At 32.2% G+C, this 230,686-nt stretch carries 216 protein-coding genes, 1 other RNA gene, 5 pseudogenes, 2 riboswitches and 3 other annotated features (2 of these 227 only partly in view); of the genes and pseudogenes, 29 read left to right on the forward strand and 193 right to left on the reverse strand.

Annotation, left to right across the window (positions count from 1 at the left end):
- The 4 genes from accC to KA873_RS06365 all read right to left on the reverse strand — a co-directional run.
- Positions 1-100, reverse strand: the beginning of a protein-coding gene (gene accC, locus KA873_RS06350; protein WP_107385147.1) for an acetyl-CoA carboxylase biotin carboxylase subunit. Its footprint begins 1,250 nt before the window's first position; 100 of the gene's 1,350 nt are visible here — the first part of the coding sequence; its start codon is at positions 98-100; the stop codon falls past the left edge of the window.
- Positions 100-573, reverse strand: a complete 474-nt coding sequence (accB, locus tag KA873_RS06355) for an acetyl-CoA carboxylase biotin carboxyl carrier protein (protein ID WP_107385146.1) — start codon at positions 571-573, stop codon at positions 100-102. The genes accC and accB overlap by 1 nt, the downstream gene beginning before the upstream one ends.
- A 252-nt stretch (positions 574-825) precedes the next feature.
- A complete protein-coding gene (efp, locus tag KA873_RS06360) occupies positions 826-1,383 on the reverse strand; it encodes an elongation factor P (RefSeq protein ID WP_019468387.1) in 558 nt (185 codons plus the stop codon).
- Between the two features lie 27 nt (positions 1,384-1,410).
- Positions 1,411-2,469, reverse strand: coding sequence for a M24 family metallopeptidase (locus KA873_RS06365; protein WP_107386455.1), 1,059 nt, complete (start codon positions 2,467-2,469; stop codon positions 1,411-1,413).
- Between the two features lie 103 nt (positions 2,470-2,572).
- Between KA873_RS06365 and KA873_RS06370 the strand changes: the two genes are divergently transcribed.
- Both KA873_RS06370 and KA873_RS06375 read left to right on the forward strand, forming a co-directional pair.
- A complete protein-coding gene (locus KA873_RS06370; RefSeq protein WP_210140193.1) occupies positions 2,573-3,154 on the forward strand; it encodes a hypothetical protein in 582 nt (193 codons plus the stop codon).
- A 27-nt stretch (positions 3,155-3,181) separates the two neighbouring features.
- On the forward strand, positions 3,182-3,400 hold the full coding sequence (locus tag KA873_RS06375; RefSeq protein ID WP_107521411.1) for an SA1362 family protein: 219 nt from the start codon (positions 3,182-3,184) through the stop codon (positions 3,398-3,400).
- Positions 3,401-3,502: 102 nt separating this feature from the next.
- Here KA873_RS06375 and KA873_RS06380 read toward each other — a convergent pair whose 3' ends face one another.
- Positions 3,503-4,333 (reverse strand): lipoate--protein ligase family protein, encoded by an 831-nt coding sequence (locus KA873_RS06380; RefSeq protein ID WP_107385152.1) that lies wholly within the window; start codon positions 4,331-4,333, stop codon positions 3,503-3,505.
- A 173-nt stretch (positions 4,334-4,506) separates the two neighbouring features.
- Here KA873_RS06380 and KA873_RS06385 point away from each other — a divergent pair, with 173 nt between their 5' ends.
- Complete coding sequence (locus KA873_RS06385) at positions 4,507-4,893, forward strand: rhodanese-like domain-containing protein (RefSeq protein ID WP_107385153.1); 387 nt, start codon at positions 4,507-4,509, stop codon at positions 4,891-4,893.
- Positions 4,894-5,210: 317 nt separating this feature from the next.
- Here KA873_RS06385 and gcvPB read toward each other — a convergent pair whose 3' ends face one another.
- The 9 genes and pseudogenes from gcvPB to KA873_RS06430 all read right to left on the reverse strand — a co-directional run.
- Positions 5,211-6,686 carry an aminomethyl-transferring glycine dehydrogenase subunit GcvPB gene (gcvPB, locus tag KA873_RS06390; protein WP_107505334.1) on the reverse strand — a complete coding sequence of 492 codons (1,476 nt, stop codon included), beginning with the start codon at positions 6,684-6,686 and terminating at the stop codon, positions 5,211-5,213.
- Positions 6,673-8,025 carry an aminomethyl-transferring glycine dehydrogenase subunit GcvPA gene (gene gcvPA / locus KA873_RS06395; RefSeq protein ID WP_107505333.1) on the reverse strand — a complete coding sequence of 451 codons (1,353 nt, stop codon included), beginning with the start codon at positions 8,023-8,025 and terminating at the stop codon, positions 6,673-6,675. Before gcvPA ends, gcvPB begins: the two co-directional genes overlap by 14 nt.
- A 17-nt stretch (positions 8,026-8,042) precedes the next feature.
- A complete protein-coding gene (gene gcvT, locus KA873_RS06400) occupies positions 8,043-9,134 on the reverse strand; it encodes a glycine cleavage system aminomethyltransferase GcvT (protein ID WP_107505332.1) in 1,092 nt (363 codons plus the stop codon).
- Positions 9,135-9,207: 73 nt separating this feature from the next.
- Positions 9,208-9,305: riboswitch (glycine riboswitch) on the reverse strand.
- On the reverse strand, positions 9,292-9,816 hold the full coding sequence (locus KA873_RS06405) for a shikimate kinase (protein WP_107385157.1): 525 nt from the start codon (positions 9,814-9,816) through the stop codon (positions 9,292-9,294). Its footprint overlaps the riboswitch before it by 14 nt.
- Positions 9,817-9,980: 164 nt before the next feature.
- The gene (gene comGF, locus KA873_RS06410; protein ID WP_107386709.1) at positions 9,981-10,424 is read right to left on the reverse strand and encodes a competence type IV pilus minor pilin ComGF; all 444 of its coding nucleotides are present in this window, start codon (positions 10,422-10,424) and stop codon (positions 9,981-9,983) included.
- Positions 10,425-10,675: 251 nt separating this feature from the next.
- Positions 10,676-11,116, reverse strand: a complete 441-nt coding sequence (gene comGD / locus KA873_RS06415) for a competence type IV pilus minor pilin ComGD (RefSeq protein WP_107386699.1) — start codon at positions 11,114-11,116, stop codon at positions 10,676-10,678.
- The gene (comGC, locus tag KA873_RS06420; protein ID WP_107505267.1) at positions 11,106-11,423 is read right to left on the reverse strand and encodes a competence type IV pilus major pilin ComGC; all 318 of its coding nucleotides are present in this window, start codon (positions 11,421-11,423) and stop codon (positions 11,106-11,108) included. Before comGC ends, comGD begins: the two co-directional genes overlap by 11 nt.
- Positions 11,424-11,442: 19 nt before the next feature.
- Positions 11,443-12,510: a competence type IV pilus assembly protein ComGB gene (comGB, locus tag KA873_RS06425; RefSeq protein WP_348634374.1), complete on the reverse strand. Its 1,068-nt coding sequence runs from the start codon at positions 12,508-12,510 to the stop codon at positions 11,443-11,445.
- Positions 12,482-12,901, reverse strand: a pseudogene (locus tag KA873_RS06430) (ATPase, T2SS/T4P/T4SS family); the annotation flags it as partial. The gene comGB and the pseudogene KA873_RS06430, both read right to left, overlap by 29 nt.
- A 237-nt stretch (positions 12,902-13,138) precedes the next feature.
- On the opposite strand from KA873_RS06430, the gene KA873_RS06435 reads away from it, so the two are divergent.
- Positions 13,139-13,375 (forward strand): hypothetical protein, encoded by a 237-nt coding sequence (locus KA873_RS06435; RefSeq protein WP_001159903.1) that lies wholly within the window; start codon positions 13,139-13,141, stop codon positions 13,373-13,375.
- Between the two features lie 6 nt (positions 13,376-13,381).
- Positions 13,382-15,334 carry a hypothetical protein gene (locus KA873_RS06440; RefSeq protein ID WP_000163792.1) on the forward strand — a complete coding sequence of 651 codons (1,953 nt, stop codon included), beginning with the start codon at positions 13,382-13,384 and terminating at the stop codon, positions 15,332-15,334.
- A gap of 71 nt (positions 15,335-15,405) precedes the next feature.
- On the opposite strand, the gene dfrG is transcribed toward KA873_RS06440, so the two are convergent.
- The 22 genes and pseudogenes from dfrG to ccpN form a co-directional block, all read right to left on the reverse strand.
- Positions 15,406-15,903 (reverse strand): trimethoprim-resistant dihydrofolate reductase DfrG, encoded by a 498-nt coding sequence (dfrG, locus tag KA873_RS06445; protein ID WP_000868795.1) that lies wholly within the window; start codon positions 15,901-15,903, stop codon positions 15,406-15,408.
- A 274-nt stretch (positions 15,904-16,177) separates the two neighbouring features.
- A pseudogene (locus KA873_RS06450) lies at positions 16,178-16,741 on the reverse strand (ATPase, T2SS/T4P/T4SS family); the annotation flags it as partial.
- A 59-nt stretch (positions 16,742-16,800) separates the two neighbouring features.
- Positions 16,801-17,424: an MBL fold metallo-hydrolase gene (locus tag KA873_RS06455; protein WP_107385049.1), complete on the reverse strand. Its 624-nt coding sequence runs from the start codon at positions 17,422-17,424 to the stop codon at positions 16,801-16,803.
- Positions 17,425-17,426: 2 nt separating this feature from the next.
- Entirely contained in the window at positions 17,427-17,750 is a 324-nt protein-coding gene (locus KA873_RS06460; RefSeq protein WP_107385048.1) for an MTH1187 family thiamine-binding protein, read from the reverse strand.
- On the reverse strand, positions 17,750-18,736 hold the full coding sequence (locus tag KA873_RS06465; protein ID WP_019469350.1) for a glucokinase: 987 nt from the start codon (positions 18,734-18,736) through the stop codon (positions 17,750-17,752). The genes KA873_RS06460 and KA873_RS06465 overlap by 1 nt, the downstream gene beginning before the upstream one ends.
- A 309-nt stretch (positions 18,737-19,045) precedes the next feature.
- A complete protein-coding gene (locus tag KA873_RS06470) occupies positions 19,046-19,252 on the reverse strand; it encodes a YqgQ family protein (protein ID WP_107385046.1) in 207 nt (68 codons plus the stop codon).
- The gene (locus KA873_RS06475) at positions 19,236-20,687 is read right to left on the reverse strand and encodes a rhomboid family intramembrane serine protease (RefSeq protein ID WP_107505268.1); all 1,452 of its coding nucleotides are present in this window, start codon (positions 20,685-20,687) and stop codon (positions 19,236-19,238) included. The genes KA873_RS06470 and KA873_RS06475 overlap by 17 nt, the downstream gene beginning before the upstream one ends.
- Positions 20,688-20,698: 11 nt before the next feature.
- Positions 20,699-21,241 carry a 5-formyltetrahydrofolate cyclo-ligase gene (locus tag KA873_RS06480; RefSeq protein ID WP_107505269.1) on the reverse strand — a complete coding sequence of 181 codons (543 nt, stop codon included), beginning with the start codon at positions 21,239-21,241 and terminating at the stop codon, positions 20,699-20,701.
- Between the two features lie 134 nt (positions 21,242-21,375).
- Complete coding sequence (gene rpmG, locus KA873_RS06485) at positions 21,376-21,525, reverse strand: 50S ribosomal protein L33 (protein WP_019469354.1); 150 nt, start codon at positions 21,523-21,525, stop codon at positions 21,376-21,378.
- Between the two features lie 129 nt (positions 21,526-21,654).
- Complete coding sequence (locus KA873_RS06490; protein WP_107521376.1) at positions 21,655-23,706, reverse strand: peptidoglycan D,D-transpeptidase FtsI family protein; 2,052 nt, start codon at positions 23,704-23,706, stop codon at positions 21,655-21,657.
- A gap of 120 nt (positions 23,707-23,826) precedes the next feature.
- Positions 23,827-24,426, reverse strand: a complete 600-nt coding sequence (locus KA873_RS06495) for a superoxide dismutase (RefSeq protein ID WP_107505353.1) — start codon at positions 24,424-24,426, stop codon at positions 23,827-23,829.
- 279 nt (positions 24,427-24,705) lie between these two features.
- Positions 24,706-25,119, reverse strand: a complete 414-nt coding sequence (locus KA873_RS06500) for a Fur family transcriptional regulator (protein WP_107386512.1) — start codon at positions 25,117-25,119, stop codon at positions 24,706-24,708.
- A complete protein-coding gene (locus KA873_RS06505) occupies positions 25,097-25,969 on the reverse strand; it encodes a metal ABC transporter permease (protein WP_019469358.1) in 873 nt (290 codons plus the stop codon). Before KA873_RS06505 ends, KA873_RS06500 begins: the two co-directional genes overlap by 23 nt.
- Complete coding sequence (locus tag KA873_RS06510) at positions 25,966-26,739, reverse strand: metal ABC transporter ATP-binding protein (protein ID WP_107386513.1); 774 nt, start codon at positions 26,737-26,739, stop codon at positions 25,966-25,968. Before KA873_RS06510 ends, KA873_RS06505 begins: the two co-directional genes overlap by 4 nt.
- Positions 26,740-26,914: 175 nt before the next feature.
- Entirely contained in the window at positions 26,915-27,805 is an 891-nt protein-coding gene (locus KA873_RS06515) for a deoxyribonuclease IV (protein ID WP_107386514.1), read from the reverse strand.
- A gap of 16 nt (positions 27,806-27,821) precedes the next feature.
- The gene (locus tag KA873_RS06520) at positions 27,822-29,156 is read right to left on the reverse strand and encodes a DEAD/DEAH box helicase (RefSeq protein WP_107386515.1); all 1,335 of its coding nucleotides are present in this window, start codon (positions 29,154-29,156) and stop codon (positions 27,822-27,824) included.
- Between the two features lie 263 nt (positions 29,157-29,419).
- On the reverse strand, positions 29,420-30,523 hold the full coding sequence (locus KA873_RS06525) for a Nif3-like dinuclear metal center hexameric protein (protein ID WP_107505149.1): 1,104 nt from the start codon (positions 30,521-30,523) through the stop codon (positions 29,420-29,422).
- Positions 30,524-31,204, reverse strand: coding sequence for a tRNA (adenine(22)-N(1))-methyltransferase (locus KA873_RS06530; RefSeq protein ID WP_210140194.1), 681 nt, complete (start codon positions 31,202-31,204; stop codon positions 30,524-30,526).
- 66 nt (positions 31,205-31,270) lie between these two features.
- On the reverse strand, positions 31,271-32,377 hold the full coding sequence (gene rpoD, locus KA873_RS06535; protein WP_046208153.1) for an RNA polymerase sigma factor RpoD: 1,107 nt from the start codon (positions 32,375-32,377) through the stop codon (positions 31,271-31,273).
- A gap of 138 nt (positions 32,378-32,515) precedes the next feature.
- The gene (gene dnaG, locus KA873_RS06540) at positions 32,516-34,300 is read right to left on the reverse strand and encodes a DNA primase (protein WP_107505151.1); all 1,785 of its coding nucleotides are present in this window, start codon (positions 34,298-34,300) and stop codon (positions 32,516-32,518) included.
- A gap of 46 nt (positions 34,301-34,346) precedes the next feature.
- Complete coding sequence (locus tag KA873_RS06545; protein ID WP_107505152.1) at positions 34,347-35,168, reverse strand: pyruvate, water dikinase regulatory protein; 822 nt, start codon at positions 35,166-35,168, stop codon at positions 34,347-34,349.
- A gap of 14 nt (positions 35,169-35,182) precedes the next feature.
- A complete protein-coding gene (ccpN, locus tag KA873_RS06550) occupies positions 35,183-35,806 on the reverse strand; it encodes a transcriptional regulator CcpN (RefSeq protein WP_071560292.1) in 624 nt (207 codons plus the stop codon).
- Positions 35,807-36,149: 343 nt separating this feature from the next.
- Between ccpN and KA873_RS06555 the strand changes: the two genes are divergently transcribed.
- Positions 36,150-37,541 carry a glycine--tRNA ligase gene (locus KA873_RS06555; RefSeq protein ID WP_040030033.1) on the forward strand — a complete coding sequence of 464 codons (1,392 nt, stop codon included), beginning with the start codon at positions 36,150-36,152 and terminating at the stop codon, positions 37,539-37,541.
- A 135-nt stretch (positions 37,542-37,676) separates the two neighbouring features.
- Here KA873_RS06555 and recO read toward each other — a convergent pair whose 3' ends face one another.
- From recO to lepA, 19 genes are all read right to left on the reverse strand, one after another.
- Entirely contained in the window at positions 37,677-38,435 is a 759-nt protein-coding gene (gene recO / locus KA873_RS06560; protein ID WP_107385072.1) for a DNA repair protein RecO, read from the reverse strand.
- A 21-nt stretch (positions 38,436-38,456) separates the two neighbouring features.
- Entirely contained in the window at positions 38,457-39,356 is a 900-nt protein-coding gene (era, locus tag KA873_RS06565) for a GTPase Era (protein WP_107385073.1), read from the reverse strand.
- Positions 39,356-39,760, reverse strand: a complete 405-nt coding sequence (gene cdd, locus KA873_RS06570) for a cytidine deaminase (RefSeq protein WP_210140195.1) — start codon at positions 39,758-39,760, stop codon at positions 39,356-39,358. The genes era and cdd overlap by 1 nt, the downstream gene beginning before the upstream one ends.
- A gap of 90 nt (positions 39,761-39,850) precedes the next feature.
- Positions 39,851-40,189: a diacylglycerol kinase family protein gene (locus tag KA873_RS06575; RefSeq protein WP_107505153.1), complete on the reverse strand. Its 339-nt coding sequence runs from the start codon at positions 40,187-40,189 to the stop codon at positions 39,851-39,853.
- Between the two features lie 8 nt (positions 40,190-40,197).
- The gene (gene ybeY / locus KA873_RS06580) at positions 40,198-40,659 is read right to left on the reverse strand and encodes an rRNA maturation RNase YbeY (RefSeq protein ID WP_107385075.1); all 462 of its coding nucleotides are present in this window, start codon (positions 40,657-40,659) and stop codon (positions 40,198-40,200) included.
- The gene (locus KA873_RS06585; protein ID WP_107385076.1) at positions 40,660-41,607 is read right to left on the reverse strand and encodes a PhoH family protein; all 948 of its coding nucleotides are present in this window, start codon (positions 41,605-41,607) and stop codon (positions 40,660-40,662) included.
- A gap of 335 nt (positions 41,608-41,942) precedes the next feature.
- Entirely contained in the window at positions 41,943-42,599 is a 657-nt protein-coding gene (locus KA873_RS06590) for a hypothetical protein (RefSeq protein WP_107505105.1), read from the reverse strand.
- A gap of 17 nt (positions 42,600-42,616) precedes the next feature.
- Entirely contained in the window at positions 42,617-43,603 is a 987-nt protein-coding gene (floA, locus tag KA873_RS06595) for a flotillin-like protein FloA (protein WP_026034799.1), read from the reverse strand.
- Between the two features lie 6 nt (positions 43,604-43,609).
- Positions 43,610-44,311 carry an NfeD family protein gene (locus tag KA873_RS06600; protein WP_154409384.1) on the reverse strand — a complete coding sequence of 234 codons (702 nt, stop codon included), beginning with the start codon at positions 44,309-44,311 and terminating at the stop codon, positions 43,610-43,612.
- Positions 44,312-44,675: 364 nt separating this feature from the next.
- Complete coding sequence (rpsU, locus tag KA873_RS06605) at positions 44,676-44,852, reverse strand: 30S ribosomal protein S21 (RefSeq protein ID WP_002483157.1); 177 nt, start codon at positions 44,850-44,852, stop codon at positions 44,676-44,678.
- A 174-nt stretch (positions 44,853-45,026) separates the two neighbouring features.
- Positions 45,027-46,373 (reverse strand): tRNA (N(6)-L-threonylcarbamoyladenosine(37)-C(2))-methylthiotransferase MtaB, encoded by a 1,347-nt coding sequence (gene mtaB / locus KA873_RS06610; RefSeq protein ID WP_107505106.1) that lies wholly within the window; start codon positions 46,371-46,373, stop codon positions 45,027-45,029.
- Between the two features lie 5 nt (positions 46,374-46,378).
- Complete coding sequence (locus KA873_RS06615; RefSeq protein WP_107384910.1) at positions 46,379-47,131, reverse strand: 16S rRNA (uracil(1498)-N(3))-methyltransferase; 753 nt, start codon at positions 47,129-47,131, stop codon at positions 46,379-46,381.
- 3 nt (positions 47,132-47,134) lie between these two features.
- Positions 47,135-48,073: a 50S ribosomal protein L11 methyltransferase gene (gene prmA / locus KA873_RS06620; protein ID WP_107505107.1), complete on the reverse strand. Its 939-nt coding sequence runs from the start codon at positions 48,071-48,073 to the stop codon at positions 47,135-47,137.
- Positions 48,074-48,076: 3 nt separating this feature from the next.
- Complete coding sequence (dnaJ, locus tag KA873_RS06625; RefSeq protein WP_107384908.1) at positions 48,077-49,207, reverse strand: molecular chaperone DnaJ; 1,131 nt, start codon at positions 49,205-49,207, stop codon at positions 48,077-48,079.
- A 137-nt stretch (positions 49,208-49,344) separates the two neighbouring features.
- Complete coding sequence (dnaK, locus tag KA873_RS06630; RefSeq protein ID WP_019469381.1) at positions 49,345-51,189, reverse strand: molecular chaperone DnaK; 1,845 nt, start codon at positions 51,187-51,189, stop codon at positions 49,345-49,347.
- A 50-nt stretch (positions 51,190-51,239) separates the two neighbouring features.
- Entirely contained in the window at positions 51,240-51,866 is a 627-nt protein-coding gene (gene grpE / locus KA873_RS06635; protein ID WP_107505108.1) for a nucleotide exchange factor GrpE, read from the reverse strand.
- Between the two features lie 30 nt (positions 51,867-51,896).
- A complete protein-coding gene (hrcA, locus tag KA873_RS06640; protein WP_107384906.1) occupies positions 51,897-52,877 on the reverse strand; it encodes a heat-inducible transcriptional repressor HrcA in 981 nt (326 codons plus the stop codon).
- A gap of 99 nt (positions 52,878-52,976) precedes the next feature.
- Positions 52,977-54,101: a radical SAM family heme chaperone HemW gene (hemW, locus tag KA873_RS06645; RefSeq protein WP_107505109.1), complete on the reverse strand. Its 1,125-nt coding sequence runs from the start codon at positions 54,099-54,101 to the stop codon at positions 52,977-52,979.
- A 104-nt stretch (positions 54,102-54,205) separates the two neighbouring features.
- Positions 54,206-56,029, reverse strand: coding sequence for a translation elongation factor 4 (lepA, locus tag KA873_RS06650; RefSeq protein ID WP_107384904.1), 1,824 nt, complete (start codon positions 56,027-56,029; stop codon positions 54,206-54,208).
- A 320-nt stretch (positions 56,030-56,349) separates the two neighbouring features.
- Here lepA and rpsT point away from each other — a divergent pair, with 320 nt between their 5' ends.
- Entirely contained in the window at positions 56,350-56,601 is a 252-nt protein-coding gene (gene rpsT, locus KA873_RS06655; RefSeq protein WP_019469386.1) for a 30S ribosomal protein S20, read from the forward strand.
- A gap of 227 nt (positions 56,602-56,828) precedes the next feature.
- Here the strand turns inward: rpsT and holA are convergent, their stop codons facing one another.
- The 33 genes from holA to sal form a co-directional block, all read right to left on the reverse strand.
- Positions 56,829-57,803 carry a DNA polymerase III subunit delta gene (gene holA / locus KA873_RS06660; protein ID WP_107521393.1) on the reverse strand — a complete coding sequence of 325 codons (975 nt, stop codon included), beginning with the start codon at positions 57,801-57,803 and terminating at the stop codon, positions 56,829-56,831.
- 75 nt (positions 57,804-57,878) lie between these two features.
- On the reverse strand, positions 57,879-60,002 hold the full coding sequence (locus KA873_RS06665) for a DNA internalization-related competence protein ComEC/Rec2 (RefSeq protein WP_348634375.1): 2,124 nt from the start codon (positions 60,000-60,002) through the stop codon (positions 57,879-57,881).
- A gap of 95 nt (positions 60,003-60,097) precedes the next feature.
- The gene (locus KA873_RS06670; RefSeq protein WP_019469390.1) at positions 60,098-60,559 is read right to left on the reverse strand and encodes a ComE operon protein 2; all 462 of its coding nucleotides are present in this window, start codon (positions 60,557-60,559) and stop codon (positions 60,098-60,100) included.
- Positions 60,560-60,640: 81 nt separating this feature from the next.
- Positions 60,641-61,357, reverse strand: coding sequence for a helix-hairpin-helix domain-containing protein (locus KA873_RS06675; protein ID WP_233422661.1), 717 nt, complete (start codon positions 61,355-61,357; stop codon positions 60,641-60,643).
- A gap of 49 nt (positions 61,358-61,406) precedes the next feature.
- On the reverse strand, positions 61,407-62,132 hold the full coding sequence (locus KA873_RS06680; RefSeq protein WP_107504805.1) for a class I SAM-dependent DNA methyltransferase: 726 nt from the start codon (positions 62,130-62,132) through the stop codon (positions 61,407-61,409).
- Positions 62,133-62,134: 2 nt separating this feature from the next.
- Positions 62,135-62,488 (reverse strand): ribosome silencing factor, encoded by a 354-nt coding sequence (gene rsfS / locus KA873_RS06685; protein ID WP_046208128.1) that lies wholly within the window; start codon positions 62,486-62,488, stop codon positions 62,135-62,137.
- The gene (yqeK, locus tag KA873_RS06690; RefSeq protein WP_107384644.1) at positions 62,489-63,073 is read right to left on the reverse strand and encodes a bis(5'-nucleosyl)-tetraphosphatase (symmetrical) YqeK; all 585 of its coding nucleotides are present in this window, start codon (positions 63,071-63,073) and stop codon (positions 62,489-62,491) included. It lies immediately after the preceding gene.
- Positions 63,063-63,635: a nicotinate (nicotinamide) nucleotide adenylyltransferase gene (nadD, locus tag KA873_RS06695; RefSeq protein ID WP_107384645.1), complete on the reverse strand. Its 573-nt coding sequence runs from the start codon at positions 63,633-63,635 to the stop codon at positions 63,063-63,065. Before nadD ends, yqeK begins: the two co-directional genes overlap by 11 nt.
- A complete protein-coding gene (gene yhbY, locus KA873_RS06700) occupies positions 63,635-63,925 on the reverse strand; it encodes a ribosome assembly RNA-binding protein YhbY (protein ID WP_019469395.1) in 291 nt (96 codons plus the stop codon). The genes nadD and yhbY overlap by 1 nt, the downstream gene beginning before the upstream one ends.
- A 12-nt stretch (positions 63,926-63,937) precedes the next feature.
- Positions 63,938-64,735 carry a shikimate dehydrogenase gene (gene aroE / locus KA873_RS06705; RefSeq protein WP_107384646.1) on the reverse strand — a complete coding sequence of 266 codons (798 nt, stop codon included), beginning with the start codon at positions 64,733-64,735 and terminating at the stop codon, positions 63,938-63,940.
- 12 nt (positions 64,736-64,747) lie between these two features.
- Entirely contained in the window at positions 64,748-65,845 is a 1,098-nt protein-coding gene (yqeH, locus tag KA873_RS06710; protein ID WP_394859704.1) for a ribosome biogenesis GTPase YqeH, read from the reverse strand.
- 9 nt (positions 65,846-65,854) lie between these two features.
- Positions 65,855-66,382 carry a YqeG family HAD IIIA-type phosphatase gene (locus tag KA873_RS06715; protein WP_107384648.1) on the reverse strand — a complete coding sequence of 176 codons (528 nt, stop codon included), beginning with the start codon at positions 66,380-66,382 and terminating at the stop codon, positions 65,855-65,857.
- A gap of 18 nt (positions 66,383-66,400) precedes the next feature.
- Entirely contained in the window at positions 66,401-67,087 is a 687-nt protein-coding gene (gene mtnN, locus KA873_RS06720; RefSeq protein WP_107384649.1) for a 5'-methylthioadenosine/S-adenosylhomocysteine nucleosidase, read from the reverse strand.
- A gap of 295 nt (positions 67,088-67,382) precedes the next feature.
- Positions 67,383-68,615: an NRAMP family divalent metal transporter gene (locus tag KA873_RS06725; RefSeq protein ID WP_107384650.1), complete on the reverse strand. Its 1,233-nt coding sequence runs from the start codon at positions 68,613-68,615 to the stop codon at positions 67,383-67,385.
- Between the two features lie 3 nt (positions 68,616-68,618).
- The gene (pxpA, locus tag KA873_RS06730) at positions 68,619-69,377 is read right to left on the reverse strand and encodes a 5-oxoprolinase subunit PxpA (RefSeq protein WP_107384651.1); all 759 of its coding nucleotides are present in this window, start codon (positions 69,375-69,377) and stop codon (positions 68,619-68,621) included.
- Positions 69,377-70,735, reverse strand: coding sequence for an acetyl-CoA carboxylase biotin carboxylase subunit (locus KA873_RS06735; RefSeq protein ID WP_107384652.1), 1,359 nt, complete (start codon positions 70,733-70,735; stop codon positions 69,377-69,379). The genes pxpA and KA873_RS06735 overlap by 1 nt, the downstream gene beginning before the upstream one ends.
- 20 nt (positions 70,736-70,755) lie before the next feature.
- Positions 70,756-71,190, reverse strand: a complete 435-nt coding sequence (locus KA873_RS06740; RefSeq protein ID WP_107384653.1) for an acetyl-CoA carboxylase biotin carboxyl carrier protein — start codon at positions 71,188-71,190, stop codon at positions 70,756-70,758.
- Positions 71,190-72,197, reverse strand: a complete 1,008-nt coding sequence (locus tag KA873_RS06745) for a 5-oxoprolinase subunit C family protein (protein ID WP_107384654.1) — start codon at positions 72,195-72,197, stop codon at positions 71,190-71,192. The genes KA873_RS06740 and KA873_RS06745 overlap by 1 nt, the downstream gene beginning before the upstream one ends.
- Complete coding sequence (gene pxpB, locus KA873_RS06750) at positions 72,187-72,918, reverse strand: 5-oxoprolinase subunit PxpB (RefSeq protein WP_107504806.1); 732 nt, start codon at positions 72,916-72,918, stop codon at positions 72,187-72,189. Before pxpB ends, KA873_RS06745 begins: the two co-directional genes overlap by 11 nt.
- A 284-nt stretch (positions 72,919-73,202) precedes the next feature.
- Positions 73,203-73,679, reverse strand: coding sequence for a transcription elongation factor GreA (gene greA / locus KA873_RS06755; protein ID WP_019469406.1), 477 nt, complete (start codon positions 73,677-73,679; stop codon positions 73,203-73,205).
- A gap of 25 nt (positions 73,680-73,704) precedes the next feature.
- On the reverse strand, positions 73,705-74,328 hold the full coding sequence (gene udk, locus KA873_RS06760) for a uridine kinase (protein ID WP_019469407.1): 624 nt from the start codon (positions 74,326-74,328) through the stop codon (positions 73,705-73,707).
- Positions 74,328-75,596, reverse strand: a complete 1,269-nt coding sequence (locus tag KA873_RS06765; protein ID WP_210140196.1) for a peptidase U32 family protein — start codon at positions 75,594-75,596, stop codon at positions 74,328-74,330. Before KA873_RS06765 ends, udk begins: the two co-directional genes overlap by 1 nt.
- 14 nt (positions 75,597-75,610) lie before the next feature.
- Positions 75,611-76,534: a peptidase U32 family protein gene (locus tag KA873_RS06770; RefSeq protein WP_107384657.1), complete on the reverse strand. Its 924-nt coding sequence runs from the start codon at positions 76,532-76,534 to the stop codon at positions 75,611-75,613.
- The gene (locus KA873_RS06775; protein WP_210140197.1) at positions 76,531-77,172 is read right to left on the reverse strand and encodes an O-methyltransferase; all 642 of its coding nucleotides are present in this window, start codon (positions 77,170-77,172) and stop codon (positions 76,531-76,533) included. Before KA873_RS06775 ends, KA873_RS06770 begins: the two co-directional genes overlap by 4 nt.
- A gap of 722 nt (positions 77,173-77,894) precedes the next feature.
- Complete coding sequence (locus tag KA873_RS06780; RefSeq protein ID WP_107384957.1) at positions 77,895-78,221, reverse strand: DUF1292 domain-containing protein; 327 nt, start codon at positions 78,219-78,221, stop codon at positions 77,895-77,897.
- A gap of 16 nt (positions 78,222-78,237) precedes the next feature.
- Positions 78,238-78,666, reverse strand: coding sequence for a Holliday junction resolvase RuvX (gene ruvX, locus KA873_RS06785; RefSeq protein ID WP_019469412.1), 429 nt, complete (start codon positions 78,664-78,666; stop codon positions 78,238-78,240).
- 3 nt (positions 78,667-78,669) lie between these two features.
- The gene (locus KA873_RS06790) at positions 78,670-78,930 is read right to left on the reverse strand and encodes an IreB family regulatory phosphoprotein (RefSeq protein ID WP_019469413.1); all 261 of its coding nucleotides are present in this window, start codon (positions 78,928-78,930) and stop codon (positions 78,670-78,672) included.
- A gap of 67 nt (positions 78,931-78,997) precedes the next feature.
- The gene (gene alaS, locus KA873_RS06795; protein WP_107384958.1) at positions 78,998-81,628 is read right to left on the reverse strand and encodes an alanine--tRNA ligase; all 2,631 of its coding nucleotides are present in this window, start codon (positions 81,626-81,628) and stop codon (positions 78,998-79,000) included.
- Between the two features lie 299 nt (positions 81,629-81,927).
- Positions 81,928-84,315: an SF1B family DNA helicase RecD2 gene (recD2, locus tag KA873_RS06800; RefSeq protein ID WP_107504808.1), complete on the reverse strand. Its 2,388-nt coding sequence runs from the start codon at positions 84,313-84,315 to the stop codon at positions 81,928-81,930.
- A 4-nt stretch (positions 84,316-84,319) separates the two neighbouring features.
- Entirely contained in the window at positions 84,320-84,985 is a 666-nt protein-coding gene (locus tag KA873_RS06805; RefSeq protein ID WP_040030022.1) for a tetratricopeptide repeat protein, read from the reverse strand.
- Between the two features lie 197 nt (positions 84,986-85,182).
- Positions 85,183-86,295, reverse strand: coding sequence for a tRNA 2-thiouridine(34) synthase MnmA (mnmA, locus tag KA873_RS06810; protein ID WP_107384960.1), 1,113 nt, complete (start codon positions 86,293-86,295; stop codon positions 85,183-85,185).
- Positions 86,296-87,438 (reverse strand): cysteine desulfurase family protein, encoded by a 1,143-nt coding sequence (locus KA873_RS06815; RefSeq protein ID WP_107504809.1) that lies wholly within the window; start codon positions 87,436-87,438, stop codon positions 86,296-86,298. It lies immediately after the preceding gene.
- Between the two features lie 60 nt (positions 87,439-87,498).
- On the reverse strand, positions 87,499-89,130 hold the full coding sequence (gene sal, locus KA873_RS06820; protein ID WP_107504810.1) for a Sal family ABC-F type ribosomal protection protein: 1,632 nt from the start codon (positions 89,128-89,130) through the stop codon (positions 87,499-87,501).
- A 288-nt stretch (positions 89,131-89,418) separates the two neighbouring features.
- On the opposite strand from sal, the gene KA873_RS06825 reads away from it, so the two are divergent.
- Positions 89,419-90,420: an LLM class flavin-dependent oxidoreductase gene (locus KA873_RS06825; protein WP_107384963.1), complete on the forward strand. Its 1,002-nt coding sequence runs from the start codon at positions 89,419-89,421 to the stop codon at positions 90,418-90,420.
- Between the two features lie 81 nt (positions 90,421-90,501).
- Here the strand turns inward: KA873_RS06825 and KA873_RS06830 are convergent, their stop codons facing one another.
- The 3 genes from KA873_RS06830 to cymR all read right to left on the reverse strand — a co-directional run bounded on the left by KA873_RS06830 (position 90,502) and on the right by cymR (position 91,431).
- Positions 90,502-90,663 carry a hypothetical protein gene (locus tag KA873_RS06830; RefSeq protein WP_019469421.1) on the reverse strand — a complete coding sequence of 54 codons (162 nt, stop codon included), beginning with the start codon at positions 90,661-90,663 and terminating at the stop codon, positions 90,502-90,504.
- Between the two features lie 35 nt (positions 90,664-90,698).
- On the reverse strand, positions 90,699-90,881 hold the full coding sequence (locus KA873_RS06835; protein ID WP_040030019.1) for a CsbD family protein: 183 nt from the start codon (positions 90,879-90,881) through the stop codon (positions 90,699-90,701).
- Between the two features lie 130 nt (positions 90,882-91,011).
- Positions 91,012-91,431 (reverse strand): cysteine metabolism transcriptional regulator CymR, encoded by a 420-nt coding sequence (gene cymR / locus KA873_RS06840; RefSeq protein ID WP_019469423.1) that lies wholly within the window; start codon positions 91,429-91,431, stop codon positions 91,012-91,014.
- 86 nt (positions 91,432-91,517) lie between these two features.
- Between cymR and KA873_RS06845 the strand changes: the two genes are divergently transcribed.
- The gene (locus KA873_RS06845; protein WP_181187615.1) at positions 91,518-92,798 is read left to right on the forward strand and encodes a replication-associated recombination protein A; all 1,281 of its coding nucleotides are present in this window, start codon (positions 91,518-91,520) and stop codon (positions 92,796-92,798) included.
- Between the two features lie 75 nt (positions 92,799-92,873).
- Here KA873_RS06845 and KA873_RS06850 read toward each other — a convergent pair whose 3' ends face one another.
- From KA873_RS06850 to KA873_RS06965, 24 genes are all read right to left on the reverse strand, one after another.
- The gene (locus KA873_RS06850) at positions 92,874-93,641 is read right to left on the reverse strand and encodes a tRNA threonylcarbamoyladenosine dehydratase (protein WP_107505058.1); all 768 of its coding nucleotides are present in this window, start codon (positions 93,639-93,641) and stop codon (positions 92,874-92,876) included.
- 127 nt (positions 93,642-93,768) lie between these two features.
- Positions 93,769-93,959: non-coding RNA, 6S RNA (ssrS, locus tag KA873_RS06855), on the reverse strand.
- A 61-nt stretch (positions 93,960-94,020) separates the two neighbouring features.
- A complete protein-coding gene (aspS, locus tag KA873_RS06860) occupies positions 94,021-95,787 on the reverse strand; it encodes an aspartate--tRNA ligase (RefSeq protein WP_107505059.1) in 1,767 nt (588 codons plus the stop codon).
- Positions 95,788-95,799: 12 nt separating this feature from the next.
- A complete protein-coding gene (gene hisS / locus KA873_RS06865) occupies positions 95,800-97,062 on the reverse strand; it encodes a histidine--tRNA ligase (RefSeq protein WP_107505060.1) in 1,263 nt (420 codons plus the stop codon).
- Between the two features lie 341 nt (positions 97,063-97,403).
- Entirely contained in the window at positions 97,404-98,279 is an 876-nt protein-coding gene (locus KA873_RS06870; protein ID WP_107385038.1) for an N-acetylmuramoyl-L-alanine amidase family protein, read from the reverse strand.
- On the reverse strand, positions 98,276-98,728 hold the full coding sequence (dtd, locus tag KA873_RS06875; protein ID WP_107385039.1) for a D-aminoacyl-tRNA deacylase: 453 nt from the start codon (positions 98,726-98,728) through the stop codon (positions 98,276-98,278). Before dtd ends, KA873_RS06870 begins: the two co-directional genes overlap by 4 nt.
- 13 nt (positions 98,729-98,741) lie before the next feature.
- The gene (locus KA873_RS06880; RefSeq protein ID WP_107505061.1) at positions 98,742-100,931 is read right to left on the reverse strand and encodes a RelA/SpoT family protein; all 2,190 of its coding nucleotides are present in this window, start codon (positions 100,929-100,931) and stop codon (positions 98,742-98,744) included.
- A 308-nt stretch (positions 100,932-101,239) separates the two neighbouring features.
- A complete protein-coding gene (locus tag KA873_RS06885; protein ID WP_107384787.1) occupies positions 101,240-101,758 on the reverse strand; it encodes an adenine phosphoribosyltransferase in 519 nt (172 codons plus the stop codon).
- Between the two features lie 15 nt (positions 101,759-101,773).
- The gene (recJ, locus tag KA873_RS06890; RefSeq protein ID WP_107505062.1) at positions 101,774-104,050 is read right to left on the reverse strand and encodes a single-stranded-DNA-specific exonuclease RecJ; all 2,277 of its coding nucleotides are present in this window, start codon (positions 104,048-104,050) and stop codon (positions 101,774-101,776) included.
- Between the two features lie 299 nt (positions 104,051-104,349).
- Complete coding sequence (secDF, locus tag KA873_RS06895) at positions 104,350-106,626, reverse strand: protein translocase subunit SecDF (protein ID WP_210140198.1); 2,277 nt, start codon at positions 106,624-106,626, stop codon at positions 104,350-104,352.
- 320 nt (positions 106,627-106,946) lie between these two features.
- Positions 106,947-107,207, reverse strand: coding sequence for a preprotein translocase subunit YajC (gene yajC / locus KA873_RS06900; RefSeq protein WP_019468514.1), 261 nt, complete (start codon positions 107,205-107,207; stop codon positions 106,947-106,949).
- A gap of 17 nt (positions 107,208-107,224) precedes the next feature.
- Entirely contained in the window at positions 107,225-108,364 is a 1,140-nt protein-coding gene (gene tgt, locus KA873_RS06905) for a tRNA guanosine(34) transglycosylase Tgt (RefSeq protein ID WP_107384784.1), read from the reverse strand.
- Between the two features lie 24 nt (positions 108,365-108,388).
- On the reverse strand, positions 108,389-109,414 hold the full coding sequence (gene queA, locus KA873_RS06910) for a tRNA preQ1(34) S-adenosylmethionine ribosyltransferase-isomerase QueA (protein WP_107384783.1): 1,026 nt from the start codon (positions 109,412-109,414) through the stop codon (positions 108,389-108,391).
- A gap of 2 nt (positions 109,415-109,416) precedes the next feature.
- Positions 109,417-110,418: a Holliday junction branch migration DNA helicase RuvB gene (ruvB, locus tag KA873_RS06915; protein ID WP_107384782.1), complete on the reverse strand. Its 1,002-nt coding sequence runs from the start codon at positions 110,416-110,418 to the stop codon at positions 109,417-109,419.
- Positions 110,419-110,451: 33 nt separating this feature from the next.
- Positions 110,452-111,054 (reverse strand): Holliday junction branch migration protein RuvA, encoded by a 603-nt coding sequence (ruvA, locus tag KA873_RS06920; RefSeq protein ID WP_107384781.1) that lies wholly within the window; start codon positions 111,052-111,054, stop codon positions 110,452-110,454.
- Between the two features lie 12 nt (positions 111,055-111,066).
- A complete protein-coding gene (locus KA873_RS06925; RefSeq protein ID WP_107384780.1) occupies positions 111,067-111,522 on the reverse strand; it encodes an ACT domain-containing protein in 456 nt (151 codons plus the stop codon).
- Between the two features lie 11 nt (positions 111,523-111,533).
- Positions 111,534-112,823, reverse strand: coding sequence for a GTPase ObgE (obgE, locus tag KA873_RS06930; RefSeq protein WP_107505235.1), 1,290 nt, complete (start codon positions 112,821-112,823; stop codon positions 111,534-111,536).
- Positions 112,824-112,953: 130 nt separating this feature from the next.
- Complete coding sequence (gene rpmA, locus KA873_RS06935) at positions 112,954-113,238, reverse strand: 50S ribosomal protein L27 (protein WP_019468507.1); 285 nt, start codon at positions 113,236-113,238, stop codon at positions 112,954-112,956.
- Between the two features lie 11 nt (positions 113,239-113,249).
- The gene (locus tag KA873_RS06940) at positions 113,250-113,570 is read right to left on the reverse strand and encodes a ribosomal-processing cysteine protease Prp (protein WP_107384778.1); all 321 of its coding nucleotides are present in this window, start codon (positions 113,568-113,570) and stop codon (positions 113,250-113,252) included.
- Positions 113,571-113,572: 2 nt separating this feature from the next.
- Positions 113,573-113,881, reverse strand: coding sequence for a 50S ribosomal protein L21 (gene rplU / locus KA873_RS06945; RefSeq protein ID WP_019468505.1), 309 nt, complete (start codon positions 113,879-113,881; stop codon positions 113,573-113,575).
- A 12-nt stretch (positions 113,882-113,893) separates the two neighbouring features.
- Positions 113,894-113,967: a sequence feature (ribosomal protein L21 leader region), on the reverse strand.
- Between the two features lie 29 nt (positions 113,968-113,996).
- Entirely contained in the window at positions 113,997-114,521 is a 525-nt protein-coding gene (mreD, locus tag KA873_RS06950) for a rod shape-determining protein MreD (RefSeq protein WP_107505234.1), read from the reverse strand.
- Positions 114,521-115,363 (reverse strand): rod shape-determining protein MreC, encoded by an 843-nt coding sequence (gene mreC, locus KA873_RS06955; RefSeq protein WP_107384776.1) that lies wholly within the window; start codon positions 115,361-115,363, stop codon positions 114,521-114,523. The genes mreD and mreC overlap by 1 nt, the downstream gene beginning before the upstream one ends.
- 463 nt (positions 115,364-115,826) lie before the next feature.
- On the reverse strand, positions 115,827-115,985 hold the full coding sequence (locus tag KA873_RS06960) for a hypothetical protein (protein WP_019468502.1): 159 nt from the start codon (positions 115,983-115,985) through the stop codon (positions 115,827-115,829).
- A gap of 67 nt (positions 115,986-116,052) precedes the next feature.
- A complete protein-coding gene (locus tag KA873_RS06965; protein ID WP_107384775.1) occupies positions 116,053-116,511 on the reverse strand; it encodes a DUF4930 family protein in 459 nt (152 codons plus the stop codon).
- Positions 116,512-116,656: 145 nt separating this feature from the next.
- Here KA873_RS06965 and KA873_RS06970 point away from each other — a divergent pair, with 145 nt between their 5' ends.
- Positions 116,657-116,836 carry a hypothetical protein gene (locus KA873_RS06970; protein WP_107384774.1) on the forward strand — a complete coding sequence of 60 codons (180 nt, stop codon included), beginning with the start codon at positions 116,657-116,659 and terminating at the stop codon, positions 116,834-116,836.
- 57 nt (positions 116,837-116,893) lie between these two features.
- Here KA873_RS06970 and KA873_RS06975 read toward each other — a convergent pair whose 3' ends face one another.
- The 9 genes and pseudogenes from KA873_RS06975 to KA873_RS07010 all read right to left on the reverse strand — a co-directional run bounded on the left by KA873_RS06975 (position 116,894) and on the right by KA873_RS07010 (position 125,734).
- Positions 116,894-117,166: a hypothetical protein gene (locus KA873_RS06975; RefSeq protein WP_119517757.1), complete on the reverse strand. Its 273-nt coding sequence runs from the start codon at positions 117,164-117,166 to the stop codon at positions 116,894-116,896.
- A gap of 105 nt (positions 117,167-117,271) precedes the next feature.
- A pseudogene (radC, locus tag KA873_RS06980) lies at positions 117,272-117,981 on the reverse strand (RadC family protein).
- A 228-nt stretch (positions 117,982-118,209) separates the two neighbouring features.
- The gene (locus tag KA873_RS06985; protein WP_181187761.1) at positions 118,210-118,464 is read right to left on the reverse strand and encodes a hypothetical protein; all 255 of its coding nucleotides are present in this window, start codon (positions 118,462-118,464) and stop codon (positions 118,210-118,212) included.
- Positions 118,465-118,905: 441 nt separating this feature from the next.
- The gene (locus KA873_RS06990) at positions 118,906-119,727 is read right to left on the reverse strand and encodes a squalene/phytoene synthase family protein (protein WP_107505050.1); all 822 of its coding nucleotides are present in this window, start codon (positions 119,725-119,727) and stop codon (positions 118,906-118,908) included.
- A 235-nt stretch (positions 119,728-119,962) separates the two neighbouring features.
- Positions 119,963-120,811, reverse strand: a complete 849-nt coding sequence (locus tag KA873_RS06995; protein ID WP_107386348.1) for an aldo/keto reductase — start codon at positions 120,809-120,811, stop codon at positions 119,963-119,965.
- 134 nt (positions 120,812-120,945) lie between these two features.
- Positions 120,946-121,356: a prepilin peptidase gene (locus tag KA873_RS13755; protein WP_481906391.1), complete on the reverse strand. Its 411-nt coding sequence runs from the start codon at positions 121,354-121,356 to the stop codon at positions 120,946-120,948.
- A gap of 93 nt (positions 121,357-121,449) precedes the next feature.
- Positions 121,450-121,620: pseudogene (locus KA873_RS13760) on the reverse strand (prepilin peptidase); the annotation flags it as partial.
- Positions 121,621-121,829: 209 nt separating this feature from the next.
- Positions 121,830-123,092, reverse strand: coding sequence for a bifunctional folylpolyglutamate synthase/dihydrofolate synthase (locus KA873_RS07005; protein WP_107384324.1), 1,263 nt, complete (start codon positions 123,090-123,092; stop codon positions 121,830-121,832).
- 11 nt (positions 123,093-123,103) lie between these two features.
- A complete protein-coding gene (locus KA873_RS07010; protein WP_210140199.1) occupies positions 123,104-125,734 on the reverse strand; it encodes a valine--tRNA ligase in 2,631 nt (876 codons plus the stop codon).
- A 40-nt stretch (positions 125,735-125,774) separates the two neighbouring features.
- Positions 125,775-126,016, reverse strand: a binding site (T-box leader).
- A 58-nt stretch (positions 126,017-126,074) separates the two neighbouring features.
- Here KA873_RS07010 and KA873_RS07015 point away from each other — a divergent pair.
- Entirely contained in the window at positions 126,075-126,653 is a 579-nt protein-coding gene (locus KA873_RS07015) for a DNA-3-methyladenine glycosylase I (protein WP_107384322.1), read from the forward strand.
- 442 nt (positions 126,654-127,095) lie between these two features.
- On the opposite strand, the gene KA873_RS07020 is transcribed toward KA873_RS07015, so the two are convergent.
- The 28 genes from KA873_RS07020 to KA873_RS07155 form a co-directional block, all read right to left on the reverse strand.
- On the reverse strand, positions 127,096-128,178 hold the full coding sequence (locus tag KA873_RS07020) for an AbrB family transcriptional regulator (protein WP_210140200.1): 1,083 nt from the start codon (positions 128,176-128,178) through the stop codon (positions 127,096-127,098).
- Positions 128,179-128,403: 225 nt separating this feature from the next.
- Positions 128,404-129,687, reverse strand: a complete 1,284-nt coding sequence (gene hemL / locus KA873_RS07025; RefSeq protein WP_107384320.1) for a glutamate-1-semialdehyde 2,1-aminomutase — start codon at positions 129,685-129,687, stop codon at positions 128,404-128,406.
- Positions 129,688-129,701: 14 nt separating this feature from the next.
- The gene (gene hemB / locus KA873_RS07030; RefSeq protein ID WP_107505047.1) at positions 129,702-130,679 is read right to left on the reverse strand and encodes a porphobilinogen synthase; all 978 of its coding nucleotides are present in this window, start codon (positions 130,677-130,679) and stop codon (positions 129,702-129,704) included.
- The gene (locus KA873_RS07035) at positions 130,669-131,355 is read right to left on the reverse strand and encodes a uroporphyrinogen-III synthase (RefSeq protein WP_107384318.1); all 687 of its coding nucleotides are present in this window, start codon (positions 131,353-131,355) and stop codon (positions 130,669-130,671) included. The genes hemB and KA873_RS07035 overlap by 11 nt, the downstream gene beginning before the upstream one ends.
- Before the next feature lie 18 nt (positions 131,356-131,373).
- A complete protein-coding gene (gene hemC, locus KA873_RS07040) occupies positions 131,374-132,300 on the reverse strand; it encodes a hydroxymethylbilane synthase (RefSeq protein WP_107384317.1) in 927 nt (308 codons plus the stop codon).
- A 49-nt stretch (positions 132,301-132,349) separates the two neighbouring features.
- Positions 132,350-133,189 carry a cytochrome c biogenesis protein gene (gene ccsA / locus KA873_RS07045; RefSeq protein ID WP_107384316.1) on the reverse strand — a complete coding sequence of 280 codons (840 nt, stop codon included), beginning with the start codon at positions 133,187-133,189 and terminating at the stop codon, positions 132,350-132,352.
- A gap of 21 nt (positions 133,190-133,210) precedes the next feature.
- A complete protein-coding gene (gene hemA / locus KA873_RS07050) occupies positions 133,211-134,545 on the reverse strand; it encodes a glutamyl-tRNA reductase (RefSeq protein ID WP_107384315.1) in 1,335 nt (444 codons plus the stop codon).
- Positions 134,546-134,694: 149 nt separating this feature from the next.
- Entirely contained in the window at positions 134,695-135,282 is a 588-nt protein-coding gene (gene yihA / locus KA873_RS07055) for a ribosome biogenesis GTP-binding protein YihA/YsxC (RefSeq protein ID WP_107384314.1), read from the reverse strand.
- A gap of 272 nt (positions 135,283-135,554) precedes the next feature.
- Positions 135,555-136,817: an ATP-dependent Clp protease ATP-binding subunit ClpX gene (gene clpX, locus KA873_RS07060; protein WP_019468482.1), complete on the reverse strand. Its 1,263-nt coding sequence runs from the start codon at positions 136,815-136,817 to the stop codon at positions 135,555-135,557.
- Positions 136,818-137,003: 186 nt separating this feature from the next.
- Positions 137,004-138,314: a trigger factor gene (gene tig, locus KA873_RS07065; RefSeq protein WP_107504912.1), complete on the reverse strand. Its 1,311-nt coding sequence runs from the start codon at positions 138,312-138,314 to the stop codon at positions 137,004-137,006.
- 184 nt (positions 138,315-138,498) lie between these two features.
- Entirely contained in the window at positions 138,499-139,422 is a 924-nt protein-coding gene (locus tag KA873_RS07070; RefSeq protein ID WP_107504911.1) for a hypothetical protein, read from the reverse strand.
- 12 nt (positions 139,423-139,434) lie between these two features.
- Positions 139,435-140,046: an NUDIX domain-containing protein gene (locus KA873_RS07075; RefSeq protein WP_107384311.1), complete on the reverse strand. Its 612-nt coding sequence runs from the start codon at positions 140,044-140,046 to the stop codon at positions 139,435-139,437.
- 244 nt (positions 140,047-140,290) lie between these two features.
- On the reverse strand, positions 140,291-140,647 hold the full coding sequence (rplT, locus tag KA873_RS07080; RefSeq protein WP_019468478.1) for a 50S ribosomal protein L20: 357 nt from the start codon (positions 140,645-140,647) through the stop codon (positions 140,291-140,293).
- Between the two features lie 66 nt (positions 140,648-140,713).
- Entirely contained in the window at positions 140,714-140,914 is a 201-nt protein-coding gene (rpmI, locus tag KA873_RS07085; protein ID WP_019468477.1) for a 50S ribosomal protein L35, read from the reverse strand.
- 28 nt (positions 140,915-140,942) lie between these two features.
- Positions 140,943-141,470 (reverse strand): translation initiation factor IF-3, encoded by a 528-nt coding sequence (infC, locus tag KA873_RS07090; protein WP_107384326.1) that lies wholly within the window; start codon positions 141,468-141,470, stop codon positions 140,943-140,945.
- 23 nt (positions 141,471-141,493) lie between these two features.
- Positions 141,494-141,621 (reverse strand) — a sequence feature (ribosomal protein L20 leader region).
- Positions 141,622-141,686: 65 nt separating this feature from the next.
- On the reverse strand, positions 141,687-143,174 hold the full coding sequence (locus KA873_RS07095; protein ID WP_019468475.1) for an amino acid permease: 1,488 nt from the start codon (positions 143,172-143,174) through the stop codon (positions 141,687-141,689).
- Positions 143,175-143,383: 209 nt separating this feature from the next.
- Positions 143,384-143,556, reverse strand: a riboswitch (Lysine riboswitch).
- A 60-nt stretch (positions 143,557-143,616) separates the two neighbouring features.
- A complete protein-coding gene (gene thrS, locus KA873_RS07100; RefSeq protein ID WP_107384310.1) occupies positions 143,617-145,554 on the reverse strand; it encodes a threonine--tRNA ligase in 1,938 nt (645 codons plus the stop codon).
- Positions 145,555-145,895: 341 nt separating this feature from the next.
- Positions 145,896-146,819, reverse strand: a complete 924-nt coding sequence (gene dnaI / locus KA873_RS07105) for a primosomal protein DnaI (protein WP_107521333.1) — start codon at positions 146,817-146,819, stop codon at positions 145,896-145,898.
- 3 nt (positions 146,820-146,822) lie between these two features.
- The gene (locus KA873_RS07110) at positions 146,823-148,214 is read right to left on the reverse strand and encodes a replicative helicase loading/DNA remodeling protein DnaB (RefSeq protein WP_107504909.1); all 1,392 of its coding nucleotides are present in this window, start codon (positions 148,212-148,214) and stop codon (positions 146,823-146,825) included.
- Positions 148,215-148,685 (reverse strand): transcriptional regulator NrdR, encoded by a 471-nt coding sequence (nrdR, locus tag KA873_RS07115; RefSeq protein WP_040030011.1) that lies wholly within the window; start codon positions 148,683-148,685, stop codon positions 148,215-148,217.
- A 260-nt stretch (positions 148,686-148,945) separates the two neighbouring features.
- Positions 148,946-149,971 carry a type I glyceraldehyde-3-phosphate dehydrogenase gene (gene gap, locus KA873_RS07120; protein ID WP_107383770.1) on the reverse strand — a complete coding sequence of 342 codons (1,026 nt, stop codon included), beginning with the start codon at positions 149,969-149,971 and terminating at the stop codon, positions 148,946-148,948.
- A gap of 368 nt (positions 149,972-150,339) precedes the next feature.
- Positions 150,340-150,966 (reverse strand): dephospho-CoA kinase, encoded by a 627-nt coding sequence (coaE, locus tag KA873_RS07125; RefSeq protein ID WP_040030010.1) that lies wholly within the window; start codon positions 150,964-150,966, stop codon positions 150,340-150,342.
- Positions 150,967-150,981: 15 nt separating this feature from the next.
- The gene (mutM, locus tag KA873_RS07130) at positions 150,982-151,854 is read right to left on the reverse strand and encodes a bifunctional DNA-formamidopyrimidine glycosylase/DNA-(apurinic or apyrimidinic site) lyase (protein WP_107504908.1); all 873 of its coding nucleotides are present in this window, start codon (positions 151,852-151,854) and stop codon (positions 150,982-150,984) included.
- Positions 151,855-151,869: 15 nt separating this feature from the next.
- On the reverse strand, positions 151,870-154,500 hold the full coding sequence (gene polA / locus KA873_RS07135) for a DNA polymerase I (RefSeq protein WP_107383772.1): 2,631 nt from the start codon (positions 154,498-154,500) through the stop codon (positions 151,870-151,872).
- A 361-nt stretch (positions 154,501-154,861) separates the two neighbouring features.
- Positions 154,862-156,550 (reverse strand): two-component system histidine kinase PnpS, encoded by a 1,689-nt coding sequence (pnpS, locus tag KA873_RS07140; RefSeq protein ID WP_107383773.1) that lies wholly within the window; start codon positions 156,548-156,550, stop codon positions 154,862-154,864.
- Positions 156,550-157,260 carry a response regulator transcription factor gene (locus KA873_RS07145; protein ID WP_019468628.1) on the reverse strand — a complete coding sequence of 237 codons (711 nt, stop codon included), beginning with the start codon at positions 157,258-157,260 and terminating at the stop codon, positions 156,550-156,552. Before KA873_RS07145 ends, pnpS begins: the two co-directional genes overlap by 1 nt.
- A 420-nt stretch (positions 157,261-157,680) precedes the next feature.
- On the reverse strand, positions 157,681-158,949 hold the full coding sequence (gene icd, locus KA873_RS07150) for an NADP-dependent isocitrate dehydrogenase (RefSeq protein ID WP_107383774.1): 1,269 nt from the start codon (positions 158,947-158,949) through the stop codon (positions 157,681-157,683).
- 50 nt (positions 158,950-158,999) lie between these two features.
- The gene (locus KA873_RS07155; protein ID WP_107504885.1) at positions 159,000-160,118 is read right to left on the reverse strand and encodes a citrate synthase; all 1,119 of its coding nucleotides are present in this window, start codon (positions 160,116-160,118) and stop codon (positions 159,000-159,002) included.
- A gap of 352 nt (positions 160,119-160,470) precedes the next feature.
- On the opposite strand from KA873_RS07155, the gene KA873_RS07160 reads away from it, so the two are divergent.
- A complete protein-coding gene (locus tag KA873_RS07160) occupies positions 160,471-161,835 on the forward strand; it encodes an amino acid permease (protein ID WP_107383775.1) in 1,365 nt (454 codons plus the stop codon).
- Positions 161,836-162,715: 880 nt separating this feature from the next.
- Here the strand turns inward: KA873_RS07160 and pyk are convergent.
- The 8 genes from pyk to KA873_RS07200 all read right to left on the reverse strand — a co-directional run bounded on the left by pyk (position 162,716) and on the right by KA873_RS07200 (position 174,697).
- Positions 162,716-164,476, reverse strand: a complete 1,761-nt coding sequence (pyk, locus tag KA873_RS07165; protein ID WP_107383776.1) for a pyruvate kinase — start codon at positions 164,474-164,476, stop codon at positions 162,716-162,718.
- A gap of 20 nt (positions 164,477-164,496) precedes the next feature.
- A complete protein-coding gene (pfkA, locus tag KA873_RS07170) occupies positions 164,497-165,465 on the reverse strand; it encodes a 6-phosphofructokinase (RefSeq protein ID WP_107504886.1) in 969 nt (322 codons plus the stop codon).
- Between the two features lie 393 nt (positions 165,466-165,858).
- Positions 165,859-166,803 (reverse strand): acetyl-CoA carboxylase carboxyltransferase subunit alpha, encoded by a 945-nt coding sequence (locus tag KA873_RS07175; protein WP_107383778.1) that lies wholly within the window; start codon positions 166,801-166,803, stop codon positions 165,859-165,861.
- A complete protein-coding gene (gene accD / locus KA873_RS07180) occupies positions 166,796-167,662 on the reverse strand; it encodes an acetyl-CoA carboxylase, carboxyltransferase subunit beta (RefSeq protein ID WP_107383779.1) in 867 nt (288 codons plus the stop codon). Before accD ends, KA873_RS07175 begins: the two co-directional genes overlap by 8 nt.
- A 75-nt stretch (positions 167,663-167,737) precedes the next feature.
- Positions 167,738-168,970 (reverse strand): NADP-dependent malic enzyme, encoded by a 1,233-nt coding sequence (ystJ, locus tag KA873_RS07185; protein ID WP_107504887.1) that lies wholly within the window; start codon positions 168,968-168,970, stop codon positions 167,738-167,740.
- A 238-nt stretch (positions 168,971-169,208) separates the two neighbouring features.
- Positions 169,209-172,412 carry a DNA polymerase III subunit alpha gene (locus tag KA873_RS07190; protein WP_107383781.1) on the reverse strand — a complete coding sequence of 1,068 codons (3,204 nt, stop codon included), beginning with the start codon at positions 172,410-172,412 and terminating at the stop codon, positions 169,209-169,211.
- Positions 172,413-172,432: 20 nt separating this feature from the next.
- A complete protein-coding gene (locus tag KA873_RS07195) occupies positions 172,433-173,368 on the reverse strand; it encodes a DHH family phosphoesterase (RefSeq protein ID WP_107383782.1) in 936 nt (311 codons plus the stop codon).
- 36 nt (positions 173,369-173,404) lie between these two features.
- Positions 173,405-174,697: a DRTGG domain-containing protein gene (locus KA873_RS07200; RefSeq protein ID WP_107383783.1), complete on the reverse strand. Its 1,293-nt coding sequence runs from the start codon at positions 174,695-174,697 to the stop codon at positions 173,405-173,407.
- A 224-nt stretch (positions 174,698-174,921) separates the two neighbouring features.
- Between KA873_RS07200 and KA873_RS07205 the strand changes: the two genes are divergently transcribed.
- Positions 174,922-175,335 carry a universal stress protein gene (locus tag KA873_RS07205; protein ID WP_019468615.1) on the forward strand — a complete coding sequence of 138 codons (414 nt, stop codon included), beginning with the start codon at positions 174,922-174,924 and terminating at the stop codon, positions 175,333-175,335.
- Between the two features lie 144 nt (positions 175,336-175,479).
- Here the strand turns inward: KA873_RS07205 and KA873_RS07210 are convergent, their stop codons facing one another.
- Positions 175,480-176,169: a metal-dependent hydrolase gene (locus KA873_RS07210; RefSeq protein WP_107383784.1), complete on the reverse strand. Its 690-nt coding sequence runs from the start codon at positions 176,167-176,169 to the stop codon at positions 175,480-175,482.
- Positions 176,170-176,373: 204 nt separating this feature from the next.
- Between KA873_RS07210 and KA873_RS07215 the strand changes: the two genes are divergently transcribed.
- Complete coding sequence (locus tag KA873_RS07215) at positions 176,374-177,426, forward strand: M24 family metallopeptidase (protein ID WP_107504888.1); 1,053 nt, start codon at positions 176,374-176,376, stop codon at positions 177,424-177,426.
- On the forward strand, positions 177,423-178,052 hold the full coding sequence (locus KA873_RS07220) for a copper homeostasis protein CutC (protein WP_107383786.1): 630 nt from the start codon (positions 177,423-177,425) through the stop codon (positions 178,050-178,052). Before KA873_RS07215 ends, KA873_RS07220 begins: the two co-directional genes overlap by 4 nt.
- A 113-nt stretch (positions 178,053-178,165) precedes the next feature.
- Here the strand turns inward: KA873_RS07220 and ald are convergent, their stop codons facing one another.
- Positions 178,166-179,281, reverse strand: coding sequence for an alanine dehydrogenase (gene ald / locus KA873_RS07225; protein ID WP_107504889.1), 1,116 nt, complete (start codon positions 179,279-179,281; stop codon positions 178,166-178,168).
- A 150-nt stretch (positions 179,282-179,431) separates the two neighbouring features.
- On the opposite strand from ald, the gene KA873_RS07230 reads away from it, so the two are divergent.
- A complete protein-coding gene (locus KA873_RS07230) occupies positions 179,432-179,935 on the forward strand; it encodes a universal stress protein (RefSeq protein WP_019468610.1) in 504 nt (167 codons plus the stop codon).
- A gap of 203 nt (positions 179,936-180,138) precedes the next feature.
- Positions 180,139-181,305, forward strand: coding sequence for an esterase-like activity of phytase family protein (locus KA873_RS07235; protein WP_107504890.1), 1,167 nt, complete (start codon positions 180,139-180,141; stop codon positions 181,303-181,305).
- Positions 181,306-181,656: 351 nt separating this feature from the next.
- Here KA873_RS07235 and KA873_RS07240 read toward each other — a convergent pair whose 3' ends face one another.
- The 9 genes from KA873_RS07240 to ezrA form a co-directional block, all read right to left on the reverse strand.
- The gene (locus KA873_RS07240) at positions 181,657-182,856 is read right to left on the reverse strand and encodes an acetate kinase (protein WP_107383789.1); all 1,200 of its coding nucleotides are present in this window, start codon (positions 182,854-182,856) and stop codon (positions 181,657-181,659) included.
- 87 nt (positions 182,857-182,943) lie between these two features.
- A complete protein-coding gene (locus tag KA873_RS07245) occupies positions 182,944-183,891 on the reverse strand; it encodes a class I SAM-dependent methyltransferase (protein ID WP_107383790.1) in 948 nt (315 codons plus the stop codon).
- Positions 183,892-184,049: 158 nt separating this feature from the next.
- The gene (gene tpx, locus KA873_RS07250) at positions 184,050-184,544 is read right to left on the reverse strand and encodes a thiol peroxidase (RefSeq protein WP_019468606.1); all 495 of its coding nucleotides are present in this window, start codon (positions 184,542-184,544) and stop codon (positions 184,050-184,052) included.
- 90 nt (positions 184,545-184,634) lie between these two features.
- On the reverse strand, positions 184,635-185,174 hold the full coding sequence (locus KA873_RS07255; protein ID WP_107505148.1) for an RDD family protein: 540 nt from the start codon (positions 185,172-185,174) through the stop codon (positions 184,635-184,637).
- Between the two features lie 9 nt (positions 185,175-185,183).
- A complete protein-coding gene (gene sppA / locus KA873_RS07260) occupies positions 185,184-186,176 on the reverse strand; it encodes a signal peptide peptidase SppA (protein ID WP_107383793.1) in 993 nt (330 codons plus the stop codon).
- A gap of 224 nt (positions 186,177-186,400) precedes the next feature.
- Complete coding sequence (locus KA873_RS07265; RefSeq protein ID WP_107383794.1) at positions 186,401-187,177, reverse strand: sulfite exporter TauE/SafE family protein; 777 nt, start codon at positions 187,175-187,177, stop codon at positions 186,401-186,403.
- Between the two features lie 80 nt (positions 187,178-187,257).
- A complete protein-coding gene (gene thiI, locus KA873_RS07270) occupies positions 187,258-188,481 on the reverse strand; it encodes a tRNA uracil 4-sulfurtransferase ThiI (RefSeq protein ID WP_107505147.1) in 1,224 nt (407 codons plus the stop codon).
- Positions 188,478-189,614 (reverse strand): cysteine desulfurase family protein, encoded by a 1,137-nt coding sequence (locus KA873_RS07275; protein ID WP_107505146.1) that lies wholly within the window; start codon positions 189,612-189,614, stop codon positions 188,478-188,480. The genes thiI and KA873_RS07275 overlap by 4 nt, the downstream gene beginning before the upstream one ends.
- Positions 189,615-189,913: 299 nt before the next feature.
- A complete protein-coding gene (gene ezrA, locus KA873_RS07280) occupies positions 189,914-191,605 on the reverse strand; it encodes a septation ring formation regulator EzrA (RefSeq protein ID WP_210140201.1) in 1,692 nt (563 codons plus the stop codon).
- A 222-nt stretch (positions 191,606-191,827) separates the two neighbouring features.
- On the opposite strand from ezrA, the gene KA873_RS07285 reads away from it, so the two are divergent.
- From KA873_RS07285 to KA873_RS07295, 3 genes are all read left to right on the forward strand, one after another.
- Complete coding sequence (locus KA873_RS07285) at positions 191,828-192,292, forward strand: GAF domain-containing protein (protein ID WP_107505145.1); 465 nt, start codon at positions 191,828-191,830, stop codon at positions 192,290-192,292.
- A 260-nt stretch (positions 192,293-192,552) separates the two neighbouring features.
- Positions 192,553-193,155, forward strand: a complete 603-nt coding sequence (rpsD, locus tag KA873_RS07290) for a 30S ribosomal protein S4 (RefSeq protein ID WP_019468598.1) — start codon at positions 192,553-192,555, stop codon at positions 193,153-193,155.
- A 221-nt stretch (positions 193,156-193,376) separates the two neighbouring features.
- Positions 193,377-193,883: a GNAT family N-acetyltransferase gene (locus KA873_RS07295; RefSeq protein ID WP_107505144.1), complete on the forward strand. Its 507-nt coding sequence runs from the start codon at positions 193,377-193,379 to the stop codon at positions 193,881-193,883.
- 318 nt (positions 193,884-194,201) lie between these two features.
- Here the strand turns inward: KA873_RS07295 and KA873_RS07300 are convergent, their stop codons facing one another.
- Positions 194,202-194,945, reverse strand: a complete 744-nt coding sequence (locus KA873_RS07300) for a glycerophosphodiester phosphodiesterase (protein ID WP_107504693.1) — start codon at positions 194,943-194,945, stop codon at positions 194,202-194,204.
- 78 nt (positions 194,946-195,023) lie between these two features.
- On the opposite strand from KA873_RS07300, the gene KA873_RS07305 reads away from it, so the two are divergent.
- From KA873_RS07305 to KA873_RS07320, 4 genes and pseudogenes are all read left to right on the forward strand, one after another.
- Positions 195,024-195,464 (forward strand): SACOL1771 family peroxiredoxin, encoded by a 441-nt coding sequence (locus KA873_RS07305; protein WP_107383801.1) that lies wholly within the window; start codon positions 195,024-195,026, stop codon positions 195,462-195,464.
- Positions 195,465-195,628: 164 nt separating this feature from the next.
- Positions 195,629-196,789 carry a pyridoxal-phosphate-dependent aminotransferase family protein gene (locus KA873_RS07310; RefSeq protein WP_107504694.1) on the forward strand — a complete coding sequence of 387 codons (1,161 nt, stop codon included), beginning with the start codon at positions 195,629-195,631 and terminating at the stop codon, positions 196,787-196,789.
- On the forward strand, positions 196,782-198,398 hold the full coding sequence (gene serA, locus KA873_RS07315) for a phosphoglycerate dehydrogenase (RefSeq protein ID WP_107504695.1): 1,617 nt from the start codon (positions 196,782-196,784) through the stop codon (positions 198,396-198,398). The genes KA873_RS07310 and serA overlap by 8 nt, the downstream gene beginning before the upstream one ends.
- Positions 198,399-198,775: 377 nt before the next feature.
- A pseudogene (locus tag KA873_RS07320) lies at positions 198,776-198,946 on the forward strand (IS5/IS1182 family transposase); the annotation flags it as partial.
- Positions 198,947-199,059: 113 nt separating this feature from the next.
- On the opposite strand, the gene KA873_RS07325 reads toward KA873_RS07320, so the two are convergent.
- From KA873_RS07325 to KA873_RS07335, 3 genes are all read right to left on the reverse strand, one after another.
- On the reverse strand, positions 199,060-200,181 hold the full coding sequence (locus KA873_RS07325) for an HAD family hydrolase (RefSeq protein ID WP_107504696.1): 1,122 nt from the start codon (positions 200,179-200,181) through the stop codon (positions 199,060-199,062).
- Between the two features lie 238 nt (positions 200,182-200,419).
- Positions 200,420-201,916: an N-acetylglucosamine-specific PTS transporter subunit IIBC gene (gene nagE / locus KA873_RS07330; protein WP_107504697.1), complete on the reverse strand. Its 1,497-nt coding sequence runs from the start codon at positions 201,914-201,916 to the stop codon at positions 200,420-200,422.
- Positions 201,917-202,080: 164 nt separating this feature from the next.
- On the reverse strand, positions 202,081-202,701 hold the full coding sequence (locus tag KA873_RS07335) for a lysophospholipid acyltransferase family protein (RefSeq protein ID WP_107384393.1): 621 nt from the start codon (positions 202,699-202,701) through the stop codon (positions 202,081-202,083).
- A 166-nt stretch (positions 202,702-202,867) separates the two neighbouring features.
- Here KA873_RS07335 and KA873_RS07340 point away from each other — a divergent pair, with 166 nt between their 5' ends.
- Entirely contained in the window at positions 202,868-204,154 is a 1,287-nt protein-coding gene (locus KA873_RS07340) for a S1C family serine protease (protein WP_107504698.1), read from the forward strand.
- 263 nt (positions 204,155-204,417) lie between these two features.
- Here the strand turns inward: KA873_RS07340 and tyrS are convergent, their stop codons facing one another.
- Positions 204,418-205,680 carry a tyrosine--tRNA ligase gene (tyrS, locus tag KA873_RS07345; RefSeq protein ID WP_107504699.1) on the reverse strand — a complete coding sequence of 421 codons (1,263 nt, stop codon included), beginning with the start codon at positions 205,678-205,680 and terminating at the stop codon, positions 204,418-204,420.
- Between the two features lie 398 nt (positions 205,681-206,078).
- Here tyrS and KA873_RS07350 point away from each other — a divergent pair, with 398 nt between their 5' ends.
- A complete protein-coding gene (locus KA873_RS07350) occupies positions 206,079-206,990 on the forward strand; it encodes a biosynthetic peptidoglycan transglycosylase (protein ID WP_107504700.1) in 912 nt (303 codons plus the stop codon).
- 209 nt (positions 206,991-207,199) lie between these two features.
- Here KA873_RS07350 and KA873_RS07355 read toward each other — a convergent pair whose 3' ends face one another.
- Both KA873_RS07355 and acsA read right to left on the reverse strand, forming a co-directional pair.
- Entirely contained in the window at positions 207,200-208,867 is a 1,668-nt protein-coding gene (locus KA873_RS07355) for a formate--tetrahydrofolate ligase (RefSeq protein ID WP_107504701.1), read from the reverse strand.
- A 303-nt stretch (positions 208,868-209,170) separates the two neighbouring features.
- A complete protein-coding gene (gene acsA, locus KA873_RS07360) occupies positions 209,171-210,880 on the reverse strand; it encodes an acetate--CoA ligase (protein WP_107504702.1) in 1,710 nt (569 codons plus the stop codon).
- A 181-nt stretch (positions 210,881-211,061) separates the two neighbouring features.
- On the opposite strand from acsA, the gene KA873_RS07365 reads away from it, so the two are divergent.
- Positions 211,062-211,694, forward strand: coding sequence for an N-acetyltransferase (locus KA873_RS07365; RefSeq protein WP_107504703.1), 633 nt, complete (start codon positions 211,062-211,064; stop codon positions 211,692-211,694).
- A 17-nt stretch (positions 211,695-211,711) separates the two neighbouring features.
- A complete protein-coding gene (locus KA873_RS07370; protein WP_119517601.1) occupies positions 211,712-212,866 on the forward strand; it encodes an acetoin utilization protein AcuC in 1,155 nt (384 codons plus the stop codon).
- Between the two features lie 197 nt (positions 212,867-213,063).
- On the opposite strand, the gene ccpA is transcribed toward KA873_RS07370, so the two are convergent.
- From ccpA to KA873_RS07420, 10 genes are all read right to left on the reverse strand, one after another.
- Positions 213,064-214,053 (reverse strand): catabolite control protein A, encoded by a 990-nt coding sequence (gene ccpA / locus KA873_RS07375; RefSeq protein ID WP_019467758.1) that lies wholly within the window; start codon positions 214,051-214,053, stop codon positions 213,064-213,066.
- A 300-nt stretch (positions 214,054-214,353) separates the two neighbouring features.
- Positions 214,354-215,445, reverse strand: a complete 1,092-nt coding sequence (locus KA873_RS07380) for a bifunctional 3-deoxy-7-phosphoheptulonate synthase/chorismate mutase (RefSeq protein ID WP_107504705.1) — start codon at positions 215,443-215,445, stop codon at positions 214,354-214,356.
- A 773-nt stretch (positions 215,446-216,218) separates the two neighbouring features.
- Positions 216,219-217,442 (reverse strand): hypothetical protein, encoded by a 1,224-nt coding sequence (locus tag KA873_RS07385; protein ID WP_107504706.1) that lies wholly within the window; start codon positions 217,440-217,442, stop codon positions 216,219-216,221.
- An 82-nt stretch (positions 217,443-217,524) separates the two neighbouring features.
- A complete protein-coding gene (locus KA873_RS07390; protein WP_107384403.1) occupies positions 217,525-218,016 on the reverse strand; it encodes a DUF948 domain-containing protein in 492 nt (163 codons plus the stop codon).
- Positions 218,017-218,087: 71 nt separating this feature from the next.
- Entirely contained in the window at positions 218,088-219,401 is a 1,314-nt protein-coding gene (gene murC / locus KA873_RS07395) for a UDP-N-acetylmuramate--L-alanine ligase (protein WP_210140202.1), read from the reverse strand.
- A gap of 23 nt (positions 219,402-219,424) precedes the next feature.
- A complete protein-coding gene (locus KA873_RS07400) occupies positions 219,425-223,093 on the reverse strand; it encodes a DNA translocase FtsK (RefSeq protein ID WP_107504708.1) in 3,669 nt (1,222 codons plus the stop codon).
- A 17-nt stretch (positions 223,094-223,110) separates the two neighbouring features.
- Positions 223,111-223,710, reverse strand: a complete 600-nt coding sequence (gene ytpR, locus KA873_RS07405) for a YtpR family tRNA-binding protein (protein WP_107384406.1) — start codon at positions 223,708-223,710, stop codon at positions 223,111-223,113.
- 12 nt (positions 223,711-223,722) lie between these two features.
- Entirely contained in the window at positions 223,723-224,586 is an 864-nt protein-coding gene (locus KA873_RS07410; protein ID WP_107384407.1) for a DUF1444 domain-containing protein, read from the reverse strand.
- A gap of 126 nt (positions 224,587-224,712) precedes the next feature.
- Positions 224,713-225,021: a thioredoxin family protein gene (locus KA873_RS07415; RefSeq protein ID WP_019467703.1), complete on the reverse strand. Its 309-nt coding sequence runs from the start codon at positions 225,019-225,021 to the stop codon at positions 224,713-224,715.
- 17 nt (positions 225,022-225,038) lie between these two features.
- The gene (locus KA873_RS07420; RefSeq protein WP_394859703.1) at positions 225,039-226,082 is read right to left on the reverse strand and encodes a M42 family metallopeptidase; all 1,044 of its coding nucleotides are present in this window, start codon (positions 226,080-226,082) and stop codon (positions 225,039-225,041) included.
- Positions 226,083-226,197: 115 nt separating this feature from the next.
- Here KA873_RS07420 and KA873_RS07425 point away from each other — a divergent pair, with 115 nt between their 5' ends.
- Positions 226,198-226,515 carry a hypothetical protein gene (locus KA873_RS07425; protein WP_107385162.1) on the forward strand — a complete coding sequence of 106 codons (318 nt, stop codon included), beginning with the start codon at positions 226,198-226,200 and terminating at the stop codon, positions 226,513-226,515.
- Between the two features lie 163 nt (positions 226,516-226,678).
- Here KA873_RS07425 and KA873_RS07430 read toward each other — a convergent pair whose 3' ends face one another.
- From KA873_RS07430 to pepV, 5 genes are all read right to left on the reverse strand, one after another.
- Positions 226,679-227,506 carry a YtnP family quorum-quenching lactonase gene (locus KA873_RS07430; RefSeq protein ID WP_107504710.1) on the reverse strand — a complete coding sequence of 276 codons (828 nt, stop codon included), beginning with the start codon at positions 227,504-227,506 and terminating at the stop codon, positions 226,679-226,681.
- A 301-nt stretch (positions 227,507-227,807) separates the two neighbouring features.
- The gene (gene trmB / locus KA873_RS07435) at positions 227,808-228,449 is read right to left on the reverse strand and encodes a tRNA (guanosine(46)-N7)-methyltransferase TrmB (RefSeq protein ID WP_107385164.1); all 642 of its coding nucleotides are present in this window, start codon (positions 228,447-228,449) and stop codon (positions 227,808-227,810) included.
- A 15-nt stretch (positions 228,450-228,464) separates the two neighbouring features.
- A complete protein-coding gene (locus KA873_RS07440) occupies positions 228,465-229,256 on the reverse strand; it encodes a phosphotransferase family protein (protein WP_064208823.1) in 792 nt (263 codons plus the stop codon).
- A gap of 452 nt (positions 229,257-229,708) precedes the next feature.
- Positions 229,709-230,554 carry a D-amino-acid transaminase gene (gene dat / locus KA873_RS07445; protein WP_107504711.1) on the reverse strand — a complete coding sequence of 282 codons (846 nt, stop codon included), beginning with the start codon at positions 230,552-230,554 and terminating at the stop codon, positions 229,709-229,711.
- Positions 230,555-230,556: 2 nt separating this feature from the next.
- Positions 230,557-230,686, reverse strand: the end of a protein-coding gene (gene pepV, locus KA873_RS07450) for a dipeptidase PepV (protein ID WP_107504712.1). Its footprint extends 1,280 nt past the window's final position; the window shows 130 of its 1,410 coding nt (coding positions 1,281-1,410); its start codon lies beyond the right edge, outside the window — the gene reads right to left on this strand; it ends in the stop codon at positions 230,557-230,559.

The raw sequence follows: 230,686 nt of genomic DNA on the forward strand, positions 1-230,686 counted from the left end.
CTTCAGAATATATTGCTACAGTTTGTAATCCTAAATCGTGACATGCACGTATAATTCTTACAGCAATTTCCCCTCTATTTGCTATTAAAATTTTATTCATTATTTCACCTTAAATAACGGTTGGCCATACTCTACCATTTGACCGTCTTCTACAAGTATTTCAGTAATTTCCCCTGTGACTTCTGCTTGTATTTCATTGAATAATTTCATAGCTTCCAAAATACATACAGTGGATTCGTTTGAAACAGAATCTCCTACTTGAACATATGGACTTTCTTCCGGTGAAGGTGATTTATAAAACGTACCAACCATCGGTGCATTTATTGTTTTCAAGTTATCATTTTCCTGAGAAGAACTTGTCTCTTCAGAACTTTGAGCATCGAGTTGATTTGATACAGCCGATTGTTGTGGTGCAATTTGTTGCATCGGTTGTTGTGAAACTTGAGGTGTAATAATCTCAGTTTCTTTCTCTTTTTTTAAATTAACTATATTCCCTTTATCTTCTATATTAATTTCAGTCAAGCTGGATTGATCAAGAATTTCAATTAATTCTTTAATTTCTTTAAAATTCATAAATACTGACTCCTTCAGATTGTTTTCATTACCTAGTTTATTTTACTTTAGTGAAATGTTCAATTCAAGCATATTCATATTTTCTATTATAACTCATTAATTACTATATTTAATCAATGGTTAACGATTATTTGTGTCAAGGTTATTTTCAGTTTATTCTTAAATAACAAAAGCCCTTCCATTTAAATAATTGGAAAGGCTTTTAAGTAATTTGCAAGATACTGTAGTCATATTATGTGTGAAGTTGATGAATTAAGCTCTTGATACGTAACTACCATCGCTAGTGTTAATTACTAAAGTATCTCCTTCATTAACAAATAGTGGCACATTTAATGTATAACCTGTTTCAACTGTCGCAGACTTTGTAGCACCGGTAGCAGTATCACCTTTAATACCTGGTTCTGTTTCTGTGACTGTAAGTTCAACGTTTTTAGGTAATTCAACACCTAAAGTTTCATTTTCATAACTTTGAATTTGAACTTCCATATTTGCTTTTAAGAAATTTAATTCATGTTCTAAATAATCAGCAGATAATTCAATTTGATCAAATGTTTGATTATCCATGAAAACATGTGTATCACCATCAGCGTATAAATATTGCATACGGCGATTTTCGATCATAGCAGTTTCAACTTTTTCTCCGCCTCTAAATGTTTTCTCTTGGATAGCACCTGTTCTTAAATTACGTAATTTAGAACGTACAAATGCAGCACCTTTTCCTGGTTTTACGTGTTGGAAATCTAAAACTTTCCAAATTCCATTATCTACAGAAATTGTTAAACCTGTTTTAAAATCATTAACCGAAATCATTCAGTTTCCTCCTTAATATAAGGTCTTCTATAAAATAATAAGGTCTTTAGACGATTTAGTAAAGCGTTCGCAACCATTTTCTGTAATTAATATATCATCTTCAATACGCACGCCACCAATTCCATCTAAATATATACCGGGTTCAATTGTAACACAATTATTTAACTCTAATGGAGATTCAGATTTTTTAGATAAATTTGGACCTTCGTGTACATCTAATCCAATACCATGGCCCAGTGAATGACCAAACGCTTCACCATATCCTTTTTCAGTGATATAATCTCTTGCAACTGCATCAAGTTCTTTTCCGGTCATCCCTTTTTTAGCTGCTTCAATTCCTTTTAAATTTGCTTGTAATACAATTTGATATATTTCTTTTAACTGAGCATCCGGTTCGCCTATAGCAAAAGTACGAGTAATATCTGAGGCATATCCATTGTAATAAGCACCATAATCTAAGGTGATTAATTCTCCTTGGTTAATTACTTTATCACTTGCTACGCCATGTGGGAGCGCCCCTCTGACTCCAGAGGCAACAATTGTATTAAAAGATGGACCTTCTGAACCTAATTCGAGCATTTTACTTTCTAATTTTGCTTTCAGCTCAAGTTCTGTCATTCCTGCTTTAGCAACTGTTAAAATATACTCATAAGCATCATCAACAATTTGAGCAGCCTTTTGAATATTTGCTATTTCTTGTTCATCTTTGACTTCTCTGATTTTTTCAATTAATCCAGAAATACTTATTAAACTAATATAAGATTTACTTAACTGTAAATAAGTATCATAGCTCACTAAATTACCTTCAAAACCAACATTTTGCACATTTAATTCTTCAAGTGTTGATTTAATAGATTCTATCAATTGCCCCTGTTGCTTAATTACTTTAAAATCAGCAGCCTGAGTAGTCGCTTGTTCTATGTATCTGAAATCAGTAAGTAATAGTTTTTCTTCATTTGTAATAATTAGTGCGCCACTGGTTCCAGTGAATCCAGATAAGTAACGTCTATTATAATCAGATAAAACGATAATTGCTTCTAAATGTTTTGTTTTTAGAGCAGCTTTTAATTTATCTATTCTATTCAACAGTAATCACCCTATTCAATAAATTTGTACATTTCCAATATATACATTAAAATGATAGCATAATTAATGTACAAATTTATAGTTTTTGAATTAGGAGAGAGTTATGAAGAAAAAATTATTCGCTATTTTAAGCGCTTCGTGTATACTCGCTGGGTGTGGGAGCCAAAATTTAGGGCCATTAGAAGAGAAAACAACAAAACTACGTGATGAAAATCATAAATTAAAAAGTAATATTCAAGATTTAAAATTAGAAATAAAAAAAGAAAAAACAAATATTACTGCATTAGAAAAAGATAAAAACAATATTAAGAATGCAAAAAGTAATAAAAATAAGCTGAATCATATTAAAGCGTCTTCTGAATATTATCAAGATGTCGCAAAAGCAATTGATGATTATAATAATATTGAAGATGAGGTTTCAAAAAATAAACAAAGTGAAAAAACTCAAAACAAATTAACAGATATTACTAATAAAATTGATGCTGCTTTTTCTACATATAAAAATAAAATTGATAAAGATAAAATGAATGATGAAGATAAAAAGAAACATAAAAGTATTACTAAATTAAACAAATCATTAGATTCAGCTATGAGTGATATAAGGGATGGTTATAACGAAAAAGATAAGAAGAAACTTAATAAAGGTCAAACTACTTTATCAAAATTAAGTATAAGTAATGAGTAACGTGACATATAAATAGGAGTGTTTATTTTGAAACAAGCAATATTCTATATCGTAATCGCAATTGCATTAGTTGGTTTAATACTTAACTTAGATGCATTTATATTTAGTTTTGTAAAAATGGCCATCAGTTTAGCTGTTTTTGCAGGTATTATTTATTTAATTTACTATTTTTTCTTTTTAACAGAAGATCAAAGAAAATATAAGCGTGCCCAAAGAAAGTATAGAAAAAGAAATAAAAAAAAATAATGTTAAACTTTTAAAGTTTAACATTATCGAAAAATCAAAGCATTTACCCTACAATATTTGAAATTAATTGTGTGGGTAAATGCTTTTTTATAAAGAATAAAATTATTTTCGATAAGTCCATTCTGATGATTGGTACTTTTCAATTAATGCTTCAACTTCTTCATTTTGTTGAGTGGTTAATTCTAAAGGTTTTAAATTAATATTTAATCCTTTTTTGAATCCACTTTCGAATGCGCTTTCCATTTCATCTATAGTGATGTAACGGTCAGATATATCATTAATTGCTACTGCTTTATCAACAAAAGCTTGTTTCATTTTTTCTTTCAAACGGTCATTTTTAAATATAAACATATCAAACAAATCATCGATATCTATATCTTGTAACAATGAACCATGTTGCAGAATAACACCTTTTTGTCTCATTTGAGCACTTCCTGCAATTTTACGTCCTTCTACAACTAATTCATACCAGCTCGAAGCATCGAAACAAACTGCACTTCTTGGTTGTTTTAATTTAGACCTTTCTTCTTTGGATCGTGGAATAGCAAAAGAGGCATTAAAACCTAATGTTTTGAATCCTTCAAGTAAACCCTCAGAAATGACCCTATAAGCTTCTGTAACCGTTTTGGGCATATTCGGATGCGATTCTGGTACAATAACACTATAAGTTAATTCTTTGTCATGTAAGACCCCTCTGCCACCTGTTTGTCTTCTAACAAGGCCGTAACCTTTTTCTGCCACCTTGTCTATATCAATTTCTTTAGTCAATCTTTGAAAGTAGCCAACTGAAAGTGTAGCTGGATCCCATGTGTAAAATCTTATTACTGGGTCAATCTCACCTCTAGAAACAAAATTTAATAACGCTTCATCCATTGCCATATTGTAAAATGGATCATTACTACCCGTGTTGATAAAATGCCATGTTTCAGTCACAATCAAAACTCCATTCATTAAAATTAAATTGTGATAACATCTAATGTGTGTTATCGTTTTCAATAATTGTACAAAAATGTCAGTATTATGTAATTATCATGATAAAAATATTTTGATAATTTGTGCTAACAGTCTTATAATATATAATATCGGTTAATTAGGGAGGATGCAAGATGAGTAATTTTTGGTTTATAGCTTTAGCAATTTTAATAATAATCGTCGCTTATATGTTGTTCAATAGATATTTGAACAAAAAAGCGGTAACAGAATTAAACCAAAATGAATTCCATAATGGTTTACGAAAAGCTCAAGTGATTGATGTGAGAGAAAAAGTAGACTATGATTATGGTCATATTAATGGTGCTCGTAACATTCCAATCACAATGTTTAAACAAAGATATCAGGGATTGAGAACGGATCAACCAATCTATCTTTGTGACGCGAATGGTATTGCCAGTTATCGTGCCGCTAGAATATTAAAAAAGAACGGATATAAAGATATATTCATGCTTAAAGGCGGATATAAAAAATGGACTGGTAAAATCAAATCAAAAAAGTAAATGGTTAAATAAACATTTAAAAATTGAGCTATTAGTTATTTTACTAATAGCTCAATTTTTTTAATAATATATTCCAATAAAGCAGTGAGAGTATTAATTGGAAAATAAGCTATGTCATCTTAGTATAATTGCAAGATGAGAGCCTACAAAATTATAATTACAACCATATATGCTTACACGATTAACGTTTTACATCGATCACAAAGAGGACTAATCCATATTAAAATGGATTAGTCCTCTATATTTGATTGAGTTTAATGTCTCATACTCTTTTTCGTTTATTAAAACCAAAAGTTATTTGACTTGTTCTATTAAAATTATTTTTCTGATCTTAAATTCTCAAACTTTAATACTGGTTGACGAGCAGCTTTTGTTTCATCTAAACGATCAATAATCGTTGTATGAGGTGCTTCTAAAACTTTGTCAGGGTTTTCTTTTGCTTCTTTCGCTATTTCAATCATTGTGTCACAGAAATAATCTAATGTTTCTTTAGATTCTGTTTCAGTTGGTTCAATCATCATACCCTCTTCTACATTTAATGGGAAATAGATAGTAGGTGGATGAACGCCAAAGTCAAGTAAACGTTTAGCCATATCTAATGTTCTTACACCATATTCTTTTTGTTTTGAACCACTTAATACAAATTCATGTTTACAATATTGCTCGTATGGGATTTCAAAATGTTCTTTCAATCTTGCTTTAATATAGTTTGCATTTAATACTGCTGCCTCTGAAACTTCTTCAAGTCCTTTATTACCCATTGTTCTAATGTATGTGTAAGCGCGTAAATAAATACCGAAGTTACCATAAAATGGTTTAACACGACCGATTGAATGTTCGATATCATTATCATATTTATACACATCATTTTCTTTAACGACCATTGGTTTTGGTAAGAAACTTGCAAGTTCTTTTTTAACACCAACTGGCCCTGAACCAGGTCCACCACCACCGTGTGGCCCAGTAAATGTTTTGTGTAAATTTAAATGAACAGCATCAAAACCCATATCTCCAGGTCTAACTTTGTCCATAATTGCATTTAAATTAGCACCATCATAGTACAATAACCCACCAGCTTCATGTACAATGTTTCGAATATCCATGATGTTTTGTTCGAAAATACCTAATGTATTTGGATTTGTAAGCATAATTGCAGCAGTGTTTTCATTGACGAGTCGTTTTAAATCTTCTATATCAACTTCTCCACGTTCATTAGATTTCACTGTAACAGCTTTAAATCCAGCGAATGCCGCTGAAGCTGGGTTTGTACCATGTGCTGAGTCAGGAACGATGACTTCGTTACGATGTCCTTCGCCATTTTTTTCATGAAAAGCTTTGAAAATCATAAGTGCTGTCCATTCTCCATGAGCACCAGCAGCCGGTTGTAATGTAACTTCGTCCATACCAGTTATTTCTTTAAGTTCCTCTTGTAAGCTATGAATAATTTCTAATGAACCTTGCACCTGCGATTCATCTTGTAGTGGATGTGATTCAGCAAATCCAGGTATTCTGGCTATTTTCTCATTTACCTTTGGATTATATTTCATGGTACATGACCCTAGCGGATAAAATCCTGAATCCACACCAAAGTTTTTATTTGATAACTCTGTATAATGACGCACTAAATCTAGTTCAGCTACTTCAGGAAATTCAGCTTTGTTTTTTCTGATAAATTTATCATCTAATAGCTTATTAACTGCCCCATTATCAATTTCTTTTTGGGGTAAAGAATATGCATAGCGACCTTCTTTAGAACGTTCAAAAATTAATGGACTTGATTTACTTACTGCCATTTATTTCACCTGCTTTCTTAACAAATGTATCAATTTCATCTTTCGTTCGTAATTCTGTTACTGCAATTAACATGTGATTGTTGAAGTTTTCTACGATTTCACTTAAATCCAATCCACCTATGATGTCTTCTTGAATTAAAGCATCGTTTACATCTTTAACAGGTTTATCAAATTTAACAACAAATTCATTAAAGGATGTACCATTACTAACTTCAAATCCTTGTTGTTTAAATTGTTCTTTAGCATAGTTTGCATTTTCAAAATTTTGAACCGCAATGTCATAGATACCTTGTTTTCCTAAAGCAGACATACAAATTGATGAAGCCAATGCGTTTAATGCTTGATTTGAACATATATTTGATGTTGCTTTATCACGTCTAATATGTTGTTCACGTGCTTGAAGTGTTAACACAAAACCACGGTTTCCATCTTGGTCTTCAGTTTGTCCGACTAGTCTACCAGGTGTTTTTCTCATGAGTTTCTTAGTAGTAGCAAAGAAACCACAATGAGGACCACCAAACTGCGTTGGGATACCAAATGGTTGCGTATCTCCCACTACAATATCTGCACCAAAACTACCTGGAGGCGTCAATAAGCCTAGTGCGATTGGATTAGTATAAACAATGAATAATGCTTTTTTATCTTCGATAAATGATTGGATTTTTTCTAAATCCTCTATTGAACCATAAAAATTTGGGTATTGAACTGCAACTGCAGCAGTATCATCATCAATTGCATTTTCAAGTTTTTCTAAATCTGTAATTGTACCATCTAAATCAACTTCAACAACTTCAAATTCTTCGCGTGTTTTTACATATGTGTGTAACACTTGTAGTGCTTGATAATGCATACCTTTTGAAACGACAATTTTATTTTTACGCGTTTGATTAAATGCTAGAATACAAGCTTCTGCAAAACTTGTCATACCATCGTACATTGATGAGTTGGCAATATCCATATCTGTTAATTCACAGATTAATGTTTGAAATTCGAAGATAGCTTGTAACTCACCTTGTGAAATTTCAGGTTGATAAGGTGTATAAGCAGTATAGAATTCAGAACGTGAGATCATTGCATCTACAACTGCAGGAGCATAGTGATCATAAACACCTGCACCTAAAAATGTAGTATGTGTTTCTTTAGTGATATTTTTACTAGCAATTTTATTAAGTCTTTTAGTTAATGTGGTTTCAGATTCAGCATCAGGAATAGCTAATTCTCTGTTTAATAAAATGTCTTTGGGAACATCTCCAAATAATTCACTGATCGATTCAGCGCCAATTGTCTCAAGCATTTCATTTTTATCTTGATCTGTTAATGGAATATAACGATGACTCACAATAACACCCCTTTAAATTATTTATTAATTTGATTTTTCTTAACAATTTTTGCTTTTGCTTGTCTTTTTCTTATTTGTACTATAACTTCCTTGCCCATTTCAAAAGCATCTCTATCAATTATAGCTAAACCAATAGACTTACCACTTAATGGAGATTGTGTACCTGAAGTAACTTCACCAATCTCATTTCCATCGATGTCATAAACAGTGTAACCAGTTCTTGGAATTCCTTTATCAATCATTTCAATTCCAACTGTTCTTCTCTTAGAACCATTTTCTTTTTGATCTTTTAACACGCTCTTACCTATAAAATCAGCGTCGATTAATGGTTTAGCAGCAAATGCAATTCCACCTTCATATGGTGTGATTGATTCACTTAAATCTTGTCCATGAAGTGGTAAACCAGCCTCTAATCTTAATGTATCCCTAGCACCAAGACCACATGGTTCTACATCATATTCTAATATTGATTCCCATAGATATGGTGTATCATCTGATTTACAATAAATTTCAAAGCCATCTTCACCTGTATAACCAGATTGTGATAATATTACATTTTTACCAAAGAATTCAACATCTTGTAGGAATTCAAATGGAGTCATCTCTGATACATCATGATTCACATGTTCTTGAACAAAATCACGTGCTTTTGGACCTTGTATAGCTAATTGTCCATATTCTGTTGAAACATTTAAAACTTCAGCATCGAAATTTTCTGCTTGTTTTTTCATCCAATCAAAGTCTTTATCAGTATTTCCAGCATTTACGACTAGTAAATATTCTTTTTCACTAAGTTTATAAGTGATTAAATCATCGATAATACCGCCTTGTTCATTACACAATGCTGTATATTGTGCCTTCTTTGTGTCTAAATTATCAGTATCATTTGAAAGTAAGTATTGTACTAATTGATCTGCTTCAGAACCTTTTATTAAAATTTCTCCCATGTGACTTACGTCAAATAAGCCCATATTTGTTCTTACAGCATTGTGCTCATCTTTAATACTTGAAAATTGAACTGGCATAGCCCAACCACCAAATTCAACAATTTTTGCACCAAGATCCACGAAGTTTTGATAAAGTGGCGTGTGTTTTAATTCATTTACCATTGCTAAACCCCCTATTATTGTATTAAAAAAGACAGAGTAGACTAAGCCTACCCTGTCAAAAAATCCAGGAATGCGTCTCAGTATTATCCTTTTGCCTGAGAGTTTCGTTAAACTTGCACCTTCGGCGATGGTTAAAATCAATTATTAACCATTCTCTCTAATACTGGTCATTCGCTTTCATCGATTCCAATATTTTTTTATATGTAACTGGAAGCGACTTATTACTATTCACTTTGATGAATGCGATTTCATTATATCTTGAAACTCTAGTTGAATACAAGCTTTTTAGTTTAAAAAGCGGTTTATTATTTGCATTGGGTCTGTTGCTATCATTTTTAATTCTATCGTATAGAATTTCTATATCACAATCTAACCATACAACATGTTTTTGCTCTATTAATAAGTTAAAAGCGTCATTGCCCTCGATGATGCCCCCTCCTGTAGCAATGACATCAAATTGGTTAACACATTTTTTTAAGTATTTAAACTCCAAGTTACGAAAACCTTTTTCTCCTAATTGTTCAAAAATTTCTGGTATTGTTTTCTCTTCTTGTTGTACTATAAATTCATCTAAATCTACAAAAGTTAATTGATTGTGTTGTGCAATATATTTCCCTAATGTTGTTTTACCTGTACCCATAAAACCTATTAAAATAAGCGGTGTTTTAATTTTATTTTTCAAAAATATCTTCCTTTTGTAATTGTAATTTAATTTGTTTATCATAATAAGACTCAATATTATCAAGCGTTTTTAGCTGAATATTAAATTGAAAAGAATATATTGCTATTAGTGATAAATATAGCATATAAACAACCATCACAAAAGGGTATATGTACCCGTTTATGTTAGAATTGAATTGCTTTTTCAAAAGTACCTCCTGTATAATGCATTTTCAATTTTAATTTTATGTGCTTATTTTTTAATAATATGAATTGTGCATTTGTTACATTGTTTAATAATGTGATGTTTCCTGTATTATTTATTGTTTTAATAATCTTATTGTTTTTGAACTCATATCTTATAGTATTTTCTCTTGTGTCGAATTTTAATATTCGTCCGTTTTTATCAATTTCTAGTGCCTTTGAATTTCTTTGCAATAGTGTTTCGGTTAAGTCTCTAGAAAAAAATTCTATATCAATGGATGATTCAAAATTAGACTGATGTTTTATAGGGGTGATTGATTTATATAATAAAGGTAACATTGTAAATATTAATAAAGTGATAAATAGTGCAAATAATACTTCAATGTAAGTAAAACTTGAATATTTATTTGTAAAAACATTTTTCATTAACTTGGTCCTTTATTCTTATACATAAATTTGAATTGGTTAATTTAACTTTGTATCCTTCAATATCAATGCCTTTTAGTAAACTTTTACGATTATTATGTTTTAACGTTAATAATGTAATTCTTTTCATACTTAATCTGTCAATTTTATCGCTGAAAGTATGATTTAATTGTAAAATCATAGGCAAAAAAACACTGCACATTATAAGCATACAAACAAAAGCGATATATGCATCCATAAGTATACTACCTTTAATGTTTTTGTTTCTCATATCTTAATCTTCCCTTTTCAATATGAAATATTAATTTAAAAAGTTCATTATCTACTGATAAAAAAATACTCCCAAATTTATTTGTATTACCTTTATTGTTGAATGTTAAATAATTTATATTACTTTTAGGATGTATATAAGTATTTTGTGGAAAATTTATATCTTTATTTTCAGTTGACTGTTCTCTAACTATGATTTTATTTGAATAGTCGTTAAATATGAGTGTTATGGATTTATCATCTTTAATCGCTTTAGATTTCAAATAATTTAGTCGAATGATTAATGTATTCATAAAGTTATTGTTTTTATTAATTTTCTTATCATTTATAGATATATGGTTTACTTGAATAAATAATAAGATACTTATGATACCCATAACCAATAGCATTTCAATTAAAGTAAATGCTTTACTAGTTTGCAATTACTTCACCGTTGTTAATTGTAATGGTTGATCCTGATTTACAATTTTTTTGGTTTTCTTTGATATAGCCATCCGCAATAAGTTCATCTATAGACTGTGGTTTTTTATTATGTTTTAGAGTAAATGCTTCAACTTGACTTTCAATCATTTTTATTTGTGCTTCACAACCAGTACTTTGAATATGTGAAGATTGTTTTGCAATATTGGGTATAATCAAAATCAATAATAAGCTTATAATTAATAATACAAGGAGCATTTCAATTAAAGTAAATGCACGCTTATTAAAAGTTCGTTTTGTTTTGTTCATTAAAAACCTCCGAATGTTATTATTTAATCGTTTGCATTAGATCGAACATAGGTAACATTATCACTAAATATAAGGAAATGATCAGTATCCCTAGCATGATAAATAAAGTTGGTTGTATAAATTTAATTAATAATTGTAAATACCTTTCAATTTTTGTAAATATGATTTCGCTATATAATTTTAATTCTATATCTAGTTTCCCTGTCTTTTCACCCTCCTCAATAAAATTAATCAATCCTTCTTCAAAACAAGAAATCTTTTTTAAAATCTCACTTAACTTATGACCACTTTGACTTCCTGTTGCTAATTTTCTAGCAAGATAAATTAAATATGTGTCATTTTTTTGCTTAGAATATATATCAACGATTGATTGTAAGGTCACACTGTTCTTATAAAACAATGCAAATTCTGTAGAAAGTCTGTAAGTTTTATAAAATTTAAAAAAAGTACGTAAAATGGGGATTTTTAATATTATTCTATACTTCAAGTTAATCGATAATTTTTTTGTGATTTTATAAAATAAATAAAAAAAAATTAAGCAGTTTAATGTAATAATAAGTAGTGTTTTAGGTAGATAAATTAATATGGAGGATAAGATTAATTGTGTTTTTGATATTTCAACATCAAAGCTATTATAAAGTGCTTGAAATTCGGGTATAATAGTATGATTTAAAATTATCAACATTCCTATAAAAATTGTAATTAATAGTAAGGGATATTGCAGTGTTCTAATTAGTTGTTGCTTCGCTTTGTTATTTCGAATCAAATAGTCTTTTGCATGTGGTAGTGTTGATGTGAGTTCACTAAATAACTCTGAAAAATATATTAACATGATAATAATTTTAGGATATTTTAGAAGTGATAATATTTCATAACATTGTGCACCTTGATCTAGACGTGTATTAATCAGAGAAATTAATTTGGGTGATTTAATTTTTATATGTTGTAATAAAAATTTAAATGATTCCGATAATGTGAAACCATGTTGAAGTAAATCATGTAATCTTTGAAGTAAGTCAATTTGATTCTTTTCGCTGATAAGCATAAATCGAGGTGTATTAAAGGTATCTATTGAGTGTTTCTTCACAAATTTCTCCTTCTTTTGCCATTTCTTGCAATTTGTAAGATAAATTTTTGAATGTATTCGGAAGTGTAAGTTGATTTTCAAAATAAAAGGCTATATCTTCACGGTTTAATTGTTCATAAATAAGGGAACTTTCATTCTTTGAAGTGATTACTAATCTCTGATTAATAATACTTAATACCGTCTGTCGCAGTTCTTGAATAGTAATGCCCATTTCTAATAATCTACTCAATGCTCCTTTACAATTATTTGAATGTATTGTTGAAAGTACTAAATGCCCACTTAAACTTGCATGAATTACTTGTTTAGCAATCATTGCATCCCTGATTTCACCAATGAGTATTATATCAGGATCACACCTCAAAATAGCCTTAAAAGAATTAGCATAATTAATTAAGTAGTTCAGTTTTGGAGTACAAAAAGTGAAAATGTAAACCTAAATGAGTATCAAATTGCAACTGAATTTGATACTCGTTTTTTATTGTTAAATCAACGTTTGTTGTTAATTTACACCACAAAATGTAAGTTAAAATGTATATAAAAATGCGAACGTGAAATAATTATTGTAGGAATGCAAATTGGTGTGTTAAAATGGTTACAATTTACTAAGCAAAAAGGGGTGCATTTTCCTATGCAATTTCTTGAGCCAAAAAATAAGAACGCTAAGTCTGTGGATTGGGAAATATCAGAGCAAGTAAGGGTGATAGTTAAGCAATACGCTGAATATGCAGAGCGTACTGAAAGCGAAGCAGTGGATGAATTCTTATTGAACATTTTAGACGATAAGAAGTTTATTGAATGGATTGCCAACAAGCGAAGTAATAAGCGGATTGTTGAAAAAATGGGTATCAAAGATAGAGTGGGTTGATAGACAATGACCAAGCTTAAAAGATTAGCCACGAAGGAAGATGAAATTGTAGATGTTAAAATTCCGATTTCAAACGAAGAATTAAAAGATAGGGCTAAACAATATGATTTATTAACTCCAAAACGATTTGCAACAAGGTATAACAAAATGTTGTTCTTGCCAACGTCTTTTAAATGGAACGGTTCTGAATATCCCATTCAATATAATTACTGCATCAATCCGTTTTGTTGTAATTTTGGGAAAGAACAGCACAAATTCAAAGATGTAAAAGGGAAACCAAGTCGATATAAAATGACTGGTAGTTCCAAAGATAAAGGTCATAAAGGTATGTACTGCAATGACAATCCTATTGGCAGAGGTGTATCGCAAAACTGTACAGTAACCCCTTTATCTAATTGGTCTGTTGTTGAAGAAATTAAACGCCTTATAGAAATCAATAGCATCCAAGATGTTGAGCCAGATTATCAATTTCATAAAGAAGGCTGCTCGGAAGAAGAATCAACCCCATTCAATGAGCCGAAGCAATTTTACAAAAGGGGGAAAAGTAGGGGCAAATCTCAACGCTATCAATGTAAGGCGTGTAAGAAGTTCACTAATGTTCTACCAAAAAGAGAAGAAACCACTACTTATCACCAACAAAAGAACACCATTCTTCCAATGTTCGCTAAGATGGTTGTTGGAAGGGTTTCAGTCAGTCGTACTTGTGATATTTTAGGAATTGGAGTTGGAACCTACTATCATAAGCTGGAGTGGCTGTATAGGCGTTGTTTGGAGTTTTTAGAACGATATGAGACACAACCCCTTCAAACAAAGAAATTTAACGAGATGTGGCTTAATACGGACAAGATGCACTACTACCTAAATAACGTCCGTAAGAAAGGACAAGGTTCAAAGAAATATACGGGGTTTGAAGACCTTAATATGCAAACGTATATAGTTGTATCTGCTGAGGTCTTATCAAGATATGTGTTCCGTTCTGATGTTGCCTATGATTGGAATATTTCAATGGATGAATTAAATGAAGATACAAGAAAATTCAAAGAAGACCATCTCAATACTTTTAGTCGTAAAAATGATAGGTTAGATTGGTCTTATTATCCACAAGAACCATCCGCTAACGATAGCGAAAATAGGAATGCTTATCTTCACGAATTAGGGAAAATTACTAATAGGAGTAGATTTGTCGATGGTTTAAATGTTGATGCTCCTTATACTACAACTGCTCACTATTGGTTAATTAAACAAATGGTTAATGCCGACGAATGGCGAATGATTAGTGATGATGACTTCTCTATTAGAAACGCCTTTTATAGAGTATTCACGAAAGAATTAAGGTTGAGCGATGCACATCATTTTATTTGCCAAGTTAACAAGACGAAAAGCAGAAAACAATGCTTAAAAGAATTCGGACAAGCAAAAGCAGAACTGCTCGATTGGGGAGATATCAGAGGATTCAAAACAAAGTTTCTACGGACTTTGGCATCTCATTATCTAACTGAATTACTAACAAGTCATCAATTCCACGAAGAGGCTATTAGTAAAGATGGAGAAAGATATCGCAAATATGCCGATAACCCTATCAAACATCCATTAGCCACTAAGGATAAAGGATTTTATTCAGTTGATTGTAGAACGGATTTATCTGCTCTGGAACCAAACGAAATCGCAAAGATGCTATTAAATGTTAATGACCATTCGACCAATAGCTTTATTCAACAGATAAGACGTTATATATCATCTCTTGAAAGACCATTAACAACAGCTCGTGGTGATAAGAAGAGCTATATTTACGCTAACTTCAATCCGAAGTATGCTCAATTTGCGATTACAATTCTAAGAACTTACTACAACTTTTGTCGCCCTTTTAAATCAGCGGATAAAAAGGTTTTGACACCTGCTCAAAGATTAGGGATTACAGATAAACAATTTGATTGGAAAGATATAATTTATTTCAAATGACAAAAAGAGCTTGGAGTAATCCCAAGCTCTTGTGCTTTATCTTTACTGTTCTTCTTCAATTAACGCACCCGTTAACTCAATAAGTTTTTTCTTTCATATACATGAAAATAGTAGTTATACGGATTTTTATCATTCTTTATCCCTTTTTGGGCAAATACCTCATTCCATTCCTCATAATTCACTTCTGGAAAAAAAGTATCTCCTTCGAATTCATGATGTATTTTTGTGATGTACATTTTCTCAACATAAGGGAAAAACAAATTATAAATCTGTTCTCCTCCGAAAATAAAAATTTCTTCTTCGTTTTTACATAACTCAAAAACATCTTCTATTGAATGAACAATTTCACAACCATTAAAGGTAAACCCCTTATCTCTCGTCAGAATAATATTTCTTCTGTCAGGTAAGGCTCTTCCGATTGATTCAAGGTTCTTCCTACCTAATATTATCGGATGTCCCTTTGTAGTATTTTTAACATATTCCCAGTCCTTGGGAATCCTCCAAGGAATGTCATTCTCTTTGCCAATCACTCTATTCTTATCCATCGCAGCAATCAAAGAAACTTTCATTTATAACACAGCCTTTTTAACTAATTTACCATCTAATTTCTTATTTCTATCAAAAAACCTTTTCTCATTATCCTGCCCGTTAGTTGAATAAGCAATTTTTTCTATAAGTTATATTATCATAATACCACAAAATCACAAATTTTCATTCAATTATCATTTTCAATTGCATTTTATAAATCATTTTGTATGTAATTTGGTATGTAAGTTAAAATGAAAAAAGTAGTCCATTTTGAAGTACATTTTGTCATTTTGTACTCCAAAACTGAACTACTTAATAATTAATACCTGCTTTTTCGTTGATAGACACTTGTGTAATTCCCTCAACTAAACGCTCTACAGGATCTTCTACGGTAATGATGTTAACATTTAAATGCTCCTTTGCGTGTACTATGAGCTGATACATTAGTGTACTTTTTCCTGATCCCGTCGGACCACTAAACAATATTAACCCTTGTTTTTTATAAACTAGCTTAAATAATTGATTAATACTAAGTGCTTTTGCAGAATTTTGAAAGTATTGAGGTATAATTCTCACTACACAACTTTCAAATCCTAGAGATAAAGGTAAAGTTGAAACTCTTAAATAGTATAATTGTTTGAGTTTGTAAGCATATCTTCCACTTTGCGCAGTGCTATGTGTTGAGACATCTAAGCCAGCTTGATATTTCATATATGTGAGCAATTTCCTATAAATATGAACTTCTACTGTTTCTATAGTGCTTAAATATTCTTTTTTCCTAAATTTAATGTGTACTTTGTTTTGGTCAGGGATAAAGTGTACATCTGATACATTTTCATTAATAGCTTTATCAATAATATTTTTAAAGAGTAACTTCAAAAAAACACCTCCTACAATAATACACGTAGGAGGTGTTAATATTACTTTCTAAAATTAAATTAACCATGCAAGTATGGATTAAGTTGTTCATCTTCTATCGTTGTATATGGCCCATGTCCTGGGAATAAAGGTAAATCATCATCTAGCTTGAATAATTTATCTAATATCGAGTCAACTAATGTTTCATAATCACCTTTATATAAATCGGTTCTTCCTATACCTTGTTTAAATAAAGTATCACCAACTACAGCAAAATCGTCAAATATAAAAGATAAACTACCAGGCGAATGTCCAGGCGTATGAAGTACTTTGAATTTAAAGCCTTCAATTTCCATAGAACCTTCATCAATCTTTTGTGGTGATACGCGACTTGTGACAGGTGTTAATCCATATTGCTTAAATTTCTGTGAACCATTTTTATCAGTATTAGTTAAAAAATCAAATTCACTGTAATGCATATAAACGGGCACCTTATATTTATCAACAATTTGATCTAAAGCACCAATATGGTCGAAATGAGCGTGTGTTAACAATACTGCAATGACAGGTTTATTAATTTGGTTTAATTTTTTTATAATTAATTCATAATCAGCCGCTGGATCAACTATAATGACATGCTTATCATTTTCAATAAAATAAGTATTCGTCTTAACTAAGCCCAATGCTAAACTAGAAATTTGCATTGTTAGTGACCTCCATTATCTAAATGATTTTGAACTGATTTTAGTTTATCATTCATTTTTCGAGATTTATCTCTTCTATCGTCAATTCTGATATTCGTACAAACTCTATCAATACCTTTATCAAAAGGTAATTCATGAATGGCTTGAACGACTTCAAATAAATCTTTCAAATCTCCTTCAATTAAGGTATTCATTGGTGTTAATTGATAGTCAATTTTACCTTGTGCTTTAAATTCTTTTAATTTCGTTTGTATCTCAGCAATATACTTGCTAACACTTGGTCCTTCTGTACCCACAGGTATAACTACTACATCTACTATAGCCATTATTTCACACCTTCCTTTTCAATTATATAAGTATAAATTAAGCCAGCAGCACCAGTAATGCCCGCATCATTACCTAATTTAGCTTGAACAATTTCTGTTCCTTGTTGTGCTGGTGTAAAAGTTAGATTATGATACTCTGTTTTTATATTTTCAATTAAAATCAAACCAGCTGTAGACATTCCTCCACCTAAAACAATATATTTAGGGTTACTTGTCACGCTGATAATACTGCACAAATATGCAATATAATTAGCTACACGCTCCGTAATAAAGATACAGAATTGATCTCCAGCTTTCGCTGCATCAAATACTGCTTTTGCGGTAACTTGATTATCTTTAATTAATTGAAGTATCGAAGATTTAAACGTTAATTTAGGATAATAAAAATTCACTAAATTAACAACACCTGTCGCGGAAGCAACGGTTTCAATACAACCTGATTTACCACAATTACATTTAAAGCGTTGATCATGGTCAACTCTAAAATGACCAATTTCAGCACCAGAGCCATTATGACCGTGCACAATTTCTCCGTTAGAAATAATACCGCCACCTAGACCAGTGCCTAATGTGATTGCAACTACATCGTCTGCACCATGTCCTGCACCTTTGTGCTTTTCACCTAATGCTGCAACATTAGCATCATTATCAACATAAACAGGACATTCTACAAATTGTTTGAAAATTTCTCTGACATTAACAGTTTCTTTCCAATATAAGTTAACTGCACCATTAACCTCACCTGTTTCAAAATTCACTGGTCCTGGTACACCAATACCAACACCTAACACATCTGAAAAAACAAAGTCAGAATTATCGACATGTTCAACGAAAGATTCATAAACATTTTTCAAAAGTGCATAACCTGTAACATCTGACGTATCAGTCTTTATAGACCATTTCTCAATTTGTTCTAATTGTTGGTCGAATATACCTAGCTTACAAGTTGTACCACCAATATCTGCTGCTAAGATAATTTTTTTCATGTATTTTATTCATCCTTCTCTTATTTTTTAAGGAATACTAATCTAAATCTTGATTTCATCAACAGTCGATCTTAACGTTTTGCACGTTAAAATAGTTGTCTTTTTCCTTAAAATATATTTTTTCTCTGTATAAAACATATATATCTATATTAATATTTTTCATTTCACAAATGCAATGATAACGAATATAAAGATATATTATATAATCAATAACAAAAAATGTGGCTATTGATTGTTAACTGTTTAAACTGCCAATATGGTATGTATCCATATTATAAAAACTACTTACTCATATAATGATTCAAGGCATTAGCGTTCATTTTTCCGTTGATTAATAATTAATTTAGATTTAATATAATCATCTTTGGTAATTAAACTATATTCATACAATGAATGTAGCTCTTGTTCCATCATTTCATAAATATCTTCCTTATCCTTGAAGTAAATGATAAAACCAAATTTTTTTAAAAGTTGTTGCACATCATAAAATGTATTAATCTCATGAATCACCGTCATCGCTCAATTCTTTATTTAAATTAATATAATCATGATTAGTTGGATCTATTTTTAAAGCGGCTTTAATATGTTTTTTTGCTTTATCTTTGTTATTGATAGATCTATTTGCAACCGCTAGTTGGTAATTTAATAATGCAGAATCTGGAAAATTTCTTAAACCTCTTTCCCATGTTGCCATGCCCTCTGATTTTGAATCAGTTGTCGCATTAATTAATCCTTTTAGGTAGTATGTTTCATCATCGGCATAACTTTTATTTACCGTGTGTTGCACCATATTTTCAGCACTTTTATAATTACCATGCTTCATTTCCTTTTCAATGATTGTATTATAAATATTATCCTCTTGAATCGTAAAGATTCGAATTTGAGCTGCAATAAATAAAACAATCATTAAAATTAGAAAAATCCAGAATTTATTTTGGTTAATTTTAAAATAATATCCTATAAGCGTTATTAGTAAACCACCAATAAAACCACCCACATGTGCTATTATATTTACATTTTGCATTAGTAATGAAGCACCAATTAAGATGACTAGGACAATTAATAATTGGCCAATTAACTTTTGATTAAATTGTTTACCAATATGCATAAAAGCAAAAATGGCTCCAATTAAACCAAAAATAGCACCGCTTGCACCAACGGAAACCGTATCTGTATTAAAAGATAACGAAGCAAAATTACCAAATAAGCCAGAAACAAAATAAATAATTAAAAATCGCCAATGCCCAACAATAGCTTCCACTATTTTTCCAAAAATAAATAAACTTAACATATTCATTAATATATGTTCAAAATTATAATGTAAAAATATAGATGATATGAGTCTGTACCATTCTCCATGAACGACGTTAAAATGTACAAGACCTCCAATATCTAAAAGTTTTAAATCAGAAAAATGATTTAAAAATAGCACCATCGAAAGCCAGATAATAATATTAATTACAATTAATGAATATGTAACTGGTGCAAATTTAAGCATATGTTTTTCAATAGGATTATTATTTAATGCTCTTTGCTTATAATAGCCTTTTGTATGCTTCGTACTGCGATTAAACATAAATTTCACTAAAAAATTGGGCATTATTTTATCCATATGTTCAACTTGTCGAATAATTTTTACTTTGAATTTAACTGATTTTAGCTCGTCTAAATTTTCATTTGTAAATGTTTTATCAGTGTAAATATATAAATTATAATTTTTGGGTTTGAAACCTAAAAATGTAATAATATCTTCTTCATGGTCTTGAACTCTACTTTTATCAAATCTAACTTCTTGTGTAGAATTAGCACCAAATTTAAATATTGCAACAGATTGCTTTCTTTTATTTGCAAGCCAAATTTCAGAATCATCTTGATTACGATGTACTACTTGATAGTTTAAATATTTTACCCAAGTATAAATTGACTTCCAAAAGTGCTTTTCAGTTATCATTTTTTCCTCCATTAATGCGTAGTCGCTATAATTAATTTTTGCACGGGTTGATCATGTGCTTCTATTTCAAAATCATTCATTTGGAAGTCATAAATTAAACTTATCGTTGGCTGGTGATGCTGTGATAAAAATTTATCAAAATAGCCCCCACCATAACCGATTCTATAGCCTTTGTTATTGAATACTACACCTGGTACTATTAACAAGTCTAAATCATTAGTTATTTCAGTATTACTTGTAACATAATTAATTCCTTTATCGTCAGGTGCAAGATTCGATAAATCATCTAAACCTTTAAATGACATTGTTTTAGTTTTATAATCAGTTTCTGGTACATATACATTTTTATCATCATTTAGCATTTTTGAAATGATTGGATAAGTATCGACTTCATGTGCCATTGAGAGCACAATGCCAATACGTTTTGCCGATTTATATTCAGATAAACTCAATAATTGTTGTGTTAAGTATTGGTCAGCAGATAATTTTTGATCTTGTTCGGAAAATTGCTTCATTATTTTTATTATTTCTTTTCTTAATGAACGTTTACTCATATATGACACCTTCCCATTTTATATCCTCTTTTATTATAACGATAAAAATATATTATGTCATCATACTGCTATTTCAATATATTTTTGAAAAAAAATAACCAGATTCAAATTTTAGAATCTGGTTAAAATTTTTATTATTTTGTTTCACGGTGCAATGTATGTTTGTTATCACGAGCACAGTGTTTTTTCATTTCGATACGTTCAGGATTAGTACGTTTATTTTTTGTTGTAATGTAGTTTCTTTCTCCACATTCTGTGCAAGCTAGTGTTACGTTTACGCGCATGCTAATTCCTCCTTACCTTTTCAAAATACGACTTATTTATCATACCATTTAGTTATAAAATTGAAAAGTATTATTTTTTAATATAGACCATACCCATAGGTTTTAAACTTAAAATAGGCTGTTGATGGTTTACTTTTTATCTTTTTCCTTAAAATAATAGTTAATTATATCGCGACCTAAGTCACCACCATTAAGCCAAGGTTCTGGAACAGGTTGATTAGTATATACAATTGAAAATGCTAATTTTGGATTTTCAATTGGTGCATAACCAACATAAGTTGAATTTACTTTTGGTTCACCATCTTGGAATACTTCTGCTGTACCAGTTTTACCAGCTGAAGGGACAACCGTATCATTGAAACTTTGATAGCCTGTACCTTCTTTTTCATTAAATGCCATTTTAAAACCTTCTTGTACTTGGTTAACTTGGTCTGATGTATTGTTAACTTTGTTTAATACGTCGCCTTTTACTTTCTGTTTAACTGGACCTAAGGAATCTTTATTTGTTGCTTTTCTAATTTCTAAGCCAATATGTGGTTGAATTCTATAACCATCGTTTGCAATTGTAGAAGCATATTGTGATAACTGCAATGGTGAATAAGTATCATATTGTCCAATTGCCAAATCTAAATAGTTTCCTGGATTATCTGTTAATGGTTCTATCTGACCGCCAGTTTCATTTGGTAAATCGATACCTGTTTTAACGCCTAAACCAACTTGATTTAACCCTTTTCGTAATTTTTGACCTGCTTCTGAAATATCAGTAGGCAATGTCATATTTGGTGAGTATGGTGAACCAGCAATTTTTAATGCTGTTTTAAACATGTATACGTTTGATGAATGCATTAAAGCTTCTTTATCATCAATCGTTACTTTACCATCTTGGTTGAAGTATGAACGTTTAGAGAGACCGCCTGCAAATTTTAATGGTTCATCAACCATTTTCTCACCAACATTAATGGCATCATTTTGGTAACCTGCTAATAATGTTCCACCTTTAACAGACGATCCAACAGCGTATTGTGACGTGAACGTTCCGATATCATAATCGGTTAAATCACCGTTTTTATCAATTTGTTTACCTGCCATCGCTAAAATATCACCATTATTAGGATTTTGGACAACCACTAAAGCATTGTCCATATCTTTAGCACCTTCACTACGTAATTTGCTTATTTGTTTTTCCAAATACGCTTCTGTTTTCTTTTGTAAGTCTATATCAATACTTAAAACAAGATCGTCTCCACGTGATCCTTCATGAATTACTTGTGAATCAATGACTTCTCCTGATTTATCTGTTGTGTATTTCATTTCTTTCTTTTTACCTTTAAGAATATTATCGTATTGATATTCTAAATAAGATTTTCCTACACGATCATTTCTTGAATATCCTTTTGATAAATATTGTTCTGTTAATTCTTTTGGAATACCTTCTTGTGTAGTAGAGACATCACCAAAAATACCGCGTAATGTATCATCATATGGATACTTTCGATCCCAATCCATCGTGGTATTAACGCCTGGTAAATCAGAAAGTTTTTGTGACACTGCAGCATATTCTTCATCTGTAACATCTTCATTTTTAATCATTTGAGGATCTAATGCAGAACCAGACATCATTTCTCTAAATATTGCTAAAACTTGTAAATCTTTATCAGAAAATGAATCAAATTGTTTCTTTCCAATTTTTTTATGTAATGTTTCATCATATTGTTCTTGAGTAATACTTCCATCATCTAATAATGATTGTTCTTTTTTCATTAATTCATCAGCTTTATTAGGGTGCTTTAAAATCCAAAAATCTTGTTTATCTCGATCTGTAATTTTATCAGTATCCATTTTTATAAGTTTTGATAAATCATTAGCTATTTTTAAAACCTCTGATTGCGACGTTTTTCTTCCACGAGAAAAAGTAATGGCTTTTTTAGATGCATTATCTACTAGAACTTTACCATTTCTATCGAGAATTCTCCCTCTTGGAACAGCTTCATTAACAGTTAAATTTTCACTGTTTTTAATTAATTGCTTATAATGAGAGCCCTGCGCAATTTGCAAATAACCTAATCGTAAAACAATAACCGCAAAAATAAATACAATTAGACCAAACACAAAGCTTATTCTTTTGTTCATCGTATTTCTTATTTTCTCATCGTTTGATTTTTCCTTTAATCTTTTTAGCAAAACAACATACCTCTATTCAAAAGTGATCACTTTAAATGATATATGAAATTGACACAGATTTCTATTATTTTAAATAAAAAAATGACGACCTGTGTAAGGCCGTCAAAAATAGAAGCTTAATTATTTAGCAGCGTTATATAATTCATCAACTTTTTCCCAATTTACAACGTTCCAGAAAGCACTAATATATTCTGGGCGTTTGTTTTGGTATTTAAGATAATAAGCATGTTCCCAAACGTCTAAGCCTAGGATTGGTGTTTTACCTTCTGTAAGTGGGTTATCTTGGTTTGGAGTTGTAACAATTTCTAAATTACCATTATTAACAACTAGCCAAGCCCATCCTGAACCAAAACGAGCTGCAGCTTTATCTGCAAATTCTTCTTTAAATGCATCTAAAGAACCCCATTGTTCTTTAATTTTATCAACTACAGTTCCTTTTTCTTCAGAGTTTGGAGTTAATAATTCCCAGAATAATGAATGGTTTAAGTGTCCACCACCATTATTTCTAACAGCTGTTTGAATATCTTCTGGTACACTGTCTAAATTTGCAATAATATCTTCAATTGATTTAGACTCTAAATCAGTACCTTCAATTGCTGCATTTAATTTAGTAACATAAGTGTTATGATGTTTGTCGTGATGGATTTCCATTGTTTGTTGATCAATATGTGGTTCTAATGCGTCAGAACCATAAGGTAAGTTTGGTAATTCAAAAGCCATAAATAATCATCCTCCTAATTAATCTGTAAATAAAGCATAACAACTAAAAATGATTACAACAATGAATATGCTTACAAACTTATTCAAAAGTCATAAAATTATATTTGTTATCTTTAGTTCCTTTATTATTATATCTCAAATTAGTGCATTTTAAACATAATAGACAAAGTATTTTAAAAATTCAATATAATTCAGACTATTGACCTATGTTTAGAAGGAAACTTTTTTGTAATAAGCGTCGATTGGTGCTATTTTACATTTAGAGATACACTGGAAATTTTAAGCATGCTGACAAGCTTCACATACTCCATAAACTTCTAATTTGTGGGTGTGGATTGCAACTTTAGGTAAAAACGCTTTTATCTGTTCAATTGGACAAAAATCAATTATTTTTGTATCACCACAGGATTCACAAATAAAATGATGGTGATGATGATCTGTACATGCAATTCTAAATTTCATTTCACCATCGAGTTCCGTGCCCTCAACGATACCTAAATCTTTAAATAAATGTAAATTTCGATATATCGTATCAAATGAAATACCTGGATAATCTTTATCTAATTTTTGTTGTATATGTTTTGCGTTAATATATTTATCTTCTTCTATAAAAACATTTATCATATCTCTTCTTTTATTTGTATATTTGTGTCCTTCTGCTTTTAGAATATTAATTGCTTCGTCTATTTTCATTATTAATAGCCCCTTTCACAGTTTTTAATTTGAACTTTTGATATGACATCATTATTGCTAATAAAAGAACAAGTAATACGACAATCACGCCACCAGGAGAAATATTCATATAAAATGCTAATACTAGCCCTGCTATAACTGAAAATTCTCCAATTAACACACTCAATATAATCAGTTGTTTGAAACCTTTTGTCATACGCATTGCGATAGCTATCGGCAATGTAATTAATGCACTTACTAGTAATATACCTACTACTCTCATAGATGCTGATATGACCATTGCGACTATAATGATAAATAAAAACTGTATCCATTTCGGAATACCTATAACTTTACTATATTCTTCATCGAATGATAGTATGAATAACTCTTTGTAAAATAACAATATAAATGCTAATACGATGATAACGATTGCGATAATGGTTGATAAATCACTGATAGTTACAGCACTAATGGAACCAAATAATAAACCAACAATTTCTTGATTAAAACCATCTGCTAATGAAATAAAAATAGCACTTAATGCTATGCCTGCACTCATAATAATTGGTATCGCGATTTCTTGGTAATTACTATACGATGTCCTAAGCTTTTCGATTAATAATGCACCAATGACTGCGAATAATATCCCAAACCACATCGGATTAATAAATGTAAGTGCAGGTGCAATCGTCACGAAAAACATACCAAAAGAAATACCGCCAAGTGTAACGTGACTTAATGCATCTGCAATTAAAGATAGCCTTCGAACAACAATAAATGCACCGATTAATGGGGCAATAAAGCCAATCAAAATACCACTTATCAGAGAGTATCTCATAAAATCAAAATTTAATAATGCCTCAATCATGATGAACAACACTCCCTATTATGTTGATGGTCTACAAATTGAATAGGATGACCATATATTTTAGATATTTCCACTTCATCTAACGACTTAAAATCCTCTGTTGTGCCATGAAAATGTAGATGCTTGTTTAAACATGCTACTTCTGTAGCGGTATCTGCTACAACACCTATATCATGGGTAACTAAAATGATTGTTACTCCTTCATTTTTTAAGGTCTCTAATGTTTCATAGAATTCACTAACGTGTTTTGCATCTATACCGTTAGTCGGTTCATCTAGTATAAGTACTGAGGGGTTGCTAATCAAAGCTCGCGCTATTAATACACGTTGTTGTTGCCCACCCGATAATTCTGCAATATTTTTATTAATTAAATGACCTATATTCAAACGATTTAATACGTCCACCACTTTATGTTCATCATTTTTATTAAACCATTGAAATAACTTTTTACGTTTTGTAAGCCCACTCATAACAACTTCCTTGACACTCGCAGGAAAGCCCGCTTTAAATGCTTGGGCTTTTTGTGAAACATAACTAATTTTATATAAAGATTGCTTTCCATTATATGCTTTGCCATCTACAAATATTTCACCTTTTTGCAAAGGTAAAAGTCCTAATATAATTTTTAGCAAAGTTGATTTACCAGCACCATTTGGTCCAACTATAGCCAAAAATTGACCTTTATTTATTTTAATGTTTATGTTTTCTAATACTTTTTTGTTTTCAAAATAATAATCAATATTTTTTAATTCGAACACTGGAGTAGTCATCTTTTCACCTCGTTCTATACTATACAACTTGTTAACAATTATGTAAATAGTAATGTTTACGAATTAACAAAAAGGATGAAATAGAGCCCAATTATAAATTGAGTTTACTATTCCATCCTTCAAAACATTATTTTATTCAGTACTTTATTTGGTTATTATCCAGTCTTTTTAAGTGTTATTGCATTAAAATTTTATCCTTTAACTCAGGATCAAATTGTTGTTGTTTAAGCATTTCAATTTCAAATTTATACGGTGGTTTTTTATTCTTTTTATCTTCACCTACATATGGTGTTTCAAGTATTTTGGGAATATCTTTGAACGTATCATGATGAACGATATAATTTAAAGCATCAAAACCGATATAACCAAAGCCTATATTTTCGTGTCTATCTTTATGTGCGCCAATATCATTTTTACTATCATTTACATGAACAACCTTTATTCTATCGATACCAATAATCTTATCAAATTCATTTAATACACCATCGAAATCTTCTTTTACGTTATAGCCTGCATCATGTGTATGACAAGTATCGAAACACACAGATAAACGTTCATTATGCTTAACGCCATCTATAATTCGAGCGATTTCTTCAAAATTTCTTCCAATTTCTGACCCTTTACCAGCCATTGTTTCAAGTGCGATGCGTACATTATTATCATTTGTAAGTACTTCATTTAGTCCTTCTATGATCTTATTAATACCAGCATCTGCACCTTCTCCTACATGTGAACCTGGATGCAATACTATATCTTTAGCTCCTATTGCTTGAGTTCTTTCAATTTCACTTTGTAGAAATTCAACACCTAAATTAAACACATGAGGTTTAACAGTATTCGCAATATTTATAATATAAGGTGCATGCACTACAATATTTGAAAGCCCATAAGTTTGCATCAATTCTTGACCTTGATCAATATTTAATTCTTCTATAGGCTTTCTTCTTGTGTTTTGTGGTGCACCTGTATAAATCATGAAAGTAGATTCACCGAATTTATGTGCTTCTTCAGCTGAACCTGCTAACATTTTCTTGCCATTCATAGATACGTGAGATCCTAATAACATAGTAGTCACCAATCCTTTATTTATTTTTTCTGGCTTGACGATTTTGTTTCTTACTGAATTTTTTACGCTCTTGACGTTTTAAATGTTCTAGATCACGTTGGAATTTTTTCTTATAGCCAGGTTTTACTTTTTTCTTGTTTCTCTTCACTTTGTTTTTTAATTCGTTTGTTAAATGATCATCTTTATTTTTACGTGATTGTCGTGTATTGTGTGCCTTTATTGGTGTCAATTCATCGTTTTTTATATCAACATTCTCAAATTGATAACCTCGTTGTTCTATTAACGCGATGTTTTCTTCTTCCTCAGGGCTGTATAGGGTAATTGCAACACCTTTATATTGACCTCTACCAGTACGTCCAACACGATGCGTGAAGAAATCAATATCATTTGGTACATCAAAGTTAATGACATGACTTACGCCTTCAATATCTATCCCACGTGAAGCTAAATCACTTGCGATAACAAATTGAAATTCTAAGTTACGAATACGTTTCATTTGTTGTTTACGCTCTCTAGGAGTTAAACCACCATGAATCATACCTAATTTTAATCCCGCAGCATTTAACTGGTCTGCAAGTTCGTTTGCATTATCACGACTATTACAAAATATAATACATAGATATGGATTTAAAATATCAATGAGTTTTATCGTTTTTTCTATCTTTGCCTCTCCCTTTGTTGGAATTAAAAAGAATTCAATGTTTTTGTTATTCTTTTGAACATTTTCAATTTCAACGTATTCAGGATTTTCTAAATATTTATTTAAAAATGGATGTAATGATTTAGGGATTGTAGCGCTAAACACAGCTATATGAGATTGTTCATCTAAGCGTGTAGCAATATGGTCTACCTCTTCTATTAATCCTAAATCAATCATTAAGTCAGCTTCATCCACAACTAAATAAGAAGCTAAGTGCACATGTAAATCCCCATGTTTAGCTAGGTCGTTTATCCGTGTTGGCGTACCTATAATAAGTTGCGGTTGGTTCTTAGCGCGTTGTCTATCTTTTTCAATATCAGTGCCACCAATGAAAAGTTTAACAGATAAGCCACCTTTATAATCAGCTAAATGGCTAGCAACATCAAATAATTGTTGTGCTAATTCTCTTGTTGGTGCAACAATGATTGCTTGTGGTTCTTTAACATCGACATTTATTAAATGTACTAATGGTAATAAAAAGGCGTGGGATTTGCCAGTGCCTGTTTGTGATTGTCCAATTAAGTTTACTTGTTTTAATATTTTTGGAATTACTCTATTTTGTACTTCTGTAGGTTGATTAAAGTTCAAATTTCGTACCGCGTCAATTAAACTAGGGTCTAAATTAAACTTATCAAATGGGTGATTTGCCATGATTTGGCCTCCTTAAATCTTCATCTTTTCTATTATAAAGCATTCACAAACGATTTTGAACTAATTATTTTTTTATCTAACCGTTGATGGTAAATATAGTTTGAAAGTAAGAGAGGCTGGGACATAAAGTAATGCCTCAGCCTAAAGTAAATGGTAGTCGTTGACTGAAATAAAATTTTAAATAATTATCTTTTCCAAATTTCAACTATTCTTAGTCGGAAGGATTAATGAAATTTTATTTCTTCCAGTTATATCAATAACAATTATAAATAATTAAACGGATCCGTGTTGAGTTTAGATGCCTTAATTTCAAAAGTAATATCATCCGGTTTAATCCAATTAATTAATAAGTCACACAAACCATCTTTCATTACATATTCACTATAATGATTAATATCTAATAAGTTAATACCCGCAATTTTTGCATCTAAGGCATCATGATGTTTGATATCACCAGTTATAAAAATGTCTGCGCCTTGTTGATCCGCTTGATACTCAAATCCAATACCCGAACCACCTATAATCGCAACCTTTTTAATCGTTTGCTTTAAATTTCCAATAAATCTAACACTTGGCATTTCCAATTGTGTTTTGACATGCTTCACAAAAGTAGGTGCATCCATCTCAGATTCCAATTCTCCAATCATACCTAAACCGTAATTTGCTTCTTTTTCCATTTCTATAAAATCAAAAACTGGCGTTTCATATGGATGGTTCGTTTTAATTAATTGTTCTGCTAATTGCTTTTGGTTTTCATCAATCATAAATTCTAATTTAAACTCGTTAACTTCTTCGATTTTATCTAATGTTCCAATATGTGGTTGAGCATTACCAGTGGGTTTGAATTGCCCATTTCCTGGGCTCTCAAAGAAACAATATTTATAATTTCCTTCTTCAGCTAAACCTGCATCACTCAAAGCATCTTTAAATGATTTAAGGTTTGCTTCTGGTATAAACACTTGCACTTTATAGTATTTTAAAATTTCTGGATTCAAGATATGTTGATTATTCAATTGAAGTTTTTCTGCTAACATCGCATTAACACCTTTTGGGTAAACATCTAGATTTGTATGCAAAGCAATTAAATTCATATCATTTTTAATTAACTTTCGTAAAATAGCGCCATAACCATCTTGATGAATGATATTTTTAACACCTTTAAATATGAGTGGATGATGACAAATAATAGTGTTAAAATCATGATTTATTGCTTCATCAACGACCTCATTGGTACAATCTAAAGCGGTTAAAACACCTGAAATTTCAGCAGATTCATCTCCGATTAACAAGCCAACATTATCCCATGATTCTGCAGTTTTAAATGGTACATGTTGATTTATTATTTGAAGTAACGTTTTGACTTTCATTTACAACACCTCATTAATTAAATTGATTTCGTTGTTAATTTCATTTAATCGCTCGCCATGTCTTTCAGAGTCCAAATGACTTTTGATTTTTTGCAATGCTTGTCGTTCTCTTTCCCATTTTTTGAAAAATAATTCATGTTTCTTTTTTAATAAAATCGGTCCAAACTTTAATTCCGATTTAGTAAGTGTTTGTGGCTGTTGTTCACAAAAATCTGCTACGATTATTTCATAGATATGACCTTTTTCTTCTAAAATTACTTCTTCAATAATATTATAATGCATGGATTCTAACAAATTTCTAATCGCGCTAGATTGTATGTTACTTTGTAAAATAAGCCTCGGATGTGCGGTTAATTTTTCTTTACCTTCTTCAAGGATTTTAGCTATTAGTGGCCCACCCATACCACAAATTGTAATGGAATTGATTTGATCATTCGACTGTATTATCGATAATCCATCACCTAATCTAACATCAACATGATTTACTAAATCATGTTCTACAACATTCTTTTTCGAAGCTTCGAATGGACCTTTGATTACTTCTCCAGCAATTGCATTTTTGACTAAATTATTTTCAATCGCATAAATCGGAAGATATGCATGATCTGAACCAATATCTGCTAAGCAATCTCCTGTTATAAATGTACTCACTTTTTTTAATCTTTCATTTAATGTAACCATAAAAGCGCTCCTCTATGTAAATGTAAAAAGCTCTTTTGTACGACAAGGTACAAAAGAGCTGAAAAATTAGTCCATAAAGTCTTTAAGACGTTTACTTCTACTCGGATGTCTTAATTTTCTCAATGCTTTAGCTTCAATTTGACGAATACGCTCTCTAGTAACACCGAAGACTTTACCAACTTCTTCTAGCGTACGTGTTCTTCCGTCGTCAAGTCCAAAACGCAAGCGTAGTACATTTTCTTCTCTGTCAGTTAATGTATCTAAGACATCTTCCAGTTGTTCTTTTAATAATTCATAAGCCGCATGATCAGATGGACTTTGAGCTTCTTGGTCTTCGATAAAATCACCTAAGTGACTATCGTCTTCTTCACCAATTGGTGTTTCTAATGAAACTGGCTCCTGAGCTATTTTTAATATTTCTCTTACTTTTTCAGGTGGTAAATCCATTTCTTCACCAATTTCTTCTGGAGCTGGATCACGACCTAAATCTTGTAATAGTTGTCTTTGTACACGGATTAATTTATTGATTGTTTCTACCATATGCACTGGAATACGTATTGTACGAGCTTGGTCTGCAATTGCACGTGTAATTGCTTGACGTATCCACCAAGTTGCATATGTTGAAAATTTAAATCCTTTATTGAAATCGAACTTTTCAACTGCTTTAATTAAGCCCATATTACCTTCTTGAATTAAATCTAAGAAAAGCATGCCACGGCCAACATATCTTTTGGCTATACTGACTACTAAACGCAAGTTTGCTTCAGCTAATCTTGATTTAGCGACTTCGTCACCTTGTTCAATTCTTTTAGCTAATTCTATTTCTTCTTGCGCATTTAATAAATCGACACGTCCGATTTCTTTAAGATACATACGTACAGGGTCATTAATTTTAACACCTGGAGGAGCACTTAAATCATTAGGATTTAATTTAGCATCTTTGTCAGAACTATCTTTTTCGTTTACCAAACTGATATCGTTATCTGTTAATTGATCAAATAGTTCATCCATTTGATCAGAATCCATCTCGAAGTTTTGCAATTTCTCTGCAATCTCTTCGTGGCTAAGATGCCCTTCTTTTTTACCTTTTTCAATTAAGTGTTTTTTTACATCTTCTAAAGTTAGAGATGGGTCAATTGTTTGCTTTTTAAGTGTAACTTTATTTCCAGACATGAAAAGGCCTCCCGAATATAATATCAACTTGAAACCGTGATATCATTTGATAGATAATCTTAATATTATCTACCCATAATTCATACGATTTATTCAAGTTGTTAAACCCAATAATATACAAATATATTCATTTTTTATTTAATTCATTCTATTTTTATTGAAGTTTACAATTTTTTCTAGGTAATATTTCTGCAACTCTAAATCACCTAATCTAGAAGCCTCCCGTAACTTATGATTAAGCGATTCAATCGTTTCTTCATTTCTATTTGTTAAAAGTGTGTTTAAATAATCATCGATTTCATGTTCATAGGGTTCTTCATTTATCATATAGTTATCCAATGATATAAATGCTTCTTTAATTTCATTTGAATCGATATATTGTAAAACATCACTAATATTAAACGTATCATTCTCAGAATAAAACTCATGTAAAACATTAAATATACGCTTAAAATACTGATTTGTAAAGTCTTCTGATTGAAGTAATTTATGATAATTCAAGAAAATATCCTTATCATTCATAAAGTGTTTTAATAAAGCACGCTCTGCCTTTTCTTGTTTATTTAAATTAGTGAATTGTGGCACACTAGGAAATTGATATGACTGTGGTTGATAATAATCTTCACGTTGTCCTACTTCAATATTTAAACTGTCCATGCTTACTTTAAACAATTCTGACACGTCTTGCAATATTTTTTTACGTAAAATTGAGGACTTCATTAATGAAATGTCATTCGTGATTTCTTTTAAATATCTTTCATATGCCAAATCATTATTTTCAATTTCTTCTTGATGCATGTGCACTTTATAAAGAATGAATGACTTTTTTTCATGTTCAACAAAATAATTAAACGCATCTGCACCGTGTTTTCCAATATACTCATCTGGATCCATGTTTTTCGGAAGTTGTACTACAAATACATTAAAACCTTGTTGTAACAATATTTGACCAGATTTTAAAGTGGCCTCACTACCAGCAAAATCCCCGTCAAACATCAGCGTCACATTTGAAGTGAGTTTTTTCATAAATGCGATATGTTCTTGTGAAATCTGTGTTCCCATACTTGCTACGACTTGATGTAATCCTGCATAATCGGCTTTTATCACATCCATAAAACCTTCGAGTAGAATAATTTCATCATTTTTTCGAATCGCTTTTCTGGCTTGATCAACGTTATATAATAATCTTCTTTTTTGAAATATCGGTGTTTCAGGACTGTTAAGATATTTTGGCTCTTGATTTGTATATGTTCTCCCTGAATAACCAACAGTTCGCCCTTGTGCATTTGTTAATGGGAACATAATTCTATCTCTGAAACGATCATAATAGCTGAAATTTTCTTCGTTTCTAGACAATAAACCCGCTTCATATGCTAGTTGAATATCATAACCTTTCTTCTGTAAAAAGTCATGACAAAAATTTGCATTTTTAGGCGCATACCCTATTTTCCGACTATCTATGAGTTCATCAGTAAAGCCACGCTCTTTTAAATAATTTAACGCTGCTTCACCTTCAACAGTTTTCTTTAAGGCGTAATGATAATAATCTTGCATTAATTCATGCATTTCAATCATTTGCAAATCTTCAGAAGCAATTTGATGATTAGGATGTTGATCTGACGCTGTCTGAGGCGTTTCAACTTCAATATTTACACGTTCACCTAATAATTTTACTGCTTCAGTAAAAGAAACGTCTTTAATTTCTTGAGTAAATTGAAAGACGTTCCCTCCTTTTTTGCAACCAAAGCAATGGCAAATTTGTTTATCTTCAGAAACAGTAAACGATGGGGTTTTTTCATCATGAAAAGGACACAACCCAATGTAATTGCGTCCTCTTTTTTCTAATTTAACATATTCACTTACTAAATCGAGAATATCCGTTTTCTCTTTAATTTCATTAATTGTTGCTTGTTCAATTCGCAAAATTATCACCTATTAGACAGTAGTTATCATATTATAATAGAATTTCTTATTTTAAGAAACTATTTTGCTCAATGATACTAATAATATCATTTGCAGTTTCTTCAATCGCTTTATCAGTAACGTCTATCACAGGGCAGCCAATCTTTTCAACTAATTCATTAAAGTAATTTAGTTCTTCTACAATACGTTGCTCTGTAGCATATCTTGCACTATCTCCTAAGCCCAATTGTTTTAATCTTTCTTTTCTGATGCGATTTAATTTGTCTTCACTTATCTTTAATGCAATGCATTTTGAAGTGTCAACGTTAAATAAATTATCTGGTGGTGTTACTTCTGGCACAATTGGGATATTCATCACTTTATAACTTTTATGTGCAAGATATTGTGACAGAGGCGTTTTTGAAGTTCTAGATATGCCTAATAGAACAATGTCAGCTTTATCTAAACCTTTTGGATCTTTACCATCATCATATTTTACTGCAAATTCTATTGCATCAATCTTTTTAAAATATGCTTCATCTAATTGATGCACAAGTCCTGGTTCAAAATAAGGTTGTTCATCAATTTTATCTAATAATATATTCATCAGTGGACCCATAATGTCTACAGACTTAATTTGAAATTCTTTTATTTTCGCTTCCATATACTTTCTTATTTCTGGCTTCACTAATGTATAAACAACTATCGCTTCAGTGTCTTTTGCAACTGAGATTACTTCATCTACATTTTCTAAAGCTTCAATATACGGATACCTACTTATTTCACTTTCACATTGATTTGGGTTGAATTGTGAAATGCAAGCTCTTGCTACAAGTTCAGCAGTTTCACCTACTGAGTCAGAAGCAACAATAATTTTAATATTTTTCATTTAATACATACCACCTATTCATTTAGTAAAGAGACAAATATTTTTGTAATTGTTGTTTTAGATATACGGCCCTTAACTTCATATTTTCCATTTTCTTTTTTAATCACAATTGGTAAAGAATCTATTTCTTTTTCAATCATTAGATTTGCAGCAAATATTACACGCTCGTCTTCAAGTACAAAGCTTAAATTAGGCATACGTGTCATTATAATATTAACAGGCATCGTATGTATATCCTTACCTATCATTGACGCACGTAATAAATCCTTTCGAGAACAAACGCCTATAAAATCTCCTTCATTATTTATAACAAACAACGTACTAACATCCTCTAGAAATATTGTACAAATTGCATCATAAACAGACATTTCGTTTTTTACTACTACAGGGTGTGATGCGTAATCTTTAACAATATATTGTTTTAATTGATCAGCAATTAATTTATTTTTTGGCTTTCCAGAATAGTAGTAGCCTACACGTGGACGAGCTTCTAAAATACCAGACATTGTGAGTATTGCTAAATCTGGTCTCAAGGTCGCTCTAGTAAGACTAAGATGTTCTGCTATATGTTCACCAGTAATAGGTCCATTATTTTTGACAATATCAACAATTTGTTGTTGTCTTTTACTCAGTTCTATAAGACTTCACCCCTTTACTCATTACATTTAATTATACATTGAATTATAAATTGCTACAAATACATATATTTACTTGCTAATAATCAACCAATACATTAAAATTGTATTTAAAGCGAGTTAAGGGTGGTGAAAGCTTAACAAAACAATTGGCTACAATTTCAAATGAAGTTTCAAAAGCGAGTGTACACACTAAATTGGGTGGAACCGCGGGTTATTAAAAATTTATTAAAAACACATAAATTATATGTGATTAAAATTAATTAACTCGTCCCAAGACAATGATTAAGTTTTTTGGCTTTTTCTTTGTCTTGGGGCGTTTTTTATGTTAAAAGGAGTGGTTTTTTTGGCAAAAGATATGGAAACAATCGTTCAGTTAGCAAAACATAGAGGTTTTGTATTCCCTGGTAGTGACATTTATGGTGGATTATCAAATACATGGGACTATGGTCCATTAGGTGTTGAATTAAAAAACAATATTAAAAAAGCCTGGTGGCAAAAATTTATCACGCAATCTCCATATAACGTTGGGATCGATGCAGCAATTTTAATGAACCCAAAAACATGGGAAGCGTCTGGGCATTTAGGTAACTTTAATGATCCAATGATAGACAATAAAGACAGTAAAATTCGTTATCGTGCAGATAAAATAATAGAAGACTATATGGCAAATGAAAAAGGCGATGAAAATTTCGTTGCTGATGGTCTAAGTTTCGATGAAATGAAACGTATTATTGATGAAGAAGGTATTGTTTGTCCAGTAAGTGGCACTGCTAATTGGACAGATATTCGTCAATTTAATTTGATGTTCAAAACATTCCAAGGTGTTACGGAAGATTCAACAAATGAAATTTTCTTACGTCCTGAAACTGCACAAGGTATTTTCGTCAATTACAAAAATGTTCAACGTACAATGCGTAAAAAATTGCCATTCGGAATTGGCCAAATTGGTAAGTCATTCCGTAATGAAATTACACCTGGTAACTTCATCTTTAGAACACGTGAATTTGAACAGATGGAATTAGAATTCTTCTGTAAGCCTGGTGAAGAAATAGAGTGGCAAAATTATTGGAAAACTTTTGCAAGCCAATGGTTAAAAGATTTAAATTTAAGTGAATCTGCAACGCGCTTACGTGACCATGATGCAGACGAGTTATCACATTACTCAAATGCAACAACTGATATAGAATATCGTTTCCCATTTGGTTGGGGAGAATTATGGGGTATTGCAAGTAGAACAGATTATGATTTAAAACAACATAGTGAACATTCTGGTGAAGATTTCCAATATCATGACCAAGAAACTGGTGAAAAATACCTACCATATTGTATCGAACCTTCACTTGGTGCGGATCGAGTTACTTTAGCATTCCTTTGTGATGCATATGCAGAAGAAGGTGTTGAAGGTAGTAAAGATTCAAGAACTGTATTACACTTCCATCCTGCATTAGCACCATATAAAGCTGCTGTTTTACCATTAAGTAAAAAATTATCTGGTGATGCAATTAAAATATTTGAACAGTTAAGCGCAAACTTTGCAATTGATTTTGATGAATCACAATCAATTGGTAAACGTTACCGTCGTCAAGACGAAATCGGCACACCATACTGTATAACATTTGATTTCGATTCACTAGAAGACCAGCAAGTAACGGTACGAGACAGAGATACGATGGAACAAGTACGTATGCCGATTGCTGAATTAGAAAGTTTCTTAACAGAAAAAGTTAAATTTTAATTTCAATATATCTATCGACCCTTAAAAGTGGTCGAACTAAATGAAAAACGTCAATTTCTATACAATTTATAGAAATTGACGTTTTTATTTTTTATAAAATTTAATGATTGATTGAACTTGACCCTATTTATAGAATTAATTTGAATTATCTAATCTTTGTAATTGATTAATAAGTTTTTGGCTTTTGAAATACATGCCAGCATATTCACTATATAACATTATCATCAATTGCGACATCTCATCAACGATATCTTGATGAATACTTAAAGCGCTCATTTTACTTATCGGTAAGTTTTGTAACACATCTAATAAATAAAGTGTTCTATTGGACAGTAGCAACGCATTTGGATCTTGTTGATTTGCATGATTTGAAATTGCACCATCAAATTTAAAACTATAGCCAATGAGCTTAGATTGGTCGTCATCACCAGTGACAACGCAATGATTAAATATTGCGCTGAAGCCAAACTTTGACATTGATTTAATCAATACGATGACTGACATCAATTGAGCGGATACACCACTTTTAATTTTAGCTAATACAAAGTGTAATAACTCGTAACTAAATTGCGACAGTTCATCATTTTCAATGGATCGATCTATCGTTTCAGTACATAAACTAGCGTAACTACTCTCATAAATATCTAATCGCAAATGGTAATTTTGGTCGATGACATCTACAGAACTTAAAGTTCCCATGCCTTTCCATTTGGAATAAATAAACAAGCCATACACAAATAGTTGCGTATTAGCTTGCAAACCACTCTTACTCTTTTTGGCGCGTCGAACCATAAGTGGAATTTTTGCACCATATTCATTTAAAATTGTGATGATTTTATCGGATTCGCCATAATCAATTGTTTTAATAATAATACCCTTTTGTTTGATTAACATTTTAGCTCACCGACTCTCAAATTAATCTCGATCTTCTAAATATCCCATTTGACGAATAAAGTTAACTTTGTTTCGCCAATCTTTTTGAACTTTTACCCATAATTCTAAATACACTTTAGAGCCTAATAACCCTTCAATATCTTGGCGTGCCCTTTTCCCAACTTCTTTGAGTTTTTTGCCACCTTTACCTATAACTATCCCTTTTTGTGAATCGCGTTCCACAAAAATAGTAGCTTCTATTCTCACTCGATCTTCATCTTCTTTAATCATTCGATCAACATTGACTCCAATCGCATGTGGAATTTCTTCATTTGTAAGATGTAATATTTTCTCTCGGATAAGTTCACTCACTACAAACTGTTCAGGGTGATCGGAAATTTGGTCATCCGGGTAATATTTGGGCCCTTCTGGTAAATAAGATTTAATAACATTGATAAAATGCTCAACATTTAAACCTTCTAATGCAGATATAGGAACAATTTCAGTGAAATTCATATATTTTTTATATTTTTCTATTCTTGGCATAAGTTCATCTGGATGTACTAAGTCAATCTTATTTAACACTAAAAATACTGGTGTTTTAACTGATTTTAACATTTCCATAATGTATTCATCACCACGACCAATATCTTCATTAACATTGACCATAAACATAATAGCATCAATTTCCGATAACGTGTTAGTCGCCACACGCATCATATAATCGCCTAATTTATGTTTAGGTTTGTGTATACCTGGCGTATCTAAAAATATAATTTGTGCATCTTCTTGAGTCATTACACCTTGAATTTTATTTCTTGTCGTTTGTGCTTTATCAGACATAATAGCAATTTTATGTCCGATGACGCGATTTACAAAGGTAGATTTACCTACATTAGGTCTACCAATAATTGTTACAAATCCTGATTTATGTGCTGTCATTAGTTTAAATCCTTTCCAGAAAATCCTAGAGGTAACAAATCACTAACTGTAGATTGTATCATGTCACCCTTATGATTGGTCATATATACAGGCATTTCATCATCACAAAGCTCTTTTAACACTTGTCTACAAGAACCACAAGGCGAAGAAGGTGATTCTGCATCAACGGTTACAGTAATCGAATCGAAATCGCCTGGTCGGTATCCATCAGCAATAGCTGCAACAAGGCTTGACCTTTCTGCACAAATACCTAATGGATAAGCGGCATTTTCTACATTTGCACCGTGATATGTTTTACCATCTTTTGTAATTAAATATGCACCTACTTTAAATTTACTGTATGGTGCATAAGCATTACTTTGTGCTTTTCTTACTTCCTTAAAATAATCAGGTTGGTATGCCATAATTTAACACTCCTATTCAATTTTTAATTTTGTATTGTTATTTCAAACTAACTGCTGCTTAGTATATAGATAGATTAAAAATCGTATTGTTTATTTTATAAAATATGGTAAAAAAACGATAAGTCCAATTGCCAACGCAATTATTGAAGCAAGCATAACACTAGCAGCTGCTGTATCTTTAGCTTTCTTTGCAAAGTCATGATATTCATCTGTAATCAAATCCACTACATATTCAAGTGCTGTATTTATGGCTTCAAATGTTAACACGAATCCTATAGCAATGAGGATTAAAATCCATTCAACTGTATTTATTTTTAAATAAATACTAAGAAAAATTGCAATAACTGCAAAAATAATATGGATTAAAAACTTTTTATCTTTACTAAAGAGGACCAGTAAACCTTGAAAAGCATATTTAAAACGTTTCATAGCTACCTCTAATCTCTTGGCAACCCGTAGGCATTTAAAATTTCATCTTGACGACCAAACATTTCTTTTTCATCCGCTTCATCCATGTGATCATAGCCTAATAAATGTAAAAAACCATGAAGGGCAAGGAAGCCAAGTTCTCTTTCAAACGAATGTCCATATGCATCTGCCTGTGATTGAGCAACTTCAGTGCATATGATAATATCTCCGAGTACTCTAGGTATGTCTAAACCACTAATTTCGGGTTCATCTTCTTCTAAAGCAAAGGATATTACATCTGTTACTTTGTCTTTATCTCGATACATTTTATTAATTTGTTGAATTTCTGCTTTGTCTACAAATGTCACAGATAATTCAGCATCGTTATCTATTCCTTCTTGTTCTTTTGCAAAAGTAAGAAGATCGTCTATTTGCTTAAACCAGTTGTTATCAACTAATTCAGTATGATCATTAAAATCTATTGTAAACATTTACTCTTCTCCCTCATAACGATCAATTATTTTACTTACAAGTGGATGACGGACAACGTCGTTTTGGTCTAAATGATGGATACTTAGACCTTTAACATTGTGTAACTTTGCTATTGCTTCTTTAAGCCCACTTTTAACACCTTTAGGTAAGTCAATTTGTGTCTTATCACCAGTTACAACCATTTTCGAACCAAAACCTAACCTTGTTAAGAACATTTTCATCTGAGCATGCGTAGTGTTTTGCGCTTCATCTAAAATAACAAATGCATCATCAAGTGTTCTCCCTCTCATATATGCTAATGGTGCTATTTCTATAACGCCACGCTCGATAAATCTAGCAGTTTGTTCTCTTCCTAAAACAGTATTTAAACCATCATATAACGGGCGCAAATAAGGATCTACTTTCTCCTTCAAATCACCAGGTAAAAATCCTAATGATTCACCAGCTTCTACTGCAGGTCTTGTCAACACGATACGTTTAACATTACCTTTTCGCAGTTGCTTAGCGGCATAAACGACGGCTAAAAATGTTTTCCCTGTACCTGCTGGTCCAACGCCAAATACCAAGTCATTATGATACATAGCATTAACATAAAGTCTTTGTCCCATAGTTTTAGCCCGTATTGTTTTACCAAACGCGTCTTTAGTAATTTCGTCATCATATAAATCTAATAAGTAATGAATCGTACCATTTTTTGCCATTTTAACAGCGGCTTCTACATCCTTGAGCGATATAGTTACGCCTTGCTGTATTACTTTTAATAAATTAATCAGTACTGATTCTGCTTGTTCTACATGCTCAATTTTTTCACCTTTTACGGCTATTTCTTGTCCTCGAGCATGTATTATGACATCAAATCCTTCTTCAATTGATTTAAGATTTTCATCATTATTACCAATGAGTGCTTGTGCTTCATTGATGTCATCTATTTGAATAATTCCAGGCATATAGTTGCTCCTTTACAAATATATTCGTTTCTATTATTTTATCCTATTAGATTTTAAGTTACAAAAATAATTATGATGCATGATATGAAATAACCATTATTATAAAATTAACAATTTGAATAAATCATACTGCAACTTCAATGTTATTATATCATGAAATATTCTCATATTATTTCAAAGTGAATTAAAAATTAACATAAATTGTTATTTTTATGTAAACCAGAGCATTAAGAAAGTATAGTATAAAAATTAACGATCATTATATATTTTGAAATTAAAAATAACTCAACTTACAAAGTCAAAAATCTAACTTTATAAGTTGAGTTTAAATAAATTTATAATTTTTTTGGTCTTTCTAAAACTTCAGACCAAATAATACCATTAACAACTTCATCATCAGCAAATCTATATTGAGCATTTGTGTCAGAGCTTTGAACAGAATGCGCATTCATTAACTGTTTTAAACGATAACGCTTAGTTCTCTCTGATAAATATTTATCAGAAATAATTTCTCGTGCTTTTTTCTCAGTTCTTTGTATTTTTTTCTCAGTTTCACGATCGATTTCATTACGTACGTCTTCCATTTTGCCCATTAAATCAGCTTCAAGCTCTTTTTGAAGTGTATCATCTTGTTGCTTTTGCTCACGTTTTACTTTTTCAGCTTCGGTTTCATTATGTTTAGGAACCGTTGATGTTTCTTGTTGAGGCGTCTCAGTTTCCATCTTTTCAGCTCGTGTTTCAGCAGGTTTATTCTGCTTTGGTGTATGTTCTTCCTGAGTAAAAGGACCATCATTAAATTGTTTTTCTAACTCAGAAAATGTTTTTCCAACTTCTTCAAGGAAACCACGTTTTTTTGGTGGTGTTTCAGACTGATTCGGCTGTTTATTAGCTGGCGGTTGTTGTTTTTTTCGCTTTTTATGACTATCATCGTTAATAGCACCAATTATCGTAAAAATGACAGATACTACAAAGATAATAATACCTATATTCATTTAATCACCCCTATTTATTATTCCGGTGATTCATCATCTTCTTTTTTTGTACGTTGGTTAATAGAATTTCTCATACCAGTATCTGCTTCAACATTTTTCAGATTATAATAATCTTTCACTCCAAGATTTCCTGAACGTAATGCTTCAGCCATAGCTAGTGGAACTTCTGCTTCCGCTTCAACAACTTTAGAGCGCATTTCTTGTACTTTTGCTTTCATTTCTTGTTCTTGTGCTACTGCCATTGCACGGCGTTCTTCGGCTTTTGCTTGTGCGATATTTTTATCAGCAAGCGCTTGTTCAGTTTGTAAATCTGCACCAATGTTCTTGCTAATGTCTACGTCTGCAATATCGATTGATAAAATTTCAAAAGCTGTACCTGAATCTAAACCTTTACTTAAAACTGTTTTAGAAATATTATCAGGATTTTCAAGCACTTGTGTGTGATGTTCACTAGAACCAATTGTAGAAACAATACCTTCACCAACACGTGCAATAATCGTTTCTTCTCCAGCACCACCGACTAATCTTGCAATATTCGCACGTACTGTGATTCTTGCTTTTGCTTTAACTTCGATACCATTCATTGCAACACCGGCGATAAATGGTGTCTCAATTACTTTTGGATTTACAGACATTTGAACTGCTTCTAACACGTCACGTCCTGCTAAGTCAATAGCTGCACCACGTTCAAAAGGTAAATTAATATCAGCTCTTTGTGCAGCGATATTTGCATCAACAACACGGTCAACATTACCACCTGCTAAATAATGTGATTCAAGTTGGTTCGTTGTCAAGTTTAGCCCTGCTTTATGAGCTTTAATTAAAGGTGATATTACTTTACGTGGAGAAACTCTACGTAATCTCATACCTACTAGGGTACCAATGCCTACTTTTACACCCGCTGCGATTGCTGAAATCCACAATCCAACAGGTACAAATGAAAATAATAACAATAATGCAATTACGACTATAACTGCTATAATTAAAATTCCAATCATACTCATTCTCCTTTATGTTTCTATTTCTCTCACAACAACTCGAGTACCTTCAACTTCCAGAATAGTAACTTGTTTATTCCGTAATATAAAAGAACCATCTGAAACTGCATCGATACGTTCATTGTTATAAATAATAATTCCTGCTGGTCTCAAATCTGTAGATGTAGTTGCAACTTCTCCAACTAAATGAGAGCGATCTTCATGTGATGTATAACCTGCTTCTGCATTTGTAGAATCCTTCAATACAACTTTATCTAAAAACGGTATTTTACGTTTGAAAAATTTCACAAGTATCACCCATTCTATGATTGATAATATTAAGGCTACGACAACATTAGCAATCATGTACACTAGATTATCACCTAAAGTAACAATACTGAAAACGATTAACGCCATACCTATAATGCCAATAATTGCACCCACTACAAATAATTCAATGATAACGAATATCACACCAATGGCGAATAAAACAACAGAATAAAAGTTGACATCCCCTTTTACAAAAAATCCTAAAAAGAAAATGAATAATGCTAATGTTGATATAATTCCGACAATATTTATTCTATTTGAATATAACTGGTACAAAAAACCTAAGAAGATAATACAAGTTAATATCAAAGCACCTATTGGACTAACAATAAAGTTAGAAACATTGTCTATCCAGTTTCCGTTTTCAACAAGTTTGGTTGAAAAGATAGTATGTATACTGCTCATCGAAGGAATCACTTTATCACCTCACTCTCAATTTAATTATACATGAAATAAATATATGATTATACCGTTTACACAATAAAAATCGTAATATTATTCATTTATTATTAAATGATATTCCCAGAAAAATAATCAATTTCAACCAGCTACACGAGATGTACGACATTAATACTTGATTAACGTGAATATGGTAATTTTTAAACTAAGTACAAGATTTTCTAATGCTTATGAAAATCATAAATAGGAATATATAGTGTAGTTCATTTATCTACGTTAATAAATAAAAATAGCCTTAGCTGTATGAACAACTAAGGCTATTATGGTTTATAATTAATGTTGGTGTTGAGGGAGTCAACGAAACAATTAATTATTTGAATTTACGTTTACGTGCAGCTTCTGATTTCTTTTTACGTTTAACGCTAGGTTTTTCGTAAAATTCACGTTTACGTACTTCTTGAATTGTACCGCTTTTAGAAACTGTACGTTTGAAACGACGTAACGCATCTTCAAGTGATTCGTTCTTTTTGACTACTGTTTTAGACATGTGTATTTCCCTCCCTCCAAATATCAACGAAACTTTATAATCATTACACGGTAATTACCATGTATTAATTAGTATAATATATCTGATTAATGTGGTCAATTAGTAAAATTTTAATTTCATGATTCATTTTACACCATGTAGAGGTGTTTGCATTGAATCATTATCAATTAAATTTTATACAGTAACAGAATGTTCTGTTGTATTGGTAGCATGATTTACCACTCTTAGTAATTCACCTTGATTGATTGGGTAATCAGGTTGAGTGATTTTTATCTTTACGAGTTCACCGATTAGAGATTCATCGCCAGCGAATTGAACTTTCATATAATTATCAGCAAAACCTATTAATGTCCCTGGCTCACTGCCAACTTCTTCTGGAATAACTTCAAGTACTTCTTGATCAAATTTTGATGCATACGTTTTAGCAAGCTGATCGCTTAAATGAATTAAGCGATGTACACGTTCATTTTTAATATTTTCATCAACTTGGTCGTCCATTCTAGCAGCTGGTGTGCCAATTCTTGAAGAATAAGGAAATACATGTAATTCTGAAAATTTGTGTTCAACAATAAAATCATATGTTTCTTGGAACTCTTCTTCAGTTTCACCTGGGAAACCAACAATGACATCACTTGTGACTGCTAATCCAGGTAGTGCTTCATGTAAACGAGTCAATCGCTCTGAAAAATGAGCCATAGTATATTTTCTTCTCATTCTCTTCAACACTGAATCAGACCCAGATTGTAATGGGATATGAAGATGACGTACAACTTTGTTTGATTGCTCAATTACACTAATAACTTCATCTGTTAATTGACTTGCTTCAATCGAAGAAATTCTAATACGCTCTAAGCCATCTACAGTTTCTAAGTCACGTAATAATTGTGCTAAATTATAATTTTTTAAATCCTGACCATATCCACCTGTATGAATACCAGTTAAAACAATTTCTTTATACCCTGAATTTACAAGTGTAGTTGCTTGTTCTATCACTTTTTCGGGGTCTCTAGATCGCATTAAGCCACGAGCCCAAGGAATAATACAGAAAGTACAAAAATTATTGCACCCTTCTTGTATCTTCAACGAGGCTCTTGTTCTATCTGTAAAGTATGGAACTTCTAATTCTTCATATGTACGATTTTTCATGATGTTTCCCACACCATTAATTGGTTGTCTTTCTTTTTTAAACTCATTGATATAACCGATTAACTTCGTCCGATCTTGAGTGCCGACCACAATATCTACGCCAGGTATTTCCATAATTTCAGCAGGAGATGTCTGTGCATAACAACCAGTTACACATACCACTGCCTCTGGATTTTGTCTTATAGCACGTCTAATGACTTGTCTGCTTTTTTTATCACCTGTATTAGTTACCGTACACGTATTAATAACAAATACATCAGCATTTGTTTCAAAATCAACACGATCGTAATCTGCTTCTTTAAATAATTGCCAAATTGCTTCTGTTTCATAATGATTCACTTTACATCCTAATGTATGAAATGCAACTGTTGACATAAATATCACCCCAATAAGTCTTTTTGAAAGCTTACAGCACTTAAAGTATATAGCGGTGCAGTTTCAGCTCTTAATATCCTAGGCCCTAGACCAACTTGGTATGCTGAACTACCAAATAACTTAATTTCTGATTCAGACAAGCCACCTTCAGGCCCAAAAATGATTAACACACGATCACCAGGTTCAAATTTTTGAACAACTGCCTTAAAAGTACTTTTTTCCCCACACTTAGCAGATTCTTCATAAGCAATCAATACATAATCATATTCATTTATAATATCATAAATTTCTTTTAAATTCGACTTATACTCTATTTCTGGAATAATTAGCCTATAACTTTGTTCAGCAGCTTCTTTTATAATTTTTTGCCAACGTTCTAACTTTTTGATGACTTTATTTTCATTTAGTTTTACAACGGATCTTTGCATACCAACAGCGATAAATTGACTTGCACCTAACTCTGTGGATTTTTGTATCATCCATTCATACTTATCCGCTTTAATTAACCCACTGCAAATTGTTATATGTTGTGGTAATTCAGAATCGATATCTATTTTTTCTATTAAAGTAATTTCAATTTGCGCCATAGTCATATTTTCGATTTTACATTTATAAACGCTTTGATCTGAAAAAGTAATAATAATTTGGTCACCAATTTGATATCGCATTACCTTTGTAATATGATGTATATCATTTTGATCTGTAATAAAAAAACGCTGATTTATATCAGCGTTTTGGTCAATAAAATATCTCTGCATTGCTTAATCGCTCACTTTCTGTCCAACGATACATACCCAACCGTTTTCATGATTAATAGAAATGATTTTAAACCCTACACGCTTCATCTGTACTAAAATTGTTTCGTGTTTCTCTGTGATAATACCAGAAGTTATAAAATAACCATCTTTATTTAACGTATTATAAGCATCTTCAATCATTTCTTCAATAATATGAGCTAAAATATTTGCAATAACGACATCAAACTTTTCAGTTTCTTCTGTAAGTAAATTGCCTGGCGCAGCCTCAATAGCTTTAACACAATTGTTTTTTTCAAAGTTTTCTTTCGCAACTTTAATGGCCATTTCATCTACATCAATCGCTTTTATGCGTTCTACTCCTAATAAATATGATGCAATGCTAAGTATGCCTGAACCTGTACCAACATCAATCACTGAATCATCTGGCTTCACGAAAGTTTCAATAGCTTTCAAGCACATACTTGTCGTTGGATGATCACCTGTACCAAAGGCCATACCTGGATCCAACTCAATACACATTTCATTTTCGTCTTCTTTTTGATATGTTTCCCAACTTGGAACAATTGTAAATTTAGCAGACGCTCTAAACGGATGAAAATAGTTTTTCCATTCATTTTCCCAATCATGTTCTTGAATTGTTTGTTGTTGATATTCAAATATTTTTGCATCCAAAGATTCGATATTTTTAATTTTTTGAATCAGATCATTTTTAAAATCCTGAGTATATTTTATTTCATTAAAATATGCTTTAACTCTTACGCCATTAACTGGGTAATCATCAGGATTTAGTTCATAAATTTCACCAAATTTATCAGCAAAATCATTTCGAAGATCTAATGAATCTTCGATAACAACTCCGTTTGATCCAAATTCTTCTAAAATATTAGAAATAATTGGTATGGCATCATGATTTGCAGTGATTGATATTTCAGTCCAGTTCATATTTTATTCTCCCTTAAAGAATCTTTTTGCTTTATCCTTAAAATTTGACGGTTGCTCAGTTAATGATTCACCATCAATTTCAGCAAATTCTCTTAACAATTCTTTTTGACGTTCATTTATCTTAGTAGGTGTGACAACTTTCACGTTGATAAATAAATCACCATAGCCATAGCCATGAACATTTTTTACACCTTTTTCTTTAAGACGGAATTGTTTTCCTGATTGTGTTCCGCCAGGAATTGTTAATATAACATGACCTTTTAAAGTTGGGACTTTAATTTCATCACCAAGTGTTGCTTGAGCGATGCTGATATCTTGTGAAAAGTAAATATCGTCGCCGTCCCTTTCGAATGTTTCAGAAGGTTTAACTCTAAATACAACGTATAGATCACCTTGTGGTCCACCATTTTCTCCTGGCGCGCCTTCACCTGCTAATCTTATTTGTTGTTCATTATCTACACCTTCTGGCACTGTAACATTAATTTTAACTGTTTTGTTTTCAGTTCCTTTACCGTGACATGTCGGACAAGGTTCTTCAAATTCTTGACCAGAACCACTACATACTGGACAAACTTTTTCAGTTCTAACTCTACCTAATATTGTATTCTGTTCTACAGCAACATGTCCTGAACCATTACAGTAATGACACGTTTTTTTCTTAGTCCCCGGTTTTGCACCTTCACCATCACAAGTATGACAAGTTACATCTTTGCGTATTGAAATCTCTTTGCTTGTACCGAATACAGCTTCTTCAAAAGTAACAGTCATTGTATATTGTAGGTCATCACCTTTTCTAGGTGCATTTGGATCTCTTTGACGTCCACCACCGAAGAATGAACTGAATATATCTTCGAAACCGCCGCCGAAACCGCTAAAGTCTTGACCACCAAATCCTTGGCCGCCAAATCCACCTTGTGGTCCATCATGACCAAATTGATCATAGTTTGCACGCTTGTTTTCATCACTTAACGTTTCATATGCTTCTGAAATTTCCTTGAACTTTTCGTCTGCACCTTCTTCTTTATTGATGTCAGGATGATATTTTTTTGATAATTTACGGTAAGCCTTTTTTATTTCATCTTTAGAGGCATCTTTACTAACACCTAAGATATCATAATAATCTCTTTTGGCCACTTTTATCTCTCCTTTTACGTTTGATTAAATTACTTATTAAAAAGGAAAAAGTCAAAGCCAATGTTCAATTGACTTTGACTTAATTTGGCTAAGCAATTGTGTCATATTCTGCTTTCAATAGCAATTAATAACTAAACTTATTTTTTGTCGTCTTTGTTATCATCATCATTTACTTCTGTGAAATCAGCATCTTCAACATTGCTATCATCTGAACCACTTGCTTGTTCACCTTGTGCTTGTTGTTGTGCTTGAGCAGCTTGCTCGTAAACTTTAGCAGATAAGTCTTGAACTACTTTTTCTAGTTCTTCTTTTTTAGCTTTAATGTCATCAATATCTTCGCCTTCAAGCGCAGATTTTAAAGCTTCTTTTTTCTCTTCTGCATTATTTTTATCATCTTCACTGATGTTTTCACCTAAATCAGTAATTGTTTTTTCAACTTGGAATACTAAGCTATCTGCTTCGTTTCTTAAATCACTTTCTTCACGACGTTGTTTATCTGCTTCAGCATTTTCTTCAGCATCTTTCACCATACGATCGATTTCATCATCAGAAAGTGAAGAACTTGATTGAATAGTAATATTTTGTTCTTTATTTGTACCTAAATCTTTTGCAGTAACATTAACGATACCATTTTTATCGATATCAAAAGTTACTTCGATTTGTGGTACACCACGTGGAGCTGGTGGAATATCAGTTAATTGGAATCTGCCAAGTGTTTTGTTGTCAGAAGCCATTGGACGTTCACCTTGTAATACGTGAATATCAACTGCTGGTTGATTATCTGCAGCCGTTGAATAAACTTGTGATTTAGATGTAGGGATAGTAGTATTTCTTTCAATCAATGTATTCATACGTCCACCCATTATTTCAATACCTAATGAAAGAGGTGTTACGTCTAATAATACTACATCTTTAACATCACCAGTGATAACGCCACCTTGGATAGCAGCACCCATTGCTACTACTTCGTCTGGGTTAACACCTTTGTGAGGATCTTTACCTACTTCTTTTTTCACAGCGTCTTGAACTGCAGGAATTCTTGTTGAACCACCAACTAAAATAACTTCATCGATATCAGAACTACTGATACCTGCATCTTTCATAGCTTGGCGAGTTGGTTCCATCGTTCTTCTGATTAATGAATCAGCTAATTCTTCAAATTTTGAACGTGTTAAACTTAATTCTAAGTGTAGTGGACCATTTTCACCTGCAGAAATAAATGGTAATGAGATTTGTGTTTGAGAAACACCTGATAAGTCTTTTTTAGCTTTTTCAGCTGCGTCTTTAAGACGTTGTAATGCCATTTTGTCTTGTGATAAGTCTACGCCATTTTCTTTTTTAAATTCTGCAACTAAATAATCGATAATAACTTGGTCAAAGTCGTCCCCGCCTAGTTTATTATCACCTGCAGTTGAAAGTACTTCGAATACACCGTCACCTAATTCAAGGATAGATACGTCGAATGTACCGCCACCTAGGTCAAATACTAAGACTTTTTGGTCTTGTTCTGTTTTATCTAAACCATAAGCTAATGCTGCTGCTGTTGGTTCGTTAATAATACGTTCAACTTCTAAGCCTGCAATTTTACCAGCATCTTTTGTAGCTTGACGTTCACTATCATTAAAATATGCAGGAACAGTGATAACTGCTTTTTCTACTTTTTCACCTAAGTAATCTTCTGCAGTACTCTTAAGGTTTTGTAATACCATCGCAGATATTTCTTGTGGTGTGTATGATTTACCTTCTACGTCTACTTTGTGCTCAGTACCCATGTGACGTTTGATAGATTGAATTGTATTAGGGTTTGTAATTGCTTGACGCTTAGCAACTTCACCTACTTGAGTTTCACCATTTTTAAATGCTACAACAGATGGTGTTGTTCTAGCACCTTCTGGGTTTTGAACAACTTTTGGTTCGTCACCTTCTAAAATTGCTACACATGAATTTGTTGTACCTAAGTCAATACCTATTACTTTACTCATAAATAAATTCCTCCTGTTTGTTTAAAAATTCGGTATTTTCATCAATAAACTTATTGATTTACTTTAACCATTGAAGGTCTTAAAACACGTTCCTTCAATTTATAACCAGTTTGTAGTTCTTGAGTAACTTGACCTGATTCATAATCAGGATTATCGTCTTGTACTACAGCTTGATGTACATTTGGATCAAACTGTTGACCTTCAGCCTCAATTTTTTCTAAACCGTTATTTTTCAATGCGTTCAACAAGCTTTCATAAACCATTTCTACACCTTTTTGTAATGATTTAAATTGCTCATCTTCGCCTTCAATCTGTAAAGCTCGTTCTATATTATCTATAGTCGGTAAAATGTCATTTAAAACATCTTGAGCTTTATATGCTTTCATCGTTTGATTTTCTTTTTGGATTCTACGCTTATAATTTTCAAATTCAGCATATAATCTTAAATATTTTTCTTCTTCTTCTTGAACATTATTTTTTAATTGTTGAATTTCTTCATCTTTAGGATCGATATCTGCATCAATATCTTCAGAATTTTCCTCTTGCAGATTATCTTGTGATTCATTAGCTATTTCATCAGTATCTTCAACTGAAGTTGTTTGATTGTTTGGTGTTTCTTGATTGATATCTTCAGTCTTTTCGTTTTCATCGAATACTGATTCATTTTTTTCTGTCATTTTCTGCCCTCCATCCAATACAATTCTTAATTACCAAATCGTATTTAGTAATTGTATTACATTCTGATAATTCATTGCCGTTGGTCCGATAACCGCAATTTGACCTTTAAGTCTATCGTCAATGTGATACTCCGTAGTGACAATAGAAATATCGCTCAAGCTTGATTCGATTTCCTGTCCAATCTTAACATTAATTGATGAATTTGACATTTCATCAAGTAGCTGAGTAATTTTGTTTGATTCAATATACTGCAATATAGGTTGAATAGAAGAAACATTTGATTCGTTTAGTGCATCAATTAGTTTAACCTTTCCACCCATGTAAATGCCATTACTTTGATTATCAAAATGAACATCTATTGTATCTAACATATCCTTTATAAAGTCTTTTTCAAAATCTGACTTTGCAAAGGCATTTAGTTCATTTTCCAAGCGTTGTTGATTTAACGCATTATATTTTGCAGTCACAAAATTAGCTATATTTGTCAATTCATCACTCGATAAACGTGCCTTGGATACTAAATGTAAGTGTTCAACATGGCCAGATGTAAAAACAACGACCATGATTACTAAATATGCATTTGCTCGAATCAAGTGAATGTTATTAATAATATCTTTTTTGTGATTTGGACGCATTACCAACGTTGTATACTGAGAAGCGATTGAAAGTTCATTCGCGAATTCACTCAAGGCTGAGGAAATATCATAATGATTTTCAACCAGTAAATCTCCTAAACGTTGTATTTTTTTGTGTTGTTGATGAGATGTTTGTTGCAATAATTGATTCACATAATATCTGATGCCTGACTCTGATGGAGAACGTCCTGATGAAGTATGTGTTTTTTCTATTAAATGAAGTTCCTCTAGTTGTTTCATTTCGTTTCTGATAGTGGCAGGACTAACATTTAAATTATGTCTTTCAATCAGTGTTTTGGAACCAATTGGTTGACCTAAATCAACATAATCTTCAACAATTGCATTTAAAATGCTCAATTGTCTATCACTAATCATGTTTTCACCTCATTAGCACTCTTTTGTTTCAAGTGCTAATTATAATTTATCAAATTGGTCAAAGTAAGTCAATGTTAAAGCCTTAGTTTTTTTAAAAAATTAAACATTCAGTAAAAACGCTTCAAATACTAGGTTTCCAATTACTTTACCTCTCTCTGTTAAAGAAATATAGTCACCTGTATCATAAATTAATTCTCTCTGTTTTAAATCTTTAATCGCTTCGTCATAAACGTCATCAATCGTTTTATTAAACTTTTGATTAAACCGTTTTCTACTTACACCTTGGTTCATTCTTAAACCTAGAAACATCTCTTCTTCCATTTGTTCACTTTCTGTTGGATATACTGCGTCAAGAATAGGTCTTTCGTTATTTTGTATCTTTTTTATATAATGATTCACGGGATTTACATTATTATAACGTTCGCCATTTACGTAACCACTTGCCCCGGCTCCAAATCCATAATAGCCTTCGTTTTTCCAGTAAACTTTATTGTGTTCTGATTCATGTCCTTTTTTACCAAAGTTTGAAATTTCATATTGATGTAACTCAGTCTCATGCATCCTCTTTAATAAATATTCGTACATTTCTTCTCCGACATCTTCGTTCGGGATTTTTAACTGCCCTTTACGGTACATATTATAGAACTGAGTTTTAGGCTCTAAAATCAAGCCGTAACTTGAAATATGATCAATATCCATCGATAACGCTTTTTCTAAACTATCTTTGAAATCTTCTAAGCTTTGTTGTGGTAAATGGTACATTAAATCTAAACTTATAGAAGGTATCCCAACTTGTCTTGCATTCGATACGGCTCTGTATATATCCTCAGTCTTATGAGAACGTCCTAATATCTCTAACAATTCAGGTTTGAATGTTTGAACGCCCATCGACAATCTATTCACACCATAATCCCTTAACAATTGTACTTTTTCTAAAGTTAATTCATCTGGATTCGCTTCAAAACTAAATTCTCCTTTAATTTCAAAGATTTCTGTAATTGCAGTCAATAATTTCTCAAGTTGCTCATACGACAAAGCAGTAGGTGTGCCACCACCGACAAAAACTGTTTCTAAAGATCTAACTTCACTTTGTTTCATTTCGTTTATTAAGCAATCTAAATACTGATCCACTGGTTGATTTTGTATAAAATATTTATTGAAATCGCAATAAGTACAAATTTTGACACAGAAAGGAATATGGATATAAGCACTTTTCACTTCCATTTTGAGATGACCTTCTTTCGTTAAATAAAATAGATTAACATAACAAAAAAACCGGGGCATAAATCGAATGGATTTAAGGCCCCAATATTTAATAAGTAATAATATTAATCTTCGTCCATCTTAAGCACTGCAAGGAAAGCATCCTGTGGTATTTCAACATTACCAACTGATTTCATTTTTGCCTTACCAGCTTTTTGTTTTTCTAATAGTTTTCTCTTACGGCTAATATCTCCACCATAACACTTAGATAAGACATTTTTACCCATTGATTTTATATTTGTACGGGCGACTATTTTTTGTCCAACTGCTGCTTGTACAGGTACTTCGAATTGTTGTCTAGGTATAAGCGTTTTTAGCTTTTCAACTAACGCTTTTCCTCTTTCATATGCGAAATCTTTATGAACTATAAAACTAAGTGCATCTACTTTCTCTCCATTTAGTAATATATCCATTTTGACTAGGTCACTTTCTTTATTATCAATGAATTCATAATCAAAAGAAGCATAGCCTTTTGTATTTGATTTAAGCTGATCAAAGAAATCAAATACAACTTCAGATAGTGGCAATTCATAAATAATATTGACACGAATATCATCTAAATATTCCATATTAATAAATTGTCCACGTTTACGTTGACATAATTCCATAACTGCACCGACATAATCATTTGGTACCATCATTGTCGCTCTTACAAAAGGTTCATATACCGTATCAATTTGATCTCTTTCAGGCATATATGCTGGATTATCAACAGAGATTTCATCACCATTTTTAAGAATACATTCATAAATCACAGATGGTGCTGTAGCAATTAGTTCTATTCCAAACTCACGTTCAATACGTTCTTGAATAATTTCCATATGCAACATACCTAAGAAACCTGTTCTATATCCAAAACCTAATGCTTGAGATGACTCAGGTTCAAATTCTAATGAAGCATCATTTAATTGCAACTTTTCTAATGCCTCTCGTAAATCATTGTAATCTTTATTATCTATAGGGAATAAACCACAGAAAACCATCGGATTCATTTTTTTATAACCTTTTAACGGCTCTGCTGCTGGACGATCTAGATGTGTAATCGTATCTCCGACACGTGAATCATCTACATTTTTAATACTGGCAATGACATAACCTACATCCCCTACTGTCAGCTCACTAACTGGTAATTGTTTAGGTGTATTGATACCTACTTCGGTAACTTCAAAAGATTTTCCTGTAGCCATCATTTTAATTTCATCACCCGTTTTCAAAGTTCCTTCAACTATTCGAATTGAAGAAATAACGCCTCTATACGGATCATATTCTGAATCAAAAATCAACGCTTTTAACGGCGCTTCTGGATCTCCTTGAGGTGGTGGTACCACTTCTACAATTTTTTCTAATATATCTTCAATGCCAATATTTGATTTTGCACTGGCTAATACGACATCATCTTTATCTAGCCCTATTACATCTTCTACTTCTTGCTTTACACGTTCAGGTTCTGCTGCTGGTAAATCAATTTTATTTACAACTGGTAATAACTCTAAATCGTTATCTAGTGCCAAATAAACATTGGCTAATGTTTGAGCCTCTATGCCCTGAGCAGCATCTACAACTAATATAGCCCCCTCACAGGCAGCTAATGATCTAGAAACTTCATATGTAAAATCTACGTGTCCAGGTGTATCGATCAAGTGAAACGTATAAGTCTCACCATCTTTTGCATCATATTTTAAACGCACAGCATTTAATTTTATTGTTATACCGCGTTCTCTTTCTAAATCCATAGAATCCAATAACTGTGATTGCATCTCACGTGATTCAACAGATTTAGTATTTTCCAAAATTCTATCTGCTAATGTAGATTTCCCATGGTCAATATGTGCAATAATAGAAAAGTTTCTTATATTTTCACGCTTGCTTAAACGATTTTCTTTATCCATGTATTATCAGTCTCACTTTCATAATTCTAGCCCGTAAATATGTATGACATTCTTTGATATAATAACGTTTTTATTTACTAATTGCAAACTTGATAAAATTAATAGTAAATTTTAAAGTTATGTGTATATTTTATCGTCTATGTAACTATTTTTGTGTATATCTTTTGTCATTATAATTATTATTGTACCATTTATCGCGACTTTACGCGTCTTAATATAAATAAATGATTGCAGAAACCTGGTTGTTTTGATAAAATATTTCTTGTTGTAATCAAATTAATTTTTGATAGCGAAGATCACACTTTTAGGAGGTGACAGACATGCCAAACATTAAATCTGCAATTAAACGTGTTAATACTACTCATGTAACTGAAGAACGTAATATTTCACAAAAAAATGCAATGCGTACAGCTGTGAAAAGAGCTCATACAGCAATCGACACTAATGCTGACGATAAAGCTGAATTAGTAAGCTTTGCATTGAAAAAAGTAGATAAAGCTGCTCAACGCAACTTAATACATTCTAACAAAGCTGCTAGAATTAAATCATCTTTAATGACAGCTGCTAAATAATTTAAAGTTCAAGCCTACGCTTGAACTTTTTTATTTTTTAAATATATCGAACCCCATCCTTCATAAATTTAGCCCAGAAATGATTTGCAATAAGTGAAATCTCTTCTGGGCTTTTTTCTATATATATATATGGTTTTATAAGATTAAACATTATAGATACTTACGTTATAATTCATCGACAACATTATATGCAGTATGACGGTTAGTTAAAACTAAAAACGCCTAATTTATAAGGATAAAATAAACAGTTCAAGTATAAGGTGTTTATTCATATAAGATGATTTTAATTTATAATCTGTTTCTGCGCAATTATCAATGATATTTAATAAACTTTCTAATTCGTAGTGTCTTGCTTGATTTAAAGCCAACTTTACTCTATAAGGATGAACATTGATTGTTTTAGCAATTTGTTGACCACTATAACCCTTTTGTCCTAATATTTTACTTTGATAGAAAAGTCGATAATTACTCGTAATTAGAGCTAATAATTTTATAGGTTCCTCTTTCATCGCTATTAAGTCTTTAACCAATTGAATAGCTTTTGTTTTCTTATTTTTTTGGATATATTCAGTGAGCAAAAAAACATTTTGCTCCAAACTTCTATTAACAATTTGATGAACATCATTTTTGTTAATTGTTGTTCTATCACCTAAAAACAAAATAAGTTTTTCTATTTCTTGCTTAACAATATTAAAATTAACTCCAGTTAATTCAATAACTAAATCTAGTGCATCTTGTTTAATATCTTTATAATTTTCATGCAGTTGACTTTTTATCCAATGCTTTATTTCTTCTTCTGACATTTGTTCTATTTTTTTAATTTGTGCATGTTTTTTCAAAGATTTAACAACTTTTTTTCTTTCGTCTAGTTTAGAATGATTTACTTCAAATAATATTAAAGTGTCACCATCGTATTTTTCTATAAATTCTATCAGTTGATCAATATTATGATTTAACTCTTTAGGTGGCTTCTCACCAGTAAATACATATGCATTTTGTACTAGAACAGCCTTTTTATTAGAGAAAAAAGGCATTGTCAGCGTTTCTTCAATAATTGGAGCTAAATCATTTTCATATAAGTTATATTTAACGAAATTGAATTCATCTTTTGGTGCATCTAAATATTGTTCAATGACTTCAGAAGCTTTTTTTTCAATTAGTTCAGGTACTTCACCATATATCGTTATTATATTGCTGCTCATTCTTAGCACCCTTTCATTTCTATTACACGTTTTATAATTATAACACGCGTCATAGCTTCTCACTAATTAAAAATTTTAATTGAATTGTGAGTGAATTTCTATTTGGTTTTTAAATAAAATGTTCACTTCTCCGTTGATATTTGTTTGAAATATTTTAATGTCAAAAGATTTTAATCTATTGATAATTTGTGGATTGGGAAGTCTATATTTATTTTTTTCGCCTACTGAAATGAGAGCTATTTTAGGCCTAATTGCTTTCAATAAATTATTACTTGTACTCGTACGACTACCATGATGTCCAACTTTTAAAATATCAACATTGTATAAATGATATTTATGTATTAAATTCTCTTCATTATTATTTGTTGCATCTCCCATTAATAAAATTTTATAACTTTTGTACTGTATTAATATAATGATTGATTGTTCATTTAAATTATCAGAATTGGAAATTGTAGCATCTAACAGATTAACTTTCGCTTTATTCATAAAAAATTGTGGTTTATTTTTGAAATCTATTAACTTGATATCCTTTTTTAAACAAGTATTTTTTAAATGATTTAGTTCTTTAATTTTAAAACTATTTGCATTGATAATGATATTTTTAATTTTTAAACTTTTTGTTAAATAATCTAGTTCACCGATATGATCAAGATGTGGATGTGTAACCACAACGTAATCTATCTTTTTTATATTATGTCGTTTTAATGTTGGTAAGATATGATATTTTGAAATACTGTGATTCGCAAAGTTCTGTGTCGAATTAAAATTACCGCCCGTATCGATTAATAATGATTCGTGTAATTTAGTTTCAAATAACAGGGCGTCACCTTGTCCTACATCCAACATTGTAAGTTGGTAGTCGCGTAATTGAGGTAGAATTGTAGTGACAATATATAAGGCAATTAAACTAATTATCATAAATTTATAGCATTTATGAACGAATAAAACTAAACATAGAAACGAAATGAGACATATTATAGTTATTTGAAGATTATTTAAGTTGGGAATGTACCATTGATAAAAGTTGAGTTTATCAAAAAATCCGACCACTTTATCATGCAAAACAATTAATTGATTATATAAGTTGATTATAAATAATGGTTTGATTGGCAAATGTATGATAAAAGTAAGAAAAATAACGAAGGGAAATAATATGAAAGAATAGAATGGAACAAAAAAGATGTTTGAAATTAGACCAATCCATTGAATTTGATGAAAATGGATACAACTTAAGATAAATGAGCTTAATTGTGCAATCCACGTGATATAGCACAAAGATTGAACAATACCTAAATTCTTTAGTAATGGACTGGCAAAAAGGATTGAAAAAGTGATTAAAAAGGAAAGTTGAAATCCGACATGATAAATTAACGAGGGATTTAAAAATGTTAAAAATATGAATAAAAATCCTAAAATGTTCATTGAATTCTTTATAATGTATTTTGGAAATATGAATATTAACAAACTCATAAATATTGCTCTAACAGCACTTGGAGACATATTTGTATACATGCAATAAATAGGTAATAATATGATTAATATTAGTTTGGTTAAAAACAATGGACATTTTATCCTATTAAGAATATAACATATGATTGCAATAATTATAGCTATATGTGTTCCACTAATAGCAAGTAGATGCGCAATGCCAATCTTTTTAATTGTATCTAATTCATCTTTTTTCATAAGCGATGTATCGCCTGTAATTAATGCAATTGTTTTTTCGGGAAAAGCTATTTTCCATTGTTTCATTTTTTCATAAATAAACGCTTTATGTTTATTTAAAGTATCAGAAAAAGTGCTTGTGTCTTCATAACAACTTGAAAGATGAATATTTTGAATAATAAAAATAAGATTAGGTCTTGTATCGTTTTTTAATGTTCTAAACTGTCCGTGTACCTTACAAGTTTTTTGGAACAAAAATTCAGAAACATTTTTTATTTCTATATTTTTTGATGCATGTATATTATAAATGTAAGTATAAAGCTTTTTACCTATTTTAATTTTACCTTTAAGTATACGATGCTCCAAATTGGGTTTTGTGATAAACTTCGCTTTTCCTTGAAATACTTTATTTATCATTGAAGAATGGTATTCTTTTTCTGATCTCAAGTCATTTTGAAACATCATAAAACTACTTAAAGATATGATAACTATCATGATAAAATGAATTAAACTAAAGCTTTTTCTCTTCATTATTATGACTAGCCCAAGTATTAAAATAAAAGATAAAAATTTATTAAATAGTAGCAAGTTACCAGACAAATAAGCTAAAGCATAATAAATCAATTTTATTTATTGATTAAATATTGTGCTACGTGTTCTTGATTAAATGGAATTTTTTTATACACAATACCTGATTGTTTTAACAAATCTAAAGCATAATGATGATTATGATAGTCTTCAGCATAATAAATCGTTTTAATACCAGCTTGAATAATTGACTTTGTGCAATTCAAACATGGAAAGTGTGTAACATAAATCGTTGCCCCTTCTGTTGACACCCCTTGTTTTGCGCACTGTAGCAATGCGTTCATTTCTGCGTGTATCGTGCGAATGCAATGACCATCTTCCAGCAGGCAATCTTCATCAATACAATGTACTTCTCCAGACACAGAACCATTATACCCTCCGGCTATAATTCTATTATCTTTTACAATCGTTGCTCCTACAGACAATCTTTGACATGTAGAACGCAGCGCTAATAAATGACTTTGCGCCATAAAGTATTCTTCCCATTTAATACGATCCATGATACTAAACCTCCAATTTATGTAAATTTTTAATGTGATATTTATAGATTAAATCGATTTTCGAAAAATTACAACAAAATTTCAGATTGTTAAATATGAACTTAATTTTTCTATTGTTTTAGTACCGAATCCATTAATTTCTTTCAACTGATCAATAGATTTAAAATTACCATTTTGCTCACGATATTCAATGATTGCTTTAGCTTTGACCTTTCCTATTCCAGGTATACTGGTAAGCTCGCTTTCTGATGCAGTATTCAAATTTACTGTTGCACCATCAGTATCCTTTTTTTCTGAAAAATTTGTGGCGGTTTCACTTTTATTCAATTGATTCTGAGCTTGTAAATGAGTGTGTTCCCCCTTTTCAGGAATATATATCATTTTCTGATCTATTAATCGTTCTGATAAATTAATGTTCGTTAAATCAGCATGTTCTGAAACGATTGCTTTATCCAACAACTGTTTAACTCGATCATTATTTCTCATTTTATAAACATTTGGATATTTTACCGCACCTTTGATATCAACATAAACAAATGAATCTTTGGTATGGTCATTGCTTTGTGTTTCAGTTTTATTCGATGAATATTCATTTTTTTCATTTGGTATGGGTTGGTTATGCTCGGGCAATTCTATTGGTGCTATATCATTATTTTTTTTCATTTGTTCGTTATCACGGTTCATCAAAAATGATAAAGTTATGGCTACAGTCACTATTATAAATAGCATAACACAAACCTTTATTGTAGAATTAAATTGACTAAATCTTTCTTTAAACAATTCCCATAATGGTAACAAAAAATCACTCCTTTATAGTTTACACGCATAAAGGAGTGATTTTACTTTTTTATTTTTTAACAATGAAGAACAAGCGCTCTCCTTCTTGATTATCATTCTGGTTTTCAAATTCAAAATCAACAAATGTCGTTATATGTTTAAAACCACATGATTCTAACATTTTAGTGTAAACATCTTTTGAATAAGTCTTTTGGTAATGTGACTCATCAAATCTTTTATATAAGTTATCATCTTGTTTTATAAAAAATGTCATATCATGCCATACGCTTAAAGGTTCTTCACCACGAATCGCTTCCCAAGCTAAAAATACATTTTCTGTTTCATCAATATAACTTTGATTATTGAATAATGTATTCATCTTGTGTTCAGTATGGACATCAAACATAAATACACCCTCATTCGGCTCTAGATGATGATATACTTGCTGAAAAGTGGATAACACATCTCCATATTCTGTTAAATAATTTAAAGAATCACAAAAAATGGTTATTGCATCATATTGTTGGTTAAGGTCGAATTCAGTCATATCACCTTCTATCCAATTCACTTCACTGGATTTTTGCATTGCTATCGAAAGCATATCAACACTTAAATCCATACCCGTTATATTATCAAAGTCGTTTAATTTTGAAGTGAAACTGCCTGTACCACAACCAATATCTAAGATAGTTGATTTGTTTTTAGCATAATAATTTACAATATCAAGCCATGATTCGTATGGCTGATCTAAAGTTAATTGATCATAGTAATAGCTCATTTCTTCATATTGAGCCATTATTAATAAACTGCCTGTCCATAAGATTCTAATGGTGCATCACGATATAATTTCTCCAAGTTGTAATAATCACGTTCATCTTTATGGAATACGTGTACTACTACGTTGGCCAGGTCAATTAAAATCCATCTTGCTTCATTAAAGCCTTCCATTCGTTTTACTTCGATTTCCGCTTCATTTGCAGCATCTTTAACTGCACGTGCAATGGATTGAACTTGTCTTTCATTATTGCCGTGGCATACGATAAAATAGTCAGTCATATCGCTAATACCTTGCATATTTAAAGAAATAATATCTTCTGCTTTTTTATTCTCAGTTGCATTGACAGCTAAATTTAATAATTGATCTGATTTCATTTAATCATCCTTTACTCTTTCGTCACTATAATTGTAATAATTCAAGCAAGCAATCGTGGCATCATAAACGGTAATATCTTTCGTGATTAAATATAAAACAGTTCGCTTAGATATTTCATAAATGGTTTTATCTAAGCTACCTTGATTGTATGCTAAATCTCTAATTTCTTCAACGCCTGGGGTTTGACGACCAGGTTCAATATAATCTGCGATAAAAACTAATTTTTCTGTTTTGGTCATTTGAGCACGACCAGTTGTATGATTTTTAATGGCAAGTAATACTTCTTCATCGTTTACACCAAATTGTTGCTCCATTATAACTGCACAAACTGGACCGTGTAAGATTTCTGATCCGTAACTCAACAAGTTACTATCCAAATCATTTTGTCTAACAATCTGATACATAGATCCCAAATCATCGTACTTGCTATAATCATGTAATATACCTGCGAGTTCGGCCTTGTCTTTATCCCCATCATACTGTTCAGCTAATTTAACAGCAGTTTCTGCTACTCTTAGTGAATGATTATATCTTTTCTCAGGTAATTTGTCTTTAACTAGGGAGACAGCTTCATCAAATTTCATATAATCCTTCCTCTCTGATATATTTCTCTACACTTTGAGGCACCAGCGTTTGAATATTACTATGTTGTTTTACTCTTTCCCTGATGAGTGTTGAACTTATATCTATGCGTGGAATATTAATTGCTATCATATTATTTGAAACTTCTTGCTTTGCTTTACCACGATTCACAATTACAAAGGTTACCATTGATTTCAAATTTTCAATCTCATACCACTTTTCTAATTGAATATACTGGTCAGTACCTATAACAAAATATAGTTTAGCATTTGGATGTTTTTCTAAAATATGTTTAATTGTAAAATACGTGTAACTTTGTCCCTTGCGTTCGACTTCGTCTAAATAAACAGATCCAAACCCAAGTTCATTAATTGCACAATGGATCATATCAATTCTATATTTCGCATCTAAGTAATCATCATGCGCTTTGAGCGGTGACATATAACTTGGAATAAAGTAAAACAAATCTGGTTTAATAACATGATTCACTTCGCTAGCAACAACCATGTGAGCTGTATGAATCGGGTTAAACTGCCCACCATATAAGACTATCGTTTTAGACATTATGGCAATTGAATTTGTTTATTATCTTGTGATTCTTTATACAAGACAATCATAGACCCGATTACTTGAACAATTTCACTATGAGTTGCATCGCTTAAAGTTTGCGCTAAATCATTTTTGTCTTCAAAGTTATTTTGTAATACATGTATTTTTATTAATTCTCTATTTTCTAAAATATCATTTAATTGTTCTATCATATTTTCACCAACACCAGCTTTTCCGATTTGGAAAGTTGGGTCAACATTATGTGCTTTACTTCTCAAAAATCTCTTTTGTTTACCTGTTAACATAAAATGCTCCTTTTATAAATAATTTAAAACTGTGCGTTTCATAACTTGCACGTCCGGTTCTGTATCTGTCCATATTTTAAAACTTTCTGCACCTTGATAAACAAACATATCCAAGCCATTATAGATTGGGTTACCTTGGACTTCGGCTTGTTCTAAGATTGGTGTTTTAAAGGGTACATACACAATGTCACTCACTAACGTATCAGACTCTAGATGCTTCAAACTAATTGGTATTTCTTGATTTGTGTTCATTCCTGCTGGTGTCGTATTGATGATAATATCGAATTCGGATAATGCTAATTCAGCATCAGATAATCGAATTTTGTTTACATTCAAATTCCATTGTTCAAATCTGTCCAAAGATCTGTTTGCAATAGTAAGTTTGGGTTGTACATACTTAGTTAATTCATTCGCAATGCCTTTACTAGCACCGCCTGCACCTAAAATTAAGATATAGGCATGTTTTAAATCTGGATACACGCGTTGCAAGCCTTTAACATAACCGATACCATCTGTATTATAACCAATCCATTTACCATCTTCTATCTTAACCGTATTCACGGCACCTACAGTTTCTGATTGTTCATCAATTTCATCTAAAAAAGGTATAATACGTTCCTTATGCGGAATTGTTACATTAAAACCAGAAAGTGCTTTATCTGAAATAATTTCTCTTATTAGATGGAATTTATCTTCAGGAATATTAATCGCTTCATATGCTGCATTGTAATTTAAAGATTCAAAATTAGCATTATGCATCACTGGAGATAAAGAATGATCAATTGGGTGGCCTATTACTGCATATTTCATATTTTACACACCTTACATAATTGAATTTCTTAAAATAACATCAACATTTTTTGGCACGCGTACAATGACTTTTGCACCTGCGTCTATCGTGATAAAGCCTAATCCAGAAATCATTACATCACGTTTTTCTTTACCAGTTTCTAACCTTACGGCTTTAACATTTCTCAAATCAAAATTTTCAGGATTATGAGGTGGTGCTAATACAGATCCTAATTGATTTCGCCATAATTCATTAGCTTTTTCTGTTTTTGTTCTATGAATATTTAAATCATTAGAAAAGTAACAGACTAACGGTCTTTTTCCGCCACTAATATAGTCTATACGTGCAAGTCCACCGAAAAATAATGTTTGTCCTTCGTTAAGCTGATAAACACGTTGTTTAATTTCTTTTCTAGGCATAATTGTTTTAAGTTCATGTTCAGATACTAAATGTGTCATTTGATGCGCTTGAATAATTCCTGGTGTATCATACATAAACGTCGTTTCATCAAGTGGAATATCAATCATGTCCAAGGTTGTACCAGGAAATCTTGAAGTTGTAACAACATCTTTTTCTCCTACACTACGTTCTATTAATTTATTAATTAAAGTTGATTTACCTACATTTGTAGTTCCTACAATATATACGTCTTCATCGTTTCTGATACTGTTAATAGAAGTTAATAGATTTTCAATACCTTCATTTTTGTCTGCTGAAATAAGCACGACATCTTCAGCATCAAGTCCATATTTTTTAGCTGTTTTCTTCAACCATTCTTTTACACGACGTTTATTTATTTGTTTTGGCAAAAGATCTATTTTATTCGCTACAAGAATAATTTTTTTGTTGCCGACGATACGTTTAATTGCATTGATAAATGAACCCTCAAAATCAAATACATCCACAACATTTACTATTATTCCTTTTTTATCTGCTAAGCCATTAAGTAAATTTAAAAAGTCATCGCTATCTAAACCTACATCTTGAACTTCGTTATAATTTTTTAGTCTAAAACATCTTTTACACACAACATCTTCACGAAATAAGTTATGTTCTGGAACATAACCCGGTGCATCAGAATCTTCAGACTGTAAAGGTGCACCACAACCTATACATTTCAATACATCCACTTCACTCAATCAATTTTCCTCCCATTTTATATATCCTTTTTTTCTAAAATGTTGTAATAATCTGCGTTCAATAAGACGATTAAATTTAGTAATCAAGCCATCTGTCTGTTTGACAGGTACTACCATAATAGTAAATAAGCCACGTCTGTTACCACCAAATACATCCGTTAACATTTGATCACCTATTACCACTATCTCTGATGGATCTAAACTCATAGAATGCATTGCACGATCAAATGCACGCCCTCTTGGTTTTCTTGCTTTAAAAATATAATCTACTTTTAATGATTTAGAAAAACTACCAACTCTTTTTTCATTATTATTAGAAACAATTGTAATCGTAATGCCTTTTTGTTTTGCCTCTTCAAACCAAGTTTTAACTGCTTCTGTAGGATCAGCAACATCCCATCCCACTAGTGTATTATCTAAATCAGTAATGATACCTTTTACGCCAGATTCTGCAAGCTTATCTATATCAATTTGAAAAATAGATTGCACATATTCATTTGGCATAAAGTATTTCTTTATTATACCCATTATTTCAATTCACCTTTTTTATATTTTTTTAATTAAATTTTCTACCATTGTACTAGAAGATTTTGCTGCTTTTGTTAAAAATTCATCAAATGTGATACCAGCGTCTCCATCTGCTAAATCTGATATTGCACGTGTGATAATAAATGGTAAATTAAATTGATAGCAAGTCTGTGCAATTGCAGTTGCTTCCATTTCTGCAGCCATCGCTTGAGGGAAATTTGTTTTAATTTTCATTCGTTGGTCTTTTGTACCAATAAAACTGTCACCACTTACAATCAAGCCTACCTTAGCAATTAGTTGTTGATTTGTAATTACTTGTGTCGCTTTGTCAATCAATGATTTATCTGCTACGAATTGTTCAGGCATTTGTGGGATTTGTCCTAACTGATAACCAAATGCTCTAGCATCAGCATCATGATAAGCAACCATATCGCTTACTACGATATCACCAACATTTAATGATTTATCCAATGCACCTGCAGAACCTGTATTAATAATTAAATCAGGTTTGAACTTTTCAATTAATAATGTTGTTGAAATGGCTACATTTACTTTACCAATGCCACTTTGAGTTAATACGACTGCTTTATCATTTATATAACCTTTGTAAAAATATACATGTGCAATATTAATCTCTTCTAAATTCACAAGTTTATTTTTTAAGATTGCTACTTCTTCATCCATAGCTCCAATAATACCGATCATTGTTATTCACCTCAATTTAAAATCCTAACCTTAGTTATTCTACCACATTTAAACTGATAGCTCGACGATTGAATCATATTTATATCAAATTTATATTTCATTATTTATCGTAAGAAATTTATGTAAATTTTCGCATTATCAATTTGATTTAACATGTAAATACATTGTTCTTATTTTAATAGGAAATGACAATGTTTATTTAATGTAAGTATAACTATAAAACAAACCATTCTCTAAGTCCTTATTATAAGCATAAGAACTAGAGAATGGTTACTTTGTAACTATAATGATATTGTTAACTACCTATTAATTGTGTCAATCCTTGCAGTGAATATATACCTGTAACAACTGTGACTAAAACAGCTAAAATACCAAACCAAAGCATCCATGTTGGATGATGATAATCCCCTACGATTGATTTTCGTTTACTAGCAATAAGTATTGTCGTTAATATAATAGGTAAGATAAGTCCATTTAAAGCACCTGCAACGATTAATAATGTTACTGGTTTTCCTAAGAATAGAAAAACAAAAGTTGAAATGACTATAAATGAAATTACAATAATATTTGTTTTATTATAGATCGATTTATGCAATGTTTTTAAGAAAGTCGCACTTGTATATGCTGATCCAATAACTGAAGACATTGCTGCAGCAAATAATACAACACCAAATATATTTCGACCAATTGGTCCTAATACATGCTCAAATACTGAAGCTGGTGGATTTGTATCATTTAAAGTTACGCCCGTAACGACTACACCAAGTACCGCTAAGAATAATAATGCTCTAAGCACACCTGTTGTTAATATTCCTGAAATAGCCGCTTTGTTTACAAATGGCAAATAATGCTTACCACGGATGCCAGAATCTAATATTCTATGTGCACCAGCAAATGTAATATAACCGCCAACTGTTCCACCCACTAATGTGATAATAGGTAAAACAAGTGCTAAAGGTTGTTCCGGCATCACAAGATGTTTAGCTGCGTCAGCATAAGGCGGGTTAGCTTTAAACATTACAAATGCAACAACCACAATCATTAAAACACCTAAAAACATCGTGACAACATCCATAATTTTTTGACCACTTTTACTTACAAAAATAAGTATTGCTAATACTGCTGTAATAGCTGCACCAATCTTTACATCTAAGCCAAAAATTGCATTTAATCCTAATCCAGCACCTGCAATATTACCAATATTAAATGCGAGTCCACCTATTGCAATTAATATCGATATAAAAGTACCCAATCCTTTAAATATTTCATTAGCTACTTCTTGACCACGTTTGCCTGTGACGACCAACACTCTCCAAATATTTATTTGCGCTCCTATATCAATCAATATTGATAATAAAATTGCAAAAGCAAAACTTGAAGTGAACTGCGCAGTAAATACTGCTGTCTGAGTTAAAAATGCAGGTCCAATTGCAGATGTAGCCATTAAGAATACAGAACCTAATAATAACCTTTTATGATTTTTTGTAAATTCAAAATCCTTCGATTCTGTTTTTAATTTTTCTCCCATGTGTTAGCCTCCCAGCTTAGATATAGAAACGCCTTCTTTCGATAATCTTTCTCTTATTTTTGTAACAAATTCTAGTGCATGTTCACCATCTCCATGAACACAAATTGTATCTGCTTGAATATCAATTTCCTTGTTATTTTTCGTAATTACTTTTTGTGATTTAACCATTTTGACAACTTGTTCAATAGCTTCTTCTGTGTCAGTTATTAAAGCATCACTTTCTTTTCTACTCACTAATTGACCATCATCTTCATAACGTCTATCTGCAAACACTTCTGAAGCAGTAGTTAAACCAACAGCTTGCGCTTCTGTAACAAGTAGTGTATTTGATAATCCAACATAAATTAATGATTCATCAAAATCATATACAGCTTGAGCAATCGCATGTGCGATTGCTTTATCACGTGCACCCATTTGATACAGTGCACCATGTGGTTTTACGTGGTTTATTTTAACTTGGTGAACATTACAGAATCCACTTAATGCACCGAGCTGGTAAATGACGATATCATAAATTTCTTTCGGTGACAAGTCCATATTTCTACGGCCAAATCCTTGTAAATCTGGAAGACCAGGATGTGCACCTATACCAACACCATTTGCTTTAGCTAATTCTACCGTTTGATTCATGACATGTTGGTCACCAGCATGAAAACCACATGCAATGTTTGCTGACGTAATTAACGGAATAATTTGATCGTCTCCACCGAATGAATAATTTCCAAAAGCTTCACCTAAATCACAGTTCAAATCAACTTTCATTATGCTTCCTCCTTAATTATTTGATGTCTATCTAAGAATTTAATATCTACATCTTTTGCATCACCATTGGCATATTGTGGATATGATAAAACTGCATATAAGAAATCAGCTGTTGTAGTAAAACCATCAATTACCATTTCATCCAATGTTACTTTTAATTTGTTTATTGCTGAAGCTCTATTAGGTGCTTTTACGATAACTTTCGCTACTAGCGAATCATAATTTGGTGATACCGTATAACCATGATAAAGCAAACTATCGATACGTACGTTAAATCCTTGTGGCAAATGTAATGCTTTTACTTTGCCTGGAGAAGGTTGAAATCCTTTCTGAGGATTTTCTGCGTTGATTCTCGCTTCAATGACATGTCCATCAAATAGTACCTCGTCTTGGTTGAATGGTAATGAACCATGCTTCATTAAATAAAGCTGAGCGTGTAGTAAATCACGATTCGCTCTCATTTCAGTTACTGTATGTTCAACTTGAATTCGCGCATTCATTTCAATAAAGTAATAAGCATCTTCTGTCACTAAGTATTCGATAGTACCTGCACTTCTATAATTAGATGCTCTAGCCACTTTTACAGCATCATTACACATAGATGCTCTCATATTATCGGATAATGCAGCACAAGGTGATTCTTCAATTAATTTTTGATTTTTTCTCTGAACTGAGCAATCACGCTCACCTAAGTGTATGTAATTATCTTTACCGTCTCCTAGCACCTGTACTTCCACGTGCTTAGCTACAGGTATAAATGCTTCCACATATACGCGATCATCATTAAAATATTTTTGTCCTTCACTTTTTGCTTCCTTAAACGACTTTTCCAAAGCTTCTTCAGCTTTGACAATTCTTATACCTTTACCGCCACCACCACTGGCAGCTTTTAATACAAGTGGATAACCAATGTCATGCGCTATTTCTTTAACTTCTTCGATTGTCTCTACTGCAGAAGTAGAACCAGGTATGATTGGTACATTCGCTTGATCAACTGTTTGTCGTGCTGTTATTTTATCACCCATCATTTCCATGGTTTGATCAGTTGGCCCTATAAAATAAATACCATTTTCTTCAACATTTTTAGCAAATGAAGTGCTTTCTGATAAAAAACCATACCCTGGATGTATTGCATTTGCACCACTTATTTTTGCAGCACTAATAATTCTGTCTTGGTTTAAATAGCTATCCAAAGCATTGGCTTCTCCAATACATATCGCTTGATCAGCTAAACTTACATGTAGACTTGACTCATCCCCTAAAGCATAGATAGCCACAGTTTCAATATCCATTTCTCTACATGCGCGAATAATTCTTACAGCAATTTCTCCTCTATTTGCAATTAAACAACGATACAATTCAAATACCCCCTTTAAACTTATTTCACAGTTATAATCGTTTGATCATATTCAACATTTGAACCGTGATTGACATGTATTGTGTCTACAACACCATCCACATCACTTTTTACTTCATTCATTACTTTCATCGCTTCTATGTAACCAATGGTATCTCCTTTTTTAATTTCATCACCTTCACGAATGAGTGGATTTGTTAATTCTTTTTCATCTTGTAAATAAAACGTACCGACCATAGGTGATTTGACAGCCTGATTTGATTGTTCTTCATTTGATATACCTTGCTCATTTAAAGTTGATTCATTATTTGAAGCTAATTGTTGTTGCGCAGGTGATGCAGATGTATTATCTGTAAAATCAATAGTTATTTCATTTTCATAATCTTTATAATTAAATTTTTTAACCCCGTTATCTTTTACAATTTTAATTAATTGTTCTACTTTTTCAAAATTCATTATAATTCCCCTTTCAATAAATGATTAATGCGTATAGATGTATCTCTCAATTGCGTAACATCAAAAATAGGTTGCTCATAAATATTTTTGATTGTATTTTTAAATGCTTCTTCTTGTTGTTCTAATTTTTTAACTGCTTCATCGATTGTGGTCCATTCAAAACGAATCGTATCATTGGGTTGCATTTGAGCTAATTTATGTAAATCAGATGCACAAACGGTTGCTATTTTTGTATAGCCACCTACTGTTTGTTTATCATTTAATAAAATAATAGGATTACCATCATTTGGAACTTGTATACTGCCTAAGGCAACAGGTTCTGATATTATATCTGCCGATGTGTTTGGTGAAATCGTTTCACCTTGTAATCGATAACCCATGCGGTCTGATTTTTCTGATATTTTAAATTCATTGGCTACTAGCTTTTCTTGCGCTTCTTGACTAAAGCTTTCAATTTGAGGACCCTCAATGATTTGAATAGTGTTTTCTTTAACCTCTGCGACATCAGTAAGTAAACTCAAACCAAGGTTACGTGTATACGAATGATTTTTTTTACACTCTATTACATCACCAGATTTTAATGAACGCCCTTTAAAACCACCAATTTGGCTTCGTGTATGAGTAGCATAGCTATTTGCAACTTTTTGAATTTTCAAAGGTTTACCAAATAATAAGTATCCTCTTGCCCCATTAGTGACTTGTCCAACTTTCAAAACGTCGCCTTTTTTTACTGCTATTACAGTAGATTCATCAATAGTTGCATCGTTAACGGTTGCGTTAAACTCAGCACCTATTAATACAAACGTATTATCTTCTAAAAATTCAATCGTTGGGCCAATAATTGTACATTCAATCGCTGGCCCTTCATTACCAATTAGCGCTAGCCCAGTTCTATAAGCATATTGATCCAAAACACCTGCAGTAGAAAATCCTTGGTCTTGATAGCCGATTCTTCCTAAATCTTGGATCGTACTAAATAAACCTGGATTAATAATTTTAATACTCATATTGAATTTTCACCCATTTCTCAATATCAAATTCACCTTGTTGTGCTTCAACAATCTGTTCGAACGTAGATTCATCTATAGAATAGAATTTTATATAGTCTCCGGATTCATATAAACACATAGGCGTTCTTAAAATATCAAATACCGTAATTGGTGTACGACCGATGATTTGCCAACCTCCTGGAGATTGTTTTGGATATAATCCTGTTTGATTATTCGCAATACCAACTGAACCTGCAGGAATACTTGTTCTTGGTTCTTCTCTTCTAGGAGTAGCTAACTTTGAATTTAATCCTCCTAAAAATGGAAAACCTGGCATAAATCCAAGCATATAAATTAAATATGTATTCTCTGTATGTAACTTAATTACTTCTTCTATTGATAATTGATTATGTGTAGCTACTTCTTGAATATCTGGGCCATAATTACCACCATAAAGTACTGGTAAACTAATGGTTTTTACTCTATTTAAATTTTCATCAAAATCCAGTTTGTTTAATTGTTCTAGTTTCAGTTCATTAACAACTTTCGCTAAACTTTGTTTAGTAATATCTATATGTAGCATAATTGCACGATAAGAAGGTATCACTTCAATAATAGCTTCATGTTGCTGATCTTTAATGTACTTTTCAACTTTTTGTACTTCCTTAAATGTCGAAGGATCAATTTGTTGTTCAAAGTAAATCATAATTGTCTCTTCATTGATTAATTTATATTCCAACACTTTTCCCCCTTTGTATTATATACATTAAACTATTTTTTAAACATTAATATGTGTACAACATTATAATTGTATCATTAACTAACGCACTATGTTTAATTAGAAATAGTTATAATTGGTGATAATAAACTACTATTGTTAAATACAAATCAACCCTAAATTATCTTAATATTTCAATAATTGTATCAATGATATAAATTTATCAAATAGTTGAAGATAAGTATATATTTTTATTTATAAAGTGTAAAATCCCCCTAACATTAGTTGTTAAGGGGATTTTAATATTACTTGATATTTACAATTTTTACATTGATTTCTGCACCATTTGGTAGTGGAACACGAACCTCTTCGTTTAATTTTTTACCTATTAAACTTTTAGCCATTGGTGATTCATTTGAGATTTTACCATTAAATGCATCAGATTCTGCAGATCCAACAATTTGGTATTCTTCTTCATCTTCACCTGGTAATTCTACAAAAGTTACAGTTTTACCAATTTGTACTTGATTGTTGTCACCTGTATCCTCAATTATAAGTGCATTACGTAGCATATGCTCAATTCTTTGTATGTCTTGTTCGATGAATCCCTGTTCATCTTTAGCAGCATCATACTCAGAGTTCTCAGATAAATCTCCGAATGAACGAGCTACTTTTATTTTTTCAACGACTTCTGGTCTCTTAACTGTCTTTAACTCTTCAAGTTCATTTTCTAGCTTTTCGAAACCTTCTTGCGTCATAGGGTATTGTTTTTGGTTTTCCATATTGTCATCTTCCTTTACTAAAATACTATTGTTTACTTACTAAAGTCTGAATTTTTGTCGTCATTATATCGATCGCAACTTTATTACTTCCACCTTCGGGAATGATAATATCTGCATATCTTTTTGTAGGTTCTATAAATTGATTATGCATTGGTCGAACTACATTTAGATATTGATTTATAACAGAATCCATTGTACGACCTCTTTCTTCTGTATCGCGAAGTAAGCGACGTAAGATTCGTAAATCTGCATCAGTATCAACATAAATTTTGACATCCATTAAATCTCTTAACGTTTTATTTTCAAGCGCAAATATGCCTTCTACGATAATAACATCTTTTGGTTTAAATGCAATCGTTTCATCGCTTCTAGTATGATTTGTATAATCATATGTTGGTACTTCAATCTGTTTACCATTTCTCAAATCGTTTAAATTTTCTATTAATAAGTCATTATCAAAAGCAAAAGGATGATCATAATTGGTCTCTAAACGTTCTTCGAAACTTAAATGCGATTGGTCCTTATAATAATAGTCTTGTGCTAATAATGCAACACTATGGCCTTCTAAATTTTTCATAATTTCGTTTGTGACTGATGTTTTACCTGAACCAGAACCACCAGCGATTCCAATAATAGTCGTACGTTTCATTATCCAATTTCCTTTCTCATCATGTTGTTGGTATAAATTGGATGATCAACTTCAATTTGCACAATTTGCAATGGGTGTCGTGCAGCATCAAGTTTGTTACCTTCTTCATCATAAATAGTTTCAACAACTTGTCTAAATGTATCAATTTCAGGACCAAAAAACTCTATTTCTTCTCCAGGCTCAAATTTATTACGCTGTTGAATCGTAGCGAGTTTGGTTTTTTCATCATAACCAAGGACTAATCCACAAAAATCATAAGCTGAGTTCTTTTTATTTTGTTGCCCAAACATTTGCTCTTCGTAACCAGGTGTGCCTTCAATAAATGCAGAAGCAGTGTCTCTGTTAGCGCATTTTTCCAGCTCAGCTAACCATTCTGGCTTAATTTTAAAATTATCAGGATCTTCTGCATAAGCATCGATGACTTTGCGATATACAGATACAACAGTTGCAATGTAGTGTATTGATTTCATGCGTCCTTCAACTTTAAGTGAATCCACACCAATATCCATCATTTTAGGGATTGACTCAATAAGTTTCAAATCTTTTGGACTCATTGCGAAAGGTGTCACTGCATTTTCATCATAATATAAATCTAAATCACCATCTTTATCAATTTCCAATAGGTCATAATCCCACCTACAGCTTTGACAACAACCACCTCTATTAGAATCTCGAGCTGTCATGTGATTACTTAATGTACATCTACCAGAATACGCAATACACATTGCGCCATGAATAAATGATTCAATTTCAATATCTACTTTGTCTTTCATTTCCTTCATTTCCATAGCACCTGTTTCACGTGCTAATACTACACGATCTAAACCTTCATTTTTCCAAAATTCTACAGCTTTATAATTTGAAAGTGATTGTTGTGTTGATAAATGAATTTCTAAGTTCGGTGCTACGCGCTTACATGTTTCAATGATAAGTGGATCCGCAACAATAATACCAGTGGCACCGGCTGACTCTAAATTTTTTAAATATTCATTCAAACCTGCAATATTTTCATCATGTGCAATAATATTAGTCGTAACGTAAATTTTTGCCCCATATTGCTGTGCGAATGTCACACCTTCTTTGATTTCTTCCATCGTAAAATTATCCGCATTGGACCTTAAACCATACGCTTGTCCACCTAAAAATACTGCATCTGCACCATAATGTACTGCTATTTTGAGTTTTTCTAAATTACCTGCTGGAGCGAGTAGTTCAGGTTTTTTAATCTTATTATTAGTATTGCCTTCAACTTTTTCTAATAATTTCATTATTTAAACCTCCCTTAATAGACTGTTTGCTTATACAAGAATCCTTCATCAAACGGACGATGCTCAGGTTGAATAGCTTCGATCGGATCTACGAGCATAAATTTTTCATCATCATAAGCCTCTGGATCTTCATTGAATAAATCAATAGCTTCTCTATATTGTTCTGTACAAACATTAATATATTCTTCAGTTTGTAATACACCGTCAATCTTGAATGCATCAATATTGGCTGCTAAAAGTTGATCTAACTCTTCAATCAAACATATATCATTGGGCGACATAATATGTGTTCCATTGTAATCCTCAAAAACAGGATATTTGTTATCTCGTTCTTCATCATATAATAACAACTCATTAGCTACTTTGTTTCGATGAATTTTCATTTGTCTTTCTTGGAAAGTAAAATAGTTGCCTAATAACATGCGTTTTGATTGGAACATGCAAGTCATACCATGTACTTGTACTTCAACCTCTACATCTGCATGTTGTTTTATATTTAATATTTCATCTAAACTTAATTCTCTAGCTAGTTGCGCGCGTTGCGCCCCCTTTTTTCCCCAATAGTTGCATTGAAAATAATTTGTGACTAATGCTTCTGCATCCCAATTTAATGGAATTGGGTTTTCTTGTTCATTTACATACATAACTACCGCTGGATCACCAAATATAATACGGTCAACTTTTATCTCATGTAAAAAGTCAATATATGCTTTCAGCGCATTTAAATGATAATTGTGAAATATACCATTTACTGCCACATAGGCCTTTTTCCCATGATTATGTATTAATGTCACTGCTTCCACCAATGCTTCTTTTTTAAATTCTCCTGCTAATCTTAAACCAAATTTTTGCTCACCGATTACAAAAGCATCTGCACCTTTTTCAATTAATGCCTCAATATGTTTAACAGATTTTGGCGTTACTAATAATTCTGTCATTTTGATTCTCCTTTAATCGAAATAGCTAGACCATCATCTATATTTAAGAAATTAGTTGTGAAACGAGGTTGAACCATCAGCCATTCATTATATTCTTGTACTTTTTTTACCATTTGTCTGACATTTCTACTTCTCACTAAAGCAATATCTGAAACAAAACCATGATACAAAACGTTATCTGTAACTATTATTCCACCTTCTTTGAGTAAAGGCTCATACAAAGTAAAAAACTTTTTTGATTGTGCTTTCGCAGCATCAATAAATATCATATCAAATGATTCATGTTGGATGTTTTCAAAAGCTTCTAAGGCATCTTTTTCAATTAACTCTATTTGCGTATGATATCCAAATTTTGCAAAATTTTCTTTGGCTTTTAATTGCATATCGACATCACGCTCAATGGTAACCACTTTTATATCCTTAGAAACAGAAGCAAATTGCATACTACTATAGCCAATTGCAGTGCCTATTTCTAAAATACGCTTGGGTTTATGTATTCTGATCAGTTGTTTAATCATATCTAAAGTTAGCCTATCCACGATTGGAACATGATGTTCCACAGCATATGGTCTAAGTTGTTCTATAGCAATATCATTCTCTTTGTGCAATTCTAATAAATATGATTGATTATTATCCATTTCAAAACTTCCTTCAATGTAAATATTTCAAAGTGTTTTTGACAAATAAAATAAATCAGTCAATGATTGTGACTGATTGTATTTCAATTAATAACAACGGCTATATGTTCTTATATTACGAACTACTTTTTATATAATTCTTTGAAATTATCTCATAAATTTAATTTTAACTTTATATATTTTACCACAAAGGCATATATATTATAAGTGTAAATTGTGATAACCAACTTGTTTATATAGCTATATTGAATATTACATCAACTTCACATAATAAATGCGTATAAGAAACTAATACAAAAATCGAAATTATTATGTTTTTATCACTTTTATCGATTAAATTATCTAACAGAATAAACACCACAATTGTGCAATGGTTATATATTACAATTTTTGCGTAAAATATTGTAGTGATTTGTGTTGTCTCTTGGAGTAAAAAAACACTAGTCTCAGATTTCAGAAAGAGTTAGCACCCGACATAATGAATACAAAAAACTGCCAACAAAGTCAGAAACTTTGTCGACAGTATGAGCTGAAATTTAAAAATTTCAGCTTGATAACGTGATATTAATACATAATGACCAGAATTTTTACACATTAGCTTTTGTAAAATTAGTGGTAAAAACACATTGTCACCTAAGACAAAGTGTTAACAATATTGAATCAATTTGTAATTCAGATTCACACTTTAAATATCAATGCGTATTTTTAGTGTTGTCCAAATATTATTCATGGTTATGATCATGGTCGTCCATTTCAGTGTTAACGACTTCTTCAATCATATCCCATTCTTCATCAGTTTCAACTGGTAAAAATTTTCCGCCTTCGCCATCTACATCAGGCTCATTAATCATTGGTACTAATTCGATTAAATCATCATCATCTGATTCTGCACCTTCTTCAGCAAGAATCACATATTCTTTTTTGAATTCAGGATGGAAAAATTCTAATACTTTTCGATAAAGTACTTCGTTTCCATCTTCATCAAATAAAGTTAATAATTCCTCTTGGTTGTTAATTTCTAATTCAGATTCATGGTTATGTTCAGTCATTATAAAACGCTCCTTTTTATTGTATAGAATCTAAATAGCCTTGTAATATAAATACTGCAGCCATTTTATCTATTACTTTTTTTCGTTTTTGTCTAGAAACATCTGCTTCAAGTAAAGAACGTTCTGCAGCCATGGTACTTAAACGCTCATCCCACATGATTATCTCTACAGATGGCAATGCTTCCTGAAGTTGCTCCTTGTATTGTAACGAAGCTTCGCCTCGAAATCCAATAGAATTATTCATATTCTTTGGCAAACCTATGACAACAGTACCAACTTTTTCTTTCTCTATGATCGTTACTAGTCTGTCTATACCTAGTTCATTCTTATCTTCGTTTATATGGAGTGTATCTAATCCCTGGGCTGTCCAACCCATGAGATCACTTATAGCAATGCCAACAGTTTTACTTCCTACATCTAAACCTAAAATTTTATGTTTTAGCATTAATTACTTTGAGTTCTCTTGTAAATAATTTGAAACTAATTCTTCCATGATATCGTCGCGATCAATACGACGAATTTGGTTTCTAGCTTCATTATTACGTGGAATATACGCAGGATCACCTGATAATAAATAACCGACAATTTGATTTACAGGGTTGTAGCCACGTTCATTCAGCGTGTTATAGACATTTTGAAGTACTGTTTTGACATCTTCTTTTGGAATTTCATCATAATTAAATTTCATTGTTTTATCAAAGTTTTCCATTTTGTAACACTCCTTCGTATCGACTAAAAAGTACTTATTGTTAATTCTACATTACTAAACGTAGAACTTATAGAGATTTAATGTAATCTTTAATGAAACGTAATGATTCTGTTATGTTTTCAGGTTGAGTGCCCCCACCTTGAGCCATGTCTGGGCGGCCGCCACCTTTACCACCTACAATTGGTGCCATGTTTTTAATAATGTCACCAGCTTTTACACTATCTGTTAATTCTTTTGGTACTGTAGCTACTAAAGACACTTTGCCATCTATGTTACTGATTAAAATTATAATAGCATCTTGCAACTTAGATTTAAAGTCATCCATTGTCTCACGAATCGCTTTTGCGTTTGCGACTTCAACTTCAGTTGCAAGTACATTAAATCCATTAATTTCTTCTACCTGATTTGTAATATCACCCATTTTCAGTGTAGTGATTTCTTTATTTCTTTGTTCAAGTTGCTTAGATAATTCTTTTTCATCCGCTTGCATTTGGATAACTTTTTCTAAAACTTGATCATCTGATTTCACTTTAACTTGTGCTTTCACCGCATTAAATTGTTCTTGTATTGTTTCTAAATATAGAAATGCTGATTTTCCAGTAAATGCTTCTATACGTCTCACACCAGCACCTGTACCCGATTCACTCACTATTTTAAACAAACCTATTTCAGAAGTATTATTAACATGGATACCTCCACATAATTCAATGGAGAAAGGTGCCATATTGACAACTCGAACGACATCGCCATATTTTTCACCAAATAATGCCATCGCACCTAATTTTTTAGCTTCAGCAATAGGCATTTCTTGTATATTCACATCTATACTATTCCAAATTTCTTCATTAACTCTTCGCTCAACGTGATCTATTTCATCTTGAGTTAAAGGTCCAAAGTGCGTGAAATCAAATCTTAATCTCTCCGCTTCAACAAGTGAACCTGCTTGATTGACATGATCTCCAAGTACTTCTTTTAATGCCGCATGTAATAAATGTGTGGCGCTGTGATTCTTTTTAATATCTCTTCGTTCAACATGGTTTACACTAGCAAGCACTTCGTCATTCTTTTTAACAGTTCCAAATTGAATTTCACCTTTGTGTAAATTTTGTCCATTAGGTGCTTTGGTTACTTCAGTAACTTTGATTTCGAACTGTTCATTACTTATTGTACCTTCATCTGCTACTTGTCCACCACTCACTGCATAAAATGGTGTTTCTTTTAAAATAAAGTAAATGATTTCTCCAGCTTCAGCTTCGTTTACGAAATCTCCATTATAAATGATATCGGTAATAAACGTTTTTTGATCCATGACATCATAACCTACAAATTGACTCTCTGTTGTTACTTTTTTCAATATGTCACTTTGTACTTGCATAGATTGAGAGTTTTGACGAGCTTGTCTAGCTCTATCACGTTGTTTTTGCATTTCATCTTCAAAAGTATTCATATCAACAGAAAGGTTTTCTTGTGTTGCAATTTCTTCAGTAAGTTCAACTGGAAAACCATATGTGTCATATAATTTAAATGCATCCTTACCACTGATTTCATTTGTCGTTGATTTTGCTTTTGCAATTAAATTATTTAATATCGCTAAACCTTCTTCCAGTGTTTCATGGAAACGTTCTTCTTCCGATTTGATCACGCGTTTGATGAAATCAGCTTTTTCTTTAACATTCGGATAATAAGGTTCCATGATATCTGCAACGATATCAACCAATTTATACATAAATGGTTCATTAATATCTAATGATTGACTAAACCTTACAGCACGACGTAAAAGCCTACGCAACACATAACCTCGTCCTTCATTTGCTGGTAATGCGCCATCAGCGATTGCAAATGAAATCGTGCGTATATGGTCAGAAATGACTTTGAATGCTACATCATAAGTATCTTTTTCAAGATACTTTTTACCTGAAACTTTTTCTACTTCATTAATGATTGGCATAAACAAATCAGTTTCGTAATTTGTACGAACATTTTGCGCTATAGATGCCATTCTTTCAAGCCCCATACCAGTATCAATATTTTTATTTGGTAATGGTGTGTACGTATGATCTTTATTATGATTAAATTCACTAAATACTAAATTCCAAACCTCTAAAAATCTTTCATTCTCACCACCTGGATACATTTCTTCTGCAGGATCATCTTGTCCAAATTGATCACCGCGATCATAGAATATCTCAGTATTAGGGCCTGAAGGTCCTTCTCCGATATCCCAGAAATTTCCTTCTATACGAATAATTCTACTCTCTTCTAAACCTATGTCTTCATTCCATATTTTATAAGCTTCTTTGTCCTCAGGATGTATCGTTACATACAATCGTTTTGGATCCATAGCCATCCATTTTTCATTCGTTAAAAATGCCCAAGCAAATTCAATAGCCTCTTTTTTAAAATAATCACCAATTGAAAAATTACCTAACATTTCAAAAAAAGTATGATGTCTAGCTGTAAAGCCGACATTCTCAATGTCATTGGTTCTTATAGCTTTTTGAGAATTAACAATACGAGGCTTTTTAGGTGTTTCTCTGCCATCAAAATATTTTTTTAATGTCGCAACACCAGAGTTAATCCATAGTAAAGAATCATCATCTATAGGTACTAATGGTGCAGAAGGTTCAACCATATGCCCTTGTTCAACAAAGTAATCAATAAAATTCTGTCTAATTTCACTTGCTTTTAAGTTTTTCATACTTAAAATTCCTCCATCTCAACTCAAGTTATATCAGTTATTTGATAAAAAAGAAAATAAAAAACGTCCATCCTATCAAAAGGGACGAACGTTTCGCGGTACCACCCTAGTTATAAGCATTAATAATGATTACTAATTTCGCTTATCACTTTAAATAAGTATATTTATTATTTAACATAAAGTAGCTTTCAACTATGCTATCTGTACTTTTCACCAGCCAGTACATCTCTTGTCGACTACCATAGTTTACTCATCTTTATGCACAATCAATTATATTGTATTTACTTTAACCTACGTTGTCAATGTTCAACAAAATCATATGGCGAAATATCTCCCATATTAATCATAGGATTAATTTTATATATATTTTCTTCTGTTAAAACAGTCGTCGAATCAAATGTAGCATTAACTTCATCTTCATCTTTACGATCATCATTATTAAAATACGTTTTTAAGAACGTACAAAGCTGTGTCATTCTCACTTGGCCATGTGTATTTAAACCGATTTCGAAAGCTTGTGGGTCCCCCAAAAATACCAGTGATTGCTTAGCTCTTGTTAGTCCAGTATATAATATTGGTTTTTGCAACATTCTAAAATATTGCTTAACCATAGGCATAATAACGATTGGAAATTCGGAACCTTGTGATTTGTGAATAGACGTACAATATGCATGTGTTAATTCCAATAAATCTTGCCTTACAAAAGTAATTTCATTTCCGTCAAAATCAACGACAATCACATCTTTATTTAAGGCATTTTCTTTTGCCCAAAATATACCAACAACCACTCCAATATCACCATTAAATATATTATCACTTGGTCTATTTACTAGTTGTAGTACTTTATCTCCTTTTCTAAAGACAACATCCCCGAATTCAACTTCACGTGTTTCTTTCTCTTTAGGGTTTAAAATTGTTTGCAATACAGTATTTAATTTTTTTATACCAGCTGAACCTTTATACATCGGAGCTAATACTTGTATATCACTCATATCATAACCTTTATTTACAGCGCTTGAAACCACCTTTTCAACTACTGAAGGTATTTGATCTGTTGAACAGTTGATAAAGTTACGATCGTGAAATCTTTGTGTAATATCAATAGGTTCACCCAATTTCATTCTATGTGCTAATTCTATGATACTAGATCCATCTTGTTGTCGGTAAACTTCAGTTAGATTCACTCTGGGAATTACTTTAGAATCAATGAGATCTTTAAAAACCTGACCTGGCCCTACAGAAGGTAATTGGTCTTCATCACCTACTAATATGACTTGAGCATCTATAGGGACGGCACTAAGGAATTGATGAAATAACCAAGTGTCGACCATTGACATTTCATCTATAATAATTAATTTCGCTGAAATCTCATTATCTAAAATATCCTCTGGTTGTGTGTCTTGATTCCAACCTATTAACCGATGTATAGTCATAGCTTCCAATCCCGTAGATTCAGCCAACCGTTTTGAAGCTCTTCCTGTCGGGGCTGCTAGTACAACGGGATAGTCATCGTTTTGATAATCATCATAATCTAAAGATAAACCATGTATTTCTGCATATAATTCAACAATACCTTTAATCACAGTCGTCTTTCCTGTTCCTGGACCGCCAGTTAACAGCATAATTTTAGTATTGATTGCAGTTTGTAACGCTTCTCTTTGAGAATTAGCATATGTAACCTGATTACGTTGTTCTATTTCACCAATTTCTAATTGTAATTCAGATTGTTCTATTTCTTTTAATTTATTCGTATATGTGTAATTACGATATAAGTTTTGAACACTTTTAAGTTCTGAATAATATAAACTAGGAATTGCTATTTCACTTTCTTGTTTTACTAATTTTGTATCTTCAACAAGGACTTGAATCATATTTTCTAACTGTTGATGCTCAATCACTTCATTAGGTGGTTGAGACAACATTTCTTGTGTCATTTCTAATACAGTTTGTGTCGGCAAGTATGTGTGTCCTTGCTTAATGCATTCTTCTTCTAATACATATAATAAACCAGCTTTTAAACGCTCATCATCGTTATATTGAATACCTACATTTCGTGCTAAAGTATCTGCTTTGTTAAATCCGATACCCTTCACGTCGTAAACCAATTGATAGGGTTTGTTTTCTACAATATTGAGTGTATCGCCTAAATAAACTTGATAGATTGCCATCGCGAGTTTAGGCCCAAACCCTAAATCATGTAATCGAATAATGATTTGCTCTGTTTCTTGATTACTCGCAATTTGTTCAGCAATTTGTTTTTGCTTTTTCTTTGGCAAACTAGGTACCTTTTCTAAAATAGATGAATCATTTAAAATATCTGAAATTGCATTTTCTCCAAGTGTGTTTACAATATTTTGGGCCGTTTTTTTACCTATGCCTTTAAATAAATCACTAGATAAATAGCTAATTATAGCTTCTTTTGTTTGAGGCAACTCTTTTTCAAACGTTTCAGCTTTTAACTGTTTACCATATTTAGGATGTGAAACGATTTGTCCTTTAAAAGTATAAACATCGCCTTCAGCAATTTCTGGAAAAAACCCTACAACTGTAGGCATAGAATCAAATTCTTCATTAGATTCTATCGTATCTACTTTTAAAACAGTATAAAAATTGTCTTTGTTTTGAAACAAGATAGCATCTACAGTACCTTTAATCATTGAATTATTAAATAATGTAGGGTTATCCATTTAATTACTCCTCCTCTGCGATTGATTTAAACGTTTTGATGGCATGTTGACTCATCAAATGTTCTGGGTTGATAGAAACTGCACGTTCAAAATATTCGATGGCACTTTCAGTATCTTCAGTTAACATATAGGTTGCTAAACCTAAGTTATATAAAGCATCCGTATGGGCTTCATCTAATGTGAGTACATACTTTAATTGTGAAACGGCTTGTTCATACATTTCTAAGTGACACAATACTAACCCATACTGAAATTGTACTTCTACATCGTTGCGATTATCTTTTTCAGCGGCAGTCATTAAAAAGGGAAGTGCTTCTGTAAAAGCTTCTAACTGGTTAAAAGACATACCAATCATGTAATTTGTATCTATTTCGTCTACTTTATATTGCAAAGCTTGTTGATATAATTTAACCGCTTCTTTATAACGTCCCTCATTGTAATAGACATTAGCTAAATTGTAATAAACAGCACCATTTTCCGGATCAATGGTTAGTGCTTTTTGGAAAAATTTTTCCGCTTTATCTATTTCACCCGCTTCAGCTATTAATATACCTGCATTGATATAGTTTTCGACTTCATTCGGGTTTGCTTCTATATTTTCAAATAGTGCTGCTAAAGCTTGCTCAAAATTACCTTGTTTTATCAGCGTATAAATTTGTTCTTGATTCATGCTATCCCTCTCTCTCAACATCTTATTATAACATTTAAGAATGAAAAAACAGTAAAAAGGAGTAAGTGACAAATCAAAAATTTAAATTTGATATTGTACGCTTACTCCTCAAAACATGTTCATCTATAAAACTTTATATTTAATTAACAATAAATCATTGTTATTTTACTATTTACTAAGCCAATTAATTTATTTGTTTAAACAACATAACTTAATTGACCTGATGTTTTGTATACATCATCTATAGTAGCGCCACCTAGACATACATCACCATCATATAAAACAACTGATTGACCTGGAGTAATTGCGCGAACAGGTTCATCAAATGTTACGCGAATCGCATTATCATTTTCTCTTTGAACAAAAACTTTTGTATCTTTTTGACGATATCTAAATTTTGCTGTACATTCAAAGCCATTTTCTAAATCGACAGGGTTAACAAATGAAATATCTGAAGCAATCAAATAATCACTATAAAGGGCTTCATGATGAAAACCTTGTTCTACATATAAGACATTTTCATTTAAATTTTTGCCAACAACAAACCAAGGATCACCATCTCCACCAATACCTAGACCGTGACGTTGTCCTATAGTATAGTACATTAATCCTGTGTGTGTGCCTATTTTTTTACCATCTAATGTTTGCATTTCACCAGACTGTGCTGGCAAATATTGAGATAAAAATGTTTTGAAATTACGTTCACCAATAAAACAAATACCAGTAGAATCTTTTTTCTTAGCCGTAGCTAAATCTTGTGCTTCAGCAATTCTACGAACTTCTTTTTTATCAATATCACCTATCGGGAACATTACTTTTGATAATTGAGATTGTGATAATTGATTTAAGAAATAAGTTTGATCTTTATTATTGTCAACACCGCGCAACATTTCAACATGTCCATCTTCATGGCGACGTATACGTGCATAATGACCTGTAGCTACATAATCTGCACCTAACTTAAGTGCATGTTCTAAAAATGCTTTGAATTTAATTTCCTTATTACACATCACATCGGGGTTTGGTGTGCGTCCTTTTTTATATTCATCTAAGAAATAAGTAAACACTTTATCCCAATATTCTTTTTCAAAATTAACTGCATAATATGGTATACCAATTTGATTACATACAGCTATGACATCGTTATAATCTTCCGTAGCTGTACACACACCGTTTTCATCCGTGTCATCCCAGTTTTTCATAAAAATACCAATGACATCATAACCTTGTTCTTTTAATAAGTGTGCTGTAACTGAACTATCTACGCCACCTGACATGCCAACAACAACACGTGTATCTTTATTTGACAACTAAACTTCCTCCTTGAATTTATGATAAATTTTGTGAATTTCAGTAACTAAATATTTTATTTCTTGTTCGGTCGTTTGTTCATTAAAGCTAAATCGTACAGAATGATTTGCTCTTGTATCATCACCATACATTGCCAATAAAACATGCGAAGGCGATGTGGAACCTGCAGTACATGCTGAACCAGAAGCTACATATATATTGGCTAAATCTAGCAATGTTAACATGGTTTCTACATCAATAAATGGAAAATACAAATTAACGATGTGACCTGTAGTATCTGTCATTGAGCCGTTTAATTCAAAAGGAACTGATCGTTCTTGTAATGTAACAATAAATTGATTTTTCAAATTCATCAAATGGACATTGTTTTCATCTCTATACTGATTTGCTAGTTTTAAAGCTTCAGACAATCCCACAATTTGGGGAACATTTTCTGTACCTGCTCTTCTTTTCACTTCTTGTTCTCCACCTAATTGTGGAAACTTGATAGTTGTACCTGTTTTTATTAGTAAAACTCCGATACCCTTTGGCCCGCCAAATTTATGTGCTGTAATACTCATTGCATCGATATCAAATTCATGAAAATCTATGTCTAAGTGGCCGATTGCTTGTACCGCATCTACATGAAATATGGCATTTGAATGACTTACAATTTCATCAATATCATACATTGGTTGTACTGTTCCAATTTCATTATTAACAAACATGATTGAAACGAGTATCGTCTCATCAGTTAACGCACTTTTTAATTGTTCTAACGATATCAAGCCTTCCACATCTACATCAAGGTATGTTACATCAAAACCTTCTTTTTCTAATTGTTCAAAAACATGGAGTACTGAATGATGTTCTATTTTAGTTGTAATAATATGCTTGCCTTTATCCTGATTTGCATACGCAATACCTTTAATCGCTGTGTTATTAGATTCGGTTGCTCCACTTGTAAAGATTACTTCACTCGGCTTAGCATTGAGTTGCTTTGCTACGAAACGACGTGACTCATCTAAATATTTACGTGCATCTCTACCTATACTATGTATAGAGGACGGATTACCGTAATGCGTTGTATAGACTTCCATCATTTTATCTATTACTTGCTGTTTAACTGGCGTTGTAGCAGCGTAATCTGCATATACTTCCATGTTTGACACTCCTTACAAATTTATCAATGTTCCAATGATAGCACCATCTATTTAATTTTTCTAGTTGTCTGTTTCAAAATGTCCATTTTCATCTATCATTTCATATTCATCTAATAATGCTAATGTTTCGTCTACATTTGATTTTGTCGTATTATTTAACGTTAAGTTGTATAATTTTTTATCTTTGATTTCCCAGTGTGTCGCTTTAAATCTAGATTGAAAATACTCATCATGTGTCACAACTAATACTTGACCGTTAAAACTTTTTATCATATTTAAAATTAAATCCTGTGTTGAAATATCAAAATAATTAGTTGGCTCATCTAAAATTAATAAATTGGCACCAGAGAAATATAGTAGTACAAATTGAAATCTACTTTTCTCGCCCATAGATAATTGACTAATTGGCGCATTAATTTTTTCTTCATTAAAACCAAATGAAGCTAAAATAGTTTGTGCCTCACTTCGTAATATTTTATTTGTAGTTAATAGCATCGAAAGTGGAGATTCTGCTTCATTTAAGTTTTTATTTGTCTGATCAAAATATCCAATTTTTAGTGAAGGGGTGATTTTTATATTTCCTTGATTTGGAAGTATCTTTTGTCTGATCATTGCAATTAAAAGTGATTTACCACTCCCATTTGGCCCAGTAATTAAAATATTTTCTTTTTGTTTCATTTCAAAATGAGCATGTTCAAATATATGATGTTCATTTATAGCAACATTGAAGTCTTCAAAATGAATTAAAAAGCGTTTACGTAAACGATCTTGATGATTAAAATGATAATGTTTTTGTTCATTATCTGGCTGATTTATCGTCTTCTCATTTAATTTTTGAGTCATTTGCTTTTCTTTCGTCTTTGCTCTTTGAGCTAACTTACTGAGTTTCTTCTGCTCAAGAGGGCTACGGACACTTGCTTTTTGTTGTGCTGAATGATGCCATGTTTGTATTCGTTGTATCGTGCGATTAAGTTCTGCTATTTCTTTTTGTTGCTTTTCGTACATATTTTGTTGTGTTTGTAACGTTAAATCTTTAATTTTACGGTACTTGGAATAATTACCATTATATTTATTCGTTTTTTTAGACGTTACTTCAATGACATGAGTCGCTGTTTGATCGATAAAATCACGCTGGTGTGATACAAAGATAATTGTATATTTTGATTTTTGTATTTTTTTAATCAGTTGTTCTAACATTTCTAAATCTAAATGATTTGTAGGTTCATCAAGCAAAATCAATGGTTTGTTTGACATAAATGCTTTTAATAATGCTAGTCTCGTTTGTTGGCCGCCACTTAAATATTGAATTTGTTTTTCTAAATCTCTTTCAGTTAAATTCAATTGATTTGCTTGAGTGATAATATTCTGTTCAAATTCATAGCCATTTAAAGCACTATAATCAGCAATATACTTATAATTACTCTTAAGCTTCTGTTTTATCTGCAGCAACTCAGGATTTATAGCCATTACATAGTCTAATCCTGTTAAGTGTTCATAAACAGACATATTTTGATGCATTAAATAAGCTTCATCTTGATATTTCATCTTTATTGCTTCTAACAATGTTGTTTTTCCTACGCCATTGTTACCAATCATTGCAACATGTTCACCCTTATCAATTTGAATTTCTACAGAGTTAATTAAATTTTTACCAAATTTTTCAAATGGTTTTTGCACATAATAAAAAGACATACCAATTCCCTCTTTCTCAAGAGATACGATATGCCTTAACAATCCGAACATTATTTATGTTAGGTATTTTACTGAAAATTTTTTATTAAGACATAATCGCATCCCATATATTACTTTTTTGATTAAATAAATTGTTTTGATTGTTCTTATGAGATTTATCCATTGTCTTAATAAGACCACCTAACTTTTTTAATTTCATAAAGTATAACAGTGAGCAATTTCTTACGCAAGTTTTATTTAGACTGTTATACTGCAATATATTAATATATTTAAGGAGGACATCGTGTAATGAACGATTTAAAATTATCTGCGCTTAATCTCGTTCCTATTAGAGAAGGTCAAACCGATCAAGATGCAATTAGCGATATGGTTAAATTAGCACAAAATTTAGAAGAACTGGATTATGAGAGATATTGGATTGCAGAACATCATAACGCACCTAACCTTGTCAGTTCAGCCACTGCGTTATTAATACAACATACATTAGAACATACTTCTAAAATAAGAGTAGGTTCTGGTGGTATCATGTTACCTAATCATGCTCCACTTGTTGTTGCAGAACAATTTGGGACAATGGAAACTGTATTTCCAAATCGCGTTGATTTAGGTTTAGGTCGTGCGCCAGGTACTGATATGATGACAGCGAGTGCCTTACGTAGAGATCAACACAATGGCGTTTATGAATTTCCTGAAGAAGTAGAACAACTTGCGACTTATTTCGGACCGGGTAATCAACAAACTTATGTCCGTGCATATCCAGCAGTTGGTAAAAACGTTCCTCTTTATATTTTGGGTTCTTCAACTGATTCAGCACACTTAGCTGCACGCAAAGGATTACCATACGTCTTTGCAGGGCATTTTGCACCACAACAAATGAAAGAAGCAATTGAAATTTATAAAGAACTATTTGAACCGTCAGACGTGTTGAGCAAACCATATGTGATTGTTTGTTTAAATGCAATCGTTGCTGATACAGATGCTCAAGCAGAATATCTGGCAACAACACAGGCTCAGGTTATGGTAAGTATTACTCGAGGAAGAATGCAACCTGTACAACCACCTACTGACGATTTAAAAGGTCTACTCACGCCTACTGAGTATGAAATAGCAAAACAACGTATGCAAAGTTCCCTTATTGGCTCTGAAGAAACCGTCAAACAAAAATTACAATCATTTATAGATGAATACGGTGAAATAGATGAATTGATGGCTATTAGTTACATTTATGATCAAGAAGCACAACTTGAATCATATCGTAAACTTAAAAATATGATTACAACGCTAAATTAAATATAAAAAAAGCCTAGTTCCTATATTAGAAACTGGGCTTTTTAATATTTAAGCGAAAAAGCTTAAACTTTTAAGACAACTTTATTTTTTATCGTCTTTTTTATCATCTTTTTTATCGTCACTGCCACCAGTGAAATTATCGATTTGTTCAGATGCTTGTTTTGCTTTTTCGTTATCAGTATCTTTTAATTTGTCAGAAACGTTTTTTGCAGTTTCTTTTGCTTTATTTAAGAAATCAGCCATAATAAAACCACCTTTTTAGTATTAGTTAACGATTATTATTTTTTAAATTTATCGATAACTTCATTTGCTTTATCTTTTGCATTTTCTACTACTTCTTTGGCTTTACCAGAATTTTTATCTTCTTTGCCTTCTTTTTCTAACTCTTTATTGTCGGCTACGTTACCAACTGTTTCTTTAACGTTTCCTTTTGCTTGTTCGAATTTATTTTCATCTGCCATAAATAATACCTCCTTAGCAATGTATTAATTAAATACCACAATAATTAAGTCATAAACATTTAAAACAAATTTTTTTAATATTTTCAGTTAAAGTCAAAGAAATGTTTTAATTTACAACGTTATTCACATCTTAAATATAGAACATATATCCATCTAAATTATTAGTTTCATTATAATCTGCTAAGTATTTCAATGTTGTATTATCTAATACTTCTCTTACTGCGTCTCTCATTCTGATCCAAAGTTGTTTCTGTGCAGGAGGTTCAGAATCAATGCTTTCTACGAATGTAATTGGTCCTTCTAACAAACGAATAATGTCACCAGCCGTAATTTCTTCTGCTGAGACTCTCAATTGATAACCACCTTTTGCACCACGAACACTTCGAATTAAACCAGCATTTCTTAATGGACCTACTAGTTGTTCTAGATAAAGATCACTTAAATTATTTTCTTCAGCTATAGATTTTAACGAAACACATCCTTGCCCTTGCTTTTTGGCTAAGGATATCATTAGTGTTAAGCCATATCTACCTTTTGTTGATATTTTCATTATATAACCTCACTTAATTCGAATACTATATATTAACATTCTATCATTTTTTACGTTAAGATAATATTAGAAAGGTGTGAAAGATTGTGACGAACGAACCACTCGCTTCAAGAATGCGACCAAATAATATTGATGAAATCATTTCACAGGATCATTTAGTTGGTGACAAAGGTATTATACGCAGAATGGTCAATACCAAACGATTATCGTCCATGATTTTTTATGGTCCTCCTGGAATTGGCAAAACGAGTATCGCTAAAGCTATTTCAGGCAGTACTCAGTTTAAATTCCGCCAACTAAATGCTGTAACTAATACTAAAAAAGATATGCAACTCATTGTCGAAGAAGCAAAAATGTCTGGACAAGTCATTCTATTATTAGATGAGATTCATCGTTTAGATAAAGCGAAGCAAGATTTTTTATTGCCTCATCTTGAAAATGGAAAAATTGTATTAATTGGTGCTACAACTTCAAACCCATATCATGCGATTAATCCTGCAATTCGATCAAGAGCACAAATCTTTGAGTTATACCCATTAGATGAAAACGACATAAAAGTTTCTTTAGAAAGAGCGCTAACCGATGAAACACGTGGTCTAGCTTCATACAATCCAGTCATTGATGAAGAAGCGATGAATTATTTCACAACGCAAAGCCAAGGAGATGTTAGAAGTGCGCTGAACGCTTTAGAATTAGCCGTACTCAGTTCTGAGGTGGTTGATAATCAAAGACATATTACATTGGAAGATGCTAAAGATTGCTTACAAAAAGGTGCTTTTGTCAGTGATAAGGATGGCGATATGCACTATGATGTGATGAGTGCATTTCAGAAATCAATTCGAGGAAGTGATGTTAATGCAGCATTGCATTATTTAGCACGTTTGATAGAAGCTGGAGACTTACCTACTATTGTCAGAAGATTATTAGTTATTAGTTATGAAGATATAGGTTTAGCTTCACCAGGTGCTGGACAACGTACTTTAGCAGCGATTGAATCAGCTGAAAGACTCGGCTTTCCAGAAGCAAGAATACCTTTGAGTCAAGCGGTAATTGAATTATGTCTGTCACCTAAATCTAATTCTGGAATCACTGCTATCGATGCAGCACTGTCAGATATTCGAAAAGGTCATGTAGGACAAATTCCCGATCATTTAAAAGATGGGCATTACTCAGGTGCCAAAGAATTGGGTAGAGCAATAGGCTATAAATATCCTCATAATTATGACAATGGTTTTATACCACAACAATATTTGCCAGATAAATTAAAAAACAAAATTTACTATACGCCTAAAACAACATCAAAAACTGAGCAACAGCTTAAATCTATTTTTGACAACATCAATAAGGCGCAACAAAATAAAAGTTAATTTACAACCATATGAAACAACCGCGCTAACACATTACAAAAGACTGCTTGTGTTAAACGCGGTTGTTTAATTCCTTTATTTATCTTTGATTCTTGTTACGGGTATATCTTTTAATATATCATTCACTACATAGCTTGCACATATGAGTCCTACAACACTAGGTACAAATGCATTTGAGGAGGGTGGCATTTGCCCTTTTCTGGTTGGGGCATTTGCATCGCCAACTGTTTCTTTGACATCTTCTCTTATGACGATTGGACTTTCATCTGAGAATACTACAGGAATCCCTTTGTATATACCTAACTTTTTCAATTTACGACGTATCAATTTAGCCATTGGATCCATATAAGTTTTAGAAATATCTGCAATTTGGAAACGTGTTGGATCTGTTTTATTTGCGGCACCCATACTTGAAATAACAGAAATACCTCTTTCAAGACATTCTTTCATAAGATGAACTTTGTAAATAAGTGTATCACTCGCATCTAAAAAATAATCTATATCATAGTTATTAAACAAGGCTTCATATGTTTCTTCTGTATAAAACATATGAAGTGATGTGACTTTACACTCTGGATTGATTAATTTAATACGCTCTTCCATTAATGTTACTTTACTTTGACCAATTGTAGATGTTAATGCATGTAGCTGACGGTTAACGTTCGTTATATCAACATCGTCTTTGTCTATTAATATAATATGGCCTATATTAGTACGAGCTAATGCTTCAGCTGCAAATGAGCCAACGCCTCCTACTCCTAAAACAACAACGGTTTTTTGTTTTAATAAATCTAAACCTTCTTGGCCGTATGCCAATTCATTTCTCGAAAATTGATGTTTCATTTTTTAACTCCTTATTTAGCGAATACTATTATCATTACATTTTTGCTTGCTGATTATTTGTAAAACAACATTTTCTGTTAATTTATAACGATATAAAAAATACGCAAGACCGAAGTCTTGCGTACCGATAGAGTCCGTGCGTGCCGTAGTTATAAATTGCTTGATCATTCGGCCTGCTATTAACAGGTGGGTGCCCTGTTTCTTGTTTTGCAAGTCCTCCTTAAGAGGCGTGTGCGCTGCAAGAAAACCTATTAGGCTCCCGGATCAAAGAGTGTTAGGCCCAAATATGAAGCAAACTTACGAACACGACAGATGACTACCTTATGCAAGTATAATAACACATTATTGGAATTTAGCAAGAATAAAGACTTGGTAAAAATTAATGTCTAATTCTTAATGAAAGTTCTTCTAATTGATTTTCTGATACTTCGCTAGGCGCATTTGTTAATAAACAAGTTGCAGATGCAGTTTTAGGGAATGCAATTGTGTCGCGTAAATTTGTACGACCAGTTAACAACATCACTAAGCGGTCTAGACCTAAAGCAATTCCACCATGTGGTGGTGCGCCATATTTAAATGCATCTAATAAGAAACCAAACTGTTCCCTAGCTTGCTCTTCAGTAAATCCTAATACTTCAAACATTTTTGATTGTAAACCTTCATTATGAATTCTGATTGAACCACCACCGAGTTCATAACCATTTAACACAATATCGTATGCATTAGCTTGAGCATTTTCAGGTTCAGTATCTAATTTATTAATATCTTCTTGTTTTGGTGCTGTGAATGGATGATGCGCAGCAGTATAACGTTTTAACTCTTCATCATATTCAAGCAATGGCCAGTCTGTTACCCATAAGAAGTTTAATTTACTTTCATCAATTAAATCTAATTCTTTAGCCAATTTTAATCTTAGCGCACCTAAACTTTGAGCAACAACATTAGGTTTGTCAGCTACAAATAATACTAAGTCTCCAGCTTTTGCACCAGTCAACGATTTTAATTTTTCAACATGGTCTGCTTCAAAGAATTTAGCTATAGGGCCATTTAAACCTTCTTCAACTACTTTTACCCACGCCAAACCTTTCGCACCGTATATATTAACAAATTCAGTTAAAGCATCAATATCTTTTCTAGTGTAATTATCAGATGCACCTTCAGCTACAATTGCCTTCACTTGTCCATCGTTATTTACTGCATCTTTGAAGACTTTAAAGTCCATGATTTCACCAAGTTCTGAAACGTTAATTAATTCCATACCAAAACGTGTGTCTGGTTTATCAGAACCAAAACGTGCCATTGCTTCATTATAAGTCATTCTTGGGAATGGACGCGGCACTTCCACTTCTTTTACATCTTTCACAACTTTTTGTAACATTTCTTCGCCCATATCCATGACGTCTTCTTGATCAACAAAGCTCATTTCAATATCAACTTGCGTAAATTCTGGTTGACGGTCTGCACGTAAATCTTCGTCACGGAAACATTTAACAATCTGATAATATTTATCAAAGCCGCTAATCATTAACAATTGTTTAAATATTTGTGGTGATTGAGGCAATGCATAAAATTCACCTTCATGAACACGGGATGGTACTAAATAATCACGCGCACCTTCAGGTGTTGATTTAGTTAGCACTGGTGTTTCTATATCATAGAAACCTTCACCATCTAAATATTGTCTAATTGAACGTGTAGTTTGATGTCTCATCTTAAAAGTTTGTGCTAATTCTTGACGTCTTAAATCTAAATATCTATATTTTAGTCTTATGTTTTCATCCACATTTTGATTATCTTCATTTAATGCAAATGGTGGTGTTTCGGCTTTATTAATAATTTCAATCTCTGAAACTTGTACTTCAACTTGGCCTGTAGCAATTTTTGGATTTACTGTTTGAGGGTCACGTTTTTTTACGATACCTTTTACTTCTACAACGTACTCAGATCTAATTGTTTCAGCTATACGCAAGGCTTCTTCTGAAAAATCCGGGTTAAATACAATTTGCACATAACCTTCACGGTCACGTAAATCTACAAAGATAAGTCCACCTAAATCTCTACGATTATGCACCCAACCTTTTAATATAACTTCTTGTTCTAATAATGATTCAGTCACTAAACCACAATATGTTGTACGTTTACTCATGATATCTTCTCCTTAATTTCTAAAATAGTTAACAAGTTCATTTAAATCAATACGTTCTGATGTTCCGGTTTCCATATTTTTTACATTAATATTTTTTTCTTCTAATTCTTGATCACCAATAACAACAGTATGTTTGGCATTCAGTCTATCAGCTTGTTTCATTTGTCCTTTAACTTTACGTTCCATATAATCTTTGTCCGCTTTAACACCATTTTTACGTAAATCATTCAATAATTTTACTGCATAACGGTCTGCTTCTTCACCCATAGTAACGATAAATAAATCAAAATCATGGTCAACATCTAAATCAATGCCTTCTTCTTCTAATGCCATTAACAATCTTTCAATGCTAAGTGCAAAACCAATACCTGTTTGACTTGGACCATCTAGCAATTCAAGTAGACCATTATAACGGCCACCACCACATAAAGTCGTAATCGCACCTTCATAATTTGGATTATCAATCATCAGTTCAAATGCTGTGTGTGTATAATAATCTAAGCCTCTTACTAAGTTAGGATCTTCTTCATATTTGATGTCTAAATCGTTTAAATGCTGTTTTACTTCCTCAAAATATGCTTTTGAATCATCATTTAAATATTCTGTAATGCGCGGTGCTGTTTTCACTGCTTCTTTATCTTTATCAACTTTACAATCCAAAATCCTCATTGGATTAGTATGCAAACGTGCTTGGCAATCCTTACAAAAATCGCCAATTACTGGTTCAAAATGTTTAACCAGGGCTTCATTGTATTCTTTGCGCGAATTAATATCGCCAATGCTATTAATAACTAACTTTAAATGTTTAAGACCAAATGACTGATAAATATGCATGACCATTGCTAAAATTTCAGCATCAATACTAGGATTTTCTGCACCTATGGCTTCTACACCAAATTGTGTAAACTGACGATAACGTCCTTTCTGTTTTCGTTCATAACGGAACATTGGACCATTGTAGTACAATTTAATCGGTTGGTTAGGTAATCCCTGCATTTTATTTTCTATATATGAACGTACTACTGCAGCAGTACCCTCAGGTCTCAAAGTGATACTGCGGTCGCCTTTATCTTTGAATGTATACATTTCTTTTTGAACGACATCCGTAGAATCACCAACGCCACGTGCAAATAATTCAGTGCTTTCAAAAATAGGCGTACGAATTTCTTCATAATTATATAATTCCATCAATTCATCTAATTTTGTTTCTATATATCGCCATTTTTTTGTTTCGCTTGGTAAAATGTCTTGTGTTCCTCTAGGAATATTTATCATAAAACCTCTCCTTTTATACAATAAAAAGTCCCTTGCATAACTGTACAGTTATACAAGGGACGAATATCCGTGTTGCCACCCTAATTGGTTAGATATAGTTTATCAACAAGCTATATCAACCCACTTCATACGGATAACGTTCGTCACACGGCTTTAATTTCATAAAGCACCTCTTCTTGCGTTTTAATAACTAAACTACTAAGCATAATTTTCCAGCCTCGAATTATGTCTCTACACATTTAAAATGTTGACGTTTCATTTAGCATAGTCAAGAATAATAACGGTTTTAATATAGAATTCATATTTAATAATAACGAGTTATTGATTAATATGCAACCTTTTTATTCTGAAAAATATGCACGTAAACCATCGACAACTGCTTGTTCAACAATGTGGCGATGTAATTGATTCGTTATCATATCTTCATCAGTTGGATTACTAATATAACCTAACTCTAATAAAACAGCGGGGACATTCGTCTGTCTCAATACTTGGAAGTTTTCTTGTCGAGCGCCTTTATTTGTCAGTAACGCTTTTTTTTGTATGTAAAGATTTAATGTTTCTGCAAGTGCTTTTTGATTATCTTGAAGCCAATAAACTGTAGTTCCATTAGCTTTAGAAGATTTTAGCGAATCATTATGTATGCTGATAAAAGCATCACCTTTAATATTACGATCGTCCAAACTAACATAACTATCTGAACTTCTCGTCATATTTACAGTCGCGCCTTCTTTTTCAAGAAGACTTTTCAATTCTTTCGCTGTTTTCAGTGTATAAACTTTTTCAGTGCTCTTCTTCTTTGTATTACTTGAAGCTCCCTGGTCACTTCCCCCGTGACCAGGATCAAGTACAATTGTTTTATCTTTAAGTGGTTTATCGTTAGCATTAGCATCTGCTTGAATATCTAGATTTGTATGCCAACCAGCCACCCAACCTTTATCTTTATGATTACTTGATTCAACTTCAATCCATTTGCCGGATTTACCAATTTTATTATAACTTTGACCTTGATTAGCCGGTTTAATAGTAGGATATACAGCATTAGGACCTGTTCTCAAATCAGTATCTTCCGTTATATATATCGTACTCGCATCTTCATCATTGTGATTTAGAAAAGCGATGAGCATAAAAATAAATATGACAAATGCTAACGTAACAATAAGTGTAGGGAAATTTTTTAAATTATGTTTATCTAGCCAAGTATTGATTGTTTTCATACGATTTTGCCATCCTGACTTTCATAAATAATTGTCACTGGGCCATCGTTGGCAATATTAACAAGCATATCTGTGCCAAATTCTCCTGTTAATACATTTATGTTATAAGTGCGTAATGCCTCATTAAATTTTTCATAAAGTTCATTTGCTTTTTCAGGCGGCATTGAATTGGTAAAACCAGGTCTATTACCTTTTCTTACATCTGCATATAGTGTGAATTGTGAGATAGAAAGAATCTCTCCTCGTACTTGCTGTAAATTCAAATTAAGTTTGCCATTCTCATCTTCAAACAATCGGGCATTCACAATTTTTCTTACTAATGTATCAATGTCCGCTTCTGTAGATGATTTGCCTACGCCAACAAGCAAACAAAAGCCTTTATTTATTTTATTATCTATTGAACCATTAGAAACGGATGCTTCTTTCACTCTTTGAACAATAATCCTCATGTGTATTTCACCTCTAATTCCAAACTCTTGTTACTGTGTAAACATCTCCGAGTTGTTTAATCTTATCAACAACTTGATAGACTTCATTTACATTTTTCACCATAACACCAATATTAATGATTGCATTTTTATCAATATCTGAACGACCAGAAACTTTAACTAAGTTACTTTTAGTGGAATTAACGGCTTGTAAAACTTCATTTAATAATCCATTTCGGTCATAAGCGGTAACTTCTAAGTCAACTTGATAACGTTGTGTCGCATCTTTAGAGCGTACCCATTCAACACTAATTAATCTGTCTTTTTCATTTTTGATATTAGGACAATCCGTGCGATGCACCTTAATACCATGCCCTTTAGTGATATATCCAACAATATCATCACCAGGGATTGGATTACAACATTTTGATAATTTAATGAGTACATTTTCAATTCCCTCAACGTATACGCCACTATCTGTTGTGATGTCATCCTTAATTGGCACAGATTTTTGTACTTCTTGCACTGAATTCAATGCTTTTTGTTTGTCTTGAATGCGTTGCTTTTCTGTTAACTTATTAACAATTTGTAAAGCTGTTACACCACCAAACCCTACTGCGGCAAATAAATCTTCTTCATTCGAAAAATTATATTTATCTTTTACGACTTCAATATTATCATCCGTTAAAACTGCATCTACACGGTACCCTTGGTCTTTTATTTCTGCTTCGACCATAAACTTACCTTTTTCAATATTGGAAGACCGATCTTGTTTTTTAAAGAAACTACGTATCTTACTTTTAGCACTAGAAGATTTAACAATTTTTAACCAATCACGACTTGGACCATAAGAGTGCTTACTTGTTCTGATTTCAACGATATCACCAGTTTTGAGCACATAATCTATCGGCTCAATTTTTCCGTTAACCTTAGCACCAATCATCTTATTTCCTACTTCGCTATGTACAGCATATGCAAAATCGATTGGTACAGCACCATAAGGTAATTCTATTACATCACTTTCTGGTGTAAAAGCATAGACTTTATCACTTTGTAAATCAAATTTTAATGTTTCCATAAACTCTTCTGCATCGGTGGTAGTGCTATCCGTTTCAGCGAGTTCTTTAATCCAATTTAATTTTTTATTGAAATTTTGTGTTTTTTCAGTAACCTTTTTGCCTTCTTTATATGCCCAATGCGCTGCAACCCCGTGTTCTGCAATTTCATGCATTTCATAAGTTCTTATCTGAATCTCTAAAGGATCGCCATTCGGTCCAACGACCGTTGTATGTAAAGATTGATACATGTTTTGCTTTGGCATAGCAATATAATCTTTAAACCTACCTGGCATGGGTTTCCATAGTGTATGCACAAGACCTAGTACTGCATAGCAATCATTTATTGAATTAACGATAATTCTTATAGCTAATAAATCAAATATTTGGTCGAATTGTTTCTTTTGTTTAACCATTTTTCTATAAATGCTATAAATATGTTTAGGCCTACCATTAATATCGCCAATTATATTCATTTTTTCCATATCTGAATCTATACGATTAATAGCATTTTGTATATATTCTTCTCGCTCACTTCGCTTTTTCTTCATAAGATTAACAATTCTGAAATATTGCACACTATCAATATATCTAAGTGCTGTATCTTCTAATTCCCATTTAATCGTATTAATCCCTAATCTATGTGCCAAAGGTGCATAGATTTCTAAAGTTTCTTTTGATATTCTTATTTGTTTTTCTCTTGGCATTGCTTTCAGTGTTCTCATATTATGTAATCGATCCGCTAATTTAACGAGAATAACACGCACATCTTTTGCGATAGCAATAAATAACTTGCGGTGGTTTTCTGCTTGTTGTTCTTCTTTAGAACGATATTTCACTTTTTTAAGCTTAGTCACACCTTCTACGATTATAGCAATTTCTTCATTAAACATGCCTTTTACATCATCAAACGTATAAGGTGTGTCCTCAATCACGTCATGTAAAAAACCTGCAACAATGGTTGGGCCATCTAAATGCATTTCAGTTAAAATCCCAGCGACTTGTATGGGATGCATAATATATGGCAAGCCATTTTTACGAAATTGACCTTCGTGTGCCTCATAAGCTAGATGGTAACTCTTCAATACATATTCATAATCTTCTTTTGACAAATATGATTTTGCTTTGGATAATACTTCGTCCACACTGTATGGATATTCATTGTTCACTTAAGACACCCCTATACTAAATATTAATCACGATTAGATACCCAGTATTATTTTATATCGATTGTAACGTATTTTTACGCTATTAGGTCAAATTATGTATAATAGTTATATAATACTACATGTTATTAAATAAATAAATGCGTACATAAGACAATTGGCAAAATGTAGCTGAATTTTAATTTTTTAATACAAATAAAAGATAATTTAAGTTAACGAATCATTAAAACTATTTATAAATATAAAAAGCCAAATGAAATCATTTTAAATGTTTTCATTTGGCTATAAAATTTCTTTTATTATAAATGTGATTATTCATCGTATGAAATTAAACTCATTACGTCATAATCTTTAATTTTTTCAATACCTTTTAAATATTTTAATTCTATAATAAATGCAATACCTACAACAATACCACCTAATTGTTCAACTAACTTAATAGCCGCTTCAATCGTACCGCCAGTAGCTAATAAATCATCTGTAATTAACACACGTTGCCCTGGTTTAATTGCATCTTTGTGCATGGTTAATACATTTGTACCATACTCCAAATTATACTCATAACGAATGACTTCTCTAGGAAGTTTGCCTTCTTTTCTCACTGGTGCAAAGCCAATACCCATTGAATATGCAACAGGACAACCAATGATGAATCCTCTAGCTTCCGGTCCTACAACTACATCAACGTCTCGTAGTTTTGCATATTTAACTATTTGATCCGTGGCATAACCATAAGCTTCGCCATTGTCCATTATCGTTGTAATATCTTTGAAGTTAACACCCGGTTGTGGCCAGTCTGATACTTCAGATACATATTGTTTTAAATCCATACAAACTTCCTCCTATTATTCTACCAATTCATCCTTTATCCATTGCTTCAAACGATTAAAATCCTCATAAAGCAATAACTTTTCAACTTCAATTCTGTCGATACGACTTTGATAATATTTACTTGAAGCAATATCACGTTTTGTTGAAACATTATTTAATTTAATTATACCATTTTCAACTTGAATAAACTCTAAATCCAAGAAAACTTTCAAGATAAATTTAAGTATATGTGGTTGAATGTTTAAAAATTTACTTAGTTGTACACCTTCTTTAGCTAAATTTGTTTCTTTTTTAGCTGCAAGTGCTTTAAAACATTGTTTAAATGTTTCTATTTTTGGCATACCTTCAAAGTATATCGATCTATCATGATTTAACACGAGATAAATTTGAGATATATCAACTGTTTTTAATGTTGTTTTTAAATCATTAATGGATGTCGGCAAATCTCTAAAGACGTATTTATCATACTTATTAATAATTTCATCACCATAATAGTGATAATTTTCACCTAACTTTTCACTTCTTTGATGAATCAAGTAAGCAACATTCTCAGCATCTGCATTTAATTCATTTACTTTGTTTTTGCTTCTATAATCTAAAATCTGTAAATTATGACTTGCTAAATCTTCAATCATAAATTGAGGAGATTGAAATCCATTCCATTCATTAATTTGTAATGTTCCAATTACATTGATAGGTTGTTGCACACCCAATTCTTTTACTAAGTGACCGCTTTGCCAAAAGATTGCTTGTAATTGACTTTCGCCAATAACGAGTTTTAAGTGTTTTTTTTCTTGACCAATACCTTTTACCTGTTGAACAAGAACGTCTTGTAATTCGAAGCATGGACTAGTGAAATCTGTACCAAATGGTCGCAATCTTTGAATATCTTTAATATTTTGTATAGTAATATCACTTTCTGAAATAGTTACATCAACTTTTTTACGTGGTTCAAGTGAAGTTGTTTCTGCTAATTGTGCCATCCATGCATTTAAACTACTCTGTAATTGTTGAACATTTTCTATAGGCATTGTGACCCCAGCTGCCATATGGTGTCCACCAAATTTCGTAATTAACTGTGAATAATCGCTTAAAATTTCAAACATTGATACTTGATCAATGCTTCGAGCTGAACCTTTTGCGTGGTTTTGGGCTTCATCAATATTTAAAATTAATGTTGGAAGACTGTATGTTTCAACAATTCTTGACGCTACAATACCAAGTACGCCTTCATGCCAATCTGTTTGAGCTAACAGTAAGAATTTTGAACCTTGCTGTACTTGTTCTTCTGCCATTACAAGCGCTTCTTCAGTAATTTGAGACACGATATCTTTTCGCTCTTGATTAAAAAATTCAACTTGTTCAGCTAAAAACATAGCTTCATCTTCTGTTTCAGTCATTAATAACTCTGCAGCAAGTGCAGCATCCTCTAAACGCCCTACAGCATTTAACCTTGGTCCTATAATAAAGCCGACAGTTTCTTCATTTATTTCGTCATTATAACCAGCTTGGTTTAAAATAGCTTTTATTGATGGCGGACAATATTTATTTAATGACGCTAAACCATTTTGAACCAGCGTTCTATTCTCATCCGTTAAGGATACTAAATCAGCAATTGTTCCAATAGCAACCAAACCTAGAAAATGAACTGGTGGTTCATCCAATAAACATTGAGCTAACTTATAAGCAACACCTGCACCACACAGATATTTAAACGGATATTCAAACTCAGGATGCATTGGATGGACAATCGCATATGCATTAGGCATTGTTTCACCAATTTCATGGTGGTCTGTGACAATAACATCAACACCTAGGTCTTGAACCATTTGTATTTCATCATGCCCTTGAATACCATTATCCACTGTTATAATTAATGATATCCCTTCATCATAAGCATTTTTAAAAGCCAATTCATTTGGCCCGTAACCTTCAGAAAAGCGGTTCGGTATATACCAGCCTATATGAGCACCAAGTTCTTTCAATGTAGAAACCAATATAGTCGTTGAAGTGACACCATCCGCATCATAGTCTCCATATACTAAAATCTTTTGGTTTTGATCTATCGCTACATTGATACGCTCAATAGCCTTATCCATATCACTCATCTTCCAAGGGTCATGTGTAATTTGAACCCCTTCTAAAAGATTTCGAATATCAGTTTCATCAGTTATACCTTTACTTTCCAAAACTTTTTTTACAATAGGAGTTAGCTTTAAATCTGTTGCAATATTTTCTGCTATTTCAACTTCAGGTAATTTAACGTCCCAATTATATTTTGATTTAATCATACTATTCTCCCTCATTTCCACAAGCAATTATACAAAAGAATTTGAAAAATAAAAAGTGGTAACCTTTATTTCAACCATACTTAAAACTTCAAAGGATTTTGTAACGTGCGGACGCCCAGGGAAATGATATGAGTGAGAGACTACAGGCTCGAGCCATATCCCCAGGCAAGCATGCACGGTCAAAATCGCAAATATTAACAATAAAAAAGGCTAATCCATGATCCCATGGATTAGCCTTTCATTTAGAGTGTGCGCTTTTGCTCCACCCTATTTTATATTAGTACATGTTTTGATATTAATTATACTAATATTTTTTCATCATTTGATTTTTTCTCTTTATATACAATAAGTTTATTGTCGTCTGATTTTTTAAGCTGACGTTTTTTCATAATTCCCCATAAAGGAACAGCTATAAATACTGATGAGAACACACCAGATATTAAACCAATTAACAACGCTAATGAGAAATTGAAAATACTTGGTGCACCGAATGCTAATAGTGCAACTACGACAATAATCACTGTCAGCACTGTATTGATAGAACGCGTCATTGTCTGACGAATTGATCTATTAACAATATCATCGATTTGTTCAGGTTTCGTAATCACTTTAACTTTATGCAAGTTCTCACGTACCCTGTCAAACGTTACAATCGTATCATTAATTGAGTAACCAATAATAGTTAGCACAGCTGCAATAAATGTAATGTCAACTTCCAATCTAAACAGACTGAATACAGCCACAATCATAAAGGCATCATGTAACAGTGCTAACACTGAGGACAGTCCCATACGCCATTCGAATCTGAATGTGATATAAATAATGATACCGATAGCTGCATACAATAGCGCCATCATTGCATTTTTAGCTAATTCTTGACCTATAACTGGTGAAACCGTATTAACAGTTGGATCATTACCGAATGATTTATCAATCGTGTTCTTAATTTTTGACACTTCATCTTTAGATAAGTCATTTTTGAATTGTACTGTTGCATTTTTGCCATTTTCACCTAAAGAAACTTGGGTAGGTTTAAAATCTTGATCCTCAAGTGTTTTTGTCACTTTCGCTTCAGATATTTTATCTTTCGATTCAAAATCAACTCTTGTACCACTTGTAAAATCAATACCTAAGTTAAGTTTGAAAATAAACAGTATAACCGCACCAACGATTAAAATTAGTACGCTTAGTGACAATAATGGTTTGGCTAGCTTCATGAAATCCCAACGCTCATACGGTGTTTTTAAATCATGAACTTCTTTACCTTCATTTATATCTGCAATATGATGCTTGTTGACACCAAATAACCAAGATGATTTTTTGAAGAAATTTGAAGAAACAAGTAGTGAAAGTAACCATCTTGATAAAAATACTGCTGTTACAAAAATCATTAAAATGCCAAGTAGCAACATTGTAGCGAAACCTTTTACAGAACTTTCACCAAAGAAGAACAATACAGCAGCAGCAATCACTGTTGTAAGCTGCGCATCGACTATGGTTAAGAATGAACTTTTATTCGCTTTTTTATAGGCTTGTTTGAGCGTTCGTCCAATTTTCAGTTCATCTTTAATCCGTTCATACATGATAATATTCGCATCGACTGCCATACCGACACCCAGTACTAAAGCTGCAAGGCCTGGCAATGTTAATACACCAGAAATGAAATTAAATGCAACTAATGTCAAATAAATATAAACAGTAAGTGCAATAACAGCTACTAGCCCTGGTAAACGATAGAAACCTAACATAAATAAATAAATTACCGCTATACCAATTGCTGCAGCAAATATTGTTTTATCTAAAGCATCTTGTCCAAATTGCGCACCTACAGAATTAGAGTAAATTTCATTAAGGTCTACAGGTAATGAACCAGAATTTAATAAGTCTGCAATTTGTTTTGCTTCTTCAATACCTTTTTCACCTTTAAATCCACCAGAAATTTCTACACTATCTGAATTGATAGGTTTGTCAACTGAAGCAGCCGACACATATTTTTGATCTTTTTTGTTCATTTCTTTATGGTAAGTATCACCTTTTTCGTGATCTAACCATACAACCATAACATTTTCATCTTTTTTAGAAATTTCTTCAGTTACTTTTTTAAATTTATCACTATCTTTTAATTTAAAAGTAACTGCGGGTTGATTCGTATTCTGTTTAAATTCTTGTTTCGCTGAACCTTGTTGAATATCTTTACCCGTTAATTTGATATTGTCATCAGCATCACGAATCGTTAAATTAGCTTGTGAAGATAAAATTTCTCTAGCTTGAGATTGATTTTTGATACCCGCTAATTGTACACGGATTCTATTTTTATCTTCCACTTGAATCTTAGGTTCAGAAACCCCTAAAACGTTTACACGGTTTTCAAGTGTTTTTGCTGTGGCTTTTACAGCTTTATCATCAATCTTATCACCTTTTTGTAAAGGGTCAACTTGGTATAAGACTTCAAAGCCACCTTGTAAGTCTAATCCGAGGCTGACATTTTTTACTACATTTTTATATGTAAGTCCTATCCCGCCTAACAATAGAACTACAAGCAATATAAATGCAACAATTCTACTACTTTTCTTCACTTGAACACCTCATTGTAAGCTTATGTTATAAATTCATAATTCAATCGCCTTCGTTCTCATATACTAAACGATTAAATTTTCTAAATAACCTTACATATTTTAACACATTACATGTAGTGTAAAAACAAACTTAACTTATTTGTAACTTCTTTTTAAATGTAAGTGTTACCAAATGTAATGATTACTTAAGCTATTTAAAAATTTGATTTTGTCTATCTTTCATTATAACACCAACTATGTCTTTAAAGTCCAATATCTTTAGGTTTTGTTAAACAAAAAACGAACTGATAGTATATATCAGTTCGTAATCATAAGATCATTTATGAAGGATCAACTTGTTTAATAGCTGGTTTTTCTAAAGTGATTTCTGTACCATTGCCATTTAAAGTTAATACAACTGTAGTTTCGTCAACGCTACGTACAGTACCTTTAATTCCACCTATAGTAGTAACATGTTGACCTGATGAAATTTGGCTAATCATTTCACGATGCTCTTTAGCCTTTTTTTGTTGTGGTCTAATTAAGAAGAACCACATTAATACTAATAATAATATCGGTAATATCAATGAAGTAAATTGCATATAGTTATTTCTCCCTTTTAAAAGTTTTTTGGGTTTTCTACATTTAGTCCATACTGTTCAAAGAATTCTTCTTTAAAATCAAGTAAACGATCATCGCGAATAGCTTGTCTGATGTTTTCCATTAATTTCAGCAAGAAATGTAAATTATGATAAGTAGTAAGACGGATACCAAAAGTTTCTTCTGCTTTTATTAAATGTCTTATGTATGCTCTACTATAATTTTTACAAGTATAGCAGTCACAATTATCATCAAGTGGACCTAAATCTTCAGCATATTTAGCATTTTTTATAGTAACACGGCCATGTGAAGTCATACATGTACCATTACGTGCAATACGTGTAGGTAATACACAATCAAACATATCCATACCTCTAATGCTACATTCTATTAATGCGTCTGGTGAACCCACACCCATTAAATAACGTGGTTTATCTTTAGGCATAAATTGTTGTGTATGCGAAACCATATCATACATTACTGGCTTGGGTTCCCCAACAGATAAACCTCCGATAGCATAACCGGGAAAATCCAACGCTACTAATTCTTCAGCGCTTTGTTGACGTAAATCTTTATATTCTCCGCCTTGGATGATACCAAATAAAGCTTGATCCTCAGGTCTTTGATGCGCTTGTAAACATCTAGCTGCCCATCTACTTGTTCTTTCGATTGATTCTTTTACATATTGATATTCAGCTGGCATAGGTGGACATTCATCAAATGCCATCATAATATCTGAGCCAAGATCATTTTGAATCTGCATTGATTTTTCAGGACTCAAGAATAATTTAGAACCATTAGTATGATGACGGAATTCAACACCTTCTTCAGTAATTTTTCTTAAATTACTTAAACTAAATACTTGAAAACCACCTGAATCTGTCAGTATTGGACCATTCCAGTTCATGAACTGATGTAATCCCCCACTCTTTTTGATAATATCATTTCCTGGTTGCAACCACAAATGATATGTATTTCCTAATATTATTTTTGCTTCCATCTGATGCAATTCTTCAGGACTCATCGTTTTAACTGTGGCTTTAGTACCAACAGGCATAAACATTGGTGTTTCAAACGATCCATGTGGTGTATGCACGATTCCTAATCTTGCTCCAGATTGTTTACATGTTTTTATATGTTCATATGTTACAGCTGGCATACAAAAACTCCTTTCGTTTCATTCCTAAAAAATTAACATTGCATCGCCGAAACTAAAAAATCTATATTCAGATTTGACAGCCTGTTGATAAGCGTTCAAAATATAATCTCTTGAACTAAATGCCGAAACTAACATAACTAGTGTTGACTTCGGCAAGTGAAAGTTTGTTATTAAACCATCTATTGCTTTAAAATCAAAACCAGGATAGATAAAAATATCGGTCCATCCACTCTCTGCTACAAAATTGTTACGTGTTTGCATAATGGTTTCCAATGTTCTAGTAGAAGTTGTCCCTACTGAAAAGATACGGTGCCCATTTGTTTTTGTAGCATTTAGCAAATCTGCTGTTTCTTGATTCATTTGATAATATTCACTGTGCATTTCATGGTCATCTATATTTTCAACACTCACAGGTCTAAATGTACCTAACCCGACATGTAAAGTAATAAATGCAATATTAACACCTTTAGCTTTTAATTGTTCAAGTAGTTCATCAGTAAAATGAAGTCCTGCTGTAGGAGCTGCAGCTGATCCTGATGCTTTTGCATAAACAGTTTGATAACGATCTGGATCATCTAAGCGTTCTTTAATATACGGAGGCAGTGGCATTTCACCCAACTCATCCAAACGTTCTTGTAGTATACCTTCATAATTTAAACGCATGATTCTTCCGCCCTGATCTAAAGTTTCAAGACATTCAGCAACTATTTTGCCTTCACCAAAAGATAATTTGTCGCCTACTTTAATTCTTTTTGCTGGCTTCAATAAGACTTCCCAATCATTATCTTCAAGTTGTGTTAGCATCAACATTTCTACTTTTGCACCTGTCTCTTCTTTTAAACCAAATAAACGTGCAGGCATCACTCTGGTGTCGTTAAGTACTAATGTATCTCCTGATTCAATATAATCAATAATATTTTTAAAGTGTTTATGTGCGATATTTCCAGTTTTTCTACCAAGCACAAGCAATCTACTCTCATCTCTATTTTTCAGAGGCGTTTGAGCGATTAATGATTCTGGCAAATGATAATCAAATGCTTCAATATCCAAAACTATTCCTTCTTTCCATTCTTACTAAAATGTTCAAAAGCATACGCTGTCGCTTTACGCCCTCTTGGTGTACGTTCAATAAAACCTTTTTGTATTAAAAATGGCTCATAAACATCTTCAATTGTGACACGTTCTTCACCAATTGAAACAGCGATTGTATCTAAACCTACAGGGCCACCCTTATATTGTTCTAAGATACAGTTCATCATCTTATGATCGATATAATCTAACCCTTCATCATCCACTTGTAATAATGCTAGAGATTGCTTTGTAGTTTCAATACTTATCGATTCATCTTCTTTAACTTGTTGAAAATCTCTAACTCGTTTTAACAGCCTATTTGCCACTCTCGGCGTACCTCTGCTTCTTTTCGCAAGTTCAATGGCACTTTCATCATCTATAGTTGTACCTAAAACTTCTGCGGTACGGATTATAATTTCTTTCAATTCATGTTCTTTATAATATTCTAATCTCAGATGAACACCAAATCTATCACGTAAAGGCGCGGTTAAACTCCCGGCTCTGGTTGTAGCACCTATTAATGTAAAAGGAGGCAAGTCAATACGTATACTTCGCGCTTCTTCTCCCTTACCTATCACAATATCAAGAAAGAAATCTTCCATTGCTGGATATAAAACTTCTTCTACAACACTACTCAATCTGTGAATTTCATCGATAAATAATACATCACCAGGTTGTAAACTAGACAAAATAGCAGCCAAGTCACCCGGTCGTTCAATAGACGGTCCAGAAATGGTTCTAATATTGACTTCCATTTCATTAGCAATGATGTTGGATAAAGTCGTTTTACCTAATCCAGGGGGGCCAAATAAAAGTACATGATCTAACGGTTCTTTCCTAATTTTAGCTGCTTTTATAAAAACTTCTAAATTTGATTTAATCGTTGATTGTCCTATATATTGGCGTAATCTTTCAGGTCTTAAAGATAATTCAAATGATGATTCATCTTCATGCATAGACTGATCTACCATTCTATCATCCATTTATATTTCCCCCTTCATAAAATTTCAGCAAACTTAAGATATAAGCAACTGTAAACCACGCTTCACTGCATCATCTATTGATTCAAAAGATTCCTTATCTAAAGTTTTTTCAACTTTATTCAACTCTCTCTTAGAATAACCCAGTGCTTCTAAAGCTAGTAACGCTTCTTTTACAATTGCAGTATTTTGCGGATTATTTTGGTCCACATTAAACAATTGACTGCTATCTTCCTCTGTTACTTGTACTTTACCTTTGAGGTCTAAAACAATTTGACGCGCTGTTTTTTTACCTATGCCAGGAAATTTTGTTAAATAAGCATCATTTTCATTTTCAATTGCAATTTTTACTTCGTTTGGTGAACTACTAGCTAAAATTGCTAAAGCTGATTTTGGACCGATGCCTGTCACTTTAATTAAGCTTAAAAACATATCTTTTTCCTCTTGATTTATAAAACCATAAAGCAGCTGTGCATCTTCTCTTACAATCAACGAAGTATGAATCAAAATCTCTTGGTCTTTATATTTTTGAAATCGATATGAGTTTGGAGTTTGAATCTCATAACCTACGCCTGAAGCCTCCAAAACTACATGCGTGGGATTTAAAACGGTTAAAGTTCCTTTAATATATGCGTACACAGTCACACTTCCTTATATCGTCATACTAATGAGTTCCACATTAGAAATATGTTCAATCTTTTTTAATGCATTTATGACTTCATCTATTTCTAAATCTGTGCCTTTGCCATCTAATGATAATGTAATGGTAGCTCTACCGTCCATCGGTATACTTTGATGAATCGTCAACACTGACAAATCTAATTTAGAAAGTGTATTTAAAACCTCAGCTAACATACCTATGATGTCATTCACATACAAAATCAATGTAAACTCTCTTGTTTCTTCTAATTTTTCGTCAACTGGAAATATCGTATCACGATATTTGTAAAATGCACTTCGGGATAAATCGAATTGTTTCACTGCTTCAAATATGGACAATGATGGGTCGTTTTTCAAAACTTCTTTGATTTGTAAAGTTTTAACCACTGATTCAGGTAACACATCTTCACGAATTAAATAAAACTTTTTATTTTCATTTTTGCCCATATCAAGCACTCCTATTCAACAAATTCAAATTCTCCACCAAGTATTCTTACAATATCTCCATTTTCACAACCACGTTCACGTAATGCATCATCAATACCCATTGAACGCATTTGACGCGCAAAACGTCTAACTGCTGGATCACTATTAAAGTCAGTCATTTTGAACATTCTTTCTATAGCTTTACCACTCACTACGTAAGCAGCATCATCGTCTCTAGTAATCGTAAATGCATCCTGACTAGGCGTATGTTTATAGACCACTCTATTAACACCTAAATCTTCTTCCTTATTAAAATCTACATCTTTGACCTCTTCTAATGTATCAGCAATAGCATATAATAATTCATCAATATTATCATGCATTACTGTAGACAAGGGAATAATGCGTACACTTTTATCATTTAATTGTTCTTTAAAAATGGTTAAATTATCTTCTGCATCAGGGATATCCATTTTATTAGCAACCACAATTTGTGGTCGGTCTTCTAATCTATGTTCATAAGCTTTTAATTCTTCATTAATAACTTGATAATCTTCGTAAGGATCACGACCTTCTGAACCACTCATATCAATCATATGCACGATTACTTTGGTTCTCTCAACGTGTCTTAAAAATTGGTGACCCAGTCCGACACCTTCAGAAGCGCCTTGTATAAGTCCAGGTAAATCTGCCATCACAAAACTACGATGATCTTTGGTAGAAACAACGCCTAGATTAGGTTTAATTGTTGTGAAGTGATAAGCTCCAATCTTTGGTTTTGCTTTAGAAACTGTTGATAATAATGTAGATTTTCCAACACTAGGGAAACCGACTAAACCAACATCTGCAAGTAGTTTCAGTTCCAAAGTAACCTCAATTTCTTCACCTGGTTCACCGTTTTCACTAAAATCTGGTGCAGGGTTTCGTGGAGAAGCAAAGCGGGAATTCCCACGTCCTCCACGACCACCTCTTGCAACTGTAGCACGCTGTCCATTCTCTACTAAATCAGCTAGAACTTCTTCAGTTTCTACACTTTTAATAATTGTACCTGGTGGTACTTTTAATACTAAATGCTCAGCATTTTTACCGTGCATATTACTGCTTTGACCACCTTCACCTCTTTTAGCCTTGAAATGTGTTTGGTATCTGAAATCTAATAACGTTCTTAGACCTTCATCTACTTCGAACACAATTGAAGCTCCGTTACCACCATCACCACCTGCTGGACCGCCAAATGGTACATATTTCTCTCTTCTATATGCAGTTATGCCATTACCGCCATCACCAGCTTTGAGTGATATTTTAACTTGATCAACAAACATGATTTCACCTCTTTTTTATAAAACTTAATTTACATATCTTGTATATTATAGCATTTTCTATATAACTAGAAAATAAAGACAAAAAATAAACACCAGAAGTCATCACTTCTGGTGTTAACATGAACAAAAATTACTCAGCAGCTGCGTATACAGATACTTGTTTTTTGTCTCGACCTTTACGTTCAAATTTTACAACGCCGTCGATTTTAGCGAATAATGTATCGTCGCCACCACGACCAACATTTTCACCAGGATAAATTTTAGTACCACGTTGACGGAATAAAATAGAACCGCCAGTAACGAATTGACCATCCGCACGTTTAGCACCTAAACGTTTTGATTCAGAGTCACGTCCGTTTTTTGTAGAACTTACCCCTTTTTTAGATGCGAAGAACTGTAAGTTTAATTTTAACATTTGGTTGCACCTCACTTATAATTTAATCTAATATTTTCTTTGTACTCTTCTTCAATGGTCTGCAAAGAGACTAACATTGCTTGAAGAATTAATTGCGCTTTTTCGTTATTCGTATCGACACTTCTAACATGGAAGTATCCACCGTCATCACTATAGTCAATGTCGGGTTTCTCAGATGTTAATCCCATTATAGCATTAACACTTCCGAAAATAACTGCAGATGCTCCTGCACATACAATATCGTAACCGTAGTCACCATGATCGGCATGACCATCCATGATAACGTCTGTTACTTGACCCGAATCATTTAATGTAACATCTACATTAATCATAATTACGCGTTGATTTTGTCGATTGTTAATTTAGTGTATGGTTGACGGTGACCTTTTTTACGTTTAGAGTCTTTACGACGTCTATAAGTGAAAACAGTAATTTTTTTACCGCGACCTTGTTTGTTTACAGTAGCAGTAACTGTTGCACCTTCAACTGTTGGTGCACCAACTTTAACTGAATCTCCACCTACAAATAGTACTTTATCAAAAGTGAAAGAATCACCTTCATTTACGTCTAATTTTTCAACGAAAATTTCTTGTCCTTCTTCAACTTTTACTTGTTTTCCACCTGTTTCAATAATAGCAAACATACTTTGCACCTCCTATAATTTAAGTCACGCCAAACTCAGGTGACATCTTTGTACTTAAACCTGAATCCGAGCGGTTGTATGTAGCTAGAAACTACTCAACTACTGCATTTTAGCATTATGATCTTTCACTGTCAATCTTCAATTGGATTTTTTTGAGAAATTTAGTTATTAGCGGATACAAAACAATTAATAAAATTAAATTTAGAATTAATGTCGGTATCATTCTAAAAATCACAAACTCAAACAGATTAAATTGAACTAATCCTAAAACACTATATATAACTGCTACATAAATTTCTAACACGAGTGTACTTAACAATACGATAGTAAATAACATCGAATGATCTCGATAAAATACTTTGAAGAAAAAATCCATGATAACGACTAATAAAATATAGCCAAATAAATATAATCCGTAAAAGCTACCATAATATAAATCGGTAATTAATCCTAATACTGTAGATAAAATCAGAGCTACACCAAAACCTCTATAGACACTAATGATTAAGATGTACATAATTGTTAAATGAGGTACAAAAATGATCTCTTTACCAGAAATTTGCATAGGTATGACAAGTGCAATTGCGGTATCAATATAAAAAAGGATGATACCTATTAGAAAGTAGTATAAAGCTCGCATTAATTATCACCACTTTCAGTATCAGGTACTGTATTAGGGTCTCTTTTAGCAACATAAACATGACTTAAATCAGCTAAATCAGTACCAGTTTTCACTCTTACTTCTTTAGCTAAACCATACTCATCATTTTCAACCTTTGCTACTTCACCTATGTATAACCCAGTTGGAAGCTGATCAGCTAATCCACTTGTAACTACCTTATCTCCTTTTTTAACACTGTCTTTATTGTTAATATCAGATATTACTAGCTCTTCCTTTTTTGCATCATAATGGTCTATGAGGCCAAACACGTTTTTATCATCATGTTGGATATTGACAGATAAGCGATTTGCCCTTGTGTTTGTTGATATTAAATCTACTTGTGAAGAAAACTGATTCACTTTAGAGATTCGACCAACTAAACCATCAGAAGTCATTACTGCCATATTATTTTTGATTCCATCTTTTGACCCTTGATTAATGACTAATGTATTCATCCACTGATCAGGGTTTCTAGAAAGAACTGTGCTTGAAATTGGATCGAATTTAGATATATCTTCAATATCTAATTCTTTTTTGTACTTTTTATTCTCTGACTTTAACCTTTGATTTTCCGCCTCTAACTGTTTCAATTCACTTGATTGTTTTTTTGAATCACCACTGGTAAAAATACTATTGATAGATCCAGTAATAAAATGGACTGGATAACTCACAGCCTTTTGGCCAAAAGCTACTGTATCCCCAACATACTGTTCAACATGTGATTGGGATTGGGATCGCAATGACACACCAATCAAGGCGATAAAAACAATGATTGCACATAATATAACAATCAATTTGTTGTTTCTAAAAAACTTTGACAACCTAAACACCTCTATTAACCAACTATTTTATCTTCTTCCTATCATTTTATATTACTACTTAAACGAAATAAAGCACGAACATAAAGAATATGAAACAAAATTCATTTGAGAATTTTAATATGAAGATAAGTTTACTATATTTTATATTAAAACATTGTGATAACTTGTATTATAGCAATAAATTTAGAGAATAGTGTATTATTTAGTATTAATTTAAACGTTCCATTTGATTTTTAAAATAGTCATTGAAAATTCCTTTTTAGGACAACAGTTTACTCATTTTGATAAACATCCAATCTCATAAAAAAGGACGAGTTAAAATCAATCCTATCCATATTGATTTAAAACTCGTCCCGGTTATTTATCATATTAATTTTTTAAACTAAAAAATTACCTAGAAGCTACATAAACTACAGCTTACATACACATTTAATTAACTTACTGTACTCGTATTAAACGAATACTATTTCTGCTCTTCATCTGATGATGTTTTAGAGTCATTAGACTTACTAGATTCTTTTTCATCTTCTTTATAAAGCGTTTCTTCTTTACGCCAACGCGCAAATAAATTTTGTGCTTTTGCTTGTTCGTCTGCTTTTTTTTCATTAGATTTTTCACTCATTATAAACACCAACCTTTTCATATTACTTATATAAGGCTAACTTATTTATTAAAAGAATTCAAACCCATTACTCATAATTTGAAGCTGGCTTCAATTCTATATGTTCGCCCAATTGATTAAGGTCTTGATTCATCTCTATTTCAGTTTTATAAACTCTCATAGATTCAGAACCAAATTTATAAATAATAAATTCATCTCCACGTTGACCAGCTAAATAAGTGTCATTATATCCCATTCTTTCGATACCAGTTACTGACATAAACTCCCGTTTATCAATCCAATTAAACATATTTTTTGTTTGACTAAGTGGAACATTATTCAAAATATCGTTATCTTCTACTGAATATCTTTGTCCACCTGTAAGATGACCTTTATTTGCGCTATTATTTAAGGATGATTCATCATTATGAATTGGGTTCCAATCTTGGTCTTTCAAAAAGGGCGCATATTTGAGTGCGAAAAATACAATTACTATAATTGCAATAATAGCTATAATATTCTTTATAATACTAAAAATGAAACGCATGAACCATCCTCCTATTTTATTCATCAAAATTATAGTATGTTTAATAAAGTTTATCATCAGACTATAGGTGTATTTATATCTTAACTATAGACCGATGTATGTTTCATGCATTAATATTAAACTATATTAAAAGGAGTGAATGACGATGAGTATTTTATCTATAATCCTGCTTGCACTCTTAGTTATCTTATTATTTAGAGTAGGTTTATCTATTTTAAGATTTTTAATCTATGTTGGCATAATTGTATTATGTATTTATCTAGGATACCAAGGTATTCTTTGGTTAATGGAAAATTATAATCAATTTTTTAATTTTATAAATTAAAATTTTAGCGCTTATAGACATTGACGTCCATTAAGCGCTTTTTAATAATTCAAATGATTATTTTTTCGCAAGTACTTGATAACAATAATAACAACCACACAATAACAGCGCCCAAATAACCCCAAGGACAATCGCGCCAAAAACCACATTAAAAAGCGAATGATTATAATCCTTTAAAAAACTTAGTACTGTTGAGGAAATAGTAACACCTATCGTTGAAATCAATAAAGTATTGTAAATATGTTTCATTCTCATATTAGTTTTCATTTTAATCATTTGCATTAAATAAATCACAGGTAATAACAGCGCTACTAAAAGTATACTTTCCATCCTTTAACCTCCTAATTTGATGCCTCAAATATAATATGCTCGTTAAGTATACGATGACAATTTAACCAAACATCGTTAGTAATATTATATTTAAATCACTGTTATTTAATCAAAGTAACCCGCTTCTACCATGCTTAAATATTCATGGTCTCCTATAATGACATGATCTAATAAATCAATACCTAATAGTTGACCGCAATCTCTAAGTCTTGCAGTGGTTTTAATATCTCCTCTTAAACTACTTTAACTACTATTATTTATTATACTATGGTTAATGTATCACCGGAAGGGTGATTATGTAAAACGATAATCGCATTACTCGCACATTTAATCGCTTCACTAAATATTTCTCTTGGATGAACAATTGAAGAATTTAGCGTACCTACAAATATTGTTTTCTTTTTTATAATGATATTTTTAGAATTTAAGAACAGCACAATAAATTTTTCTTGCGTCAAATGTTCCATCTTACCCATCATAAAATCTGCCACATCTTTAGGGCTAGTAATTTGAATTTTATCATCAACACTTCCGGAATGTATACGTTCACCCAATTCAAAAGCTGCTTTCAATATAAGTGCTTTATACAGTCCCACACCTTTTACTTTGTTTAAATCATTAATAGATAACGTTTTTAATTCTTTTAAACTATCTACTGATTTTAATAATTCATTAGCTATATCTAAACTTGAACTGCCTTTTCTTCCTGTATTAATGAGAATAGCTAATAATTCAGCATGTGATAAATACCTGGCACCATGACACAACATACGTTCTCTTGGTTTTTGATGATCTGCAAGTTCATTTATTCTCAATAAACAACAACTCCTATGAATAATCTAGATGTATTTCTGTATTAAAATTAATAATTTTGTAATGTCATTGGAATAACAAATTTTAAAGAAGCATTCAAAAGCGAGGTGTATTTATTCTACTACGAATGATGTGTCATGTTGACTATTTTCTCATTAATTTAATAATTGCTTATTTTTAGCCAAAAAGTTTTAACTCAGAATAAAAATTTGCTTGTTTTATAAATTATATCAAGATGTTTCTTTACTTTTTTGTGCACTGTCCCACTGTGCAAATAAAAATAAAAGACCTATAATCCCTAAAATTACAGTTCCCCATATATTCAATGGTAATACATCTTTAACATATAAATAAATAAGTGTAACCACAAATAAAGTTGGTAAAATGGCGCCCAATAGCTTATTCCCTGTTTTAGATATAAAATATTGCACCGCTAACAATACAGCATAAATAATTGCTGGTGATAATGTCATAAAAAATTTCAAATAAAATCCCTTCCTTTTTTATTACATTTTATGAATATAACAAACCATAACAAATTATAAATTGTTTTATCATTAAAAATTATGGTTATCAATATTGTGATTATCATGCTTATATTTTTTAATAGCGTCTATAAAAATACAGATACCTAAGCCGAAAATAATTAAAGGAAGTATGATGATTAAATATATTGTGAGTTTTCCAAATATATTAGTAAAAAAAGCTACAGCAAATATGACTAAAAATATAAAAATTAAAAAATTCATTCCCGTTGTTTTATTCAAGCCCTATCACCCATCCTTTTAATAATGTGCTCAAGTTATATTAGAGTTCGTCAAAATTCAAAAATGAAATAAACTATATTTTATTACAAGGCTAAAAAAGCATAGTAAATTTCAAAATGTAAATTTTTACAAATTAAAATAGCTATGCTTTTAATTGAACTATTCTTCTTTTTTTACTTCTTCTACTGTTTTTTCAACTTCTTCTCGTGTCATTTTTTCACGCCCATTTTTCATTGCTTTTAACGTTTTATGTGCGAAAGCTAATGGTAAACGACAGAACAATAAAATCGTCCTTTTATTGATTGCTTTCATATATTCATCCGCTTTTGCTAAATTTTCTTCAGCATATGCAAATAAGTCCTCACGCGTCCAGTCGTCAGGAACGAAACTCACATCACGTTCCTCAAGATCTTCTTCTTCATTTCGCAGAATGTTTACAGCCTGAAGTCCTCTTCCATAACCTATTGCTAAATCTCTATCTGTTTTAACATTTGCACAGACATCCCATAGTTTAGATAGCATTACACCTACAAGTCCTGCTACATAATATGTATAATCATCTAAATCTTCACGAGATTTAATTCTCCAGTTAGCTTTTGCCCATTTTGCCATACCATATGCCATTTCACTAGAAGATTCTCTAACGATTGCCCGAGTACGTTCAGGGCAAGCTGCCAACCAATCTCCTAATCTCACTGAAACTTCAGGTAATTTATCTTTTACTGGATCTATTATTTTTAAATATTTTTCAGAATCAAAAGGCGTATTTAATAATTCGCTAATTTGCATTAACAAACTATGCTTTAAATCATTGTTAATTTCCTCATGATCTTCAATTTCATCAATTGCACGCATAACTAAATATGCACAAGCTACAGAATGTTTTAGTTCTTTTTCTAAAAAAGTAATTGGAATATAAAACGTACGGCTTGTCTCTTTTAAAACGCGCATTGCATCTTTTGGGAATTTCTTTTCTGCCATTTTATGAGTTCCCCTCCCTTTTCTTGATATTATCATATTTTTACATTTTAAAATAGCAAATGCTATACTGATAGCATTTTTACACTTTAATTACTAAAATAAATTAAAAAGCGAGAATAAAATCGACAGTTGTTAATCGATCCCATTGCCCGCTTTTAGAAATTAGCAAAACACGAAATTTAAAAATATACTTTAAAGTGTTTTAAACTAAAATGTGAATTTATCCCTTGTTATATTATACAAATTCTTCATACTCATAAGGATTCTGTCCTTCAACACGACCATTTTCTCCTTTATCTAATGCATCTATTTTAGCTATATCTTCATCTGATAGTTTAAAATCAAGATAATTAAAGTTATCTCGTTGGTGAGTATATTGTGAAGCTTTAACTACAGGGAAAACATGTTTCTGATTCACCCAATTAATAATGACTTGTGCTGTAGAACGATTATATTTTTCTGCTATTTCTTTAATTGTATTATTGGTTAACACATCATTAATCTCACGACCAAGCGGACTCCATGCCTCCGATAAAACACCACGTTTATCGTTTTCTTTGATTAATTCACTATTATTAAAGTATGGATGAATTTCTATTTGATTTGTTGCAGGCGTAACACCTGTTGCCTCTATGATGTCATCTAAATGATCAGGCATGAAATTGGATACACCAATCGATTTTATTAATCCATATTTTTGAGCGTCTACTAATGCTTGCCAAGCTTCTACATATTTACCTTGTTTAGGATTAGGCCAATGAACTAAATATTTATCAAAATAATCTAAGCCCGTTCTATATAGTGATTCTTGTATAAGGTTAATTGCTTTATCATATTCATGAGCTGCACCAGGTAGTTTAGCACTTACATAAATTTCTTCTCTTGGAATACTAGAACGACGAATGGCTTCGCCTACCATTCCTTCATTATTATAGTTTGTGGAAGTATCAATAACTCTATAACCAAGATTCAATGCATTTTCTAATGCTTTAACACCCTTGCCACCTTGAATATTAACTGTGCCTAATGCTATATGAGGTAATATTGTACCATCATTTAATAGAAATTTTTCATTTAAACTCAATTTATAACTTCCTTTCAATATTTAACAAATTATGTTACAAATCAACCTTAAATTGATTTTAAATCATTACATATGTATTTTACCCACATATGGACTTTTTTAATCTAAATGGATGAGTGAATGAAGCATTGATATCATAAACTTCCTCCGAAAATCCTAAAATGTGATAATACTGCCTCTATACAAAAAGCTATATATATAAATGGTATAAATGGTATTTTAATTTTTCGATTTTTTGTTTTCAACACTAATATCGTAGAAAATATACTGCCTATTAAGCATGTTAGAAAGAGTACATTGATAAAAATGGAATATGGTATTAAATATGATAAAAGCGAACAAATTAATATATCACCATATCCAATAGCATTTTTGAATAAAAAATAAAATATATGTAGTAGGAGTGTGGTAATAACAAAATAATAGAGGTTGCCATCAATAATAACTGCACTACTGAAAGCAAATACAAAAAATATGTGTAACGGGATAGATAAAGTTTGTATATCATAGAGAGCAAAAACAAGGAGAAATAAATATATGCATATGAAAGTGGATAACGATTTTGCGTTTGGATTAAATATCAAATATAAGGCTGGTACCAATGACAATACCTCACCTAAAATATAAAGTCTACTAAGCGGTTGATTACAACATGAGGATTTTCCTAAGAGTCTAATATAACTGAATATTGGCATGATATCTCTGTAGCTCAATTGCTTATTACAGAAATCACACTTGGATCTTGTTGCCAAATACTTTAAGTTAAATGTTTCAACAAAACATAATTGATAAAGAAAGCTAAATAACACAGGACAAACAACAAACAATATAAGCAATGAATCGCCTCCTCTTGCTTATTATAACAATACGAGTCTAGCACTTTAACAAAAACATCACTTTTCAAATAATAATAGAAAAATACAAAAAATAAAGCTAGTCTACCATTTAACAAAACCATTATATAACTTTGGTTAAGGTGCTAAATAATAACTAGCTTTATTATATTCAAATTAAATGTTTAGAAATTTACTTTAGCTTTAACTTCGCTGATGAAATACAAACTACCTGTAATAACTAAGCCCTGTCCTTCATAATTTTCAATAAATCGAACGAAATCATCCACAGTTTCTTTTTGATCAAATCGTATTTCATCGTAAATTTCTTCTTTTGTGCATGCTTTTGGAAAATCAAAATCCGTAATATACATTGTAGAAGCAATTGTTTTTAATTGATCAACCATTGCGTGAATAGGCTTTCCATTAATAGCCGCATACAATACGTCGACATTATCTAATTTATAATAGTCTTTTAACGTCTTTATAAGTGCTTCTACACTTTCCAAATTATGGGCACCATCTATAATCATCAATGGTTCATCTTTAACTTTCTCAATTCTTCCTGTCCAATTCACAGCTTCAATCCCATTAATCATTTTATTAAAATCTAATTCAACTAACCCAGATTCATTTAATTCGATTAATGCTGTAATTGCCAATGCTGCATTCTCTTTTTGATGTTCACCAAGCATATTCAAAATAAGCGTTTCTAGTTCATAATTCTTATAGCGATATGTAAATTCCTCACCTTGAGAAATCACACTAATATCTCTATCTAACTCAATACCTTCTGCATTTTGTTGTTCTACAAAATCGCGAATGATTTTAAGTGCATCTTCATTTTTCACAGCATATATGACAGGCGTTTCAGGTTTAATAATTGCACCTTTATCTTTGGCGATATCTACATATGTGTCGCCTAAAATATCAACATGATCTAAACCAATACTCGTTAAAATGCTAAGTATTGGTTTAAATACATTTGTAGAATCATTCTTTATACCTAAGCCTGCTTCAACTATTACAAAGTCAACTGGATGAATTTCTCCAAAATATAGAAACATCATCGTTGTAATAATTTCAAATTCTGTGGCTGTTCCAAGTTCTGTTTCTATTTCTAATGCTTCACTTACTGGTTTTACCTTTTGAACTAATTCTACAATGGCATCGTCGCTTATTGGTACACCATTTAAACTTATACGTTCATTAAATGTTTCTATAAAAGGAGACGTAAAGGTCCCAACTTCATATCCATTGTCAACAAGCGCTGACCTTAAATAGGCAACTGTTGACCCTTTACCATTTGTACCACCGACATGAATACCATTGATATTAAATTGTGGATTGTTTAATTTATCTAGCATCCACTCCATGCGTTTAACACCTGGTTTAATGCCAAATTTAGTTCGTTCATGTATCCAATATAAGCTGTCTAGGTAATTCATGTTAAGGACTCCTATGCTTTTAATTGATTAATTCGTTCTTGTACACCATCATATTTTTCTTGATATGTTTGTTTTTTCTCACGCTCTTCATTAATAATTTTTTCAGGCGCTTTATTAACAAAGTTTTCATTAGCTAGTTTTTTATTGACACGATCTAACTCTTTTTCCCATTTTTCGAGTTCGTTTTCTAAACGTGCAATTTCTTTATCCATGTCGATTAAACCTTCTAATGGTAATATGACTTCACCAGCAGAAGTAATTGATGTCATTGCTTTTTCAGGGATCGCTATTGTAGTTTGGATAATTAGTTCGCTTGGATGACAGAATCTATCAATATAATTTGAATTATTTAATAAAGTTTCTCGTATATTTTCATCTTTTGCTTGAATGAAAATTGGAATAGCTTTTGATAATGGCGTATCTACTTCTAGTCGAGATTGTCTTACAGATTTTATTATTTCAACAAGTTGTTGCATCGTTTCTTTACTTTCATCAAATACTAACTCATTATTTGATTTAGGCCAAGCTGCATTGACAATCGTTTCACCTTCATGTGGTAAATTTTGCCAAATTTGTTCTGTTACAAACGGCATAAATGGGTGTAACATTCTCATTGTATTATCTAGCACATAAGTTAATACAGAACGTGTAACTTGTTTTTGAGCTTCATCTTCACCGTTCATAGGTATTTTACTCATTTCTATATACCAATCACAGAATTCATCCCAAATAAAGTTATATAGAGCTCTGCCAACCTCACCAAATTCATAACGTTCACTTAAATCAGTAACTGTATCTATTGTTTCATTTAAGCGTGTTAAAATCCATTTATCTGCTAAAGATAAATTAGTTGATAAATCTACATCTTCAACTTTGAAATCGTCACCAATATTCATCAGACTAAATCTAGCAGCATTCCATATTTTATTTATAAAATTCCAGATTGATTCAACTTTTTCTGTAGAATAACGTAAATCGTGACCAGGAGATGAACCAGTAGCTAAGAAATATCTTAAACTATCTGCACCATACTCATCAATAACGTCCATTGGATCAACACCATTGCCTAATGATTTGCTCATTTTACGTCCATCTTCAGCACGCACTAACCCATGTAATAACACATCGTTAAATGGGCGTTGTCCTGTAAACTCAAGTCCTTGGAATATCATTCTAGCTACCCAGAAGAATATAATATCATAACCTGTTACAAGTACATTAGTTGGGTAATAACGTTGGAAATCTTCATTTTCAGTATCCGGCCAGCCTAATGTTGAAAATGGCCAAAGTGCACTTGAGAACCAAGTGTCTAATACATCTTCATCTTGTGTCCATTCTTCTTGATTTTGTGGTGGCTCTTCACCGACATAAATTTCTCCAGTTTCATTATGGTACCAAGCAGGTATTTGATGCCCCCACCATAACTGTCGTGAAATCGTCCAATCTCTAATTTTTTCCATCCAACGGTTGAATGTTTTTTCAAATCTATTTGGCACAAAATCGATTCTGTTATCCGTTTTTTGGTTGTTTAATGCTTGTTCAGCTAATGGTTTCATTTTAACAAACCATTGTGTAGATAGATAAGGTTCAACGACTGCACCAGAACGTTCTGAATGTCCAACAGAATGTTCATGTTCTTCAATTTTAATCACTAAATCCTGGTCGTATAAGTCTTTTACTAATGCTTCACGACATTCAAATCTATCCATACCTTGATATTTACCAGCATGTGCATTCATGTGACCAGACTCATCCATAACTGTAATACGTTCTAAATCATGGCGATTACCTATTTCAAAGTCATTTGGATCATGTGATGGTGTAACTTTCATCGCACCACTACCAAAATCGATATCCACATATTCATCTGCTAGTATTGGTAATTCTCTCCCAATTATAGGCAAAATTACAGTTTTACCTATAACATCTTTATAACGATCATCATTCGGATTCACTACGATTGCAGTATCACCTAACATCGTCTCAGGACGTGTAGTGGCTATCTCAATGAAGCCATTACCATCTGCATAAGGATATTTAAAATGATAAAACTTACCTTGTACATCCTCATGAATTACTTCTATATCAGATAAAGCAGTTCGTGCAACTGGATCCCAGTTGATGATGTATTCACCACGATAAATTAGACCTTTATTATACATATCTACAAATACTTTTTTAACTGCTTTACTAAGTCCTTCATCTAATGTAAAGCGCTCTCTACTATAATCTAAGCCTAAACCTAATTTTGCCCACTGTTGTCTAATAAAATCTGCATACTCTTCTTTCCAATCCCAAGCTTTTTCTAAGAACTTCTCTCTACCTAAATCATGGCGAGATAAACCTTCTTCTTTGAGTTTCGCTTCTACTTTAGCTTGTGTCGCTATACCAGCATGGTCCATACCTGGTAAATAAAGTGTGTCATACCCTTGCATACGCTTCATTCTTGTTATAATATCTTGTAACGTTGTATCCCAAGCATGACCTAAATGTAATTTTCCAGTTACATTTGGGGGTGGAATAACGATTGTATATGTTTCTTTTGAATGATCTTCTGCTGCTTTAAAATAGCCGTTATTGACCCACTGGTCATAACGTCCAGCTTCGACTTCGTTTGGATTATATTTGGGTTTCATTTCCATGTGTAAAATCCTCCTTAAATAAATAAAAACCCATCCTATAAAATAGGACGGGTTTTACCGTGGTACCACCTAAATTCAAGAAATTAGTATAATAATTTCAAGCACTTAAAATTATGATTAACGCTCAAACACGCTTTAACCTACTTTATTATCTCAGATTTGACAAGTTTCAGCTAAAGTTCAATGTGGGCTACCTTCAATAAGTTAAATTGTACATTTTCAGCTACCATGTACTCTCTGTTAAATTTCAGCTTATTTACTCTTCCCAGTAGACAATATTTCTTTACTTGATTATAGTATAATGGATATGAAAATAAGTCAATAAAATGGAGTGAAATTTATGAATGAATGTGCATTTGGCACTACAGATCCTGTTTACATTAATTATCACAATGAAAGTTGGGGACATCCTATATATGATAGTTTGAAACTATTTAAATTGATGGCATTAGAATCCCAACATGCTGGGCTATCTTGGTTAACTATTTTAAAGAAAAAAGAATCATATGAACAAGCATTTTATAATTTCGATCCAACGAAAATTGTAAATATGACGTCAGAAGATATTGATAGGTTAATGGAGTTTCCCAATATTGTTCATAATAGAAAAAAATTAGAGGCTATTGTCAATCAAGCAGAAGGATATTTCAAAATCGAAAAAGATTATGGCAGTTTTAGTACGTTTTTATGGTCTTATGTCGATAATAAACCACTCGATTTAGGCTATCGTCAGTCAACTGAACGAATGACAGTAGATGAGCGTGCCACGGAACTTTCTAAAAAATTAAAGCAGTATGGATTTAAGTTTTTAGGTCCAGTCACTGTCTTCTCATTTTTGGAGGCAGCAGGTCTATATAATGCTCACTTACAAGCATGCCCTTATAACCCTAACATTTACAATGGCGAAGGTTTTCATTAAAAATAAACCACTTTAATATAGTTAACGAGCAGTTGTCTCATTTATTAGATTTTATTGAATAATAGAATTGTTTTTTCCAAAAAGTGTGTGCTAAAAAATATTTTTTAAACTTGCATCAATAATTAATATAGACAGAAAACATGCACAAAAAACTGCTATCAAAGTCGCCCAGTTTATCGACAGTCTGACATGAGCTTTTGCTCATGTTTTTTAGTTTAAGCATATTCAAGTCTTTTAAAAATTAAACAGTGTCATAAGCGTATATTTAGTTTGATTTCAATCATGACGCTAAATGTATAAAAAAACCACTCCGCAGAGTGGTCAAAAGGATGAAGTACTGGAGGTACTTCGCTTATATAATATCAAAGAAAAATAAGTTGTTCAACATAATAAATATTAAATTATTGTAAAAAAACAATAGATTTTACAACGCTATATTTCGCTAATCATTTTTATTACTTTCGCTTTGTCTTTCCCTAAATTTAAGAAAATAATTTAACATCGGTGCAATTAAAAATAATATAAAGAAAATTCTAAAGATATGGTAACTAGATATCATCGCGACATCTGCGCCAGTTTCAATAGCAACTAAAACAATTTGACTCATGCCTCCAGGGGCGGCACCTAGGAACAATTCGTTCACTTGATGATGTGATACGGTTGCGATAAACAAAACCATGACAAATGCTAATAATATTAATAAAATATTTTGGAATGCAATTGCTATTGCAATTCTTCCTTTCATTTGGTCTAATAACTTTGCTATTTGTATACCTATTCGAATCATATATATAATTTGTGCTGCAGCAATGATGTAATTATCTAGTGTGAAAGTCACACCAGTAAATAAGTTCCATCCTATTAGTACGAGAATAGGAGCAAGTAATTGTTTGGTTGGAAAATTTATTTTTGTCATAACAAAATAAATAACAGCTATTGCAATAATAAGTAAAGCTATATTCGGAATTGTTAAAGCCTGTGTCAAAACTTGTGTAGTTCGTCCAGTTGTTGAATGATTTCCAGAATCTTGAAAAAAATACGATATAAATGGAAATAATATAACAACAAATATGATTCTTGATGTTTGAGTTAAACTAACAACCATTATATTCGCTTTTTTATTTTCCTCTGCCATTATTAACATTTGACTCAAAGCACCGGGGATCACACTTAATATTGCCGTTTCGGTATTAACATTAGCAATTTTTTTGAAAAAATAAGCAATGATTAAAGCTAATATAAGTAACATAATTGTTATCAAAACAATCGTGAGCCAATCATCTTTGATATCAAATATGACATTTTTTGTAAAAGTAGAGCCTATTTGAACTCCTAATAGCACTAAACCAATTTGACTTAACCAAAACGGCCATCTTACATCTAAGTGTAAATAGCGTATACAAACGATACTAGCAATAATTGGTCCAAACATAAACGGCAGCAAAACATGGGCTGCATTTAGTACTAAACTAAAAATAAGCGCTAATATTAATACGATAAAATTACTTTTTAAATGCTTATTCATTTGCTCACAACTTTCTTTAGTATCGTTATATTTATATACATGACTAATTAAATTAAAAGGAGCGAGTTAGAAATCAAAATGCTTAATTTGATTTCGAATCCTCGCCCCATTTAGGTAAAAGAACTCTAAAAAGTAAATACAATTAAATGTTATTAATGAGCCCTTTAAAACACTATTTATTTTGACTAAATTGGAAATAACAATATAAATTTTAAGTGCTTAACATTAAACAATACGGCTCAATGCAGTATCAAATGCTGCTAATGTTTTTTCTATATCCGCTTCTGTATGCGCAGTAGAAAGGAATGTCCCTTCAAATTGGGAAGGTGGTAAAAATACGCCTTCTTTTGCCATTTCTCTATACATTTGACTAAACATTTCTAAATCACTTTGATTTGCTTCTTCAAAATTAGTTACCGGTCCTTCATTTAAGAAATACCCTATCATAGATCCTGCACGATTCACAGTAATGGGTACATTATGCTTTTTAAAAATATCTTTTAAGCCATTTTCTAATATATCTCCAAGTTTATTGAAGTATTCATATGACTCTGGTGTTAATTGTTTTAAAGTTTCATAACCACTTGTCATAGCTAGCGGATTTCCAGATAATGTTCCCGCTTGGTAAATATTGCCTGAAGGTGCAATATGATCCATGATTTCTTTTTTACCACCAAATGCTGCTGCAGGTAATCCTCCACCTATGACTTTACCAAGACAAGTTAAATCAGGCATCACATTAAAGTAACCTTGTGCACAATGATATCCCACTCTAAAACCAGTCATAACTTCATCAAATATTAATAACGAACCATATTCATTTGTGATATCTCTCAAGCCTTGTAAGAATCCTTCTACTGGTGGAACAACACCCATATTACCCGCTACAGGTTCAACGATAACACCAGCAATGTCATCACCAAATTCTTCAAAAGCTACTTTTATTGACGCTAAGTCATTATATGGTACTGAAATTGTATTTTTTGCAATACCTTCTGGAACACCTGGAGAATCAGGTAATCCTAAAGTAGCAACGCCAGACCCTGCTTTGATTAAAAGTGAATCACTATGACCATGATAACATCCTGTAAATTTCACTATTTTATTTCTACCAGTATAGCCTCTTGCTAAACGTAATGTATCCAGTGTCGCTTCTGTACCTGAAGATACCATGCGTAGTTTTTCAATGGAAGGTACACGATCGATAACTAGTTCTGCTAACTTATTTTCAATTAAAGTTGAAGCGCCAAAACTTGTACCATTATCAACAGCTTCATGTAAGCTTTCATTTACTTGTTTGTTTTTATGACCTAAAATTAATGGTCCCCAACTTAAAACATAATCAATATATTCATTGCCATCGATATCGTATATTTTTGAACCTTCACCATGATCCATAAAAATCGCCGGCGTATCTACAGATTTAAATGCTCTAACTGGACTATTTACACCACCTGGCATTAGATTTTCAGCTGTCTTCATTGCTTCTATAGAATTATTATATCCCATTTAAAATTGCCTCCTTATTGTTCATCAATATATCTACAAATATCTTTAGAGAAATACGTGATAATCATGTCCGCTCCTGCACGTTTCATTGAAATCATCTGTTCCATCACAACTTGTTTTTCATCAATCCATCCATTAAGTGCAGCTGCTTTCGTCATGCTATATTCACCACTTACATTATATGCAATTACCGGAACATTTGTCGTATTACGAACATCTCTAATAATGTCTAAAAAACTCAAAGCAGGTTTAACAATCATCATGTCTGCACCTTCATGTAAATCACTTTCAAGCTCTCTTAGTGCTTCTCTTCTATTTGCTGGATCCATTTGGTACGTTTTTCTATCTCCAAATTGTGGTGCAGATTCAGCAGCATCACGGAATGGACCGAAAAAGCTAGAAGCATATTTAATACCATAACTCATGATTGGTATATTGTAATAACCAGCATCATCTAAACCTGCTCTAATTTCTGCTACGAAACCGTCCATCATATTACTAGGCGCAATGATATCGGCACCAGCTTCCACTTGTGAGATAGCAGTTTTCACTAGCAATGGTAAAGATTTATCGTTGTCTACATCATTTGTTTTTTCATTAATAACACCACAATGACCATGATCTGTATATTCACATAAACAAGTGTCTGCGACAACGAGCAAGTCACTGTACATTGCTTTGGCTTTTCTAGTAGCTTCTTGAACAATGCCATTATGATTATAAGCACCTGTACCAACAGCATCTTTTTCATTGGGTACACCGAAGAACATTATTCCTCTAATTCCTAAATCATATGCTTCTTTAATTTCTTCATCAAGCAAGTTTAAACTGAGTTGATACACACCTGGCATTGATTTTATTTCTTCTTTAACATTATCTCGTTCTACAACGAAAATAGGATAAATTAAATCTTCTTTGTGTACATGTGTTTCACGAACCATGTCTCTCATAGATTTACTACTACGTAATCTTCTGTGTCTATCAAATTGCATCATTTTCCCAACTTTCTTCAACTTTATTTATTAACGAATCTAATGTTTGAATATTTGATATTGCCGCATCATAACCATATTGCTTTATAGTGTCTAAGGTTTGTTGTCCTATGACGTAATACTGATTAAATTGCGGTGTTTCACTTTGTTCAAAAAAATATCTTACTGCAGATGAACTAGCAAATGTAATAACATCTAACTCATTATTTCTTATCATATGCTTAACATCTTCAATATTTTTAGTATGTGGTACTGGGCGATATAAATCAATTTTACAAACTTGATAACCTCGTTGACTTAAACTTTTTTGCAATAAAGGCCGTGCATAAGCACTTGAGGGTATTAAAATTTTGCTGTTTTTTGAAGTTTGAAAGCATTTAAGAAACCCTTCTTGTGAGTAATCTGAAGGATAAAATAACACATCTAAACCCAATGATTTACAATAGTCTGCAGTTTTGGCACCTATAGCAGCGAAATTTTTAACTTTCACTTGTGATAAAAATGGTTGGAAATATTTCACTGCATTTTTAGACGAAAAAATAAGCCAGTCATAGTCGACATCTAATAAATTTAAATCAAATGATAAAGGCTCTACATCTATAAATGGTTTGTGTAGAATAAGCTTATCATTTTGTTTAAATTTAGAAGTTTGTGTCATAACTATAACTGGTCTCATTATTTTCACCTCGAACGATTATTGTTCTTCGTTTAGCGCTTTAATTATTTCATATGCACCCTGTGCATTTAAGACTTCTGTTACTTTTTCACCAAGTTCTACAGGATCAGTCCCACGTTCGGTTTGTTCGTAACGTTCTTTACCGTCAGGTGACATAATTAGTCCTGTGAATTCTATTGTACCATCACTATTTTTACTAGCATAGCCCCCTATAGGTACTTGGCAACTACCATTCATACGTTCTAAAAACGTGCGCTCTGCAGTTACACAATCTGCAACATCATGATTGTGGACTTTAGCAAGAAGTTCTAGCAACTCCTTGTCATCTGACCGACATTCTATACCTAAGGCCCCTTGACCTATCGCAGGTATCAAAGTACGCTCGTCTAAATATGAAGTGACGATATCATCAGACCAACCCATACGTTTTAGCCCAGCTGCAGCTAATAATATGGCATCGTAATCTTCATTATTTAATTTACTCAATCGTGTATCAATATTACCGCGAATCCATTTTATTTGTAAATGTGGATATTTTGCAAGTATTTGCGCACCACGTCTTAACGAACTAGTACCAACAATACTTTGCTTTGGTAGTTCTTCTAGTGGAATATGATTTTTAGCAATGTACGCATCATATGGATTTTCTCTGTCAGGTATGCAACCTAAAGTCAATCCATCTGGAATCACACTTGGGACATCTTTTAAGGAATGAATTGCCATATCAATTTCTTCATTAAATAAAGCATTTTGAATTTCTTTAACAAACAGACCTTTTCCGCCCACTTTAGATAATTGTTTATCTATAATTCGATCGCCTTTTGTTACGATTTCCTTTATTTCCACTTCTAAACTTGGATCTACTGATTTTAATTTATCAATAAATTGTTTACTTTGCGTTAAAGCTAACTTACTTCTTCGTGAACCTACTACTAATTTACGCATCATGCGCATCCTCCTAGAAACAAGTCTATTCATTCAACTAAATTACACTTCAATAAATACCTGTCCATTGATGAAAATCAGATATATGTGAAGCAAAAAATAAATTAATCATACTAAGACAAAACAATAAGATATTAAAGTAAATTAATTTATGCTTAGTTAGTATTTTTTTAACTCTAAAAATCAAATAAATTCCATATAGCAATGTTATGACTGATGACATAATAACTTTAGGGTCTATAATGATGTTTACACCTAAAGTATTAAATCCCCATTGCGCGCCTAGTACAATGCTTAATATTATGAAAATAAAACCGATTAAACTACTGTAGAATACCACTTGTTCAAGTGTGGCCACACTACCAATTCTAAAATATTTCTGGTCAAATCGTTTTTGTTTCAAATTATTATATTGTATTAAATACAAGATACAATTTACAAAAGCAAAAGCAAATAATGCGTAACTAATTACTGCCAAACTAATATGCACTATAAGCAATTCATTGATAATATTGAGTTTTTCACCGGTACTTTGATAATGCATAGGTTGGAATGTGTTGATTGCAATGAATAAAAAACCAATCATATTAAATAAAAATATGGATAAGTTTATTTGTTTAATCACATTGATAACTATGGAAATAGAAATAATAAGCCATGCTAACGCAAAAAACACATCAAATATATTCCCTAACGGAATTTGCTTCGTTACATTTACATATAAAGATAAAGAGACTGTTTGTAACATCCAAACAATCCCTAATGAAACAAAACCAATCATTTTAATTCTATGATGTTTTTTCAAAAAATCATAAAAATAACAAGCAATGCTAAATAAATAAATTAATAATATAAGTTCATTTAATCTAATGAACGAAAATTCTTGCATATCATCACCATTTGCATTTGCTTATTCAAAACTAAAAATTTGACTTGTCGTAGCTACATTACTTTTTTTCTTTTTTGGTTTATAGGCTTGTTCAGCTTCAATGTCAAAAATGTTTTGAAATAGCTCTAATTTTTCGTTACTTTTTTTGTCACTACTCAACTCTTTCGCTTGCTTAATAGGATCTTTTAACATTTGGTTAATGATACTTTTTGTATGTTTTGATATTATTTTACGTTCTCTTTCTGTTAAACCAGGAAGTTTTCGATCAATACTACTCATTGTATCTTCTTGAATATCCATCGCTTTTTCTCTAAGTGCACGAATAACAGGAACAACACCTAACATATTAACCCATTCATTATGTGCTTCAATTTCTGCTGGAATTCTTTGTAAAATTTCGTCAGCCGCATTTTGACGTTGTTTTAAGTTAGCATCCACTAAGCCTTTCAAATCGTCAACATCATAATTAAAGACATCTTGATGTGTATCAATGCCTGGTTCAATATCTCTTGGGACCGCAATATCAATCAATACGAGTGAATCATTTTTCCGTTGTGATTGAATAGAAGCCATCATGCTATTTGTAATGATATATTCATCTGAACTCGTTGAACTGATCACAATATCCGCATGTGCCAAAAGTTGTGGTAGTGCCTCCATAGATTCATACTTAACATTATGTGAGATTGCTAATTTCTGTGCTTTACTGACAGTCCTATTAACGATTGTCACATCAGTTACATCTGAACCAATCAAATTTAAGAGTGACAGCTCACTCATATCCCCTGCACCAATTATCAATGCGCTTTTATTATTAATTTTGCCAAATACTTTCTTACTAAGTTCAACTGCTGCATATGAAACACTCACTGCATTATCTGCAATATCTGTTTCATTATGTGCTTTTTTCGCGAAAGTAATCGCTTGTTTAAATAGATGATTAAATATAGTACCAGTTGTATCTTCTTCTTGAGCGATAAAGAATGCATCTCTAATTTGTCCAAGAATTTGAGTTTCTCCTAATACTACAGAATCTAATCCAGAAGTAACTTGCAATAAATGTTTTACTGCTGCGTCCCCCACTGTTACTTCAGTTATTTGTTTAATCTCTTCTACATCAAATCCAAAATTTCTCGCTAAAAAACGCTGAATATAATAGCGACCCGTATGAATTTGATCAACAACCGCATATACTTCTGTACGATTACATGTTGATAATATTACATTTTCTAAAATAGATTTAGTTTCAAATAAATCAACATTAGCTGAACGTATGGCATCATCTTTAAAAGCAACTTGTTCTCTCAGTGCTACATCTGCTGTACGATGATTAATGCTTATCGCAATTAAATGCATTTATAACGCCCTCCATACATATTACAATAAGTAAATTATAACACAATTATCATTTGAGTTAAGCATCTTGCGCACGTAAATTAGAAATATTCTAATTTACATTCAAATAGTTGTCATAATTTATACAATTTAAAGACCTTTTAAGCTTTTTATAAATATTTTTCAATTATATTCCAGACTTGTTGTTGTTTATTCGCTTGGATAGAAGAATAACTTATAATTTCATCCTCAGGTTCCATTTCAAGCTTTCGTTGAACATTAGCCAAATGTTTCTGTACTTTGCCTTTAGCAATTTTATCCTCTTTTGTAGCAATCACTAATGTCGGAATATCAAAATACTTCAAATAATTATACATTAAAATATCGTCTTCAGTCGGATTATGTCTCAAATCGACAAGCTGAATGACAAGCTTTAAAGATGTTCTTTGAGAAATATATTTTTCAATCATTTTTCCAAATGCTTCACGCTGCTTTTTACTTACTTTTGCATAACCGTAGCCTGGCACATCTACAAATACCAGTTGGTTATCAATGTTATAAAAATTGAGTGTTTGCGTTTTACCTGGTTGTTGTGAAGTTCTTGCCATATTTTTTCGTCCAATCATACTATTGATAAAGGATGATTTACCAACGTTAGAGCGACCACTAAGACCAACTTCACTTAATCCAGTTTCTGGATATTGTTCGGGTTTTACCGCACTTATTAATAATTCAATTTCATTAGGATTTATTTTCATTCCCGACCCTCTTTTCTATTAAAGTCACTTCATTATTATATTACACAATTTCACATATTTATATGTATTTTTATATGATTTATACTGCTTTTAAAAAGAAAGAGGCTAAGACATATTAAAAATGTCTCAGCCTCGTAGTTTGAATTTTTAACGTTGACGCATTTGAAATTTTGATAATTATAGTTTATATCAACGTTAATCTAACCTTGCAGGACAACCAATACTCATAAAATGATGCGTTGGCTTTGGCCCTTTATTTCAAAACTGTTTTGTTAAGCAGAAGTTTGTTCCTTATTTACAAGGTTGCCTTCTTTATCGTATAGTTCAGGATCTTTTTCTTCATTAATTGTTTCTTCTGTAATTACTACTTTCACAACACCATCAGAAGATGGAACATCATACATAATATCAATCAATGCTTCTTCAATAATTGAACGTAATCCACGTGCACCTGTTTTACGCTCGATCGCTTTATTACTAATTGCAGACAACGCTTCGTCTGTAAATTCTAATTCTACATCATCAAGTTCTAACATTTTTGTATATTGTTTTACTAAAGCATTTTTTGGTTGCGTTAAAATATTTTTTAATGCATCTACATCTAATGTCTCTAAATTAGCAACAATAGGTACACGACCAATAAATTCTGGAATCAGGCCATATGATTGTAAATCTTCAGGTCTAATTTGTTCTAAGATAGCATCTTCATCATATTTAGATGCTTCACTACTAGAAAAACCAATTACTTTTTCACCAAGTCTACGTTTGATTACTTCATCAATACCATCAAATGCACCACCTAGTACAAATAAGATGTTTGTAGTATCAATTTGAATTAATTCTTGGTTTGGATGTTTACGTCCGCCTTGTGGTGGCACACTAGCAGTCGTACCTTCAAGAATTTTCAATAGCGCTTGTTGTACACCTTCACCAGAAACATCTCTTGTGATAGATGTGTTTTCAGATTTTCTAGCGATTTTATCAATTTCATCGACATAAATAATACCTTTTTCTGCTTTATCTATATCAAAATCAGCTGCTTGAATTAAGCGAAGCAATATATTTTCAACGTCATCGCCAACATATCCGGCTTCAGTTAAACTCGTAGCGTCTGCGATTGCAAAAGGTACGTTTAATGTTTTAGCTAAAGTTTGGGCTAAAAGGGTTTTACCGCTACCTGTTGGACCAATTAAGGCAACATTACTTTTTTGTAATTCTACGTCATCTTCATTTGGACCTAAATTTTGAACACGTTTATAATGATTATATACTGCGACAGCTAAAGATTTTTTAGCTTTTTCTTGTCCAATAACATAATCATTTAATTGGTCCATAATTTCTTTAGGAGTTGGTAATTCTGTTAGTCCTTCTGATTCTGATTGAGCTAATTCTTCTTCAACAATTTCTGAGCATAGCTCAATACATTCATTACAAATGTATACGCCACTTCCTGCGACTAATTTTTTAACTTGGTCTTGATCTTTACCACAGAAAGAGCATTTTAAATTTTCTTCATCTTCATTGAATTTGAACATTCTATTTACACCCCTATTCCCTAAAGACTATACTAGATAGCATTTTAATATGCAACTTGAATAAATCTCAAGTTTTTTGCACAAAACATTGTAGCAGACACATTAATTGAATGCATCTGCTACTAGTTTACAATATTAAACAACTATTCTTTGTTTCTACAAACAATATGCTTGAGATATTTTTAATTATGCTTCTGAGTCGTCTTTAGATGGTTCTACTAATTTCGCTTCTTCTACTAACATATCGATAACTTTTTGGATACGCACATCATTTTTAACGATGTCAGTACTGCCAAGCGTTTGTTTAATATCTTCTACAGATATATTAAACTGTTCACTCATTTTTTCTAATTCTTTATCGATGTCAGCATCAGATACTTCAACTTCTTCAGCATCGGCAATCGCAGTTAATGTTAAGTTTGTTTTAACGCGTTCTTCAGCATCATCTTTCATTTGTTCTCTTAATTGTGACTCATCTTGTCCAGAAATTTGGAAATAAGTTTCTAAATTAAGACCTTGTTGTTGCATACGTTGTCCAAATTCTTGAACCATGCGGTCTAACTCAGTTTTAATCATCGCTTCTGGAACGTCAATTGTTGTATTATTCGTAGCTTTGTTGATAGCTTCTTCTTTTTGAGTATTTTCAGCGTCTGTTGCTTTTTGTTCAGCTAAACGTTTACGTACGTTTTCTTTATACTCATCAACTGAGTTAGCTTCAGCATCTAATTCGTTTGCAATTTCATCATTTAATTCTGGAACGTCTTTATATTTAATTTCATTAACTTTTGTTTTGAATGTTGCTTCTTTACCAGCTAATTCTTCAGCATGGTATTCTTCTGGGAATGTTACATTAACATCTTTTTCTTCACCAGCTTTAACACCAACCAATTGTTCTTCAAAACCTGGAATGAATGATCCTGAACCAATTTCAAGGTCATAGCCTTCAGCTTGTCCACCTTCAAATTGTTCACCATCTACATAACCATCAAAATCAATGTTTACAGTATCACCGTTTTCAACTGCACCATCTTCTTTAACAACCATTTCTGCTAAATGTCCAAGTTGATGATCGATTGATTCTTGTACTTCTTCTTCAGTTAATTCAGTATCTTGTTTTTCAATTTCTAAACCTTTGTAATCACCAAGTTCAACTTCAGGTTCAACTACAACATTTGCTTCAAAAGTCATGTCTTCACCTTTTTCAATTGATGTTACATTGATTTCTGGTTGATCAACTGGTTTAATGCCAGTTTCGTCAATAGCTTCACCATATGCTTCTGGTAATAAGATATCAACTGCATCTTGATACAATGCTTCTACACCAAAGCGTTGTTCAAAAATTTGGCGAGGTACTTTCCCTTTACGGAATCCTGGCACATTAATTTGTTTAACCACTTTTTTGAAAGCTTGATCAATTGCTTTGTCTACTTTTTCTGCTGGAACAGTAACAGATAAAACGCCTTCGTTACCTTCCTTTTTTTCCCAAGTTGCTGTCATGTATAAAAACCTCCATGATTATCCTATTTTATTTTTTCAACTTCATTATTATAGCACACGTCAAAGCTCGACACAAATTATGAATTTTATATGAATAATAAATAAAAAGTTGAAATTTATTTTAATTTTTTATTACCTCTTAACATCATTACCCACTTTTCATATGAGTTAATGATAAAACAACCTATTTTTCTTTATCTAGTGACACGATGAATGCAAGCACATGATTCGTTTCATCAAGACTTTCTAAACCGACCATAGATTTGAAATAATTTGTGTAACCTTCTATCCAAGTTTGCTTAGTTGCAATGTTTTCAACATTTAATGGATATAGTAAAATAGCATGATTATTCAGCAAATGAAGTGCTTCCTCTACAAGTTGTGCTGCACCATCTTCAAGTTGTTTTAGTACGTTAGGTATGATTTCAGTTTTGAATAAAGTTTGTTCTAATCCTTCAAGATTACGTGGAATCACATTGATTTCATATCCGTATTTATGAATAGAAATCGTTTGGTCATTTTTTGCAAAGCGCAAGTATTCCAACATAATACTTACGACATTTGGTGCTAGTGCTAACGCATTCAACAAATGAATGACTGTTTCTTGATAACGATATTGACTATGGTCTATGAGCGTCAACATAATATTAACTTGTTCTTTAAGTGTTAATGTATCAAAATTTTGTAGCATTTGAGCTGCATGTTCATTATGTTTATCAATTTGGCTTAATGCAAATTCCTTGATTGGAAACAGTTCCATTCTAGTTTTATGATCATTAACCTCATCTATGATTTGGTTAATGATTTCGACGACTTCAAAATATTGCCCCAAGCCATTTAAACTTTTTACATAGTAAATCATTAAATCATCATAGTTGGACATACCTTGTTTTAATAAAATGATTGCTTCTTCACGTAGTTCTAAATAATGTTCCATTTTAAAAAGCATCGCACATTTTAAAAGCGCCATTTGTTCATCAAGTTCGAATTGAGCTTCTAATGACTCAAACAAATCATAGGCTTGCGCTAAATTATTTTCATTAAAAGCTTGCTTAATTTCTCTAATCAACTTTTCTTTTGATCGTGGAAATGGAATGATATCAGACATTGATCAACACCTCTATTGTATTGCCTGTAAAATGAGTGCACTCCATGTTTCAAAGTCATCATAATTATCTATCTTATTATGATTGACCCATTTAATTTTTAAAGTATCTGTCTCTTTTGCTTCTACATCATTACTATTAACATTTATCTTAAATACAACACCTAAATGAACTTCACCGACTTCATTTGTATCATCGTTGATAAAGCCTATGTATGCTAAATTTTGTGATTTACTTTCAGAAAGTCCTACTTCTTCATTTAATTCTCTCTGAGCATTCACTCTAAGCACTTCATTAATAGATTCGGCCCCTTTAACGTCATTCATATGACCACCGACACCGATTGAAGATTGCCCGTGTAAACGTGTTTCTCCACCACCAGATAGACGTTCATAAACCAAAATTTCATCGTGTTCATTTTCTAATATGCAATATGAAATAAGTTGTTTATAACTTGGATTTTCCTCCATATCACCACGACGTTTAATTTCATAATTCGATAGTGTTTCAAAAATGTCTTGTCCTTTATTTGAATTTTTATCTAAAAATCCATTAAACTGATTATTTTCATTATCAAATAAAATTTTTCTTGGTACGACTGTAATCATTTCATCAAATTTAGACATTAGTTTCTCCTTCATGTGTGACTTCTTTGTTATTTTATCAAAACATTTAAGTATCTCAAAATAATACTAATGTCAAAGCTCTAACCAGCAGTGAAATTTTTAATCATCTCATATTCCAATCTCTGAGTTAAAAATAATTATTATATTGGTATTCGCTCAAGCCTCTCTATTTTAAAGTACTTACGCTTTGCTAATACCACATAAAAGCCTGAGACAATATGGTGTCCCAGGCTTTATTTTAAAATTATTTTAAAGCTTCTTTAGCTTTAGCTACTAATTCACCGAAAGCTTTGTCATCTGAAATTGCGATTTCAGAAAGCATTTTACGGTTAACGTCGATATCAGCTTTTTTCAAGCCGTTCATTAATCTTGAATAACTCATATCATGTTGACGTGCTGCAGCATTAATACGTGTAATCCATAATTTACGGAAGTCACGTTTTCTTTGACGACGGTCACGGAAAGCGTATTGTCCTGATTTCATTACTTGTTGTTTTGCAACTTTGTATAATGTGCGTTTCGCACCGAAGTAACCTTTAGCTAATTTAATCGTCTTTTTACGACGAGCTCTTGTTACTGTTCCACCTTTTACTCGTGGCATAATAAATTCCTCCTTAAAATGTGTACATGCTTAATATTTTCGTTATTTCTCACGCTAACTCGTTAATTATTTTTTATAAGATAATAATTGTTTTACACGTTTCATGTCTGATTTGTGTACTAATGAAGCTTTACGTAATTTACGTTTTTGTTTAGTCGTTTTATTTGCAAACATATGTGAAGTAAAAGCTCTTGAACGTTTTAATTGACCTGAAGCAGTTCTTTTAACACGTTTAGCAGCTCCACGGTGTGTTTTCATTTTAGGCATGATTCATTTCCTCCTGTATTATCTAGTATTATTTTTCATTTATCGGGTTAAGCATAATGAACATTTGACGGCCGTCCATTTTAGGTCTTTGCCCAATAGTTGCGATATCTTTACATTCTTCAGCGAATTTTTCTAAAACTCGTTGACCAATTTCTTTATGCGTAATCGCACGTCCTCTGAAGCGAATAGAAACTTTACATTTATCGCCTTTTTCTAAGAACTTACGTCCATTTTTCAATTTAGTTTGGAAATCATGTTCCTCAATTGTTGGACTTAAGCGAATTTCTTTAAGGTTAATTGTTTTTTGTTTCTTCTTCATTTCTTTTTCTTTTTTCTGTTGTTCGAATCTGTATTTACCGTAATCCATAATTCTTGCAACAGGTGGTTTAGCATTTGGAGCCATTAAGACTACATCTAAACCTACTCTTTCAGCCATTTCTAGGGCTTCGGATTTTGATTTAACACCAATTTGTTCTCCATCTTGCCCTATCAAACGTAATTCTTTTGCGCGAATCTTTTCGTTAACTTGAGTCTGATCTTTTGCTATGGTTGACACCTCCAAGATTTTTACGAAATTATCCCAAGCAAAAAGAGCGAGTATATAATATACCCGCTCTTCTCTACACATGATATTTCCATGTATATATAGACCTGCCAACTGCATTTGCGTCGCCACAGGTGAGAAGCGGGAGCTTCTACTTGGTTCGTTTCGTATTCAACATTACCTATCTTAGCAACAATATTAATATAAGTCAACAGTTTGTTTTAATTATTATTTAATTTCGTCCATATCTACATCTTGATGTAAGTTCACTTTCTCTAATGGAACCATTCTAGTTTTATAACGCAATTTATGATAAATAAAGAAAGCAAGAAATACCGGAATACCCATATACGTGATTACAAAACGATTCAAGTTAAATTCACCTGTTTTGATAAAATCAACATCTTGTCCGATAATGACTAGCACACAAAGTATACCAGCAAAGATTGGACCAAATGGGAATAATTTAGCTTTGTATTTTAATTTAGATTTATCATAATTTTGCTTATCAAATGCTTTTCTAAATCTATAATGACTAACCGCAATACCTACCCATGCGATAAAGCCAGTCATACCACTTGCAGCAACGATATATTCATAAGCGTCACCGCTCAAATGTTGTAATATAAAGATACCTACGACAATGATTGCTGTCGTGATTAGCGATACATATGGAACACCGTTTCTATTTGTTTTACCAAAAATTGGATAGGCTAATTTATCTTTACTCATAGAGTATAGCATTCTAGTCGATGCATACATTCCAGAATTACCTGCTGATAATACTGATGTTAAGATAACCGCATTCATAAATGAAGCAGCGAAAGCCAATCCTGCATTTTGGAATACTAATGTAAATGGCGAAGTTGAAATATCATCTCCACCGCCCATTAACGCCGAGCTATCATATGGTATTAACATACCGATTACAAAAATTGCTAATATATAAAAAATTAATATTCTCCAAAACACTTGTTTAATTGCTTTAGGCACTGCTCGTTCTGGGTTTTCTGATTCACCAGCTGTAATACCGATTAATTCAGTACCTTGGAATGAGAATCCTGCAACTAAGAATACCCCAAGGATTGTTAGTAGGCTACCATCTAATCCGTCACCAAGAATTGGCCCTCCACCTTTAGTAAATGTGTCAAAACCTACGAATTCTCCACCCATAATACCTAGAATAGTAAGTAGACCAATTCCGATAAAGATAATAACTGTAACAACTTTAATTAATGCAAACCAGTATTCACTTTCGCCATATACCCTAACGGACAATGCGTTTAGTCCAAATATAATCATTAAGAACAAACAGCTCCAACTCCATGCTGGTATACCTGAAAGTGGTGTCCAATATTGAATCACTTGTGCAGCAATTGTAACGTCTGCAGCAACTGTAATAACCCAGTTGAACCAATAATTCCATCCCAATGCAAAACCAAGTGATGGGTCAACGAAACGCGTAGCATATGTACTAAATGACCCAGAAACAGGTAAATAAGTAGCCATTTCTCCTAAAGATGTCATAAGGAAAAATACCATTGCACCAATAATTGCATATGCAAGTAATGCACCCAAGGCGCCTGCATCATGAATTGCACCACCAGAAGTCATAAACAAACCAGTACCAATACAACCACCAATTGCTATCATGGATATATGACGATCTTTTAGTCCTCTTTTAACTCCATTATTTTGATTTCCTTCTTTTGCCATAGATGCTCCCTTTCCTTTAAACTTAGAGGCCAACTTACTATGCGATTATAATTATACTTTTATAGTTATTAATAACGTTAATATTGTAATATACATGTTATTTAAACAATTTGCTTTAAATTTCCCGTTTTAGTATGAATAATAATCTTTAACCTAAAATAAAATGGTTACATACCTATTAGATATGCAACCATTTTAGTAATAGCATTTATATAGGTAGCACATCACATATGTGACAGTCCAGTCCCTTTCGAAAACTGACCCAACCAATAGCGCAAATGGTCACTTTTGGTTTCGGCATTTTCACCTTTCACAAATCCTACATACGCTCCAAATAGCTTCCGGATTGTTACTGATTAAAAACGCAACCTCTAACTCAATTTTTTTTATTTTTTTATTTCACTAAGATTTAATATACATGATTTCAAGATTACTTTCAAGGTTATCTTTGTTTTTTAAGTCTGATTTCATCTACCAAGTCCCAAATAAATGACTCTTTTTCAACCGTTTCTTGATCTTGAGAACCATATTTTCTAACATTCACTTCATTATTTTCCATTTCTTTATCTCCAACTACAAGTTGATAAGGGATTTTTTGCATTTGAGCTTCTCTAATTTTGTATCCCATTTTCTCATTTCTATCGTCTATCTCGACTCTTACGCCTTGTGATTTAAGTTCATCTTGCAAATGTCTAGCGTAATCATAATGCAAGTCCACATTTACAGGGATAATTTCAACTTGTTTTGGCGCTAACCATGTAGGGAAAGCGCCTTTAGTTTCTTCTGTTAAAAATGCAACAAAGCGTTCCATTGTCGAAACAACGCCACGATGGATGACTACAGGTCTATGTTGCTCACCGTCTTTTCCTATATATGATAATTCAAATTTTTCAGGTAGTAAAAAGTCTAATTGTGCTGTTGATAATGTTTCTTCTTTACCCATAGCTGTTTGAACTTGGACATCTAACTTAGGACCATAAAATGCCGCTTCACCAATAGCTTCTTCGTATTCTAAACCAAGTTCATCAGCCGCTTCTTTCAACATACTTTCTGCTTTATTCCACATTTCTTCATCATCAAAGTACTTTTCTTTATCCTCTGGATCTCTGTAACTTAAGCGGAATTTATAATTTTCAAACCCAAAGTCCTCATAAACATCGACGATTAAATTAACAACCCGTTTGAACTCTTCTTTTATTTGGTCTGGTCTTACAAAAATATGTGCATCATTTAAAGTCATTCCTCTAACACGTTGTAACCCAGAAACAGCACCACTTGCTTCATAACGATGCATTGTACCTAATTCAGCAATTCGAATTGGTAATTCGCGATATGAATGTGGTTTATTAGCATAGATCATCATATGATGAGGACAGTTCATAGGTCTTAACACCATTTCTTCATTTTCATCTAATTTCATAGTTGGAAACATGTCTTCTTGATAATGATCCCAATGCCCTGATGTTTTATATAAATCTACATTAGCCATCACTGGTGTATAAACATGATCATAACCCATGCTCACTTCTTTATCTACAATATATCGTTCAATTTCACGGCGAATTGTTGCACCGTTTGGCAACCATAATGGTAACCCAGCACCTACTAATTGATTATTTGAGAATAATTCTAGCTCTTTACCAATTTTACGGTGATCGCGTTCTTTACGTTCTTCTAACATTTGTAGATGTGCTTTTAAATCTTTTTTATCGAAGAAAGCAGTACCGTATATACGTTGAAGCATTTTATTATCGCTGTCTCCGCGCCAATATGCACCTGCAGTTGATAAAAGCTTAAATTCTTTAATTTTGGAAGTAGACGGTACATGAACACCACGACATAAATCAGTAAATTCACCTTGCGAATATAAAGTAACATTTTCATCTTCTGGAATGGCATCTATTAATTCTAGCTTATATGGATCATCTGCAAAAAATGTTTTAGCTTCATCTCTCGAAACTACTTTTCGCTCTATAGGATAGTTTTCATTAACAATTTGTTTCATTGTTTTTTCAATTTTTTCAAAATCATCGGATGACACACTTTCAGTCATATCAAAGTCATAATAAAAACCACCATCAATTACTGGACCTACACCAAATTTCACATCTCCGTATAAACGTTTTAATGCTTGTGCCATTAAATGTGCAGTAGAATGGCGTAAAACTTCTAAAGCTTCATCACTACCAGGTGTTACAATTTCAATTTCACCATCTGTTTCAATGGGTCTTGTTAAATCAATGAGTTGTCCGTTTAATTTACCTGCAACTGCCTTTTTTCTTAAACCTGGACTGATTGAATGCGCAATTTCTTCAGTAGTAATTCCTTTTTCAAATGCTTTCGCATTACCATCTGGAAAAGTTATATTTATTTGAGCCATTTAAATTCCTCCTATTTATACTTGCCTTAAATCATAGCGAAAAGGACATAATTACAAATGTAAAACAAAAAGACCCCATCCCTAAAAGGGACGAGGTCTTCGTGGTACCACCCTAATTAAAGTTATTTCTGTAAGAATGAAACAACTTTACTCTACATAAGTTAACGGTCTTGAGCCGGATATTGATTAAAACATCTATAATGAAGTAGTAACAGATAATGATACTTACCAAATTCTCATCACACATTGGTTCTCTGTGAAGTAACCATTTACCTATCGTGTCTTCATTTTATTTCGCTTGATTTAGATTTAATTATATTATACAACAATTTTTTTTAAATTCAATCGTTACGATAATTTTTGCCTTCCAAAAAATATGGTGTTGCTAAAGATTTAATTCTTTCCATAATTCTAGCTGCTTTTGTTTTTTCTGTACCATTACGCGTAACAGAAAGATGATATTCTAATTCTTCAAAACTTAGGTTGGAGCTAAAGAACGTTGGTAACTCTTGAACCATTCTATAATGTAATAATGGACCAATCACTTCATCTCTCGCCCAAGGTGTAATTTCTTCAGCACCAATATCATCCAACATTAATACATGTGATTCACGTACTTTCGCAAGTCTTGATTCGAAACTACCATCTTTAAACCCGCCTTTTAAAGAGCGAATAAATTCTGGTAAATATACAATCGTAGAAGGTACTTTTTCAACTTTTAATTCATTGGCAATTGCACCTAAGATAAATGACTTGCCTGTACCAAAAGGACCGTGTATATATAAACCTTTAACTTGGGGTGCTTTTTCTACTATTTTTTCACAAATATCCGTTGCTGCCATTGCGACATCTATGCGGTCTCTCTTATCCATATAAATATCGCTTAATTTGGCATTTAATGTATCTCGTTGCATATGATGTGAGGCAATTAAATGTGCATCGAATTTTTCTTCATCATGTTTAATTTTACATGGGCAAGGCAAGTAACGAATCTTAATGTGTTGATTTTCTACATATAATTCAGGTACATGACCTTTAACAAAATTAGGGCAATCTTTAAAAGCATGTCCATCATAATGTTTTTCTTGATCCTTATATTCTTGTAAAATATTCAAATCTTCATCAATCATCGCATTCGTCACTTCAGATTGATGCGATTCTAGAAACGTCTTAACGTCAGGATCATTGATAACATCTTTTTTTATCTTTTCAATTCGCTTACTTAAATCCTTAGAATCACCCATAATATGATTGAAAGACTTCATATATTACTCCTCCTCTCGCTTGCTATTTAATCGTTTTAACAATGCTTCACGGTCTCGTTTTAATGCTTCATCCTCATCTGGATTAGTATGATTTTCTAAACTTTGGCTTTTCGTGTCTTTACTATCCCTTTCTTCTAGCCACTTAGGCGTCATTTCTCTAGAAACGAGTTGCTTAGGTTTATAACTACCACTTTTAGTTTGATTTGATTGATTGGATGTAGGTTGATTTACCTTTTTAGCATAATGATATGCTTCCTCTGCAGTTTTGATGCCTTTTTTTTTCCAATTTGATGCAATCTCAAAGATATAGGTTTTAGGGAGTTTCATATCTTCTTTTAGCATTACAAATTGTAAAAGTATGTTAATCACACCAAACGGTAATTGTTCTCTCTCTATTAATTCTTCGACCATATATTTTTGTTGAGTCGTCGGTTCAGATTCTGACCACGAAGCAAGCATATCAATAGGACTGGTTTCATCCAATTGCTTTAACCAATTTTTTGAATCATCTTTAATATGATTTTTATTTTCCGTGTTATCATCATTGATATAATTTGATTTTTTAGCATTTAATTTGGGAAGCTGTTGCTCATGCTCTATAAGATAATACGTTCTAGCATGTTTACGCATCTCTTCAAAAGAAAGTTCTTGTGCACTAGTGATTGATTTTAAAATAATGCGTTTCATTGCTTCTGGTGTCAAACCATATAAAGTCGCAATTTGTGTGATCAGCGCTTTAGCTTCACCATCAATCATTTTAGTGCTAATAAAATGATTTTGTAATAAATCATAAAGTACTTCAAAATCAAAATTCACATTAGACAAATCCATGCCACCATAAGTTTCTTCACCTTCAATCATCTGTTCATCCTCAGTGAGTGCTTGGTTAGGAACTTTAAACACATCAGTAAATGTGCGTGTAACATCTTGGTACTGATTTAAATCAATAGACATTTGATCCTCAAAATGTAATTTCAATTGTAAGTAACGTTGCTTGCTTACTTGGCTATATAGATATACAGATAGCATAGGATCATTAAAAAATTGTTGTGCTGATGGTGGTTGTATGAGTTTGTAAACGAAAGAAGAGTGTTGCTTAGAATGATGAGCAAAAGATTTTAATAAACCTATGCCTTCTAACAAATCCATTTCTTTCCTGAATTCAAGTAGATTTATTTTCAATTCATTCATAATAATATAATGAGTCAAGACAACATCTTGTTTAAATTCTACAAATTGATTCAAATAATGATACAAACCGATTGCATTTGATCCAATCATCGGCGTAAATAATCTATTTAGAATTTCTAAATGCTTATGGTTTAAATAAAAATGACGTAACACATGAAAGTCATCTTGTGGTCTTAAACCATAATCATAGGATTGTAATCCCATTTAAGAATCACTCCGTTTGTTTTCTGCTAAAATCCCTTGCATTGATTGTAATAATTGATCAACATCTTTAAATTCTTTGTAAACAGATGCAAAACGCACATAAGAAACTTGATCTACATGCATTAATAAATTCATGACGTGTTCCCCAATTTCTCTTGAAGATATTTCAGCACGTCCTTCATCTCTTAGTTTCCACTCCACATTATTAGTAATATCTTCTAATTGTTGATAACGCACAGGTCTTTTTTCACAAGAGCGCACCAAGCCATTGAGTATTTTTTCACGCAAAAATTGCTCACGTGTACCATCTTTTTTCACAACGATTAACGGTCTTTTTTCAATATGTTCAAACGTAGTAAACCTTGTGCCGCATTGTTCACATTCTCTTCTACGTCTAATCGCATTTACTTCATCAGCATGTCGTGAATCTACAACGCGAGAGTGCGTTGAACTACATTTCGGGCATTTCATCGAATTACCACCCTCTCAATTTGATTACCATTCATTATACTATAAATCCTTAAGCCACAAAAGAATGGTATTACACAATAATTTCATTTATTTATTTAGATTCACTTGTTCTTCATATTTAAAGTTAAAACCTCTCGTTAAAGTGAAAATATTATTTCACTTTAACGAGAGGTTTAGATATAAGTTAACAATAAATTATTTTTCTTGATTAAGCAATTACAAAGCAATAATCATGTAAAACTCTAACAGTAATTACACTATTAATTAACAACAGTTGATACATTACTTTTTAGTAATTGACCAATTTCTTCAGCGACATCAACAACTCTATTTGAATAACCCCATTCGTTATCATACCAAGCTATCACTTTCACTTTATTATCACCCATAATCATTGTACTTTGCGTATCGATAATGGCTGAATGTGGATTTGTGTTAAAATCCATAGATACAAGTGGCGCATCTTCAGTAGCAATCACATCTTCTAATGTGTTATTTCTGAAAGCATCATTAACTTGTTCTACTGTCACATTAGTATCTAAATCAACTACTAAATCAACTAATGATACATTTTTAGTTGGCACTCTTAAAGCCATACCGTGAAGTTTTCCTTCTAGTTCAGGTAAAACTTCTTTTAGTGCTTTAGCAGCGCCTGTCGAAGTAGGAATAATACTTTCATTGCATGAACGTGCACGTCGTAAATCTTTATGTGGGTTATCGATATTATTTTGATCATTGGTAATAGCATGTACTGTTGTCATTAAACCATTTTGAATACCAAATTGGTCATTAAGCACTTTAGCTACAGGTCCAATACAATTCGTTGTACAAGAAGCATTACTAAAGATATCATATTTTTCAATGTCCAATTGATCGTTATTCACACCTTTAACAATCATTTGAACATCTCCACCTTTTGATGGTCCTGTTAACAATACTTTTTTAGCTCCAGCAGTAATATGAGCCACTGCTTTATCTCCATGATTAAACTTACCAGTAGCTTCAATTACAATATCTACATCAAGTTCAGCCCACGGTAAATTTTCTGGATTTCTGTCAGCTACAAGTTTAATTTCTTGTTCATCGACTTTTATACCATTCTCAATAGGTTCTACTTTTAAATCGTAGTTACCATGTGTCGTATCATAATTGATTAGGTGAGCAATTGTTTCCGGTGGATAGCTGGCATTAATCGCGACTACATTCATATTTTCGTTTTTAAGCGCTATTCTTAATACCATTCTACCTATCCTACCCATTCCATTAATTGCAATATTTGTCGTCATTCGAAGCACCCCTCGTTTTAGTGTTATACTTTATGGAATTAGTATAACATAAATCGATAAATGCGAAAGCGTTTTCTTGAATAAAAATTTAAAAATCTTAAAACAGTTAAAATTATAGTTTTCTAAACGATTAATTTTTTATAAAATCATCATTTATTTCTTTGATATTTCAAACCTGTGATTTTTCATGCATGCTTGCCTGATGGTATGGTTCAATCCTGTAGCCTCTGATTCTTATTATTCCTCCATAATCTGCACGTTACAAAATCTCTATAAATGTATAAAAAAATCCCTCCAAAGTTTTCATTTATTAAATGTCCACTTTGAAGGAATTAAGTGCGTATGTTTTTAATACACACATTTGATATTTATATTTCTTGCGAATGACCTGTTTCACTTTCAATATAGCCTTCATCGGTCAATAATTGTTCTAAATTTTGTTTTAAATCTAATTTAGAATCTCGATTATCGATGACATGGTCTGCCATTCTGCGTTTTTTGTCTATGGATATTTGACTATAAACCCGTGCCTTTGCATCCTCCATAGAAATATCATTGCGTTGCATTAATCTATCTATTTGAATACTTTCTGAAGTATAAACAAGCCATACTTCATCTACTGTATCTTGTAATTCATTTTCATAAAGTAACGGAATGTCCATAATTACATTATAGCCATCTTTTAAAAACGCTTCTTTTTCTTGTTCCATAATGTTTCTAACAATCGGATGGACGATTTCATTTAATTCTAATCTTTTTTCGGGGTAGTTGAAGACGATATCTCCTACATATCCACGGTCCATATTACCATCTTCATCAATTGCTTCTTCTCCGAATGTTGCACGAACTTGCTCAAGTCCTTCAGAACCTTTTTCAACAGCTTTACGTGATGCAATATCTGCATCTACAATTTTAAAACCATGTGCTGTTAACAATTCTGAAACAGTTGATTTTCCTGATGCGATACCACCAGTTAATCCAATAACTTTAGGCATAATTTCACTCTTCCTTCATTTTTGACATACAGGACAGAAATGACTATTGCGTGTTGCAATAATTTGTGTCTCAATATCATTTCCGCACACTTTACATGTCTTTTGTTTATATACATTTAAATATTGTTGCATTGTACCAGTACTTCCATCCGCATGACGATAATCTGAAATACTGGTACCACCATATTTTATACCCGCTTCTAGTACTTCTCGAACATAATAAAATAATATTTCTTTTTCTTGATGATTTAAATCTTTAGATATACGTGCTGGGTGAATGCCAGCTCGAAACAATGCTTCACAAGCATAGATGTTACCACAACCTGAAATCACTCTATGATCTAATATCATTTGTTTGATTGGTTTGTTTAGATATAATTTCTTATCTAACCAAGACATATAATGTGGTAGTGCTTCTTGCTCAAAAGGTTCTGGTGCGATTTCTAAAAATGATGGATATCCTTCAAATGAAGCAACATTTCTAATCTCTCCAAATCTGCGAATATCTGAATAAACTAATAGTTTGTCATTATCTAATTTAAAAATAACATGCCAATGTTTACGATAATTAGGAGTACTGATGTCTTCTATATGATCTACAACAAAAAAACCACCAGCCATACCTAAATGACTAATAAGAATTCTTTGTGTTGAATTATTTTGAATATAAAAGACAATATACTTACTACGTCTTTCAATATTATTAATCGTGTAGCCCTCAGTAAACTTTTTGAATGTATCTAATGATAGACCTTTAATAATCGTTTCTTTTTGACTATTTTTTCCTTCTATCACTTTATCAGAGAAAATAACATCCTCAATTTTTTGCCCTTGTACAAAAGGTCTTATTCCTCTTGTAACATGTTCAACTTCAGGTAGTTCAGGCACTATATTCCCCTCTTTCTATTTCGCGTCATACCATGTTTGTCCATAACTAGATTCAACTTTCAATGGAACATCTAACTTCAATGCATTATCCATTATTTTTTCAATGAATTTTTCAAAGTCATCTACTTCTTCTTCTGGTAATTCAAAAATCAATTCATCGTGAACTTGTAATAATAGCTGAGCATGAAAATCTGTATGTTTAACCTCATTAGCAAAATGTACCATCGCAAGTTTGATAATATCTGCTGCGCTACCCTGTATAGGTGTGTTCATCGCTGTTCTTTCAGCAAAACCTCTTAAATTAAAGTTTCTACTAGTGATATCTGGAATATAGCGTCTTCTATGAAGTAGTGTTTCTACATAGCCTTGTGCTTTACAGTCTTTAACTATGTCTTCCATATATTGTTTGACGCCAGGGAAACTATCTAGATAATCATCTATGAATTTTTTAGCTTGTTTTCTAGTTATACCTAAACTTTGGCTTAAACCATAGTCACTTATACCATATACGATACCAAAATTCACGGCTTTTGCTTGTCTACGCATTAAACTATCTACATTTTCAGGATCTACATCAAATACTTTTACCGCTGTGGCTGTGTGGATATCTTCATCATTGATGAACGCTTGTTTCAAACTTTCATCTTGCGTTATATGTGCCAATACTCTTAATTCAATTTGTGAGTAATCGGCTGAAAATATAACATTATTTTTATCACTTGATTTAAATGCTTTTCTAATTTTTCGACCTTCTTCTAAACGTACTGGTATGTTTTGAAGATTTGGATCAATTGATGATAAACGTCCTGTTTGAGCCAATGTTTGATTGAAACGAGTATGAATACGATTATCTTCAGCAATCACTTTTTGTAACCCTTCAACATACGTAGATTGTAATTTCGCTAATTGTCTATATTCTAAAATATATTCTATGATTGGATGTTCCCCTTGCAACTGTTCTAACACATCAACTGCAGTAGAGTATCCTGTCTTAGTCTTTTTAATCACAGGTAATTTTAATGTTTCAAATAATACGACACCTAATTGTTTTGGTGAGTTAATATTAAACTTTTCACCAGCAGCATCATAGATATTATCAATTAATACATCTAATTTGCTTTGAATTTCTGTTTCCATTTGTTGCAATTCACTGATTTCTGTATAAATTCCAGTTTCTTCCATTTCACTTAATATTTGTGCTAATGGTAATTCTAAATCATACAGTAAATCGGTTTGATTATATTCATCCAATTGTTGTTGAATCTTTGGTTTAACTTGACTGATAGCATTGATAATAGAACCCACATAAGGATTTAATACATCATCTGTAGGTATCTGTTTTTTCTTGCCTTTTCCATATATCGTTACACTTGATTGGACATAATGTTGACCGTAGTTTGACACCACAGAATTCACGTCATCTATTGTGCGTGAAGGATCAATAATGTAACTTGCTAACATCACATCAAACACAATATGCTTAATACTAATACCGAGTCGATGTGCTACAATATAAGATTTTTTGGCATCATAAACGATCTTTTCAGTCTTATCGTCTTCAAGCCAAGCAATTAATGATTGATTCTGTGCTAATTGTTCTGCATTAACTACGATATAATGTTGGCCATCAAACAAGCCAAATTTCAAAATATTATCCTTTAAGTAGTTGGCACCATCCAATTCAAAATGGATGGTAGCTGCTTCTAATGAGTTGAAATCAATGTTTGTAAAATCGTCTTCTATTTCAATATCCATGTCTTGAACTTCAGATACATTATTTGAAGCATCCATCTGATCTAAGAGTTGATTGAATTCTAACTTTTTAAATAGTTCAATTTTATCCTCAGTTTCTGAATGATCCGGTAATTTTGTATCCTCTAACGATACATCAATCGGGCTATCACAATTGATTGTTGCTAATGTTTTACTCATTAAAGCATCATCTTTACTATTTTCAAGTTTTTCTTTCAGTTTTTTTCCTGATACTTCATCTAGATGATCGTATACATTTTCAACAGTTGAAAATTGCTTCAATAGCTTAATTGCTGTTTTTTCTCCGACACCAGCTACTCCAGGAATATTATCTGAAGTGTCACCCATTAAACCTTTCATGTCGATAATTTGTTTCGGTGTTAGACCACTATACTTTTCAGCTATAAACGCTGGTGTATAATGATCGACGTCTGTAACACCTTTTTTAGTATAATAAATCGTTACATCATCTGTTGCTAATTGAGTTAAATCACGATCTCCTGTAATGATTATTGTTTGGAAGTTTTCCTGATTAGCTTGTTTACTTAATGTACCTATAATATCATCTGCTTCATAGTTTTCTAATTCGTAACGTTTGATACGATAAGCATCCAATAGTTGTCTCACGTATGGAAATTGCTCACTAAGTTCTGGAGGAGTGGATTGTCGTCCACCTTTATATTCACTATATTGCGCGTGCCTAAATGTTGTTTTCCCAGCATCAAAAGCGACTAAAAAATGTGTGGGCTGTTCTTCTTTAATTATCTTTTCCAACAACATTGCAAAACCATAAACGGCGTTCGTATGAATACCAGCTTTATTTTGTAATAATGGTAACGCATAAAAAGCTCTAAAGCTCAAACTGTTTCCATCAATTAAAATTAATTTGTTCAATATTTTAACCTCCAACACATATTTACTTTTCATTTTATCATAAATTATAGGACAATCCGTATTCATTCGATGAGGTTGCGTCAAATTGAGCATCTCAGTTAATCACCATTATATTGTTAGTTACTGATAAAGGCCTACTTTTTAATTTTATGTACTTGTACGACTGATGCAAGCGTATGCATTTCAGCTCAATTAATGCTCTATCCTATTATTCATCCCTGTGCATCTTTACACATGCACAAGACAACACAAGCATCATCAAATTGATTAAATATCTATTTCTATCGTATTTTACATTAACAAAATAAAACAATCGATTTAACCTTGACCATTTATGGTTAAATCGATTGTAGTTATTATTTTATTCAAAAAATGTGACTCTAAAGGTAGATCCTTTTTCCGGCTCACTAAACACATTAATTCTACCTTGATGCGCTTCCATAATATGTTTCGTAATAGATAAACCTAAACCAGTACCTCCAGAATCTCTACTACGTGCTTTATCTACACGATAAAAGCGTTCAAATATATGTTTTTGATCTTGCTGGCTAATGCCAATACCAAAATCTTGAACTTCAAGCATGCGCTTATTACCTTCTTTGAAAACGCGCACGATGACTTCTCCAGATACTTTAGAATAACTTATCGCGTTCGAAAGTAAATTAAGTGCAACTTGCGAAACTTTATCTTTATTCGCTTCAATAATAATATCTGGTTCAATTTCATTAACGATTGTTATATTTTTACTTTCTGCGATATTTTGCATATGCCTCATTGTTGATTCAGCAATTTCAGACAAACTTGTTGGCTCTGTTTCCAATTGCGTTTGTTGTTCAACATGAGATAAATCTAACAAGTCATATACTAATGTTTCAATACGATTTGATTCTTTAGAAATAATTTTTAAAAAGTCATTTAATGTTTGCTCATCATCTTTTGCACCATCTAACAGTGTTTCAGCAAAACCTTTTATAGATGTGATTGGTGTTTTCAATTCATGGGATACATTAGCCACAAATTCACGTCTTAAATTTTCCAACTTTTTCAAATTCGTAATATCATGTAGTACAACAACCATACCGTAAAGATTCTTTTTATTTTTAGATAAAATTGGAATACATGCTGTGTCAAAATATTTTTGATGGACTTGGTCAATCGTCAACTCGATTTGATCATATGTTGGTTTTTCAACTTTAAATGCTGCAGCGATTAACTTTTGTATCTCTGGATCTATAAAATCAATATAACTTTTATGTTCTACAACATTGTCTGGACTAAACACATCGTAATATGATTTATTTGCAATTACAATTTCTCCATATTTATCAATCATTAAAATTGAACTAGGTATATTTTCTATCGTTGTTTTCAAGCGATTAGATTGCAACTTTTGCTTATGATTTAAGCGTTGTAATCTTCTGGCTAGCTCATTAGTAGTGACGAATAGTTCCCTTGTTTCTTTTACATTACTTTCTGGAACTCTTACATGATAATAACCTTCAGCTAAAAGATTGGTAGCATATGTCACTTCATTAATGGGTCTAATGTATGTTCTATTAATGCTTCTGACGACAAAGAAAATAATAACCAAAACAAATAATCCAATTAAGCCAACATATTTCCATATACCTATTTGTAATTCGAGGATTTGATTATTAATACCACTGATAATCACATCTTTATCTCTTATCGATGTTTTAAAAGTGTATCTCCGATCATCCCCAAATTTATCGTAAATTATTTTAGAAGGATTCGCTTCATTATTAATGTCGTCGTTAAATTGGGTTCTTTCTTTTGTGGAAAACACTTCATCGTTATCTTTCGTGAGTATAAATGTAAAATTTTCGTTTTTTGCAATATCTTTGATTTCATCTGTTTTATCATGATTATATAAACTGACTAAATGTTGTGCTTGATGCTCTAAATCACCTTGTTGGCTTGAAATGACAGTATTATAAATGACATGTGTAATTATTGCACCTAATGCAACAAAACTGATGATAACGATGGTACATAATAAAAATAAGAGTCTTTGATGAAACTTTAGCATTAGACTTTAGGTCTTTCCAATTTATAACCTAAACCTCTAACTGTTTTTATCAATTTAGGTTGTTTTGGATTCTCTTCTAATTTATCTCTTAAATGACTTATATGTACATCCACAATTCTTGAATCACCTGCAAATTCATAATTCCAAACAGAATTTAACATATGTTCTCGCGTGATTACTCTGCCTTGTCTTTCAATAAGGTAAAGTAACAGTTCAAACTCTTTAGGTGTGAGTTCTAATAATTCATCTTCGCGATAAACTTCAAAATATTCTGGTCTAATTCTTATAGAACCAATTAAAATATCATCCTCATCATTTTCAACTGGTACTGCTTCATTGATCATTGCAGAGCGTCTTAAAATAGCTTTAACTCTTGCAACAACCTCTCTCGGTGAAAACGGTTTAGTCATATAATCGTCTGCACCAAGCTCTAAACCTAACACACGATCAAATTCATCATCTTTAGCAGTTAACATCAAAATTGGTACTAAATTTTTATCAGATCGAATTGTTTTACAAACTTCGATACCATCTTTTTTAGGAAGCATAACATCTAATACAACCAATTCCGGATTTACAGTATTCACTTTTTCTAATGCTTCTTCACCATCATAGGCAACATCCACTATGTATCCAGCTTGCTCTAAATTATATTTTAACAAGGTTACAATTGATTGCTCATCATCTACTACAAGTACTTTTTGTGACATAGTATACCTCCAATTTTATGATTACAAATTAATTATAACGTAAATTTTAATAAAAATAACATACTTAAAAGTTTTTTTACATAAACTTAATAAATAGAAAATAATTAGTTATTTGTAAAGAATGAACAAAGAATTTGTATCGTCTTCTTAAACAATTCTTCAATGAATCTATCTCCAGCATTTCAAATAAATAATATTGTTTATGTTAATACTAACTTAACATTAACTTTATATTAAAACTAATAATTGTTTTAATTTAACCATATTAAGGCCAAGCGTTGCTAGTTAGTAACGTGAATTCAAGCAAAATAAAAAAGAGCGAGATAGAAATCATTATAAAAGTGATTTCTTATTCTCGCTCTTAAGTAAAATGATGCATCTTCATTTGAAAAATGCTTCGTTATACTATTTGTTGTTAATTTATTTAATATTTTTGATTAATTCATCAGCGAATTCAGAAGTAGATACTTCTTTTGCACCGTCCATTAAACGTGCAAAGTCATAAGTAACAACTTTTGAAGCAATTGTTTTTTCAATAGACTCAGTAATCTTATCAGCAGCTTCTTGCCAACCTAAGTGTTCAAGCATTAATGAAGCACTTAAAATTTCAGAAGATGGGTTAACTTTATTTAAACCAGCATATTTTGGAGCAGTACCGTGCGTTGCTTCAAATATCGCATGGCCTGTTTCATAGTTAATATTTGCTCCTGGTGCAATTCCAATGCCGCCAACTTGTGCTGCTAAGGCGTCTGACACATAGTCACCATTAAGATTCATCGTAGCAACAACATCGTGATCTGCAGGGCGTGTCAATATTTGTTGTAAGAAAATGTCTGCAATAGAATCTTTAATAATAATTTTACCGTCTTTTTCAGCTTGTTCTTGAATTTCATTTGCTTTTTCTTTACCGTCTTTTTCAACAATTTCGTCATATTGTTGCCAAGTAAATACTTTATCACCAAATTCATTATGTGCTAAATCATAACCCCATTGTTTGAAAGCACCCTCTGTAAATTTCATGATATTACCTTTATGAACTAAAGTTACAGATTTACGATTATTATCTAGAGCATATTGAATTGCTGCGCGTACTAAACGCTCTGTGCCTTCTTTAGATACTGGTTTTACACCAATTCCTGATGTTTCAGGGAATCTGATATTTTTAGCGCCCATTTCATCTTGTAAGAATTCAATTAATTTTTTAACTTCTGGAGTACCTTCTTTAAACTCAATACCAGCATAGATATCTTCTGTGTTTTCACGGAAAATAACCATATCAGTATCTTCCGGACGTTTAACTGGTGATGGAACGCCTTGGAACCAACGAACTGGTCTTAAACAAGTAAACAAATCAAGTTCTTGACGTAGTGCAACGTTTAATGAACGAATACCCCCACCGATTGGTGTAGTTAGTGGTCCTTTAATTGCGATTAAATATTCATTAATTGTATCTAAAGTTTCTTGCGGTAACCATTCGCCTGTTTCATCATAAGCTTTTTGACCAGCAAGTACTTCTTTCCATTCAATTTTCTTTTCACCATTATAAGCTTGTTCTACAGCTGCGTCGATGACTCTGCTAGCAGCTGACCAAATATCTGGACCGATACCGTCACCAATAATATAAGGAATGATAGGGTTATTTGGTACAGTTAACCCTTCTGCTGATTTTACTACTTTTTCTCCTGCCATGTAAAAATACCTCCGTCATTTGTAATATTTTTCAAAATGCTAATTCGTAATTATCTTTCTTCAATTGGTTCATATGTTCTATTAGTTTCACCAATATATTGTGCTCTTGGACGCATAATTCTATTGTCTCTGTATTGTTCAAGAATATGTGCAATCCAACCTGAAGTTCTGCTAACTGCAAAAATAGGTGTGAATAAATCATGTTCAATATTCATACTGTGATATACAGTTGCACTATAGAAGTCCACATTGGCGATAAGGCCTTTTTCTTCTTTCATTTTATCAGCTATTTTTACAGATATATCAAATAACTGACTTTGACCTGTTTCTGATGTGATTTTTCTACTCATCTCTTTCAGGAATTTCGCTCTTGGATCACCATTTTTATATACACGGTGACCGAATCCCATTATTTTTTCTTTATTTTTAATTTTATTATCGATGTATTCGTCTACATCATCAATAGATTTAACTTCTGATAGCATGCTCATCACACGTTCATTTGCCCCACCGTGTAATGGACCTTTTAAAGATCCGACAGCTGCTACAATACCTGAATACATATCTGATAATGAGGACACTGCACATCTAGCAGTAAAGGTAGACGCATTCAACTCGTGATCTGCATGTAGTACCAATGCTTTATTAAATGCTTCAACTTCTATATCTGTTGGCAATTCACCACGTAACATATATAAGAAGTTCCCGGCATAATTTAAATCACTATTAGGTTTGACAGGTTCTTTACCTTCTCTAACTCTAGCATACGCTGTAACAAGTGAGGCGATTTTAGCTTGGATACGCACTGCACGTTCCATTGTTTGATCTTCACTTTCATCCTCAGCATGTTCATCAAAGTGTGCAACGTAAGACACTGATGTTCTTAGCGCTGTCATTGGATGTACATTACTAGTAGCATATTCTTTAAAATGATTATACACTCTAGGATTTAATGTCATATACTTAAAGAGTTTTTCTTTAAATGTTTGTAGTTCTTCTTTACTAGGTAATCTGTAATGCCATAATAAAAAGACAACTTCTTCAAATTCAGCATTTTCGGCTAAATCATCAATTTCATAGCCAGCATATGTAAGTTGACTATCAATGATTGAGCTCACTTTTGTTTCTGCTGCAATTACCCCTTCTAAACCTTTTTGTAACTCTGCCATATATATTCCCCTTTTCTATTTCATAATGAAACGGCTTTCATAAACTATTATAGCCAATATTTACGTTTTTGTGAATATTTCCGTTTAAAGTCCTGATTAATCATTAAGAAACGATAATTTGTTTATATGCCCATAAACACGTCATAATTAATGAACGTTGTTATATCATCATTCTAATATGTAATTACCCTTTCTTCAATTTATCAAAGTTTTTAATTGGTTATCATGATTAATAACAAATTATTAATATAATATTACACTGACTTTTTTGAGATACAACTATAAAAAAGTATTGTTTTATTTTAGATTGCGTATCATAATAATAAATAACTTAATAAAGGAGTTAAAACTTATGGCAAAACAACAGCTACAAAGAGAACTCAGCAATAGACATATACAGTTAATTGCAATTGGAGGCGCAATCGGTACAGGACTTTTCTTAGGTGCCGGTCAAACCATAGCATTAACAGGTCCTTCTATTTTACTTACATATATCATTATAGGATTTATGTTGTTTATGTTTATGCGTGGCTTAGGAGAAATTCTTGTAACAAATACAGATTTTAAATCCTTTGCTGATGTGACAAATCAATATATAGGTTCATTTGCTGGGTTTGTTACCGGATGGACGTATTGGTTGTGCTGGATTATCACAGGTATGGCCGAGGTAACAGCAGTTGCAAAATATGTTAGTTTCTGGTTTCCACATATACCTAATTGGATAAGTGCTCTATTTTGTGTATTAATTTTAATGTCATTAAATTTACTGAGTGCTAAACTTTTCGGTGAACTAGAGTTCTGGTTCTCAATCATTAAAGTAGTTACAATCTTGGCACTTATCGTCGTTGGTGTGGTAATGATTATCATGGCATACGACACACAATTTGGACATACTTCATTAACCAATTTATATCAACATGGTATTTTTCCTAAAGGAATTAATGGATTTTTAATGTCATTCCAAATGGCACTCTTTTCTTTTGTAGGAATTGAATTAATCGGAGTAACGGCTGGTGAAACAAAAGATCCAACTAAAACCATTCCAAAAGCAATCAATAGTGTTCCGATTAGAATCTTAATCTTTTATGTCGGTGCATTGACTGTAATTATGTCCATCATCCCTTGGAACAATATTAATCCTGAAGAAAGTCCCTTTGTCAGATTATTTGCTTTAATCGGTATTCCATTTGCAGCAGGAATCATTAACTTTGTAGTATTAACAGCTGCTGCTTCTTCTTGTAATAGCGGTATATTTTCAAACAGTCGTATGTTATTTGGACTTTCAAATCAAAAGCAAGCACCGCCTATTTTTGAAAAAACAAACAAAAATGGAGTACCTCATATAGCTATCTTAGTATCATGTGCATTATTATTAATTTCAGCATTATTAAATTACATTATTCCAAATGCAACTTTAGTATTCACGTATATTACAACCGTTTCTACAGTGTTGTTTTTAGTCGTTTGGGCTCTAATCATAGTTGCTTATATTAATTATCATCGCCAAAATCCAGAAATGCACAAAAATGCTACATATAAATTATTTGGTGGTAAATATATAGGATATATCATTTTGGCTTTCTTCTTTTTAGTGTTTTGCTTACTTTTTGTAAATGTAGAAACAAGAAGAGCAGTCTATTTAACACCTATTTGGTTTATCATCTTGAGTCTTATGTATCTAAGATACAAAAAAATCGCAAGTTCAGAAGTAAAATAACTGCATCATTAATCTTGCATAACGACTTTACTATTTCAACTAGTTGATACAAACGCCCAAGACATAAAAATAGTCTTGGGCTTTGCTTTATACAAAGTGAATGAAAGACAATCAATATGTTTTGTCTAGAACTATAATGTTTGTGTATTTTAATTTTCGTTGTATATATCATAACAAGATTGTTAAAATGTACATTCAATTTCGAGTTATTTATACGTTTTATACTCTCTCCATAAGCGCAATCTTTTTATGTAAGAAAGAACGGAAGTTTCCATTGGTAGTGTATGTTGAGTCATGTAATAATTTTTATACATAAGGCACTTCGTTAATTTAATTTAGTGGGATTTATTAAATTATACGAAAGGCCTTATTTTTTTGAATAACAAAATATAAATTGTACCGATTTTGTAATGTGCTGACGCCTGGAGAAATAATATGAGCGAGAGACTACAGGCTCGAGGCACATCCCCAGACAAGCTTACACAATCAAAAGCGTAATATTTTAAATATAAGAATCATATGTATTCATATTAAGTTATATCTTTTGGTTAATTAAAAATATGACTTTCTATTAGTTGTATTAGTTAAATAATACGAAGCTTTTTTCTATTGTATTAAAACACATCACTTATAGAAATTTTGCATCGTGTGGACGCCCGGGGAATGATATGAATGAGAGACTACAGGCTCGAGCCATATCCCCAGGCAAGCATGCACGATCAAAATCGTAAGCTTTTAAATATAAAGAGGACCAATCCTTAGTATGGATTGGTCCTCTTATTTTGAGAATGAGGATTTATGTCCTAACCTCTCATTTTACTTATATCGTCATTTATGCTGCTTAATGCATGGATAAAGACTAATGGAAACGCCAATCTGATTAAAGAACGTTCGCATATCCTTCGAATACTTTACCTTGATTTGCATCTACAGTAATCAAGATGTCATTTTGTATCTCTTTAGTCGCATTTTCAACACCTACAATTGTTGGAATACCTTTTTCTAGGCCTATAATTGCACTTGGTGACGTAATACCACTTTCTTCAGCAATTAAGCCACTTGCTTTTTCAATATAAGGGACGAGCGTTTCATCCACAGAAGTTGTTACAATGACCGTTTCACTTAAATCTTTGCCTTCAAGTTCACTCGCATCATTAACTACTAAAGTATTTCCAACTACTGAGTTTCTACCGATACCTTGACCTTTAGCTAACTCATCACCTACTAAATGTAATTTCATCATATTCGTAGTACCTTTTTCACCAGTAGGTACGCCTGCTGTAATAATGATTAAATCACCATTTTGAACTTTTTCAGTTTCAACCGCTGTAGCAACTGCTGTGTTCAGCATAGCATCTGTTGTTTTACGTCCTTCTTTAACAACAGGATGTATACCCCAAACTAATGCACATTGACGCGCAGTTTCAGCATGAGGCGTAACTGCAATAATATCTGATTTAGGACGATATTTAGAAATTGTTCTAGCAGTTGACCCACTCTCAGTTGCTGCGACTATCGCTTTTACATTTAAATTTAAAGCAGTATGCGCTACTGAAACACCAATTGCATTAACTAATGAAGTTTGCACTAATTTAGTACGATCTGATAATAATCGTTTATAATCTTGTGCAGCTTCAGCTGAAATTGCAATATTACGCATTGTTTTAACTGCTTCTTCTGGATATAATCCAGCAGCAGTTTCGCCTGAAAGCATAACTGCGTCTGTACCGTCATAGATGGCATTCGCAACGTCACTTGCTTCAGCACGTGTCGCACGAGGGTTACGTTGCATTGAATCTAACATTTGCGTCGCTGTGATAACTGGTTTACCTAATTTATTACATTGTCTGATTAAATCTTTTTGCACCATTGGTACTGATTCAGGTGGTATTTCAACACCCATATCACCACGTGCAACCATTAAACCGTCTGAAACTTCAAGTATCTCTTTAATGTTATCTATACCTTCTTGATTTTCAATTTTAGGAATAATGTTAATGTTTGTATTTTTACCATCTTCAAGTAATCTACGAATATCTAATACATCACTTGGGCGACGAACAAAACTTGCAGCGATAAAGTCAATATTTTCACTTATACCGAATTTAATATCTTCAGCATCTTTATCTGTAATGCCAGGTAAACTTACTTTAACACCCGGTAAGTTTACACCTTTTTTATTTTTTAACTCTCCAGTATTTAAAACATCACAAACAACTTCACCGTTAGCTTTGTCTATTTGTTTTACTTGTAATTCAATAAGACCATCATCTAATAAAATATATGAACCTTCTTGAACATCATTTATTAGATTATCGTAAGTTACTGAGAATTTTTCTGGTGTACCTTCAACTTCAGTCATACTTACGATGACTTCCGTACCTTTTTCAAGTTCAATAGCACCATCTTTCATGTTGTGAGTACGGATTTCAGGACCTTTAGTATCTAATAATATAGCGACTGTTTTGCCCAATCTATGAGATACTTCACGAATTCTATCAATTCTAGCTTTATGTTCTGCATGATCACCATGTGAGAAATTCAATCTCGCAACATTCATTCCAGCCTTAATTAATTTCTCTAGCATTTCTTCAGACTCTGATGCAGGTCCTATTGTACAAACAATTTTAGTTTTTCTCATTATTAATGCCTCCCAGTATTTTATATCGATAATTCATTTGCTAAAGCAAAAGTTTCAAAATCAAACTTGTGTTCATTTGATCTGAATATTTCTTCAAATGATGTGTCTGTTAATTCATTGTTGCGGATACCAACACCAATTGCTGTTTTTCCTTCTAGCAATAACTCTACAGCATGTCCACCTAATCGTGAAGCAAGTACTCTATCTGCGCCACTTGGACTGCCACCACGTTGGATATGGCCAAGTACAGATACACGCGCATCAACATTAATGTACTTTGTCAATTCTTTTGCGCAATCTTCTCCAGACATACAACCTTCTGCAACCATAACAATGGAATGTTTTTTTCCACGTCTTATCCCATTATCAATTTTCTCTGCTACATCTTTAATATCCGTTTCTACTTCTGGGACAATAATTGTTTCTGCCCCAACTGAAAGTCCAGCCCATAGAGCTAAGTCTCCACAATCACGACCCATAACTTCAATGATAAATGTTCTTGCGTGACTTGAGGCCGTATCACGAATTTTATCAACACAATCTATAATGGTATTTAAAGCAGTATCAAATCCTATTGTAAAATCTGAACCATTGATATCATTATCAATTGTACCTGGTACTCCTATCGTTTGAATTTCTTTACATTCTTCACTTATACGTTGAGCACCTCTATAGCTACCATCTCCGCCGATAACTACTAGTCCTTCAATTCCTCTTTTACGTAAGTTATCTATAGCTTTTTTCCGAACTTCTGCTTCTTTAAATTCAGGACATCTCGCTGAATACAGAAAAGTTCCGCCACGTTGGATTGTATCACCAACAGAACCGAGCTCTAACTTCTCGATATCATCGTTTAATAATCCTTGATAGCCTTGGTAAACACCATAAACTTCAATATTATTATAAATCGCTTTTCTAACAACAGCTCTAATAGCCGCGTTCATGCCTGGTGAATCTCCACCGCTAGTCAACACTGCAATTTTTTTCATGACGACATACCTTTCTAACATGTATTTCTTATTCTAAAAATACCATAAAATCATAGAAGGTGCCATTAAAATAAGGCTTAGTAACTCATGTAAACGTTTTTAATTATAGTAAAAAAACATTTTACAATACGAAAGCGTTTCCTTTTACTTTATCTCATATTGTCAAAACAACTATACTTTATCATACCTTTAACTTCACTTTATTAAACAGACATCTCAATTTTCCATTTTACATTGCTTTATTCAATAAAAATAAGAGCACTAATATGAAATCAAGTATTGAAAACCTGACTCCAATTTCATGCTCTTTGAAAACCTTAGACTATTAATGCTTCATAGCTACTATGTGTACTAAAAAATGTTTTGTTGATGTAAACATTAAGTGCTTTTTAGTTATTCATTAAAAGATCCAATATTTCTAAATTTATCATAACGATCATCTATGATTTGCTGTTCATTAAATGCATTTAATTCACTCAAATGATTTAAAAATGCTTTTTTAATACTTTGTGCTTGCGTTTCAATATCATGATGAGCACCACCAAGTGGTTCTTTTAAAACCTCATCGGCAATTTTCAACTCATATAAATCTTCTGCCGTAATCTTCATTGTTTCGGCAGCTATTTGTGCTAAATTACTATCTTTCCATAGTAATGCAGATGCACCTTCTGGTGAAATAACAGAATAAGTACTATTTTCAAGCATTAATAAACGATTTGAAATACCGAGACCTAAAGCCCCACCGCTTCCGCCTTCACCTATTACAACTGCAATGACTGGCACTTTAAGTGCTGCCATTTCAATGAGATTTTTAGCTATAGACTCACTTTGACCACGTTCTTCTGCTGCTTTTCCTGGGTAAGCACCTTTTGTATCAATAAAAGTGAAAATAGGTCGGTTGAATTTTTCAGCTTGTTTCATTAAACGTAATGCTTTTCTATACCCCTCAGGGTGTGCCATACCAAAGTTACGATAAATATTATCTTTGGTATCTTTTCCCCGCTGTTGGCCAACTACTGTTACTGCTTGGCCATTTAAATATCCAATACCACCAATCATAGCTGGATCATCTCGAAAATTACGATCACCGTGTAACTCAATAAAGGAGTCAAAAATATGTGGTATATAATCTAATGATGTAGGTCTTTCTTGTAAGCGCGCTAATTGTACACGATCCCAAGGCTTTAAATGAGTATATACTTTTTTTGTTTCACGTTCTAAAGACGCCTCAAGCATATCAATTTCTTCCTGTAAGTCCACATCATTTTTTTCTTGTGATTCTTTCAACGATTCAATTTTATTTTTTATTTCAAAAAGCGGCTTTTCAAAGTCAAGCATTCGTTTTCACCTCTTGGTGCATTTTTAGAATATTAGAAAGTGTTACTTTCATTTCTTTTCTATGTACAACCTTATCTAGTTGTCCATGTTCTAATAAAAATTCAGCAGTTTGGAAGTCGTCAGGTAGCTTTTCATTAATCGTTTGTTCGATTACACGTCTGCCAGCAAAACCAATGAGTGCTTTGGGTTCACTTAAATTAATATCACCAACTGAAGCAAAACTTGCCGATACGCCACCTGTTGTTGGGTTTGTAATATATGAAATATATAGCAATCCATGATCCATATGTCTTTTTAATGTAACACTTGTTTTACCCATCTGCATTAATGATATGATACCTTCTTGCATTCTAGCACCACCACTAGCAGAAAATAGGATGAATGGTAAACGGTGCTCAGTGCAGTGTTCTATAATTCTGCAAATCTTTTCACCAACAACTGATCCCATGCTCCCCATTCTAAATCGAGCATCCATCACAGCTACACCAAATTCAATGCCGTCTAAATACGCTGTACCAGTAACAACAGCTTCATTTAACTCTGTTTTTTGTTGGTCTTTTTGAATTTTTTCTTCATAACTTGGAAAATCCAATGGATTCGCAGAGGTCATTCCTTTGTCAAATTCTGTGAATGTACCTTCATCAGAAATGGCTTCAATTCTTTTATACGCTGTTAAAGCGATGTGATGATCACAATTGAAACATACGTTTAAATTTTCAGCTAATTCTTTGGTATACATAATCTTTTTACATTTCGGGCATTTCGTCATAATTCCCGCTGGAACATCACTTTGTTTTGAATCGGAAACAGTCACATACTTTTTCTTTTTACTACTTCTATTGAAAAAATCTTTAAACATTTTAAACCTCCACTTAACCATTACTGTCTTTCCAATATTATAAACTCAATATTTTGAGATCAGTATTCATGAATATTATTTATCTAAGTCTGTTAATTTCATTGTTTTATTATAAATTTCTTCTGGATCCATATCTGTTCTTGCTACTCCTGTTTCCATTGCTGCCTTTGCAACCTCTCTAGCAACAGAAGGTGCAACACGTTTATCAAATGGACCTGGAATACAGTAATCTGGATTTAATTCTTCCGGTTTAATTAAGTCTGCAATTGCTTCTACTGCAGCTTGTTTCATCTCTTCATTAATGTGTGTAGCTTCTACATCTAATGCACCTCTGAATATACCAGGAAATGCAAGTACGTTATTGATTTGATTTGGGTAATCAGAACGACCAGTTCCAATTACTTTAGCGCCTGCTTCTTTTGCTACATCAGGGTTGATTTCAGGGTTAGGATTCGCCATTGCAAATATAATTGGATCTTTAGCCATTGACTCAACCATTTCTTTTGTTAATAAATCAGCTACAGAAACACCAATAAATACGTCAGCATCTTTAATTACATCATTTAACGAACCTTCGACTCTATCTCTGTTTGTCCATTTAGCTACAAATGATTTTGTATCATTCATTCCATGGGAACGACCTTCATAAATTGCACCTTTGGAATCACACATAATCATATCTCTAACACCATATGAATACAGTAATTGAACAATTGCCATACCTGCTGCACCAGCTCCGTTAAGCACCACTTTTATATCCGATAATTCTTTATCTATAATGCGCAGCGCATTTATCATACCTGCAACTGTAACAATTGCTGTCCCATGTTGGTCATCATGAAAAACAGGTATTTTTGTTTCTTTTTTCAAACGCTCTTCTATTTCAAAACAACGTGGAGCAGAAATATCTTCAAGATTAATGCCGCCGTAGTTAGGTTCTAATAACTTCACTGTATTAACAATTTCATCTGTATCCGTAGTATTTAGTGCAATTGGTACACCATCTATACCTGAAAAACTTTTAAACAAAACTGCTTTACCTTCCATTACTGGAATACTAGCTTCTGGACCTATGTCACCTAATCCAAGTACAGCTGTACCATCTGTAACAACTGCGACTGTATTTGCTTTCATTGTATATTCAAATACTTTTCTAGGGTCTTCGTGTATTTCTTTACATGGCTCAGCTACACCAGGTGAATACGCTAAACTCAACTCTTCTTTATTGGTCACTTGAACTTTTGGTGTAACTTCTAATTTACCTTGATTTATTCTATGCATTTCTAGTGCGTCGTCTCTTAATGTCATGTAAACCTACCCCTTACATTCAATAATTTTAATCAGTCATATATATTTTTATTACAATCTAACATAAATTACAAATGTTATCGTTAGTATTAAATCCCAAGCATAAGTTGTATGTTAACTTTTGTAATAAAAACATATATTTTACATGAAGGATTGATGCCATCATTTAATATAAACTGATGGTAAGTTTCAACTTAACCATCAGTTTACTATATCATAGTTTATGGACTTGATAAAGTTAAATTATCCTTATATCCCACGGTGAGAACTTAGATATAAGCACTTCAATTTTTTCTTTTTCACGCGAGATAAAACCTATAATTTTAAATTGATTTTGTTTTTCTTGAAAATATTTCACTGGGATATCGTCTGCAGTTTCTTGTGAATTTAACCATTGTTTTATTTCCGATAAACTTTCAATATTTCTTATGATTACTTGTTTCGCATTTGCTAATTTATTGCTCTCAAATGACGCAACATTTTCTATTTGGTTAATAATAAGTTGCTTTTTATTATTTCTATTTTCAAATTTTCCTTTCACGATAAGCGTATCTGTACTGTTTAAATATACTTCAAATTTTTTATATGCGTCTGGGAACACCACACCATCTAAATTGTTAAGACCATCATTTAATGTAATAAATGCCATGTTTTGTCCATTTTTAGTACGAATACGTTTTAACTGGTCGATTTGAACAAAGATTGGTTGATTATCTCTGGCATTATTAAGTTTATAAATACCAAGATATTGTTTTTCTTCAAATGCTTTTTCTACAGGATGTGTAGATACATAAAACCCTAAATATTCTTTTTCATAATCACTTAACACTTGATCTGGTAGCTCTTCTTTTTCTTCATATGTTGTTTTAGGTGTCAACACATCGAAAATAAAACCATCTTGTTCAACATCGGAGACGTCATCTAACACTTGGTCAATAGACTGTAATAAAGTCGCTCTATTTTTACCAAATGTATCAAAAGCGCCGACTAATATTAATGCCTCAAGTAATTTCCTACTCTTTATTCTTTTAGGTATACGACGTGTAAAGTCAAAGAAATCTTTATATGCACCATTACTTTTTCTTTCATCTACAATGAGTTTAACACTTTGATAACCTATGCCTTTAATCGCACCTAAAGATAAATATATACCTTTATTACTTGCTTTATAAAACCAATGACTTTCATTAATATTAGGTGCTAATATATTTAATTGCTGATGTTTCGCTTCATCGATCATTTGTGCCGTCTTTTTTTCGCTACCAATTGAATTACTTAAAATATTGGCATAAAAATAATTAGCATAGTGCACTTTTAAATAACTCATAATATAAGCTATTTTGGAATAGCTCACTGCATGTGCACGTGCAAAGCCATAGTCTGCAAATTTTAAAATCAAATCAAAAATCTGCTTGCTTAATCGTTCATCATATCCGTTACTTAAAGCACCTTCCACAAAATGTTGTCGCTCACTCTCTAATACTGCACGATTTTTTTTACTCATAGCACGTCTTAATATATCTGCTTCACCATAACTAAAATGAGCAAACTTACTCGCGATTTGCATAATTTGTTCTTGATAAATAATTACACCGTAAGTAGTTTTTAATATGGGTTCTAAATCTTTATGCAAATATTGTACTTTTTCAGGGAAGTGTCTTCTTGTAATATAGGTTGGAATTTCTTCCATAGGTCCTGGTCTATACAAAGAAGTTACTGCCACAATATCTTCAAATTGTTCTGGCTGTAATTTTTTCAATACATTTCGTATGCCATCAGATTCTAATTGGAATACACCTGTTGTGTCACCCTGCGAGAGTAACTGAAATACTTTTGGATCATTAAAAGGAATGGATTCAATATCTATATCAATATTCATATCTCTTTTTACTTGTTTAACTATTTGATGAATAATGGATAAGTTTCGTAAACCTAGAAAATCAATTTTTAAAAGGCCAATACGTTCAGCTTCAGTCATGGTCCACTGCGTCAATAACCCCGTATCTCCTAAGGTTAATGGTGTATATTCATATAAAGGATGATCGTTTATAATGATCCCTGCTGCATGTGTTGACGTATGTCGTGGCAATCCTTCTAACTTTTTACAAATTTCAAACCAGCGTTCATGCCGATGATTTCTATGCACAAATTGTTTAAATTCAGTTTTCTCATATGCCTCATCTAATGTAATACCTAATTTATGAGGGATTAAAGATGAGATCTCATTTAATGTTATTTCATCAAAACCCATAATTCGACCTACATCTCTTGAAACTGCCCTCGCTAATAAATGACCAAACGTCACAATGCCAGCAACGTGGTTATCACCATATTTTTCTTGTACGTATCTAATCACTTTTTCTCTATGCGTATCTTCAAAATCGATATCAATATCTGGCATAGTAACACGTTCAGGATTTAAAAAGCGCTCAAATAACAAGTTATATTTAATGGGATCAATCGTCGTAATATCTAATAGATAACTGACTAAGGAGCCAGCAGATGAACCACGACCCGGACCGACTAATACATCATGAGTTTTGGCATAATGGATTAAATCACTAACAATTAAAAAATAATCTTCAAAACCCATGCGTGTAATAATCTCATATTCATGATTAAGCCTGTCATCGTATTTTTGTAATGATGCTTTAGGTAAATTTAGTTGTTTCAAATTTTGTTGGAGAATTTGATAAAGGTAATCTTTAGACGGTTGGTTATTCGGTGTCTTGAATTTAGGTAATAACGATTGATGATATTGTAGTTCAGCATTACAGATGGACGCGATGTAATTTGTATTTTGCCAAATTTGCTCATTTAAATTAAACGCATCCAAATCGGTCCGACTATACATATGTGCATTATAATTATGAACTTCTTTAACCAAATCTAATTTCTCATTATTTTTTATAGCAGCTAAAGCCGTTAAAGTATCCGCATCATCTTCATTTAAATAATTTGTACTTTGCGCCCATACAACTGGAAAATCTAATCGTTGTTGGCTATTGTGATTTACAAATATATCTTCTTTATCAGTGAAATTTTGTAATATACTTTGGTGTGCTTCCGTAACATTTTTAAATATGATAACCAAATGATTAATATATTTATTCAGCCACTCTATTGGTGTTTCAGTCTTCTCTTTCATTTTTATGGCAGAAGATAATTTAAATAAATCTTTTAGACCTTGATTATTTTTAGCAAGTACTATAGTTTCAATTGATGATAAACCATCTGTAAGATAAATCGTCATTCCAAATAAAGGATGGATATTTGCTGCAATACACGCGTCATAAAATTGAGGATAACCATATAAAACGTTTGTATCTGTAATTGCTAACGATGTATAACCTTCTTTCGTTGCTTTCGCAATGACATCTTTAATTTTAATACTTGAATTCAATAAGTCATACGATGTATGAACGTTTAAATGCGCAACCATCAGCAAATACCTCCTTAATCTTACAATTTATTATTTAATGCTTGTGCTAATTCTTCAAATTGCTGCCAATCTGCAACTGAAACACCAGATGCATTCGGATGACCTCCACCACCAAATGCATTAGCAATATCATTAATGACGATACCTTTAGAACGAATGCGACATCTAATTTCGGAACCTTCATCTACCGCAAACACCCATATTTTCAATCCTTGAATATCAGCAATCGCATTGACAAAAAGCGAAGCTTCATTCGCTACAATATCAAATTCCTCAAGTACATCTTTGGTGATTTTCACTTTACAAAAACCTTTTTCATTTAAATCAAAATTCTGTAAAACATGGCCTTGAAAAGGTAATAGTTTTGGATCTTTTTCCCCTAATTTATTCAATTCTTGTTGATGGTTAAATGAATATTTTAATAATTGGCTTGCGACTTCCATAGTATGTGGTGTTGTATTATTAAATAAAAACCGTCCAGTATCTCCTACAATACCTAAATATAATACTCTTGCTACAGAATCATCAATTAGTGATTGATCGTTAAAATGACTTATAAAATCAAAAATAATCTCACTCGTTGATGATGCTTGATCATTCACATAGTTAATATCTCCGTATTGGTCAACTGCTGGATGATGATCTATTTTAACAAGACGCTTGCCAGCATTGAATCTATGGTCACTGATTCTAGGAGAATTAGCAGTATCACATACGATAACCAATGCTTCGTTATATTGGTCATCACTAATATCATCAAAAGTACCGATAAAATCAAGTGACGGTTCTCCTTCTCCTACTGCATAAATATTCTTTTCTGGAAATTTAAGTTTCAAATAATTTTTCATTCCAAGTTGTGACCCATAAGCATCTGGATCTGGTCTTACATGTCTATGTATGATTACTGTTTGAACCGCTTTTATTTCATCCATAATTTGATTAAATTCTATCGTCATTTTTATCTTCCTTTTTTAAAGTTATATATGTGCCTTTTAATCTATCATTTGACAAATAATCATTGCTTTTGCAACTTGTTTACCATCACTTGTCATCGTTACTTCTAATTTTGCAAAATTTCTTCCTACATCTAACATATCATAATGTACATTAATTTCAGATTCAATTTGCACAGTCTTAATGTAAATGATATTTAAACTTTCAATCATTACTTCAAGTTTCTTTAATTTTCGCATTTCATAACGCACAGTTTCTTCAATAATAGCTACAAACACCGCTTTACTCAGTGTACCAAACTGATTTGTAAGTAAAGGCGAAGTTTGTACTTGAATATCATCATTTGCAATTGTAATATGTTTAGCTACTTGATCATTAATGGTTTCGCCTACCTGGGGCTGACGACTCAGTAATTGCATTGCTGTCAATACATCTTTTCTTGTAATTACACCAATTAATTTTTTGCTTGGTGAAATCACTGGTAATAATTCGATGCCTTCCCAAATCATCATGTGCGCACAATTTGCTACTGTAGTTGATAGTTGTACATTAAGCGGAGACTTAGTCATAAAATGTGCTAAAGTATCCTTGTCTTCCATTTTAATTATTTCTTTACTCGTAATGATACCAACTAAGCGCCAATGTTCATCAATAACTGGGAATCTGGAGTGACCTGTGCGTTTTGCTTTTTCTTTATAATCGTGCAAAGTCATATTATCAAAAACCACAGTATCTTCATTCACAGATTTCACTATATCTTCGACGACTAATATTTCTTTCCGAATCATTTGATTATACATCGCTCTGTTAATAATATTCGCAACTAAATATGTATCATAATTAGATGATAGTATTGGTAAATCATGTTCATCAGCATATTTGATTATTTCATTGGACGTTCTAAAACCACCAGTAATCAATACTGCACTTCCTCTTTTCAAAGCGGCTAGTTGGACATCTTTTCGATTTCCTACAATCAACAATGTATGTGGACTTAAATACTTTACCACATCTTCAATTTCCATTGCGCCAATAGCAAATTTTGTTAATGTCTTGATGAGGCCATTTCTTCCTCCTAATACTTGTCCATCAATTATTTTTACAATTTCTCCAAATGTAAGTTGTTCAATTTGTTCACGTGTTTTCTTTTCTATTCGGACAGTACCAACTCTATCGATTGTTGCTACTAAACCAATTCTACCGGCATCTTTGATCGCACGATAAGCTGTCCCTTCAGAGACATTTAAATCTTTCGCTATTTTTCTAACAGAAATTTTTTGCCCTACTGCTAAAGATTCGATATAAGATAAAATTTGCTCATGCTTTGTCATTGTAATAACCTCATTTTTGGACATTTTCTATGATATTATAACTTTTTATAACTAAAATTGCGATTTAATCACTTAAAAAATATATTTTAACTTTAATTATGACATATATTCACTAAGATATTAATATCTATAAAACTTTTTACTCTGTTAATATGAAAACATATAATTTTTAATTTGATTTGTGATAAACTCTAATTAGAATAGAATTAAGGAGGGATGGAATAATGTTTAAAAATATTTTACTTGGTGTTGATACAACACTTAAAAATGAAAAAGCACTTAAAGAAGTTTCTAAGTTAGCTGGTGAAGACACTGTTGTAACAATTCTTAATGCAATCAGTGAGCAAGATGCACAAGCATCGATTAAATCTGGTGTTCATTTAGATAAACTCGTTGAAAAACGTAGTAAAGGGTTAGAAAGCACTCGAAATACACTCGATGAGTATGGCATCAAATATGATGAAATCATTGTGCGTGGTAATGCCAAAGAACAATTGGTAAAAGAAGCAAATAGTGGCAAATATGAAATAGTTGTCCTCAGTAACCGTCGTGCCGAAGAAAAGAAAAAATTCGTACTAGGTAGCGTGAGTCACAAAGTTGCTAAAAGAGCAAGCATCCCTGTGCTTATTGTAAAATAGTATAGCGATGTAATGACTGGGATAATCATCTCATTGCAACAAATGGTGCAATCCCATAAAAACAAAGAAAACGCCAATTTCTACTATGATGTTAGTGAAATTGGCGTTTATATTTTAGTATAAACTGTTGATATCGCTATCACTCTAAAGTTGAACTGCGTCACCTGGGTTTAATATCTGTACTTCACCTTCTGAAACAGCTGACTTGAAGTCATCTGGATTTTGTTTGATTAAGTCAAATGTATTGTAGTGAATTGGTACTGTAATTTTAGGTTTAATGAACTGATTAATTGCAAAACTAGCATCATCAATGCCCATTGTGAAATTATCACCAATTGGAATAAAACAAATGTCAACCGGATGACGTTCAGCAATTAATTTCATGTCACCAAATAATCCTGTATCACCAGTATGATAAATCGTCTTGCCTTCTATTTCTAAAATTAGCCCCATCGGCATTCCTAAATATACGGGAATACCATTGTCATCAGTCAAGCTAGAACTGTGAAACGCTTGTACAAACTTAACCGTTCCAAAATCAAATTCTGCTTTACCACCAATATTCATAGGTCTAACATTTTCAACATTTTTAGTAGTCGTTAAATAATCACCTAATTCTGCTGAACCAATAACTGTTGCGTGATTTCTATTTGCTAATTCAATCGTATCACCAAAATGGTCTCCATGACCATGTGTTAAAATAATATAATCAACTTCTAAAGTTTCAGCATCTAAATCGGATAAATCGTTGCCCGTAATAAATGGATCAACAATTACTTTTTTGCCATTCGCTTCAAAATAAATCGTTGATTGTCCGTGAAAAGATAATTTCATATCGATAATTCCTCCCATAAAACTGTTTGTTTTATATATACCACAATTATTAACAGTTATAACACGCTTATATCAAAATACGCGCTTATATTTGATAATTCTTTAATAATTTTAGCAATATACCTTATTTCAACATATTATTTTTGAATTCCTTACACAACTAACATAAAATTAATATAATCATATATTTAGGAGGCAGTAAAAATGAAGTTACAACAAGTTAAAGAATCATTAAAATCACAACAAGCTGACGCAGCATGGATTACTACCCCATTGAACATCTTTTATTTCACTGGCTATTTAAGTGATCCTCATGAACGTTTACTAGCTTTATTAATCAAAGAAAATGGCGATCAAGTCCTATTTTGTCCACAATTAGAAGTCGAAGAAGTAAAGGCTTCACCATTTGATGGTGAAATCATTGGTTACCTTGATACAGAAAATGCATTAGATAAATATCCTTTTACTTTCAATAAAATGTTAGTTGAAGCGGCACACTTAACTGTGCAACGTCAACGTGAATTAATCGAAGCTTTTGATGTAAAAGCGTTCGGTGATATTGATCAAACAATAAAATCATTACGTAATGTTAAAAGCGATTCTGAAATTGCTAAAATTCGTAAAGCTTGTGAACTTGCAGATAAATGTATTGAAATTGGGGCAAGTTTCTTAAAAGAAGGTGTGACAGAACGACAAGTTGTTAATCACATTGAATATGAAATCAAAGCTTATGGCGTTAATGAAATGAGCTTTGATACGATGGTCCTATTCGGCGACCATGCAGCGTCACCACATGGTATACCTGGTGACCGTCAATTACAAAATAATGAATTTGTATTATTTGATTTAGGTGTCATTTATGATAACTATTGTAGTGATATGACAAGAACAATTAGATTTGGACAACCTAGCTCAGATGCTCAAAACATATACGATATCGTATTAAAAGCCGAACAAGAGGCAATCGCTGCAATTAAACCTGGTGTACAAATTAAAGATATAGACGCTATTGCTCGAGGTATTATTACAGATGCTGGGTACGGAGACTATTTCCCTCATCGATTAGGACATGGTCTTGGATTAGAAGAACATGAATATCAAGATGTTTCTAGTACAAATACAAATGAATTTGTACCAGGAATGGTTGTAACTGTAGAACCTGGCATCTATGTGCCTGGTGTAGCTGGTGTCCGTATAGAAGATGATATTCTCGTAACTGAAAATGGAAACGAAAGTTTGACAGGTTACGAAAAATGATTAAAGAAGCCGTAGTCGAAACAATCCAACAAGTTGAATATGCGATTGAAAATGGCGCAGATCGTGTTGAATTGTGTGATCACTTACATGTCGGAGGAACCACTCCAAGTATAGGAATGATTGAAATTGCTACTGAAATTTGCAAAGCAAACAACATAGAAATTGCTGTCATGATTCGTCCACGCGGCGGTGATTTTGTATATAGCCTATATGACTTTGAAATTATGCAGCGAGATATTAAAGCAATTAAATCATTTGATATTGATTATTTTGTATTCGGTTGTTTAACAGATGATAACACATTGAATGAATGGCAAATGAAAACTTTAAAACAACTAGCATCACCGATACCTGTTGTTTGCCATATGGCGTTTGATGAAATACATTTAGAAGGTCAGGTAAAAGCATTACACAAATTAATTGAACTTGGTTTTAGTAGATTATTGACACATGGGGGTCCAGCTGATACTAATATTTTTGACAATTTAAATCAGCTTGGTAAGTTGGTCGTGAATTCTGGAGGAAAGATTGAAATCATGCCCGGTGGCGGTTTAACAAAATCTAATGTTCAAGAACTCATTAGTGCATTCCCTTTTCAAGAGGTACACGGTACAAAAATTGTATGACATAACAAATTTACTCGGCACTAAATTATAATAAATCGTATTAAACCTGAAATTAAAAACTGGTAACCTCTGCTATATAGAAGAGATTACCAGTTTTTGTTTGTTATTTTTTATTATTTTAGAGTACTTTCCACATTAGAATATGGTAAATTCAAAGCTTCACCTACACCTTTATTGGTTAATACCCCATTAATTGTATTTAAACCTAATGATAAAGGTTCATTATCTTGTAATGCTTTTAAATAACCTTTTCCCGCAATTTGTAATGCATAAGGTAACGTTGCATTATTTAATGCAATAGTAGAAGTACGTGGTACTGCACCAGGCATATTAGCCACAGCATAATGTACAACACCATGTTTTTTATATGTTGGATCGTCATGTGTTGAAATACGATCAGTCGTTTCGAAAATACCACCTTGGTCTATAGCAATATCAACGATTACCGAACCGTCTTTCATAGATTTTACCATGTCTTCAGTAACTAGGTTTGGTGCTTTGGCACCTGGAATTAATACCGCACCGATGACTAAGTCACTATTTTTAACACATTCTTCAATATTTAATGGATTAGACATAATTGTGTGTACACGGCCATCAAATAAATCTTCAAGCTCTTGTAAACGCTTAGGGTTAACATCCAAAATCGTTACATCGGCACCTAAACCTAATGCAATTTTAGCAGCATTTGTACCAGCCTGACCGCCGCCGATGATCGTTACGCGACCTTTAGCTACACCAGGTACACCACCAAGTAAAATGCCCATGCCGCCTTTATATTTTTGTAAAAATTCAGCACCAATTTGTGCAGACATACGCCCTGCTACTTCACTCATCGGCGTTAATAATGGTAATGATTTATCTGGCAATTGAACTGTTTCATAAGCAATGCCTATTACTTTATTATCTAATAAAGCTTGTGTGAGTTTCTTTTCATTTGCTAAATGTAAATAAGTAAATAGTATTAACCCTTCCTTAAAGAATTGGAACTCTTCTTCTAATGGTTCTTTAACTTTCATAACCATATCAACGTTCCATACTTCAGCCGCTCCATCACCAATTTTAGCCCCAGCTGTAATATAATCATCGTCTTCAAAATATGAACCTAAACCAGCAGATTTTTCAACAATAACTGAGTGGCCTTGTTCTACTAATGCATGTACACCACTTGGTGATAAGCTCACCCTATTTTCATTGTTTTTAATCTCTTTCGGAATACCTATTATCATTTTATCCACCTCCAAATTTATAGTAACGCGTATTATATGAAAGCGCAATCATAGTTTAGAGTATTTTTACAACATGTATTAAGGCGAATTATGTTAATATTCTGTAAATAGTGGTATAATATAAGCAAGAAGATGAAGGAGGTAATTGTGATGCTAACGTATAAAAATATTTTAATCGCAGTCGATGGATCACATGAAGCTGAATGGGCATTTAATAAAGCTGTAGAAGTTGCAAAACGTAATGATTCAAAACTAACAATCGTAAATGTTATTGATTCAAGAACTTACTCTTCTTATGAAGTTTATGATGCACAATTTACTGAAAAGTCAAAAAACTTCTCTGATGATTTATTAAAAGGTTATAAAGAAGTGGCAACGAATGCTGGTGTTACTGAAGTTGAAACAAGACTAGAATTTGGTTCACCTAAAGCAATCATACCTAAAAAATTGGCTGCTGATGTTGATGCAGATTTAATTATGTGTGGTACATCAGGTTTAAACGCAGTTGAAAGATTTATCGTAGGTTCTGTATCAGAAGCAATTGTGCGTCACTCTCCTTGTGACGTGTTGGTGGTACGTACAGAAGAACTTCCTGAAGATTTCCAACCACAAGTAGCTACAGATGAATTCAGATCCAAGTATCAAGCACATTAACGATAAAGTTCAACTTATTTAATAAAACATTCAGCTATAGAAAAAAGATAGTTTACACTGTATATCGTGATAAACTATCTTTTTTTCTTAATCATCTTAACATCGCCTGTTTAGTTGTTAAGAAATTGTTATATCATCTTCAAATGAGCTTCATATCAAGCATGTAAAATAGGATTAAGAAATGCCATAAAGGAGTTAATGATATGAACCAATTTAAGAGAATGATGATGCTTAGTTTATTTATAAGTACTTATTTTATATCTTCGTCAACACATACATATGCTTATACCGATAATGTAAAAAATGAAAAAACAGCTTCTCAATTAAAATATATTGATACAGAAACCATCCCATATAATAAATCATTTAAAAATACAAAAATAGGCGGTCTTTCTGGTATTTCTTATGATGCTAAGTCCAAAAAGTGGCTAATGATCAGTGACGATCGCTCAGAAGAAAATCCAACTAGGTTTTATGAGGCCCAAATCAATTACAATAAACATAAATTTAACAAAATGAAATTCACACAAATGCACTATTTAACACAACCAAATGGCACAAAATATCCAAGTAAGTCATCATATAAGAAGCGGCAACATGATGTTGTTGCTGACCCTGAGTCGATAAGAATTGACCCTTTAAATAATAAACGTCTGCTTTATACTAGTGAAGGCGATCGCGAACTTGGTTTCAATCCGTTTATAAGGACAGCTACTAGAAATGGCACATTTATTAGTAATCTTCAAATCCATAATCCTATTAAAATGGAACCTCAGAATAAACATGGATTTAGAAATAACCTCGCATTAGAAGGTAGCAGTTTTTCCGAAGATGGTAAGTATATTTGGACTTCTATGGAAGCACCTTTACTTCAAGATGATCAATTACCAACTATAAAATCAGGCGCTAAAACACGCTTAACAAAATATAATCGTCAAGGCGATGTTATTTCAGAAAAGCCTTATAATCTAGATCCAATTCCAAAAAAACCAGGAAAAAATAAAGATGCTGAAAATGGAATTTCTGAAATTTTAACATTGAATAAAAAGGAATTACTTGTACTTGAGCGTGCCAGTGTTCAAGATAAAAATAACAATTTCAAAAATTATATACGTATTTATAAAATTGATAGCACAAGTGGAACAAATATTAAAAATATCAAATCACTGCAAAAAAAACATGTAACACCAGTTAAAAAACAATTAATTGCAAATCTTAATGAGCAAGACATCGGACATATTGACAATATAGAAGGTATGTCTTTTGGTCCAAAATTGCCAAATGGTCACGACAGTTTAGTCCTTATATCAGATAATAACTTTAATCAAAAACAACAAACAAACCTTACTGCATTCGAAATAAAACCTTAAGAATTGCAAAAAAACAGCTTTTATTTTTGGAATTCATATATGTCTATTTAAATTAAAGGTAAATAGGTAGTTAAAATATAAATTGTAGCGATTTTGTAATGTGCTGACACCGGGTGAATTGTATGAGTGAGTGAGAGACTACAGGCTCGAGCCATATCCCCAGGCAAGCATGCACGATCAAAATCATAATATTTTAAATATAAGAGGACCAATCCACATTAAGGATTGGCCCTCTTATTTATAAGCTAGACATTTATATCATAGATTTTAATTTTTAAACATTGTTTTATTTCTTAAACTGTGTCAAAAAACTATCGTGCATTTTAATCTATCATACTTTTGATATCAAATTTATTCAAGATTACCAAATTTAACTACATCACGTGCAATCATTACCTCTTCATTTGTAGGGATAACAATAACTTTCACAGGAGAATGTGGATAGTTTATGAAACCTTCTTCGCCATGAATCGCTTCATTTTTCTTAGCATCCCAATAAACACCCATGAATTCTAAACCTTCTAAAACTTTTGCTCTAACAGGATCAGAATTTTCACCTACGCCTGCAGTAAAGATGATTACATCTACACCGTGCATACGTGTCGCATAAGAACCAATATATTTATGAATTCTTGATGCAAACACATCTAATGCTAATTGAGCACGCTCTTTACCTGCTTTTGCCTCATCAATAATATCTCTTAAATCACTTGAAGTGCCAGAAATACCTAATAAACCAGATTCTTTATTTAAAGTATTCAGAACTTCTTCTGCATTTTTTCCTGTTTTTTCCATAATAAATGGTATTAAGGCAGGGTCAATATTCCCTGAACGTGTACCCATAGTAACACCAGCTAATGGTGTGAATCCCATTGAAGTATCAACAGATTCTCCACCATCAATTGCAGCAATGGATGCTCCGTTACCGATATGACATGAAATCATGCGCAATTCTTCGATCGGTTTGCCTAAAATTTCAGCTGCGCGTTGTGATACATATTTATGACTTGTTCCATGGAATCCGTATTTACGAATACCATAATCTTCATAATATTGATATGGCAAGCTGTATAGATAAGATTTCTCTGGCATTGTTTGATGGAATGAAGTATCAAAGATAGCTACATGTGGAATTTCTGGTAATAATTTGCGAAAAGCACGGATGCCCATTAAATTTGCAGGATTGTGTAATGGTGCTAGTTCACTTAATGACTCAATTTGTTCCTCAACTTCATCTGTAACATATACTGAATTTGGGAATAATTCACCACCATGTACGACACGATGACCTGTTCCATCGATATCATAAATGCTATCAATTACACCATGTTGTTTGAAGCTTTCCAACATAATATTAACCGCTTGTTCGTGGTCTGTAATATCTAATGTTGATTTGTGTTTTTCTCCGCCTACTTCAATAGTAAATACAGAATCTTTTAATCCAATACGTTCAATAAGTCCTTTAGTAATAATCTTTTCTTCCGGCATTTCAATAAGTTGAAATTTCAATGATGAACTACCAGCGTTAATAGCCAAAATTAATTTTGACATAGCATAATGCCTCCAATTTAAATTAAGTTTTTTTATATCCATATCTATTTAATCATTAATACAGTAAGAATTCAAGAATATTACAGTTTAATTTTCAGGATGATTTTCCATCATCCAAGCATTTAAATCTTGTAAAAAAGCTTGGAATTGTTGAGGGCTTTTGAAATCAGGTATATTAGCTAACAGAACCTCTACAGGCTTTGTTACATTAGTTTCTTTTTTCTGTAGAATGAGTATCGACTTACGCGCTTTTTCATTTTTAAACAGTGTAGATGGCAAGTTTAGAAAAGCTTGCATTTCTGTTTCTGTTGCAATGAAATTTTGTAACTGTTTCACATTCGTACCCTCGAATAAATTACTAGGTACTACTAAAAACGCATATCCTGATGCTTTTAATGCTGTTACTGCTTGTTCAATTAATAAATAGTGAGAAAAACTATGTCCTTCTTCAAAACCTAAGTCCATTTCTTTACTTCTATCATCCACTGGATAATATCCTATTGGTAAATCACCAATAACAACATCTGCGTCTTCAAAAGGAAGTGGCATGATAGCATCTTGAGGATAAACATCAAATGGGATTTCTAAAAAGTTTGCTAAATGTACACTCACACGAGATAATACTGGATCAACTTCAACAAGATGATGCATAACTGTATGTTCAGTTAATACTTCATGTACAGAAGCGCTCAAATGTCCAGCCCCACTTGCAATATCTGCGACATGAAATGCTTCTTTATTTTTTAAAAAACGCTCGGCAAGGAATCCTAGAATCATTCCAATTGAATCAGGTGTAATTTGATGGTTTGCTTGAATATCTTCTTTTTGCATTAGATTTAAATAAGCAAATTGAAATGCCTTACGTCTATCTTGTAATGTAGCTTGTTCCAGCAATGATCTTTGATTAGTATAAACATTTTCCATTGCAAGACCTAAATTTTCTATGAAACTTTGACCATTCTCTTCATTTAAAGATTTGGTTTTTTCATCAAGTGCCTTAAATAATTGTTCCATTACTGTTTCTTCTTGTGCCATTTAAAAGTCCTTTCTAAAAAAACTGTCCATAATTTAATTGAAATTAAGTCAGTACCCTAACTTATATTACCAAATAATTATGGACAGTTTAATTTATAATGTCAACGATACTGTTTTATGAGTTTTACTAGTATAATCATGTGACAATATTATATAATTTATAGACTACGATAAGCTTCTAATGCAGCATCAAAGTCTGGGAAATTTGTGCCTTCAGAAACAATTTCAGTATAAACTACTTTATTGTTTTTATCTAAAACGAAAACAGAACGTGCTAATAAACGTAATTCTTCCATAACAACACCGTACGTTTTACCGAAAGATAAGTTTCTATGATCGCTCAATGTGATTACATTTTCTAAGCCATTTGATGCACACCATCTTTTTTGTGCAAATGGTAAGTCTGCAGAAATTGTTAAAACTACACCATCTTCTTTAGCAGCTTCTTCATTAAATTTACGTGTTTGTTGATCACAAACACCTGTATCTATAGACGGAACAACGCTAATTAATTTTTTTTGTCCGTCATAAGTTTCTAAATTAACTTCATTTAAATCATTATCTAAAACAGTAAAATCTGGCGCATATTCTCCTTTTTTTACTTGTGAACCATATAGTGTTACTGGTTCTTGTTTGAATGTAATTTGTGCCATGTTGCACGCCCTCCTATTAAATAGTTCTTACTACCATAGTATACCCATCTATCGTCTCAAAATAAACTCATAGATAACTAAAGTTTACTTTTATTTTTTTAAATAAAATAATTTTTCGTATTTATTTCTGATTACGACCGTGTCAGCGAAGATATCATGAATACCTCTGTGTTTATTTGTAAACAAAATAACTAAGTAAGGTAAATTAAATAACACGCCACTTATAATACGTCCAATCCACTCCCTAAATAACACATCTGCCCATGTAAGTGATTGACGATCTATCCTTTCTACCCGAATGTTACAAATCATTTTACCTATCGTTTGTTTGAAAAATTTAGTTAATAATACAAAGTATAGATAAAATACAACCGCATCTAAAATGTGTCCTAGGCTAAAATATTCAATCCATAACTTAAGTTCATCAATATGCGTAAAATGATATATCGGTTTCAATATCAGACCCTGTATACCAAATATAATGAGTAAATCAATAATAAAACTCCAAAACCTTATACCAAAACCTGCATATACAGACTGTGCTAATTGTTTATGATACATTGCTTCTATATCAGATTTATCATTTTCTGGAGTTGTCTGTAAAGTTTGTTCATTTGTATACTGCTCCATTTTATACACCTAACCTTTATATAGATACATAGGTTCAGCTTCTGTATCATTGCTTATAATTGATTTCAAATCACTTAATTCATTTTTGAATTGATCTAGTGTTGATTTAGTTGAATAGATAGAACTAAACCAGCCTTCATCTGCACTATATTTAAACACTTCTGCATCCTTTGCTTTTATGTCATTTTTAAGTGCTTTTAACGCATTATCGTTATAACCAATTTCATCAATCAAACCGTTCTTTTCGGCTTGTTGCGCACTATAAATACGTCCATCAGCTAACTTTTCAACCTTTTTCTTTGGCATATCTCTACCTTCTGCAACAATATTAATAAATCTTTCATAACTATCATCTAATACAGATTGCAAAATATCTTTTTCCTCATTAGTCATTTCTCGAGAGCTACTCATAATATCTTTATGTTCACCAGATTTAATGACATTTTCCTTAATGCCTAGTTTTTCTTGTAATCCAGAATAATCAACGTTTGACATAATAACGCCAATGGATCCAGTAGTAGATTGAGGGCCAGCATATATTTTATCGGCAGGAGCAGAAATATAATATCCACCAGACGCAGCCATCGCATCCATATGTACATAAACTTTTTTATGTTTTTGTTTTATTTCTTCAATTTTTTTATAAATTTCATCACTTGGGTATGTACCTCCGCCAGGTGTATTAACGGTTAATAAAACACCTTTTATCGAGCTATCTTTTTTCACTTTATCCAACTGTTTAAGAAATGCTTCATGATTATAACCAGAACTTCCAAACATTCCTTCACCAGTACCTTCACTAATTTCACCATTTAAAGTTAGGTGTACAATGCGTTTTGAACTGTCACCTTCTGATTCTACCGTTTCAGTAAAAGGATCCATTTCCGACATGCCATCTTCACTAAAAAGCGAAGATATCACAGTAGATATCGAACTCATAACAATACCACCAAGCACGATTATTACGGCAAGTACTATTGCTATTATTCTTTTTTTCGACATAACGTATTCACTCCCAGAATATTTTTTCAATCGTTCCAAATACAATTTAAACATAATCAATTAAACAATGTATACCTTTATAAGAAAAATAAAATAAGAGGAAGATCTGAGTGATATAGAAAACAAATCGTTTTAAAATGAAAAAAGCTGAGACATTTTTTTGTCTCAGCCACATGCGCACACCCGAATACCATTGAAGTATTACAGTTTAATTTTCAACATGATCAATTGATTAATTGCATAATATAATCGTAAGCATTTTTAATAATCAAAACAGCAGTTACTACAATAAATAAAGTTTTTACATAACTGACACCTTTTTTAATTGCGAATGTCGCCCCAACATACGATCCGCAAATCATACTTACTGCCATAATCAAACCATAAAAATAGTCAACTTGATCTAATATCATAAACAAAATTAAAGCGCCTAAGTTAGAAGCAAAATTTAATACTTTTGCATTGCCAGCAGCGCCTAAAAAATCAAAACCGAACATAAGTAGAATAAAAAGCATAAATGAGCCAGTGCCACCACCTAAAAAACCATCATAAAATCCAATAAGCGACATAATACTTACAAATAAAATTGCTTTACCAAATGTCAATTTTGTATATGTACGTACATTGCCCCAATCTTTTTTCACCAATGTATAAATCATGACTAAGGTCAAAATAATGATAACCAGTGGTTTTAAAAGCTCGGCTGGCAGAAATGTGGCTACACTCGCGCCACAAATTGCTAAAATAAATACAAATGGAAATAACTTTCCTACTATCTTCAAATCGACATTACCCGATCTCAAGAAACGAAATGCACTTGTGAGTGAACCAAATGAACTTGCTAATTTATTTGTACCCAAAGCAACGGCTGGTGGCATACCAACAGCTAATAATGCCGGAATAGAAATTAAACCGCCGCCACCTACAACAGCATCAATAAACGCTGCTAAAAACCCTAGAAGTATAATTATAAGAACGATCGAAATATCCCAATCTAGCATAATTCCATCCCCTGTCTGTTTTATTCTTATGTCTGATTAGCTAATGTTGTTTGTATGGAATTGAATATTCATAATAAAAGTTAAAATAAATCATCTGCCAGTGCTTGCGTTTCAGTATCTTTTTCACTTTGATAGTCTGGCGTAATTATTAATGTTTCTATTTGTTCAAATGCTTCCTGTACAAGTGGTTCAAAATCATACACTGTTTCAAATTTTTCCACCTTTTCAATATCTGGCTCCGTCACAGGATTTTTAGGTGTAAAGATTGTACAACAATCTTCATATGGTTGGATAGATACGTCAAATGTGCCAATTTCTTTAGCTTTCTTCACAATGTCTTCTTTATCTAATGTTAAAAGCGGTCGTAAAATTGGTGTAGACGTCACATGATTGATAGCATACATACTCTTAAGGGTTTGACTTGCAACCTGCCCTAAATTCTCTCCATTTACTATGGCATGTCCTTCAATATCATGCACAAGCTTGTCCGCTACTCTCATCATCATTCTACGTGTTGAAGTCATCGTATAGCGCTCATGTACCACTTTGTTTATTTGTTTTTGTAAAGCAGTGAATGGCACGATATGCAATTTTATAGGACCTACATGAGAGGACATGATTCTTGTAAGTTCAATTACTTTGTCCTTAGCCTTTTCACTCGTAAATGGTGGACTATGAAAATGAATGGCTTCTACAGTAACGCCTCTTCTCATAACTTCAATACCAGCTACTGGAGAATCTATACCTCCTGATAACATAAGTAATGTCTTACCGCCTGTACCGACTGGTAATCCACCAGATCCAGCAATTACTTTATCATATACATAAATAGCGTCTAATCGAACCTCTACTTTAATCGTATGGTTCGGGTTATGTACGTCTACTGTAAGATTATCAGTAGCGTTTAGCACTGTACCACCGAGTTCTTTTTGCAATTGATATGTATCAAACGGAAAGTTTTTATCTGAACGTTTGACATCAATCTTAAATGTATCTCCATGTGCATAACCTTGTGCAAATTTTACTGCTAAATCACGTACTGCTTCTATTGTTTTATCAATTTTCAATACAGGACTAATAGAATAAATACCAAATACTTTTTCTAGTCGACGACACATTTCTTCAATATCTGCATCTTCATACAATTCAATGTACATTCTATCTCTATTGGCTTTGACGTTATATCCTTGCAGTGGCATTAATGCACGCTTGACATTCGAACGTAATTTATTAACAAACATTTTACGGTTAGCACCTTTTAAAGTCAACTCACCATATCTCACTAAAATGTGATCATAAATCATATTAACAACTCCTTCACTTCTTCATATACAAGCTTAAATTTCTCTTTAAAATCACGAATATCTTCTACGGTAGTGTTGGCACCCATCGATATTCTAATACTGCCTTCTATTTGCTTTTTTGGAATATCCATTGCTAAAAGCACCTCGTTCAATGAAGCTTTTTTGGATGAACACGCACTTGTAGTAGAAAGCATAATATCATATTTTGAAAATGCATTTACTAAAACCTCACCTTTCACACCCGGAAAGCCAACATTCAAAATATGTGGTGATGCACCGCTAGGAGAATTAACTTTCACGCCAGTAAATTCATTTAAAAATCGTATAATTTCTTGATTGAACTCACTTAGTTTTTCATACAGTTGCGTACTTTCTTTAGCAGCGATCTTTAAAGCTTTTATGATAGCTATATCAATAGGAAGATTGACTGTGCCACTTCTAAGTCCATACTCTTGACCGCCACCATGCACAATTGGCTCAATTTGATGTAAATTACGAACAAATAAAAGACCTTGCCCTTTTAAACCATGAAATTTGTGACCACTTAAACTCAGTGTGTCAGCAGCTTCAAAATTTAAAGCAATTTTACCTACTGCTTGTACTGCATCGACATGCAAATGTGCTCTAGGGTATTGATGGACTATTTTTGACACTGCTTCGACAGGTTGAATTTGTCCCATAATATTATTGACATGCATACAAGTCACGAGTGCTACTTTGTCTGACATTAACGATTCCAAATGTTCTAAATCAATTTGTCCATCCTTTGTAATATTTACATATCTTATTTCGAACCCTTCAGTTTCCAATGAACGTACTACCTCTAAAACAGAAGGATGTTCTAAAACAGAGGTAATTATGACATTTGCAAATGCCTTTTTCTTGTATGCAATTCCTTTAATCGCAATATTATTCGATTCAGTTGCACCACTTGTAAATACAATATCAAAATCTTTTTCTAATTTAAATAGCTCTTTGATTTGATCTTTTGATTGTTGTAATAATTGCTCTGCTTGTATACCTGCTTTATGTGGGCTATTAGGATTAAAATATAACGACTCATTTACTTTTAAATAGGTATCTAATACATCTTGTCTTGGTTTTGTTGTCGCTGCATTATCAAGATAAATCAATGTTTTCACTCCAATTGTATATCATTTTATATTTTTAAACGCTTCATATTTATATTTTATGTCAACATTTCATTTCATATTTTAAAGTTTCCCTTTTAGCATTATACTCGCTTTTATTAAAAAGAAAAAAGAGTGAAACAGAAATTGATTTTTAAAATATAATTTCTTCATCACTATCGAAATAAATTTTTGAATGACCATTAAATATTAATAATCTATTAATGCGAACATCTACGTCCAACAAATTATTCGAGGCTGGAACATAAAAATGTTCCAGCCTCAAATAAGATTACTATTATTTAGTTAATAACTTGTGTTTCAATTTGTTTTGTAACGCCCGGTTCTACACTTTCAAGCGCTTGTTCAGATATTTCAATTGAGCGTTTGTAACGATTGTTTTTAAATAAACGTTCCGCTTCGTTAAGACTTTTATCAATATTTGAACTTTCTTTACGATAACGGTTCCCATATTCGATTAATTTTTCAGCATAAACTGCATTAACGAGGACATCTGTAGCTTCATCTTCAAATTTATTCATTTGTAAGACTACTTTAGATACTTTATCTTTAAGTTGTTTTACATGAATCGGTCTTACACTGAATTTTTTATTTACTTCACGTACTTCGTAGTCTATTTCATTTTTCATAATGATGAATCTTTCAGGTACACTTGGTAAATTTGACGCCAAGAGTTTTCTATAAACTTCTTCTTTTTTACTTTGTACACGCAAGATATTTTCTTCTGCTTCTGCTTCATCTTCGCGAAGTTGAATTAAATGATTTTGTAATTTTTCTTGTTTTTCATTGATAACATCAACATGTTCTGCGATATATTTCAAGTTATCTTGAACTTCGCTATATCTTACAGCTGACTTTGCCATTTCTTGTAGAATTTCATCATAAACTGAAATCATACTCTGAATTTCATTTTCAAACTGTCTGACATTTTGAACATCACTTTCATTTATATAATAATTTTCACGCACATATTCAATTTCAGTTTGTAATGTATAATTCATTTCTTTAGCTCTAAATAAATTATCTGTGATGACTTCTTTTGTTTCTTCTACTTCATTTTTTGCTTTCACTTCATGTTCGATTAATTCATACATTTCATCAAGACGATCATTGATACTATTTAATTTATCATTTGCTTCGTCTAATTCTAACCTGCTAATCATCGGTTCTACAAAACTCAATTCTGTTTTAAGCGTCTGTAATGAGCTATCAATTTTGACATGGTCTAAATCATAACCTTCGACTTTCAAATCTCGACATCCATATTTTAAATCTTGGAATTGACCTGGTAATTCCTTTTGTGCTTCTCTAATTAATTCAGGAATTTCATCCATATCTTTTTTAAGATAATTCATATCTTCATTTAGTGTTTTGATGTGATCATACGCTTGGTTATAGTTGCCGTCTTCTTTTAATGTTTCGTATGTTTCCATCTCTGGAACAAAAGTTTCAATTTCTTGTTCCAATGGAGCAGCCGCTTCACCGAATTGGTGTCTATTGGCTAACACATCACGCTTCATTTCACGATAATCCACCTTACATTCTTCATATAAGTGGTCACTTTCTTTATGTAGATTTAAAATGTTTTCAATATTTGAATTAAGTTCGTTGTAGTTTTCTTCATATTTATCCATTAGTTCATGTGCTTCATCAATCTCAGTTTGAGCTTGTGAAAACTTAAATTTATCAAGTAATCCTTCCGCTTGATGAATTTTTTCTTCTACTGGCAATAAATATTGATTTTTACTATCTAATGCATTTTGTTTTAAACCGTTATAAGTCGTTTTTGTTTCCCCAGTTAAAGTTAGCTCAGATAATTGAGATAGACTTTCATCATAGGGTAATTGTTCTACTTTTGATTTACGCGTTTCAGCCTTTTCAATCATTTGGCTTTTGTTGGAACGCATATAGAATAATACACCGACAATAATCAGTATAATGACAATAATTGCTAAAATGACATACAATACCATATGTTTTCTCCTCCTATTTTATCACTATTCATTATAACGTAAGATACCTACCCATTAAAGAGAAAATGAGTGAATCATCTCAATTATTTAAAATTAATCATAAGTTCATTCTCACCTAAATCATATGTATAACGATATTTTGAAAAACTTCTAAAATCTATTGATTGATTACTATTAAAACAGTCTTTATAATAAATGAAAAGTAAAAAGTGAGGTTTTTTTATGCTAGAGGTCACTGAAACAAATTATGATTTATTACAAAAACAAGTTTCAAGTTTAATTGAAGATGAGTCAAATATGATTGCTATCCTAAGTAACGTATCTGCATTATTAAATGACTCAATAGATCAAATTAACTGGATTGGCTTTTATTTAGTAGAAGATAACGAATTGATTCTCGGACCATTTCAAGGGCACCCTGCTTGTGTACATATCGCTATTGGTAAAGGGGTATGTGGTACTGCTGTTGCCCAAGATAAAACGCAATTAGTAGAAGATGTCAATGCGTTTCCTGGTCATATTGCCTGCGATGCTAACAGTAAATCTGAAATTGTAGTACCGATTCATAAAGATAATAATGTAATAGGTGTTTTAGATATAGATGCACCTATCACAAACCGTTTTAATAATGAAGATAAACAAGGATTAGAAGCAATTGTAAAAATCATTGAACAACAATTATCATAAATTGTATGTTTATCTGTCACAAACAAACAAAACGCAAAGTCGACTATTGACAGATTAATATATCATGGTACAATGTTCTTTGTGTGAATAAACGAAATTAGCAGTTGTATATTAATTGGCGCTATGTTGTTCCCAAAGTGGGCGTGCCGTGTAACCGTAGCTATGAGGCGAGGACACATAAAACAATATATCCAATTAAGCATACAACACTCTTTTTTGTTTTTTCATAACAATAAAAGAGAAAAAGGAGGAGTCAATTTATGGCTCGATTCAGAGGTTCAAACTGGAAAAAATCTCGTCGCTTAGGTATTTCTTTAAGTGGCACAGGTAAAGAATTAGAAAAACGTCCATACGCACCAGGACAACACGGTCCTAACCAACGTAAAAAAATGTCAGAGTATGGTTTACAATTACGTGAAAAACAAAAATTACGTTATTTATATGGCATGACTGAAAGACAATTCCGTAACACATTCGAAATCGCTGGTAACCAACATGGTGTACACGGTGAAAACTTCATGCAATTACTTGCTGCACGTTTAGATGCAGTTGTATATTCATTAGGTTTAGCTCGTACACGTCGTCAAGCACGTCAAATCGTTAACCACGGTCATATCGAAGTTGATGGTAAACGTGTTGACATTCCGTCATACACACTTAAACCTGGTCAAGAAGTTTCAGTACGTGAAAAATCTGCTAAATTAGATATCATTGCTGAATCTGTTGAAATCAACAACTTTGTACCTGATTACTTAGAATTTGATGCAGACAACTTAAAAGGTAAATTCATTCGCATTCCTGAACGTAGTGAATTACCAGCTGAAATCAATGAACAACTTATCGTTGAGTACTACTCAAGATAATAAGTTTCATACTCAAACACCGACAATTTTTTGTCGGTGTTTTTTTATTTCTCCATTCTAATTCATATGCAATGAACCTTTATGCTATATTAAAGCTCTTCTTCATGTTTGCCATTGCATTCACTAAATGTTAAAGAAAGATATAACATCCCCTCTGCACGCCCTTTCAATTTTACTTTTTACTTCACTTTGTTTATATTTAGTAAAAAGGAGTGTTATCATTGAAAATCAGAGCTTTAGAAGAAACAGATTTAGACTTTGTACATCATTTAAATAATGAATATTCCATTATGTCTTATTGGTTTGAAGAACCTTATCAGTCTCTAAGTGAATTACAATCACTCTACAAAAAACATCTATTAGATGAATCTGAAAGAAGATTTATTATTGAAAATGATTCTGAACGTATCGGAGTCGTTGAATTAGTAGAAATTGATTTTATACATAGCAATTGCGAAATACAAATTATCGTGGATGAAGGATATGGTGGTAAAGGATACGCCTCTCAAGCATTTAAAATGGCTATAGATTATGCCTTTTTAGTGTTAAACCTTCATAAAATATATTTATTTGTAGACGTTACGAACGAAAAAGCTGTACATATTTACCAAAAACAAAACTTTAAAATTGAAGGTACCTTACAAGAACATTTCTATACACGGGGAAAATATAATGATTGCCATGTAATGGGACTTTTAAGAGATGATTGGATTAACCAACAAAAATAAACGTATAACTGTAAATGAAACTTACTTTTGTAATGTAAATAGAATCTACATTTAAACAACAAAATTATAGAAAATATTCGCTAAATAACATGCATAAGTCCCACTTCTCAATTTATTGAGTTAGTGGGACTTATCCATGAGCTTTAGCTTAACTAATCTTGAAATCTAAATTATCTTCCCTTGTCAGACTGCATGTTAAAAAAGTTACTTCGATGTCTATACCATGTCAATTTTGATAATATATTCCAATTTAAATCTATACATTAACAGAGCAGATAAAGTGATACCTCAAACTTTTATTTAAAACTAATCATTGACTTAACAAAATAAGTGATGTGGTTTGTCAGAAATAAGGCCATCTACACCAATACGTATCAGTTTTATCGCTTGCCTTTTTTCATTAACAGTATAAGGCATTACTTTCAATCCATAGTCATGTGCCTTCTTCATAAACGCTTCCGTCACTAATGCGTAGTGCGGATTAACATAGTCTGCATATTCAGCTATTTTTTTAAAAGATGGCATTTTATACCAATATCGTTTTTTGCTGATTAAAATACCTAATCGATAACCATAATGCTTCAGATATAGTTGCTTTATAAATTTTTGATCAAATGATTGAATGATCACTTGCTTCTTATCTAGCTCATATTGCTTTAGTTTATCTATTAAATCATTTTCAATGCCAGGATAGTTTTTAGGTTGTTTCATTTCTATTAATAATAACTTGGGCGATGCTTTGATTAATGTTAATACTTCATCTAATGTAGGCAATGTTTGTTTTGTATATCTTGGACTACTATTTATGCCATAATCAAATCTTCTTAAATCATTAAGTGTTTGTTCTTTAACCTTCCCACTACCATCGGATGTTCTGTCAATAGAATCATCATGTAACACAACTAACTGACCATCCCGCGTTTTATGTAAATCTATCTCTAATATATCTGCATTGCTTTGAAGGGCAGCTTGAATTGCAATGATAGTATTTTCTGGATAATCCATTGCCAAGCCACGATGCGCAACTAACATTATGTGATGATTTTCGAATTCAAATGACATAAAAAGTGCCCTCCCCTTTCAATATAAAGTAGAATCATCTAAACTTAAGTTATCATAAAAACATTGGAGGTCAAAGCAATGGTCCAACATCAATTTAAAGTAACTACAAAATGGGCAGATGGACGTGAATCAGTCGGTAAACTATCTGGTGATGTTTTAGATGAACAAATATCTATCCCAGCAGGTTTAGGAGGAAATGGAACTGGTACGAATCCTGATGAGTTACTAGTTTCTGCAGCATCATCTTGTTATATCATTTCCCTTGCAGCTGTATTAGAACGCTCAGGTTTTACGCAGATAGATATCCAACAATCAACAATTGGATTAGCTATATTTGAAAATGCCAAATTTAAAATGGACACGATTACACATTATCCAGAAATAAAAGTGGATACAACACAGAAAGAACAATTAAAAAAGAAACTACCAAAGTTACTAAAGATTGCAGACAATAATTGCATGATTTCAAATTCTATAAGAGGCAATGTCGACGTCAAAATAGAACCAATATTAAAATAATTTTGCAATCATTTTATGTATGACGGAATATGATTATAATAACAATGTATGCCCTTACATATTATTTGAAATTTGAATATATTTAATAATTTTAAATTTTTACACTTTTATATTTTCTGAAAATTTGCTAAACTTGACAATCATAAGCATTGGGGGAATTACACATGAAATATTATCATCCTTTGTTACTTACACCAGGACCTACACCTGTACCAGAACATATATTACACGCTACACAATTACCAATGGTCGGACATCGATCAAGTGATTTTGAATCAATCGCAGAACAAGCTTTTAAATCACTTAAACCTATCTTTGGCTCTAAAAATGAGGTTATGATACTTACTTCAAGTGGTACAAGCGTACTTGAAGCGAGTATGTTGAATATAGCAAACCCAGATGATGACATTGTTATTATTGTTTCTGGTGCATTTGGCAATAGATTTAAACAAATTGCAGAGACTTATTACGATAATGTACATATATTTGAAGTTGAATGGGGTCAAGCAGTTAATGTTCCTGATTTTATCGACTTTTTAAAATCTTTAAACACTGATATCACAGCAGTCTTCAGCCAATATTGTGAGACTTCTACAGCTGTATTACATCCTGTACATGAACTAGGTAAAGCATTAAGCGACTTTGATTCATCGATTTATTTTGTGGTTGATGGTGTCAGTTGTATTGGAGCCGTTGATGTAGATTTAGATCGAGATTATATCGATGTCCTTGTTTCAGGTAGTCAAAAGGCAATTATGCTTCCACCTGGTCTTGGATTTGTAGCTTATAATAATCGTGCAAAAGAACGATTTAACGAAGTAATAACGCCTAGATTTTATTTAGATTTAAATAAATATTTAAAATCATTGTCTGAACATTCAACACCTTTCACACCTAATGTTTCTTTATTTAGAGGTGTAAACGCATACGCCGAACTAGTTAATTCAGAAGGATTAGATCAAGTGATAGATAGACACTATGCAATAAGAGATGGACTAAGACAAGCTTTGAAAGCATTAGATTTAGAGTTATTGGTCCAAGATGCTTATGCATCTCCTACTGTCACTGCGTTTATTCCAAAATCTAAAGATGAACTGAACTATATTAAAAATGAATTAAAAAATAGATTTGCCATTACGATTGCTGGTGGCCAGGGTCATTTAAAAGGTCAAATATTACGTATTGGCCATATGGGTCAAATATCGCCTTTTGATATTTTACAAGTTGTATCAGCGTTAGAAATACTATTGTCAGAATTTAGAAATGAATCTTATGTTGGTAAAGCTATCACACAATATATGGAGGTCGTAAAAGCATATGTATAAAATTTTAGTTTCAGATCCAATTTCACCAGATGGTTTAAAAAATTTAACAGATCATAGCGATTTTAATGTCGACATTCAAACTGATTTGAATGAAACAGAATTAGCTGAAATCATTCCTAACTATGAGGGTCTAATTGTACGAAGCCAAACCCAAGTCACTTCTAATATCATTGCTGCTGCACCAAACTTAAAAGTCATCGCACGTGCAGGCGTTGGTGTGGATAATATTGATGTAGAAGCTGCTACTAAACATGGTGTTATCGTTATTAATGCACCTGATGGGAATACAATTTCAGCTACTGAACATTCGATGGCAATGATTTTATCCATGGCACGTAACGTCCCTCAAGCCCACCAATCATTGAAAAACGGAAAATGGGATCGTAAAGCTTATAGAGGAACTGAACTTTATAACAAAACATTAGGTGTCATTGGTGCTGGGAGAATTGGAATTGGTGTAGCAAAACGTGCACAAAGCTTTGGTATGAACATACTTGCTTTTGATCCTTATCTGTCAGAAGACAAAGCTAAAGAACTTAATGTGACACGTGCTACAGTTGATGAAATTGCTGAACAAGCAGATTTTGTAACAGTGCATACCCCACTAACACCAAAAACAAGAGGTATTGTAGATAAAGCATTTTTTGAAAAAGCAAAACCGACCCTTCAAATTATCAATGTTGCGCGCGGAGGTATCATTGATGAAGATGCGCTTGTCGAAGCATTAGATACCAATCAAATTCAGGGCGCTGCAATTGATGTATTTGAAAGCGAACCTGCAACTGAATCACCACTTGTTGCGCATGATAAAATAATTGTCACACCACACTTAGGTGCATCTACTGTTGAAGCACAAGAAAAAGTTGCAGTCTCCGTTGCCAATGAAATCATAGACATATTTGAACACGGTAATGTCGTTAATGCGATTAACGCACCAAAAATGTCCTTCAATGAAATTAATGATGAATTAAAGCCATATATTGAATTAAGTAAATTAACTGGTGAAGTAGGTATTCAATTATTGGAAAAAGCCCCACGTGAGTTACAAATTAAATATAAAGGGGATATCGCACTGGATGATACAAGTTTACTTACTAGAACCCTTGTATCAGGTGTATTACGCCAAGATTTAGCGGAACGTGTCAATTTAATAAATGCCTTAGTGTTACTAAATGAGCAAGGTGTATCATATAATATAGAAAAAGATACTAAACATCGTGGATTTAGTAATTATATTGAATTAACTTTAATTAATAAAGACACACAAATTAAAATTGGTGCCACTGTACTAAATGGCTATGGCCCAAGAATCGTGCGTATTAATGAATACCCTGTTGATTTCAAACCCGAAAAACATCAACTGGTTATCAATCATAACGATAGACCAGGTATCGTAGGTCGTACAGGTCAAATATTAGGTGAATACAATATCAATATCGCTTCTATGCATTTAGGACGCACAAACCAAGGTGGTAATGCGTTGATGATTTTATCAATTGATCATCCTGTTACACAAGATGTCATCGATGCTTTATATGAAATTGAAGGATTTAATTTAATAAGAAGTGTAGAATTAGATGTTGCAGTAAGTGAAAATTATAATATTTAACAATAATAAGCTGAAAGGACAACAAAATGATTGTCCTTTCAGTTTTTTTAATCAAAGTACTTATATTTCAAACTATTATTAACCGCCCTATTCATGTTAATACTATTTCAGAGTCTAGGACATAAATGCACATGCTCAAAATAAGAGGACCAATCCTTAATATGGATTGGTCCTCTTTATATTAAAAATATTACAGTTTTGATCGTGCATGCTTGCCTGGGGATATGGCTCGAGCCTGTAGTCTCTCACTCACTCATACTATTCACCCGGTGTCAGCACATTACAAAATCGCTACAATTTATATTTTGTTATTCAAAAAAATAAGGCCTTTCGTATAATTTAATAAATCCCACTAAACTAAATTAACGAAGTGCCTTATGTATAAAGATTACAACATGACTCAACACTCTACCAATGGAAACTTCAGTTCTTATTCCCTCAAATGATATGTCACGACATGTGAATGAAATCGTTGAAACAATCTCTGAAATTGTAATCGATACATTCAAACATCATCGTGGTGCTACTCATATCATCCAAAATGTTTATATATGCGCTTTAGTACAAGTAAAACCTGTAACTCATTAATCGTAATCATCTTTATCAAGATGTGCTTATATACATTAATATTTCTTATATTCCTCAATCGTCAACGTTTGTATTATAATAAAATATCTCGAATTTCACCTACATGATTAACGATATATTCTGCATCATAACTTTCTAATTCCTCACGTGCATTTTGGCCTTTCAAACCTGTTAAAGGACCGATAAAAGTTGCGCCTATCTTTTTCGCACTTAATAAATCAGCTAATGAATCACCAACAATAAATACTTCATCTGGATTTACACGATTTTCTTGATTTGTTGCATATTTTTTATAATGTTCCATAATATTACCATCAAGCGTTGCTAAATAGCTAAACGGGTTTGGTTTCCCTAGCGGCTTTAATTCAGGAAAATGCTCTTCTGCATTCAATACGTCACTAGCTGTTACAATATGTAAATCATCAAACAAAGATTTAATGCCTAATGTCTCAAATGGAACAATTGTCTCAGTTCGTGGTCGACCTGTTGCAATAGCTATTTGGTAACCAGCCTCTTTCAAATCTTCTAACAATTGCTTGATTTCACTAACAGGTCTAAGCACTACCTCTTGATATATATAGCCCTTTTTAAAGTCAGTGCGTTGTTGTTTCTGTTCTACTTCATTATATAATTGGTAACCTAAATACCATTCCTGATAAATTTCTTGTGCTAGCGTCCAGAATGGACTTTTCAACTCAAATAATTCAGCATCTTCTGTATTTAACTGTACTTTTGCATGTTCAATTAATGCTTGGTATATATTTTCTTTACCAGAACTTAAACCATCTAAAAATGAAAGTGGTAATTCAAAATTAAGCTCAATATTTGAAATATGATCACCGAGAAATTGTAGCGTTTGTTCACTAAAGCTTTCAGTATTCAATGCAATAGATAATTCCTCTTGAGAAAGTGATTTGCATAAATCAATGTAATGTAATGCAATAACGATAAATAACATATCCCAGTTTGAATTCAAACCTAAAGATTTTAACTTTGTTAAAATTTCATCATGGTAGAAGACAATATCTCTTATTTCAGAAATTTGCTCATCATCCAGTTCATGAAAATCTATAGACGGGTCAATACCAATATAATCTTTACTCATTAACATTTCATAAACAGTTAATGCAGATACATCAAAGCACCTTTCTTCACTTAAAAACACACCATCAACATCAAATAATACCGACTTCATCTTAGTTCCTCTCCTTTAATCAGAAAATTCTGATACTAGTATATCGTACTATTTACATGTGAAAAGAGCAATGTATTTCCAAAAGACATATATAGAAAAATATTATTAATTTCATAGAATTAATTTGAAAATAAAATCACGCTTGAAAATGAAACGATAACATGTACTTATCGATTATTTCCAAACGTGATTTTATGAATTGCTGTATCTTTATAATAAATCTTTCAAAGGATGCTATCTAATTATGATCTTCTAATTGTGCTTCCATTTCGTCTGCTACTTGTTGTACTTGCGTACCAATGATAACTTGGGTGTTGTGCTTACCACTTGTTGTAACACCTACTGCACCAGCACCTTTAATCTTAGTTTCATCAATAATGCTATTATCATTGAGTTCCATACGTAAACGTGTAGCACAGTTTGTTAAAGAAGTAATGTTTTCTTTGCCACCAAGACCTTCTAAAATTTGACTAGCCGTTTTTGAATACTTATTTGTCTGTAACTCCCCTTCAGACTCAGCTGAATCTGCAGTGTCACCTGTTGTAGCTTCTTCAGATGTCGGATCAGGTAGTAAGTTATCACCACGACCAGGTGTATTAAGTTTCAACCATTTTATTGCTAATCTAAATACAACATAATAAATCACAAAGAACACTACACCTTGAACCATTAACATCAGTGGATGATTTGCTACTGGATTAATCAGAGATAGTAAAAAGTCAATTAATCCTGCACTAAATGAGAACCCTGCTGTCCAGTGGAATAGCGCTGCAATAAACAGAGATAAACCAGTTAATAGTGCATGAATGACAAATAGTATTGGTGCTACAAACATAAATGAAAATTCGATTGGCTCAGTCACGCCAACGAAAAATGCTGAAATAGCTCCACCAAACATTAAACCATAAACTCTTTTTTTCTGTTTTGTCTCAGCAGTATGATACATCGCTAATGCTGCTGCTGGAATTCCAAACATCATTACTGGGAAGAAACCAGCCATATAGCGTCCTGTAATACCTTTAACGGCACCATCACCTGTTTGGAATTTAGCGATATCATTAATACCTACTAAATCAAGCCAGAACACTGTATTCAATGCATGGTGCAACCCGGTAGGTATTAACAAACGGTTGAAAAAGCCATATAAAAATGCGCCGCCAGGTCCTAAATCCAATATCCATGTTCCAAATGTAACAATTGCTGAATACACAACCGGCCAAACAAATAACATAATAACTGCTATAAATATACTAAAGAATGCAGTTAAAATAGGTACCAAACGTTTACCACTAAAGAACGATAACGCTGTTGGCAACTCTGTTTTACTAAATCTGTTATACGTATATGCAGCAACTAAACCAATAATCAAACCGATTAAGACGTTTTGATTATTCATTTGTTCGAACGCTTCATTTACTCCTGTTTCTTTTACACCCAATAATGGTGCTAATTTTTCAGGACTAAGCACGACGGTTGTTAAGAAGAAACCAACAGCTGCAGCAAGCGCCACTGCACCGTCATTTTTTTTCGCCATACCTAAAGCGACCCCAATTGCAAATAATATTCCTAGTTGTTCTAGAATCGTTGAGCCTGCTGTAGAAAAGAACGCAGCTATAGTTGGCAATATACCGAGTGCTGTTAATGCATTACCAATACCAACGATAATTGCTGCTGCTGGTAACACTGCAACTGGCAACATGAGCGATCTTCCCAAACGTTGAAAGAAACTATACATAATCATTCCCCATTTCCCAATAAATTACCTAAAAAATCACCACATGTACAAAATGTCCACGTGGTGAATGAAAGCGTTTTACTTGTTGTCATTGTACAATTCCATAATAACACAAGTTCTATAAATTTCGTATATAAAATAAGATTCAAAATGAGTAAAATTAACTATTTATGTGCTGCATACGTATTTAATTCATTTTGTAATTGAATTGTTCTTTTTTCCAATTCTTTTGTTAAATATTCTAATTTTTCATTTCGTTTCATATCTTTAGGCAAGTTTTTTGTTTCGATGGGTTCACCAAATTTAATAATTGCTTTACCCGTGATTAAACCTTTGATTTTTTTGGGTCCAATATATGCCGCTGGTAAAATTGGTGCTTGAGCCATCATAGCGATTGTAACTGCGCCACGTTTCATCGGTGAGCCTTCATCATATTTCATACGATGTCCAGTTGGAAAAATACCGACTGTTTTATTTTCTTTTAATAATTTAATTGGCTTTTTCAACGTGCTTGGTCCAGGGTTTTCTCTGTCAACTGGAAAAGCATTAAGTGAACTTAAAAATCCACCGAACCATTTGCTATTAAACAACTCTTTTTTGGCCATATAATGAATTTGGTTTGGATAAATAGCCATACCTAGCATAATGACTTCATTGTAACTTTCGTGGGTACAAGTGACGACGTATCTATGTAATTGAGGGATGTTTTCTTTTCCTTGTACTTCTAATGATTTACATATTTTACGTAAAATAAAATTTAATATACCGCTAACAATTCTATACATTTTTCCACCTACTTTTTTTACCTTATATTACCCTATTGATTCTATCATTTAGTGCATTAATGAACAAGATAATTTATATTTCAGTCTAAAGTTGTATAGTGATATACTAGAAAAAGTTGGACAAACCTTTCATAATAGGTTTTATAGAATAAATCGGAGGTATAATATGTCAGAATTTAACAACGATCAAAATATAAATAATAAACAACCTGACGCGCAAACATCAAATAACACTCAGACGACATTTAGTAAACGAACAAAACCAAAATTCCCTTGGTTTAAAACTGTTCTTGTTGCACTAATAGCTGGTATCATAGGTGCACTCATCGTCTTAGGTATTGGCAAATTGATGGAGAATACTGTTTTAAATGATAATGGTTCAACCGTCAAAGAAGCGAATAATAATAGTAATGCTGGTAATTCATTAGATGGCAAAAATGATAAATATGATTCTGTCAATCAAATGATTACAGATGTATCACCTGCAATTGTCGGTGTCATCAATATGCAAAAAGCCCAAAATTTAGATGATTTGCTTAAAGGGAAATCTGCTAAATCTGAAGAAGCTGGCGTGGGTTCTGGTGTGATTTATCAAAAGAATAATGGATCAGCATATATTGTTACGAATAATCACGTAATTGATGGCGCAAGCGAAATTAAAGTACAATTACATAATTCTAAACAAGTAGATGCCAAATTAATAGGTAAAGATGCACTTACTGATATTGCTGTATTAAAAATTGATGATACCAAAGGTACAAAAGCGATAGATTTTGCCAACTCCTCTAAAGTTAAAACAGGTGACAGTGTATTTGCAATGGGCAACCCACTTGGTTTAGAATTCGCAAATTCTGTAACATCAGGTATCATTTCAGCAAGTGAACGTACAATTGATACACAAACATCAGCAGGTGCGAACAAAGTAAATGTACTACAAACAGATGCAGCCATTAACCCTGGTAACTCTGGTGGTGCGTTAGTAGATTTAAATGGGAATTTAGTAGGTATAAATTCTATGAAAATAGCGAATGAACAAGTTGAAGGTATTGGTTTCGCAATACCTAGTAACGAAGTGAAAGTTACAATTAAAGAACTCGTTAAAAACGGAAAAATCGATCGCCCTTCTATCGGTATTGGTTTACTAAATTTAAGTGAAATACCAGATGAGTATAAAAAACAATTAAATACGGATAGAAAACAAGGTATATATGTAGCAAAAGTATATGCTGATAGTGGATTAAAAGAAGGCGATATTATTACAAAAATTGATGATGAAAAAGTCACAGAAGATACAGAACTACGCTCTTATTTATATGAACATAAAAAACCAGGAGATAATGTTAAATTAACAATTGAAAGAAAAGGTAAAACACAAAGTGTAGATGTAAAATTAACAGAACAAAAGTCTAATACCACAGACTCATCTAAAGAGGAAGCCGTCCCTTTTAATTAATAAAATATGGTAATATGTTAAGAAAACAGGATACAAAACTTAATCTTTAAAAAAAGGAGTCTGGGACATCAATCATGTCCCAGACTCCTTTATATTGTCAGTAGATGTTAAAGTCCCACTACTCAATAAATTGAGTAGTGGGATTTATGCATGAACTTTAGTTCTACTTTTTTCAAATGTAGTCATCGCTACTAGTGGTGGGACGACAAAATGATTTTAATAAAATTAAATTTCAGTTCCGCTCACCTTTTATATTTCAAATCTTATTTATAATTGATCATAAAGTATTTTTTCTTACCTCTACGTACAATTGTAAATGCATTATCGATTTTATCTTCGTCTGACAATTCATAATTTACATCTTGTTGTCTTTCACCATTTATATAAATTGCACCATTATTTATATCTTCACGTGCTTGTCTCTTAGATGAAGATATGCCAGTTTCAACGATGGCTTCAACAATGTTCGAAGTCGTGTGGTTTAAGTCAACTTGCGGTACATCTTTAAATCCTTCTTTTAATTCTTTAGCTGAAAGTGATTTCAAATCACCTGAAAATAAAGCTTGTGAAATTCTAATTGCATCATCTAATGCATCTTGGCCATGAATAAATCTAGTAACATTTTCAGCTAATGCTTTTTGTGCTTCTCGTAAATGTGGTGCTTCTTGCAATGATTTTTCTAAATCATTTATTTCTGATTTACTTAAAAATGTGAAGTATTTTAAAAATTTAATAACATCTTCATCAGTTGAATTAATCCAAAATTGGTAGAATTCATAAGGGCTTGTTTTGTCAGCATCTAACCATACTGCTCCACCTTCTGTTTTACCAAATTTTTTACCATCAGATTTAACTACTAACGGAATCGTCAGACCAAAAGCTTCATTTTCCCCATACATACGACGCATGAGTTCAATACCACTAGTGATATTGCCCCATTGGTCTGAACCGCCCACTTGAATTTTACAATTGTATGATTGATTAAGGTGTCCAAAATCAATTGCTTGTAAAATTGTGTAAGTAAATTCAGTAAACGAAATGCCATGTTCTAAACGCGTTTGAATAGAATCTTTGCCTAACATGTAATTTACACCGACATGTTTACCATAATCTCGTAAAAATTCAATTAATGATATTTGTCCAAGCCAATCTTTATTATTAACTAGTTTTGCACCTTTATTTGTGTCAAACTCAAAAATTTTATGCATTTGTTTACTAATACCTTGAACATTGATTTCAACTTGTTCTTCAGTTTGTAACTTTCTTTCTTCTGATTTACCAGATGGGTCGCCTATCATTCCAGTACCGCCACCAATTAACACAAGCGGTCGATGACCATGCTCTTGAAAGCGACGTAAAGTTAAGAATGGTAATAAATGACCAATGTGTAAACTATCTGCTGTTGGATCGGCACCACAGTATAACGTAACTTGTTCTTTATTTAATAAATTTTCAATACCTGTTTCATCCGTTTGTTGATAAATTAAGCCTCTCCATTTTAATTCTTCAATTAATGCATTTGTCATGATATCAACCTCCTAATTAAATATTGATAAAGTTTTGAATAGGCTTTATTTGCATCGCTTCCATCATTCAAGAAAAATAATATTAGAAAATGCAAAAAAGCGCCCTTACATATTTATGTAAGGGCGCAAGTGCACGGTACCACCATACTTTAAGTCAAACAACTTTATTAATGATACGTTCATTAACTAAAACGTTTGGATAATTGCGTTATAAAGGTGTATTCATATAAAGATCAACGTTAGTTCACAGCAACCACTAACTCTCTGAAGATGATACAATATAATACTTCTCCTCTATCCAAAAACGATATCGAATTGATATTTATTATATTTAATTCTATTTTAAAAGTCAACAGTCTATCTTATGTTATAATACTGTTTAGCTAAGGAGGACCACAATGGAAAAACAAACGTTTGATACAGACATTCGTAAAAATAAACAACATACCAGACTGGAACAGTTTGAATTTATTTATAAAAAAATCAAACACTTTTTCGTAGGTTTGTTTTTCATATTTGGCTGTACTTTGCTTATTTTACTAGCAATATCTGTGCTTTATTTTCAAAATTTAACAGAAGAAGCAACGCATATGTCAGATAATGAATTAAAACATAAATTATTAAATGTGTCTGGTAATGAAGATATTGATTATAAAAGTGACAATATTTTATCAGAATATAACAATTCTATTAATACACTTATTGTTGGTCCAAAACATGTTGATAGCAATGTGATTAAAGCATTAACAGCTTCAGAAGACAGTTTGTTCTTTCGTCATAATGGTATATTACCTAAAGCGGTTTTAAGAGCAATTGGACAGGATATATTTAATTCAGTTGATGCTACTGGAGGTAGTACAATTACGCAACAACTTGTTAAAAACCAAGTTTTAACCAATAAAAAAACATATAACCGAAAAGCAAATGAACTGGTACTCTCAATGCGCGCAGAAAAAATACTGACTAAAGACGAAATTTTATATACATACTTAAATATTGTTCCCTTTGGTCGTGATTATAATGGCACAAATATTTCTGGCATTGGTTCAGCTGCTTATAGTATTTTTGGCAAACCTGCTGAGGATTTGAATATTGCTGAATCTGCTTATTTAGTTGGGTTATTACAAAGCCCATACTATTACACACCCTATAATGAGGATGGCTCACTTAAATCTAGCGATCAAATTCAAGTCAGTTTAAATAGACAACATTATGTGTTAAAACGTATGTTAGTAGAAGATGAAATTACCCTTTATGATTATAGACGTGCAGAAAATTATGACATTAAAGCTCATTTAATGACTAAATAAAATTAATCATATACATGTTTTTAATTTCTATTAAGTTAGCAAGTCTATGCATAGAAAAACACTTTCGTATTATTCATTTTAAATGAACTCAACGAAAGTGTTTTTATTTTAGTCTCACTAATTAAGATTAGTTTTTATGTGATTCGATAGAAATTGACGTTTGTATTAAAAAAAGAGGTTATATCCAAGACTCTTTTTTGTACAATTATTTAGAATAAACCTACTGCATGTCCATCATCTGTAACATCCATTTTTAATGCGGCGGGTTGTTTAGGTAATCCAGGCATTGTCATTATTGCACCAGTCAGTGCTACAATAAATCCAGCACCTGTTTTAGCTTCTAATTCCCGGATTGTAATTTCAAAACCTTCAGGTGCACCTAACAATGTAGCATCATCTGAAAATGAATATTGCGTTTTGGCCATACATACAGGGTAATGGTCCCAACCATTTTCCTTAAATTGTTTTAATTGTTTTTGAGCTTTACTACTAAATGTTACTTTGGTACCGCCGTAAATTTCTTTTACGATTGTTTCAATTTTATCTTCTAATGGCTGTTCTAGTTCATATAAATGTTTGAAATCTTGTGGTTGTTCGATTACTTCTAACACTTCGTTAGCTAAATCGATACCGCCTTTACCACCTTTTTCCCAAACTTCTGTTAAAGCTAGTCGAACACCATTTTCTTTTGCCCATTCTTGAACAAATTTTGTTTCTGCTTCTGTATCATGTATAAATGCATTTAATGCAATCACTGGTTCTAATCCATATTTTTTCACATTATTTACATGGCGTTCTAAGTTTACAATTCCTGCTTTTAATGCTTCAACGTTTTCTTCTTTAAGGTTGTCTTTTGCAACGCCACCATGCATTTTAATCGCCCGAATTGTAGCCACTACTACAACTGCTGATGGTTCAAATCCTGCTTCACGCGCTTTGATATCAATAAATTTCTCAGCACCTAAATCTGAGCCAAATCCTGCTTCTGTTACGACAATATCAGCTAATTCTCTAGCAGTTTGTGTAGCAAGAATTGAGTTACAACCATGTGCAATATTTGCAAATGGACCACCATGTACTAATGCAGGCGTTCCTTCTATCGTTTGTACTAAATTCGGTTTGATTGCGTCTTTAAGTATCATCGCTAAAGCACCTTCAACTTTTAAATCCGCAACAGTGACTGGTTTACGCTCTCTTGTATAACCTACCGTAATTTTGCTGATTTTAGATTTCAAATCTTGAATATCGTTAGCTAAACATAAAATCGCCATAATTTCTGAAGCCACTGTAATATTGAAGCCATCTTCTCGAGGTACACCTTGTGTTGGGCCACCTAATCCTACAATCACATTTCTTAGGGCACGATCATTCATGTCTAAAACGCGTTTCCACTCAATTCTTCTTTGATCTATACCTAAGTCATTTCCTTGATGAATGTGATTATCAATAAATGCTGATAAAGCATTGTTCGCTGTAGTAATCGCATGAAAGTCACCATTAAAATGCAAGTTAATATCTTCCATTGGTAACACTTGAGCATAACCACCACCTGTCGCTCCACCTTTAATACCAAACGTTGGTCCTAAAGCAGGTTCACGTAAAGCAACCATTACACTTTGCTTCAATTGGTTAAATGCGTCTGACAATCCCACTGTAACTGTTGATTTCCCTTCACCAGCTGGTGTTGGGCTCATTGCTGTTACCAACACAACTTTCCCTTTGTTCTCTTTTTGTTTAACTTGGTTGATATCTATCTTAGCCTTATAGTGTCCATATGGTTCTAAAGCATCTGCAGGAATACCCACTTTTTCAGCAATATCTCCAATTGGTTGTAATGTTGATTGATTAGCAATATCTAAGTCTGATAAATGTGCCAAATTAATTCGCCCCTTCTTATATAAATTTTAATCACTTTTAAAAATCAAATTTCAATCAGTGAGTCAAAATTCCTTACATATTCATAATAACTAAATAATGTTGTGTTGTCGATTAATAGAGATAACGCTTTCAAAATAATAAGCGTCTTTTGTAAAGATATGATATACATTTCTACTTATATTGTTTTATTACACTAAAAACTCCTTTATTTCAAAATTTTAAGCTGTGTTAAAACTTATCAATAAAGGAGTGTTTTTAGCTAGTTTTGCTTACTGAATAATCGTAAAATACTTTGTATTTAATTAATCTTCCATCGTACTTAAGTCCCCTTCTGGCAAGTCAAGTTCCCATGCTTTTAATACACGACGCATAATTTTACCTGAACGTGTTTTAGGTAATTTTTCTTTAAATTCTATTTCGCGTGGTGCAGCATGTGCAGCTAATCCTTCTTTAACAAATTTACGAATTTCTTCTTTCAACTCATCACTTTCTTCGAATTCAGGACGTAGGGCAACAAATGCTTTGATAATTTCACCACGTACAGGATCAGGTTTACCAATAACTCCTGCTTCAGCAACTGCTTCATGTTCCACTAATTTTGATTCTACTTCAAATGGACCTACGCGTTCTCCTGCTGTCATGATTACATCATCAACACGACCTTGGAACCAGAAATATCCGTCTTCATCTTTATAAGCGGAATCTCCAGAAACATACCAGTCGCCGATAAAATACGATTCATATTTTTCAGGATTATTCCAAATGGAAATCATCATGGATGGCCAACCTTTTTTAATTGCTAAATTACCCATGCGATTAGGGGGTAATTCATTACCTTGGTCATCTACGATTGATGCCTCAATGCCTGGTAAAGGTTTACCCATTGAGCCTAATTTCACGTCCATCGAAGGATAATTTACAATCATATGACCACCTGTTTCAGTCATCCACCAAGTGTCTAATACACGCAATCCAAATACATCTTTTGCCCATTTAATGACTTCAGGGTTTAAAGGTTCACCGACAGATAAAATACTCTTCAATGATGACAAGTCATATTTTTCGACGATATCGTCACCAGCACTCATTAACATTCTTAACGCTGTTGGTGCTGTATACCAGATAGTCACTTTAAATTCTTCTATCATGCCATACCATGCTTCAGGAGAAAATCTACCTCCCGCAATACAATTCGTAATGCCATTTAACCAAGGACTAAATATACCGTACGATGTACCAGTGACCCATCCTGGATCTGCTGTACACCAATACACATCATCATCTTTAAAATCAAGTACATATTTACCTGAAATATAATGTACCAACATTGATCTTTGCGCATGTAGTACACCTTTAGGTTGACCAGTTGATCCTGATGTATAATGTAAAATCAAACCATCATCTAAATCTAACCATTCTGTATCAAATTGATCACTTGCTTGTTCAAACTCACTATTGAAATCTACATATGCACGATCTACATCATTATCAACTACAATGATTGTTTCTAAATTTGGTAATTTATCTACAGGTATTCTTGGTAATAAGCTATTAGTAGTAACAATCACTTTCGCCTCACTATTTTCTAGTCTATCTCCAACAGCTTTTTCCATAAATGCTTCAAATAATGGGCCGACAATTGCACCTATTTTCAAAATACCAAATAATGCAAAATAAAGTTCAGGTGTTCGTGGCATGAAAATAAATACACGATCACCTTTTTCAACATTTGCCTTATCCTTTAAAACATTTGCAGCTTTATTCGATTTTGATTTCATTTCACTGAAAGTATAACTTTCTTGTCGCTGATCATCTTTATAATGAAGTGCAACTTTTTCTCCTTTACCTTCATCCACATGACGATCGATACATTCATGCGCCATATTCACTTTACCAGTGTCATACCATGAAAATGCTTTTTCGACCTCTTTCCAATCAAAGTTGTTGTATTGTTTCTCATAGTTTTGAAGGTTAAAATTTCCTTCTTCCCCTTTATATACTTCTACTTTCATTCTAAATCCCCCTCTTAATGAAATCGAATGCTTAATGCATATTATAACTAACAAATTCGCAATTTTCAAAATAATCGGTGTAAACGGATACATTATCGTGTTAATTTTTTCTAAAATCCCTTATACTAAAAGTATTAAAGGATGAATATGATATTCATCTACAGTCGTTTGGAGTGAAAAAATGGAACATATAAAAACGTATCAATTTCAAACATTTCATTTGGACGAAGGTACATTTATTATAGAAGGTCCTGTTTCTAGAGAAAATCTTGAACTTATGACTTTTGATGATGGACTTTCTGCTTTTCGACAACCCGACGATCAATTTATAGCTATAAAAGAAATTAGTGAATTAGCAGAAGGTAGAATTTTTGTGATACGAGAACATAAACATATTATTGGTTATGTCACCTATCATTATCCTGATCCATTAGAACGTTGGTCGGATGGTAACCTTGAGTACTTAATAGAACTGGGTGCCATAGAAATCAGTTTACCTTATCGACATTTACATTTAGGCAGTAAACTCATTCGTTTAAGTTTGACTGCTGATGAATATGAAGATTATATCGTATTAACCACTGAGTATTATTGGCATTGGGATTTAAAAAATGCAAGTCTGGATGTTTACGCGTATAAAAAACTAATGCAAAAATTAATGGGTTATGGGGGCCTAGAGATTTTTGCTACAGATGATCCTGAAATCACTAGCCATCCAGCTAATTGTTTAATGGCAAGAATAGGTGCACGCATTTCCATTGATCAGTTACAAGCATTCGATGATTTAAGATACAAGAATCGCTTTTTCTTTTAAAGGGGAGTTAAATCAATATGAGCAATACCCAAAATACTGGTTTTGTTTATTCAAACGAAATCTTACAATATCGTTTTAGTAATCAACATCCTTTCAATCAAATGAGATTGAAACTGACAACTGAACTATTAAGTGATTTAGGTTATTTAAAACCTGAACACATTGTTAGACCACGGATTGCAACAGATGACGAATTAAATTTGATTCATAGCTATGATTATATACAATCTATTAGACGTGCATCACATGGCATTTTAAATGACAATGAAGCCAAGAAATATGGCTTAGATGGAAGCGATACACTGCAATTTAGAATGATGCATAAACACAGTGCACGCATTGTGGGTGGTGCCCTTAATTTAGCTGATAAAATTATGGACGGTACATTCACCAATGGTTGCCATTTAGGTGGTGGATTGCATCATAGTTTGCCAGGTCGTGCCAATGGTTTCTGCATATACAATGATGTGGCAATTACCATTGCTTACCTCATCAAGCATTATGATTTACGAGTAATGTGTATAGATACAGATGCACATCATGGGGATGGAACACAATGGAGTTTTTATACTAACAACGATGCATTAATTTATTCTATACATGAAACAGGTAAATTTTTATTCCCTGGGTCGGGAAACTATACAGAACGCGGCAATGAACAAGGCTTCGGTTATACCGTCAATATACCACTTGAACCGTACACAGAAGATGATTCTTATCTCGAGGTCTTAAATGAAACATTAGAACCTGTTGTTGCCTCTTTCAAACCTGATATCATTGTGAGTGTGCATGGTGTAGATATTCATTATTTAGATCCACTCACACATATGAGTTGTACACTAAATACACTATATGAAATCCCCTATAAAATTAAAGCATTAGCAGATAAATATACTGATGGAAAAGTGATTATGTTTGGTGGCGGTGGTTACAATATTTGGAAAGTTGTACCTCGTGCATGGACGCATGTTTTTTTAGCATTAATTGGTGAACAACAACAACAAGGTGAATTGCCTGAAAAATGGGTTGCTAAGTGGACACCTTATGCTACTTGTGAATTACCAAAGACTTGGAAAGACCAAAAATTAGATTATCAATTGATACCCAGACGTAAAGAAATTACAGAGATCAATATGAAACATGCAACTCAAGTATTAAGCTGGTTTAAATAACCCTTATTTTTATAGTTTTACTACATAAAAAACACAAAGCGTGATAAAGCCCCACTACTCAGCTCATTGAGATTAGTGGGGCTTATGCATGAATTTCAGTTCAGGTAAAACTTAAAACCAGTGTATTCTTGCTAAACTAGTACAGCAAAATCATTTTAAACATGGATTTTGGTCATAACATCTGTGTTTTATTAAATTTATTTTGTTGTACCTCTATATTCAATTCTATGCGGTAAAATCACATTAGGTTCATCAATTTCTTCTTCGTTCATATATTTGGTTAATAATCTCATTCCCACTGCACCAATATCATACAATGGCTGAATCACACTTGATAATTGTGGTCTAACCATTTCTACTAATCGTGTATTATTAAAACTAACAATTTGTAAATCATCCGGAACAGTTACACCCTCATCTTGTGCTGCATGAACTAAACCAATTGCTTGTTCATCACTAATTGATAAAATAGCATCTGGTTTAGTAGATTTTAATGCACCAAATGCACGTAAACCATCTTTATATGTTTCATTACCATTGAAGATTAATTGTTCATCTAATGTTAATTGATTTTCTGATAAGACTTCTTTTAATCCTTCTAACACATCATCTTGTGCCTTCTTGGAATAATCTCCACCTACAAAAGCAAAACGCTTTGCCCCTTTTTCGATCAGGTGTGCAGTTATTTCTTTTGCAGCAGTTTGGAAATCAATATTAACAGATGAAATTCCTTCATCTTTACCATTCGTACCTGACACAACCACTGGTACAGATGATTTATTAATCAACTCTTTAATTTCTTCTGATATGGTACCACCTAAAAAGATAATGCCATCTACTTGTTTGCTTAATAAATTATTAAAAATTTCTTTCTCTTTGCTTGGATCATTATCAGAATTAGAGATGATTGAATGATACTTATACATCGTAGCAATGTCTTCTAAACCACGTGCGAGTTGTGAATAATACACATTTGAAATATCTGGGATAATTACTCCAACAGTCGTCGTACGTTTACTCGCTAATCCTCTTGCTACTGCGTTAGGACGATAACTCAATTTTTTTATTACTTCGTTCACTTTGTCTCGGGTTTCTGGTTTTACATTTTGGTTACCATTTACGACACGCGAAACAGTAGCCATAGATACTCTAGCTTCTCTAGCTACATCATAAATTGTTACAGTCATAAACTTCCTCCTTGAAAGCGATTTCTTTATCATTATACTCTGTTTTCATAACATTTTCAAAGTTTACCATATTTTTCGTAAATGTAAAATCATTTTGATTTGAATGTCATAATTATGTCAATTTCATAATAATTTATCAAATCTTATTTGAGTATATTTTTTATTTCATTAACAATAAATTTTAAAAGCAGTATTTATTTTTCGTATAAATAGTTATTATAAAGCAATATAAAAACCTCTATATGCACCTAAATAGTTAGTGTGCAAAATAGAGGTTATAAAATCATAATATCATATACATTATTTTAATTGTTTGCTGTTATACATATCAGCTAATGGTTTTAATTCATTGTAGAATTTTTCAAATTCATTTAAATCCATTTGTTGACCACTATCACTTAATGCAACAGAAGGATCTGGGTGAACTTCTGCCATAATACCATCAGCACCAACAGCTAAACCTGCTTTTGCAGTAGGTAACATGATATCTTTACGTCCAGTACTATGTGTAACATCTACTAAAACTGGTAAATGTGTACCCTGTTTTAAAATTGGCACTGCGGAAATGTCTAATGTATTTCTAGTAGCTTTTTCATATGTACGTATACCACGTTCACATAAAATTATATTTTCATTACCTTGCGACGCAATATACTCAGCTGCAAAAATAAATTCTTCAATTGTAGCGGCCAATCCACGTTTTAATAATACTGGCTTATTAGAACGCCCTGCCTCTTTTAATAATTCGAAATTCTGCATATTACGTGCACCGATTTGAAAGACATCTAAATATTGATCAGCAATTTCAAAATCTGCTGGATTTACAATTTCACTTACAACATTCAAACCATATTTATCTTTTGTATTTTTAAGTATTTTAAGTCCTTCTTCACCTAATCCTTGGAAATCATAAGGTGATGTACGAGGTTTAAATGCACCACCTCTAATGAATTTCTCACCTTTAGCTTGTAAATTTGCAGCAACTGCATCTACTTGTTCTTGTGACTCAACTGAGCATGGACCAAAAACAAATGATTTATTACCATCACCAATAATGCCTCCATTATCAAATTGAACAATCGTATCTTCTGGTTTCAATTTTCTAGACACATATAAGTGTTTTTCATTCTCTGATTTTTGCAAGTCAGTAGAGGCTTTAAAAATTTCTTTAAATAGTTGTTTAATCACATTATCATTAAACGGACCTTCATTTTTATCTAAAAGTTGGTTAATCATTTCTTTTTCACGTTGAGGGTCATAAACCATTGTACCCTGTTTGCGTTTTTCTTCACCTATTTTTTGTGCGATTTTCCCTCTTTTAGATAAAAGGTCTAATATTTGTTCATTAATTCCAACAATTTCATCTCTGTATTCTTGTAATTTGTCTGTCATTTTATTCACCTCTATGAAAATTTTACAGCGATATTTTATTCTGCTTTAAAGCGATAAAATATTTGTTAAACGTAATTCTAACAATAACTACATATAAGTTCAAGTCTCAAACGTAAAAAATCACTTTTTAAAGTGAATACGTTTAATGATAACTGAATTTTCTGTTATTTGCTAGTCGTATTTTTACACTATTACTTAAAATATAATTTTATTTCAACGACTCGTTACAACGTATGCAAGTAGATTTAGTTTAGTGCTATTTATTAAATTATGCAAAATAGCTTATTTTTGAATAACAAAATATAAATTGTACGATTTTGTAATGTGCTGACGCCCTGGGATTCATATGAATGAGAGACTACAGGCTCTAATCATATCCCCAGGCAAGCATGCAAAGTCAAAATCGTAAGATTTTAAATATAAAGAAGACCTATCCATCATGTGTATTCATATTAAGTTATATCTTTGGTTAATTAAAAATACGACTTTCTATTAGTTGTATAAGTTAAATAAGACGAAGCTTTTTTCTATTGTATTAAAGCACATCACTTATAGAGATTTTGCATCGTGCTGACGCCCGGGGAAATGATATGAGCGAGAGACTACAGGCTCTAGCCATATCCCCAGGCAAGCATGCACGATCAAAATCGTAAGATTTTAAATATAAAGAGGACCAATCCATATTATGGATTGGCCCTCTTATTTTGAGATGGGGATTTATGCCCGAAACTCTTTTTGATTATAGAATTTATACCAAAATCAGATAACAGCTTTTAGTCGTTAAATGTTCTTTTATCTATTTTACTTTTCGCTTTTTCAGACTTCTTGTTTTGTAATCTATTTTTTGAATATGTTGGCACTTCTTGGTCAGAATTAGCTGAAACAGTATTGTTATCACTAGAAGATTGCTTACTTATACCTTGTTCAGCATTATCATGAACAATCATACCATCTTTAAAAGACACACTTTTATGTGTTTGCTTAACACGTTGCTCTGCAGCTTGAGATGCATTATTATTTGAAGCTTGACCATGTTTATCTGCAGAATTTTCTACTTTATTATTATTTTCTACTGCATTATCTAATTTCTTTGTAACTAAATTAGGTACTTTTTGATTACCTTTAGCTGTTAGCGTTTCAGGTTTTAATAAATCAACTGTCTTTTCAGCTACTTTAGGATCTTTGGACATTGCATCACGTTTTTGACTCGCTGCTAATGCTAATCCTGCAGCAGTAATACTACCTGCAACTGTTGCTGATTTTAAACTGTTTGTTGATTCAGCTTCAGTACTTTTAGTAACTAAATTAGGAACTGCCTTTTTAGAATTAGATTTTACATTTTCTTCAGCTACAAGTGCAGTTGTGTTTTTCTTAACTGTCGTGTCATTTTTTAAAGCTTTATTTTTCTCTTCAGCAGCATTCGCTAATTTTGTAGCCGATACTGTACCATTTTTTGATGATTCGTCAGAAGATGATGCAACTGTAGAATCAGATAAATGATGTGTTTCTGACTCTTGCTTAATTGCATTTTTTTGAGCATTTTTTTCACTTTCTGTTGGTTGTGCTTGTACATCAATATTGTTCAAACTATCATCTGATGCTTCACTCGATTGTTGTTCAGTTAATGTTTCTTGTGCTTGAGGTGACGTATTAGATAAGTTGTGTGAAGCCGTCTCTTGTTGAATTGCAACTTTTTGCGCATCTAATTCATTGTTTGTAATTGCTTTTTCTTTAATGTGCGCAACTTGACGTTCTGCTTCTGCTTTATCATTTTCAGCTTCTTTAACTACATTTGATTTGAATGCTTTATTATTTTTAGGAACGGATTTATCACTTTGACGTGATTTACTAATAGAAACCAACCCTACTGCCGAACCTATCACTGCACCCACTATAAATCCATAAACAAACACATTCCTAGCGCCAGATGTAAAATATTCTGGAACTTCATAGCTTTCTAAATTTCTTTCGAAATCATCTCGATTATAGTACTTCATATTTGAATGCCTCCTATAACAAATGCACTTAAATAAGTTTATACCTCATTTAAGTGCATTTGTTTTTTAAGTATATAAATGATTAATGGTCAACACGTGTAGTATAGCTATGATTTGCATCGTCTGCTACGCTACTTGTTTTATAATTTGCACTTTCTCTACGATTTCTTCTGTTTTGCCATTTGTCAGCAACTTCCATTGCAACGTTTGACCATTGTACAACTTGAGAAATTTTATCTTCATTTTGAGAAATATTGTGCGTGATTGAGTTAGTTACTCGATCAACAGAACCATTTAATGTTTGAACTGAATCACCGATACCTTTCACAGCATCAACGACAGAGTTTAAACGTTCTGATTTATCTTGAATATCTTCAGTTAAGCGATTCGCTTTATGAAGTAAGTCAGTAGATTCACGTGTAATCCCTTGAATTTGTCCTTCAACTCCATCAAGAGTTTTAGCAACGTGATCTAAATTTTTCTTAACTGAAAGTAATACAACAACGATTCCTATACATAATACTAAAAAAGCAATCGCTGCAATTATTCCAGCTATAGGTAAAATCCATTCCATTTAAAACGCCTCCTAAAAAAACATATGTTGTTATTTAATATAAATACCCACATCATTTTAACATAAACATATTAAAATGAGGTAGTTACACCGATATTTTCCATATATGCACGTTGGATTTTTTGTATATCGCCTGCACCCATAAATAAGATAACTGCATCTTTATACTGTTCTAAAGCATTTACACTATGCTCATCAATAAGCGTGGAACCATCCACCCTTTTAACTAGGTCTTGAATGGTTAGTTCACCATTATTTTCTCTTATTGATCCAAAAATTTCACATAAAAATGTTTTATCAGCAAGATTCAAACATTCAGCAAATTCTTCTAAAAAAGCCTGTGTTCTACTGAAAGTATGTGGTTGGAAAACAGCTATAACTTCTTTATTAGGATATTTTTTTCGTGCTGTCTCAATTGTAGCACTAATTTCTCTCGGATGGTGAGCATAATCATCCACTAATATTTGTTTACCCGCCTTAGTTTCATTAAATCTACGTTTTACACCACCAAATGTTTCTAACGCTTCTTTAATATTATCAACGTTTAATCCTTCTAAATAACTTATTGCTATTACAGCAAGTCCATTTAAAATATTATGATCCCCAAATTGTGGAGATAAGAAAGTATCATAATATTTATTATTAATATAAACATCAAATTGCGTACCCTTTTCACTAAATTGAATATTATCTGCATATATATCATCATTTTTAGAGAATCCATAATAATAAATAGGTACATCTGCTTTTAAATCACGAAGATATGGATCATCTCCCCAAGCTATAATTGCTTTTTTTATGTTATGTGCCATTTCTTGAAAAGCATTAAAAACATCATGTACATCTTTAAAATAATCTGGATGATCAAAATCAATATTTGTCATAATAGTATAATCCGGGTGATAACTTAAAAAATGTCTACGGTATTCACACGCTTCAAAAGCAAAGTAATCACTAGCCGGAATACCTAAACCTGTACCGTCTCCAATTAGGAAAGATGTCTTTTTATCTCCGTTCATAACATGTGATAGTAAGCCAGTTGTAGATGTTTTACCATGTGCACCTGTTACAGCAACAGAAGTGTATTGGTTAATAACATGACCTAAAAAATCATGATAACGAATAACTTCTAAATTTAATTCATGTGCGCGGACTACTTCTTCATGCGTATCAGGAAAGGCATTACCTTGAACAATGACCATATCTGCCTTTATATTATCTGCATCAAAGGGCAGGATTTTTATACCTTTATTTTTTAATGCTACTTCTGTGAAAACATAATTCTTTATATCTGATCCTTGTACTTCATTTCCAAGATCATGCATGATTTGTGCTAATGAACTCATACCGGCACCTTTAATGCCGACAAAATGGTAATGTGTCATTGTAACACTCCTTTATCTCTATATTAATTATCATTCAAATCAGACTCTGTGATATACACATCTCTAGGTTTCGAACCGTTTGCTTCCGAAACATAACCTAACTGTTCTAGTTGGTCTACAATTCTCGCAGCGCGATTATAACCGATTTGGAAATGTCTTTGTATCAGTGAAGTAGAAATATGTCCTTCTTGTACCATAAATCGACATACGTCGTCGAATAAATCATCTTGTGGATGACTTTCTACTTTTTTCAACAATTCTTTTTCTTCAAAAAGATAATCAGGTTCACGTTGTTGTTTAATAAAATCAACTACATCATCAATTTCTTCATCAGAAACGAATGTTCCTTGTACACGTATGGGTTTGTTCATTCCACTTCCTAGGTATAGCATATCCCCATAACCTAATAAGCGCTCTGCTCCACCACTATCTAAAATCGTACGTGAATCTACACTTGAAGATACCATAAAGGCAATACGTGTTGGTATATTCGCTTTGATTAATCCTGTAATTACGTTTACGGATGGTCTTTGTGTTGCAACTAACATATGAATCCCACATGCGCGTGCTTTTTGTGCAATTCGTGCAATTGATTGTTCAACCTCTTGTGGTGCCATCATCATTAAATCAGCTAATTCATCTATTACTATAACAATTTTTGGCATTCTATCTTCATAATTTGCTTTTTTATTAAAAGCAGTTATATTTCTAACATGGTATTTGGCAAATACTTTATATCGACGTTCCATTTCTTCAACTGCCCATTTTAAACTTTGTGTAGCAGCTTTAACATCAGTAATAACAGGAGATACCAAATGTGGCAAGCCATTATATGGTGCCAACTCAACCATCTTAGGATCGATAAGTAATAACCTTAGTTCTTCAGGATGATTTTTATACAATAATGACATTAAAATGCTGTTAATAGATACAGATTTACCTGAGCCTGTAGCACCAGCAATTAAAGCATGAGGTGTTTTTGCTATATCCATAACCAATGGCTCATTGTTAATTCTAAGCCCCATAGCTACTGTTAATTTAGATTCAGCATTTTTAAATGTATTATCTTCTATGATAGAACGTAAATTAACAGGTGTGGAAGACTGATTTGGCACTTCAATACCTACTAGACTCGTGCCTGGAATAGGTGCTTCAATACGTATATCTTTTGCTGCCAATGCCATTTTAATATCATCTTGTAAGTTAGTGATTCTAGATACTTTCACACCTTTTTCAACAGACAGTTCAAAACGAGTCACACTTGGTCCTTCCGTAACAGTTTGAACTTCCGCAGGTACATTGAAATAATAGAATGCTTCATTTAATTCTTGTTTCTTTTCTTCAATCCATTGATTATCTATTTCATGCACTTTAGGTTCATCAAGTAAATCAATACTTGGAAGTTTAATATTCGGACCTTTTCTTATTGACGTTTTACTTTCTTGATATGGTGGCGTATTTTGACTTGGCTGACTCACAGTATTTGAATTCTGAGACGTCGTATCATTAACTGATTGATTGTCTATATGTTTGGATTCAAGTTTTTGTGTTTTTTCATCATGCTCGTTTTCTATACCTTCATCTTTCAGACCTTTACTGGACTGTACATCCTCAGTCAATGTTTCAGATTGCGCATGCATATCCGTAATTTTTGACTTATTATCGTCTGAAGCATATACTTCCACGTTATTTTCGGTTTGCATTTGTTGATGATAAGAAGCAGTTGATTCAGCTTTTTTTGTCTGTGTTGGTTTATCTATATTTTCATCTGATTGTTGTAATTTAACCTCATTAGATTTGACAGAAGTATTCGTGTTGTTAAGATTTTTTTTAGCATCAAGCATTCGTTTTTTGTCAGATGGTGTCATCACTACATTGAAAGGTTTGCTCCCTTTCAATCTAGTTGTATTTTTATGTTGTTGATTCCTTTGTTCATCACTATTAACTTTAGCTGCTGGCTTATCATGAACTTGTTGTGTTTCATCATCTTTATTCTCTGAAATCTGTGCGTCACTAACAAATGTATTTTCACCAGTTCTATCCGCTTCAGTATTAACCGATGAATCTTTTTGATATCGTGAAGCATTTTGATTTAAATCATCAGTGTCATCTATATTTTGCTCATCTTCTTTTTCAAAATGATGGTTTGTATACATTGATGTATCATCCACAGAATAATCATTTTCATTTTTCGATGTTTTTACTTCATTTTTGTGCGCTTGTTGAGTCGAATCAAGCGTATTTTGTGACATATCTTTTTGAACATCTGAAATTTCTCTATAAGTTGCATCCGAAATTTCAGTATTATCGATTGATTCTGTTGAGTTTTCATCGTCGTGTTGCAGAACATTATCTATTTCTACATGATTACTATCTTGAAAAAGATTTGACTCGTCATTAGCTTGACTCGTTGATGTTTCTGTAATACTTGGTTCATTTTCTACATTGACAGTTTGATTCTCACTTTCATCTGACTCAACATCTGATTGGTTATTGTCAATGTTATGTACATCACTTATATGATCTAAATTAATTTCTTGATACTTGTATTGTGACGTATCACTTTGGTTATCAGCATCATTTTGTTCATTTGTATCTTTATCTGACAATTTTTTTGCGTAGTCTGTATCACTATTATTATTTTCTGATCCGTCTAATGAACTTTCTCCAATATATTGTTTTGCTTGTTGTGCATACATTTCATCAATTGCTTTTTGAATTGTATCTTCGTCATTTTGTTGATTTTCTTGTCGCTTCTGTTGCAATGCTTTCTTAAACTGACGTTTTTGAAGCACTTTACGCTCACGTTCTCTACGAATTTCTTCAACAATTTGAGACGCATAGATATTTTCTATATTGATTGTATTGTTCTTTTTAGGTGTAGTTGTTGATTGTGATACATGATCTTGTTGCATAGATTTATTTTGCGTTTGTTCTTTGCTCTTTTTAGATGATGGTTGTTCGCTATCAACTTGAGAAAATTGATCAAACGTTGATTCATCAGTGACGCTTTGGTCATTGTTAGAATTTAATTTTTGTTCTCCTTGCATTTCACTCTCATTATCATCTGTAAAACGATTATTAGGTTTTATCACACCATTTTCTAAAGGATGTGGTTTTTTAGTTCCAAAAATAGCTGAAGGAACTTCGCTCGCTTTAAATTCACTTTTATGATATTGAGGTGTAGTAGGCTCATGTTTTTTTGTACTATGTCCACTTCCGTGTCCAGTACCGCCTAAAACATCTGTTTGAATTCTTGTTCTTTTTCCTTTGTGTTGTTTCTTTTCTTTACGAACTTCATTATCTAATGACGCATTTGTTTTACTACGTGATGATGGATAAGATTCTGTAGATGGTTGATCAAATTTATCTGTAGTTGTTTCATCAGCCATTTGTCTCCGTCTTCTATAGTGGTGATTCTCAGTATGAGGATTAGATGACTTATGATTGGAATTTTTAAATTCATTTTCTGATGATTCTTTATTAGCGTCCTCAGTGTCACTATTTTCTTCTAAAACACGCATTGGAAATCTAAATTTCCCTTTGGGTCTCTCATAAACATCGTTATTTTGAGGAAGTAATGTGTCTTGATGTTCTTGCTGCATATTCTTTTGGCGTCGTTGGTTTCTTTTATTTAGATAATCTTTATTAGGATCATTTTCTTCTCCAAATAATTTGTCGAACCAGCTCATTCGGACATTACCTCCTTCTATTCTTCAAAAAATGCCTGTCCAACTTTGTATTCATCAGACAATACCATAATACCTTTTTCCTGTGGAGCATTTGGTAAATTTAATTCTTTCATAGAACAAATCATTCCACTTGAATCTACACCACGTAATGCTGCATCTTTAATAACCATGCCACTTGGCATCACAGCTCCTACTTTTGCTACAACGACCTTTTGTCCTGCTTCAACATTCGGCGCTCCACAAACGATTTGTAGCTTTTCTGTTTCTACATCTACATTTAAAACACTTAATTTATCTGCATCTGGGTGTTTTTCTTTAGTTTCAACATAACCGACAACAAATTTTGGTGATAAATCTGCGTTCAATTCAAATGTGAAACCAGCATTATTAATTGCTTGTTGTAAGTCATGAATCAAATTTTCATCCAATTTTATATGACCTTTTCCAGTAATATTTGAGACCTTTGATGCATTGAATATATTAAAACCTACAACCTTATTATCTTGACGAATTTCCACTACATCATTCTTTGTTTCATAAGTAAATTCACCTGTTGTGGGTTCAATTTGTAAAAAAGCTACATCTCCAACAGCTTCTTTATTGTAAAATAAATTCATTTTTTTAACTCCTTATTTCTTATCTTTATTTTCATATTGTTTTCTAGTTGCTTCTAATCTTTGGATGACATTTGGGTTTCTTTTTTGCTTATTATTTTTACCTAATATAAATATTGGTTCAAAATGTCCGTTATCATAAGCTAATGATAATGACGTGATTGGAACTAAACCTTTCGTGAAGAATTCCATCGTTAAATGTGCCATGACATCATAACCTGTTTTATTTCGTATATCGGCAATAATTAACACATCTTGATGTGGTACTGCTACCAACATTTCACCTTCACATTGAGCTTGTATGTCATTCAAAAAGGTATTATTTAAAATTCTACTTGCATCGTAGCCATCATTTGAATTTACAAAATAGAAAATATTACCTTTAACTTCATCAGTTTTATATTTGTTTTCAAGTTTTCTGACATTAAATAATGCCATTTCTTTCACTTGTTGTTTAGTAAGATTTAATTTTTCTAACATTTGTTCATCTATTAATCGATAAGATTTTCCTAAATCTACTGCATAATAAATATTTGTTTCTGCAGTATGTTTATCTATAACAAATGAATTACCTTCTTTATCTTTTTTATCAAAACTAGGCGATCTCAGTACAGGCATTATCTCAATGTTCTCTGCTTCAGATAAAGCCTCCCCTTTCATTTGTTCAATCGCTTCTTCAACATAATATACAATTTCATCTACAATGTTTTCTTTTTGTTCTTTATATTTCGCTACAATTGTAGAAATTTTGACAGTAACACCTTTGCCATTATCATTTCTAGATACGCGTAGCGTTTCTTCATCACGATTAAAACTAAATTTAACATCTAAATGTTTCAATCTATCTTTTAATTTATCTCTCATTTGAAAGACATTCATCGTTAACACTCCTATTTACGTGTCTTAATACAGTTTACAATAAATATACCCTTAGGAACAGAAAAAAAGTAAGTTCTAAGGGTATATTTTTAGCGTACACATTAATACATTTGATTTACTTTATTTTTATAAAGAAGCTAAAAATTCATCTATCTGTTCAATGGATTTACGTTCTTTGCCAATATAACTTCCAATTTGTTGTCCATTACTAAATACTAAAAAACTAGGAATGCCCATAATACCATGTTCAATACAAATATCTATAAATTTATCTCTATCCACTGATATGAATTTATAATTTGTATACTTCGCTTCAAGTTGTGGTAGGTCTGGTTCAATTACTTTACAATCCGGACACCAATCAGCAGTAAATAAAAATACTGTGTGTCCTTTTTTTAATTCTAAAAATTGTTGTTCATTTTCTAATTGTTCCATCTAATCACTCCAAAACGTTATTTATACTGTAAAGTATTTATTACTTCATTATCTAAATTTTTAACTGATTGTAATATTAAGCTTCTTGCAGCATCATAATCGCGAAAATCAAATACTGCATTTGTACTGTGAATATAGCGTGCACAAACACCAATAACCGCGGTTGGTATACCTATGTTTGCTTTGTGAATTTCTCCTCCATCTGTACCACCTGGAGACATATAATATTGATGTGGAATTTTAAATTTGTTTGCTAAATCTAACAGAAAATCTCTAAACGTTGGTTTTAATATCATTGTTCCATCTTTTATACGAATTAAAGTCCCTTTTCCCAGTTCACCGGAAAGATTTTGCTTTCCTTTCATATCATTTGCTGGTGAACAATCTACTATAAAAGCAACATCTGGATCAATTAATTCAGCAGAGGCTTTTGCACCTCTTAAACCAACCTCTTCTTGGACATTTGCTCCGACATATAAATCAAAATCTAACTCTACATCTTTTAATAATTCTAATAATTCTATGCCTATTAAACAACCATAGCGATTATCCCACGCTTTACTAGCAAACCTATGCTCTGATAATTGTGTGAATGGTGTGTCTGGAACTATAGTATCACCTATTTGAATGCCTCGATTTATGACATCTTGTTCGTTTTCACAACCTATATCTAATAATAAGTCTTCAATTTTTGGTGCGCCTTCGTTACCTGTTCTAAAATGTTTCGGTATATTTGCAACGACCCCGACAATTTCTTCGTTGTTTCTTGATTTTACCTTTAACCTTTGGCCTTGCCAAATATCAGTTGCTACTCCACCTAAATTAGTGAATTGTAAAAGCCCATTATCTGTGATGTTCGTTATTAAAAAACCTACTTCATCCATATGAGCGGCAACCATTATTCTTTTAGGATCTTTAGATTTAGATCGTTTAACCCCATAAAAACCACCCATACGATTATAAACAAAGTCATCTACATAGGGTGACATCTCATCTTTCAAATATGCTTTAACGTCATCTTCAAATCCTGGCGCGCCATGTAATTCTGTTAATATTTTCATTCTTGATAATGTTTTACTTTTGTCTATACTCAATGTCTTTCACTCCTTAATATTTATTATATCATCTTCATTATGGTAAACTATAAATATGAATTTATTGGGGGTAGATTGTAATATGTTGAATAAAAAAAGTTGGTTCTTCATCGGCTTAATCTTAATAACAACTATTGTTGGATCAATTTATTTTTATACTCGCCAAAAGCAACTACAAAATCGTAATCCTGAAACTATTATTTCAGATGTAAAAACTTATTTTATGAATGTTGTAGGTTCTTACATATTAAACGAAACGATAATGTATCAAAATGCTGGCGATCAATTAGAAGTCTTTCAAGGTGGTATCACTACCCTTCATAATGGCAAACGCACTTATTATGATTTTTATGCTAATGCTAAAACCGGTGAAGTGATAAACATCGTTGAATGCAAATGATAAATGGTTAAAGTTATGAACATGTTTGTATCATGTAGTCAACGATTATCGACTACATTGAAAGAAATAAACTATATCACTGCTCAAGCCAAGAAGACATAGATTGTATTTCTTGTTAAAGATATAGTGCTATTTCAAATGTTCAAAACTTTAACCTTTTACTTTATTCTCTTGTAATATAATGTTCGATTTCAGAGAGTTCTTTTTGGTTAAATTTTACAGCAAAGTAATTCACATCATGATAATATAAGAACCAGTAATTTTCTAAAATAAATCTAGGTATCATGCGTTCTTTTTCTCTTATTGACTGCATTGGATAATCATCGTAGGCAGTAACCCATAGCGGGTTTTTGTGAGCGACTGTGGGAAAAATATCTCCCATATGCACTGCTTTTTCTCCTTCACTTTCAATTGTAATAATTGAATGACCGTAACTATGACCTCCAGTATGGTACATATTAATCCCCTTGACTATTTCAATTTCATTTTCAAATAACAATAAATTATTGGAGAAATCACCATTATTTTTCTGCCAATACGTTGATTTACTACGTATATTAGGACTAATAAACTCATGCCATTCATCTTGTTGAATAATATGAATCGCATTTTTAAAAACCGCACGTCCTTCACTATCAGTTAATCCTGACGCATGGTCAAAATGTAGATGTGACATTAGTACATAATCAATATCATTCGTCGTCAAATTAAATAATTTTAACTCTTCATCTATTTTACTTTCATAATGCACACCAAATATTTTACGCTCTTTTTCCGTAAGCTTTTGATTACCTATACCAGTATCAATGATGAAGTTAAATTCTTCCGTTTGTATTAATATTGGATGTGTGGGTAATGGAATCCGATTGTCCTCACTCAGTTCATACTTTTTTGTCCATAAAACTTTGGGTACTACACCAAACATCGCTCCCCCATCAATGTTCGTAATACCACCATTAAGGTAATGTATCTTGAACTTTCCTAATTTCATAACCAATCCCCATTTCTTAATTTAATTACTAATCACTTAATATAGTAATATAATACTTGTTACACGTAAAATAACGAAATTTGTTAGTCCTCCTGCTATAGTCATTTCATTGCGATTTTGTAACATATTGACGTTCATGCATTCGTATGTGTGAGAGACTACAGGCTCGAGCCATATCCCCAGGCAAGCACGTACGGTCAAAATCACAAGATCGTTAATATAAAAAAGGACTAATCCGTCTTTCTTATGGATTAGCCCTTTATTTTGAACATGAGCGTTATAACTGAGTCATAACAAATATTTAATTATTATGGAATTTGGCTTCCATTCTATAAATTCTTGAACCTCTGTCAGAAAACTTTCGCTCATATTCTGTTTCAATATTATTCTCTTTTTCTTCTTGATGTAAATTTAAATTTATTTTTGTAAAATACATACCAAATTGGGACATACTTTCTAAGCTATAAGCAAATAATCCTCTATTATCTGTTTTAAAATGAATTTCTCCATCTGTTTTTAACACTTGTTTATACAAGGATAAAAACGTGTGATACGTTAATCTACGCTTAGTATGTCTTTTTTTCGGCCAAGGGTCAGAAAAATTTAAATAAATACGTGAAATTTCTCCATCTTTAAAGTATTCATTGAGTTCTATCGCATCATTACATATCAATTTAATATTTGTTAGATTTTGCTCTCTCACTTTATCTAACACTTTGACCATAACATTTTTTTCACGTTCCATAGATATAAAATTAATTTCAGGTCTTTGTGCAGCAAGTGTTGTTATAAATTGTCCCATGCCAGAACCAATTTCAATATAAATTGGTTGATCTTTATCAAACCATTCACTAATATGTCCCGCATGACTGCCATCCGTGTCTACAATATCAGGATGCGATTTTAAATAATCTTCAGCCCATGGCTTGTAACGCATTCTCATTTTCTTGATAACTCCTTATATAAATGCATTGTTATTCATTACTTCATTTAAGAACTTCAGCCACATATTCATATCTTTATAGCGTTTTTGTTCTTCATACCACTGTACCATTCCAATAGACTGGACAGCAGTATACCACTTCATCCTCTTTTGCAAGTCTATAGAATCTTTCGTACCGTAATCATTTAACCACTGAGGCCATTTATTTTCAGGAACGTAATTGTATAGCAGCATGCCTAAATCAATTGCTGGATCCGCAATCATTGCACCTTCCCAATCCACTAAAAATAATTCATCGTGGTCAGACAACAACCAATTATTGTGATTGACATCTCCATGGACAACTGTAAAAAATCTAGGGTCAAGACTTGGCATATGATCTTCTAAATAAGTTAATGCTTTTCGCACTACATGATGCGTTAACACTTCTCTAGATAATGAGGCATTTATTTTATTTAACAAAATATCAGGCGTAATAGGATACATTTCCATACGTTTCAACATATTCAAAAGTGTTTTTGAACTATGTATTTTTTTCAATAAATTAGCCACTCGTTGTTCATACATCTCATCGAAAGTTAGCTCTCTGCCATTTTTCCAATGTTGCGCTGTTACGACTTCCCCAGTCTCTATTCGTTTCGTCCATACAAGCTTAGGTACAATACCTTCAGCAGACAAGGCTGCAATAAATGGGTTTGAATTTCGTTTTAAAAACAATTTCTGCCCATCTTGTTCAGCCATATATGCTTCTCCAGATGCACCACCTGCTGAATCAAGTGTCCATCCTAATTGATAAAACTGCTCCAACACGTTCACCTCACTTTCAATTAGAAAATGGCTCAAGAAAACAGATTTCGAGAGCCAAATATAATCATTTTCTAATACACTTATAAACTTTAAACTCTATATCACAGTCATTTAATTATGACTATCATTTTGTCCCATAGAATCAAGTTTTCATATTTAAATATGAAATACTGTATCGAGATTAATAATAACTTTAACATCATATCATACATGATCTCGTAACAGTATTTTTTTGAAAAATTCCTTTAGTTTTTTATGAAATTTCAAGTCTCAATTTCAAGTCTCATAGAAGATTTTATAATGTTTAGAGATTTATTTCAACCAATAATGAGAAACAAAAAGTCACATTTTACTACAGTATTTTTCTGTAATTTTTTAAATCGGCTCAGTTAGCATTATAACATAATTTAGCTTTTATAGATGTTACATTTTATTTCCTTTTATGGAAAATATTAACTATCTGTGTCAATGTAACTATTAAATCCTTCTTGTAATGATTTCGTTACTGGACCGACTGCTCCGTCTCCTACTTGTTCGCCATCTAATTTAACGACTGGCATCACTTCAATAGAAGTACTAGACACAATAATTTCATCCGCGTTTCTTAAAAAGTCTACAGTAAATGTACCTTCATTAAATGGTATACCTTTTTCTTCGGCAATATCTTTTATAACCATTCGCGTAATACCATTCAATATATAATTGTTTACTGGATGTGTATAGATTTCGCCTGCTTTAATAGCATATACATTGCTTGATGATCCCTCAGTAACAATGTCACCTCTGTGTTGAATAGCTTCTTGCGCATTATATTTTACTGCACGCTCTTTAGCCAATACATTTCCAAGTAAATTCAAGCTTTTAATATCACATCTTAACCAACGAATATCCTCAGTTGTTATCGCATTAATACCTTCTTCTAATAACTTGTATGGACGTTCATAAGTTTTGGTAAATGCCATCACATTAGCTTCTACTGATGGTGTTGGAAAAGCATGGTCACGAGGTGCTGCTCCACGCGTAACTTGAATATAAACGCCGCCATTAACAACGCCATTCGCTGCTAATAATTCTTGAATTAATTCAGTAAGTTCATCCACATTGTATTTCAATTCTAAACCTATTTCTTTAGCACTTCTTATAAGCCTTTCAAAATGGGGTTTAGCAGTAAAAATATTATTATTATATGTTCTAATATATTCATATATCCCGTCACCAAATACGTAACCTCGATCATTGTATGGTACTTTTGCATCTTGTTCATCTACTAAATGTTCATTAATAAGTACTTTTGTCATCATCATTCCTCCACGCATAGTGCATATAAAGCTTCTAAATAAATACTAGTTGCATTAAATAATTGCTTTTTCGTAATATACTCATTTTTTTGATGCATTAAATCTTCGGAGTCATTAAACATAGCTCCAAAG

It is taken from the genome of Staphylococcus sp. GDY8P45P, assembly GCF_017892745.1.
Taxonomy (GTDB): domain Bacteria; phylum Bacillota; class Bacilli; order Staphylococcales; family Staphylococcaceae; genus Staphylococcus; species Staphylococcus cohnii.

Coding starts and splice junctions, on each gene's coding strand:
- KA873_RS06510 (WP_107386513.1), bottom strand. CDS start 26,739: ATGACTACTCCAGTGTTCGAATTAAAAAATATTGATTATTATTTTGAA.
- dnaK (WP_019469381.1), bottom strand. CDS start 51,189: ATGAGTAAAGTAATAGGTATTGACTTAGGTACAACAAATTCATGTGTA.
- KA873_RS07155 (WP_107504885.1), bottom strand. CDS start 160,118: ATGGCAGAGTTACAAAAAGGTTTAGAAGGGGTAATTGCAGCAGAAACA.
- KA873_RS06615 (WP_107384910.1), bottom strand. CDS start 47,131: ATGCAGAGATATTTTATTGACCAAAACGCTGATATAAATCAGCGTTTT.
- tyrS (WP_107504699.1), bottom strand. CDS start 205,680: ATGACAAATGCATTAATTGAAGAATTAAAATGGAGAGGCTTAATTTAT.
- grpE (WP_107505108.1), bottom strand. CDS start 51,866: ATGACAGAAAAAAATGAATCAGTATTCGATGAAAACGAAAAGACTGAA.
- KA873_RS07235 (WP_107504890.1), top strand. CDS start 180,139: ATGAACCAATTTAAGAGAATGATGATGCTTAGTTTATTTATAAGTACT.
- ruvX (WP_019469412.1), bottom strand. CDS start 78,666: ATGCTAAAACATAAAATTTTAGGTTTAGATGTAGGAAGTAAAACTGTT.
- ccpA (WP_019467758.1), bottom strand. CDS start 214,053: ATGACTGTAACAATTTATGATGTAGCTAGAGAAGCTAGAGTATCTATG.
- hemL (WP_107384320.1), bottom strand. CDS start 129,687: ATGGGATATAATAATTCTATAGAAGCAATGAAGACAGCTGAAAATCTA.
- KA873_RS06970 (WP_107384774.1), top strand. CDS start 116,657: ATGAGTATTTTATCTATAATCCTGCTTGCACTCTTAGTTATCTTATTA.
- KA873_RS06440 (WP_000163792.1), top strand. CDS start 13,382: ATGACCAAGCTTAAAAGATTAGCCACGAAGGAAGATGAAATTGTAGAT.
- hemB (WP_107505047.1), bottom strand. CDS start 130,679: ATGCAATTTGATAGACACAGAAGATTACGTAGTAGTAAATCTATGAGA.
- KA873_RS06740 (WP_107384653.1), bottom strand. CDS start 71,190: ATGAATTTTGAAAAAGTAGAACAATTAATTAAAATTGTAAAAGATAAC.
- KA873_RS06505 (WP_019469358.1), bottom strand. CDS start 25,969: ATGATTGAGGCATTATTAAATTTTGATTTTATGAGATACTCTCTGATA.
- KA873_RS07220 (WP_107383786.1), top strand. CDS start 177,423: ATGATTAAAGAAGCCGTAGTCGAAACAATCCAACAAGTTGAATATGCG.
- nrdR (WP_040030011.1), bottom strand. CDS start 148,685: ATGAAATGCCCGAAATGTAGTTCAACGCACTCTCGCGTTGTAGATTCA.
- nagE (WP_107504697.1), bottom strand. CDS start 201,916: ATGTATAGTTTCTTTCAACGTTTGGGAAGATCGCTCATGTTGCCAGTT.
- KA873_RS06435 (WP_001159903.1), top strand. CDS start 13,139: ATGCAATTTCTTGAGCCAAAAAATAAGAACGCTAAGTCTGTGGATTGG.
- pyk (WP_107383776.1), bottom strand. CDS start 164,476: ATGAGAAAAACTAAAATTGTTTGTACAATAGGACCTGCATCAGAGTCT.
- yajC (WP_019468514.1), bottom strand. CDS start 107,207: ATGCAATTTACTTCATTGATATTACCGATATTATTATTAGTATTAATG.
- alaS (WP_107384958.1), bottom strand. CDS start 81,628: ATGAAAAACTTAAAAGCAAGTGAAATTAGACAGAATTTTATTGATTAC.
- KA873_RS06965 (WP_107384775.1), bottom strand. CDS start 116,511: ATGCGTTTCATTTTTAGTATTATAAAGAATATTATAGCTATTATTGCA.
- KA873_RS06495 (WP_107505353.1), bottom strand. CDS start 24,426: ATGGCTTTTGAATTACCAAACTTACCTTATGGTTCTGACGCATTAGAA.
- ald (WP_107504889.1), bottom strand. CDS start 179,281: ATGATAATAGGTATTCCGAAAGAGATTAAAAACAATGAAAATAGGGTG.
- lepA (WP_107384904.1), bottom strand. CDS start 56,029: ATGGATAAAGAAAATCGTTTAAGCAAGCGTGAAAATATAAGAAACTTT.
- KA873_RS06470 (WP_107385046.1), bottom strand. CDS start 19,252: ATGACGGTGATTCATGAGATTAATACATTTTATGATGTGCAACAACTT.
- rplT (WP_019468478.1), bottom strand. CDS start 140,647: ATGCCACGAGTAAAAGGTGGAACAGTAACAAGAGCTCGTCGTAAAAAG.
- acsA (WP_107504702.1), bottom strand. CDS start 210,880: ATGAAAGTAGAAGTATATAAAGGGGAAGAAGGAAATTTTAACCTTCAA.
- KA873_RS07425 (WP_107385162.1), top strand. CDS start 226,198: ATGTTGAATAAAAAAAGTTGGTTCTTCATCGGCTTAATCTTAATAACA.
- KA873_RS06870 (WP_107385038.1), bottom strand. CDS start 98,279: ATGAAAACAATCAATACTTGGCTAGATAAACATAATTTAAAAAATTTC.
- yihA (WP_107384314.1), bottom strand. CDS start 135,282: ATGAAAATAAATCCTAATGAAATTGAATTATTAATAAGTGCGGTAAAA.
- KA873_RS07190 (WP_107383781.1), bottom strand. CDS start 172,412: ATGGTTGCGCATTTAAACGTTCATACATCGTATGACTTATTGAATTCA.
- rpmG (WP_019469354.1), bottom strand. CDS start 21,525: ATGCGCGTAAACGTAACACTAGCTTGCACAGAATGTGGAGAAAGAAAC.
- coaE (WP_040030010.1), bottom strand. CDS start 150,966: ATGCCTAAAGTTATTGGATTAACTGGTGGTATCGCATCAGGAAAATCA.
- KA873_RS07415 (WP_019467703.1), bottom strand. CDS start 225,021: ATGGAACAATTAGAAAATGAACAACAATTTTTAGAATTAAAAAAAGGA.
- KA873_RS07210 (WP_107383784.1), bottom strand. CDS start 176,169: ATGAAATTATCTTTTCACGGACAATCAACGATTTATTTTGAAGCGAAT.
- KA873_RS07335 (WP_107384393.1), bottom strand. CDS start 202,701: ATGTATAGAATTGTTAGCGGTATATTAAATTTTATTTTACGTAAAATA.
- KA873_RS06780 (WP_107384957.1), bottom strand. CDS start 78,221: ATGACTGAACATAACCATGAATCTGAATTAGAAATTAACAACCAAGAG.
- KA873_RS06715 (WP_107384648.1), bottom strand. CDS start 66,382: ATGGGTATAATAAAGAAATACTTTATGCCAAATGAATATGTGCAATCT.
- KA873_RS06770 (WP_107384657.1), bottom strand. CDS start 76,534: ATGACAGAATTATTAGTAACGCCAAAATCTGTTAAACATATTGAGGCA.
- KA873_RS07365 (WP_107504703.1), top strand. CDS start 211,062: ATGGAACATATAAAAACGTATCAATTTCAAACATTTCATTTGGACGAA.
- KA873_RS07380 (WP_107504705.1), bottom strand. CDS start 215,445: ATGACAGACAAATTACAAGAATACAGAGATGAAATTGTTGGAATTAAT.
- hemC (WP_107384317.1), bottom strand. CDS start 132,300: ATGCGTAAATTAGTAGTAGGTTCACGAAGAAGTAAGTTAGCTTTAACG.
- KA873_RS07340 (WP_107504698.1), top strand. CDS start 202,868: ATGTCAGAATTTAACAACGATCAAAATATAAATAATAAACAACCTGAC.
- icd (WP_107383774.1), bottom strand. CDS start 158,949: ATGGCAGGAGAAAAAGTAGTAAAATCAGCAGAAGGGTTAACTGTACCA.
- tgt (WP_107384784.1), bottom strand. CDS start 108,364: ATGCCAGCTGTAACATATGAACATATAAAAACATGTAAACAATCTGGA.
- KA873_RS06775 (WP_210140197.1), bottom strand. CDS start 77,172: ATGGATAATAATCAATCATATTTATTAGAATTGCACAAAGAGAATGAT.
- KA873_RS07070 (WP_107504911.1), bottom strand. CDS start 139,422: ATGTCTGATATCATTCCATTTCCACGATCAAAAGAAAAGTTGATTAGA.
- KA873_RS07020 (WP_210140200.1), bottom strand. CDS start 128,178: ATGAATAAGCATTTAAAAAGTAATTTTATCGTATTAATATTAGCGCTT.
- pfkA (WP_107504886.1), bottom strand. CDS start 165,465: ATGAAAAAAATTGCAGTGTTGACTAGCGGTGGAGATTCACCAGGCATG.
- KA873_RS07265 (WP_107383794.1), bottom strand. CDS start 187,177: ATGCTAGATTGGGATATTTCGATCGTTCTTATAATTATACTTCTAGGG.
- comGC (WP_107505267.1), bottom strand. CDS start 11,423: ATGAACAAAACAAAACGAACTTTTAATAAGCGTGCATTTACTTTAATT.
- tpx (WP_019468606.1), bottom strand. CDS start 184,544: ATGGCACAAATTACATTCAAACAAGAACCAGTAACACTATATGGTTCA.
- rpsU (WP_002483157.1), bottom strand. CDS start 44,852: ATGTCTAAAACAGTAGTCAAAAAGAACGAATCACTTGAAGATGCGTTA.
- KA873_RS07160 (WP_107383775.1), top strand. CDS start 160,471: ATGGCAAAACAACAGCTACAAAGAGAACTCAGCAATAGACATATACAG.
- recO (WP_107385072.1), bottom strand. CDS start 38,435: ATGTTAATCAAACAAAAGGGTATTATTATTAAAACAATTGATTATGGC.
- pnpS (WP_107383773.1), bottom strand. CDS start 156,550: ATGCTAAAGTTTCATCAAAGACTCTTATTTTTATTATGTACCATCGTT.
- KA873_RS07420 (WP_394859703.1), bottom strand. CDS start 226,082: ATGAAAATATTAACAGAATTACATGGCGCGCCAGGATTTGAAGATGAC.
- KA873_RS06370 (WP_210140193.1), top strand. CDS start 2,573: ATGAAGAAAAAATTATTCGCTATTTTAAGCGCTTCGTGTATACTCGCT.
- KA873_RS06765 (WP_210140196.1), bottom strand. CDS start 75,596: ATGAAATTATTAGAAAAAGTTGAAGGCAATACTAATAATAAGATTAAA.
- sal (WP_107504810.1), bottom strand. CDS start 89,130: ATGTCTTTTTATTATGTGCAAAAACCATTTGAAAAATTTGGTAAAAAT.
- KA873_RS07245 (WP_107383790.1), bottom strand. CDS start 183,891: ATGGCACAAGAAGAAACAGTAATGGAACAATTATTTAAGGCACTTGAT.
- pxpA (WP_107384651.1), bottom strand. CDS start 69,377: ATGAAAGTTGATTTGAACTGTGATTTAGGTGAAGCTTTTGGAAATTAT.
- dnaI (WP_107521333.1), bottom strand. CDS start 146,819: ATGAAGTCTTTCAATCATATTATGGGTGATTCTAAGGATTTAAGTAAG.
- KA873_RS06475 (WP_107505268.1), bottom strand. CDS start 20,687: ATGATAACTGAAAAGCACTTTTGGAAGTCAATTTATACTTGGGTAAAA.
- KA873_RS07300 (WP_107504693.1), bottom strand. CDS start 194,945: ATGTCATTTGAATTCGAAAATCATCACATAATGTTAGTTGCGCATCGT.
- KA873_RS07390 (WP_107384403.1), bottom strand. CDS start 218,016: ATGGAATGGATTTTACCTATAGCTGGAATAATTGCAGCGATTGCTTTT.
- KA873_RS06520 (WP_107386515.1), bottom strand. CDS start 29,156: ATGGCAAATCACCCATTTGATAAGTTTAATTTAGACCCTAGTTTAATT.
- hemA (WP_107384315.1), bottom strand. CDS start 134,545: ATGCATTTAATTGCGATAAGCATTAATCATCGTACAGCAGATGTAGCA.
- KA873_RS07175 (WP_107383778.1), bottom strand. CDS start 166,803: ATGCTTGACTTTGAAAAGCCGCTTTTTGAAATAAAAAATAAAATTGAA.
- KA873_RS06665 (WP_348634375.1), bottom strand. CDS start 60,002: ATGAAGAGAAAAAGCTTTAGTTTAATTCATTTTATCATGATAGTTATC.
- rpmI (WP_019468477.1), bottom strand. CDS start 140,914: ATGCCTAAAATGAAAACACACCGTGGAGCTGCTAAACGTGTTAAAAGA.
- ybeY (WP_107385075.1), bottom strand. CDS start 40,659: ATGTTTACAATAGATTTTAATGATCATACTGAATTAGTTGATAACAAC.
- KA873_RS06815 (WP_107504809.1), bottom strand. CDS start 87,438: ATGGAAGTATATGCAGATTACGCTGCTACAACGCCAGTTAAACAGCAA.
- comGF (WP_107386709.1), bottom strand. CDS start 10,424: ATGAAAAATGTTTTTACAAATAAATATTCAAGTTTTACTTACATTGAA.
- accD (WP_107383779.1), bottom strand. CDS start 167,662: ATGTTTAAAGATTTTTTCAATAGAAGTAGTAAAAAGAAAAAGTATGTG.
- mtnN (WP_107384649.1), bottom strand. CDS start 67,087: ATGATCGGTATTATTGGAGCTATGGATGAAGAAGTAGCAATCTTAAAA.
- greA (WP_019469406.1), bottom strand. CDS start 73,679: ATGGAAAACCAAAAACAATACCCTATGACGCAAGAAGGTTTCGAAAAG.
- KA873_RS06940 (WP_107384778.1), bottom strand. CDS start 113,570: ATGATTAATGTAGATGTTACATTAAATGATTCGGGTCAAGTAACAGAC.
- yqeK (WP_107384644.1), bottom strand. CDS start 63,073: ATGAAATTTGATGAAGCTGTCTCCCTAGTTAAAGACAAATTACCTGAG.
- clpX (WP_019468482.1), bottom strand. CDS start 136,817: ATGTTCAAATTCAATGAAGATGAAGAAAATTTAAAATGCTCTTTCTGT.
- thiI (WP_107505147.1), bottom strand. CDS start 188,481: ATGATTTATGATCACATTTTAGTGAGATATGGTGAGTTGACTTTAAAA.
- gap (WP_107383770.1), bottom strand. CDS start 149,971: ATGACGACAAATATTGCAATTAATGGAATGGGTAGGATAGGTAGAATG.
- KA873_RS07370 (WP_119517601.1), top strand. CDS start 211,712: ATGAGCAATACCCAAAATACTGGTTTTGTTTATTCAAACGAAATCTTA.
- cdd (WP_210140195.1), bottom strand. CDS start 39,760: ATGGCATACCAACCTGATTATTTTAAGGAAGTAAGAAAAGCACAAAGT.
- udk (WP_019469407.1), bottom strand. CDS start 74,328: ATGAAACGTACGACTATTATTGGAATCGCTGGTGGTTCTGGTTCAGGT.
- rsfS (WP_046208128.1), bottom strand. CDS start 62,488: ATGAAATCAGATCAATTATTAAATTTAGCTGTCAATGCAACTGAGAAT.
- KA873_RS07215 (WP_107504888.1), top strand. CDS start 176,374: ATGAAGTTACAACAAGTTAAAGAATCATTAAAATCACAACAAGCTGAC.
- KA873_RS06725 (WP_107384650.1), bottom strand. CDS start 68,615: ATGGGAGAAAAATTAAAAACAGAATCGAAGGATTTTGAATTTACAAAA.
- KA873_RS07430 (WP_107504710.1), bottom strand. CDS start 227,506: ATGAAATTAGGAAAGTTCAAGATACATTACCTTAATGGTGGTATTACG.
- hrcA (WP_107384906.1), bottom strand. CDS start 52,877: ATGATTAGTGATAGACAATTGAGCATTTTAAATGCAATTGTTGAAGAT.
- KA873_RS07400 (WP_107504708.1), bottom strand. CDS start 223,093: ATGAGCTGGTTCGACAAATTATTTGGAGAAGAAAATGATCCTAATAAA.
- trmB (WP_107385164.1), bottom strand. CDS start 228,449: ATGAGAATGCGTTACAAGCCATGGGCTGAAGATTATTTAAAATCGCAT.
- sppA (WP_107383793.1), bottom strand. CDS start 186,176: ATGTCGAAAAAAAGAATAATAGCAATAGTACTTGCCGTAATAATCGTG.
- yhbY (WP_019469395.1), bottom strand. CDS start 63,925: ATGTTAACAGGTAAACAAAAGAGATTTTTGAGAAGTAAAGCACATAAT.
- KA873_RS06480 (WP_107505269.1), bottom strand. CDS start 21,241: ATGAGTAAACGTTCATTAAGAAAAGAAATAATAAAAATAATGAAGCAA.
- murC (WP_210140202.1), bottom strand. CDS start 219,401: ATGACACATTACCATTTTGTCGGCATTAAAGGTGCCGGTATGAGTTCA.
- era (WP_107385073.1), bottom strand. CDS start 39,356: ATGACAGCACATAAATCAGGATTTGTAACAATTATTGGTAGACCTAAT.
- KA873_RS06885 (WP_107384787.1), bottom strand. CDS start 101,758: ATGGATTTAAAACAATATGTATCTGAAGTATCAGACTGGCCACAACCG.
- KA873_RS07195 (WP_107383782.1), bottom strand. CDS start 173,368: ATGACGATAGAATTTAATCAAATTATGGATGAAATAAAAGCGGTTCAA.
- rpsD (WP_019468598.1), top strand. CDS start 192,553: ATGGCTCGATTCAGAGGTTCAAACTGGAAAAAATCTCGTCGCTTAGGT.
- KA873_RS06975 (WP_119517757.1), bottom strand. CDS start 117,166: ATGGAAAGTATACTTTTAGTAGCGCTGTTATTACCTGTGATTTATTTA.
- dfrG (WP_000868795.1), bottom strand. CDS start 15,903: ATGAAAGTTTCTTTGATTGCTGCGATGGATAAGAATAGAGTGATTGGC.
- KA873_RS06670 (WP_019469390.1), bottom strand. CDS start 60,559: ATGGATCGTATTAAATGGGAAGAATACTTTATGGCGCAAAGTCATTTA.
- KA873_RS06925 (WP_107384780.1), bottom strand. CDS start 111,522: ATGGGCAAAAATGAAAATAAAAAGTTTTATTTAATTCGTGAAGATGTG.
- accB (WP_107385146.1), bottom strand. CDS start 573: ATGAATTTTAAAGAAATTAAAGAATTAATTGAAATTCTTGATCAATCC.
- KA873_RS06585 (WP_107385076.1), bottom strand. CDS start 41,607: ATGCCTGGAATTATTCAAATAGATGACATCAATGAAGCACAAGCACTC.
- dtd (WP_107385039.1), bottom strand. CDS start 98,728: ATGAGGATTATTGTTCAAAGAGTGAAAGAAGCATCCGTTTCTAATGGT.
- KA873_RS06960 (WP_019468502.1), bottom strand. CDS start 115,985: ATGAGTGAAAAATCTAATGAAAAAAAAGCAGACGAACAAGCAAAAGCA.
- KA873_RS07205 (WP_019468615.1), top strand. CDS start 174,922: ATGTTTAAAAATATTTTACTTGGTGTTGATACAACACTTAAAAATGAA.
- cymR (WP_019469423.1), bottom strand. CDS start 91,431: ATGAAAATATCAACAAAAGGTAGATATGGCTTAACACTAATGATATCC.
- mreD (WP_107505234.1), bottom strand. CDS start 114,521: ATGCGAGCTTTATACTACTTTCTAATAGGTATCATCCTTTTTTATATT.
- nadD (WP_107384645.1), bottom strand. CDS start 63,635: ATGTCTAAAACGATAGTCTTATATGGTGGGCAGTTTAACCCGATTCAT.
- KA873_RS06460 (WP_107385048.1), bottom strand. CDS start 17,750: ATGGCTATAGTAGATGTAGTAGTTATACCTGTGGGTACAGAAGGACCA.
- aspS (WP_107505059.1), bottom strand. CDS start 95,787: ATGAGTAAACGTACAACATATTGTGGTTTAGTGACTGAATCATTATTA.
- obgE (WP_107505235.1), bottom strand. CDS start 112,823: ATGTTTGTTGATCAAGTTAAAATATCACTCAAAGCTGGTGATGGCGGT.
- efp (WP_019468387.1), bottom strand. CDS start 1,383: ATGATTTCGGTTAATGATTTTAAAACAGGTTTAACAATTTCTGTAGAT.
- KA873_RS07145 (WP_019468628.1), bottom strand. CDS start 157,260: ATGTCACAAAAAGTACTTGTAGTAGATGATGAGCAATCAATTGTAACC.
- KA873_RS06515 (WP_107386514.1), bottom strand. CDS start 27,805: ATGTTATTAGGATCTCACGTATCTATGAATGGCAAGAAAATGTTAGCA.
- KA873_RS06590 (WP_107505105.1), bottom strand. CDS start 42,599: ATGAATATAGGTATTATTATCTTTGTAGTATCTGTCATTTTTACGATA.
- KA873_RS07005 (WP_107384324.1), bottom strand. CDS start 123,092: ATGAATTACCTAGACAGCTTATATTGGATACATGAACGAACTAAATTT.
- KA873_RS07350 (WP_107504700.1), top strand. CDS start 206,079: ATGGAAAAACAAACGTTTGATACAGACATTCGTAAAAATAAACAACAT.
- KA873_RS07410 (WP_107384407.1), bottom strand. CDS start 224,586: ATGAATGTCTTTCAAATGAGAGATAAATTAAAAGATAGATTGAAACAT.
- gcvT (WP_107505332.1), bottom strand. CDS start 9,134: ATGGTAAATGAATTAAAACACACGCCACTTTATCAAAACTTCGTGGAT.
- KA873_RS06530 (WP_210140194.1), bottom strand. CDS start 31,204: ATGGTTACATTAAATGAAAGATTAAAAAAAGTGAGTACATTTATAACA.
- KA873_RS07240 (WP_107383789.1), bottom strand. CDS start 182,856: ATGTCAAAATTAATTTTGGCTATTAACGCTGGTAGTTCATCATTGAAA.
- KA873_RS06500 (WP_107386512.1), bottom strand. CDS start 25,119: ATGAAAATAGACGAAGCAATTAATATTCTAAAAGCAGAAGGACACAAA.
- KA873_RS07325 (WP_107504696.1), bottom strand. CDS start 200,181: ATGAAGTCGGTATTATTTGATGTTGATGGTGTGTTTTTAAGTGAAGAA.
- KA873_RS07010 (WP_210140199.1), bottom strand. CDS start 125,734: ATGGAAATGAAACCCAAATATAATCCAAACGAAGTCGAAGCTGGACGT.
- KA873_RS07230 (WP_019468610.1), top strand. CDS start 179,432: ATGCTAACGTATAAAAATATTTTAATCGCAGTCGATGGATCACATGAA.
- KA873_RS07285 (WP_107505145.1), top strand. CDS start 191,828: ATGCTAGAGGTCACTGAAACAAATTATGATTTATTACAAAAACAAGTT.
- KA873_RS06790 (WP_019469413.1), bottom strand. CDS start 78,930: ATGGAAAACTTTGATAAAACAATGAAATTTAATTATGATGAAATTCCA.
- rpmA (WP_019468507.1), bottom strand. CDS start 113,238: ATGTTAAAATTAAACTTACAGTTCTTCGCATCTAAAAAAGGGGTAAGT.
- prmA (WP_107505107.1), bottom strand. CDS start 48,073: ATGAACTGGACTGAAATATCAATCACTGCAAATCATGATGCCATACCA.
- KA873_RS07035 (WP_107384318.1), bottom strand. CDS start 131,355: ATGAGACCAGTTATAGTTATGACACAAACTTCTAAATTTAAACAAAAT.
- ystJ (WP_107504887.1), bottom strand. CDS start 168,970: ATGACATTAAGAGACGACGCACTAGAAATGCATAGAATAAATCAAGGT.
- thrS (WP_107384310.1), bottom strand. CDS start 145,554: ATGGCTCAAATAAATATAACTTTTCCAGATGGTAATGCGAAAGCATTT.
- KA873_RS07310 (WP_107504694.1), top strand. CDS start 195,629: ATGAAATATTATCATCCTTTGTTACTTACACCAGGACCTACACCTGTA.
- tig (WP_107504912.1), bottom strand. CDS start 138,314: ATGACAGCAACTTGGGAAAAAAAGGAAGGTAACGAAGGCGTTTTATCT.
- mtaB (WP_107505106.1), bottom strand. CDS start 46,373: ATGTCAACAGTTGCATTTCATACATTAGGATGTAAAGTGAATCATTAT.
- ezrA (WP_210140201.1), bottom strand. CDS start 191,605: ATGGTATTGTATGTCATTTTAGCAATTATTGTCATTATACTGATTATT.
- hemW (WP_107505109.1), bottom strand. CDS start 54,101: ATGGAAGTGAAAAGTGCTTATATCCATATTCCTTTCTGTGTCAAAATT.
- dat (WP_107504711.1), bottom strand. CDS start 230,554: ATGACAAAAGTACTTATTAATGAACATTTAGTAGATGAACAAGATGCA.
- KA873_RS06385 (WP_107385153.1), top strand. CDS start 4,507: ATGAGTAATTTTTGGTTTATAGCTTTAGCAATTTTAATAATAATCGTC.
- holA (WP_107521393.1), bottom strand. CDS start 57,803: ATGAGCAGCAATATAATAACGATATATGGTGAAGTACCTGAACTAATT.
- rplU (WP_019468505.1), bottom strand. CDS start 113,881: ATGTTTGCTATTATTGAAACAGGTGGAAAACAAGTAAAAGTTGAAGAA.
- KA873_RS06465 (WP_019469350.1), bottom strand. CDS start 18,736: ATGAAAAAAATTATCTTAGCAGCAGATATTGGTGGTACAACTTGTAAG.
- KA873_RS06455 (WP_107385049.1), bottom strand. CDS start 17,424: ATGCAAATTTCTAGTTTAGCATTGGGCTTAGTTAAGACGAATACTTAT.
- KA873_RS07200 (WP_107383783.1), bottom strand. CDS start 174,697: ATGACAAAGCATGAGCAAATTTTATCTTATATCGAATCTTTAGCAGTA.
- KA873_RS06835 (WP_040030019.1), bottom strand. CDS start 90,881: ATGGCAGATGAAAATAAATTCGAACAAGCAAAAGGAAACGTTAAAGAA.
- KA873_RS06830 (WP_019469421.1), bottom strand. CDS start 90,663: ATGGCTGATTTCTTAAATAAAGCAAAAGAAACTGCAAAAAACGTTTCT.
- recJ (WP_107505062.1), bottom strand. CDS start 104,050: ATGATTAAATCAAAATATAATTGGGACGTTAAATTACCTGAAGTTGAA.
- KA873_RS06525 (WP_107505149.1), bottom strand. CDS start 30,523: ATGAAAGTCAAAACGTTACTTCAAATAATAAATCAACATGTACCATTT.
- KA873_RS06850 (WP_107505058.1), bottom strand. CDS start 93,641: ATGAAACATCAATTTTCGAGAAATGAATTGGCATACGGCCAAGAAGGT.
- KA873_RS07075 (WP_107384311.1), bottom strand. CDS start 140,046: ATGTCTAAATTTGATGAAATGATTACAGTCGTACCAAGAAAAATTTTA.
- aroE (WP_107384646.1), bottom strand. CDS start 64,735: ATGAAATATGCAGTAATAGGCCACCCAATTGATCATTCTTTATCTCCA.
- KA873_RS06680 (WP_107504805.1), bottom strand. CDS start 62,132: ATGGCTCAATATGAAGAAATGAGCTATTACTATGATCAATTAACTTTA.
- recD2 (WP_107504808.1), bottom strand. CDS start 84,315: ATGGATAACCCTACATTATTTAATAATTCAATGATTAAAGGTACTGTA.
- KA873_RS06990 (WP_107505050.1), bottom strand. CDS start 119,727: ATGGCAGAAAAGAAATTCCCAAAAGATGCAATGCGCGTTTTAAAAGAG.
- ruvB (WP_107384782.1), bottom strand. CDS start 110,418: ATGGATGATAGAATGGTAGATCAGTCTATGCATGAAGATGAATCATCA.
- KA873_RS06600 (WP_154409384.1), bottom strand. CDS start 44,311: ATGAGCAGTATACATACTATCTTTTCAACCAAACTTGTTGAAAACGGA.
- KA873_RS07255 (WP_107505148.1), bottom strand. CDS start 185,174: ATGGAGCAGTATACAAATGAACAAACTTTACAGACAACTCCAGAAAAT.
- KA873_RS07095 (WP_019468475.1), bottom strand. CDS start 143,174: ATGGCAAAAGAAGGAAATCAAAATAATGGAGTTAAAAGAGGACTAAAA.
- KA873_RS06805 (WP_040030022.1), bottom strand. CDS start 84,985: ATGAATCAAGAACAAATTTATACGCTGATAAAACAAGGTAATTTTGAG.
- rpsT (WP_019469386.1), top strand. CDS start 56,350: ATGCCAAACATTAAATCTGCAATTAAACGTGTTAATACTACTCATGTA.
- serA (WP_107504695.1), top strand. CDS start 196,782: ATGTATAAAATTTTAGTTTCAGATCCAATTTCACCAGATGGTTTAAAA.
- KA873_RS06575 (WP_107505153.1), bottom strand. CDS start 40,189: ATGAAACGTTTTAAATATGCTTTTCAAGGTTTACTGGTCCTCTTTAGT.
- ytpR (WP_107384406.1), bottom strand. CDS start 223,710: ATGAATTTATTTTACAATAAAGAAGCTGTTGGAGATGTAGCTTTTTTA.
- ccsA (WP_107384316.1), bottom strand. CDS start 133,189: ATGCAAGAATTTTCGTTCATTAGATTAAATGAACTTATATTATTAATT.
- KA873_RS06545 (WP_107505152.1), bottom strand. CDS start 35,168: ATGAAAAATATTAAAATTATTGTTGCTTCTGACTCAGTAGGTGAAACT.
- rpoD (WP_046208153.1), bottom strand. CDS start 32,377: ATGTCTGGAAATAAAGTTACACTTAAAAAGCAAACAATTGACCCATCT.
- KA873_RS07385 (WP_107504706.1), bottom strand. CDS start 217,442: ATGAAGTACTATAATCGAGATGATTTCGAAAGAAATTTAGAAAGCTAT.
- KA873_RS07110 (WP_107504909.1), bottom strand. CDS start 148,214: ATGGGATTACAATCCTATGATTATGGTTTAAGACCACAAGATGACTTT.
- KA873_RS07305 (WP_107383801.1), top strand. CDS start 195,024: ATGGTCCAACATCAATTTAAAGTAACTACAAAATGGGCAGATGGACGT.
- KA873_RS06745 (WP_107384654.1), bottom strand. CDS start 72,197: ATGAGTATTAAAATTATTAATCCAGGTTTATTTAGTACGATCCAAGAT.
- KA873_RS07015 (WP_107384322.1), top strand. CDS start 126,075: ATGAATGAATGTGCATTTGGCACTACAGATCCTGTTTACATTAATTAT.
- floA (WP_026034799.1), bottom strand. CDS start 43,603: ATGAGTATGATTGGAATTTTAATTATAGCAGTTATAGTCGTAATTGCA.
- gcvPB (WP_107505334.1), bottom strand. CDS start 6,686: ATGGCAGTAAGTAAATCAAGTCCATTAATTTTTGAACGTTCTAAAGAA.
- hisS (WP_107505060.1), bottom strand. CDS start 97,062: ATGATAAATATTCCTAGAGGAACACAAGACATTTTACCAAGCGAAACA.
- KA873_RS06825 (WP_107384963.1), top strand. CDS start 89,419: ATGAACGATTTAAAATTATCTGCGCTTAATCTCGTTCCTATTAGAGAA.